This is a genomic window from Candidatus Accumulibacter similis, assembly GCA_013347225.1.
GTDB lineage: Bacteria > Pseudomonadota > Gammaproteobacteria > Burkholderiales > Rhodocyclaceae > Accumulibacter > Accumulibacter similis.
The window spans coordinates 3,853,550-4,084,235 of the sequence record CP054595.1 but is presented as its reverse complement, the minus strand read 5'-3'; the positions used below and the strand labels follow the sequence as shown (position 1 = coordinate 4,084,235).

At 67.3% G+C, this 230,686-nt stretch carries 200 protein-coding genes, 2 pseudogenes and 2 riboswitches (1 of these 204 only partly in view); of the genes and pseudogenes, 104 read left to right on the top strand and 98 right to left on the bottom strand.

Annotation, left to right across the window (positions count from 1 at the left end; translation table 11 throughout):
* Positions 1–341: 341 nt before the first annotated feature.
* Positions 342–3,176, top strand: a complete 2,835-nt coding sequence (locus tag HT579_18000; protein ID QKS30642.1) for a DEAD/DEAH box helicase family protein — start codon at positions 342–344, stop codon at positions 3,174–3,176.
* Between the two features lie 166 nt (positions 3,177–3,342).
* Here the strand turns inward: HT579_18000 and HT579_17995 are convergent.
* The 9 genes and pseudogenes from HT579_17995 to gcvT form a co-directional block, all read right to left on the bottom strand.
* Positions 3,343–3,492 (bottom strand): annotated as a pseudogene (locus HT579_17995) (transcriptional regulator).
* Between the two features lie 52 nt (positions 3,493–3,544).
* Positions 3,545–4,747 carry a multidrug effflux MFS transporter gene (locus HT579_17990; GenBank protein ID QKS31704.1) on the bottom strand — a complete coding sequence of 401 codons (1,203 nt, stop codon included), beginning with the start codon at positions 4,745–4,747 and terminating at the stop codon, positions 3,545–3,547.
* Positions 4,748–4,853: 106 nt separating this feature from the next.
* Positions 4,854–5,126, bottom strand: coding sequence for a hypothetical protein (locus HT579_17985; protein QKS27485.1), 273 nt, complete (start codon positions 5,124–5,126; stop codon positions 4,854–4,856).
* 125 nt (positions 5,127–5,251) lie between these two features.
* Entirely contained in the window at positions 5,252–6,043 is a 792-nt protein-coding gene (locus HT579_17980; protein QKS30641.1) for a ferritin-like domain-containing protein, read from the bottom strand.
* The gene (locus tag HT579_17975) at positions 6,040–6,630 is read right to left on the bottom strand and encodes a DUF2946 family protein (GenBank protein ID QKS30640.1); all 591 of its coding nucleotides are present in this window, start codon (positions 6,628–6,630) and stop codon (positions 6,040–6,042) included. Before HT579_17975 ends, HT579_17980 begins: the two co-directional genes overlap by 4 nt.
* Positions 6,631–6,747: 117 nt before the next feature.
* Positions 6,748–7,230, bottom strand: a complete 483-nt coding sequence (locus HT579_17970) for a glutathione peroxidase (protein QKS30639.1) — start codon at positions 7,228–7,230, stop codon at positions 6,748–6,750.
* A 29-nt stretch (positions 7,231–7,259) separates the two neighbouring features.
* Positions 7,260–10,163, bottom strand: a complete 2,904-nt coding sequence (gcvP, locus tag HT579_17965) for an aminomethyl-transferring glycine dehydrogenase (protein QKS30638.1) — start codon at positions 10,161–10,163, stop codon at positions 7,260–7,262.
* 27 nt (positions 10,164–10,190) lie between these two features.
* Entirely contained in the window at positions 10,191–10,574 is a 384-nt protein-coding gene (gene gcvH / locus HT579_17960; protein QKS30637.1) for a glycine cleavage system protein GcvH, read from the bottom strand.
* Between the two features lie 49 nt (positions 10,575–10,623).
* Positions 10,624–11,712, bottom strand: coding sequence for a glycine cleavage system aminomethyltransferase GcvT (gcvT, locus tag HT579_17955; protein QKS30636.1), 1,089 nt, complete (start codon positions 11,710–11,712; stop codon positions 10,624–10,626).
* Positions 11,713–11,789: 77 nt separating this feature from the next.
* Positions 11,790–11,892, bottom strand: a riboswitch (glycine riboswitch).
* A gap of 3 nt (positions 11,893–11,895) precedes the next feature.
* Positions 11,896–11,982: riboswitch (glycine riboswitch) on the bottom strand.
* 327 nt (positions 11,983–12,309) lie between these two features.
* Between gcvT and urtA the strand changes: the two genes are divergently transcribed.
* From urtA to HT579_17890, 13 genes and pseudogenes are all read left to right on the top strand, one after another.
* Positions 12,310–13,578, top strand: coding sequence for an urea ABC transporter substrate-binding protein (gene urtA / locus HT579_17950; GenBank protein ID QKS30635.1), 1,269 nt, complete (start codon positions 12,310–12,312; stop codon positions 13,576–13,578).
* 92 nt (positions 13,579–13,670) lie between these two features.
* Positions 13,671–15,272 carry an urea ABC transporter permease subunit UrtB gene (urtB, locus tag HT579_17945; GenBank protein QKS30634.1) on the top strand — a complete coding sequence of 534 codons (1,602 nt, stop codon included), beginning with the start codon at positions 13,671–13,673 and terminating at the stop codon, positions 15,270–15,272.
* Positions 15,273–15,291: 19 nt separating this feature from the next.
* A complete protein-coding gene (gene urtC / locus HT579_17940) occupies positions 15,292–16,458 on the top strand; it encodes an urea ABC transporter permease subunit UrtC (protein QKS30633.1) in 1,167 nt (388 codons plus the stop codon).
* Complete coding sequence (gene urtD / locus HT579_17935; protein ID QKS30632.1) at positions 16,455–17,297, top strand: urea ABC transporter ATP-binding protein UrtD; 843 nt, start codon at positions 16,455–16,457, stop codon at positions 17,295–17,297. Before urtC ends, urtD begins: the two co-directional genes overlap by 4 nt.
* 7 nt (positions 17,298–17,304) lie before the next feature.
* Entirely contained in the window at positions 17,305–17,997 is a 693-nt protein-coding gene (gene urtE, locus HT579_17930) for an urea ABC transporter ATP-binding subunit UrtE (GenBank protein ID QKS30631.1), read from the top strand.
* A 435-nt stretch (positions 17,998–18,432) separates the two neighbouring features.
* The gene (locus HT579_17925) at positions 18,433–19,095 is read left to right on the top strand and encodes a HAMP domain-containing protein (GenBank protein QKS30630.1); all 663 of its coding nucleotides are present in this window, start codon (positions 18,433–18,435) and stop codon (positions 19,093–19,095) included.
* A 103-nt stretch (positions 19,096–19,198) separates the two neighbouring features.
* Positions 19,199–19,729 (top strand): annotated as a pseudogene (locus tag HT579_17920) (PAS domain S-box protein).
* Positions 19,622–20,017, top strand: coding sequence for a diguanylate cyclase (locus tag HT579_17915; protein QKS31703.1), 396 nt, complete (start codon positions 19,622–19,624; stop codon positions 20,015–20,017). The pseudogene HT579_17920 and the gene HT579_17915 overlap by 108 nt, the downstream one beginning before the upstream one ends.
* A 42-nt stretch (positions 20,018–20,059) precedes the next feature.
* Complete coding sequence (locus tag HT579_17910; protein QKS30629.1) at positions 20,060–20,725, top strand: EAL domain-containing protein; 666 nt, start codon at positions 20,060–20,062, stop codon at positions 20,723–20,725.
* Between the two features lie 148 nt (positions 20,726–20,873).
* The gene (locus HT579_17905; protein ID QKS30628.1) at positions 20,874–22,298 is read left to right on the top strand and encodes an AAA family ATPase; all 1,425 of its coding nucleotides are present in this window, start codon (positions 20,874–20,876) and stop codon (positions 22,296–22,298) included.
* Positions 22,285–25,263: a tetratricopeptide repeat protein gene (locus tag HT579_17900; GenBank protein QKS30627.1), complete on the top strand. Its 2,979-nt coding sequence runs from the start codon at positions 22,285–22,287 to the stop codon at positions 25,261–25,263. Before HT579_17905 ends, HT579_17900 begins: the two co-directional genes overlap by 14 nt.
* A 196-nt stretch (positions 25,264–25,459) precedes the next feature.
* Positions 25,460–25,921, top strand: a complete 462-nt coding sequence (locus tag HT579_17895) for a hypothetical protein (protein QKS30626.1) — start codon at positions 25,460–25,462, stop codon at positions 25,919–25,921.
* A gap of 475 nt (positions 25,922–26,396) precedes the next feature.
* Positions 26,397–26,669, top strand: coding sequence for a hypothetical protein (locus tag HT579_17890; GenBank protein QKS30625.1), 273 nt, complete (start codon positions 26,397–26,399; stop codon positions 26,667–26,669).
* 173 nt (positions 26,670–26,842) lie between these two features.
* Here HT579_17890 and HT579_17885 read toward each other — a convergent pair whose 3' ends face one another.
* On the bottom strand, positions 26,843–31,078 hold the full coding sequence (locus HT579_17885) for a hypothetical protein (GenBank protein QKS30624.1): 4,236 nt from the start codon (positions 31,076–31,078) through the stop codon (positions 26,843–26,845).
* Between the two features lie 331 nt (positions 31,079–31,409).
* On the opposite strand from HT579_17885, the gene HT579_17880 reads away from it, so the two are divergent.
* Genes HT579_17880 through ureG form a run of 8 tightly spaced genes read left to right on the top strand, consistent with a single transcriptional unit; the run spans position 31,410 to position 37,054 of the window.
* The gene (locus HT579_17880) at positions 31,410–31,970 is read left to right on the top strand and encodes a Uma2 family endonuclease (protein QKS30623.1); all 561 of its coding nucleotides are present in this window, start codon (positions 31,410–31,412) and stop codon (positions 31,968–31,970) included.
* Positions 31,967–32,848: an urease accessory protein UreD gene (locus tag HT579_17875; GenBank protein QKS30622.1), complete on the top strand. Its 882-nt coding sequence runs from the start codon at positions 31,967–31,969 to the stop codon at positions 32,846–32,848. The genes HT579_17880 and HT579_17875 overlap by 4 nt, the downstream gene beginning before the upstream one ends.
* A gap of 18 nt (positions 32,849–32,866) precedes the next feature.
* On the top strand, positions 32,867–33,169 hold the full coding sequence (locus tag HT579_17870) for an urease subunit gamma (GenBank protein ID QKS30621.1): 303 nt from the start codon (positions 32,867–32,869) through the stop codon (positions 33,167–33,169).
* An 11-nt stretch (positions 33,170–33,180) separates the two neighbouring features.
* Positions 33,181–33,489, top strand: a complete 309-nt coding sequence (locus tag HT579_17865; protein ID QKS30620.1) for an urease subunit beta — start codon at positions 33,181–33,183, stop codon at positions 33,487–33,489.
* Positions 33,486–35,198, top strand: coding sequence for an urease subunit alpha (gene ureC, locus HT579_17860; protein ID QKS30619.1), 1,713 nt, complete (start codon positions 33,486–33,488; stop codon positions 35,196–35,198). The genes HT579_17865 and ureC overlap by 4 nt, the downstream gene beginning before the upstream one ends.
* Before the next feature lie 7 nt (positions 35,199–35,205).
* Positions 35,206–35,757 (top strand): urease accessory protein UreE, encoded by a 552-nt coding sequence (gene ureE, locus HT579_17855; protein QKS30618.1) that lies wholly within the window; start codon positions 35,206–35,208, stop codon positions 35,755–35,757.
* Positions 35,754–36,425 (top strand): urease accessory protein UreF, encoded by a 672-nt coding sequence (locus HT579_17850; protein QKS30617.1) that lies wholly within the window; start codon positions 35,754–35,756, stop codon positions 36,423–36,425. Before ureE ends, HT579_17850 begins: the two co-directional genes overlap by 4 nt.
* Positions 36,426–36,442: 17 nt before the next feature.
* A complete protein-coding gene (ureG, locus tag HT579_17845) occupies positions 36,443–37,054 on the top strand; it encodes an urease accessory protein UreG (GenBank protein ID QKS30616.1) in 612 nt (203 codons plus the stop codon).
* A gap of 51 nt (positions 37,055–37,105) precedes the next feature.
* Here the strand turns inward: ureG and HT579_17840 are convergent, their stop codons facing one another.
* The gene (locus tag HT579_17840; protein QKS30615.1) at positions 37,106–37,615 is read right to left on the bottom strand and encodes a hypothetical protein; all 510 of its coding nucleotides are present in this window, start codon (positions 37,613–37,615) and stop codon (positions 37,106–37,108) included.
* A 1,097-nt stretch (positions 37,616–38,712) separates the two neighbouring features.
* Here HT579_17840 and HT579_17835 point away from each other — a divergent pair.
* The 5 genes from HT579_17835 (at position 38,713) to HT579_17815 (ending at position 45,586) form a co-directional block, all read left to right on the top strand.
* Positions 38,713–39,561: a PEP-CTERM sorting domain-containing protein gene (locus HT579_17835; protein ID QKS30614.1), complete on the top strand. Its 849-nt coding sequence runs from the start codon at positions 38,713–38,715 to the stop codon at positions 39,559–39,561.
* 279 nt (positions 39,562–39,840) lie between these two features.
* A complete protein-coding gene (locus HT579_17830) occupies positions 39,841–41,262 on the top strand; it encodes an undecaprenyl/decaprenyl-phosphate alpha-N-acetylglucosaminyl 1-phosphate transferase (GenBank protein ID QKS30613.1) in 1,422 nt (473 codons plus the stop codon).
* A 5-nt stretch (positions 41,263–41,267) separates the two neighbouring features.
* The gene (locus HT579_17825) at positions 41,268–41,708 is read left to right on the top strand and encodes a low molecular weight phosphotyrosine protein phosphatase (protein ID QKS30612.1); all 441 of its coding nucleotides are present in this window, start codon (positions 41,268–41,270) and stop codon (positions 41,706–41,708) included.
* A 295-nt stretch (positions 41,709–42,003) separates the two neighbouring features.
* Positions 42,004–43,209, top strand: coding sequence for a polysaccharide biosynthesis/export family protein (locus tag HT579_17820; protein QKS30611.1), 1,206 nt, complete (start codon positions 42,004–42,006; stop codon positions 43,207–43,209).
* Positions 43,210–43,330: 121 nt separating this feature from the next.
* Positions 43,331–45,586, top strand: coding sequence for a polysaccharide biosynthesis tyrosine autokinase (locus HT579_17815; protein ID QKS30610.1), 2,256 nt, complete (start codon positions 43,331–43,333; stop codon positions 45,584–45,586).
* Positions 45,587–45,607: 21 nt separating this feature from the next.
* On the opposite strand, the gene rlmB is transcribed toward HT579_17815, so the two are convergent.
* The 8 genes from rlmB to HT579_17775 all read right to left on the bottom strand — a co-directional run bounded on the left by rlmB (position 45,608) and on the right by HT579_17775 (position 53,741).
* Positions 45,608–46,378, bottom strand: a complete 771-nt coding sequence (rlmB, locus tag HT579_17810; GenBank protein ID QKS30609.1) for a 23S rRNA (guanosine(2251)-2'-O)-methyltransferase RlmB — start codon at positions 46,376–46,378, stop codon at positions 45,608–45,610.
* Positions 46,379–46,510: 132 nt separating this feature from the next.
* On the bottom strand, positions 46,511–47,587 hold the full coding sequence (locus HT579_17805; protein QKS30608.1) for a hypothetical protein: 1,077 nt from the start codon (positions 47,585–47,587) through the stop codon (positions 46,511–46,513).
* A 148-nt stretch (positions 47,588–47,735) separates the two neighbouring features.
* A complete protein-coding gene (locus HT579_17800) occupies positions 47,736–49,025 on the bottom strand; it encodes a 50S ribosome-binding GTPase (GenBank protein QKS30607.1) in 1,290 nt (429 codons plus the stop codon).
* The gene (cysD, locus tag HT579_17795) at positions 49,025–49,945 is read right to left on the bottom strand and encodes a sulfate adenylyltransferase subunit CysD (GenBank protein QKS30606.1); all 921 of its coding nucleotides are present in this window, start codon (positions 49,943–49,945) and stop codon (positions 49,025–49,027) included. The genes HT579_17800 and cysD overlap by 1 nt, the downstream gene beginning before the upstream one ends.
* Before the next feature lie 22 nt (positions 49,946–49,967).
* Positions 49,968–50,693: a phosphoadenylyl-sulfate reductase gene (locus tag HT579_17790; protein ID QKS30605.1), complete on the bottom strand. Its 726-nt coding sequence runs from the start codon at positions 50,691–50,693 to the stop codon at positions 49,968–49,970.
* Entirely contained in the window at positions 50,690–51,214 is a 525-nt protein-coding gene (locus HT579_17785; protein ID QKS30604.1) for a DUF934 domain-containing protein, read from the bottom strand. Before HT579_17785 ends, HT579_17790 begins: the two co-directional genes overlap by 4 nt.
* Complete coding sequence (locus HT579_17780; protein ID QKS30603.1) at positions 51,207–52,910, bottom strand: nitrite/sulfite reductase; 1,704 nt, start codon at positions 52,908–52,910, stop codon at positions 51,207–51,209. Before HT579_17780 ends, HT579_17785 begins: the two co-directional genes overlap by 8 nt.
* A gap of 54 nt (positions 52,911–52,964) precedes the next feature.
* Positions 52,965–53,741 carry a sulfite exporter TauE/SafE family protein gene (locus tag HT579_17775; GenBank protein ID QKS30602.1) on the bottom strand — a complete coding sequence of 259 codons (777 nt, stop codon included), beginning with the start codon at positions 53,739–53,741 and terminating at the stop codon, positions 52,965–52,967.
* A gap of 105 nt (positions 53,742–53,846) precedes the next feature.
* Between HT579_17775 and cysB the strand changes: the two genes are divergently transcribed.
* The 8 genes from cysB (at position 53,847) to HT579_17735 (ending at position 64,163) form a co-directional block, all read left to right on the top strand.
* Positions 53,847–54,794 (top strand): HTH-type transcriptional regulator CysB, encoded by a 948-nt coding sequence (cysB, locus tag HT579_17770; GenBank protein QKS30601.1) that lies wholly within the window; start codon positions 53,847–53,849, stop codon positions 54,792–54,794.
* Positions 54,795–54,805: 11 nt separating this feature from the next.
* Positions 54,806–55,102 (top strand): hypothetical protein, encoded by a 297-nt coding sequence (locus HT579_17765; GenBank protein ID QKS30600.1) that lies wholly within the window; start codon positions 54,806–54,808, stop codon positions 55,100–55,102.
* A gap of 687 nt (positions 55,103–55,789) precedes the next feature.
* A complete protein-coding gene (locus HT579_17760; GenBank protein QKS30599.1) occupies positions 55,790–57,613 on the top strand; it encodes an HlyD family efflux transporter periplasmic adaptor subunit in 1,824 nt (607 codons plus the stop codon).
* Between the two features lie 7 nt (positions 57,614–57,620).
* Positions 57,621–59,768, top strand: coding sequence for a PqqD family peptide modification chaperone (locus tag HT579_17755; GenBank protein ID QKS30598.1), 2,148 nt, complete (start codon positions 57,621–57,623; stop codon positions 59,766–59,768).
* Positions 59,761–61,770: a hypothetical protein gene (locus tag HT579_17750; protein QKS30597.1), complete on the top strand. Its 2,010-nt coding sequence runs from the start codon at positions 59,761–59,763 to the stop codon at positions 61,768–61,770. Before HT579_17755 ends, HT579_17750 begins: the two co-directional genes overlap by 8 nt.
* Before the next feature lie 3 nt (positions 61,771–61,773).
* Positions 61,774–62,667 (top strand): efflux RND transporter periplasmic adaptor subunit, encoded by an 894-nt coding sequence (locus HT579_17745; protein QKS30596.1) that lies wholly within the window; start codon positions 61,774–61,776, stop codon positions 62,665–62,667.
* A 110-nt stretch (positions 62,668–62,777) separates the two neighbouring features.
* Positions 62,778–63,536, top strand: a complete 759-nt coding sequence (locus HT579_17740; protein ID QKS30595.1) for a helix-turn-helix transcriptional regulator — start codon at positions 62,778–62,780, stop codon at positions 63,534–63,536.
* 180 nt (positions 63,537–63,716) lie between these two features.
* A complete protein-coding gene (locus HT579_17735) occupies positions 63,717–64,163 on the top strand; it encodes a cache domain-containing protein (GenBank protein QKS30594.1) in 447 nt (148 codons plus the stop codon).
* 127 nt (positions 64,164–64,290) lie between these two features.
* Here the strand turns inward: HT579_17735 and ppk2 are convergent, their stop codons facing one another.
* The 10 genes from ppk2 to HT579_17685 all read right to left on the bottom strand — a co-directional run bounded on the left by ppk2 (position 64,291) and on the right by HT579_17685 (position 76,980).
* Complete coding sequence (ppk2, locus tag HT579_17730) at positions 64,291–65,061, bottom strand: polyphosphate kinase 2 (protein ID QKS31702.1); 771 nt, start codon at positions 65,059–65,061, stop codon at positions 64,291–64,293.
* A 580-nt stretch (positions 65,062–65,641) separates the two neighbouring features.
* The gene (locus HT579_17725) at positions 65,642–65,845 is read right to left on the bottom strand and encodes a hypothetical protein (GenBank protein QKS30593.1); all 204 of its coding nucleotides are present in this window, start codon (positions 65,843–65,845) and stop codon (positions 65,642–65,644) included.
* The gene (locus HT579_17720) at positions 65,842–66,489 is read right to left on the bottom strand and encodes a hypothetical protein (protein ID QKS30592.1); all 648 of its coding nucleotides are present in this window, start codon (positions 66,487–66,489) and stop codon (positions 65,842–65,844) included. Before HT579_17720 ends, HT579_17725 begins: the two co-directional genes overlap by 4 nt.
* A gap of 5 nt (positions 66,490–66,494) precedes the next feature.
* A complete protein-coding gene (locus tag HT579_17715) occupies positions 66,495–66,824 on the bottom strand; it encodes a transporter substrate-binding domain-containing protein (protein QKS31701.1) in 330 nt (109 codons plus the stop codon).
* Between the two features lie 155 nt (positions 66,825–66,979).
* Positions 66,980–68,044, bottom strand: a complete 1,065-nt coding sequence (locus tag HT579_17710; protein QKS30591.1) for a response regulator — start codon at positions 68,042–68,044, stop codon at positions 66,980–66,982.
* Positions 68,041–70,425 carry a PAS domain-containing protein gene (locus tag HT579_17705; GenBank protein QKS30590.1) on the bottom strand — a complete coding sequence of 795 codons (2,385 nt, stop codon included), beginning with the start codon at positions 70,423–70,425 and terminating at the stop codon, positions 68,041–68,043. The genes HT579_17710 and HT579_17705 overlap by 4 nt, the downstream gene beginning before the upstream one ends.
* 16 nt (positions 70,426–70,441) lie before the next feature.
* Complete coding sequence (locus HT579_17700; GenBank protein ID QKS30589.1) at positions 70,442–73,810, bottom strand: bacteriohemerythrin; 3,369 nt, start codon at positions 73,808–73,810, stop codon at positions 70,442–70,444.
* Positions 73,811–74,235: 425 nt separating this feature from the next.
* Positions 74,236–74,709, bottom strand: coding sequence for a VOC family protein (locus tag HT579_17695; GenBank protein ID QKS30588.1), 474 nt, complete (start codon positions 74,707–74,709; stop codon positions 74,236–74,238).
* Positions 74,710–74,759: 50 nt separating this feature from the next.
* Positions 74,760–76,145, bottom strand: coding sequence for a malonyl-CoA decarboxylase (locus HT579_17690; GenBank protein ID QKS30587.1), 1,386 nt, complete (start codon positions 76,143–76,145; stop codon positions 74,760–74,762).
* 37 nt (positions 76,146–76,182) lie between these two features.
* Positions 76,183–76,980: a prolipoprotein diacylglyceryl transferase gene (locus tag HT579_17685; protein ID QKS30586.1), complete on the bottom strand. Its 798-nt coding sequence runs from the start codon at positions 76,978–76,980 to the stop codon at positions 76,183–76,185.
* An 83-nt stretch (positions 76,981–77,063) separates the two neighbouring features.
* Between HT579_17685 and ilvD the strand changes: the two genes are divergently transcribed.
* The 7 genes from ilvD (at position 77,064) to HT579_17650 (ending at position 84,542) form a co-directional block, all read left to right on the top strand.
* Positions 77,064–78,920: a dihydroxy-acid dehydratase gene (ilvD, locus tag HT579_17680; GenBank protein QKS30585.1), complete on the top strand. Its 1,857-nt coding sequence runs from the start codon at positions 77,064–77,066 to the stop codon at positions 78,918–78,920.
* A 213-nt stretch (positions 78,921–79,133) separates the two neighbouring features.
* A complete protein-coding gene (locus HT579_17675) occupies positions 79,134–79,439 on the top strand; it encodes a c-type cytochrome (GenBank protein ID QKS30584.1) in 306 nt (101 codons plus the stop codon).
* A gap of 179 nt (positions 79,440–79,618) precedes the next feature.
* Positions 79,619–80,875 (top strand): branched-chain amino acid ABC transporter substrate-binding protein, encoded by a 1,257-nt coding sequence (locus tag HT579_17670; protein QKS30583.1) that lies wholly within the window; start codon positions 79,619–79,621, stop codon positions 80,873–80,875.
* A gap of 171 nt (positions 80,876–81,046) precedes the next feature.
* Positions 81,047–81,970, top strand: coding sequence for a branched-chain amino acid ABC transporter permease (locus tag HT579_17665; GenBank protein QKS30582.1), 924 nt, complete (start codon positions 81,047–81,049; stop codon positions 81,968–81,970).
* Positions 81,967–83,043 carry an ABC transporter ATP-binding protein gene (locus HT579_17660; protein ID QKS30581.1) on the top strand — a complete coding sequence of 359 codons (1,077 nt, stop codon included), beginning with the start codon at positions 81,967–81,969 and terminating at the stop codon, positions 83,041–83,043. Before HT579_17665 ends, HT579_17660 begins: the two co-directional genes overlap by 4 nt.
* A 2-nt stretch (positions 83,044–83,045) precedes the next feature.
* A complete protein-coding gene (locus HT579_17655; protein QKS30580.1) occupies positions 83,046–83,813 on the top strand; it encodes an ABC transporter ATP-binding protein in 768 nt (255 codons plus the stop codon).
* A gap of 24 nt (positions 83,814–83,837) precedes the next feature.
* Positions 83,838–84,542, top strand: a complete 705-nt coding sequence (locus HT579_17650) for an ABC transporter ATP-binding protein (GenBank protein QKS31700.1) — start codon at positions 83,838–83,840, stop codon at positions 84,540–84,542.
* A 137-nt stretch (positions 84,543–84,679) separates the two neighbouring features.
* On the opposite strand, the gene HT579_17645 is transcribed toward HT579_17650, so the two are convergent.
* Both HT579_17645 and HT579_17640 read right to left on the bottom strand, forming a co-directional pair.
* Positions 84,680–85,855: an HDOD domain-containing protein gene (locus tag HT579_17645; GenBank protein QKS30579.1), complete on the bottom strand. Its 1,176-nt coding sequence runs from the start codon at positions 85,853–85,855 to the stop codon at positions 84,680–84,682.
* Entirely contained in the window at positions 85,848–86,921 is a 1,074-nt protein-coding gene (locus HT579_17640) for a CDP-6-deoxy-delta-3,4-glucoseen reductase (GenBank protein QKS30578.1), read from the bottom strand. Before HT579_17640 ends, HT579_17645 begins: the two co-directional genes overlap by 8 nt.
* 39 nt (positions 86,922–86,960) lie before the next feature.
* On the opposite strand from HT579_17640, the gene HT579_17635 reads away from it, so the two are divergent.
* From HT579_17635 to HT579_17625, 3 genes are read left to right on the top strand one after another with little or no spacing between them, the layout of a single operon-like run.
* Positions 86,961–87,866: an NAD(P)H-binding protein gene (locus HT579_17635; protein ID QKS30577.1), complete on the top strand. Its 906-nt coding sequence runs from the start codon at positions 86,961–86,963 to the stop codon at positions 87,864–87,866.
* The gene (locus HT579_17630) at positions 87,860–88,276 is read left to right on the top strand and encodes a CopD family protein (GenBank protein QKS30576.1); all 417 of its coding nucleotides are present in this window, start codon (positions 87,860–87,862) and stop codon (positions 88,274–88,276) included. Before HT579_17635 ends, HT579_17630 begins: the two co-directional genes overlap by 7 nt.
* A 19-nt stretch (positions 88,277–88,295) precedes the next feature.
* Positions 88,296–89,435, top strand: a complete 1,140-nt coding sequence (locus HT579_17625) for a class I SAM-dependent RNA methyltransferase (protein ID QKS30575.1) — start codon at positions 88,296–88,298, stop codon at positions 89,433–89,435.
* Positions 89,436–89,466: 31 nt separating this feature from the next.
* On the opposite strand, the gene HT579_17620 is transcribed toward HT579_17625, so the two are convergent.
* Together HT579_17620 and HT579_17615 are read right to left on the bottom strand one after the other, a co-directional pair.
* Positions 89,467–90,606, bottom strand: a complete 1,140-nt coding sequence (locus tag HT579_17620; GenBank protein ID QKS30574.1) for a PilT/PilU family type 4a pilus ATPase — start codon at positions 90,604–90,606, stop codon at positions 89,467–89,469.
* A gap of 26 nt (positions 90,607–90,632) precedes the next feature.
* The gene (locus HT579_17615; GenBank protein QKS30573.1) at positions 90,633–91,679 is read right to left on the bottom strand and encodes a type IV pilus twitching motility protein PilT; all 1,047 of its coding nucleotides are present in this window, start codon (positions 91,677–91,679) and stop codon (positions 90,633–90,635) included.
* A gap of 69 nt (positions 91,680–91,748) precedes the next feature.
* Between HT579_17615 and HT579_17610 the strand changes: the two genes are divergently transcribed.
* Genes HT579_17610 through HT579_17595 form a run of 4 tightly spaced genes read left to right on the top strand, consistent with a single transcriptional unit; the run spans position 91,749 to position 94,077 of the window.
* On the top strand, positions 91,749–92,432 hold the full coding sequence (locus HT579_17610; GenBank protein QKS30572.1) for a YggS family pyridoxal phosphate-dependent enzyme: 684 nt from the start codon (positions 91,749–91,751) through the stop codon (positions 92,430–92,432).
* A complete protein-coding gene (locus tag HT579_17605; protein ID QKS30571.1) occupies positions 92,429–93,244 on the top strand; it encodes a pyrroline-5-carboxylate reductase in 816 nt (271 codons plus the stop codon). Before HT579_17610 ends, HT579_17605 begins: the two co-directional genes overlap by 4 nt.
* On the top strand, positions 93,244–93,783 hold the full coding sequence (locus HT579_17600; protein QKS30570.1) for a YggT family protein: 540 nt from the start codon (positions 93,244–93,246) through the stop codon (positions 93,781–93,783). The genes HT579_17605 and HT579_17600 overlap by 1 nt, the downstream gene beginning before the upstream one ends.
* 33 nt (positions 93,784–93,816) lie before the next feature.
* Complete coding sequence (locus HT579_17595; protein QKS30569.1) at positions 93,817–94,077, top strand: DUF167 domain-containing protein; 261 nt, start codon at positions 93,817–93,819, stop codon at positions 94,075–94,077.
* A 19-nt stretch (positions 94,078–94,096) separates the two neighbouring features.
* Here HT579_17595 and HT579_17590 read toward each other — a convergent pair whose 3' ends face one another.
* From HT579_17590 to HT579_17570, 5 genes are read right to left on the bottom strand one after another with little or no spacing between them, the layout of a single operon-like run.
* Positions 94,097–95,353, bottom strand: a complete 1,257-nt coding sequence (locus tag HT579_17590; protein ID QKS30568.1) for a dihydroorotase — start codon at positions 95,351–95,353, stop codon at positions 94,097–94,099.
* 3 nt (positions 95,354–95,356) lie between these two features.
* Positions 95,357–96,316 carry an aspartate carbamoyltransferase catalytic subunit gene (locus tag HT579_17585; GenBank protein QKS30567.1) on the bottom strand — a complete coding sequence of 320 codons (960 nt, stop codon included), beginning with the start codon at positions 96,314–96,316 and terminating at the stop codon, positions 95,357–95,359.
* Positions 96,309–96,833 carry a bifunctional pyr operon transcriptional regulator/uracil phosphoribosyltransferase PyrR gene (pyrR, locus tag HT579_17580; GenBank protein ID QKS30566.1) on the bottom strand — a complete coding sequence of 175 codons (525 nt, stop codon included), beginning with the start codon at positions 96,831–96,833 and terminating at the stop codon, positions 96,309–96,311. Before pyrR ends, HT579_17585 begins: the two co-directional genes overlap by 8 nt.
* Entirely contained in the window at positions 96,830–97,312 is a 483-nt protein-coding gene (ruvX, locus tag HT579_17575) for a Holliday junction resolvase RuvX (protein ID QKS30565.1), read from the bottom strand. Before ruvX ends, pyrR begins: the two co-directional genes overlap by 4 nt.
* On the bottom strand, positions 97,305–97,865 hold the full coding sequence (locus tag HT579_17570) for a YqgE/AlgH family protein (GenBank protein QKS30564.1): 561 nt from the start codon (positions 97,863–97,865) through the stop codon (positions 97,305–97,307). The genes ruvX and HT579_17570 overlap by 8 nt, the downstream gene beginning before the upstream one ends.
* A 47-nt stretch (positions 97,866–97,912) precedes the next feature.
* Here HT579_17570 and HT579_17565 point away from each other — a divergent pair, with 47 nt between their 5' ends.
* Positions 97,913–99,373: a deoxyribodipyrimidine photo-lyase gene (locus HT579_17565; GenBank protein QKS30563.1), complete on the top strand. Its 1,461-nt coding sequence runs from the start codon at positions 97,913–97,915 to the stop codon at positions 99,371–99,373.
* Here HT579_17565 and HT579_17560 read toward each other — a convergent pair.
* From HT579_17560 to HT579_17535, 6 genes are all read right to left on the bottom strand, one after another.
* Entirely contained in the window at positions 99,339–104,705 is a 5,367-nt protein-coding gene (locus HT579_17560; GenBank protein ID QKS30562.1) for an Hpt domain-containing protein, read from the bottom strand. The genes HT579_17565 and HT579_17560 overlap by 35 nt on opposite strands.
* Before the next feature lie 26 nt (positions 104,706–104,731).
* Complete coding sequence (locus tag HT579_17555; protein QKS30561.1) at positions 104,732–106,906, bottom strand: type IV pili methyl-accepting chemotaxis transducer N-terminal domain-containing protein; 2,175 nt, start codon at positions 106,904–106,906, stop codon at positions 104,732–104,734.
* A 72-nt stretch (positions 106,907–106,978) separates the two neighbouring features.
* Positions 106,979–107,488, bottom strand: a complete 510-nt coding sequence (locus HT579_17550; protein QKS30560.1) for a chemotaxis protein CheW — start codon at positions 107,486–107,488, stop codon at positions 106,979–106,981.
* Between the two features lie 15 nt (positions 107,489–107,503).
* Positions 107,504–107,866, bottom strand: a complete 363-nt coding sequence (locus tag HT579_17545; GenBank protein ID QKS30559.1) for a response regulator — start codon at positions 107,864–107,866, stop codon at positions 107,504–107,506.
* Between the two features lie 50 nt (positions 107,867–107,916).
* Entirely contained in the window at positions 107,917–108,312 is a 396-nt protein-coding gene (locus HT579_17540; protein ID QKS30558.1) for a response regulator, read from the bottom strand.
* A gap of 95 nt (positions 108,313–108,407) precedes the next feature.
* Positions 108,408–108,596: a rubredoxin gene (locus HT579_17535; GenBank protein ID QKS31699.1), complete on the bottom strand. Its 189-nt coding sequence runs from the start codon at positions 108,594–108,596 to the stop codon at positions 108,408–108,410.
* A 117-nt stretch (positions 108,597–108,713) separates the two neighbouring features.
* Between HT579_17535 and HT579_17530 the strand changes: the two genes are divergently transcribed.
* Genes HT579_17530 through hemL form a run of 3 tightly spaced genes read left to right on the top strand, consistent with a single transcriptional unit; the run spans position 108,714 to position 111,490 of the window.
* Entirely contained in the window at positions 108,714–109,583 is an 870-nt protein-coding gene (locus HT579_17530; protein ID QKS30557.1) for a hydroxymethylpyrimidine/phosphomethylpyrimidine kinase, read from the top strand.
* Complete coding sequence (locus HT579_17525; GenBank protein ID QKS30556.1) at positions 109,576–110,238, top strand: thiamine phosphate synthase; 663 nt, start codon at positions 109,576–109,578, stop codon at positions 110,236–110,238. Before HT579_17530 ends, HT579_17525 begins: the two co-directional genes overlap by 8 nt.
* Complete coding sequence (hemL, locus tag HT579_17520) at positions 110,210–111,490, top strand: glutamate-1-semialdehyde 2,1-aminomutase (protein ID QKS30555.1); 1,281 nt, start codon at positions 110,210–110,212, stop codon at positions 111,488–111,490. Before HT579_17525 ends, hemL begins: the two co-directional genes overlap by 29 nt.
* An 18-nt stretch (positions 111,491–111,508) precedes the next feature.
* Here the strand turns inward: hemL and HT579_17515 are convergent, their stop codons facing one another.
* Positions 111,509–112,888, bottom strand: coding sequence for a magnesium transporter CorA (locus tag HT579_17515; protein ID QKS30554.1), 1,380 nt, complete (start codon positions 112,886–112,888; stop codon positions 111,509–111,511).
* Between the two features lie 148 nt (positions 112,889–113,036).
* Between HT579_17515 and HT579_17510 the strand changes: the two genes are divergently transcribed.
* Positions 113,037–114,968 (top strand): potassium transporter Kup, encoded by a 1,932-nt coding sequence (locus HT579_17510; protein ID QKS30553.1) that lies wholly within the window; start codon positions 113,037–113,039, stop codon positions 114,966–114,968.
* A gap of 88 nt (positions 114,969–115,056) precedes the next feature.
* Positions 115,057–116,388, top strand: a complete 1,332-nt coding sequence (locus HT579_17505; protein ID QKS30552.1) for a hypothetical protein — start codon at positions 115,057–115,059, stop codon at positions 116,386–116,388.
* A gap of 7 nt (positions 116,389–116,395) precedes the next feature.
* Here the strand turns inward: HT579_17505 and dsbD are convergent, their stop codons facing one another.
* The 6 genes from dsbD to HT579_17475 form a co-directional block, all read right to left on the bottom strand.
* Complete coding sequence (gene dsbD / locus HT579_17500) at positions 116,396–118,165, bottom strand: protein-disulfide reductase DsbD (protein ID QKS30551.1); 1,770 nt, start codon at positions 118,163–118,165, stop codon at positions 116,396–116,398.
* Positions 118,166–118,182: 17 nt separating this feature from the next.
* Positions 118,183–118,515 (bottom strand): divalent-cation tolerance protein CutA, encoded by a 333-nt coding sequence (locus HT579_17495; GenBank protein ID QKS30550.1) that lies wholly within the window; start codon positions 118,513–118,515, stop codon positions 118,183–118,185.
* Between the two features lie 129 nt (positions 118,516–118,644).
* Positions 118,645–119,409, bottom strand: a complete 765-nt coding sequence (locus tag HT579_17490) for a class II aldolase/adducin family protein (GenBank protein QKS30549.1) — start codon at positions 119,407–119,409, stop codon at positions 118,645–118,647.
* 146 nt (positions 119,410–119,555) lie between these two features.
* Positions 119,556–120,032, bottom strand: a complete 477-nt coding sequence (locus HT579_17485; GenBank protein QKS30548.1) for a DUF4124 domain-containing protein — start codon at positions 120,030–120,032, stop codon at positions 119,556–119,558.
* A 625-nt stretch (positions 120,033–120,657) separates the two neighbouring features.
* Positions 120,658–121,305: a choice-of-anchor C family protein gene (locus tag HT579_17480; protein QKS30547.1), complete on the bottom strand. Its 648-nt coding sequence runs from the start codon at positions 121,303–121,305 to the stop codon at positions 120,658–120,660.
* Between the two features lie 328 nt (positions 121,306–121,633).
* On the bottom strand, positions 121,634–122,524 hold the full coding sequence (locus tag HT579_17475) for a LysR family transcriptional regulator (protein ID QKS31698.1): 891 nt from the start codon (positions 122,522–122,524) through the stop codon (positions 121,634–121,636).
* Positions 122,525–122,619: 95 nt separating this feature from the next.
* Between HT579_17475 and HT579_17470 the strand changes: the two genes are divergently transcribed.
* From HT579_17470 to HT579_17455, 4 genes are all read left to right on the top strand, one after another.
* Positions 122,620–123,585 carry a dioxygenase gene (locus tag HT579_17470; protein QKS30546.1) on the top strand — a complete coding sequence of 322 codons (966 nt, stop codon included), beginning with the start codon at positions 122,620–122,622 and terminating at the stop codon, positions 123,583–123,585.
* 35 nt (positions 123,586–123,620) lie between these two features.
* On the top strand, positions 123,621–124,322 hold the full coding sequence (locus tag HT579_17465) for a pirin family protein (protein QKS31697.1): 702 nt from the start codon (positions 123,621–123,623) through the stop codon (positions 124,320–124,322).
* Positions 124,323–124,350: 28 nt separating this feature from the next.
* Positions 124,351–124,905, top strand: coding sequence for a flavodoxin family protein (locus HT579_17460; GenBank protein QKS30545.1), 555 nt, complete (start codon positions 124,351–124,353; stop codon positions 124,903–124,905).
* A gap of 426 nt (positions 124,906–125,331) precedes the next feature.
* The gene (locus tag HT579_17455; protein ID QKS30544.1) at positions 125,332–125,934 is read left to right on the top strand and encodes a DUF642 domain-containing protein; all 603 of its coding nucleotides are present in this window, start codon (positions 125,332–125,334) and stop codon (positions 125,932–125,934) included.
* A gap of 99 nt (positions 125,935–126,033) precedes the next feature.
* Here HT579_17455 and HT579_17450 read toward each other — a convergent pair whose 3' ends face one another.
* Together HT579_17450 and HT579_17445 are read right to left on the bottom strand one after the other, a co-directional pair.
* A complete protein-coding gene (locus HT579_17450; GenBank protein ID QKS30543.1) occupies positions 126,034–126,594 on the bottom strand; it encodes a hypothetical protein in 561 nt (186 codons plus the stop codon).
* Between the two features lie 48 nt (positions 126,595–126,642).
* Positions 126,643–126,831 carry a hypothetical protein gene (locus tag HT579_17445; protein QKS30542.1) on the bottom strand — a complete coding sequence of 63 codons (189 nt, stop codon included), beginning with the start codon at positions 126,829–126,831 and terminating at the stop codon, positions 126,643–126,645.
* Positions 126,832–126,876: 45 nt separating this feature from the next.
* On the opposite strand from HT579_17445, the gene HT579_17440 reads away from it, so the two are divergent.
* Entirely contained in the window at positions 126,877–127,251 is a 375-nt protein-coding gene (locus HT579_17440; GenBank protein ID QKS30541.1) for a VOC family protein, read from the top strand.
* A 31-nt stretch (positions 127,252–127,282) separates the two neighbouring features.
* On the opposite strand, the gene HT579_17435 is transcribed toward HT579_17440, so the two are convergent.
* Complete coding sequence (locus HT579_17435) at positions 127,283–127,831, bottom strand: DUF1439 domain-containing protein (protein QKS30540.1); 549 nt, start codon at positions 127,829–127,831, stop codon at positions 127,283–127,285.
* Between the two features lie 332 nt (positions 127,832–128,163).
* On the opposite strand from HT579_17435, the gene HT579_17430 reads away from it, so the two are divergent.
* Together HT579_17430 and HT579_17425 are read left to right on the top strand one after the other, a co-directional pair.
* Complete coding sequence (locus HT579_17430; protein ID QKS30539.1) at positions 128,164–129,066, top strand: DMT family transporter; 903 nt, start codon at positions 128,164–128,166, stop codon at positions 129,064–129,066.
* Entirely contained in the window at positions 129,053–129,943 is an 891-nt protein-coding gene (locus HT579_17425; GenBank protein ID QKS30538.1) for a methylated-DNA--[protein]-cysteine S-methyltransferase, read from the top strand. Before HT579_17430 ends, HT579_17425 begins: the two co-directional genes overlap by 14 nt.
* 47 nt (positions 129,944–129,990) lie before the next feature.
* Here the strand turns inward: HT579_17425 and HT579_17420 are convergent, their stop codons facing one another.
* Entirely contained in the window at positions 129,991–130,887 is an 897-nt protein-coding gene (locus HT579_17420) for an SPFH domain-containing protein (protein ID QKS30537.1), read from the bottom strand.
* Positions 130,888–131,409: 522 nt separating this feature from the next.
* Between HT579_17420 and HT579_17415 the strand changes: the two genes are divergently transcribed.
* Positions 131,410–131,928, top strand: coding sequence for a PEP-CTERM sorting domain-containing protein (locus HT579_17415; protein ID QKS30536.1), 519 nt, complete (start codon positions 131,410–131,412; stop codon positions 131,926–131,928).
* A 188-nt stretch (positions 131,929–132,116) separates the two neighbouring features.
* Positions 132,117–132,698 (top strand): Uma2 family endonuclease, encoded by a 582-nt coding sequence (locus HT579_17410; protein ID QKS30535.1) that lies wholly within the window; start codon positions 132,117–132,119, stop codon positions 132,696–132,698.
* Positions 132,699–132,830: 132 nt separating this feature from the next.
* On the opposite strand, the gene HT579_17405 is transcribed toward HT579_17410, so the two are convergent.
* From HT579_17405 to HT579_17390, 4 genes are all read right to left on the bottom strand, one after another.
* Positions 132,831–133,232: an MAPEG family protein gene (locus HT579_17405; protein QKS30534.1), complete on the bottom strand. Its 402-nt coding sequence runs from the start codon at positions 133,230–133,232 to the stop codon at positions 132,831–132,833.
* 49 nt (positions 133,233–133,281) lie between these two features.
* The gene (gene yfcF / locus HT579_17400; protein ID QKS30533.1) at positions 133,282–133,914 is read right to left on the bottom strand and encodes a glutathione transferase; all 633 of its coding nucleotides are present in this window, start codon (positions 133,912–133,914) and stop codon (positions 133,282–133,284) included.
* A 15-nt stretch (positions 133,915–133,929) separates the two neighbouring features.
* Complete coding sequence (locus tag HT579_17395; GenBank protein ID QKS30532.1) at positions 133,930–134,550, bottom strand: peroxiredoxin; 621 nt, start codon at positions 134,548–134,550, stop codon at positions 133,930–133,932.
* Between the two features lie 215 nt (positions 134,551–134,765).
* Positions 134,766–136,610 carry an IS1634 family transposase gene (locus HT579_17390; protein ID QKS30531.1) on the bottom strand — a complete coding sequence of 615 codons (1,845 nt, stop codon included), beginning with the start codon at positions 136,608–136,610 and terminating at the stop codon, positions 134,766–134,768.
* A 521-nt stretch (positions 136,611–137,131) separates the two neighbouring features.
* Here HT579_17390 and HT579_17385 point away from each other — a divergent pair.
* Positions 137,132–138,301, top strand: a complete 1,170-nt coding sequence (locus HT579_17385; protein QKS30530.1) for an ATP-binding protein — start codon at positions 137,132–137,134, stop codon at positions 138,299–138,301.
* Positions 138,302–138,645: 344 nt separating this feature from the next.
* On the opposite strand, the gene HT579_17380 is transcribed toward HT579_17385, so the two are convergent.
* From HT579_17380 to HT579_17350, 7 genes are all read right to left on the bottom strand, one after another.
* Positions 138,646–143,163, bottom strand: coding sequence for a CHAT domain-containing protein (locus HT579_17380; GenBank protein ID QKS30529.1), 4,518 nt, complete (start codon positions 143,161–143,163; stop codon positions 138,646–138,648).
* A 78-nt stretch (positions 143,164–143,241) separates the two neighbouring features.
* Positions 143,242–145,194, bottom strand: coding sequence for a malonate decarboxylase subunit alpha (locus HT579_17375; GenBank protein QKS30528.1), 1,953 nt, complete (start codon positions 145,192–145,194; stop codon positions 143,242–143,244).
* Positions 145,195–145,423: 229 nt separating this feature from the next.
* Positions 145,424–146,140, bottom strand: a complete 717-nt coding sequence (locus HT579_17370; protein ID QKS30527.1) for an LrgB family protein — start codon at positions 146,138–146,140, stop codon at positions 145,424–145,426.
* Positions 146,137–146,496, bottom strand: a complete 360-nt coding sequence (locus HT579_17365; protein QKS30526.1) for a CidA/LrgA family protein — start codon at positions 146,494–146,496, stop codon at positions 146,137–146,139. Before HT579_17365 ends, HT579_17370 begins: the two co-directional genes overlap by 4 nt.
* 54 nt (positions 146,497–146,550) lie before the next feature.
* Positions 146,551–147,606, bottom strand: a complete 1,056-nt coding sequence (locus HT579_17360) for a 2-oxoacid:ferredoxin oxidoreductase subunit beta (protein ID QKS30525.1) — start codon at positions 147,604–147,606, stop codon at positions 146,551–146,553.
* A 1-nt stretch (position 147,607) separates the two neighbouring features.
* Positions 147,608–149,446 (bottom strand): 2-oxoacid:acceptor oxidoreductase subunit alpha, encoded by a 1,839-nt coding sequence (locus HT579_17355; GenBank protein ID QKS30524.1) that lies wholly within the window; start codon positions 149,444–149,446, stop codon positions 147,608–147,610.
* A 10-nt stretch (positions 149,447–149,456) separates the two neighbouring features.
* The gene (locus HT579_17350; protein ID QKS30523.1) at positions 149,457–151,295 is read right to left on the bottom strand and encodes an FAD-dependent oxidoreductase; all 1,839 of its coding nucleotides are present in this window, start codon (positions 151,293–151,295) and stop codon (positions 149,457–149,459) included.
* Positions 151,296–151,623: 328 nt separating this feature from the next.
* Here HT579_17350 and HT579_17345 point away from each other — a divergent pair, with 328 nt between their 5' ends.
* The gene (locus HT579_17345) at positions 151,624–152,073 is read left to right on the top strand and encodes a rhodanese-like domain-containing protein (protein ID QKS30522.1); all 450 of its coding nucleotides are present in this window, start codon (positions 151,624–151,626) and stop codon (positions 152,071–152,073) included.
* Here the strand turns inward: HT579_17345 and HT579_17340 are convergent.
* On the bottom strand, positions 151,968–152,837 hold the full coding sequence (locus HT579_17340; GenBank protein QKS30521.1) for a phosphatase PAP2 family protein: 870 nt from the start codon (positions 152,835–152,837) through the stop codon (positions 151,968–151,970). The genes HT579_17345 and HT579_17340 overlap by 106 nt on opposite strands.
* Before the next feature lie 364 nt (positions 152,838–153,201).
* Here HT579_17340 and HT579_17335 point away from each other — a divergent pair, with 364 nt between their 5' ends.
* Positions 153,202–153,765 carry an acetate uptake transporter gene (locus tag HT579_17335; GenBank protein ID QKS30520.1) on the top strand — a complete coding sequence of 188 codons (564 nt, stop codon included), beginning with the start codon at positions 153,202–153,204 and terminating at the stop codon, positions 153,763–153,765.
* 91 nt (positions 153,766–153,856) lie between these two features.
* Complete coding sequence (locus HT579_17330; protein QKS30519.1) at positions 153,857–154,411, top strand: cache domain-containing protein; 555 nt, start codon at positions 153,857–153,859, stop codon at positions 154,409–154,411.
* Positions 154,412–154,487: 76 nt separating this feature from the next.
* Here HT579_17330 and HT579_17325 read toward each other — a convergent pair whose 3' ends face one another.
* The 4 genes from HT579_17325 to HT579_17310 all read right to left on the bottom strand — a co-directional run bounded on the left by HT579_17325 (position 154,488) and on the right by HT579_17310 (position 157,369).
* On the bottom strand, positions 154,488–155,369 hold the full coding sequence (locus HT579_17325; GenBank protein QKS30518.1) for an alpha/beta hydrolase: 882 nt from the start codon (positions 155,367–155,369) through the stop codon (positions 154,488–154,490).
* 39 nt (positions 155,370–155,408) lie between these two features.
* The gene (locus HT579_17320) at positions 155,409–156,065 is read right to left on the bottom strand and encodes a class I SAM-dependent methyltransferase (GenBank protein QKS30517.1); all 657 of its coding nucleotides are present in this window, start codon (positions 156,063–156,065) and stop codon (positions 155,409–155,411) included.
* A 408-nt stretch (positions 156,066–156,473) separates the two neighbouring features.
* Complete coding sequence (locus HT579_17315; GenBank protein ID QKS30516.1) at positions 156,474–156,992, bottom strand: O-acetyl-ADP-ribose deacetylase; 519 nt, start codon at positions 156,990–156,992, stop codon at positions 156,474–156,476.
* A 17-nt stretch (positions 156,993–157,009) separates the two neighbouring features.
* Positions 157,010–157,369, bottom strand: coding sequence for a thioredoxin family protein (locus HT579_17310; protein QKS30515.1), 360 nt, complete (start codon positions 157,367–157,369; stop codon positions 157,010–157,012).
* A 254-nt stretch (positions 157,370–157,623) separates the two neighbouring features.
* On the opposite strand from HT579_17310, the gene HT579_17305 reads away from it, so the two are divergent.
* From HT579_17305 to dnaB, 11 genes are all read left to right on the top strand, one after another.
* On the top strand, positions 157,624–158,160 hold the full coding sequence (locus tag HT579_17305; GenBank protein QKS30514.1) for an Hsp20/alpha crystallin family protein: 537 nt from the start codon (positions 157,624–157,626) through the stop codon (positions 158,158–158,160).
* A gap of 51 nt (positions 158,161–158,211) precedes the next feature.
* Positions 158,212–158,511, top strand: coding sequence for a cytochrome c (locus HT579_17300; protein ID QKS30513.1), 300 nt, complete (start codon positions 158,212–158,214; stop codon positions 158,509–158,511).
* Between the two features lie 204 nt (positions 158,512–158,715).
* Positions 158,716–159,183: an OmpA family protein gene (locus HT579_17295; GenBank protein QKS30512.1), complete on the top strand. Its 468-nt coding sequence runs from the start codon at positions 158,716–158,718 to the stop codon at positions 159,181–159,183.
* A 191-nt stretch (positions 159,184–159,374) separates the two neighbouring features.
* Entirely contained in the window at positions 159,375–160,217 is an 843-nt protein-coding gene (locus HT579_17290; protein ID QKS30511.1) for a caspase family protein, read from the top strand.
* Positions 160,218–160,347: 130 nt separating this feature from the next.
* Positions 160,348–166,335 (top strand): CHAT domain-containing protein, encoded by a 5,988-nt coding sequence (locus tag HT579_17285; GenBank protein QKS30510.1) that lies wholly within the window; start codon positions 160,348–160,350, stop codon positions 166,333–166,335.
* Between the two features lie 60 nt (positions 166,336–166,395).
* Positions 166,396–168,366, top strand: a complete 1,971-nt coding sequence (locus tag HT579_17280; GenBank protein QKS30509.1) for a tetratricopeptide repeat protein — start codon at positions 166,396–166,398, stop codon at positions 168,364–168,366.
* Positions 168,367–168,552: 186 nt separating this feature from the next.
* Positions 168,553–168,933, top strand: a complete 381-nt coding sequence (gene rpsF, locus HT579_17275) for a 30S ribosomal protein S6 (protein QKS30508.1) — start codon at positions 168,553–168,555, stop codon at positions 168,931–168,933.
* Between the two features lie 10 nt (positions 168,934–168,943).
* Complete coding sequence (gene priB / locus HT579_17270; GenBank protein QKS31696.1) at positions 168,944–169,276, top strand: primosomal replication protein N; 333 nt, start codon at positions 168,944–168,946, stop codon at positions 169,274–169,276.
* Positions 169,248–169,523: a 30S ribosomal protein S18 gene (locus HT579_17265; protein QKS30507.1), complete on the top strand. Its 276-nt coding sequence runs from the start codon at positions 169,248–169,250 to the stop codon at positions 169,521–169,523. The genes priB and HT579_17265 overlap by 29 nt, the downstream gene beginning before the upstream one ends.
* A 14-nt stretch (positions 169,524–169,537) precedes the next feature.
* A complete protein-coding gene (locus HT579_17260; protein ID QKS30506.1) occupies positions 169,538–169,996 on the top strand; it encodes a 50S ribosomal protein L9 in 459 nt (152 codons plus the stop codon).
* Between the two features lie 235 nt (positions 169,997–170,231).
* A complete protein-coding gene (gene dnaB / locus HT579_17255; GenBank protein QKS31695.1) occupies positions 170,232–171,584 on the top strand; it encodes a replicative DNA helicase in 1,353 nt (450 codons plus the stop codon).
* 23 nt (positions 171,585–171,607) lie between these two features.
* Here dnaB and HT579_17250 read toward each other — a convergent pair whose 3' ends face one another.
* The 3 genes from HT579_17250 to HT579_17240 form a co-directional block, all read right to left on the bottom strand.
* Positions 171,608–172,882, bottom strand: a complete 1,275-nt coding sequence (locus HT579_17250) for a transglutaminase domain-containing protein (protein ID QKS30505.1) — start codon at positions 172,880–172,882, stop codon at positions 171,608–171,610.
* Between the two features lie 108 nt (positions 172,883–172,990).
* A complete protein-coding gene (locus tag HT579_17245) occupies positions 172,991–174,415 on the bottom strand; it encodes a PhoH family protein (GenBank protein QKS30504.1) in 1,425 nt (474 codons plus the stop codon).
* Positions 174,416–174,457: 42 nt separating this feature from the next.
* On the bottom strand, positions 174,458–174,913 hold the full coding sequence (locus HT579_17240; GenBank protein ID QKS30503.1) for a peroxiredoxin: 456 nt from the start codon (positions 174,911–174,913) through the stop codon (positions 174,458–174,460).
* A 154-nt stretch (positions 174,914–175,067) separates the two neighbouring features.
* Here HT579_17240 and lexA point away from each other — a divergent pair, with 154 nt between their 5' ends.
* The 9 genes from lexA (at position 175,068) to HT579_17195 (ending at position 186,179) form a co-directional block, all read left to right on the top strand.
* Positions 175,068–175,670, top strand: coding sequence for a transcriptional repressor LexA (lexA, locus tag HT579_17235; GenBank protein QKS30502.1), 603 nt, complete (start codon positions 175,068–175,070; stop codon positions 175,668–175,670).
* Between the two features lie 25 nt (positions 175,671–175,695).
* Positions 175,696–176,409, top strand: coding sequence for a translesion DNA synthesis-associated protein ImuA (gene imuA / locus HT579_17230; GenBank protein ID QKS30501.1), 714 nt, complete (start codon positions 175,696–175,698; stop codon positions 176,407–176,409).
* Entirely contained in the window at positions 176,342–177,826 is a 1,485-nt protein-coding gene (locus HT579_17225; GenBank protein QKS30500.1) for a DNA polymerase Y family protein, read from the top strand. Before imuA ends, HT579_17225 begins: the two co-directional genes overlap by 68 nt.
* A gap of 89 nt (positions 177,827–177,915) precedes the next feature.
* Positions 177,916–178,353: a hemerythrin family protein gene (locus HT579_17220; protein QKS30499.1), complete on the top strand. Its 438-nt coding sequence runs from the start codon at positions 177,916–177,918 to the stop codon at positions 178,351–178,353.
* Between the two features lie 275 nt (positions 178,354–178,628).
* Positions 178,629–180,263 (top strand): glucose-6-phosphate isomerase, encoded by a 1,635-nt coding sequence (gene pgi, locus HT579_17215; GenBank protein QKS30498.1) that lies wholly within the window; start codon positions 178,629–178,631, stop codon positions 180,261–180,263.
* Positions 180,264–180,331: 68 nt separating this feature from the next.
* Positions 180,332–181,969: an alpha-D-glucose phosphate-specific phosphoglucomutase gene (locus tag HT579_17210; GenBank protein QKS31694.1), complete on the top strand. Its 1,638-nt coding sequence runs from the start codon at positions 180,332–180,334 to the stop codon at positions 181,967–181,969.
* Positions 181,970–182,032: 63 nt separating this feature from the next.
* Complete coding sequence (gene glgC, locus HT579_17205; protein QKS30497.1) at positions 182,033–183,301, top strand: glucose-1-phosphate adenylyltransferase; 1,269 nt, start codon at positions 182,033–182,035, stop codon at positions 183,299–183,301.
* Between the two features lie 28 nt (positions 183,302–183,329).
* Entirely contained in the window at positions 183,330–184,772 is a 1,443-nt protein-coding gene (glgA, locus tag HT579_17200) for a glycogen synthase GlgA (protein ID QKS30496.1), read from the top strand.
* Positions 184,773–184,811: 39 nt separating this feature from the next.
* On the top strand, positions 184,812–186,179 hold the full coding sequence (locus tag HT579_17195; GenBank protein ID QKS30495.1) for a DUF1015 domain-containing protein: 1,368 nt from the start codon (positions 184,812–184,814) through the stop codon (positions 186,177–186,179).
* Between the two features lie 43 nt (positions 186,180–186,222).
* Here the strand turns inward: HT579_17195 and selD are convergent, their stop codons facing one another.
* The 5 genes from selD to hemN all read right to left on the bottom strand — a co-directional run bounded on the left by selD (position 186,223) and on the right by hemN (position 192,439).
* On the bottom strand, positions 186,223–187,326 hold the full coding sequence (selD, locus tag HT579_17190) for a selenide, water dikinase SelD (protein ID QKS30494.1): 1,104 nt from the start codon (positions 187,324–187,326) through the stop codon (positions 186,223–186,225).
* 201 nt (positions 187,327–187,527) lie between these two features.
* A complete protein-coding gene (locus tag HT579_17185) occupies positions 187,528–187,743 on the bottom strand; it encodes a heavy-metal-associated domain-containing protein (GenBank protein QKS30493.1) in 216 nt (71 codons plus the stop codon).
* 20 nt (positions 187,744–187,763) lie between these two features.
* Positions 187,764–190,223: a copper-translocating P-type ATPase gene (locus tag HT579_17180; protein ID QKS30492.1), complete on the bottom strand. Its 2,460-nt coding sequence runs from the start codon at positions 190,221–190,223 to the stop codon at positions 187,764–187,766.
* 58 nt (positions 190,224–190,281) lie between these two features.
* A complete protein-coding gene (locus tag HT579_17175; GenBank protein QKS30491.1) occupies positions 190,282–190,962 on the bottom strand; it encodes a sulfite exporter TauE/SafE family protein in 681 nt (226 codons plus the stop codon).
* Positions 190,963–191,041: 79 nt separating this feature from the next.
* A complete protein-coding gene (gene hemN, locus HT579_17170) occupies positions 191,042–192,439 on the bottom strand; it encodes an oxygen-independent coproporphyrinogen III oxidase (protein QKS30490.1) in 1,398 nt (465 codons plus the stop codon).
* A 99-nt stretch (positions 192,440–192,538) separates the two neighbouring features.
* Between hemN and fnr the strand changes: the two genes are divergently transcribed.
* On the top strand, positions 192,539–193,282 hold the full coding sequence (gene fnr, locus HT579_17165) for a fumarate/nitrate reduction transcriptional regulator Fnr (protein QKS30489.1): 744 nt from the start codon (positions 192,539–192,541) through the stop codon (positions 193,280–193,282).
* A 24-nt stretch (positions 193,283–193,306) separates the two neighbouring features.
* On the opposite strand, the gene HT579_17160 is transcribed toward fnr, so the two are convergent.
* From HT579_17160 to HT579_17145, 4 genes are read right to left on the bottom strand one after another with little or no spacing between them, the layout of a single operon-like run.
* Positions 193,307–193,699 carry a SirB2 family protein gene (locus HT579_17160; GenBank protein QKS30488.1) on the bottom strand — a complete coding sequence of 131 codons (393 nt, stop codon included), beginning with the start codon at positions 193,697–193,699 and terminating at the stop codon, positions 193,307–193,309.
* Entirely contained in the window at positions 193,699–195,015 is a 1,317-nt protein-coding gene (locus tag HT579_17155; GenBank protein ID QKS30487.1) for a hypothetical protein, read from the bottom strand. Before HT579_17155 ends, HT579_17160 begins: the two co-directional genes overlap by 1 nt.
* Positions 195,015–195,251: a DUF2249 domain-containing protein gene (locus HT579_17150; protein ID QKS30486.1), complete on the bottom strand. Its 237-nt coding sequence runs from the start codon at positions 195,249–195,251 to the stop codon at positions 195,015–195,017. Before HT579_17150 ends, HT579_17155 begins: the two co-directional genes overlap by 1 nt.
* Positions 195,248–195,709 carry a hemerythrin domain-containing protein gene (locus HT579_17145; protein QKS30485.1) on the bottom strand — a complete coding sequence of 154 codons (462 nt, stop codon included), beginning with the start codon at positions 195,707–195,709 and terminating at the stop codon, positions 195,248–195,250. The genes HT579_17150 and HT579_17145 overlap by 4 nt, the downstream gene beginning before the upstream one ends.
* A 317-nt stretch (positions 195,710–196,026) precedes the next feature.
* Between HT579_17145 and HT579_17140 the strand changes: the two genes are divergently transcribed.
* The 4 genes from HT579_17140 to HT579_17125 all read left to right on the top strand — a co-directional run bounded on the left by HT579_17140 (position 196,027) and on the right by HT579_17125 (position 198,221).
* The gene (locus tag HT579_17140; GenBank protein QKS30484.1) at positions 196,027–196,470 is read left to right on the top strand and encodes a universal stress protein; all 444 of its coding nucleotides are present in this window, start codon (positions 196,027–196,029) and stop codon (positions 196,468–196,470) included.
* Between the two features lie 250 nt (positions 196,471–196,720).
* On the top strand, positions 196,721–197,323 hold the full coding sequence (locus HT579_17135; GenBank protein QKS31693.1) for a TIGR02281 family clan AA aspartic protease: 603 nt from the start codon (positions 196,721–196,723) through the stop codon (positions 197,321–197,323).
* A gap of 12 nt (positions 197,324–197,335) precedes the next feature.
* Positions 197,336–197,596: a hypothetical protein gene (locus tag HT579_17130; GenBank protein ID QKS30483.1), complete on the top strand. Its 261-nt coding sequence runs from the start codon at positions 197,336–197,338 to the stop codon at positions 197,594–197,596.
* Positions 197,574–198,221, top strand: a complete 648-nt coding sequence (locus HT579_17125; GenBank protein ID QKS31692.1) for a CoA pyrophosphatase — start codon at positions 197,574–197,576, stop codon at positions 198,219–198,221. The genes HT579_17130 and HT579_17125 overlap by 23 nt, the downstream gene beginning before the upstream one ends.
* On the opposite strand, the gene HT579_17120 is transcribed toward HT579_17125, so the two are convergent.
* Both HT579_17120 and HT579_17115 read right to left on the bottom strand, forming a co-directional pair.
* Positions 198,218–198,703, bottom strand: a complete 486-nt coding sequence (locus tag HT579_17120) for a hypothetical protein (protein QKS30482.1) — start codon at positions 198,701–198,703, stop codon at positions 198,218–198,220. The two genes, HT579_17125 and HT579_17120, sit on opposite strands and share 4 nt — an antisense overlap.
* A gap of 176 nt (positions 198,704–198,879) precedes the next feature.
* Positions 198,880–199,335, bottom strand: coding sequence for a hypothetical protein (locus HT579_17115; protein QKS30481.1), 456 nt, complete (start codon positions 199,333–199,335; stop codon positions 198,880–198,882).
* Between HT579_17115 and HT579_17110 the strand changes: the two genes are divergently transcribed.
* Entirely contained in the window at positions 199,334–200,515 is a 1,182-nt protein-coding gene (locus HT579_17110) for an acetyl-CoA C-acyltransferase family protein (protein ID QKS30480.1), read from the top strand. The two genes, HT579_17115 and HT579_17110, sit on opposite strands and share 2 nt — an antisense overlap.
* A 47-nt stretch (positions 200,516–200,562) precedes the next feature.
* Here the strand turns inward: HT579_17110 and bioD are convergent, their stop codons facing one another.
* From bioD to HT579_17075, 7 genes are all read right to left on the bottom strand, one after another.
* Complete coding sequence (gene bioD / locus HT579_17105; GenBank protein QKS30479.1) at positions 200,563–201,237, bottom strand: dethiobiotin synthase; 675 nt, start codon at positions 201,235–201,237, stop codon at positions 200,563–200,565.
* Complete coding sequence (bioC, locus tag HT579_17100) at positions 201,234–202,004, bottom strand: malonyl-ACP O-methyltransferase BioC (GenBank protein ID QKS30478.1); 771 nt, start codon at positions 202,002–202,004, stop codon at positions 201,234–201,236. Before bioC ends, bioD begins: the two co-directional genes overlap by 4 nt.
* Positions 201,985–202,749 carry an alpha/beta fold hydrolase gene (locus HT579_17095; protein QKS30477.1) on the bottom strand — a complete coding sequence of 255 codons (765 nt, stop codon included), beginning with the start codon at positions 202,747–202,749 and terminating at the stop codon, positions 201,985–201,987. Before HT579_17095 ends, bioC begins: the two co-directional genes overlap by 20 nt.
* On the bottom strand, positions 202,740–203,900 hold the full coding sequence (bioF, locus tag HT579_17090) for an 8-amino-7-oxononanoate synthase (GenBank protein QKS30476.1): 1,161 nt from the start codon (positions 203,898–203,900) through the stop codon (positions 202,740–202,742). The genes HT579_17095 and bioF overlap by 10 nt, the downstream gene beginning before the upstream one ends.
* Positions 203,897–205,231, bottom strand: a complete 1,335-nt coding sequence (locus HT579_17085) for an adenosylmethionine--8-amino-7-oxononanoate transaminase (GenBank protein QKS30475.1) — start codon at positions 205,229–205,231, stop codon at positions 203,897–203,899. The genes bioF and HT579_17085 overlap by 4 nt, the downstream gene beginning before the upstream one ends.
* Positions 205,232–205,258: 27 nt before the next feature.
* Positions 205,259–206,434: a DUF2863 family protein gene (locus HT579_17080; protein ID QKS30474.1), complete on the bottom strand. Its 1,176-nt coding sequence runs from the start codon at positions 206,432–206,434 to the stop codon at positions 205,259–205,261.
* A 212-nt stretch (positions 206,435–206,646) separates the two neighbouring features.
* Positions 206,647–207,783, bottom strand: a complete 1,137-nt coding sequence (locus tag HT579_17075; protein QKS31691.1) for an EAL domain-containing protein — start codon at positions 207,781–207,783, stop codon at positions 206,647–206,649.
* Positions 207,784–208,184: 401 nt separating this feature from the next.
* Here HT579_17075 and HT579_17070 point away from each other — a divergent pair, with 401 nt between their 5' ends.
* The 5 genes from HT579_17070 to chrA all read left to right on the top strand — a co-directional run bounded on the left by HT579_17070 (position 208,185) and on the right by chrA (position 214,544).
* Entirely contained in the window at positions 208,185–208,676 is a 492-nt protein-coding gene (locus tag HT579_17070) for a polyketide cyclase (protein QKS30473.1), read from the top strand.
* Between the two features lie 200 nt (positions 208,677–208,876).
* Entirely contained in the window at positions 208,877–210,085 is a 1,209-nt protein-coding gene (locus HT579_17065) for a ChaN family lipoprotein (GenBank protein ID QKS30472.1), read from the top strand.
* Positions 210,082–212,145 (top strand): M1 family peptidase, encoded by a 2,064-nt coding sequence (locus tag HT579_17060; protein QKS30471.1) that lies wholly within the window; start codon positions 210,082–210,084, stop codon positions 212,143–212,145. Before HT579_17065 ends, HT579_17060 begins: the two co-directional genes overlap by 4 nt.
* Before the next feature lie 269 nt (positions 212,146–212,414).
* On the top strand, positions 212,415–212,909 hold the full coding sequence (locus HT579_17055) for a DNA starvation/stationary phase protection protein (GenBank protein ID QKS30470.1): 495 nt from the start codon (positions 212,415–212,417) through the stop codon (positions 212,907–212,909).
* Positions 212,910–213,158: 249 nt separating this feature from the next.
* The gene (gene chrA / locus HT579_17050) at positions 213,159–214,544 is read left to right on the top strand and encodes a chromate efflux transporter (GenBank protein ID QKS31690.1); all 1,386 of its coding nucleotides are present in this window, start codon (positions 213,159–213,161) and stop codon (positions 214,542–214,544) included.
* 36 nt (positions 214,545–214,580) lie between these two features.
* On the opposite strand, the gene HT579_17045 is transcribed toward chrA, so the two are convergent.
* The 3 genes from HT579_17045 to HT579_17035 all read right to left on the bottom strand — a co-directional run bounded on the left by HT579_17045 (position 214,581) and on the right by HT579_17035 (position 217,756).
* Positions 214,581–215,054, bottom strand: coding sequence for a carbohydrate-binding protein (locus HT579_17045; GenBank protein ID QKS30469.1), 474 nt, complete (start codon positions 215,052–215,054; stop codon positions 214,581–214,583).
* Between the two features lie 49 nt (positions 215,055–215,103).
* On the bottom strand, positions 215,104–215,580 hold the full coding sequence (locus tag HT579_17040) for a DUF2934 domain-containing protein (GenBank protein QKS30468.1): 477 nt from the start codon (positions 215,578–215,580) through the stop codon (positions 215,104–215,106).
* A 184-nt stretch (positions 215,581–215,764) separates the two neighbouring features.
* Positions 215,765–217,756: a site-specific recombinase gene (locus HT579_17035; protein ID QKS30467.1), complete on the bottom strand. Its 1,992-nt coding sequence runs from the start codon at positions 217,754–217,756 to the stop codon at positions 215,765–215,767.
* Between the two features lie 152 nt (positions 217,757–217,908).
* On the opposite strand from HT579_17035, the gene yaaA reads away from it, so the two are divergent.
* The 4 genes from yaaA to recD all read left to right on the top strand — a co-directional run bounded on the left by yaaA (position 217,909) and on the right by recD (position 228,171).
* Positions 217,909–218,679 (top strand): peroxide stress protein YaaA, encoded by a 771-nt coding sequence (gene yaaA, locus HT579_17030; GenBank protein QKS31689.1) that lies wholly within the window; start codon positions 217,909–217,911, stop codon positions 218,677–218,679.
* A 125-nt stretch (positions 218,680–218,804) separates the two neighbouring features.
* Complete coding sequence (gene recC / locus HT579_17025; protein QKS31688.1) at positions 218,805–222,356, top strand: exodeoxyribonuclease V subunit gamma; 3,552 nt, start codon at positions 218,805–218,807, stop codon at positions 222,354–222,356.
* Between the two features lie 74 nt (positions 222,357–222,430).
* A complete protein-coding gene (recB, locus tag HT579_17020; protein ID QKS31687.1) occupies positions 222,431–226,117 on the top strand; it encodes an exodeoxyribonuclease V subunit beta in 3,687 nt (1,228 codons plus the stop codon).
* Complete coding sequence (gene recD, locus HT579_17015; GenBank protein ID QKS30466.1) at positions 226,117–228,171, top strand: exodeoxyribonuclease V subunit alpha; 2,055 nt, start codon at positions 226,117–226,119, stop codon at positions 228,169–228,171. Before recB ends, recD begins: the two co-directional genes overlap by 1 nt.
* 53 nt (positions 228,172–228,224) lie before the next feature.
* Here recD and HT579_17010 read toward each other — a convergent pair whose 3' ends face one another.
* The 3 genes from HT579_17010 to HT579_17000 form a co-directional block, all read right to left on the bottom strand.
* Positions 228,225–228,443 (bottom strand): hypothetical protein, encoded by a 219-nt coding sequence (locus HT579_17010; protein QKS30465.1) that lies wholly within the window; start codon positions 228,441–228,443, stop codon positions 228,225–228,227.
* Positions 228,444–228,723: 280 nt separating this feature from the next.
* A complete protein-coding gene (locus HT579_17005) occupies positions 228,724–229,476 on the bottom strand; it encodes a class I SAM-dependent methyltransferase (protein QKS30464.1) in 753 nt (250 codons plus the stop codon).
* A 120-nt stretch (positions 229,477–229,596) separates the two neighbouring features.
* Positions 229,597–230,565: a tripartite tricarboxylate transporter substrate binding protein gene (locus HT579_17000; protein ID QKS30463.1), complete on the bottom strand. Its 969-nt coding sequence runs from the start codon at positions 230,563–230,565 to the stop codon at positions 229,597–229,599.
* Between HT579_17000 and HT579_16995 the strand changes: the two genes are divergently transcribed.
* Positions 230,560–230,686, top strand: partial view of a LysR family transcriptional regulator gene (locus HT579_16995; protein QKS30462.1) — the start only. It continues 920 nt past the right edge of the window; 127 of the gene's 1,047 nt are visible here — the first part of the coding sequence; it begins with the start codon at positions 230,560–230,562; its stop codon lies off the right edge, out of view. The two genes, HT579_17000 and HT579_16995, sit on opposite strands and share 6 nt — an antisense overlap.

The window sequence follows — 230,686 nt, the reverse complement described above, 5'->3', positions numbered from 1 at the left end:
GCGAGCAACCGGCTCCCGCCTTGTGTTGCCGTCGCCACGAAGCGACGTTTCGCGCTGTCATGCGAATCGCAATGGCGGCGACAGTGCAGGAAACTCATCTTTTCAGACCGCTGCCGATAGTGACAAGGCGAATTCCAGGCATTGCCATCGCAAACCGTCCAGGAGTGTTGTCATCCGCGCTCTCGCGGGGATGGCTGCACGCTCGCTGCAAACCACATATGCTGGCTGGCCGGAAATGCAGGGCGCCCGGGCCGGGCGGTGCTGCGCGCAACCCCAATTGACCGCTCGCGAGCGGGCCACCTATACTCGTCAGGGTTGCCCATGGCCGTTCGTTTCACCCAATGAGCGCCGATGCCGCAGTCTCGCAGCACTCCACCGTAGACGCCAAGATCGCCCTGTTCCGGTCGCTCTTCCGGGGGCGGGACGACCTCTATGCGCGCCGTTTCGCAAGTCTGCGTACCGGCAAGACGGGTTACAGTCCCGCCTGTGCCAACGAGTGGGCGCGGGGTCTGTGCGACAAACGGGTGGTCAGGTGCCAGGACTGCCCGAGTCGGCGATTCCTGCCACTGAGCGACGAAACCATTCGCCAGCATCTGACGGGCCACGACGACCGTGGTCGCGAGTTCGTCGTCGGCGTTTACCCGATGCTTCTCGACGAGACCTGCTTCTTTCTCGCCATCGACTTCGACAAGGAGGGCTGGCGTGCGGACATCGGCGCCGTTCGCGAGACCTGCCGACAACTCGGGCTGCCGGCAGCGGTCGAGCGATCGCGCTCGGGCAACGGTGGCCACCTGTGGTTGTTCTTCGCCGAGGCCCTGCCGGCTGTTCTGGCGAGGAAGCTGGGTGCGCACATCCTCACCGAGACGATGGAACGACGACCGGAAATCGGGCTGGATTCGTACGACCGGTTGTTCCCGAACCAGGACACCCTGCCCAAGGGCGGTTTCGGCAACCTGATCGCATTGCCGCTGCAGAAGCGTCCGCGGGAGAGCGACGACAGCGTGTTCCTCGACGAACGGTTGCTTCCCTGGCCGGATCAGTGGGCGTTTCTGTCGACCATGCAAAGGATCACCCATGCGCAAGCAGAGTCCATCGTCCGCGCCGCCGAGCAGCGCGGCCGTGTCGTCGGGGTTCGCTTGCCCGTCCTCGATGAAGACCAGGAAGGCGACGCAGAACCATGGAACGTGCCGCCGTCGCGCCGCCGAGCCGAATCGCCGATCGTCGGGCCTTTGCCCGAACGACTGGAACTGATCCTCGGCAACGAGATATACGTTGCCCGGGAGGGGTTGCCAGCCGCCTTGCGCAATCGCATGCTGCGGCTGGCGGCGTTCCAGAATCCCGAGTTCTACCGCGCGCAGGCGATGCGCCTGCCGACCTTCGGCAAGCCACGGGTGATCTCCTGCGCCGCGGAGCATCCGCTGCATATCGGTCTGCCACGCGGCTGCCTGGACGAAGTCCAGGGTCTGCTGGGCAGCCTCGGCATCGAATGCATCGTGCGCGACGAGCGCCACCCCGGCGTGCCGCTGGGCGTCACGTTCCACGGCAGCTTGCGGCCGCAGCAGTTGGTCGCCGCCCAGGCCCTGGCCGGCCACGACCAGGGAGTTCTCGCGGCGACCACCGCTTTCGGCAAGACCGTCGTCGCGGCGTGGCTGATCGCCAGGCGCGGCGTCAGCACCCTGGTGCTCGTGCACCGCCAGCAACTGTTGGAGCAGTGGGTCGAACGACTGGCAAGCTTCCTGGGCTTGCCGGCCAAGGCCATCGGCCGCATCGGCGGCGGCCGCAACAGGCCGAACGGCACGCTCGACGTGGCGCTGATCCAGAGTCTCGTCCGCGCGGGCGTGGTCGATGACCGCGTCGGGGAATACGGGCACCTGGTTGTGGACGAATGCCATCACCTGCCGGCGTCGAACTTCGAGCAGTTGGTCCGGCGGGCGAAGGGCCGGTATGTCCTTGGCCTGTCGGCGACCGTGACCCGCAAGGACGGGCACCACCCGATGGTCTTCATGCAGTGCGGACCGGTCCGCCATCGAGTCAGTGCGCGCGAACAGGCAGCAGAGCGACCTTTCACCCACAACGTCTGGGTGCGTCCGACGGCTTTCCGTCCGGACTCCGGCGGGGACCCCGACCTGCGTGTCCAGTTTCATGATCTATACGAGGCGCTGATCGCCGACGACAGGCGGAATCGACTGATCGTCGATGACGTCGCGGCGGCAGTTCGCGAGGGACGTTCGCCGGTCGTGCTGACCGAACGAACCGGTCATCTCGAACGACTGGCCGAGCGACTGTCGCCGATCGCGCGCCACCTCGTGGTCCTGCGCGGCGGCATGGGCAGGAGGCAATTGCAGGATGCGCGCGCGCGACTGGCGGCCATCCCGGAGGGCGAGGAACGGGTCGTCCTGGCGACCGGCGGCTACCTCGGCGAGGGATTTGACGACGCCCGTCTCGACACCCTGTTCCTGACGCTGCCGGTTTCGTGGCGCGGAACGATTGCCCAGTATGCCGGCCGTCTGCATCGCCTGCACGACAGCAAGCGGGAGGTCCGCATCTACGATTACGCCGACCTCAATGTGCCGATGCTGGCGCGGATGTTCGACCGGCGCTGCAAGGGCTACGAAGCGGTCGGGTACACCAGTCTGCTGCCGGCGAGCGCGGCGCCGGGCTGGCCGCCGGAGGTGCCGCTGCCGGTCGAAGGGGAATGGAAGCGCGATTACGCCGCGAGCGTCCAGCGCCTGCTGCGCGACGGGGTGGACGCGCCGCTCGGCGAGCTGTTCGTGGACGTCGCTTGCACGTTCAAGCCCGGGGCGACCGGTACCGAGCGGGCGCGCAGTGCCAGCGAAGCCTTCCTCTACCGGCGCCTGCAGACGCTTCCCGACACCGCCGGGAAGTTTCGTCTCAATGTCGAATTGCCGATTCCCTTCGACGGGCGTGGCGGAATGGAGGTCGATCTGCTGGCGGCTGAGGCGCGGGTGGCGGTGGAAATCGATGGTCCGCAACACCTGGCCGACCGCGAAGCCTACCGCCGCGACCGGCGCAAGGATGCGTTGCTGCAGGAGAACGGCTACGTCGTGCTGCGCTTTCTCGCCGAGGATGTCGGCAAACATCTCGACGATGTCCTCGACACGCTGCTGCGCACCCTGGCGCGTCGGCAGCGCGATCCGGGCCCGGGCCGGGGATGAGGTGGAAAGCGCTGCCCAGGTTCCTGACCGCCTGCTGGAAGTCGAGGGCTTCGATTCCTTCAGGCAGTGCCTTGCTGGGCCGTCGCCCAGGCGCACTGGCTGGCGAAACGGCGGTTCTTTCCCCTCGAGGCAAGAGCGGCCGGATCGACGAGTTGGATCCGGTGGTTTACGGCGTTGGGTTGCCGCCCAGATCGGCAAAGGTACTGATCTTCACGGCGCCGTCCGGAAAACGCGCCACCAGATCCCGTTCGCCGCCCATCGCCTCGATATGGCCGCGCAAGGTGGAGAGATAGATGTCCGTACGCTTCTCGACCCGTCTTGTTGTCGCCGATGGGCAGGATGAATGCTCCTCGGGGATCGACGTGGGGTCAACGGCCACGGCGCAGCAGCAGGTACCACGAAACGGGGGCGAGCAGGGTGCAGATCGCCACCGCTGTCGCCAGTGCTGCGCCACCGCCCGACAACCCGTGGCCGACGGCGATTCCCACCAGTGCGGCGACCGTCATCTGGACGAAGCCCATCAGCGCCGACGCCGCGCCCGCCATGTCGGGGTAGGGGGCGAGCGCGCGGGCGATCGCGTTCGGCATCACGAGGCCGGTTGCCATGGTGCAGAAGAACATCGGCACCAGGATGGCGGCCAGCGTGTGCACGCCGGCGAACTCGAGCAGCGCCATGACGAGGCCGGCGACGGCACCGATCCAGGCGCCGAACAGAAGCAGGTGGTCGCTGCCCAGCCGTCGTACCAGCCGTCCGGAAGTCAGCGAACCGAGCAGGTAGCCGGCGATGACGCTGCCGAAGCAGATGCCGTAGATCTGCGGCGTCAGCCCGTGCCGCTCGGCGAGGACGAATGACGACGCCGAAATGAACGCGAAGAGCGCGCTGTAGGAGAAGGAGAAGGTGAGCAGGTAGCCGAGGTAGGCGCGGTTGGCCAGCAGTTTGGCGAAGTTGGCGAACATCTGCCGTGGGCTGGTGGCTGCCGGGTCACGCCGCAGATTGCTTTCGCCGAGCGTGCGCGCGACCATCAGCAGTTGTCCGCCGGCGATCAGCAGAAGGAGCACGAAGTTCGACTGCCAGCCGCAGAGGACGGTCAGGAAGCCGCCCAGGGTTGGCCCGACCAGCGGTGCGATGGCCATCGCGCTGCCCATGTAGGCGATGATGCGGGCCGACTCGCTGCCGCCCCATATGTCGCGCACGATGGCGCGTCCGATCACCGGCCCGGCGCAGGCGCCGAGCGCCTGCACGAAGCGTGCGCCGATCAGCGTCGCGATGTCGGGGGCGAAGATGCAGCCGAGCGAGCCGAGACAGTAGAGCGCCAGTCCGCCGAGCAGCGCTGGGCGGCGCCCGCAACGGTCGGACAGCGGGCCGTAGAAGATCTGCCCGCAGGCGAAGCCGGCGAGAAACACCGACAGCGTCAGCTGCACCCCGGCTGCATCGCTGGCGAAAACCTTGGCGAGCGTCGGCAGAGCCGGCAGGTAGAGATCGGTCGATAGCGGCCCGAGCGCCACCAGCGTCGTCAGCAGCAGCGCCAGGCCGGCGGATGGGCGTGGGGTGCCTAGCACGGCAGCCGCCAGCGCGACGAGAGACCGGTCGTCGCCGGCAGGCCGGAGTCGGTCGGGCGGCGATGCCGGCGCGATCCGACGCCTGCTGCGCGTCGCTCGGCAACCGGTGCAGGCACGCCTAGGGGTGCCGGAAGTCGAGGAACATCTTGAAGCAACGGGCGAAGGCGAGCGGCGTCTCGCAGTGTTCCGCCCAGAGTTCGGCCGTGACCGAGAACGATACCTCGCCGTCGGCTTCGCGATCCTTGACCCAGACCAGGCGGCGATCGCTGTAGACGCCGGTCGGCAGATGCTTGCCGATGAACTCCCAAACGCCCTCCAGACTGTCGAAGCTGGCAAGATCACCGGAGCCGTCGGCCCCTTCCTCTTCTTCCATGAAAACCTGATAGCGCATGACAGGACTCGCTGTAGTAGAGCGCCGCCGGCACGCCACCGGTGGCACGTTGCTCAAGGTTTGGCGCGGCTGATCGCTGCATCCGCGCCGTCGCAATGGCGGACCCGGTACCGGGCCCGCAACACCTATCCGGCCTGCAGGGCCGCCAGCTCCCGCTCGTCGAAGCCGGCGGCGCGCCGGGCGTCCAGGTTGAAGGGGCCGCGCGGGCGCGGTGCCCGAAAACGTCGCGCGAGTTCGGCCTGGCAGGCCAGCGCGTCGCGGCCGTGGCGATCGCAAAGCCAGTGATACCAGCGGTTGCCGATGCGCACATGCGCCACCTCGTCGCGCAGGATGATGTCGAGCAGCGCTGCACCCTGCTCGTCACCTGCACGCCGGAGCTTGTCACGAATCAGCGGCGCGGCGTCGAGGCCGCGCGCTTCGAGGACTCGCGGCACGAGCGCGAGTCGCGCCAGCAGGTCGTCGCGGGTTCTCTCGGCCATTTCCCAGAGCCCGTCGTGCGCCGGGAAGTCGCCGTAGCGAAAGCCCATCGTCTGCAGGTGGCCGTGCAGCAACTGGAAATGCTGCGACTCCTCGCGCGCGACGCCGATCCAGTCGCGGTAGAAGTCGCCGGGCAGGCCGCCGAAGCGCCAGACGGCATCAAGCGCCAGATTGACCGCGTTCAGTTCGATGTGCGCCAGCGAATGAAACAGGGCTGCGCGTCCCTGGCGCGTGCTGACCGGCCGCTGTGCGAGTTGCGCCGGCGCGACCAGCACCGGCCGCGCGCTGCGGCCGGGAAGGGTCTCGGAGAGCAGCCGGCTGCTGTCCGGGTCGGCCGGCGCCTGCTCGCCGGCAGGCGGCGGGATGGCGTCGACGGCGGCGCACTTCGCCGCCGGGTCAGCGAGCAGCAGGGCGTCGAGCGCGAGTTGCCGCGGGTTCAACGCCGCTCCTCGATTGCCGCCGGCTTCGGCGAGGCGACGAAGCCATAATGTCGCGCGACATCGGCACGGCGGAGCGAGCGCACCGGCACCCGTGTTCCTCGCCACGACAGCGTCAGCGGGCTGGCCTCGCCATCGACCGGGCGCATGGCGGCGAGCACGCTGGCGTCATCGGCCGGCATGCCGTTTTCCAGCAGCAGGCAGCCGTGCAGCGCAGGGAGATCGTGGTCGCAGAGCAGCGCGATGCCTTCGGGGATCTCGAGCAGGAGGTTCCCCTGTTCGTCGATGGCGGCGCCGCGAATCCCGTCGACCGGCGTGCCGACGTGCGTCTCGAGTTCGCCCGTGGCACCAAGACGCACCACCCAGGGGGTGTACTCGAGCTCGACATAGACGCGCTGCGGGCCATTCTGGACGAAATGGTTGCCGTCCTGATCGCAGCCGTACTGCCGGTCGAGGAAGGCGATGAGGCCCGCATGCGTGAGCGTCTCGCCGCGCAGACGCCAGCGGCCGCGGCGATCGAGCGCCAGCCAGCCGTAGCAGGCGGGCACGTTCGGCCAGCGCAGCAGGGCGCTGAGGTCGGGAGTGGGCATTGGCGCCGCTCCGCGTGTCGCCTCAGCGATGCATCGGCGCTGCGTCGTCGGCCGCTGCCGCGGCGCGGGCCAGCGGCTGTTGCCGGGCGTTGCCATGAACCGGCCGGCGGCAGCGGCTCACAGCAGTTCCTCGATGTCGCGCGCGATGCTGTCCGGGGCGGTTGCCGGGGCGTAGCGCTGCACGACTTCGCCCGCCCGGTCGACGAGGAACTTGGTGAAGTTCCACTTGATCGCCTCGCTGCCGAGCAGGCCCGGTGCGGCTTGCTTCAGATACTGGTAGAGCGGGTGCGCGTGGTCGCCATTGACCTCGATCCGCGCGAACATCGGGAAGCTGACGCCGTAGTTCTTCTGGCAGAAGCTGGCGATTTCCTCGGCATCGCCCGGCTCCTGGACGCCGAACTGGTTGCAGGGAAAACCGAGAACGACCAGACCGCGCTCCCGGTAATGCTCGTAGAGCGCTTCGAGGCCGGCGTACTGGGGCGTGAAGCCGCATTGGCTGGCGGTGTTGACGATCAACAGGACTTTCCCGGCATAGTCGGCCAGCGACTGCTCACCGCCGCCGAGCCGCTCGGCGCTGAACTGGTGGATGCTTGCGCTCATGTGCTTGCCCTCACTGTGTGGTGGATCGGTTAGAACTCCCCGGGTTCGTCGGACTCGTCGACCGGCACGCAGGAGCAGAACAGGTGGCGGTCGCCGTAGACGTCGTCGACGCGATTGACGCTCGGCCAGAACTTGTTCTCCGCCACCCAGGGCAGCGGAAAGGCCGCCTGCTGACGGCTGTACGGTCGCTGCCACTGTTCGTCGACGATGTCGGCCTGCGTGTGCGGCGCGCGCTTCAGCGGGTTGTCGTCCGCCGGCCAGTGGCCGGCCTCGATCTGGCGGATCTCGTTGCGGATGCTGATCATCGCCGCGATGAAGCGATCGAGTTCGTCCTTCGCTTCGGACTCGGTCGGTTCGACCATCATCGTTCCGGCCACCGGGAAACTGACCGTCGGCGCGTGAAAGCCGTAGTCCATCAGACGCTTGGCGATGTCGATCTCGGAAACGCCGGTGGCCGCCTTGAGCGGGCGGATGTCGAGGATGCACTCGTGCGCGACGCGGCCGTTGCTGCCGGTGTACAGCACCGGGTAATGCTGCTGCAGTCGCGCGCCGATGTAATTGGCGTTGAGGATCGCCACTTCGGTGGCCCGCGTCAGTCCGCTGCCGCCCATCATCGCGATGTACATCCAGGAGATCGGCAGGATCGAGGCAGAGCCCCACGGCGCCGCGGCAACCGCCCCCTGGCCGCGGTGCGGACCGGCGACCGGCTGCACGCAGTGGTTGGCCATGAACGGCGCGAGATGCGCCTTGAGACCGATCGGACCCATGCCCGGGCCGCCGCCGCCATGCGGGATGCAGAAGGTCTTGTGCAGGTTCATGTGGCTGACGTCGGCGCCGATCAGCGCCGGCGAGGTCAGTCCGACCTGCGCGTTGAGGTTGGCGCCATCCATGTAGACCTGGCCACCATGCTGGTGCACGACGGCGCAGATGTCGCTGATCGCTGCCTCGAAGACGCCGTGCGTCGACGGATAGGTGATCATCAGGCAGGCGAGGTTGGCGGCATGTTGCGCCGCCTTCGCCGCCAGGTCGGCGACATCGATGTTGCCGGAGTCGTCGCAGTCCACCACCACCACCCGCATGCCGCACATCTGGGCCGTCGCGGGATTGGTGCCATGCGCCGATTTCGGGATGAGGCAGACGTTGCGCCGGCCTTCGCCGCGGCTGGCGTGATAGCGGGCAATCGCGACCAGACCGGCGTACTCGCCCTGCGCGCCCGAGTTCGGCTGCAGGCAGATGGCGTCGAAACCGGTGATCGCCCGCAGCCAGGCTTCCAGGTCGGCGATCATCTGCAGGTAGCCCTGCGCCTGATCGAGCGGCGCGAAGGGGTGCATGTCGCTGAACTCCGGCCAGGTGATCGGGATCATCTCGCTGCTGGCGTTGAGCTTCATGGTGCACGAGCCGAGCGAGATCATCGAATGGTCGAGCGCCAGGTCGCGGTTCTGCAGCTTCTTCAGATAGCGCAGCATCTGGTGCTCGGTATGGTGGGTGTTGAACACCGGGTGCGTCAGGATGGCGTCCTGGCGCAGCAGCGACGCCGGCAGGAACGGGTCGGCACGGCGCAGTTGCTCGTCGATCACGGCGAGGTCGGCATCGACGCCGGCGATCAGCCGGATCAGCGCGCCGATGTCGGCCCGCGTCGTCTTCTCGTTGATGGCGATCGCCACTGCGTCGGCCGACAGCAATCGCAGGTTGTAGCCGGCGTCGGCGGCGGCCGTGACGACGGCGGCCGCGCGGCCGGCAAGGCGCAGGCGCACGGTGTCGAAGAAGTGCCTGCTGTCGAGCTCGATCCCCGCCTGCCGCAAGCCTTCCGCGAGCAGCGCGGCGAGGCGGTGGATGCGGCCGGCGATGCTGCGCAGTCCCTGTGGGCCGTGGTAGACGGCGTACATGCCGGCGATGTTGGCGAGCAGGACCTGCGAGGTGCAGATGTTCGAATTGGCCTTTTCGCGCCGGATGTGCTGTTCGCGGGTCTGCAGCGCCATGCGCAGCGCCCGCTTGCCGCGCGCATCGACCGAGACGCCGATGATGCGGCCGGGGACGGCGCGCTTGTACTCGTCACGGGTGGCAAAGAACGCCGCATGCGGGCCGCCAAAGCCGAGCGGGACGCCAAAGCGCTGCGCCGAACCGAGCGCGATGTCGGCGCCCATCTCGCCGGGCGAGCGGAGCAGCACCAGCGCCATCAGGTCGGAGGCGACGGCGACGACGCCGCCACGTGCCTTGACGGCGGCGATGTGCGGAGCGAGGTCGGCGACCTCGCCAGCATCGTCCGGATACTGGAACAGGGCGCCGAAGACCTCCATCTGCGCTGCTTCGGAGGCAGTGCCGAAGACCAGTTCGAAGCCGAACCAGGTGGCGCGCGTCCGCAGCACGTCGGCGGTCTGCGGGAAGCACGCTGTGTCCACGAAGAAGCGTTGCGATGCCGACTTGCTGACGCGGCGCGCCATGCTCATCGCTTCGGCGGCCGCGGTCGCCTCGTCGAGCAGCGAAGCATTGGCGAGTTCGAGGCCGGTGAGGTCGATCACCATCTGCTGGTAATTGAGCAGCGCCTCCAGCCGTCCCTGCGCGAGTTCAGCCTGGTAGGGCGTATAGGCGGTGTACCAGCCGGGGTTCTCGAGTACGTTGCGCAGCACGACCGCTGGCGTCACGCTGTCGGCGTAGCCCATGCCGATCAGCGAATGCCGCCGGTGGTTGCGGCCGGCGATTGCCTTCAGCGCGGCGAGCGCCTCGATCTCGCTGCGCGGGCCGGCAAGCGGCAGCGGCGCCGCCAGCCGGATCGCCGCCGGCACCGTCTGGGCGATCAGTTCGCTGAGGCTGGCAAGGCCGATGGTCTCCAGCATGCTGGCGATCTCGCCGGCGTTGGGGCCGATGTGGCGGCCGGCAAAGTCGTCGCGCTGTTCGAGGGCCGCCAGCGGCGGCGAGGGAGGCGTGGCATCCATTTTCTCTTCCGGTGGTTCTGGCGGTGCCTAGGCGGCGGCAACGATCTCTTGGTAGGCGGCAGCGTCGAGCAGCCCGTCGAGGTCGTTGACGGCGGCTGGCCGCATGCGGAACAGCCAAGCCCCATAGGCGTCCTGGTTGACCAGTTCGGGTGCATCGGCGAGTGCCTGATTGCTTTCGATGACGCTGCCCGCCAGCGGCGCGTAGACGTCGGCCGCCGCCTTGACCGATTCGACGACGGCGGCTTCCTGTTCGGCCGCGAGTTCGCGCCCAGGCTCGGGCAGCTCGATGAAGACGAGGTCACCGAGCAGTTCCTGCGCATGATCGGTGATGCCGATGCTGATCGTGCCGTCGGTTTCCAGGCGGACCCATTCGTGGCTGCGGGTGTACTTGAGGTCGGTCGGGATGTTCACTTTCTCTCCTGATGAGTTGACGCGGGGCTGGCCGATGGCCAGGTCGGGATCAAACGAGGATGCTGCCGTTGCGGACGAAGCAGGGCTTGACGACGCGTGCCGCCAGCAACTTGTCGCGGACGCCGACCTGCACGCTGTCGCCGACCGCCGCGGCCAGCGGCAGGCGGGCGAGAGCGATCGCCCGCTGCAGCGTCGGCGAGAAGCTGCCGCTAGTGATTTCTCCCCGGCCGTGCGCGCTGTCGACCGCTTGATGGGCACGCAACACGCCGCGCTCGAGGAGCAGCAGGCCAAGGAAGCGGTACTGCTGCGGCCTCGCCAACAAGGCTGCCTTGCCGACGAAGTCGCGCGGCGAAGCGAGGTCGACGGTCCATGCCAGGCCGGCGTCGAGCGGCGAGACGCTTTCGTCCATATCCTGGCCATAGAGATTCATCCCCGCCTCGAGGCGCAGCGTATCGCGCGCAGCGAGACCGCAGGGCCGTGCTCCGGCGTCGGCCAGACGGTTCCAGAGGCTGGCGGCCTGCGCCGCCGGCAGCGTGATTTCATAGCCGTCCTCGCCCGTATAGCCGGTACTGGCGATCAACTGATCACCGACGGCGGCGGCGAAGAAGGGTTTCAGGCTGGCACTGGCCGGCCGGCACTCGGGCAGCGCCAGCCAGACCTTCTGCCGTGCCTGCGGACCCTGCACGGCGATCATCGCCAGCGCGCCTTCACCTTCCCTGCGGGCGGTGATCGTCACCGCCAGGCCCCACTCGTCGCGGCGGGCAGTCATCCAGCGCAGATCGTTGGCGGCCGTCGCGGCGTTGATGACGACGCGGAAGTCATTCTCGGCGAGGTGGTAGACGATGAGGTCGTCGATGACGCCGCCAGCCTCGTTGAGCATCGTGCTGTAGAGGGCCCGGCCATGCTGTTGCAGGCGGTCGACGTTGTTGGCGAGCAGCCGCCGCAGGAAGGCGCGCGCATCGCTGCCCTGGACATCGACCGCGCACATGTGCGAGACGTCGAACATGCCGGCATCGCGGCGCACGGCATGGTGCTCCTCGATTTGCGAACCATAGTGCAGAGGCATCTCCCAGCCAGCAAAATCGACCATTCGCGCGCCGCGTCGCCGGTGCTCTTCGTTCAGGACGGTTTTCTGCATCGTATCAATCCGTAACAGGATGGTGTTGAGGTGGATTCCAGAAGCGGAAAAGGGGCGAACTCGCGTCGAGTCCACCCCTCTGTCCATGTACCTGAGAGATTGTCTGGGCGACGCGCAGCAGCACGGTCGTCCTGGCCCCATCGGTGGGCGCCTCGCAGAAGCGGACGCCGCTCTCCAGAGTTCATTGCACGAACGGTCCCTTTGCCTGAGCGTTTCCGGGTGGATTGCGCCTTCGGCGACGGCAGTGCCGCGCTCTCCCATTCGCGGCGAGACTATAGCGCGCGGCGAACCCCGCCTGCAAGCGATTGCCGGCCGCGACCACCGACGTCGACCGGCGCGACCGATGCCGAGGCCGTTGCCCGCGACCGCTGACCACTCTGGTGCTGCGGCTCCCCTCCATCATGGTGCTCGCGACCGGCGCGCGCCCCAATCTGGTGCGGCGGCGCATGTGCAGGCTGCTGCGAGCCTCGCCAGACAGGCGCAGGAGGCTGTTCTCACGGTGTTTCCGCTAATTTTGGCAAAAGTGGCACGGACCTTGCTCTGTCCCTCGTCGAGGAAGAATTCTTCCCGATCCCACAACACTCGAGGAGCTGACAGATGGTACGTCGCAATTTCATGAAGACGATTTCGGCGGTCGCGGTGACCGCTGCCTTCGGACTCAACTCGTTCGCCGCAATGGCCGCCGAGACGATCAAGGTCGGGGTCCTGCATTCGCTGTCGGGCACCATGGCGATCTCGGAGACCGCGCTCAAGGAGACCGTCCTGATGGCGATCTCCGAGATCAACAGCAAGGGCGGCGTGCTCGGCAAGAAGCTCGAGCCGGTGGTCGTCGATCCGGCGTCGAACTGGCCGCTGTTCGCCGAGAAGGCACGCCAGTTGCTGAGCAAGGACAAGGTGGCGGTGACCTTCGGCTGCTGGACTTCGGTGTCGCGCAAGTCGGTGCTGCCGGTGTTCAAGGAACTCAACGGCCTGCTCTTCTATCCGGTGCAGTACGAGGGCGAGGAACTCGAGTACAACGTCTTCTACACCGGCGCGGCGCCAAACCAGCAGGCGATCCCGGCGGTCGAGTACCTGATGAGCAAGGACGGAGGTGAGGCCAAGCGCTTCGTTCTGCTCGGCACCGACTACGTGTATCCCCGGACGACCAACAAGATCCTGCGTGCCTTCCTGAAGTCGAAGGGGGTCGCCGACGCCGACATCATGGAGGAATACACGCCGTTCGGGCACAGCGACTACCAGACGATCATCGCCAAGATCAAGAAGTTCTCCAGCGAAGGCAAGAAGACGGCGGTCGTGTCGACCATCAACGGCGATTCGAACGTGCCGTTCTACAAGGAACTCGGCAACGCCGGCATCAAGGCGACCGATGTACCGGTAGTCGCCTTCTCGGTCGGCGAGGAAGAGCTGCGCGGCGTCGACACCAAGCCGCTGGTCGGCCACCTGGCGTCATGGAACTACTTCATGTCGCTGAAGAACCCGGAGAACGAGAAGTTCACCAAGTTGTACCGCGCCTGGGCGGTCAAGCAGAAGCTGCCGAACGCCGACAAGGCGGTCACCAACGATCCGATGGAAGCGACCTACATCGGCGTCTACATGTGGAAGCAGGCGGTCGAGAAGGCGAAATCGACCGACGTCGACAAGGTGATCGCGGCGATGGCGGGGCAGACTTTCAAGGCGCCGTCCGGATTCACGATCAAGATGGACGAGACGAACCACCACCTGCACAAGCCGGTGTTCATCGGCGAGATCAAGGCCGACGGGCAGTTCAACGTCGTCTGGAAGACGCCGGGACCAGTGCGGGCGCAGCCGTGGAGTCCGTTCATTCCGGGTAACGAGCAGCGGAAGGATCGGCCGGAAGGCAAGTAAGCCGGCATCGGCATGGCGCGCGCCGCCGCGGCGGCGCGCGGGCCGCCCCGCGGCGGGCATTTGCGGGCGGGGTGTGGCACGAGGGAAAAGGAATGCACAAGTTGCGATTACTGCTGGCAATCTGCCTGCTCGGCATCTCCTGCGCGCAGGCCGCGATCGATCCGGAGTTGCTCAAGCCGCTCGCCGACGACGACTCGGATCGACGCATTGCCGCCATCCTGGCGCTGGTCGAGGCTGCGCCGGACGAGGCGCAGCCGGTGCTCAAGGCGATGGCCGAGGACTCGCTGGCGCTCGCCGGCGAGCGCGTGGTGGTAGTGGGCGAAGGTGGTCGCGTCTTCGACGCGGCCAGCAAGCGCGAGCTGACACCGCCGCCGGTCGGCGTCGAGACGATCGGCATCAACAACCGGGTGCGGCGCGAACTGGCGTCGGCCCTGGCGGCACTGCGGCTGTTCTCGGCCGAGCGCGCGGTGCGCTGGCAGGCGGCGCTGGAAGTCAACCAGAGCGCTGACGCGAAGATGCTGCCGCTGCTCGAGCGCGCACTGGCGACGGAACAGGATGCCGCGATCCGCGCCCGGCTGCAGCTCGCGCGGGCGCAGGCGAGCCTCGGCTCGAGCGACGCCGACGTCCGCCTGGACGCGGTGCGCACGCTCGGCGAGAGCAGCGATCCGCGCGTCCGCCAGCTCCTGCTGCCGCTGACCGAGAAGCGCGGCGAAACCTGGGTCGAACCCGACAGCGCCGTGCGCGCCGCCGCCGGCACCTCGATCCGCTCGATCGAGGAGCGGCTGGCCTGGGCCGACAACCTCGGGCGCGCCTTCACCGGTCTGTCGCTCGGTTCGATCCTGCTGCTGGCGGCACTCGGGCTGGCGATCACCTACGGCGTCATGGGCGTGATCAACATGGCGCATGGCGAACTGCTGATGGTCGGCGCCTATGCGGCCTGGGCGATGCAGAGCGTCTTTCGCGCCCACCTGCCGGGGGCGCTCGACTGGTATCTGCTGGCGGCCATCCCGGTCGGCTTTCTCAGCGCGGCGCTGGTCGGCGTGCTGATGGAGCGGATCGTCATCCGCCACCTCTATGGCCGGCCGCTGGAGACGCTGCTCGCCACCTGGGGAATCTCTCTCTTCCTGATGCAGGTGGCGCGCACGCTGTTCGGCGCGCAGAACGTCGAGGTCGCCAACCCGAGCTGGATGGCTGGCGGCATCGAGTTGCTGCCGAACCTGATGCTGCCGTGGAACCGGATCATCATCGTCGCCTTCTCGATCGCCGTGCTGGTCGCCATGTGGGCCATTCTCAACCTCTCGCGGCTCGGCATGTTCGTCCGGGCGGTGACGCAGAACCGGCCGATGGCCGGCTGCGTCGGCGTCCCCACCGGCCGCATCGACACCCTGGCCTTCGGCCTTGGCGCCGGTATCGCCGGCCTCGGCGGCGTCGCGCTGTCGCAGATCGCCAACGTCGGCCCGGACATGGGGCAGGGCTACATCGTCGACTCGTTCATGGTCGTCGTCCTCGGTGGCGTCGGTCAGCTTGCCGGTGCCGTCTGGGCCGCGCTCGGTCTCGGCGTGTTCACCAAGTTCCTCGAAGGCTGGACGGGCGCCGTCGTCGCCAAGATCGTCGTCCTCGTCCTCATCATCGTCTTCATCCAGAAGCGTCCGCAGGGCCTGTTCGCCCTCAAGGGCCGTTTCGTCGAATCCTGACCGGGGAACGAAGGATCAAATGAACTCCTTGCCTGCACGCACTCCCTTCATCGTCCGCCTCGGGCACAGCTTCGACGCCCGCAGCTGGCGGCTGGTCGGCCTGTTTGCCGCATTCGCACTGATCGCCGTGCCGATCATGCACTTGATGCTGCCCGCCGACCATCCGCTGCACCTGTCGACCTGGTTCATCACGCTGGTCGGCAAGATCCTCTGCTACGCGATCGTCGCCGTCGCCATGGACCTGATCTGGGGCTATGGCGGGATTCTCTCGCTCGGACACGGCCTCTTCTTCGCCCTCGGCGGTTACGGTTTCGGCATGTACCTGATGCGGCAGATCGGCCGCGACGGCAGTTACCAATCCGACCTGCCCGACTTCATGGTCTTTCTCGACTGGAAGGAACTGCCCTGGTTCTGGATCGGCAGTGACAGCTTCCTCTGGGCGGTGCTGCTGGTGCTCGTCGTGCCGGCGCTGATCGCCTTCGTCTTCGGCTACTTCGCCTTCCGCTCGCGCATCAAGGGGGTCTACTTCTCGATCATCACGCAGGCGCTGACCTACGCCGCGATGCTGCTCTTCTTCCGCAACGAAACCGGCTTCGGCGGCAACAATGGCTTTACCGACTTCAAGCGCATCCTCGGCCATCCGATCACCGCTCCGGAAACACGTGTCGTCCTCTTCGCATTGTCGGCGCTGGCGCTGATAGGCACCCTGTTGCTGGCGCGCTACCTCGTGTGCTCGAAGTTCGGCCGCGTCCTGACGGCGATCCGCGATGCCGAGTCGCGGGTCATGTTCATCGGCTACAACCCGCTGTGGTACAAGCTCTTCGTGTGGACCCTGTCGGCGATGCTCTGTGCCGTCGCCGGGGCGCTCTACGTGCCGCAGGTGGGGATCATCAACCCGTCGGAAATGTCGGTAGGCAATTCGATCGAAATCGCCATCTGGGTTGCCGTCGGTGGTCGCGGCACGCTGATCGGGCCGGTGATCGGCGCCTTCCTGGTCAATCTGGCGAAGAGCTGGTTTACCGTCAGCTTCCCCGAGTACTGGCTGTTCTTTCTCGGTACGCTGTTCATCGTCGCCACGCTCTACCTGCCACAGGGCGTGGTCGGCCTCTGGTTGCGGCTGCGCGCCCGCGGGCGGGGCGCTGGCGGCACGCCGGCGGCAGCGGTGGCGAGGGGAGCGGGGGCATGAACGCCGCCGACCTGCCGCCGACGAACGGCGACAATCCGGACTGGGACAGCGGCACCGCCGAACTCGGCCACATCCTCAAGCCGGGACAACTCGACCTCTCGCACAAGGTCATCCTCTATCTCGAGGACATCACGGTCAGCTTCGATGGCTTTCGTGCGCTCAACAAGCTGTCGCTGACTATCGACGCCGGCGAGCTGCGCTGCATCATCGGCCCCAACGGCGCCGGCAAGACGACGATGATGGACGTCATCACCGGCAAGACGCGACCCGACGAGGGGACGGTGTTCTTCGGCCAGACGATCGACCTGACACGGCTTTCCGAACCCGAAATCGCCCACCTGGGTATCGGCCGCAAGTTCCAGAAGCCGACGATCTTCGAGAACCACACGGTGTTCGAGAATCTTGAACTGGCGATGAAGACAGACAAGCGGGTCTGGCGCAGCCTGTTCGCGACGCTCGACTCGGCGGCCGGCGACCGCATCGCCGAGACACTGGAGTTGATCCGCCTCGCGGCCGACGCCGACCGGCTGGCCGGCCTGCTCTCGCATGGGCAGAAGCAGTGGCTGGAGATCGGCATGCTGCTGATGCAGGAGCCGAAGCTGCTGCTGCTCGACGAGCCGGTCGCCGGCATGACCGACGAGGAGACCGAACGGACCGGCGAGTTGTTCCTGTCGCTGGCTGGCCGGCATTCGCTGGTCGTCGTCGAGCACGACATGGCTTTCGTCAAGCAGCTTGGCGGCAAGGTGACGGTGCTGCACGAAGGCAGTGTGCTGGCCGAAGGCGGCCTGGAGGAAGTCCAGGCCGACCAGCGGGTGATCGAAGTCTACCTGGGACGTTGACGCGACGATGTTGCAGATCAGCAATCTGAACCAGTACTACGGCGGCAGCCATATCCTGCGCAACCTCAGCTTCAGCGCCGAGGCCGGCAAGGTGACGGCGATCCTCGGGCGCAACGGCGTCGGCAAGTCGACCCTGCTGAAGTCGCTGATGGGCCTGCTGCCGACGAAAGGCGGCACGATCGAGTTCGCCGGCCGCGACCTGACGCGTGCGCCGTCGCACCAGCGTGTCCGGGCCGGAATCGGTTACGTGCCGCAGGGGCGGGAGATCTTTCCCCGCCTGACGGTGCAGGAGAACCTGCTCATGGGGCTGGCGACCTGCCCCGGCGGCACGCGCGTTCCCGAGCGCATCTTCGAGATGTTCCCGGTCCTGCGCCAGATGCTGCGCCGGCGTGGCGGCGACCTGTCGGGCGGCCAGCAGCAGCAACTGGCGATCGGCCGGGCGCTGGCGATGGGGCCGAAGCTCCTGATCCTCGACGAACCGACCGAGGGCATCCAGCCGTCGATCATCAAGGACATCGAGCGCGCGATCCGCTCGCTGGCGGCCAGTGGCGAAATGGCCATCCTGCTGGTCGAACAGTATTATGACTTCGCGCGTTCGCTCGCCGACCAGTACCTGGTCATGGAGCGCGGCGAGATCATCATGCGCGGGCGGGGTGAAGACATGGAAAAGGACGGGGTGCTGGCGGCGCTGGCTGTCTGACGGCGCGAGAGGTGGTCGCCGGCGGGCTCGCGGCACGCCGCCGTTGGCCGCCGCACCCGAATCGCAGAAGGCGCCATGCCGGTCGTACCGCCCGCGGAACCATCCCGGCAGCGATGTGCCGTTCGCCCAGCCGGCCAGACTGGCGCGAGCCGAGGCAGGGCGGACGCGTGCAGCGATGGATCCGGAAGGAGGATCGGGACTGTCGAAGAGCGAGCAGATGTCCCCGAGCGAAGCCGGGCGGCGCTGGCTGCCGTGGTTTGGCAGGACGGGGAAGATCGCGATGCCCCGGGCCGTTCCGGCGTCAGGAAGGATCCGCCAGGCCGGCCGGGTATGAGCTGCGCGGTGGCAGGAGTCGTGCTCGGCTTCACCCGTCACCGGGAGTTCGCATGCGCCATCTCTTGCTGAACTTCATTGCTCGCCTCAGCGTTGCGCGCAATGAGATCGTCGGTAACGACTACATCGGCGCGCTGCGCACAGCCACGCTCGGCGCCCTTCGAGAGCGACTACGCCGAAGCCTTGGCGGCCGGAAGCGCGGAACTCGGGGTCGCGCTGCAGCCGACACGGCAGAGACTGCTGGCGGCGGTGGAAGCGTTGCGCGCCAGCGCCCGACGACTGGCCATCGACCAGGATGGCAGCCGACGCGGTGCCGACCACGATCGGCTGGCGCTCGCCAGCTGGCGGCAGCTCGACGCCGCGTGGACGGCGGCCGGTAGTGCCCTCGGCGGCTTGCTGCAGCAGCGGATCGACGACCTGTTCCAGCGCATGTGGCTGCACCTGGGTACCGCTGCTGCCCTGTTGCTGCTCCTGCTCAGCGTCGTGTATTTCGTGGCGCGCCAGATCGCGCTGCCGATTCGGCGTCTCGCCGACGTTGCCGATCATGTGCGCCGTTCGGGCGATTACACGCTGCGTGCGAAGTGGCCTTCCTCCGACGAGATCGGCCGCCTGATCAACGCCTTCAACGACATGCTGGAGCAGCTCGACCGCAGCCGCCGCCTCGAACAGGAACTCGCTGCCCAGGCGCGCGCCGCGCGAAGCGCAGCGGCAGCTGCTGGATGCCGTCCCGATTCCGCTGCTGGTGACGGCGACGCCACAGCATGAGGTGCTGCACACCAACGCGCAGGCGAACGCCTGGCTCGACAACCGCCGCAGTGACCCCTGGGCGGGCGGTCTGCCAGCCGAGGTGCGGGTGCAGTTCTTCCAGATGCTGGCCGACCGCGGCGCGGTGGACGAGTTCGAAGTCCTCTGGCACGGTGCCAACCGGCGCGAGTGGGCCTTGATCTCGGCACGACGCCTGCGCTATCAGGATCGTGATGCCGTGCTCACCGCCTTCACGCCGATCGGCCGGAGCAAGCAGATGCAGTCACGTCTGGAACTGTGGGCCAGGGTGTTCGAAGCGTCCTCGGAAAGCATCCTGATCACCGACGCCAGGCGCATCATTCTGACCGCCAACCGGGCCTTCAGTCGCAGCACGGGGTACGAGTGCCTCGAGGTGGTCGACGACACGCCCGAATTCCTGCGTTCCGATCGCCATCCGGATGGCTTCTACGAGGAAGTCCGGCAGATGGCAGTCGCTCGTGGCCACTGGCAGGGCGAGATGTGGATCCGGCGCAAGAGCGGGGAGGCCCTGCCGGTATGGGCGGCGCTGAATGCCGTACGCGACGGATCCGCACGGATCACCCACTACATCGCCACCTGGTTCGACATCAGCGCGCGCAAGGCGGACGAGCAGCGCATCAGCCACCTCGCACAGCATGACGTCCGCACCGATCTGCCCAACCGGGCGCTTTGCGTCGAACGCTTGCGCCTGGCGCTGCAGCAGGCAGACCGGCACAAGCGGCGGCTGGCAGTGCTGTTCATCGACCTCGACCGCTTCAAGAACATCAACGATTCGCTTGGTCATCATATCGGCGACGCAGTCCTGCGCTCGGTCTCGAGCCAGCTGCAGCGTGGGGTGCGCAGCGGCGACACGGTAAGCCGCATGGGCGGTGACGAATTCGTCGTCATCCTCAACCAGCCATGAGTCGAGTGCCGCAGCGGCAGGCTGCTCGGCGCCGAAGCGCTGGTGCGCTGGCGGCACCCGCAACACGGACTGATCACACCGGCACGATTCATTCCGGTGGCCGAAGACAGCGGTTTGATCGTCCCGATCGGCGCCTGGGTGCTCGCCGAAGCGTGTCGTCAGCTGGCGACCTGGCGCGCGACCAGCCAGGAACTGGCAATCTCGGTCAACCTCTCGGCGGCACAGCTGCACGATCCCGATCTGCTGGTGACGCTACGGCGGGCGATCGCCGAGCATGGCGTCAACCCGGCGATGATCGAGCTGGAACTGACCGAGTCGCTGCTGATGGAAGACGTCACTCTGACCATCGACCTGCTGCAGGCGATCAAGGCGCTGGGCATCTCGCTCTCGGTCGATGACTTCGGCACCGGCTACTCGAGCCTGAACTACCTGCACCGATTCCCGATCGACAAGCTGAAGATCGATCAGTCCTTCGTCAGGAACATGCTCGACGATCCCGACGACCTGGCGATCACCAAGGCGGTGATCGGCCTCGGCCACACGCTGGGACTGCGCGTGGTTGCCGAAGGAGTCGAACAGACCGAGGAAATGCGCGTGCTTGCTGCAGCCGGCTGTGACGAACTGCAGGGTTACCTGTTCGGCAAGCCGATGCCGGCGGATGACTTCGGGCGCTGGCGGCAGTCGTTCGACGACGGCAACGCGGGCTGAGGTCTGGTGTCGCGGTCGATCCGGCCGACCCCATCAGCAGTTGATGAAGCCCCATGGCAGAGTCGTTGAGACGCAAGGCTCCTTCGTTGTATTCTCGGGCGTTGCCCGCTTTCCCTCGCGGGTTCCGCCGAGTCATGGAGGACACGAAATGCTGCAACGCGCCGAGACACTCGAAGACCTCTACAAGGCGCTGTCGCCGCAACCGCTGATTGCTCCCGCCGACTTTGCCGCCTTCTACCGCCAGGAAATCAATGCCGTGCGCGGCGGACAGGTCGTCGAACGGATGCGCCTCGGCTTGCGGCGGGCGCACGGCACCATGCCGTACAAGGCGCTGCTGATGGGGCACGCCGGCGTCGGCAAGTCGACCGAACTGACACGCCTGACGCGCGAGGTGGAGGACAAGTACCGGGTCATCCGGCTGAGCGCGAGCGAGAGCCTCGACCCGACCAGCTTCCAGCCCTTCGACGTCGTTCTCCTGATGATGATCGAAGTCGCCCGGCGCACGGCGGAGGACCAACCCGCCGGTGCCGGTCGGCGACCCGACGATGCTTACCTGAAGGACATCGAGGACTGGTTCGCCAGCGAGAAGGATATGGTGAGCAGCAGGACGGAGACGACCGCGCAGGCATCTGCCGGCGCCGGCGTCACGGGCGACACCGTGTGGGCCCGGCTCACGGGTCTGTTCGCCAGCGTCAAGGGCGAGATCAAGTATGCCAGCGTGCGCGACCGGCAGAAGGTGAATTACCGCTTGAGCCGCCTCGACGAACTGATCGGCGCGGCCAACCGCCTGCTCTTGCACTGCAACCAGCTCTTGCGTGCGGCGACCGGACACGAGTGGCTGTTCATCTTCGAGGATTTCGACAAGGCCGGGATTTCGCCGAAGCAGACCGAGGATCTCTTCGTCACCTACGCCAACGCCATCCGCGAACTCGACGCCCACCTGCTCTTCACCATTCCGATCACGCTCGGTTACTCGCCGCGAGCCGGTTCCTTGCCGGTTGCGCAGAGCGCACTCTTCGTCCTCCCCGACACGATGGTCTTCGATCAGGCGCATCATCCGTATGCGCCCGGGCGGGCGGCCATCGGCGCCGTCCTGGAAGCCCGCATGCGGACGGAGCTCTTTGCCGCCGGCGAGAGGGAACGGCTGATCGAGGCGTCCGGCGGCAATCTCCGCAACCTCTTCGCGATGACCGCCAGCGCCGGCGATACGGCGCTGCTGCGCGGCGGCCAGCGGATCGAGGCGGACGACGTGAGCGGCGCCATCCGGCAACTGCGGACCGACTACGAGCGCCAGCTCGGCGAAAGCCAGTACGACCAGGAAACCGGAAGCGACGGCAAGGCGCGGCCGATTGCCTACGAAGCGAAGGCGGAACGGATGTTGCGCATCTACGAAGGCGATCCGGAAGCCAAGATTCCCGCGCCAGTGCTCTATTCGCTGCTGCGGTCGCGCGCCGTGCAGGAGTTCAACGGCGAGCGCTGGTTCGGCGTGCATCCGCTGGTGGTGGACCTGCTCGTTCGCCAGAACAGGATTGCCCGCCCGGCCAGCGGTCGGGTGCCCGGTGGGACCGAATAGATCGCCCTCTCCGGGCAGCATCGACGACGTCCGCCGGCGGCTCGTCCTCTGGTGCGAGCGCAGCGAGTCGGGTCTGGCGCGCGTCGAATTCAGCAGCGAAGGCGCCCGCCGCCGCGTCGTCGCCGGCTTGCGCGAGGACCTGGCGGCGCGTGGCATTCCGCTGCACGAGATCACCCTGCAGGCGGTCGCCGAGCCCTCGGCGCTGGCCACCGATCTGCTGGCGCGCTTGGCGACGCTCGCCCCGGGCGTCGTCTCGATCGACGGATTCGCCGGCGCTCTGCCGCTCGATAGCGCGCAACTCAGGGAAGCGCTCTACCGCTTCAACCTCAAGCGCGAGCCGCTCGGCGAGCAGCCGCAGCGCCAGATCTGGTGGCTGCCGCCGCACCTCGCCGAGGACTTCATTCGCGTCGTCCCCGACCTCGATTCGTGGTTTCTCGTCAAGCTGCAGCTCAGCGAGATCGCTGAAATCACCGGAGTCGTCGAAGTCGCCGAAGTGGGCGCCGGCGACCGGCTTGGCACGCGCGAACGCGGGGCCATGGACACGCGCCTCGACCCGGCGGAACTGCGCGCGCTGGCCGCGGCAACGATCGAGCGGCTGCAGCGCGGTCGGCAGCAGGGACTGACACAAGCCGAAGCGCAGGACCTGCTGTGGCGCGCGCTCGGCTTCCTGCGCCAGGGCGGCCTCGAGCAGGAGGCGAGTCTGCTCGCGGCGCGTTTCCCCGATCTGCGCAACGAGATCCTCGCCCGCGCCGGCGTCGCGAAGCGGCCGGCCAACTTGCCGTTCGCCAGCCTGGGCACGCTCTTCAAGGGCCGCGACGCGGCGCTCGAGGAACTCGCGGCGAGTCTCGGCGCTGTCCCGACGAGCGCCACTGCCGTCGTCGCGCGCGTCATCAACGGCATCGGCGGCGTCGGCAAGACGCGCCTGGCGCTCGAATACGCGTGGCAGCGCGGCGAGGACTACAGCGCACGGCTCTTCGTCGGCGCCGAGTCGCCCGCCGCGCTGCAGCGCAACCTCGCCGCGCTGTGCCACGCCAGCGTCCTCGATCTCCCCGAGCAGCACGAGACCGACCAGGGCGGTCAGTACGACGCCGTGCGGGCCTGGCTGTGCGGCCACCCCGGCTGGCTGCTGATCGTCGACAACGTCGATTCCGAAGACGCGGCGGCGGCGGCCGAGGCGCTGCTGCCGCAACTTGCCGGCGGCCACGTCGTCCTAGGCAGCCGGCTCGCCAACTGGCGCGGCGGCCTCGCGCTGCCCGCGCTCGACGTGCTCGCGCGCGAAGCCGCCGCCGACTTCCTGCTCGAGCGCAGCCGCGAGCGGCGACGCCCGCTGGCCAACGACACCGCGCTGGCGCGCCAGCTCGCCGACGAACTCGGCGGCCTGGCGCTGGCGCTCGAGCAGGCCGCCGCCTACATCGCCCAGCGCCGGCTGAACTTCGCGGAGTACCTGGACGAATGGCAAAGCCAGCGCGCGAAGGTGCTCGCCTGGTACGACGCGCGCCTGATGTCGTACCCGAAGAGCGTCGCGGTCACCTGGCAGACCAGCTTCGACCGACTCGGCGAGCCGGCGCGGCGGCTGTTGCAGCGTCTCGCCTGGCTGGCGCCGGAACCGATACCCGAATCGCTGCTCGCCGTGGCGCTGCCGGAAGACGCCGGCGAAGCGCGCGCGCCGGCCGACGCGCCGGCCGACAGCCTCGCCGCGCTGCGGGAACTCGAGTCGTACTCGCTGGTCCGGCGCGCCAGCGACGCGCCGAGCTTCACGATCCACCGGCTGCTGCAGGAGGTGAGCCGCCGCCGGCACGACGACGCGGCGCCGGCCACCGCCGCGCTGCGTGCCGCGCTAGCCTGGGTCGATGCGGCTTTCGTTGGCGATCCCGGCGACGTCCGCCACTGGCCGCGGCTCGACCCGCTGGCGCCACACGCGCTGGCCGTCGCCAGGTACGCCGACGCGGCTGGAATCGCCGATCCGACGGCGCGGCTGCTCAATGGCCTTGGCGTGTTGTTGTGGGCAAAGGCACGCTACGCCGAAGCCGAGCCGCTGCTGCGCCGCGCGCTGGCGATCGACGAGGCGAGCTTCGGCGACGCGCACCCCGAGGTCGCGATCCGCCTCAACAACTTGGCCGCACTGCTGCAGGCGACCAACCGCCTGGCCGAAGCCGAGCCGCTGCTGCGCCGCGCGCTGGCGATCGACGAGGCGAGCTTCGGCGACGCGCATCCCAGGGTCGCGATCGGCCTCAACAACCTGGCTCAACTGCTGCAGGACACCAAGCGCTTGGCCGAAGCCGAGCCGCTGATGCGCCGCGCGCTGGCGATCGACGAGGCGAGCTTCGGCGACGCGCACCCCAACGTCGCGATCCGCCTCAACAACCTGGCCCTACTGCTGCAGGCGACCAACCGCCTGGCCGAAGCCGATCCGCTGCTGCGCCGGGCGCTGGCGATCGACGAGGCGAGCTTCGGCGACGCGCACCCCAACGTCGCGATCCGCCTCAACAACCTGGCCCTACTGCTGCAGGCGACCAACCGCCTGGCCGAAGCCGAGCCGCTGCTGCGCCGCGCGCTGGCAATCGACGAGGCGAGCTTCGGCGACGCGCACCCCAGGGTCGCGATCGACCTCAACAACCTTGCCCACCTGCTGCAGGCGACCAACCGCCTAACCGAAGCCGAGCCACTGATGCGCCGCGCGCTGGCGATCGACGAGGCGAGCCTCGGCGACGCGCATCCTAACGTCGCGCGCGACCTCAACAACCTGGCCCGACTGCTGCAGGACACCAACCGCCAGGTCGAAGCCGAGCCGCTGCTGCGCCGGGCGCGGCGCATCGTCGTCGCCAGCCTCGGCGGCGAGCACCCCAACGCACAGATAGTGGAAGCAAACACCTTCGCCCTGCTGCAGGCGATGGGCCGGAGCGACGACGAGATCGCCGATTGTCTGGCGCGCGACCTCGGCGCCAGGGGCGACGGCGACGCGTGACGGTGGCGAGTCGTTCGCCGGCGACCTCGCCGGCGACCACCCACGCCCTGCCGGCCGACGGTAGCCAGACTCCAGCCCCCGGACGCCGGAGCCGCGGCGCGGCCTGACGCCCGGCCGGAACGCTCTTGATGACCCTTTCGCAAGCGTGCGATACTGCCGGCGTCGCGTTCCCGACCCACACGTGGAGAGCCCTGCCATGAGCCAGAACCTGGTATCCGTTTCGCTGAGCAACGAAGATCTCGCCGCCCTCGACGCGGCGCTGAGCACCGTCGAGCAGAAGCTCGCCGGCCTGATCGAGCTGTCGGTCGAGCAGCGGCGCAATCTGAGCAAGATGGGCGACAAGTCCGAAGCCTTCTGCCGCCAGGCGCTGATCGTGCTTGCCGAGAACCGTCAGATGCTGCCGCCGGGACTCGATCTCGCCGAGGCGGAACACGATCTGCGCAGTCTCGATCAGTTGCGTCCGCGCTTCGCCCGCCTGCGGCGCCTGGTCGCCAACGCCGACGACACCGAGATGGCGCTCGGCAGCGATATCCTGAATTTCGCGCTTGACGGCTACGCCGTCGCCAAGGTGATCGGCAAGGGCGCCGCGCTGGCAACGATGAAGGAAGCGATGTCGGCGCGCTACAGCCGCCGCCGCAGCGAGCCGCCGCAACCCTGAGCCGCCGCCGTCGCTGCCCCGCAGCACCGCCGGCAAGCCGCGGAGTCCTGCGGGCAAGCTGCGGAAGGCCGCGGGCAAGGCCCGCAGTCCGGCGCACGGGCCGCGGCAGCTCGCGCGCACGCCGCGGCGGCTTGCCGGCGAGCGAAGGAGCCAGCGCCGTGCAGCTCGCCGGCCGGCGCGCCAGTCCGCGACGCTCGCGCGCCAGCCCCGGCGCCGTTCGCGCAACGAGGAAAGCCTTGCATGACGAGGCGCGCACGGCTGCGCGCAAGCGCCTGCAGCGGCAACGCAGGCGCCGCAGGCTTGCGGGCAAGCCGCGCCGGCTTGCGGTCGGGGCGCCGCAGCTTGCGGGCGCCGGCGGAGACGAGGACAGCCGGCCGAGCGGTTGAATTCGTCGTCGGAAATGACCGGTTCGCGCCTGACAAGGTGGCGACAACGGTATGATCCAGTTTTCGTCCCGTGCTCAGGAAGCGTCACCATGAACAACACGCTCACCCTTGCCGAAATCAGGCGTCGTGGCATGGCGGCGATCGAAGAGGGTTTGCAACATGGTCCGGTACATCTCGTCAAGGGTAACAAGCTGGCGGCGGTGGTGCTGCTGTCGGAGGATCAGTACCGGCGTCTGACCCACGGCCAAGCGGCGACGATCGGGGACATGAGCGCCGTGCAGTGGCTGCTCGCGCAGTCGACGACCGGGCAGCGCAGCAAGGCGCAGATCGATGCCGACCTCAAGGCCGAGCGCGACTGGTGATTGCTTTCTTCGACGCCTGCGCGCTGATCTACCTGGTCGAGGGCAGCGAGCCGTTCGCCGCCAAGGTCCGCCGCGAACTGGCGGCCGCGGCAGCAAGACATCCCGAGCTGGCTGTGGCGGTCGTCGCAGGCTTGCCGACACGGCCGCGATTCATCGGCAGCCGGTCCCCCGCGCTATGCCGCGGGGTGGGTCGCATCGAGCACCAGCGCAACGATCCGGGAGGTCTCGTCCGACACTCGGCGGGCCTGGCTTTCGAGCGCTGACTGGAGAGCCGCCGCGCTTTGGGCGTGGCGCAGGCACGCCCTTTTTTGCTTGCAGTCCACCCAGAAGTCGCAGCCGAACCAGCCGACCAGGTAGATCCCGTGCGCGGTGCCATGCGCTTGCAGGTAGCGTTTCTTCAACTGGCCTTCCAGGTCGCTCATCAGCCCACGGTTCCAGCAACCTTTGGTCTCGATGATCACCACCAGAGGAGATCCGTCGGCCGCCCGTGTCTCGACCTTCAGGTCGGTGCGCTCGCCGATCCCGCTCTCCCGCAGATTCCGCACCTGCACCTCGCGATCGATGACCGAGCCGGGTAGATCGCGTCGCAGATGATGCAGCACGAAATCCGACAGCCGGTCCTCGCCCTTCGGCGTTCCGGAGCGTTCGTCGTGTTCTACATTCCACAGGAACGGCGCCAGGGGCGTGTCTCCCTGCAACAGTCTCTGTAGCCGCGCGAGCGAGGCCAGGACCGCGTCGCCCAGTTCCGCCTCGTTGCGCACCAGGCGGGCGTCGGTACGTTCGAGGAACTGCAGCAGCGTCGATGGGCGGATCGGGCACCAATTGCTGTCGCGCAGCGCCGAGCGGGCAGACAGCAGGCTCGCGACCAACCAGTTCCGCCCGGGCAATCGATCGCACAAATCCTGGAGGGCAGCGACCGACTGGACCGTCGCGGCCGACGACAGGTGTCCGACACAGGCGTCGCGCAGCTCTGCGACCTCGTCGCGGCTGGTGATCGAATAGACCTGCATGGTCGGTCGCACAGGATCGCCAGCGGCCGGGAAATGCTCCTCCAGCCAGAGATGGAGTTCCGCCCATTGCGATGGCTGCAGCGCGGCCAGCCAGTCGCGTCTCGGCGCCAGTTTGGTCCACAGGGCTTCTCCGTACGCCGGGTCCTGCTGGCTCCTCGCCCAAAGCACCGGCCAGGCTTCACTTGGCGCATGTTCCATCAGCATTGCGGCGAGTTCGAGAGAACGACTGGTCGCGTCGCCCGCTGCCGCGAACTCGGTCAAGGCCAGACGGACCGCCGCTGCGCCTTGCCGGCGGAGCAGCACGTGCAGGAAAGCCTTGCGTTGATCGGGGTCGGTCAGCCGCTGCAGGTACGCATGGACCATTGCCGCTGCCTGCGGCGACCAGACTGCCTGCAGGTCACCGAGGCCGGTGAACTGGCGACTTTCCGCGGCGACCTCCTTGTCGAGTTGCTGGCCGATTTCGGCGAGCACGCGATCCGGAAACCTCTCACTGGCCAGGCGAAGCAGCATGCCCCGGGCAGGGTCGCTGCGTTCAAAGGGATACGACAGGATGGCGGGAAGCCACACTGACCATCGCTCTTCAGTGGCTGCGCCAAGCCAGCCGGCCCGCTCACGGCGCAGCAGCGCGAGGGCCAACCAGGTGGCGACGTGTGAACGCGAAAATTGCCCGTTCGGCAAGTCAATCTGCAGCTTGGAAGGCGAAATGGCCGTCACCCACGACTGGGCGCAATCGACGATCAGCATTCGCTGCGCCTCGTTGGCGCGCTGCCAGCCAGGCGTCTTGAGGATCGGCGTAGACGGCCAAACGCGGTATCCCGGAGCGTTGTCTTCGAGGCTCAACTCCTGCCATAGCTTCATCCAGATGCCGGTATTGCCGCTCGCAAAGTCGTCGAGGGCGTTCTGCACCCGCTGTGCAGCTGGAGGATCCAGCCGGCGCCTAGCCTGCGACATTTGCTGCATGAATTCAAGCTGACGCGCGTGCTTTTCCCGGGCTTCTTTTTCGGCTTCCGTACCGAGCCAGATCGGCTCGACCAAGCGGGCCATGGCATCAGCCAGCGGCGAGAAGGGATGGGCAGCGTCCCGACAAGCTGCTTCAACCAGACGGTTCGTCCAGTCGCGATCGGCATCCGGTGAATACAGTGCCTGCATGCAGGAGGCCAGTCGCGTCCGCTGCTGCCCGTCGGCGGCCGCTTCGTACTGCTCCAGAAGCCAGGGCAGGTCGTCGGGGAGCAGCAAGGGATTCTCTGCGTAGACGAGTGGTCCGATATGCTCTGCCGGGTCGTTGACCAGAGGGAGGATCGCGAGCACCAGCGTTCTGCGCTTCCCGGAGTCGGCCGCAAAGGGGTGCGCGCCCTCGGCCGTTTCGTCACCCCGGATGAAGAGTTTGTCGTAACGCTGCAGACACCCCCATGCGACCGGTGCGAAGGCCCGGCAAATGGCGGGGTCGTTCATGCATTGCCAGGCTCTGGCGATGATGGCGCTTGCCAGATCGTCAACATCGTACGCAGAAGGGGAATGCTTGCTTGCCTGCAGCCAATCGAGCGCAACGACGAGGTCGGTTGGGCCGAAGCGATCGACCAGTTCGCCGGGAGAATGGCGGTAGGTGCCCAGACATTGCCAGTCGCCCGCGCTCGTGAAGCCCGCGAACACTTCCTGCGTGTTGACCTGATGCGGCCACAGCCGGGTCAGGAGGAGCGACCGCAACTCGGGGTTCGTCGCTGCCGTGCCGATCGCCAGCGGACGCAGGCGCGCCAGGACCGTGCAATCGCCGCGTTCGACCGCCAGTTGCGCCGCGGCGTGGCGGATGCGCGGCGCTTCGGCCTCATCCAGCGCGAGGTCGGCCGCCAATTGCGCCAGTCCGTCTGCCCTGCAGGCGAAGGCAATCTGCAGTGCGGCAGCGCGCACGTCTTCGGGCAAGCTGCGGTCTGCCAGCCAGCGCCGCAATGGTTCGCTGATTCCGGCATGTGCCAGCTTGCGGAAGTGCGGGCGCGTCTGCGAATCCCACAGATTGACCTGGTTTTCCAGGAAGGCGTGCAGCAATCGATCCAGCAGCCTGTCTTTCCGCTCCGCGTCTAACGCCCGGAGGTCGCCGCGCAGCAGCAGCGCCGGATCGGTCTCCGCCACGATGTCGAACACGGGAGGCGACAGGCTCGCCAACCAGGCCGTCAACTCGGACAGTCGCGGCGGGATGCGCTGGTCTTCGCCCGAGATCAGCGTGAGCAGTCGTGCCGGGTCTGCTGTACGTTCGGCAAGATAGGCGGCGGCCAGGTACTCGGTCCAGCTCTGGTGTCCGAAGCCCAGTCGCTGATCGCCACGGGCGGTGAACAGGGCTGTGTTCAACACTTCCTGCACCGCATGGTCATCGACCCGGAACACCAACTCGCCGGCACCTTCGTTGTCGCCGAAAACTTCCGCCGGCGACAGATCGTCCGCCCCAAGTTCCAGTGCTTGCCCCAGCCACATCGACTGCCTGCTTGCCAACAGCAGCATGGCGGCGATTCGTCCGGCGACTGCGAGGCGCTCTGCGGAGCTCAGGCGGCCTCGGAAACCCGCCTGAATCCGACTCTGGCTCAGTTCGTCCGCCAACAGGATGCAGCCCTGGCGGAAGATCTCCTGCTTCGTCGCGGGCAGGCGCTGGTCGTGCTTCTGGATCTTCAGCAGCATGCGCAGGGTGTTGGGCAAGGCGGCGAAGGCCGCGATCTCCAGGTCACCAACCTGATGCAGGAAGTTTGCCGGATCGATCGCGTAGTCCCGCGCCGCTTGTTCCACGTCGCGCCGCCGCAGCGGTACGAGTTCGTAGGCGCGGGATGCCGCGCGGCTCTCATTTGCCGTGGTCGGGCGATTTTCGTCTGGTTGTCGCTCATCGTCGGCTTCGCCGCAGGGCCAGAGCGCATCGAGTTCGTCTGCAAGACCGGGCGGCCATTCGGCGGTGCGACAGCTCAGACGCAGGGACAACCGCTCCCGCGGCAGTTTCTCGAGTTCGCGCAGCAGCAGGCGGGCGACGTTGGGAATGGTCAGGCGACCCTCGTCCAGACCATCGAGGAGCAGGTAGAGCCGGTCCGTTCCCTGCTGCCACGTAGTCATGCTTGGCGAGCGGAACACTTCGTGAGCCAGATCGGCCGCGGTGTACTCATTGAGCCGCAGCCAGTGGACGGTCTGACCGGCCTCCTCGAGCGCTTTGGCCTCGTCTTGCAGCACGGTGGATTTTCCTGCGCCGGGTTCGCCCAGCAGGATCAAAAATGGAACGGCACGCAAGGCCTCCAGCGGGCGCAACCCGGGGTTGTAGTGGCGGCCGAACCGGCACTCGGGATCGGGCAGGAAGCCATCCGCGTCGAGGTTCAGGGTGGCGCCCATCGGCAGCCAGTAGCGCTGCCAGCGATGGTGAATGTTCGCGCTCATGCGATGACGAGCGGGGCAGGCGAGAGCGGCAGCACCCCGGTGCTGGCCGATGCGCCAGGGTCCGGTCGGCCGCGGCTGATCATTGAGGTGTCCTTGCGGTGAGTGGCACACATCATCGGCGTTTTGACGAGCAGCGACAAGACCACTGGCAGGGGCTGCGGGAAGCCTCCCGGCGCCTGTGATGCCGGATGGCTGCTGGACTCGTCGCTCACCGAGGACAGCGATTCGCCCGCCACACGCTCGCGCGGCGGCGCGGCGATCCGGCTCGCTGCTGTTTGTCGGGGCAGGCGATCCGCGCTAGACTTGGCTCGGTCGATGATCGGAAACCGCCATGGGTCTGCCGCAAGAGAAACCCTCTGTCTACGAAGATCTTTTCGCTCTGCCGGAATACGTCGTCGGCGAGATCATCGACGGCCGTCTGCTCACCCATCCGCGGCCGGCCCCCCGGCATGCCCGGGCGTGTTCTTCGCTTGGCTTCGAGCTGGGCGGTCCGTTCGACCTGGCGCGCAATGGTCCCGGCGGCTGGTGGATTCTCGACGAACCCGAGCTTCATCTCGCGCAGCACATCCTCGTCCCAGATGTGGCCGGCTGGCGGCGCGAACGCCTGCCGCGGTTGCCCGAGACCGACTGGTTCGATCTCGCTCCCGACTGGGTATGCGAGATCCTGTCGCCGGCGACCGCACGCGTCGACCGGGCGGAAAAGTTGCCGATCTACGCCGCGCACGGGGTGAGACACGCGTGGCTCGTCGATCCCGATCTGCGCATCCTGGAGGTTTTCGAGAACCGCGACGGCCAGTGGCTGTTGCTTGCCGTTCTGGAGGACGACGCGGCCGTTGCGCAGCCGCCGTTCGCCGCCATCAGCTTCCCGTTGGGGGGGCTTTGGGCGGATTGAGCGAGCGCACCCGGTTCGCATCGTCCAGCGCCGCGCCGGCGGTCGGCGATGTCCCCCGGCCGGGTTGGCAGGCTCGCCTGACGCTTGGCTTCGAACGGCGTGGCGAGCGGACGCTGCTGGCCGACTGTGCCCACCTTGGGCCGCTGCGTGTGCAGAAGGCGCTCTACCCGGAAGGGCTGGCGGTCTGCCAGGCGATAGTTCTGCATCCGCCGGGCGGTATCGCCGGTGGCGACAGCCTGGAAATCGTTGTCGCCGCGGCGGCGGCTGCGCACGCGCAGTTGACGACACCGGGCGCCGGCAAGTGGTATCGTTCAGGGGGGCGGCGCGCGCGGCAATCGTTGCACGTGCGCGTGGACGGACAGGCCATCGTCGAGTGGTTGCCACAGGAGACGATCGTCTTCGACGGCGCCGAGGCGCAGATGCGGACGCGGGTCGATCTGGCCGCTGGCGCCGTTTACTGTGGCTGGGAAATCCTCTGCCTTGGGCGAACGGCCGCTGGCGAGCGTTTCAGCCAGGGTCGGCTCGAATTGTCGACGCGCATCGAGCAGGCCGGGCGGCCGTTGTGGATCGAACGAGGCTGCCTGCGCGGCGGTTCGCCGTGGCTCGCTGCCGCCGCTGGCCTCGGCGGCCTGCCGGTGAGCGGCACGCTGCTGCTCGCCGGCCGGCCGGTCGAAGCGGAATGGCTGGCTGCCTGCCGCGCGGTGCCGCCGGCGGTCGGCCTGCGGGTCGGTGTGACGGCGCTGCCCGGCGTGCTCGTGGCGCGCTGTCTTGGGCCGGCCAGCGAGCCGGCAAAGGCGTGGCTGACCGAGGTCTGGCGGCGGTTGCGGCCGCTGGCGCTGGCCAGGGAGGCGGTGCCGCCGCGCATCTGGAGTACCTGATCTTGTTGAGAGGAAGCAATGGAACTGACGCCGAGAGAGAAGGACAAGCTGCTGCTGTTCACCGCCGCGCTGCTTGCCGAGCGGCGCCGCGCACGCGGCCTGCGGCTCAATTATCCGGAAGCGGTGGCGCTGATCAGCTCGGCGATCATCGAGGGAGCGCGTGACGGACGGACGGTGGCCGAACTGATGCACCACGGCACGACCCTTCTTTCGCGCGACGAGGTCATGGAGGGCGTTCCCGAAATGATCCACGACATCCAGGTCGAAGCCACCTTTCCCGACGGGACCAAGCTGGTCACCGTCCATCACCCGATCGTCTGAGGAGGTCCGGCATGATTCCCGGAGAGATGCACATCGAGCCCGGCGAGATCGAGCTCAACGCCGGTCGCGAGACGATCCGGCTGGCCGTTGCCAACACCGGTGACCGACCGATCCAGGTCGGTTCGCACTACCACTTCGCCGAGACCAACGCCGCGCTGCACTTCGATCGCGTCGCCGCGCGCGGCTTCCGGCTCGATATCGCCGCCGGTACGGCGGTGCGTTTCGAGCCGGGGCAGACGCGCAGCGTGCAACTCGTCGCGCTCGCCGGCGAGCGGCGGGTCTACGGTTTCACCGCCGGCGTCATGGGAGCCCTCGAATGAGCGTCCGCATCTCGCGCCAGGCCTATGCCGAAATGTTCGGGCCAACGGTCGGTGACCGCGTCCGCCTCGCCGACACCGAACTGTGGATCGAGGTCGAACAGGATCTCACCGTCCATGGCGACGAGGTCAAGTTCGGCGGTGGCAAGGTGATCCGCGACGGCATGGGCCAGGGCCAGAAGCCGGCGGCGGAAGTCGCCGACACGGTGATCACCAACGCGCTGATCGTCGACCACTGGGGAATCGTCAAGGCCGACATCGCCCTCAAGGACGGCCGCATCGCCGCCATCGGCAAGGCCGGCAACCCGGACATCCAGCCCGGCGTGACGATCAACATCGGTGGCGGCACCGAGATCATCGCCGGCGAAGGGATGATCGTCACCGCCGGCGGCATCGACAGCCACATCCACTTCATCTGCCCGCAGCAGATCGAGGAAGCGCTGATGTCGGGCGTGACGACGATGCTCGGCGGCGGCACCGGGCCCGCCACCGGCACCTATGCGACGACCTGCACGCCGGGACCCTGGCACATCCAGCGCATGCTGCAGGCCGCCGAGGCGTTCCCGATGAACCTCGGCTTCTTCGGCAAGGGCAACGTCTCGCTGCCCGAACCGCTGCGCGAGCAGGTGCGCGCCGGGGCGATCGGCCTCAAGCTGCACGAGGACTGGGGAACGACGCCGGCGGCGATCGACAACTGCCTGTCGGTCGCCGACGAGATGGACGTGCAGGTGGCGATCCACACCGACACGCTCAACGAATCGGGTTTCGTCGAAACGACCCTGGCTGCCTTCAGAGGGCGGACGATCCACACCTTCCATACCGAAGGGGCCGGCGGCGGGCACGCACCGGACATCCTGCGCGCCGTCGGCGAAGCCAACGTCCTGCCGTCGTCGACCAACCCGACGCGGCCGTACACAGTGAATACCGTCGACGAGCACCTCGACATGTTGATGGTCTGTCACCACCTGGACCCGGCAATCGCCGAGGATGTCGCCTTTGCCGAGAGCCGCATCCGGCGCGAGACGATCGCTGCCGAGGACATCCTGCACGACCTCGGGGCGCTGTCGATGATGTCGTCCGACTCGCAGGCGATGGGGCGGGTGGGCGAGGTGATCATCCGCACCTGGCAGACGGCGCACAAGATGAAGCTGCAGCGCGGTCCGCTGCCGACTCCCGGCGCTGGCCCGCAGCGGCACGACAACTTCCGCGTCAAGCGCTACCTGGCCAAGTACACGATCAATCCGGCGATCACGCACGGCATCAGTCATCTCGTCGGCTCGATCGAAGTCGGCAAGCTCGCCGACCTGGTGCTCTGGAAGCCGGCTTTCTTCGGCGTCAAGCCGTCGCTGATCCTCAAGGGCGGCATGATCGCCGCCGCCGCCATGGGCGACGCCAATGCCTCGATCCCGACCCCGCAACCGGTGCACTACCGGTCGATGTTCGGCTCCTTCGGCAATGCGCTGCAGACTTCGGTGATCTTCGTCTCGCAGGCGGCGCTGGCCAGCCCGGCGATCGCCGCGCTGCAGCTGCGCAAGCCGCTGGTCGCGGTGTGCCGGACGCGGGCAATAGGCAAGGCGGACATGGTGCACAACGGCGCGACGCCGAAGATCGAGGTCGATCCGGAGACCTACGCTGTCCGCGCCGACGGCGAGCTGCTGGTGTGCGAGCCGGCGAGCGTGCTGCCGCTGGCGCAGCGCTACTTCCTGTTCTGAGCGGCACATGCTTTTCGCCGAATCCTTTGCTGCCGCCGACGCGCCGGTCAGCGATCATCTGGTGCTGCCCTACGATGCCCGTTGCCGGAGCCGGCAGCGCGTCAGGCTGGTCGGCGGCGAGGAGATGGGCTATGTCCTTCCGGCGGGCACCGTGCTGCGGCATGGCGACCGGCTGCTGGCCGGCGATGGACGGGTCGTCGAGGTCGCCGCGGCGCCCGAAGAGCTGCTCGAAGTTCGTGCCCGTGACAGCTTGCAGTTGACCCGTGCCGCCTATCACCTGGGCAACCGACACGTGCCGGTGCAGCTCGGCGACGGGTTCCTGCGCCTGCAGCCTGACCACGTGCTGGGCGACATGCTGCGGCGTCTGGCCTGTTCCGTCAGCGAGGTGGTCGCGCCGTTCGATCCGGAGGGTGGCGCCTACGGCGCGGCGCACGGCCATGGCGAGGCGCCTGCGCATGGGCACGACTACCGGCCGACCAAAGGTCGGCGGGTGGTCGATGCACACGACCCGGGGCAGGGTCCGCATCGCTCGCCGGCGAAGATCCACGAGTTCAAGTGAGCCTTGCGCTGGCGCGGCTGCTGCAACTGGCCAGCCCGGCGTTGCCGGTCGGGGCCTACACCTATTCGCAGGGTCTCGAGTGGGCGGTCGAGTCGCGGCTGGTGCATGACCAGGCGACTGCCGGGGAGTGGATCGGCGGCTTGCTCGAGGAGGGCATCGGCTGCTTCGAAGCACCGCTGACTGCCTGCCTGCAGCGCGCGTGGATCGCCGCGGACCTGGGCGAGGTGAGGCGTCTGAACGACGAGTTCCTGGCCAGTCGCGAGTCGTCCGAGCTGCGTGCCGAGACGCTGCAGATGGGCTACTCGCTGCGCCGCCTGCTGCGCGACCTGGATGATTTCACCGTGCCGACCGCTCTCGATGCGCTGCCGGAGACGGCTTTTCCGACCGGCTGGGCGCTCGCCGCGGCAGCCTGGCAGATCCCGCTGGCCGACTCGCTGGCGGCCTATCTCTGGTCGTGGTGCGAGAACCAGGTGCTGGCGGCAGTGAAGGCCGTACCCCTCGGCCAGACCGCCGGGCAGCGGGCGCTGCTGCAGCTCGGTGGCCGCATTCCGGTCATCGTGCAACGGGCGCTGCTACTCCCCGAGGCGGAATGGAGCAACTTCGCCCCCGGGCTCGCGCTGGCGTCGAGCCTGCACGAAACGCAGTATTCACGACTCTTTCGCTCATGATGGAAGGCAAACCGCGGATGAACAGACGACCCGCCCTGCGCATCGGCATCGGTGGTCCGGTCGGCTCCGGCAAGACCGCACTCACCCTGGCGCTGTGTCTCGCCCTGCGCGAGAAGCACAGCCTCGGCGTCGTCACCAACGACATCTACACTGCCGAGGACGCGAAGTTCCTGGTGCAGCACGCCGCGTTGCCGCGGGAACGGATTCTCGGCGTCGAGACCGGCGGCTGCCCGCACACCGCGATCCGCGAGGACGCCTCGATCAACCTGGAAGCCGTCGCGCGGCTGACGACCGCGTTTCCGGACATCGAGATCGTCCTGGTCGAGTCGGGGGGCGACAACCTCGCCGCGACCTTCAGCCCCGAACTCTCAGACCTGACGCTCTACGTCATCGACGTCGCCGCCGGCGACAAGATACCGCGCAAGGGTGGTCCGGGGATCACCCGTTCCGACCTGCTGGTGATCAACAAGACCGACCTCGCGCCGCTGGTCGGCGCCTCGCTCGAGGTGATGGCGCGCGACAGCCGCATGATGCGCGGCGAGCGGCCCTTCGTCTTCAGCAACATGAAGACCGGGGAGGGGCTGGTGGAGATCATTGCCTTCATCGAGGAGCGCGGTCTGTTCGGCTGAACGAGCGGTGACTGGCGATCCGTGGTGGCCGCGCGGGACTCCCGCCCGGGATCAGCAAGCGCGGCCATTGGGCAGGCGGGTGAAGCCGAAGCCACCGGCGCGGCCCGGCTGGATACAGATCGTCACGCCGAGCGAGCGCGCGGCGCGGTCGATGTCCGGCGGAAAGGCGGCGAACGGGATCGACCGTTCGACCACCGATCGGATGAACGCAATTTCGTCCTGCTGATCGCCGGCGTTGAGGACGGCGAACGATTTCAGGCTGCCGTTGGGGTTGATCCGGAACTGGACCGCCGCCGACCTCACCCCCCGACTGCGCGGGTCGTTGCGGACGAAGGCGGCACTCCGGTTGAGTCGCTTGACGACACCATCGAGGTAGAGGTCGAGGCTGAACGGGTCGGGGGGCGGGCTGTCGGGCCGACGTTCGAGCATCAGCAGTCCCTGTTCGTCCCGCTGCGCCTGCAGCCGGCCGAGCTCTGCCGCCTGCGCCAGTGAGCGTTGCGCCAGCGACGGCTTGGGAGCCGTCCTCGCTTGCGCTTCCAGTTCGTCGAGGAAACGTTGCATCTCCTGCTTTTCCCTCGCGGTCCAGTGGGGAGCGGCATGGCGTGTGACTGGCCGGGCAGGGGCCGGCACGCTGAGCGGTCGCGGCGGCTTGCTTGCCGGCCGCGCGGTGGCACGCGCTGGCGGCTTGGCCGGCGGCGGCGGGCGCGGCAGGGTGGCCGGCACTGCCGCTGGCGGGATGGACGACAGACGGGCCTCGAAGCGTGTCGAGGCGATCGGTCGTTGCACCGCCTCCTCGTCCGGATGGAAGAGGACGATGGCGTGCAGCAGCAGCGATGCTGCGAATGCACCTGCCAGCGAGCGCGAATTCGGGGTCTGTTCTACGGCAACCTCGTCATCTGCCTGAAAGGCCGCAAGCGAGACGTCGCCAGAAGGCCGCGCCGCGTGGCACGCAGGAGCGAGCGACGAAACATGGCAAGAATGGCCCAGTGGGTGGCCTGCGAGCGGGCGATGCGGCAGGGTGGCCGCGCGGCTGCTTCCGGTGGATCACGGCGTTGACGGCGGCGGCCCGGCCTCCCGGCCTGGGGTGCTCTTCGACCAGGTTCGGTGGTGCCGTGTTCGCCGGGCGTCATCGAAGGCCATGCCGGCAGGATAGCGGGCCTGCCGGTGGTCGTCAATCGGCGGGGGCAAGCTGCGTCGGGTGTGAGCGTTCGGCGGTTGGGGCACACCGCTGGCGCAGACGCGACTTCCGGCAGGCGCCGTCAACTGCCGTGCCCTTGGCGCGGAGCCGCTGCCCGGGAGGGCTGACGACCGTCGCTGCTGCTACACTGGCGCCGTCCCTTCGCGCAGCGTCGGCTGGCTGCAAGCGCTGACGCCTTGCATGAGATCTATCTGATAGCTGCGGGCGTTGGCGGGCCGGGAAGAAGTGTCGGAATTTCTTACAGTACCTCGGTCCGAAAGCAGTGTGAAATTTCTAACACTCTGCTTCAGAAAGGAGTTTTTTTTCGGGCATGAATATTGCTTGGTAAGTTCCAGGTTTTGCTGAGGGGCGGGGGTGGACTTTCACAGCCCCTTGAAGCCAAGACTTGTGAAGCCCACATAAACCCTCATCCACCGGTTTTCTGAGCAGGGGGCTGGTGACCGAAGTGAAGGAGTTAACGATGAGTGTATTTCGTAGCAGGACCAAAATAGCCCTGGCCGTCATGGCGCTGGCGGCGTCGACCGGCGCTTCGGCGGCCCAGGTCGGCATGTCGATCGGTAGCATCACCGGCTCGTACGACGTGTATCTCGGAACGTTCACGAGTGTTCCAAACCCGCCGGCGTGGCCGCTCACCAAGGTGAGCTCGACCCTCGCCAATGCGCAGGCTGCGCTCGACGACGCGAGTGGCAATGCCAACTTCACCGGCGCGGCGAACACCGGTCCGGGCGGTAACGTGGAACTCGGCAAGTTCGGTTCGCCAACCACCATGAACGGCACCGTCGCAGGCAAGCCGATCGAACTCAGGAGCCTGCAATACGGTGACTGGGCAGCCGATGGCAAGGCACTCGGCTACGAGTACGTCGGGGGTTTTGCGGCCGCGTACAACCTTGGCCTCACCCAGGCCCAGCTCAAGGCCTTCGTTGACGTCCTGGTGCCGGACGTCGCGACCCAGCCAGCCGGCTGGCAGCGCTTGAGCGATCCGAACATCTCGTACGTCTACATCGACGGGCATCAGGTGAATATCGGGCTCGCCGGCTTCATTGACGTCGAGCAACTCCTGGAGGCAGCACTCGGAACGCAGTTGCCCCCCAGCACGACGCCCTATCAGGCGAGCGAGGTCGTCCATGTTTGTCTGGGCAGCGTGTGCGACTACCTCTACAGCTTCGTTGGCACGGCGAGCGGCGTCGTTGCTCCTGCCCGTTTCCCCTATACGGCGAACTACAACGTGACGATCCCCGAACCCGAGTCGCTGGCGCTGCTGGGCCTTGGCTTGGTCGGCCTGTTCGTCGGTCGCCGTCGCCGCGCCTGACGCGCGCTGCGAGAGAGCTTCACGGCGCGCAAGCGCCGCTTGGGGGTGTGCCCGCAGAGCCCGAAAGGGCTCTGCGCGCGATGAGTCCCGGGGAGTGGGACAGTCGGCCATGGGGCAGGGTCTGAAGCCTTGAACTGCTCACCGCGGAGGTGGCCTTTGGAATACGCTGCACTGTTTGGACTCTGTGCCGTCTTGTCGGGCGTGGTGGTACGTTTCAGCATTGCGCTCGCTGGCCGGTTCGGGGCGATGGATCGTCCCGGCGGCCACAAGCAGCATGCGGTGAGCACGCCGTTCGTAGGCGGCTTCGGCCTCATCGCTGTGCTCGCGCTTGCGTTCACTCTCCGCGACTTTCTTCCCGGCGGCACGACGCCGGTTTCCCTGCAGGCCTTGCTGGCCGGGGCGCTGGGCATGTTCCTGACGGGCCTGGCGGATGATCTCTGGCACCTGGGTTTCAAGATCAGGTTTGCCATGCAGGCCCTCGTCGCGCTGTCGATGGTGTTCATCGGCGGCGTGGAGGTGGCTTCGCTCGGCGAACTGCTGCCGGGAATTGAAGTCGATCTCGGTTGGCTCGTCGTGCCGATCACCGTCTTCGCGACCGTCGGTCTGATCAATGCGGTCAACATGATCGACGGGATCGACGGGCTGTCGGGTTCGGTGAGTCTCGTCAGCCTGGCGTTCATTGCCGTCGTCGCCCAAGGTGGCGGCAATTCTGCCTACCTTCTGGTGGCGGTGGCCTTGATGGGTGGAGTCGTGGGCTTTCTGGTCTACAACCTGCGCTACCCGGGAAATGCGCGCGCGCGCGTCTTTCTCGGCGACAACGGCAGCATGCTCCTCGGTTTTGTCTTTGCCTGGCTGCTGATTGCCCTGTCGCAGGGTGGCGAGGAGGCGGTGATGGCTCCCGTCACTGCCCTTTGGCTGTTCGCCTTGCCCCTGATGGACACCGTCGGCGTCATGCTGCGGCGCATCTGGCTTGGCAAGTCGCCTTTCCGGGCCGACCGCCACCATCTGCATCACCTCCTGGTCCGGGCAGGATTCCGCGTCTGCGATGTCGTTGCCGTGGCAGTGCTGATGCAGTTCGTCTTTGCACTGGTCGGTGTCGTGGGCCTGTGGCTACGGGTTCCCGAGTACCTGATGTTCTGGTTGTTCCTCGGCGTCTTCGCGGTCTACTTCCTGGTCATCGCGCGGCCGTGGCGGCTGGTTCCGTGGCTGCAGTGGCTGAATCGGCGGCTCGGCCTGCCGTCGGCGCAGGTGCGTGGCATCTTCGTCGGCTACGTGCGCCGGGATGCGTGCCCGCAGTTGCTGGGCCTCATCGCGCAGGGGCTCAGCGGCCGCTACGACTACCAGTTGAGCGTCTTCGAAAGCGACAGGGAGGATGCGCAAGGCCGCACGGTGTACTGCATGGTGCACGTGCCGACCATGGGCGACGAGCATCTGATTGGCGCTGTCCGGCGGGATCTGGTGCAGATGCGCCGGCGGCTGGCCAGCAAGCATGGGCTCGACATTCGCCTGCTGCTGTCGCGCGATGACGACAGCGGGTTGCAGTCGGTCTTCGACACGGCCACAACCGCCGGCAGGCGGAGCGGCGGGGACGAACGTCGACACTTGCGGAGCACGCTGATCTACTCGATCGAACGAGGGCGGCACAGCGTTCGCAGCGACCATGGCGGCTTTGAACTCAGCCTGCCCCCTCCGTGCAGGTAGGCATCATGTTCAGTCGCATCCTCACCGTGTGCACCGGCAACATCTGCCGCAGCCCGGCCGCGGAGTACCTCCTGCGGCAGCGGGTGGCAGGCTCCGGACGCCGGATCGAAGCACGCTCGGCCGGGATTGGCGCACTCGTCAATCATCCGGCCGAAGAAGCCACGCGTGAGCTGATGAGTGCGCGTGGCGTCGATCTCAGCAGTCACCGGGCGAGTCAACTGACTCCGGAGCGTTTGCGCTGGGCGGAGTTGGTCCTGGTGATGGAGAAGCACCATCGCGATGCCGTTGTGGCGATGGACCCGACCGCTCGCGGCAAGACCTTTCTCATCGGGCACTGGACACGGACGGAAATTCCCGACCCCTACAGGCGTGGCGACGAGGCACATGCCGAGGCGCTGCAACTGATCGAGGAGGCGCTGGATCCCTGGGTCAGCAAGCTCTCCTGAACAGTCGATCGGCTGGCCGGTCTTTCGTGCGGCGGCGTGAGATTTCGCACCGGGCGGCGCCTTGCGGCGGACTATCCTTTCATCGTGGCTGGCCACCGCTTCGACCTGCCTGTGAACGTCGATGACGGTGCAGCTCGGATGGGTTGCCGACCTGAACTCCCGACGTGTCGACCCACAGGACGCGCAGTCCCTGCTACAGTCTTTGCGCGATGCGCCGGCTGACGGTACACTGCACCGCTTCGCCAGCAGCGGGTCGGCCGAGACGGCGAAGAGGCAATCAAATGAGGATATTGGCATGAACCTGTTGCGACATCGGTGGCCAGCCTGGCGCGGAGTGCTGCTGTGCCTCATTCTGGGCACGCTGACGGGGTGCACGATCATCCCAGGCAACCAGAGTTACGCCAGCCGCGAGGAGTCCGACGTCAGGCTGCCGGTGCAACAGGGCGACCAACTGCAGCCGGCGAACGTCCGGATCCGGCCGATCACTGCCGAGCTGATCATCGATCTCTTCAAGTCGGCGTTGCCGCCAGTCGGTGACGGCACCAGTTCGGCACAGGCGGCGACGGCGAACGATCCTCGCTACCGCGGCAAGGAGCCCGGCGCGGTGCCCAATTACCGCCTGGGACCGGGCGACATCATTTCGATCATCGTCTGGGACCATCCCGAACTGACGATCCCGGCCGGCAGTTTCCGGACGGCCGAGCAGGCCGGTACCGTCATCGCCGAGGATGGCACGATCTTCTACCCCTACATCGGCGTGGTCAAGGCGGCCGGCAGGACGACCAGCGAGTTGCGCGAGGTTCTGTCGACGCGACTGGCGAAGTTCATCGAGCGCGTGCAACTCGACGTGCGCATGGTGGCTTTCCGCAGCCAGCAGGTCTATGTCGTCGGCGAGGTGGCGAAGCCGGGAATCCAGCCCGTCAACGATGTGCCGATGACGGTTCTCGATGCGGTCAACCGTGCCGGCGGCTTCACTCCGGAAGCCGACTTCAGCCGCGTTCTGCTGACCCGCCGCGGGACGACCTACCTGGTCGACGTCCAGTCGATGTACGACTACGGTCGTACCGAGAGCAATCCTCTGCTCGAGCACGGCGACATCGTCAACGTCTCCGACCGCAGCTACAACAAGATCTTCGTCCTTGGCGAGATCGCCAGGCCCGGTTCGCTGGTGATGAACAAGAAGCGCTCGACGCTGGCGGAAGCCCTCAGCGATGCCGGCTACATTAATCAGGCGACTTCCGATCCGCGCTGGATCTACGTCATGCGCGGCAACAGCAAGGATTCGCCGGAGTTGTTTCACCTCGACGCGCGCCTGCCGGACGCGATGCTGCTGGCCGATCGTTTCCCTTTGCGACCGCGTGACATCATCTATGTCGACGCGGCTCCGGTCGTTCGCTGGCAGCGCGTGATTGCCAACATCCTGCCGACGGCGACGATGCTCAACCAAACCAGCCAGACGCAATGGCCGCTCTTCGGGGCGAGGCAGACGCCCTTCAACTGAGTTCGCGCTGGTGAGCGCCGCGACCGACCAGGCTGGTAGGCGTGGATGATCCAGGTGCATTGGTGCGTGCCCCTTATGGCAATCAGGCCTGGCAACGGGCACGAGAACATTCGGACAAGACATGGAACATGATCAGCTGAGACCCCCTTACACTGCTTCCGGGTCACCCGGGATGAGCGCCGGTGGGATCCAGCAGTCGCAAGTGGCGTCGCTTGAGGAAGAGCAGGGTCTGGCACTCGGCGAGATCATTGCCGTTCTGATCGATTATCGCTGGCTGATCGCCGCGACCTGCCTGTTCGCCGTCCTCGTTGGACTCGCCTGGGTTCTCGTCGCCAGTCCGACCTATCGGGCAGATGGCTTGCTGCAGATCGAAGAGAAGAAAGGTGCGGACGGCGTGCTCAAGGCGCTGGAGCCGCTGCTCGGCGACACGACGACAGCGCCGGCAGAAGTGGAGATCCTCAGTTCACGGATGGTCCTCGGTCGGGTGGTGTCGAAACTCAGACTGGACATCCTTGCCCGACCGCAGACTTTTCCCCTGATTGGCAGTGCGATTGCGCGTCGCTACGAGGGCGATCAGCCGAGTTCGGCATGGCTCGGCCTGTCCGGATATGCCTGGGGAGGCGAGCGCATTCAGGTCGACTCGTTTGATGTTCCGCAGCAGGCGCTCGACAAGGAGCACACCCTGGTTGCTGGTGTTGGGGGCAGCTTCGAGATCTTCGACGACGACGATCAACTGGTGCTGTCGGGGAAGGCCGGAACACGAGCGAGCAACAATGGCTACTCGATCTTCATCGCACAGCTGCAGGCACGGCCGGATACGCGGTTCACGCTTGCGAGACTTTCTGCCGAGACCGCCATCGAGAACCTCCGCAAGTTCTATTCGGTCAAGGAGCGAGGCAAGAAGACGGGCGTTCTGGAACTGAGCCTGGTTGGCAAGCGCGCGGACGAGATCGTCCTGGTCCTCGACGACATCATGAACACCTACGTCCGCCAGAACGTCGAGCGCCGCTCGGCGGAAGCCGAGAAGACGCTGAAGTTCCTCGAGACGCAGCTGCCGGCGCTGAAGACCCAGGTCGACAGCGCCGAAGGCGCGTACAACAGCTATCGCCAGAGCCGCGGCTCGCTCGACCTCAGCCTCGAGACGCAGGGCATCCTGAAATCGCTGGTCGAGGTCGAGAACGCCGCCGTTCTTCTGAAGCAGGAGCGCGACGAGTTGCGGCAGCATTTCACTCCCGAACATCCGCGCATCCAGGCGGTGGATAGCAAGCTGGCGCGCCTCAACGAACGCCGCAAGCAGTTTGACGCGGATGTCTCACGCCTTCCGGACACGCAACAGACGGTGCTGCGCCTGGCGCGCGACGTCGAGGTCTCGAACCGGCTGTATACGGAGTTGCTGAACACCGCGCAGCAGTTGCGCGTGTCGAAGGCCGGGACCGTCGGTGACGTGCGCGTCATCGACACGGCGGCAGTGGGTCGCGAGCCGGTCGGCGCCAAACCGGTCGCCATTCTCGGCATCGCCCTGCTGCTCGGCATGCTGGCGAGTCTGGTCGTGATCTGGGTCTTGCGCTCGCTGCGCGTGGTGGTCGAGGATCCGGAGGTCATCGAGTCGCAACTCGGTCTGCCGGTCTATGCCACGGTGCCGCACAGCAAGCTCGAGGTCGACCTGCATCGCAGGGCGCAGGCAGGTGGTGCCGGTGAGCTGCTGGCGGTGGCCCATCCGCAGGAAGACGCGGTCGAGAGCCTGCGCGGGTTGCGGACGACCCTGCATTTCGCTTTGCTCGATGCGCAGGGCAACTCGCTGCTGATCACCGGCCCCAGCCCGGGGCTCGGCAAGAGTTTCATTTCGAAGAACCTCGGTGCCGTCCTGGCACAGGTGGACAGGCGCGTCGTCATCGTCGACGCCGACCTGCGCCGTGGACACCTGCACAAGGAGTTCGGCATCGAGCGTGCGGTCGGGATTTCCGAGTACGTTGCCGGACAGGCTTCGCTCGACGACGTGCTCAAGAGCACCGCCGTCACCGGGCTGACCGTCGTCACCACCGGACAAATCCCGCCCAATCCGTCCGAGTTGCTGATGCACCCGCGCTTCGAGAAGCTGCTCGGCGAGCTGGCGGCGAAATTCGACACCGTCATCGTCGATGCGCCGCCGGTACTCGCAGTCTCGGACGCGGCGATCATCGGCCGCCACGTCGGGGCGACGCTGATGATCGCGCGCGCTGGCAAGCACCCGATTCGCGAGCTTGAGCAGGCGGTGAAACGACTCAGCCAGGCTGGCGTGCAGGTGAAGGGATTCGTGTTCAACGACCTCAACGTCAGCCGCCAGAGCTACCGTTACGGCTACAAGGGCTACGTCTACCGCTACTCTTACCGGACCTGACGCCTTGCCGGCGCGCTGGCTTCAAGCGGCCGGGTCGGTCCCGCTTCCGACCGCCTCGCGGGCACGCCGCCGCGCCTCGTAAAGGCAGATGCCGGTGGCGACCGAGACGTTCAGGCTGGCGACCGACCCGAACATCGGAATGCTGACCAGCTGGTCGCAGGTCTCGCGCGTCAGGCGGCGCAAGCCTTGCCCCTCGGCACCGAGGACCCAGGCGCAGGAGATGGGCCAGCTGGCGCTGTACAGATCCTGCGGCGCTTCGGCATCGGCACCGACGACCCAGATTCCACGTTCCTTGATTTCGCGCAGGCTGCGGGCGAGGTTGGTGACGGTGATGTAGGGTACCGTCTCGGCCGCACCACTGGCCACCTTGACGGCCGTCTGGGTCAGCCCGACGGCGCGGTCCTTGGGCGCGATCACCGCGTGCGCGCCGACGGCATCGGCAACCCGCAGGCAGGCACCGAGATTGTGCGGATCCTGGACGCCGTCGAGGACCAGCAGGAAGGCGGGTTCGTCGAGCGGATCGAGGACATCGTCCAGGGCCAGGTGGCGCTGCGTGGCATCGACGATGGCGATCACCCCCTGATGGCGGGTGCCGGGCGCCATCGCCTCGAGGCGGGCAGCGGCGACCGGCAGCAGGCGAATCCCGGCGAACTCGGCGTGCTTGCGCAGATCGCGGAAGCGGGCATCGTCGCGCGCCGCGTCGACGTGCAGCTCGCGGACCGCGCCGGCATCATGACGCAATTTGGCGAGGACCGCGTGGAAACCGAAGATCAGGCGTGTGGAGGAGGGCATCGGCGTGACTGGCAGGAGTAGCGGGGGGGCGTGCCGCGAACGGCCCGAACGGCGTTCTGGCGAGCGGCGACGCCGCTGCCGGGCGACGACCGGCGGCGGCCACGGTGGCGGGGCGAAGGCACCCGACCGCGTTCAGTCGCCAACGCTGATCGCCTCGAGTGCCCTCGAGCGCCAGTCGAGAACGGCCGTGCGGATGCTCATCTGCTCGCCGAGGCGGGGAAACTCGGCGCGGATGACACTCGCGGCAAAGTTCGACAGGAAGCGCGACTTCAGCTCGGCACGCGCGCGATCGACCCCGAGTTCGTCGTAGGGTACCGAGGCGAGGAGCAGGAAGCCATCGTCCGGAATGCGGCCCGCCTGCATGTTGGCCTCGATGATTCCCGCCGCCTTGCGGATCGGCACGTCGAGGTTCGGACTGTAGGGGCCGATGATCAGCGCCACGTTGGGGGTATGCAGGAAGTCGAAGCCGCGCCCGAGGCAGATCATCCATTCACGATGCTCGATGTCGAGCAGGCGCTCGTTGCGACGAATCTGCGCGCGAACGTTTTCGATGTGTTCGAGATTGCCATGCAGCAGCGGCAGAAGGTCGGCGCGCATGCGCGCCGGCATGTCCGGCAGCAGGGCGGCGAGGCGGAGTTCGAGCGTCGCCCGGTCGGCCGAGGTCATGGTCGCGAGATCGAGCCGGTCGCCCGCCGTGCCGTGGATCACCAGTGCGTCCTCGTCGGTCTCGAACCCGCAGACCAGCGGATAGACGGTGCTGTGATCGGTGCCGAAGATGTGCTCGACCTGGCGGCGGATCTCGTAGGTATGGGCGATCGCCGCGTCGGTATCGTACTGGAATCCGGCACAACCGCGGCGCGGATCGCCCTGCGAATAATGGTAGGTGACGAGGAAGACGACGTTGCGGCCGGCGCTGACGACGCGCTGCACGTGATGCGCCAGGACCTCGCCGAGGTGCGGCCAGCCGAGGTCGAAGATGCCGCCGAGGTTGCGGAAGGGCATCAGCAGACCGACCGGCGTGTTCGTCGCGACGGGGATGTTGATGCGCCCGTCCATGCACTTGAGGACGGCGATCGCCGTCGGGTGCTCGGCGAGGTAGCGTTCACGTGCCAGCCATGCTTCCGGACTGCGAAAGATCGCGCTGTGGCGGTCGGCGAGGCCGAACAGCCAGTCGATTCGTTCCTCGATGGGCTTGCCGTGGATGTCCATGGCCAAAGGAACCTCCCGCCTGAAAACCCGGCCTGCCAGTGGCCGGCTGCTGGCTGCCGCCGGATGCGGTCGCCTCGCCGCCAGTATCCACGTGGCCGCCCTTCAGGTCAAACGCGGCGACGCCGCAACCGTCAGCGCAGCCCGGAACTCACAGGATCATGCCGGCCGCGACGGTGTTGTTCGTCGATTCGTCGATGATGATGAAGGCACCGGTGCCGCGGCTCTCGGCGTACGGGTCGGCGAAGATCGGCTGCGCCAGCCGGAAGCTGACGCGGGCAATGTCGTTCATCAGCAGTCGCTCGGCAGGCTGCTGCTGCATGCTGTTGATGTCGACGCGGAAGGAGATGGCGGCGAGCATCGCCTTGCTGTCGCGCGTCGTGTGCCGCAAGAGGTACTTGCGGCGGGGGTCGAGCGGCGACTCCGACAGCCAGCACAGCATGGCATCGATGTTCCTGCCAACCTGCGGCAGTTCTCCGCTGCGGACGATCATGTCGCCGCGCGAGATGTCGATCTCGTCCTCGAGCAGGATGCTGACCGATTGCTCGGCAACCGCGCGCGGCAGCGATTCGCCGAGCACCTGGATGTCGCGGACGCGGCTCTCGAGACCAGAGGGCAGGACCGTCACCCGATCGCCGACATGCACCTCGCCGGACTCGACGCGGCCCATGAAGCCGCGATAATCGTGCAGTTCCGGGTTCGCCGAGTCCTGCGGGCGGCAGACGTACTGCACCGGAAAGCGGAATTTCTCGTCGTGTTCGCTGTGGATTGCCGGCGCGCCCTCGAGCATCGCGAACAGCGTCGGCCCGTCATACCATGGCAGGCGCTCGCCGCGCTCGACGATCATGTCGCCGTGCAGTGCCGACAGCGGGATGAAGCGCACGTCGGCGATGCCGAGCCCCTTGGCGAAGTCGAGATAGTCGCTGCGGATGCGGTCGAACGTTGCCTGCGCGTAGTCGACCAGATCCATCTTGTTCACCGCGACGACGATGTGCGGGATGCCGAGCAGGTGGGCGACGTACGAATGGCGGCGGGTCTGCGTCAGGACGCCCTTGCGCGCGTCGATGAGGATGATCGCCAGGTCGGCCGTGGATGCCGCGGTCACCATGTTGCGCGTGTACTGCTCGTGGCCCGGCGCGTCGGCGATGATGTACTTGCGTGTGCCGGTGGTGAAGTAGCGGTAGGCGACGTCGATCGTGATTCCCTGTTCGCGTTCGGCCTGCAGGCCATCGGTGAGCAGCGACAGGTCGACGATGTCGAGGCCACGGCGGGCCGAACTGCGCTGGATGGCGTGCAGGGTATCGGCGAGGATCGTCTTGCTGTCGTAGAGCAGGCGGCCGATCAGCGTGCTCTTGCCGTCGTCGACGCTGCCGCAGGTGAGGAAGCGCAGCAGGCCATTGTCGGGAATGTCCCCGGCGGGGAGTTTCTCGATCGCTGACATCAGAAATAACCCTCTTTCTTGCGTTGCTCCATCGATGCTTCCGAGGTCTGGTCGTCGAGGCGCGTCGCGCCGCGCTCGGTGATCGTCGTCACCGCCGTCTCGGCGATGATGCTGGCGACGTCCGCTGCGTCCGACTCGACCGGCGCCGTGCAGGTGATGTCGCCAACGGTGCGGAAGCGGACCTGCAGCGTCTCGACCGCTTCGCCGGGGCGTGCCGGCGTCACTTCGGTCACGGGCAGGAGGCCGCCGCCGCGACGAACGATCGGTCGCTGGTGGGCAAAGTAGATCGACGGCAACGCCAGCCTCTCGCGCTCGATGTACTGCCAGACGTCGATCTCGGTCCAGTTGGAGATCGGGAAGACGCGGATGTTCTCGCCCTTGAAGCTGCGCGCGTTGTACAGGTCCCACAGTTCCGGGCGCTGGTTCTTCGGATCCCACTGGCCGAACTCGTCGCGGAACGAGAAGATGCGCTCCTTCGCCCGCGCCTTTTCCTCGTCGCGGCGGGCGCCGCCGATGCAGGCGTCGAAGCCGAACTCCTCGATGGCTTCGAGGAGGGTCACCGACTGGTGCTTGTTGCGCGGTTCGTCGGCCGACTTGAGAACGACGGTGCCGCGTGCCATCGAATCCTCGACCGAACGAACGATCAGGCGCTCGCCGAGTTCGGCTGCGCGACGGTCGCGGAAATCGGTGACCTCGCGATAGTTGTGGCCGGTATCGATGTGCAGCAGCGGAAAGGGAAAGCGGCCTGGGCGGAAGGCTTTCTCGGCGACGCGCAGCATGCAGATCGAATCCTTGCCGCCGGAGAAGAGGAGGACCGGGTTGCTGCACTGGCCGGCGACCTCGCGCATGATGTGGATGGCCTCCGACTCGAGCCAGTCGAGGTGCGAGAGGGTGACTCTGGCGAGCTTTGCAGTACTCATTGCTGATCTGTTCCTGCCTGTTTCAGACGCGCCTGACGTGCAGGCCACACTCCTTCGATTCCGGATTTTCCCACCACCAGCGACCGGCACGGACGTCCTCGCCCGCGGCCACCGCGCGCGTGCACGGCGCGCAGCCGATGCTCGGGTAGAAGCGGTCGTGCAGCGCGTTGTACGGCACCCCATGCTGCCTGATGTAGGCCCACACCTCGCCTTCGCTCCACTCGGCGAGCGGGTTGAACTTCTCCAGACCGCCGTTGGCGGTGTCGACGCTGCGCAGCGGCAGGCCGTCGCGCGTGCTCGCCTGCTGCGCCCGCATGCCGGTGATCCAGGCACGCTGGCCGGCGAGCGCGCGTTGCAGCGGTTCGACCTTGCGCACGTGGCAGCAGCCCTTGCGCAGTTCGACCGACTCGTAGAAGGCGTTGATGCCGTTCTCGCTCGTCCATGCTTCGACGAGATCGTGGCGCGGGTAGTAGAGGCGCAGCGTCAGACCGTAGTGGCGGCGAACCGTCGCGATCAGGTCATGGGTCTCAGCCGGCAGGCGGCCGGTGTCGAGCGAGAAGATACCGATCGGCAGGCCCTCGCGGACGATCAGGTCGGTGAGCACCATGTCCTCGGCACCGAGGCTGCTGGCGAACACTGCCGGCGAGAAGTCGGTGGCGATCGCCCGCAGCAACTCGCGCGCGGCCGCGCTGCGCCGGGCGACGGCTGCCTGCAGCGATTGCTCGTCGGTGAGTGGCAGGTTGCTCATGCCGCGTGCTCCGCCTGGCGCCGGCGAAACAGCGGCAGCGGCTGGTCGGCCGCCCCCTGATAGTTCTCGCTGAACGCCCGCAGTCCGGCCAGCGCCTGCTCGATGTCCTTGTCGGCGCGCACCGCGTAGGCGTCGATGCCGCAGCGTTGCATGAGGAAGAGCTGATCCTGCAGCACGTCGCCGATCGCCCGGATCTCGCCCGCGTAATGGTAGCGCTCGCGCAGCAGGCGCGCGCTCGAGTAGCCGCGGCCATCGGTGAACTTGGGAAAGTTGATGCCGATGACGGCGAAGCGCCCGCAATCGTCGGCCAGCGCTTCGGGGCCCTCGTCACTGTCGAGCCAGACGCCCGGTTGCTCGTGGCGGCGCAGCACCTCGTCACGCCGCGCCAGCCAGACGGCCAGCGGCAGCAGCACCGGTCCCGCGGGCAGCACGACCGTTTCCACGCTCTCGCCTGCAGCCAGGCGGAGCACCTGCCAGGGGTCGTCGACGATCTCCCGTTTGCGGATGATTCTCTCAGACATTGACGACCTCCACGTCTTCCTGCCTGGCGCCGCGCCGCCGGTCGCGGCCGGCGTAGGCGCGTGCCTTGAACGGCTCGATGCCGACCCGCTGCAGGGTGTCGATGAAGCGCTCGCTCGGCAGGCGCTGTTCGATATAGACGGTGACGAGAGCCTCGATCACCAGCGGCACCTCGTGCGCGTGGAACGAGGGGCCGATGACCCTGCCGATCGCCGCCGCGTTGCCCTGCTGGCCGCCGACGGTGATCTGATACCACTCCTCGTTGTTCTTGTCGACGCCAAGGATGCCGATGTTGGCGACGTGATGGTGGCCGCAGGAGTTCATGCAGCCGGAGATGTTGAGCGAAATGTCGCCGATGTCGTAGAGGTAGTCGAGGTCGTCGAACTTCTCGTTGACGGCGTCGGCGATCGGCACCGAGCGCGCGTTGGCGAGCGCGCAGAGATCACCGCCGGGGCAGCAGATGATGTCGGTGAGCAGGCCGATGTTGGCGGTCGCCAGACGGTGGCGTCGGGCGATCTGCCAGAGCTCGTGCAGATCGCGCTGCCGTACGTCGGCGAGGACGACATTCTGCTCGTGCGTGACGCGCAGCTCGCCGAAGCTGAAGCGATCGGCGAGGTCGGCGACGACGAGCATCTGCGTGTCGCTGATGTCGCCCGGGGCAGTTCCCGGCGCCTTCAGCGACAGGGAGACGGCGGCGTAACCCGGCGCCCGGTGCGGATGGACGCAGCGTCGCACCCAGTTGGCGAAGGCGAGGTCTCCGGCGACGCGCGCCGCGTGCAGCTCGTCGACCGCCGGCAGATCCTCCCAGGCTGGCGGCGCGAAATGCGCCGCGATGCGCGCGAACTCGGCGTCCGGTACCGTCGTCGGACCATCCTTCAGGTGTGCCCACTCGGCCTCGACCTGGCGCCTGAACTCGTCGATGCCGAGGGCCTGCACGAGAATCTTGATGCGCGCCTTGTACATGTTGTCGCGGCGGCCATAGCGGTTGTAGAGGCGCAGGATCGCTTCCAGGTAGGAGAGCAGGTGCCGCCGCGGCAGGAACTCGCGGATCACCTTGCCGAGGATCGGTGTCCGTCCGAGTCCGCCGCCGACGAAGATGCGCACGCCAATCTCGCCGCGCTCGTCGCGCAGCAGTTCCAGGCCGATGTCGTGCGCGCGGATGACCGCCCGGTCAGTCGCCGCCGCGTTGACGGCGATCTTGAACTTGCGCGGCAGGAAGGCGAACTCGGGGTGGAAGGTCGACCACTGCCGCAGCAGTTCGCAGTAGGGGCGCGGATCGGTCAGTTCGTCCGGCGCGACGCCGGCAAACTGGTCCGTGGTGATGTTGCGGATGCAGTTGCCCGAGGTCTGCACGGCATGCATCTCGACACTCGCCAGTTCGCCGAGGATCGCTGGCGTCTGCTCGAGTTGTGGCCAGTTGAGCTGCATGTTCTGGCGCGTCGTGAAGTGGCCGACGCCGCGGTCGTAACGCTGCGAGATCTCGGCCAGCTTGCGCAGTTGCGCCGCCGAGAGCATGCCGTAGGGGATGGCGATGCGCAGCATCGGCCCGTGTCGCTGGATGTAGAGGCCATTCTGCAGGCGCAGCGGGCGCAGTTCGTCGGTCGACAGGTCGCCGGCCAGATGGCGCGCGATCTGGTCTCGATACTGCGCCACGCGCTCATCGATGATCTGCTGGTCAATGCTGTCGTAGCGATACATCGCTCGTTCCTCGCGTGTATGAAGGCTGGTGGGTGCTCATTCGCTGGCAATCGCCTAGTGGGCGATCAGCTTGCCGCCGATCAGTACCAGCATGCCGGCCAGTATCGGCCGCAGGATGCGGTCCGGAACGCGCGCCGAAGCGTTGCTGCCAAGCCAGATCCCGGGCAGCGAGCCGAGCAGCAGGCTGCCGAGCAGCGACCAGTCGACACTGCCGATCAACCAGTGACCGAGGCCGGCGACCAGCGTCAGCGGTACCGCGTGCGCGACGTCGCTGCCGATGATGCGGATCGCCGGCAGACGTGGGTAGAGGTAGAACAGCACGGCGGCGCCAAGGGCACCGGCGCCGACCGACGAAACCGTCACCAGCACGCCGAGCAGCACGCCAAAGGCGACCGTCACCGGCGCCCGGAACTGCGTGTGGGCGGCATCGTCGACGTGCGCCAGCGCCTGCCGCTGCAACTGCTGGCGGAAGATGATCGCCCCTGCCGTCAGCAGCAGGGCGACACCGAGCGATACCGACATCAGTTGCGAGACCGCCGCGCTCTGCCGCGGCAGATGCGACAGCGCCAAGATCGTCAGCCCGGCCGCCGGAATGCTGCCGGCCGCCAGCAGGCGGGTGACCTGCCAGTCGACATGCCCCTTGCGGGCATGCACGACGGTGCCGCCGGCCTTGGTGATGGCGGCGTACAGCAGGTCGGTACCGACCGCGGTTGCCGGGTGCACGCCGAACAGGAGCACCAGCAGCGGCGTCATCAGCGAGCCGCCGCCAACGCCGGTGAGACCGACGATCGCGCCGACGACAAAGCCCGACAAGGTGTACATCCAGTCCATGGCGCGCCGCAGCAAGTTCAGGGAGGGCGAATGTTAGCAGCGTCGGATTTGATCGAAAAAGAATATTCGGTTAGATTGTTATAACCAAACAGCGTTGACCGAGCCATGAAACTGCAGCAACTGCGTTACATCGTCGAAGTCGAGCGCCGCGGCCTCAACGTGTCCGAGGCCGCCGAGGCGCTTTACACCTCGCAGCCGGGAATCTCGAAGCAGATCCGGCTGCTCGAGGACGAACTCGGAGTGAGTATCTTCGAGCGCGGTGGCAAGCGCCTGACGGCGATCACCGAGCCGGGCCGGGCAATCCTCGAGATGGCGCGGCGCATGCTGCGCGAAGCCGAGAATATCCGTCGCGTCGGCGAGGAACATGCCGGCGGCGAGTCGGGCAGCCTGGTCATCGCCACCACCCATACGCAGGCACGCTATGCCTTGCCGGCGGTGGTCAAGAAGTTTGTCGAACGTCATCCGCAGGTGCGGCTGTCGCTGCACCAGGGCCACCCGGCGCAGATCGCCGAGTGGGCGCTGCAGGGCGAGGCCGACATCGCCATCGCCACCGAGGCCCTCGACCAGTATCCGCAGCTGGTGATGCTGCCCTGCTACCAGTGGGTGCACTGCGTCATCGCCCCCGACGGCCACCCGATCCTCGACGAGAAATCGCTCTCGCTCGCGGTGCTGGCGCGCTGGCCGCTGATCACCTATGACCCCGCCTTTGCCGGTCGTTCGCGCATCAACAGGGCCTTCGAGCTGGCACAGGTGGAACCGAACGTGGTGCTCACCGCGATCGACGCCGATGTCATCAAGACCTACGTCAGCCTCGGCCTCGGCCTCGGCATCATTGCCCGCATGGCCTACGACCCGCAGCGCGACAGCGGCCTGCAGGCGCTGTCGGCGGAGCATCTGTTCGGAAGCAACACGACCCGCATCGGTCTGCGGCGCGGCACCCACGTGCGGCGCTGCGCATACGATTTCATCGAGCTCTTCGCCCCGCAGCTGACGCGCAGGGCGGTCGACATGGCTCTCGCCGGCGCCCGGCCGGACGAGGAGTATCAGCTCTGAGGCGGTCCTTGGTGCCGTCGCTGGCGGCTGCGTTGCCGCTGGCCAGCGCTGCCGGCCTGATGTCGGGCATCAGCTTCGCCGTGCTGGTGCTGCTCTTCGGCAACCTGTTGCGGCGCTCCCGGCTGCAGCAGCCCAACTCGGTGCCAGCGGACGGGGGCGACCTGCTGGGTGGCGAGGACACCGACACCAAGGCTGCCGGACGCAAGCGGGAAGGCACCCGGGGGTGGCTGCTGCGCGGCGCCCATCCGTGGCCAACGATCGGCTGGCGGTTCGAAGGCCTTGCTCCAGTAGCGGATCTCGCACCGTAACCGCCGATCTGCTGCGTCCCGGACCGGTTCTCGCCGGAGCGACCCGCCCCGCCGCCGATGTTCCCGCGGCGGTTCTGATGACCTGTTGCCGCCAACCAATGGCTGGAGCCGCGCGGGTTTGCCGCGCTGCGCCTCGTTACCTTCGTCCCGCGCGGGTGAGCCGACTGGCCATGCGGAGGCAAGTGGGTAAAGACCTCCGGCACCGGGCCGACGACATCGTCCGGCAGGTCCGGTTCGGTGGCGACCGGGTTTCTGTTCCTGCTGCTGTATTGGCAACACACGGTGGCTGTTGCCGCAAGCGGTTCCCGGTTGTGGCAGGAGTGTAGCCGGCCTGTCGGCAGGCGCACGACCGACCCAGGGCCGCTGCCGCCAGAACGCTGCGCTCGGCAAGCCGCTACCGCAACTGGCTGTGGCGGCAGCGCTCCCGATCGGCACGGAAAAGCGTCCCAGTTCCCAAGCCCCGACGGGGATCTCATGGCGGCTTGCCGACAGAACACAGGTGACAGCCATTCTTGAACGCAAGCCCTGCTGGGACAAGCGGCGGGACAGGGTTCGGGGGAACCGATTCTTGCTGTCCGCGGCAGATCAAAGCTTCGCTACAATAGTCCGGGTCTGCTGTCGTCGTCGTGGTTGTGATCGGGATACACCCACTTGAGCTCGAGCTCCAGTTCATCCAGCACGCAGAGTTTGGATCAGCCTTCACGCTGCGGCAGCCAGCCCGGTTGGACAGCTTCCGCTGACCACTGGTCCGCCTTCGCCTCTGCCGCCACCGCCGCCGACTTCTGCAGCAGCTGGCTGGCGCTGCAATGCCTGCAGATCGAAGAGGTGCGCGCGGCGCTGCTGCTGCTCGAACAGGGTGGCGGCACCTTCGTCCCGGCCGCCGTCTGGCCTTCGGCGCAGACCGACGTCGGCTACCTCGCACCGGCTGCCGAACGATGCCTCGGCGAACGCCAGGGCAAGGTGCTGTACGGACAGCCCGGCGCGCTCGTCGTCGTCGCCTACCCGGTCGAACTCGAAGGGCGCCTGCACGGTGCCGTCATCCTCGACCTCGCCGAGCGCCCCGACGACGCACTGCAACACGTTCTGCGACAGTTGCACTGGGGCATCGGCTGGATCGAGACGCTCTTCCTGCGCCGGCAGAGCGTCGCCGACGCCGAAGGCGTCGAGCGCGCGCGCAGCGCACTCGACGTCCTCGCCGTCGCCGCCGAACACGAACGCCTGCCGGACCTGGCGCTGGCGGTGGTCAACGACCTCGCCAGCCGCTTCGCCTGCGACCGCGTCGCGCTCGGCATCGACCGTCGCGGCCAGGCGCGCCTGCTTGCCCTCTCGCACTCCGCCTTCTTCGAAAGGAAGAGCCAGTTCGTCACCGCCCTCGAAAACGCCATGGATGAGGCGCTCGACCAGCGCCGCAGCATCGTCCAGCCGCCGCTCGACGAAGCGGACGGCGGCATCGCCATCGCCCACCGCGACCTCGCCGGCGCGCGCGCCGTCTGCTCGGTCGTCCTCGAACACCGGGGTCTCGGCATCGGCGTCCTCAGCTTCGCGCGCGCGAACCCCTTCACCAGCGACGAAGTGCGCAGCTGCGAGGCCGTCGGCACGCTGCTCGCGCCGCTCCTCGCCAGCCGCATCGAACTGCACCGCTGGTTCGCCGGGCGCCTCGCGTACCGCCTGCGCGACACCTGGCGCCACCTCCGGGACCGCCGCCGGCCGGGCCTGCGCGTCGGGCTCGCCGCCGCCGCCCTCGTCCTCCTCGGCATCCTCTTCCTCGACGGCGACTACCGCGTCAACGCCCGCGCCGTCGTCGAAGGCGAAGTGCAGCGCGCCGCCGTCGCCCCCTTCGACGGCTTCCTGCGCGAGGCACCCGTGCGCGCCGGCTTCATCGTCCGCCAGGGGCAGGTGCTGGCGACGCTCGACGAGCGCGACCTCCTCGTCGAACGGCAGCGCTGGCGCTCCGAACGCGGCCAGCACGAAGGCCGCTACCGCGACGCCCTGGCCCGGCACGAGCGCGCCAACGCCAACGTCGCGCTGGCGCAGATGCAGCAGGCCGAGTCGCAACTCGCGCTGGTCGAGGAGAAGCTCGCACGCGCCAGCATCGTCGCCCCGTTCGACGGCGTCGTCGTCTCCGGCGACCTCAGCCAGCTCCTCGGCTCGCCGGTCGAGCAGGGCAAGCTGCTCTTCGAGATCGCCCCGCTCGACGCCTGGCGGGTCATTCTCAAGGTCGAGGATCGCGACATCCGCGACGTCCGTCCCGGCCAGAGCGGCCGCCTCGTCCTCGCCGGCATGGCCGGCGAAGCCCTCGACTTCGAGGTGCAGAACATCGCCACCGCCGAAGCCGAGGACGGCAGGAACGTCTTTCGCGTCGAAGCGCGGCTGGCGCGCAGCGACCTCAAGCTGCGCCCGGGAATGGAAGGCGTCGGCAAGATCGACGCCGGCGCGCAGAGCTACGCCTGGATCTGGACGCACCGCCTGAGCGACTGGCTGCGCCTGCAGGCCTGGACCTGGCTGCCGTAGGCGCGGCATGGCGGGCCCCTTCCTCAGCGCCTCGTGGTACCGCGTCGCCGCCCTGCGGCCGGCGCTGCGCGCGCACGCCCGCATCCAGCGGCAGCGCTTCCGCGGCCAGTTGTGGTACGTCCTGCACGACAGCGCCGCCGGCAAGCTGCACCGCTTCAGCCCCGGCGCCCATCGCGTCGTCCGCCTGCTCGACGGCGAGCGGACGATCGACGCCATCTGGCACCAGGTCGCCGCCGAAGCCGGCGCCGACGCACCGACGCAGGACGAAGTGATCCGCCTGCTCGCGCAACTGCACGCCGGCGACCTGCTGCAGGCCGACCTGCCGCCCGACATCGACGAACTCGGCGAACGCGGCCGCCAGCAGAAACGCCAGAAACTCCTGCAGAGCGTCATCAACCCGATGTCGATCCGCATCCCGCTGTGGGATCCCGACGCCTTCCTGGCGCGCAGCTGGCCGCTGCTGCAGCCGCTCGCCGGCCGTCCCGGCGTCGCCCTCTGGCTCCTCGTCGTCCTGCCGGCGGCCGTCCTCGCCGGCGTCCATTGGTCCGAACTGACCGCCAACCTCAGCGACCAGCTGCTGGCCACCGACAACCTGCTGCTGCTCTGGCTGATCTACCCGCTCCTCAAGGGCCTGCACGAACTCGGGCATGGCTACGCAGTCAAGGCCGGCGGCGGCGAAGTGCACGAGATGGGCATCATGCTGCTGGTGCTGGCGCCGATCCCCTACGTCGAGGCCAGCGCCGCCGGCGCCTTCCGCAGCAAGTGGCGGCGCGCGCTGGTCGGCGCCGCCGGCATCCTCGTCGAACTCTTCATCGCCGGCATCGCGATGCTCCTCTGGGTCGCCGTCGAACCCGGCCTGCTGCGCTCGATCGCCTTCAACGTCGTCGTCGTCGCCGGCGCCTCGACGCTGCTCTTCAACGGCAACCCGCTGCTGCGCTACGACGGCTACTACGTCCTCGCCGACCTGATCGAGATTCCCAACCTCGGCAACCGCTCGAACCAGTACTGGCAGTGGCTCGCCAAGCGATACCTCCTCGGCGTCACGCACCTCGAACCGCCGCTGGCAAGCCCCGGCGAGCGCCGCTGGTTCCTCTTCTACGGTGCCGCCTCGTTCGTCTACCGCACGCTGGTGATGATCGCCATCATCCTCTTCATCGCCGGCGAATTCTTCTTCATCGGCGTCGTCCTGGCGATCTGGGCGGCGATCACGATGTTCCTGCGGCCGCTCGCCAAGGGGCTGTCGTACGTCGTGTCGAGCCCGGAACTGCAGCACACGCGCAGCCGTGCCCGCATCGTCACCTTCGGCGGCCTGGCACTGCTCGTGCTCTTCGTCTTCGCCGTGCCGCTGCCGCTGCGCACCCATGCCGAAGGCGTCGTCTGGGTGCCCGAGAACGCCGAAGTGCGCGCCGCCGCCAACGGCTTCGTCGAGCATCTCTTCGCCAGCCCCGAGGCGATCCTCACCAGCGGCGAGGTGCTGCTGGCGATGCGCGACCCGGCGCTCGCCGCGCAGGCCGACGAGAGCCGCGCGCGCGTCCGCCAGTACGCGGTGCAGTACGCGGCGCTGATGTTCGACGACCGCGCGCAGGCGGCGGCGATCCAGGAAGACCTGCAGCGCGAGCGGGTGACGCTGGCGCGTGCCGAGGAGAAACTCGACGCCCTGCTCGTCGTCGCCGGCCTGCCGGGGCGACTGAAGCTGGCGCGCGCCGCGGATCTGCCGGGGCGCTACGTCCGCCAGGGAGAGCTCCTCGGCTACATCGACAGCGGCCCGCCGCGACTCGTGCGCGTCGTCGTCGGCCAGGACGACATCGCGCTCGTCCGCGAACGGCGCACCCAGGTCGAGGTCAAGCTCGCCGACCGCCTCGACCGGACCTACGCCGCACACCTGCTGCGCGAAGTTCCCGGCGGCCACGAGCGGTTGCCGGGCAAGGCGCTGGCGCTCGCCGGCGGCGGCCCGCACGCCACCGACCCGCGTGACCCGGAGGGTCTCAGGACGCTGCAGCGGCTGTTCCAGTTCGACCTCGAACTGCCGCCGGAGGTCGGCAGCCCGGAGATCGGCACGCGCGTCTTCGTCCGCTTCCACCACCACGCCGAGCCGCTCGCAACGCAGTGGGGACGCCGGCTGCGGCAACTCTTCCTCGCCCGCTTCGATGTCTAGGGCGCTGCTCGCCGGCTGGCAGGTGCATGCCTTTGCGCCCGGACTCTACCCCGAGCGCGGCGACCTGCGCGACAGTCGCTTCGACCGCCTGCTCGGTCGCCTCGGCGGGCGCTGGGCAAAGCGCGGCGCGCCGCTGCGCCGGCAGCGCGGGCGGCGCTTCGTGGCAGAGGTCGAAGCGCTGGCCGATGTGCTCGCCGGGCTCGACGAGAGCGAACTTGGCCGCCGCGCCGCAGCCGTCCGCCTGCAGCTGGCGAGCGATGGGCTCGCCGCGGCGCCGGTCGTCGAGTGTTTCGCGCTCGTCCGCGAGGTGTGCACGCGGCTGCTCGGCCTGCGTCACTACCCGGTACAGCTTCTCGGCGGGCACGCGCTCCTGCACGGCAGGCTGGCCGAGATGCAGACCGGCGAGGGCAAGACGCTGACCGCCGTGCTGCCGGCGGTGACCGTCGCCCTCGCCGGCGCGCCGGTGCATGTGATCACCGTCAACGACTACCTGGCGCGGCGCGATGCCGAACTGCTGGCGCCGGTCTACGCCTTCTTCGGGTTGCGCGTCGGCCTCGTCGTCCCCGGCCAGGAGCGCGACGAGCGCGTCGCCGCCTACGCCTGTGAAGTCGGCTATTGCGTCAACAAGGACCTGGTCTTCGATTACCTGCGCGACCGCATCAGCCAGAAGCGCAGCCGCAGCGCCCACCGCGCCCTCGTCGACGGCTGGCTGGCCGGCACGCCGCAGCGCGCCGCCGCACCGGCGCTGCTGCGCGGACTCTTCTACGCCATCGTCGACGAAGCCGACAGCGTGCTGATCGACGAGGCGCGCACGCCGTTGATCATCTCCAGCGACACCGAAGACCCGCAGGGGCGGGCACTCTATGAGCAGGCGCTGGCGCTGGCCGCCGGCCTGGCGGCGAAGGAGCACTACCGGCTGCGACGCCACGAGCGCAGCATCGAACTGACCGACGCCGGACGCGGCGCCGTCGGCGAGTTCGCCCGCGGCCTGCCCGGCCTGTGGGGAATCGCACGCGCGCGCGAGGAACTCGTCGAGCAGGCGCTGTCGGCGCTGCAACTGTTCCAGCTCGACCGGCACTACCTGGTCGTCGACGGCAAGCTGCAGATCGTCGATGAATACACCGGGCGCGTGCTGCCCGACCGCTCATGGGAGCGTGGCCTGCACCAGATGCTCGAGGTCAAGGAGGGAATCGACCTCTCGAAACGGCGCGACACCATCTCGCGCATCACCTACCAGCGCTTCTTCCGCCGCTACCTCTGTCTCGCCGGGATGACCGGCACCGCCACCGAGGTGGCGCCGGAAATGCGTTCGGTGTATGCGCTCGACGTCGTCGCCATCCCGACCAACGAGCCGATGATCCGCCGCGATCTCGGAGAGCGCGTGTATCGCGACAGCGAGCGGCGCTGGGCCGCGGTCGTCGAACGCGCCGGCGAGATGCGCGCCGGCGGGCGGGCGGTGCTGATCGGCACGCGTTCGGTGGCGGCCTCCGAGGTCGCCAGTCAGCGGCTGCTGGCGGCCGGGCTGCCGCACGAGGTGCTCAATGCGCGCCAGGATGCGCACGAGGCCGAGATCATCAAGCAGGCGGGAACGCCCGGGCGGATCACGGTGGCGACCAACATGGCGGGGCGGGGCACCGACATCGTCCTCAGCGATGCCGTGCGCGCGGCCGGCGGGCTGCACGTCATCCTGTCGGAGTTCCATGACGCCGCGCGCATCGACCGGCAGCTCTTCGGTCGCGCCGGGCGGCAGGGCGACCCGGGCTCCTGCGAGGCGATCGTCGCGCTCGACGACGAGCTCTTCGTCGCCCATGCCGGACCGTGGCTCGGCTGGCTGCGGGCGCGCGAGGCGGCCGATGGCCTGCTGCCGCCGCTGCTCGGGCGGCTGCTGCGGTGGCTGGCGCAGGGTGCTGCCGAGCGGCAGAATGCGCGCATCCGGCGGCAGACGATGGAACAGGAGCAGCGGGTCGAGAAGTCTCTGGCCTTTGCCGGAAGAGGGGAGTAGACGATGAACGGGGCGATGCGGACCGGCGGCGGCGTGCTGCTGGCGTTGCTGGGCGGGCCGGCGCTGACCGGCGAATTCGACTGCATCATCGAGCCGAGCCGGACGGTCGAGGTGCGGGCGGCGAGCGAGGGGCTGATCGAGAAGATCTGGGTCGACCGCGGCGACATGGTGAAGGCCGGGCAGGTGCTGGTGACGCTCGATTCGGGCGCCGAACGGGCGTCGACCGAGGCGGCGCGTTACCGCTCGACGATGCAGGGGCGCGTGCGGACCGGCGAGAGCCGGGTCGAGTTCGCGACCGCCAAGTACAACCGGCGCGAGAAGCTCGCCGGCCAGTCGTTCATTTCGCTGCACGACCGCGACGAGGCGCTGACCGAGAAGCGGCTGGCCGAGTCCGAGCTGGTCGAGGCGCGCGACGATCGCCGGCTGGCCGAGATCGAGTACCGCCGCCTGTCCGAGCTGTTGCGCCTGCGGACAATCAGGAGCCCGGTCGACGGCGTCGTCGTCGATCGTCTGCTGAGCGCCGGCGAACTGGCCGACAACCGCGACCTGCGCAAGCCGATCCTGCGCCTGGCCGACATCGGCACGCTGTTCGTCGAGGTGCTGATGCCGATCGAGGCCTTCGGCAAGCTGGCGCTCGAGCAGAACGTCGAGGTATTGCCCGAGCCGCCGGTCGGCGGCCGCCATGTCGCGAAGGTGAAGGTCATCGACCGCGTCCACGATGCCGCCAGCGGCACCTTCGGCGTCCGCCTCGAAATGGCCAACCCGGGATTGAAACTGCCGGCGGGGATCAAGTGCAAGGCGAGCATCGCCGGCGTCGGTGGCAGCCCGGCGGGTGCTGCGACTGGTGCCGCGGGCGTGGCGCGCCAGCCGGCGGCGGCTCCGCCGAGGGCGTTCTAGCTTGCCGCAGCGCTGTCGCTTGCCCCTGCTGCCTCGCCGCCTGTACTGTAGCGGTTGTCGATGTGCCAGATGCCGGCACTGCTTCCAGCCCCCCTCAGGAGAGGATCACCATGAGTACCCCGCCCTCATCATCAGGAAGGCGCAAGCCAGCAGCCGGCGGCAGCCGGAGCAAAAGCAGGAAGACGGTGCCGGCGGAGGCGGCACCTGCCAACCCGCCCGCGAGCGAACCGGGAATCGTCGACCAGGTGCGGGCGATGGCCGGCAGGTTCCTCGACCTCAGTTCGGCGACGGTGGTCGCCGGGCGGGCGCTGCAGACTGCCGGCAAGGTCGGCCGGGCGCTGCAGGAGGGGCACCCGATCGACGCCGCGAGCGAGGTGGTGCGCGCCGTTCTGCCCGGCGTCGGCGATACGGCGGCGTGGGCGAAGACCGGTGCCGCATTGCGTGCCGTGCGCGAGACGGCCGGGCTGACGATCGCCGAAGTTGGCCAGGCGATCGACCTCAAGGATCCGACCCTGATCGAGGCGATCGAGAACGGGCGCCTGGCCCTGTCCTTCGAACTGATCCTGCGCCTGGCGGCGGTCTTTGGCCGCAACGATCCGGTCGGTTTCGTCATGCGCTTCACGCGGGCGTCGAACCCCGAGCTGTGGCAGACCCTCGAGGCTCTGGGCGTCGGCAGGCTGGTGCTGCAGACCGTGCGCGAACATCAGTTCGTCAATGTCTATCGCAGCAATGATGAGGCGCGCGCGCTGAGCGACGAGGAGTTCGCCGAGATCCTGAGCTTCACGCAAGCCGCTTTCGAGATGGCGATGGCTTGGCGCGCGCGGCATGCGCGGCGCGCCGGCAAGCCGGAAGACCAGGGCGCGGGGTGACGCAGGGGCGTCGACGGAGCCGGTCGGGCCACGGCCGCCCGGCGGCGCGATCGATGCCGGTCGCCCCTGCACAGCATTTTTCGGCTACCATGCCGCGCGGGGGGATTTGCCTCTCGCACGCGGTACTCGCACAGGCTGTTGGCCGGGGCGCCGCGTGACAACCTGACAAGGAGGGTTACGATGCTACGCAAGAAACTGGCCATGCTTTCTGCCGCCGCATTTCTGGGTTTAGCCGGCAATGCCCTGGCGGCAGAGTACGGAACGCCCGCCGAGGCGAAAGCCATGCTCGAGAAGGCCGCCGCTGCCGTCAAGGCCGACAAGGCGAAGGCGCTGGTGATGTTCACCAAGGGTGAGGGTGGCTTCAAGGATCGTGATCTGTACCCCTACTGCGGCGGTCCCGATGGCAACTTCACGGCGCATCCGACGCTCGTCGGCCAGAGCCTGAAGGCGCTCAAGGACAAGGCCGGCAAACCGCTCGGCGAGGAGGTGTACGCTGCCGCCAAGGAGGGGACGATCGGCGAGGTGACCTACATGTGGCCGCGTCCGGGTCAGACCGATCCGGTGGTCAAGGTCGCTTACGTCACCCGCATCGGTGATCAGGTGTGCGCTGTCGGTTATTACAAGTAGCGCAGTCGAGCGGGGCAGCGGCACCTCCGGATGCCGCGTGTTGCGCAGCAAAGGCAAGGAAAACCCCGCTTCGGCGGGGTTTGTTCTTGGACCTGGCGGCGCGATGCACGCCGTTGCACGGCCTCCCTCAGTAGATTTCGGGAATGAAGGTCTGGTCGGAGATCGGCGGGCGCACGTAGCCACCCTCTTCCTGGCGTGGCGGCAGGACGATCGGCTGGGGCGTCAGGTCCTCGTAATCGATCATGTTCAACAGATGCGTGATGACGTTCAGGCGGGCGCGCATCTTGTCGTCACCGTTGACCACGTACCACGGCGCCTGCTTGATGTCGGTGTGCGCAAACATCGCATCCTTCGCCTTCGAGTACTCGACCCAGCGGGCGCGCGACTGCAGGTCCATCGGGCTCAGCTTCCAGTGCTTTTCGGGATGGAAGATGCGCTTCTGGAAGCGGCGCTCCTGCTCCTCGTTGCTGACCGAGAACCAGTACTTGATCAGGATGATGCCGCTGCGCACCAGCATTCTCTCGAATTCCGGGCAGGTGCGGAGGAACTCGCGGTACTCCTCTTCAGTGCAGAAGCCCATCACGCGCTCGACACCGGCCCGGTTGTACCAGCTGCGGTCGAAGAGGACCATTTCGCCGCCGGCCGGAAGGTGCTGCACGTAACGCTGGAAATACCATTGAGTCGACTCGCGGTCGGTCGGCGCCGGCAGAGCAGCTACGCGCGTGACGCGCGGGCTGAGGCTCTCGGTGATGCGCTTGATGCAGCCCCCCTTGCCGGCGGCATCGCGGCCCTCGAAGATGACGACCACCTTGAGCTTCTTGAACTTGATCCACTCCTGGAGCTTGACGAGCTCGATCTGCAGCTTGGAGAGTGCCTTTTCGTAGTTCTTGGTGTCCATCTTCGGCTTGCGCACGGGTGCGACCTCTCCCAGGCCGATGGCGGGCGTCGTCGTGGCGGCTGCAGCGGTGCCTTTCGCCTTGGCGACCTTCTGGGCCTTCGCCTTCGCCGGCTTGGCCTCTGTCTGTTGCTCCGCAGCCTTGGCAGCTCGTGTCGAAGCCTTGCTCGCGGCCTTGGCCGGCACAGCCACTGCTGCCGGCGCCGCCGGCGCTTCGCCGACGCTCACGCTCGCCGCCGGACTCGCTGTGCCCGTCACGGTTTCTTCGTTGGTGGGTTGCAGTTCACTCATTGACACCTCCTCCATGTTGCTGACTGCAATCGTGCAGTGCGGGCACAGTTGCCCGCATCCCTGCGCTCGAAAGCATCAGGCTGGCAATTATCGTACATTCTGCCGCAGAAATGAATGATTTTCTGCACAAAACGTGCAATCGTCCCTTGGCTCGGCCGGGCTCGTGGCGGCGACGACTACGTTCCACGGGCCACGGCGGAGTCGTGCGCAGCGCTGGTGAGCGGGACAACGGCGGGTGCACAGGACGTCGCCGGCACCGTCGATGCCTCGCGCGCGTGCCGCCACACGGAGACTAGACTGGTGGCGCGCCAGGGCCGGTGGGATTGGCTGGCCCGTGCTCGAGTCGTGCCGCGCCGTCTGCCTCGCGGTCGAGAAAGCGATCGACAACGTCGCGGAAGTGGCGCACGTCCAGTGGTTTGGTCAGGCAGGCGGCAAAACCGCGGTTCCGGTAGTCATCGATGTCGCCGCGCATGCCGTTGGCGGTGATGGCGATCACCGGTATCGACGCGGCTGACGGGTGCGCCTGCAACCGGCCCAAGGTGGCGAACCCATCCTGGCCCGCAGGTTGAGGTCGAGCAGGATGAGGTCCGGGGTGGTTGCCCGGGCCAGTGCGACGCCGAGCTCGCCACTGCCGGCGTCGGCCAGTTCGACGTCGGGGCGTTCGCCGAGCAGTCTGCGCACCAGTTTCAGGTTGGCCGCGTTGTCCTCGACGTGCAGGATGCGGCGCCACCGTCGCTGCCTGTCGGCTGCCGGCGGCGCGGTGTCGACAACCGCGGCCACTGGCGTAGCCATGCTCCGGGTTGCGCCCGTCGCCGTTTCGGCGGGTGATGGTGCGAGCGGCAGATCGAAGCGAAAGGTGCTGCCGACGCCGACCTGGCTGTCGACGGCGATGCTCCCGGCCATCATTTCGAGCAGACGCCTGGTCAGGGCGAGCCCGACACCGCTGCCTTCGATCCCGTCATAGGATGATTCGAGGCGCTCGAAGGGCTGGAACAGTCGCGGCAGGTGTTCGCTGGCGATGCCACGTCCAGTGTCGCTGACGGTGCAGCACAGCCGATCGCCGGCGCCGGTGCTGCCGAGGCGGACCGTGCCGTGTGCGCGGTTGTACTTGATGGCGTTCGAGAGCAGGTTGACGATCACCTGCTTCAGTCGTGCAGGGTCCCCCTGGCGACGACGACCGTCCCGGGCCTGTCGATATCCGCGCATGCCTGGGTGCGGCGATTGGTCCTCGTCGTGATGGCGTAGATGTCGCTGCTGAGATGCGGTTGCGCGAGGCGGAGCTTCTCCTGCCGTTGCGGCGTGATGCTGATGGCGACCATGGCGATGTCGCAGCGGTCGCTGCAGACATCGGCGATCAGGCGGGCGAACGAACCATCGAAGAACTGCAGTCCGACGTTGAAATCGCGGGCGAGTTCGCGCGCGTTGTCGATATCGACGCCGCTGAGTTCCTGCGTCTTCGGGTTGCGGAACGTCATCCCGTAGTAGTCCGGCCAGATGCAGACGCGCAGTTGGCCGCTGGCCGCGTGCGCGCCAGGCGATCGGGCGCGCACGCAGCCACGGCGGGCTGCACCAGGCAGAGCACGAGGAGGGTGCGGCAAAGCGTGTCTTTCATCGGTGGCCCCGGTTGCGGTCAATCGAGCGGTTCCTGATGCTGATCGCGAATGGCGAGGATCTCCGGCAGGTGTTGCCGGAAGCAATCCACCACCTCGGGATCGAAATGGCTGCCGGCGTTGTCGATGACGTAGGCCACCGCTTCGTCGACCGTCCAGGCTTTCTTGTATGGCCGGTTCGAGGTCAGTGCGTCGAAGACATCGGCGACGGCGACGATCCGCCCGGCCTGCGGGATCGCGAGGCCGCGCAGGCCAGCGGGGTAGCCGCTGCCATCCCACTTCTCGTGGTGGGTGAGGGCGATGGTCCGGGCAAGGCGGAGAAGCTCGGAGTCGTCGCCGGCGAGGATATTGGCACCGATCTCGGGATGTGTGCGGATGATCGCCGTTTCGTCCGCATCGAGACGGCCGGGCTTGAGCAGGACGGCGTCGGGGATGCCGATCTTGCCGATGTCGTGCATCGGGCTGGCGTTGAGCATCAGATCGCTGGCTCCGTCGCTCCAGCCGAGGTGGCTGGCAAGCAGGGCCGAGTACTCGCTCATGCGCAGGATGTGGTAGCCGGTCTCGTTGTCACGGTACTCCGCCGCGCGACCGAGGCGCCGCACGACCTGCAGGCGGGTCTGGTTCAGTTCGTCGGTGCGCATGCGCACCATTTCTTCGAGAATGCCCTTCTGATCATGCAGCATGCGGTGCGCGAGGTGGGCGTCGAGCAGGTTCTTGACCCGCATCAGGAGTTCGGCCATGTCGAATGGCTTGCCGATGAAATCGCGCGCGCCGGCAGCGAGTGCCTTGAGCAGGGTCTCGCGTCCGTGCTGGGCGGTGAGGATGACGATCGGTGGCAGCAGCGGGTCTTGGAGCGCCTTGAGCTGGGCCATCACCTGATAGCCGTCGAGATGCGGCATGTTGATGTCGAGCAGGATCAGGTCGGGGCGCCTGGCCTGATAGCGATCGAGGACTTGGCGCGGATCCTGGATTGCCACGAGGTCTTGATAGTTCCGGCTGGCGAGCATCTTGCCTAACAGCTTCAGATTCGCTGCTTCGTCGTCGACGATGAAGATGCGGGCCTGGTAGCGCAGTTGGTCGTTCATTCTTCCTCCATTCGGTCGGTGGCGAGCGTCTGAGGCAGCCCCGAAGAAGTGCGCGTGTCCGGACTGGCCCCCACTCCGTGCGCCGTCGCCTCGGCAGCCTCGTGGGCGAGGTTCGCCAGCGGCAGGTCGCACCGGAATGTGCTGCCGACCCCGACCTGACTGTCAATGCGGATCATGCCACCCATCGCTTCGACCAGCCGTTGCGTCAGCGCCAGCCCGACACCGCTGCCCTCGATTCCGTCGTACGACGACGCCAGTCGCTCGAAAGGTTGGAACAGGCGCTGCAACTGTTCGCTGGCGATGCCGCGGCCAGTATCGCTGACGGCGAGTTGCAGCCGCCCGTCGCTGCGTGTGCCGGCAATGTGGATCGCGCCCTGCTCGCGATTGAACTTGATGGCATTGGAGAGCAGGTTGAGGATCACTTGCTTCAGGCGTGTGGCGTCAGCCAGCAGCGCCACGTCGTCGATGTCGGCCGCGATGCGGATGCCGCGCGCCTCGGCGAGCGGGCGGACGAGTGCCACGCACTCGGCGACGACGGGCGCCAAGGGCACGGCTGCGAGGGTCAGCTCGATGCGCCCGCTCTCGACGCGCGCCAGGTCGAGTACTTCGTTGACCTGCTCGAGCAGGTGGCGGCCGGCGCGAAGGATCTCCTGCACGCTGTCGGCCTGCTCGGCCGACAGCGGGGCGTCGCCAGGCATGGCGAGCAACTGGCCGAAGCCGAGGATGGCGTTGAGCGGCGTTCGCAGTTCATGGCTCATGCGCGAGAGAAACTCGGTCTTGGCGACGTTGGCGGCTTCCGCCGCTTCCTTGGCACTGGCGAGCGCCGCCGTTCGCGCCGCGACCAGAGTTTCGAGATGGTGGCGGTGCTGCTCGAGTTCGTCTGTCGCCCGTTTGCGCTCGGAAATGTCCTGGCAGAAGTCGATATAGCCGATGAACTCGCCCGCTCGGTCGAAGCGTGGATTGCCGGCATCCTCGATCCAGCGGTACTCGCCGTCGCTGGCACGTAGGCGATACTCCAGGCGAAACGGTTGGCGGCGCTCGAAGTGGCTGTCGTAGCTGCGCCGACAGCCATCGAGATCCTCCGGATGAACGCCTGCGGCCCAGCCGGCAGCGATCTGTTCTTGCAGTGACCGGCCGGTGAAGCGCAGCCATGGCTCGTTGAAGTAGGTTGCCAGCCGATCCGTCCCGGCGCTCCAGATCAGCGCCGAACCGCCGTCGGCCAGCGTGCGGTAGTGCTGCTCGCTTTCCTGCAGGGCCGCCTCGCGCTGCGCCAGCGACTCGAGGAGCAGGTTGAAGCTGCGAATCAATTGCCCGACCTCGTCCGCAGTTGCCGACGGCAGCGGTTGCAACACCGGGCCGGTGGTCTGCGACAGGTCGGCGAGCAGCGCCGAAGCGGCGAGCATGGGCGCGAACTGCTGCCGCAGCATGCGGCTGAGGAACCACCAGCCGACCGTGCCAACCAGCATGCTGAGAACCAGCGCTGCCAGCAACACCCGCGCCTGCAGCGCGACGATGGGTTCGAAGGCCTCGCTCGTCGGCAGTACGCTGACGAGGAACCAGCCGGCGACCGCGATCCGCTTTGCCGCCGCCAGTTCTTCGACACCACGCGAATTGCGCGCGACTCCATAACCCTCGTAGCCGCCAACAAAACGGTCGTGGTTGCGGTTGGCACCGGCCACGGGCATCGGCGACACCGCGCGCGACCGGTCGGTTGCGGTAACGATCAGGGCATGCTGCGGAGCGATGATCAGGTAGCCGCCGGTCCTGCCGTAGCGCTGGTCGACGATGCGATCGAAAAAGTTCGGCCGGCCGAGATCGATGACCCCGGTTAGCGCCCCGATGACCTTTCCGTTCGGGTCGCGGATGGGCGCCGCCAGAGCGATCGCTGGCGAGTTGAGCGTCCGGCTGATGACCGGTCGGCCGATGCTGGTCCGGCCTTCCTTGAGGGCGGCGACCATGTAGTCGCGGTCGGCATAGCTGCTGCCGATCTGCTGTGGCAGGTAGGGAACGCTGGCGAGCGTCAGGGCATTGCCATCGCGGACTCGTGTGCCGCCGTTGAACAGGCTCTGGAACGTCGTGCGCTGTTCGAGGAAACGCTGCAGTTCCGCCCGTTTGCCGAGCAGGGCAGGAGGAATCTCGCCGGCAACCCGTGTCAGAGCCTGCAGCCGCGTGTCGAGTTCGGCGTTGAGCTGGGCGGCGATGATCGTGGTCGTCGAGAACTGCTGCTCACCGAGCAGGTGCGTCATGTCCTGGCGCAGGCTGCGCGTCGCGTACAGGGTCATCGACCAGATCGCGAGCAGGAACAGCGCCAGCGTCAGGGCGGTGATGCGCGTCTTCAACGACCAGACGACGGGCCGCGTTGCAGTCGTATCGCTGTTCACCGGTGCAGTCCCGGGCTCACTGCGGCCGTGCCGATCGTTGCTTCTCCAGCGCCTGGTCGACGACGTTCAGGAAGGCGGCGACGTCGATCGGTTTCGTGATGTAGTCGAGAAAGCCTGCCGCGCGGCCGCGTTCAACGTCGCGGGCGAGGGCATTGGCCGTGATGGCGATGACCGGCGTGCGGCGGGTCGCCGGATTGCGCTGGAGCACCGCGAGAACCTCGTAGCCGTCCATGCCGGGCATGTTGATGTCGAGCAGGACGAGATGCGGCTGGTGCGCCAGCGCCAGCTCGATTCCCAGTTGCGGAGCATGCGCGGTGAGCAGGCGAAGGTTGCCGTGACGGCCGAGGATCTGCGTCATCAGCTTGAGGTTCGACGGATTGTCGTCGATGCACAGGACGCGCCGTTCATCGCTGGCCGCCGGTATCACCGCCTGCGCGTAGTGGCCCTGATCGGTGGTGCTGCCCTGGCGATCAAGGGTGGCGGCCGGGATGTCGATCCAGAAGCGACTGCCGACTCCGGGCTCGCTCTCGGCGCCAATTTCACCATCCATCAGTTCAACCAGGCGCTTGGTGATCGTCAGTCCGATGCCGGTGCCCTCGATCTCGCTGTTTTCACCCTGCAGGCGGGTGAAGGGCTGAAAGACCTCGCCAAGGCGCCCGACAGCGATGCCGATGCCGCTGTCGGTGACGCGGAAGCGCTGACGCAGCCCGGCAGCCGTGCGCTGCTGTTCGACGCCCAGGTGAACGCTGCCTCCCTCGCGGTTGTACTTGATGGCATTCGACAGCAGGTTGAGGAGCGCCTGCTTGAGACGGATCCGGTCGGCGTACACCGCTGCACCGGTAGGGACATCGATCGTCAGCGTAATCCCGCGGGCCAGCGCCAACGGCTCGACAAGGTGCCGACAGTCGTCGACGACGGCAGCGATCTCGGTCGTCTCGAGCGACAGTTGGATGCGTCCGGATTCGATCCGGGCGAGGTCGAGGACTTCGTTGATCAGCTCGAGCAGGTGGCGGCTCGCCTGGAGGATCTCATGTACGCTGTCCTGCTGGTCGGTGCTGAGCTCGCCTTCGTACTCGAGCATCTGGGCGAAGCCGATGATGGCGTTCATCGGTGTTCGCAGTTCGTGGCTCATGCTCGAAAGGAACTCCGATTTTGCCCGGTTGGCACTTTCCGCGGCATCCTTGGCCAGCGACAGCTCGGCAGTCCGTTGGGCGACCAGGGTTTCGAGATGCGCACGATGTCGATCGAGTTCGGCCTCGACTTCCTTGCGCTCGCCAATGTCGGCACCGGAGCTCAGCGTGCCGACGATGCGCCCGGCATCGTCGGTCAGTGGGCCGGTCTTCCAGCCGATCAGGCGTTGCGAACCGTCGCGGCAAAGGACGCTGTCTTCACTCGACCGGTTGGCATCGAGTTCGCCGGCGATGATCCGCCGGAAGAACGGCAGGCTCTGCTCTCGTCCTTTCGGTTGCGGCAGACAGGTGCTGAACCAGCACCTGCCGAGCAGCTCGCCTTCGCCGTAGCCCAGCAGTTCGCGACCGGCGCGGTTGATCATCGTGATCCGACCCTCGGAGTCGAGCGCCAGCATCAGGCTTTGTACCGTGTCGAGGTAGCTTTGCGCGAGGTCGCGCTGCTGCCGCACGAGTTGTTCGGCGGCCTTCCTCGCGCTGACATCGCGCAGCACCAGCAGCAGGTGTACGCCGCCGGAAGGCGGCGTGACGAAGGTCGTGTGCACCTGCAGCGTCCGCCGCTCGCCGTCACGGCGGCGGATCGTCCACTCCTCGCCGCGCAGGTGGTCGCCGCGGCGCATGCGCCTGGCACGCCGCAAAGCCTCATCCTGCCGTTCGTCGTCGACCTGCAGCACCCGTTGCCAGCCAGCCTGATTGACTTCATTCTGGCTGTAGCCGGTCAGCTGCTGCATCGCAGGGTTCCAGACCGTGAAACGGACCAGCGGTGGCGCCGCGATTTCGTGGCAGACGGCGACCCCATCGCCCATCGCCTCGATGATGGCGTCGGTGAACGCTGCCTGTTGCTGCAGAGCACGTTCCATCCGCATGCGTTCGCTGACGTCGAGCATGATGCCGACCAGTCCGCCCAGGCTGCCGTCGGACCGGTTGAACGTCGCCTTGTTGAAGACGACGTCGTGCAGCGTGCCGTCCGCGTAACGCACCTGCGCCTGGTACGACTGCGTTCCGCGCTGCTCGAACAGCGCCCGGTCGGCGGCCAGATACCGGTCGGCGAGGGCGGCGGGGGCGATGTCGTGCATCGTGCGACCGATCAGGTTGCGGCGCTCGATCCCTACGTACTTCTCGAAGGCGGTGTTGCAGCCCAGGTAGCGACCGTTCTCGTCCTTGAAGAAGACCGGATTGGGAATCGTGTTGAGCAGTCGGGCGGTGAAACGAAGCTGGTCCGCCAGGCGCTGACGCTCCTCCGCCAGTTGTTTCTCAGCCTGTTTGCGCTCGCTGACGTCTCGGGCGGAATAGAACAGCAGTCGTTGCCCCTCGATCGTCACCGGCACGCCGCTGACATCGACGTCGATCAGGCTGCCATCCCGGTGGCGGTAGCGGGTGTGCAGTACTCGCCGTTGTGGACTGTCGAGCTCCTGGCGCAGCCTGCTCAATCCGTCTCCGTCGGCGAAGCGTACGTCACGGGACGCCATGTTGCTGCCGACGAGTTCTTCGCGTGCGCAGCCGAGCATGGCGCAGAAGGAGTTGCTGACCTCAATGATGTTGCCCACCGCGTCGAGGACATGGACGCCATCGCTGGCGGCGCGCAGCAAGGCCCGATTCTTCTCGCTCTCGTGCTGCAGTTCGGCCTGCGTTTGCCGCAGTTCGGCCAGTTCGGACATCAGGTGCAGGGCGTTGGTGGCTGGTGTCGCATTGATCGACAGGACGATGTCGGCCAGCGTCCGCACACCCTGCGCCATTTCCGCGCTGGCGTGCCGTTGCGCCGCTTCGCGTGACAGGCCGGTGCGCAGCGCCGCGACGGTGCAGGCCATGTAACGGTCGCTCTCGAGGATATGAGAGATCAGCCAGCGTGTCAGGAAAGCCAGGGTCTCTTCGGCAGCCCGCGCCGTCTGGCACGCATCCTGCTGGGCGCGCAGTCGTGACACTTCCTGCACGAAGCTGGCGTGGGTCACCCGGTGATCGCGTTCGGACTGATCGCCGGCAAGGTACTCATGCCAAATCGCCTCCTCGGTCTGGAAGTGGTAGACGGCGTAGTTGACGAGCTCATCGAACATCTCGCCGAGTTGCGGGATGTTCGTCCTGAAGGCGACATGGCTGGCGAGGGCGTTGATGAGTGTGACCAGTCGCCGGTGCTGGCCGTCAACCTCCGGCAGGCTGGTGTCGAAACTGTCATCCCAAGGCAGAAAATCGATCCTGTTCATTGGCTCAGTGTGCTGGGGAGTGTCTGCTGGCGAGGACAACCGTGATGCTTAGACCAACGGCCGCAGGCAGGAGGACTTGAGGGAAATCGTCCGCTGCACGCCGGCAGCGCCTACGCAGCCGCTGTCCCGGGCTTGTCGCCAGCGAGCCGCGGCAGTGACGGCAAGGCCGCCCGGCTGACGGCTGAGCCCGTTGGGGGCGTCGTCGCCTGCGGCGTCACCTCCGCCTGTGGCCGCGTCAGTGGCAACTCAGGCCGGCGCGCGCAAGCAGTGGATCGTTGCGGCGTGGCTTGGGTTTGCGGATTCTCCGGCGGCGCAAAAGACCGGACGCTGCCGCCGGTGCGCAGGGGGCGCCGCAATCGCGGCGCCGGCTGATGTCGCGGGCAGCCGGCAGTGCCCGGGGCGGGACTGCCGGTTGCTCATGGTGGTCAGGCGATGCGGGCGAAAGCCTCGACGACCTCGGGTGGTGCCTGCACCAGTTCGATCAGCACGCCCTCGCCGGCGATCGGGAATTCGGCACTGGCTTTCGGGTGCAGGAAGGTGATGTCGAAGCCGGCGGCTCCCTTGCGGATTCCGCCCGGTGCGAAGCGAACGCCGTTGGCCGTCAGCCATTCAACCGCTTGCGGCAGATCGTCGATCCACAGGCCGACGTGATTGAGCGGCGTGGCATGTACGGCGGGCTTCTTCTCCGGGTCGACCGGCTGCATCAGGTCGACCTCGACCTTGAACGGGCCCTTGCCCATGGCGGCGATGTCTTCATCGACGTTCTCGCGCTCGCTGACGAAGTTGCCGGTGATTTCGAGGCCGAGCATGTCGACCCAGAGTTGACGCAGTTTCATCTTGTCCGGACCGCCGATGGCGATCTGCTGGATTCCGAGGACCTTGAATGGACGTTGACTCATGTGCAGTGCTTTCTCTAAAGAGGAACAGGAGACGCTCCGGCCGGACGGACTCAGTCACGGGCAGAGCGACGGATGGCTGCAGCGGCGGCAATCTCGCCGCTGCGCGAAAACGCTTCGACATTGGATTCGATGGTATCAGGGTCGTAGAGATAATTCACCATCAGGCCGTAGGACTGCTTCTGGCCGCGGGCCGAGGTGTCAGCCAGATAGTTGAGGCGCTCGATGCGGGCGCCGTTGCCGAGGTGGAAGCGGGCGACCGGATCGTAGGGGCGGCCGCCCTTGGCCGTCGTCATCAGGTAGCGCGCCGCCAGGCGCAGCAGCCCGTGCTGCAGCGCGCGCGTCAGGCGCGGATCCTGGCTCCAGCGGCTGTCGGCAAGCACGCCCTGCAGGTCGCTGGCGCTTGCCGGTGGCAGCGTGTCGGCCGGCAGGTGGCGTCCGATCCGTTCGAGGTCGGCCGGAGTGAACGCTTTCCGCCAGGCCTCGGGGTTCTTCTCTGCCCAGCGGCAGAAAGTCGGCAGCGGCGACAGGGTGGCGAAGCTGACCAGCCGCGGATAATCGCGTTTGAGGTCGTCGACCACGCGCTTGAGCAGGAAGTTGCCGAAGGAAACGCCGCGCAGTCCGGCCTGGGTATTGGAGATCGAGTAGAAGATCGCCGTCGTGGCGCGTTGGGCGTCGAACACCGGCGCGTGCTCGTCGAGCAGCGCCTGCACGTTGTCGGCGAGGCGGTCGACGAGCGCCACCTCGACGAAGATCAGCGGCTCCATCGGCATGCGCGGATGGAAGAAAGCGTAACAGCGCCGGTCGGAATCGAGCCGGTTCTTGAGATCGTTCCACGAACGGATCTCATGCACCGCCTCGTATTCGATCAGCTTCTCCAGCAGTGTTGCCGGCGAGTTCCAGGTGATTCGCTGCAGTTCCAGGAAGCCGACATCGAACCAGGCGCCCAGCCGCGATTCGAGTTCCCGATCGAGCGAGCGCAGCGCCGGATCCTGCGTCGCGTAGCGCAGCAGGTCCGCGCGCAGGTCGACGAGGAACTTGACGCCCTGCGGCAGGGCGTTGAACTGCGTCAGGATGCGCAGGCGCGTCGAGCGCATGGCATTCCGCAGCGCCGATTCGGCAGCCCACTGCTGGTCGCTGCCGATGGCCTCCTGGTAGCCTGCGTGCGCTTCGGCTACCCGCTGCGGATCGGGCCCGAATTCGGTGGCGACGAGTCGCAGGAAGGTGGCCCGCCCCTCGTCGTCGAGATGCTGGTAGGCGCCGGCGAGACGGGCGGCGCGTTGCCGGGCCGAGATCTCGCCGCCGACACCGCCGGCGCATTCGTGCAGGAGCGCGCGTACCTGCAGCAGTTGTTTGCCCGTGAGGCCACGCGACGCGCTCCCTTCGGCGAGCAGCGTCCGCACACGGCGCAGCCCGCGCACCACCATACCTTCTGCCATCTGGTTCTCCTTGGCCGCGGCCCTGCAACAGGGCAGCTCAGGCGCGCTGGCGGCCCGCGGCGACGATCAACATGATGCCGGCAGCGATCATCGGCAGTGACAGCCACTGCCCCATGCTGACGGTGTGGGAAAGGCCGAAAATCCCTGCGTCGGGCGAGCGAAAATACTCGGCCACCCAGCGCAGGATTCCGTAGCCGACGAGAAAGGCACCCGAGACGGCGCCGCGCGGCCGCTCCCGGCGCGCGTAGAGCCAGAGCACGACGAACAGCAGCAGGCCTTCGAGCCCGGCCTGATAGAGCTGCGACGGGTGGCGCGGCAATTCGTCCACCGCCGGGAAGATCATCGCCCAGGGCAGCGACGGATCCGCCGCACGGCCCCACAGTTCGCCGTTGATGAAGTTGCCGACACGCCCGGCAGCCAGGCCGAGCGGCACCAGCGGCGCGATGAAGTCGGTGATTTCGAGCCACTGGCGAGCCGTCTTGCGGGCGTACAATGCCATCGCCAGCAGGACGCCCAGCAGGCCGCCGTGGAAGGACATGCCACCGCGCCAGACCGCGAGAATCTGCAGCGGCTCGCGCAGGTAGTAGCCGGGCTCGTAGAACAGGACCTGTCCGAGACGGCCGCCGGTGATCACGCCGAGAACCCCGTAAAACAGCAGATCGTCGAGCTGTTGCACGGTCCAGCCCGAGCGGGCGAACTGTGGCTGATGCAGCAGCCGGTACTTGCCGAGCCACCAGAATTGGACGAACGCGACGAGATACATCAGCCCGTACCAGTGTACACTCAGCGGGCCGAGTGAGACGGCGACTGGGTCGAACTGCGGATGGATCAACACGGTGCCAATACCCCGGGGGCTTTCGGATAGAATCGACATTATAGCCCGTCGCTTCGAGGCGGGTTTTCGAATGGAGATCAGCGATGCCGCACTATCGTTCACGCACCTCGACCCATGGCCGCAACATGGCCGGCGCGCGCGCCCTCTGGCGTGCCACCGGCATGGCCGATGGTGATTTCGGAAAGCCGATCATCGCCGTCGTCAATTCCTTCACCCAGTTCGTTCCCGGGCATGTGCATCTCAAGGATCTCGGGCAACTGGTCGCGCGCGAGATCGAGGCCGCCGGCGGCGTGGCCAAGGAGTTCAACACGATAGCGATCGACGACGGCATCGCCATGGGGCACGACGGCATGCTCTACTCGCTGCCCTCGCGCGACCTGATTGCCGACTCGGTCGAGTACATGGTCAATGCCCATTGTGCCGACGCCATGGTGTGCATCTCGAATTGCGACAAGATCACTCCCGGCATGCTGATGGCGGCGATGCGCGTGAACATCCCGACGATCTTCGTCTCCGGTGGCCCGATGGAGGCCGGCAAGGTGCAATGGGGCGGCAAGGTGGTGGCGATCGACCTGGTGGATGCGATGGTCAAGGGCGGCGACAGCAACTGCTCCGACGCCGAGGTCGAGGCCTTCGAGCGCTCGGCATGTCCCACCTGCGGCTCCTGTTCGGGCATGTTCACCGCCAATTCGATGAACTGCCTGACCGAGGCGCTCGGGTTTTCGCTGCCGGGCAACGGCAGCCTGCTGGCCACCCATGCCGATCGCCGCGGGTTGTTTCTCCAGGCCGGCCGCCAGATCGTCGACCTCTGCCGGCGCTACTACGAGCACGACGACGCCGCGGTGCTGCCCCGTTCGATCGGCAGTCTGGCCGCCTTCGAGAACGCCATGGCGCTCGACGTGTCGATGGGCGGTTCGACGAACACGGTGCTGCACATCCTGGCGGCGGCACAGGAGGGCGGCGTCGATTTCACGATGGACGACATCGACCGCATCTCGCGTCGCGTACCCTGCCTGGCGAAGGTCGCTCCGGCAACGCCGGACTACCACATGGAGGACGTGCACCGAGCCGGTGGCATTTTCGCCATCCTCGGCGAGCTCGACCGCGCCGGCCTGATCCATCGCGACGTGCCGACGGTACATGCGGCGACGCTTGGCGAAGCGATCGATCGCTGGGACGTGCTGCGCGCGCCGGAGGCGGCGGTGGGCGAGTTCTACCGGGCGGCGCCGGGTGGCATTCCGACGCAGACGGCGTTCTCGCAGAACCGTCGTTACGCCGACCTCGATCTCGACCGCGCCGGCGGCTGCATCCGCAACATTGCCAACGCGTATTCGCAGGATGGTGGCCTCGCCGTTCTCTACGGCAACATCGCCAGCGATGGCTGCATCGTCAAGACTGCCGGCGTCGATGCCAGCATCTGGGTGTTCAGCGGGCGGGCACGGGTCTTCGAGAGCCAGGACGACGCGGTGCAGGCGATTCTCGGCGATCAGGTGCACGCGGGCGAGGTGGTGGTGATTCGCTACGAAGGACCGAAGGGCGGTCCGGGCATGCAGGAGATGCTCTATCCGACCTCCTACCTCAAATCGAAGGGGCTGGGCAAGGCCTGCGCCCTGCTGACCGATGGGCGCTTCTCGGGTGGCACCTCGGGTCTGTCGATCGGTCACGTCTCGCCGGAGGCAGCCGAAGGCGGGGCGATCGGCCTCGTCGAGGAAGGCGACCTGATCGAGATCGACATACCCGCCCGTCGCATCCATCTCGCCGTCGCTGATGCCGAACTGGCGCGGCGGCGGGCAGCGATGGATGCGCGCGGCGAGTCCGCCTGGCGACCGGCAGCGGCACGCGCGCGCGTCGTTTCGCGGGCCCTGCAGGCCTACGCGCTGATGGCGACCTCGGCGGCAACCGGCGCCGTGCGCGACCTCGGCCGGCTGCGCGGCGCCTGACGACGGGCAGCCGGGGGCCGTGGTCGGGCATCTACGCCGGGTGATCGCTCGCGCCGGCGCGGTCAACGCGAGGCAGCGGCGCGCGTTGCATGGTATGCGCCCGCTGCGCGCTGCCCTGGCATCGGCGGCGGCCGGTTCGCGATGCTTTGCAAGCGGGCCAAACTGAAATAATATCGGGGCGTTTCAATCCCTTTACCTGAACGGAGTGTGAGCATGAAAGCGATCTACGCGTGCCTGCTGGCGGCTGCCGGCGTGATGTCTGCCGGTGCTGTGCAGGCTGACGAGGCCCTTGCCAAGTCGAAGAACTGCCTGTCTTGTCACGCGGTGGACAAGAAGGTTGTCGGTCCGGCGTACAAGGATGTGGCCAAGAAATACACGGCCAAGGATGAAGCCATGCTCGCCGAGAAGGTGATCAAGGGTGGCAAGGGTGTCTGGGGGCCGGTGCCGATGCCGCCGAATCCCTCGGTCACTCCCGACGAAGCCAACAAGCTCGTGAAGTGGATTCTCAGCCAGAAGTGAGGGCTGAGGCTGCAGAGAGACCGGCCAACCGCCGGTTTTTCTTTTTTTGCAGCACCAATGACACGCGCAGCGGCATTTCCGGCAGCGAGGCAACGACATCGTGGTTGACAAGTTCCTGATGGCCTCGGACAATCGCGCGTTTGCTGGCCCCGTAAGACGACAATATTGGAGATGAACCCATGAGAAAAGAACACATTCCTGGTGTACTGATCGTACTCGCCGCCTCGGTGGCGCTGATCGGCTGCGGGAAGAAGGAGGAACCCAAGGCCGCTGCTCCTGCACCCGCCGCTGCACCGGCGCCGGCGCCGAAGCCGGAGATTGTGGTCAAGATCGGTCACGTCGCCCCGCTGACCGGGCCGATCGCCCACTTGGGCAAGGACAACGAGAACGGTGCCCGTCTGGCCGTCGAAGATGCCAACGCCAAGAAGCTGGAGATCGACGGCAAGGTCGTCAAGTTCGAACTGCTCGGCGAGGATGATCAGGCCGATCCGAAGACCGGCACGGTGGTTGCCCAGAAACTGGTCGACGCCAAGGTCGCGGGCGTCGTCGGGCACCTCAACTCGGGAACGACGATTCCGGCGTCGGCAATCTACAATCAGGCGGGTCTGCCGCAGATTTCACCTTCGGCGACCAATCCAAAATATACGCAACAGGGCTTCAACACGACCTTCCGCGTCATGGCCAACGACATCCAGCAGGGTTCGGTGGTCGGTACCTACGCCGTCAAGGACATGGGTGCGAAGAAGGTCGCGATCATCGACGACCGCACCGCCTACGGCCAGGGTCTCGCCGACGAGGTCGAGAAGGCTGCCAAGGCAGCCGGTGCGAACATCGTCGCGCGCGAGTTCACCACCGACAAGGCGACCGATTTCAAGGCCATCCTGACCAAGATCAAGGCCAAGAATCCGGACGTGATCTTCCTTGGCGGAATGGACGCGATCGGCGGCCCGATGCTCAAGCAGATCAAGGAACTCGGTATCAAGGCGAAGTTCACCACCGGTGACGGTGGCTGCTCGCCGGAACTGATCAAGCTTGCCGGTGCCGCTTCGGAAGGAGTCATCTGCTCACAGGCGGGACTGCCGGTCGACAAGCTGCCGAATGGCCAGAAGTTCGTCGAGGACTTCACCAGGAAGTATGGCCAGATCCAGATCTATTCGCCGTACAGCTACGATGCGGTGATGGTCCTGGTTGACGCGATGAAGCGGGCCAATTCCGCCGATCCGGTCAAGTATCTGCCGGAAGTCGGCAAGACCTCGTACGATGGCGTGACCGGCAAGATCGAGTTCGACGAGAAGGGTGACATCAAGAACGGCGCGATCACCGTCTTCGAGATCAAGGACGGCAAGCTGGTCACGCTGAAGACCGAGGGTGGCACGGCGCCTGCCGCAGCCCCCGCCGCCGCAGCGCCCGCTGCAGCTCCCGAAGCCAAGAAGTAAGGGCTTGCCGGGCAGACCGGCACGGAGGGAATGGCGCATGCCATTTCCTCCGTTTGGCTGTGTCCGCGGTTGCTCGGTCGTCTCGGGACGTGTTCCCGGGCTGCCAAGCGCTGCTTCCACGAGTCGAGTACTCTGGTTCGCCCATGGCGCCCCGTTGCGGAAAGCCTGACCATGGACACTCTCCTGCAGCAACTGATCAACGGCCTCACCCTCGGTGCCGTCTATGCGCTCGTCGCGCTCGGTTACACGATGGTGTACGGCATCATCGGGCTGATCAACTTTGCCCATGGTGAGGTCGTCATGATCGGCACGATGGTGGCGTTCACGGTCATCGTCTCGCTCGCCGGCAGCGGCATGCCGCCGCTGCTCATTCTCGGCATCGGCCTGCTGATCGCGGTCGTCGCCTGCATGGTGCTCGGTTGGGGTCTCGAGCGCGTGGCCTACCGGCCGTTGCGGCATGCGCCGCGACTGACGCCGCTGATCACGGCGATCGGCATGTCGATCGTCCTGCAGAACGTTGCGATGATCATCTGGGGTCGCAACTACATCACCTTCCCGCCGATGATCGACAAGCAGATCTACGAGTTCGGTGGCGCCAGCTTCACCAACGTGCAGGTCGCGATCGTCGTCCTCGCGGCGCTGGTGATGGTCGGACTGACCTATCTCGTGCACCGCACACGCATGGGCATGGCGATGCGGGCGACGGCGCAGAACCAGCACGTCGCACTCCTGATGGGTGTCGACATCGATCGCGTGATTGCCATGGCGTTCATCATCGGCTCGGCTCTGGGTGCGCTGGCAGGCTGCATGGTCGGCTCGTACTACGAGATCGCGCATTACCAGATGGGCTTCATGCTCGGCCTGAAGGCGTTCACGGCGGCAGTTCTCGGCGGCATCGGCAACATGGCGGGTGCGATGGCCGGCGGCCTGCTGCTGGGAATCATCGAGGCCCTCGGTGCCGGCTACATCGGCGACCTTACCGGCAACTTCCTCGGTAGCCACTACCAGGACATCTTCGCCTTCATGGTGCTCATCATCGTGCTGATGTTCCGTCCTTCGGGATTGTTCGGCGAGCGGACAGGAGACCGCGCATGAACGGCCCGACAACGAAGCATCCATACTGGCGGCAGCACTGGCTGGGACTGCTGCTGGTCGTCGGTGTCCTGCTCGCCGTTCCCTTTGTCGCCGCCCTCGGCGGGCAGGCCTGGGTGCGCATCGCCAACTTCGCGATCCTCTACGTTTTCCTGGCGTTGGGTCTGAACATCGTCGTCGGCTATGCCGGTCTGCTGGATCTCGGTTATGTTGCCTTCTACGCGGTCGGGGCCTACTGCTACGCGCTCCTGGCCTCACCACACTTCGGCATCCACCTGCCATTCTGGGTCATTCTCCCGTGCGGCGCGGCGCTGGCCTGTCTTTTCGGTGTCCTGCTGGGGGCGCCGACGCTCAAGCTGCGTGGTGACTACCTGGCGATCGTCACGCTGGGTTTCGGCGAGATCATCCGCATCTTCATGAACAACCTCAACGCCCCGATCAACATCACGAACGGTGCGCAGGGCATCACCCTGATCGACCCGGTCCGGATCGGGGATTTTTCCTTCGCCCGGAGCAGTACCTTCTTCGGCGTTTCCATTTCGGGTCCGCAGAAGTATTACTTCCTGCTGGTCGCGCTGGCGGCACTGGTCATTGTCGTCAACATCCGCCTGCAGAACTCGCGTATCGGCAGGGCCTGGCAGGCGATTCGCGAGGATGAAGTGGCCGCCAAGGCCTGCGGCATCAACACCCGCAACATCAAGTTGCTGGCCTTTGCCATGGGTGCTTCATTCGGCGGTATCGCTGGCGGCGTCTTTGCCGCGATGCAGGGTTTCGTCAGCCCGGAGAGCTTCTCGCTGATGGAATCGATCACGATTCTCGCGATGGTGGTCCTCGGTGGCATGGGACACATTCCGGGCGTGATTCTCGGCGCCATTCTGCTGACGGGGTTGCCGGAGGCGCTGCGCTACGGTATCGAGCCGCTGCAGCAGGCAGTCTTCGGACGCATGATCATCGATCCCGAGAGCCTGCGCATGCTGGTTTTCGGGCTGGCTCTGGTACTGGTCATGCGTTTCCGTCCGGCGGGCCTGTGGCCGTCGTCGCTGCGCCGGCGCGAACTCGCCGAGGCGACGGACTGAGCATGGCTGAGCGGCAGACACTTCTCGCGGCACAGGAAGTTGCCAAGCATTTCGGCGGCGTCAAGGCGCTGCACGATGTTTCCCTGACCATCCTGCGCGGCGAGATCTACGGGCTGATCGGACCGAACGGTGCCGGCAAGACGACCTTCTTCAATTGCCTGACCGGTCTCTACCGCAACGAGAGCGGCCATTTTCTCTTCGATGGCGTCAGGCTCGAGGCCGACGCGCCGCACAAGGCTGCCGAGGTCGGCATTGCACGGACGTTCCAGAACATCCGCCTGTTCGGCAACATGACGGCGATGGAGAATGTCATGGTCGGGCGTCACCTGCGGACGCGCGCCGGCGTCTTCGGCGCGATCAGCCGCAACCCGGCGACCCGCGCCGAAGAGGCGGCGATCGCGCGGCGCGCCGACGAACTCCTGCACTACGTGGGCATCCACGAGCGGGCGCATGACTATGCGCGGCACCTGTCCTACGGCGATCAGAGACGGCTCGAGATCGCGCGTGCTCTCGCCACCGAACCCAAACTGCTGGCGCTCGACGAGCCGGCGGCGGGGATGAACGGTACCGAGACGGAAGCATTGCGCGTACTCGTGGAGGGCATTCGCCGCGACGGCGTGACAGTCCTCCTCATCGAGCATGATGTCAAGCTGGTGATGGGATTGTGCGACCGGGTCGCGGTTCTCGACTATGGCGAGAAGATCTGCGAGGACGTGCCGGCCGTGGTGCAGAAGGATCCGCGCGTCATCGAGGCCTACCTCGGTGGCTAGGCGACGCGAAAGAAACGGATGAACATGCTCGACGTCAATGGCTTGCGGGTTTCCTACGGCGGCATTCAGGCGGTTCGCGGCATCAGCTTTCATGTCAGCGAGGGCGAGATGGTGGCCCTCATCGGTGCCAACGGCGCCGGCAAGAGCAGCACCCTGCGTGCGCTGGCGCGCCTGCTCGAGCCGGCGGGTGGCAACGTGCGCTACCGTGGCAAGGAACTTCTGCAGGTGCCGCCGCATGCCCTGGTAACCGAGGGCATTGCGCTGGTGCCGGAGGGCAGGGGGGTCTTCCCGCGCATGACGACGCTCGAGAACCTGTACATGGGCGCCTACGCCCGCAACGACAGGACGGCGGTGGCACGCGATCTGGAACATGTGCTTGGGCTCTTCCCCCGACTCAAGGAGAGGGCACAGCAGGTCGCGGGAACGCTTTCTGGTGGTGAACAGCAGATGCTGGCCATCGGCCGCGCGTTGATGAGCAAGCCGCGCCTGTTGCTCCTTGACGAGCCGTCGATGGGACTCGCACCGATCATGGTGCAGAAGATCTTCGAGGTGATCCGTGCCGTCGCCAGCGAGGGAATGACCATCCTCCTCGTCGAGCAGAACGCCAAGCTGGCGCTGGAAATAAGCCAGCGCGGCTATGTCATGGAAAGCGGCGAGATCACTGTGACGGACGAGTCCCCCCGGTTGTTGGCTGACCCGAAGGTGCGTGCGGCGTATCTGGGCGAATGACGGGCTGTGGGTCGCCGCGGGTTCACTGCCGGCGCTTCCAGTGGCAATCGGCTAGCTGTAGAGTAGCCCAGCGCGCGTCGCCGTAGCACCCGGGTCGCGGTCTGCGGCGCTGGGAGCGGCCAGCAGTCGATAGCTGATCAGAACTCCATCGCGTCGGCAAATGCCAGTGCCTGCAACTGCGCGCTGTTGAACTGCGCTGCCGTCAGCCCGAGCATTGCCGCCTGCTCGGCGATGGCGCGTCCGTCACCGGCCTCGCTGGCCAGCGCCAAGTCAAGAAAAGGCCGGTAACGGCCGCCATTGCCGAGCAGCGCGTCGGAAATCGGCTCGGGCAGCCGCATGGCGTCGAGAATCTTCTCCATGCCGAGACCCAGCAGCGCGTCAAGCAGCGAAAAGGCGCCGGTGATGAACAGGTTGTCGTACTCTGACTTGTCGACCAGGCCGGCGGCCAGAAGCTCCATCAGGCGCGCTCTGACAAGCGCCGTGTGCATCAGCGCGGGTGCCATCGGATCCTTGCTGGCCGTGGTCAGCAGCAGCGACAGCCAGCGATTTAGCTTGTCGTAGCCAAGCATCGTCACCGCGTGGCGAAACGACTGGATCTCGCAGGACAGACCGAAGCCGGCCGAATTGATGTAGCGCAACAGCCGGTAGGAGATCGCCACGTCCTGCTTCAGCGCTGCCTCGATCTCCCGGATCTCGGCGTTGTTGCGCACCAGGTTGAGCACGCGCATGATGTTCGCTTGGCTGGCGCTGAGTGTCTTGGCCGGGATGCCACTGGGCGTGGTGAAGAACCAGCCGGCAGCGGCAGTCACACCGGCGTCCATGCTGGCGCGAAAGTCGGCTGTCGTCGTTACCTGGAAGGCGATGCCCATGCCGTAGCTCTTGGTGCGTGCAGCGAGGAGCTTGAGCTGGGCGTTGCTCAGCGATTGCGCGTCGAAGCCGATGAAGCGGTACTGCAGCCCGATCGACAGTGCCTGCGTCGCCTGCGGGTCGAACTGCAGGCAGATCGTCGGCTGCCAGGTCTGGATCGCGGCGATCAGGTCCGGACCGTGCTCGCCGAGCAGGCAGGCCGCCGGCAACTCGATCGTTGCGTTCTCGGGTGCCAACCAGTCGAGCAGGCGGGCGTCGATCGTGGCGGCCGGGCAACTGACGAACAGTGGTTTGCCGCCGGTAGGCCAGACGCCGGCGAGCGAGTCGAGCGCCATCACCGCTGCCGGCATGCCACCTTCGGCGGCGAGGTGCAGCAGCAGTCGCGTGGCGATGATCCGGCTCTGCCGGTTGACCAGTGGCTGGCGCGACAGGTAGACCTCAGTCATGCGGTGGTACCTTCATCTCCGACAGAGTGCCGGTGGCGATCGCCTGCTGCGTGTCGGGCGCGTAATCGAAGGAGTCGGCGAAGAACTCGTCAGCCGGCAACCGGCAGTGGTCAAGAAAGTCCCGGCGGGCCGCAGCAACCATGGCCGGTGCGCCGCAGACATAGGCCTGGTGGCGCGACAGGTCGGGGTGGTCGTGCATCGCCGCCACGTGCACCAGGCCCGTGCGGCCATGCCAGCCGTCGGCGGGCGGCGAGTCGGACAGGACCGGGACGAAACGAATCCAGCGATGCTGCGCCGCCCATTGCTGCGCCAGTTGCAGGAGGTAGAGGTCGGCCTGCTGGCGCGCACCCCAATAGATGTCCATCGGTCGCGTGCTGCGCTGCGCCAGGGCGTGCTCGACGATCGCCTTGATTGGCGCGAAGCCGGTGCCACCGGCGACCAGCAGCGCCGGCTTCGTCGAGTCGTCGCGCAGAAAGAAGCTGCCCATCGGACCGCGCAGGCGCAGCAGGTCGCGCTCCCGCATGCTGCTGAAGACGTGTTCGGTGAACTGGCCACCCGCTATGCGCCGGACGTGCAACTGCAACAGGCTGTCGTCGTGCGGAGCATTGGCGAGCGAGAACGACCGTCGCTTGCCGTCCTTGAGCAGGATGTCGACGTACTGGCCGGCGAGAAACTGCAGACGCTCGCTGCTCGGCAATCGCAGTTCAACGATCATCACGTCCGCAGCCGCGCGCAGGAGCCGGTGCACGCGCGCCGGCAGGGTACGGATGGGTACGTCGCCTAGCGAGCTGACTTCCCGGGTCTCGATGCAGAGATCGGTTCTCGCGGTGGCGCAGCAGAGGAGGGCGAAGCCGGCAAGCCGGTCGGCTTCGCCCAGAACGGCAGTCGACGCGTTGCCATGCGCCACCTCGCCGCTGAGAATCCGACCGCGACAGGTGCCGCAGACGCCATCGCGGCAGCCGTAGGGAAGGTTCAATCCCTGCCGGAGTGCGGCAGCGAGGATGCTCTCGTCCGCGGCGACGGAGAAGGCATGCCCGCTCGGCTTTACAACCACCTGGTGATCCATTGTCTCTCCGTCAGAGTCCCGATCCGGTAGAATCATGTGGTGCGAAGACTATTGATCGTTGGTTGCGGTGACGTGGCGCGCCGCATGCTGCCCCATCTGCTCGGCCATTACCGCGTTCTGGCGCTGGTACGCGAGCGCGAGCAGTGCGCCTTCTGGCGCGAAAGGGGTGCCAGGCCGCTTCTCGCCGACCTCGATCAGCCACAAAGCCTGCGGCGACTCGCCGGTCTGGCCGATCTCGTGGTGCATCTGGCGCCACCTCCGACGCATGACGGCAAGCGCACGGCAGGCGACAGCCGCGATCCCCGGACACGCTCGCTGCTGGCAGCGCTGGCACGGGGCAGGAGTCTACCACAGCGAATCGTGTATATAAGCACCAGCGGTGTTTACGGCGACTGTGACGGCGAACTGGTCGACGAGACACGCCCTCTGCGGCCGGCTACCGCCCGCGCTGGCCGCCGTGTCGACGCCGAGCGGCGCTTGCGCCTGCTTGGCCGGCGCGGCGTCGTCGTCAGCATCCTGCGGGCGCCCGGCATTTACGCCGCCGACCGCCTGCCGATCGAGCGGCTGCGCAAGGGCAGCCCCGCGTTGTGTGACGCCGATGACGTGTATACCAACCACATCCATGCCGAGGATCTGGCGCTGCTGGCCCGTGCCGCGCTGCGCCACGGACGGAGCAACCGGACGTACAACGCGAGCGACGATTCGCGCATCAAGATGGGCGAGTATTTCGACCTCGTGGCGGATCACTTCGAGTTGCCGCGAGTCCCGCGCGTTTCGCGGCGCGAGGCAGAGGAACTGCTGTCGCCGCTGCAGCTGTCGTTCATGACTGAGTCACGCCGTCTGCTCAACCGGCGTGCCCGCGAGGAACTGCGTTGGCGCCTGCGCTATCCGCAGGTCGCTGATGGCGTTGCCGCTGCCGTGCGAGAAAGGAACGGCCGATGCTGACGGTCAAGGTGCTGCACCTGTGGATGGTGGTGAGCTGGTTCGCGGGCCTGTTCTACCTGCCGCGGATCTTCGTGAACCTGGCGATGGTGCCGCCAGGCAGCGAGGCTGAGCGGCAGCGCCTGCTGTTGATGGCCGGCAAGCTGTATCGCTTCATGACGCCGATCGGTGTACTTGCCGTCGCCCTTGGTCTCTGGCTATGGTTCGGCTTTGGCTTCGGCGGCGGCTGGCTGCACGCGAAGACGGCGCTGGTGCTGTTGCTGGTCGCCTATCATGCCTATTGCGGGCGTTTGCTGCGCGACTTCGCGGCACAGCGCAGTCGGCGCGGCCACGTCTGGTATCGCTGGTTCAACGAGTTGCCGGTGCTGCTGTTGCTGGCAGTGACCTATCTCGCAGTGTTCAAGCCGTTCTAGCCAGGAGCAGCGAACGACAATGGAAGAATTCTTTGCCAGCTGCCCACGCGGCCTGGAACATCTGCTGGCCGAGGACCTGGCGGCGGCCGGTGCCGGCGAGCTCGCGGCGATCGCTGGCGGTGTGCATTTCCGTGGCGAGTGGCCTGTCTGTTACCGGGCCAATCTCGACTCGCGGATTGCCACCCGCATCCTCTGGCGGGTGGCACGGGCGCCCTACGGCAGCGAAGACGACGTCTATCGTCTGGCACTGGAGACGCCCTGGCCACGCTGGTTCCTGACGCGGCAGACGATCCGCGTCGATGTCACGGCGCAGAAGAGTCCGCTGAAAAGCATCGAGTTCGTCACGCTGCGCATCAAGGACGCTGTCTGCGACCGATTCCGACGCGAGTCGGGCAGTCGGCCGAGCGTCGATACGCGCCAGCCGGACGTCAGGATTCAGGCTTTTCTCAGCCCCAACGAATGCACCCTCTATGTCGATACCTCGGGGGCGCCGTTGCATCAGCGCGGCTTCCGGCAGAAGACCGTCGACGCGCCGCTGAAGGAGAACCTTGCCGCCGGCATCCTTCGTCTCAGCGGCTGGCAGCCGGGTGTGCCGTTGCTCGACCCGATGTGTGGCAGTGGCACCTTCCTTCTCGAGGCGGCACAGATGGCGCTCGGCCGGGCGCCGGGCGCGCGGCGCGAATTCGCCTTTCAGCGCCTGCGGCATTTTCAGCCGGAGTTCTGGCAGGGTCTTCTCGAGCGGGCACGGGCCGGGGAGCGCACGGCGACCGAGATGGCCATATTCGGCAGCGACATTTCGCCTGTGGCGGTACGCGCAAGCCTCGCCAATCTCGATCGTGCCGGTCTGCTGCCGGCGGTCCGTCTCGCAACCGGCAACCTGCTCGAAATCGAGGCGCCGGCTGCGAGCGGCATCATGGTCAGCAACCCGCCCTACGGCGAGCGGGTTTCCGACGACGATGAACTGGCACGTTTCTACCCCTTGCTCGGCAGTGCGCTGAAGCGTCGGTTCGCCGGCTGGACGATTTGCCTGATCAGCGCCGATACCCGTCTGCCGAGGATGGTGCGGTTGACACCGAGCCGAAGGACGCCCTTGTTCAACGGCGCGCTGGAGTGCCGGCTTTACGAGTTCCGCATGGTCGCCGGCAGCAATCGCCGCTGAGGGATCTTCCAGGCACCATTGCCCGCGGGCTTCACTCGACGATGCCGAGGTGACCCAGCCCGGCGGTGAGATCGCGGTCCTTCGACTCCTTGCCATGCAGCTTGATCTGCAGCCGCAGGTCGTTGAGCGAGTCGGCGTTGCGCAGGGCGTCCGTATAGGTGATCAGCCCGGCCTCGTAGAGGTCGAAGAGAGCCTGGTCGAAGGTCTGCATGCCGAGCTCGCGCGACCGCTTCATGACGTCCTTGATCTCCTGTACCTGACCCTTGAAGATGAGGTCGGAAATGAGCGGCGAATTGAGCATGATCTCGATCGCTGGCACACGTCCCTTGCCATCCCTCTTCGGCAGCAGGCGCTGTGAGACCAGGGCACGCAGGTTGAGCGACAGGTCCATCAGCAACTGGTGCCGGCGCTCCTCGGGAAAGAAGTTGATCACCCGGTCGATGGCCTGGTTGGCGCTGTTGGCGTGCAGGGTCGCCAGGCAGAGGTGGCCGGTCTCGGCGAAGGCGATCGCATAGTCCATGGTCGCCCGATCGCGAATCTCGCCCATCATGATGACGTTCGGTGCCTGGCGCAGGGTGTTCTTGAGTGCCACTTCCCAACTGTCTGTATCGACGCCGATCTCGCGCTGGGTGACGATCGATTTCTTGTGGTCATGCACGAACTCGATCGGATCCTCGATGGTGATGATGTGCCCCTGGCTGTTCTGGTTGCGGTGGTCGACCAGTGCCGCGAGCGAGGTCGTCTTGCCGGTTCCGGTGCCGCCGACGAAGACGACCAGACCGCGCAGGGTCATCGCGATATCCTTGAGAACCGGCGGCAGCCCCAGTTCGTCCAGCGTCGGTACGGTCAGATTGATCGTCCGGCAGACCACTGCGACGCGTCCCTGCTGCACCAGTGCGTTGACGCGAAAGCGACCGATGCCGGCGGGCGAGATGGCGAAGTTGCATTCCTTGGTGGCCTCGAACTCGGATGCCTGACGGTCGTTCATCAGCGCGCGCGCCAGTTCCGCCGAGTGCTGCGGCAGCAGCGGCTGGCTCGACACCGGGATCACCTTGCCATCGACCTTGATCGCCGGCGGAAAGTTGGCGGTGATGAAAAGGTCGGAGCCATGCTTCTGGACCATCAGGCGCAGCAGTTCGTGCATGAACTTCAAAGCCTGATCGTTTTCCATGCGGATCCTCCTGATTGAACGGCTGGTTATGCGCCAGGGATGGCATCCTTGTTGGCCGCCTTCAGTCGCGCCTCGGGTGCCGATACGATGTTGCGCCTGACGAGTTCGATCAGTGCCTGGTCAAGCGTCTGCATGCCGAACTGCTGCCCCGTCTGCAACGCGGAATACATCTGCGCCACCTTGTTCTCGCGGATCAGGTTGCGGATCGCCGGCGTGCCGATCAGGATTTCGTGTGCCGCGACCCGCCCCTGTCCGTCCTTGGTCTTCATCAGGGTCTGCGAGATGACCGCACGCAGCGACTCGGAGAGCATCGAGCGGACCATTTCCTTCTCGGCTGCCGGAAAGACGTCAATGATGCGGTCGATCGTCTTGGCCGCGCTCGAGGTATGCAGCGTGGCAAAAACCAGGTGACCGGTCTCGGCGCCGGTCAGTGCGAGGCGAATGGTTTCGAGGTCGCGCATCTCGCCGACGAGAATGACGTCCGGGTCCTCGCGCAGCGCCGATCGCAGTGCGTTCTGGAACGACAGCGTATGCGGGCCGACCTCGCGCTGGTTGATCAGGCATCGTTTCGGCTGGTGCACGAACTCGATCGGATCCTCGACGGTGAGGATGTGATGGTAGGCGTTCTCGTTGACGTGGTTGATCATCGCCGCCAGGGTGGTCGATTTGCCGGAGCCGGTCGGACCGGTGACGAGGACGATGCCGCGTGGATACTCCGAGATATCCTTGAAGATGCGTGGGCAGTTGAGATCCTCGAGCGTCAGGACCTTCGACGGAATCGTCCGGAAGACCGCGCCGGCGCCCCGGTTGTGCACGAAGGCGTTGACGCGAAAACGGGCGAGGTTGGGAATTTCGAACGAGAAGTCGCACTCGCGGGTATCCTCGTATTGCTTGCGCTGCGCGTCGCTCATGATGTCGTACACCATGCCGTGCACGAGCTTGTGCTCCATCGCCGGCAGGTTGATTCGCCGGACATCGCCGTTGACACGGATGATCGGCGGCAGACCGGACGAGAGGTGGAGGTCGGAAGCCTTGTTCTTGACGCTGAAAGCCAGCAGTTCGGTGATGTCCATCCGGTTCGGTCCTCGGGCGGTGGGCAGGGCGCGGTGTTATACTGGCAACAACCTGCGCGACGCCCGATTATGACCACACTTCCTGCCAAGCTGCAAGCCGTACGCGCGCGAATCGCCGACGCCGCGCGCCTTTACGGTCGCGACCCGGCTGCCATCCAGCTGCTCGCCGTGAGCAAGGGTTGGCCGGCGGCGGCGCTGCGCGAACTGGCTGCCGCCGGCCAGGGAGCCTTCGGCGAGAGCTATGTGCAGGAAGCGGTTGGCAAGATCGATGAATTGCGCGACTGCGGCATCGAGTGGCATTTCATCGGAGCGCTGCAGGCCAACAAGACCCGCCTGGTGGCAGAGTCCTTCGACTGGGTACACTCCGTCGACGAACTGCGGATTGCCCAGCGGCTCGCCGCCCAACGGCCGGCGACGAAGCCTGATCTGTCGGTCTGCCTGCAGGTCAACATCAGTGCCGAGGCGAGCAAGGGAGGCGTTTCGCCGGCCGCCCTGCTGCCGCTGGCGCGGGCGGTCGCAGCGCTGCCCGGACTCCGCCTGCGTGGCCTGATGGCGATTCCGGCGGCAAGCGACGATTTCGCCGCGCAGCGCGACGCATTCCGTCGCCTGCGGGAACTTTGTCAGCGTTTGCGAGCCGATGGATTGTCGCTCGATTGCCTGTCGATGGGCATGTCGCACGATTTCGAGGCGGCCATTGCAGAGGGCGCGACCCTGCTGCGGGTGGGTACGGCAATTTTTGGTGAGAGACGATGAAGATCACGTTCCTTGGTGGTGGCAACATGGCGAATGCACTGATTGGCGGGCTGGTGAAAACCGGCTTTGCGGCGTCGGACATCGCGGTCATCGAGCTTGGGGCGCAGGGGCGCGCCAAGCTGCGCCTGGCCTACGGCGTGCGCTGCTATGAGGCAGCGAGTGCGGTCGCCCTCGATTGCGACGCCGTTCTGCTGTCGGTCAAGCCGCAACAGATGCGGGAAGCCTGTTCGCCGCTGCTGCCGTTCCTCAAGCAGCAACTGGTCATCAGCATCGCTGCCGGCCTGCGACTGGCCGATGTGTCGCGCTGGCTCGGTGGCTACGGCAAGATCGTCCGCGCAATGCCCAACACGCCAGCCCTGATTGGCGCCGGAGTGACCGGCCTCTGTGCCATGGCCGCCGTCTCGATGGCCGAGAGGCTGGGCGCCGAGCGGATCCTGCAGGCGGTCGGCAGCACGCTCTGGATTGCCGACGAGGAGAAGATGGACGCGGTGACGGCGATCTCCGGGAGTGGTCCGGCCTACGTCTTCCTCTTCATCGAGGCGCTGCAGCAGGCGGCCGGCGACCTCGGCCTGACGCCCGCGCAGGCACGGCAGCTGTCGATCGATACGGTTCTCGGTGCCGCCAGGCTCGCCGCGCAGTCGGACGAAGCGGCCTGTGTGCTGCGCGAGCGAGTGACTTCGAAAGGCGGCACGACGGAAGCGGCGCTGCGGACGATGGAGCAGCGCTGTGTCAAGGAAGGGTTCATCGCTGGGGTGCTGGCTGCCAACTCGCGCGGTCGCGAACTCGGTGAGCTGCTGGGTCAGGATGGCTGATGATCGCCGCGGCCGGTCTCTTCCTGCTTGATGCGCTGCTGTCCTTCCTGACCGTCGCGCTGCTGCTGCGCTTCTTCATGCAGGCTTGCCGGGTGTCCTTCAACAACCAGCTCGGCACCTTTGTCGTCGAGCTGAGCAACTGGCTCGTCAGGCCGCTGCGCAGGGCACTGCCCGGGTTCTATGGACTCGACTTGGCCAGCCTGCTGCCCGCTTACCTGTTGCAGGTTGTGCTCGCATTGGCGGTGCTCCTCGTGCGCCTGGGCATTGACGGCGCAACCCCCGGGGTATGGCTGCCACTCGTCTTCTGGTCTGGTCTCCTCGCCACGCTGCGCCTTGCCATCTACCTGCTGATCGTGGCGCTGCTGCTGCAGGCCGTGCTGTCCTGGATCAGCCCGTATTCCCCGCTCGGACAGCCGCTATCGCAACTCACCCGGCCGGTCCTGCGGCCGATTCAGCGCCTGCTGCCGACCATTGGCGGCATCGACCTGTCACCGCTGATCGCCATCGTCTTCGCGCAACTGTTGCTGATGTTCCTGTAAGCCGTGGGCCATTGGGCGCGGCTGGCGGCGGGGATGCTGAGCCTGACGGTGCATGTCCAGCCGGGGGCGAAACGCAGCGAGGTGGCTGGCGAGCATGGTGATGCCCTGAAGATTCGCCTCGCGGCAGCGGCCGTCGATGGCCGCGCCAATGCGGCCCTGGTCGAGCTGATCGCGCAGCTGCTCGACGTGCCGCGAGCGGCGGTGGCCATCCGCTCTGGTGAGAGGTCGCGGCGCAAGCTGCTGCTGGTCAGCGATCCGCCAGCCGATGCCGTACTGCGCCTGCTCGGAGGATGAGAGCGCTGCTGTGGGCGCGTCAGCCTTCGAAGACGACCCTGCCGCCGACGAGCGTCAGGTGGACGCGGCCGCTGAGCTCGTAGCCGAGGTAGGGCGTGTGCTTGCCCTGGCTGCGCAAGGCCTCGGGCGTGACACGCCAGGATTCGTCGGGATCGAAGATGCACAGGTCGGCAGCCTCGCCGACGCCAAGAGAACCCGCTGCGATGCCGAGGATCGCCGCCGGATCGGCAGTGATGCGGGCGAGGGCCGAGAGCAGGGGCAGCCGGGACTGCGCCGCCCAGAGCAGCGTCAACGGCAGCAGCAACTCAAGCGCGGAGGCGCCGGGCAGGGCCTCGGCAAACGGCAGCTGCTTGCCGTCTGCATCAACCGGAGTGTGGTCGGAACAGATCGCCGCCACGCCGTCGGCGACCGCGCTGCGCAGCGCGTCGCGGTCGCTGGCGGAGCGCAGCGGCGGGTCGAAGCGCGCATTGCTGTCGAAGAAGCCGATGTCCATCTCGGACAGGTGCAGGTGGTGCACCGCGACGTCGCAACTGACCGGCATGCCGCCGTCCCTGGCCGCGCGCACGAGAGCGATCGCCGCCGCCGACGAGAGGCGTGACAGGTGCAGTCGCACGCCGGTGTGCACCGCCAGTTGCAGGGCGGTTGCGGTGGCGATGCCTTCGGCGACCACCGGAATGCCGGTCAGGCCCAGCCGCGACGCGACTTCACCATCGTGCGCGACGCCGTCACGGGCGAGAAAGTCATCCTGCGGCCGCAGGCGGACGGCATAGCCAAAGGTCGCCGCATACTGCATCGCGCGCAGCAGGAGCTGTGTGTCTACGATCGCCCGCTTGGCCTGCGAGAAAGCGATGCAGCCGGCACGTGCCAAGCCGTTCATTTCGGCGAGGCGCTCGCCGGCGAGTTGCTCGGTGAGGGCGCCGATCGGATAGACGCGTGCCAGACCGACGGTATCGCTGCGTCTGACCAGTCGCTCGACCAGACCGGGTTCGTCGAGCGGCGGCTTGCTGTCGGGTGGGCAGGCCAGCGAGGTGACGCCGCCGGCGACGGCTGCCGCCAGTTCGGGCTCGATGGCACCCAGACGTGCCGACAGATCGACCAGGCCCGGGCAGACGATCATGCCGGCCGCGTCGATGACGCGCTGCGCCGTGAAGCCTGGCGGAGGCTGGCCGATCGCGGCGACGCGACCACCGGCAACGAACAGGTCGAGCCGTCCGTCCACCCGGTTGGCCGGATCGACGAGACGGCCGTTGCGGATCTGCAGCGTTTCCTCGCCCATGCCTCAGTTCCCCGCCAGAATGCCCATCACCGCCATGCGCACGGCGATGCCGAAGGTCACCTGTGGCAGGATCACTGCCTGTGGTCCGTCGGCGACGTCGGAGTCGATCTCGACGCCGCGATTCATCGGTCCCGGATGCATCACGATCGCATCCGGCCGTGCGAGCGCCAGGACCGCTGGCGTCAGACCGTAACAGCGGAAGTACTCGCGCGCCGACGGCAGCAGGGCACCGTTCATGCGCTCGTTCTGCAGGCGGAGCATGATCACCACATCGCAATCGCGGACCGCGCTGCACAGGTCGTGACAGACGCGTACCCCCATCTTCTCGATGGCCGTCGGCAGCAGCGTCTGCGGACCGACGGCGCGCACCTCGGCGGCGCCGAGCGTGGTCAGGGCGTGGATGTCCGAGCGGGCGACGCGCGAGTGCAGGATGTCGCCGACGATCGCCACCACGAGGTTGGCGAATTCCTTCTTGTAATGGCGGATGGTGTACATGTCGAGAAGGCCTTGCGTCGGGTGGGCATGACGCCCGTCGCCAGCATTGACGACATGTACATCCTCGCGCCCGAGGCGGCGGAGGTGGTCGGCGATCAGGTGCGGCGCGCCACTGGCGGCATGCCGGACGACGAACATGTCGGCGTGCATGGCCACCAGATTGTCGACCGTGTCGAGCAGGGTCTCGCCCTTGGCGGTCGATGAACGGGTGACGTCGAGATTGATGACGTCTGCCGACAGGCGCTTGGCAGCGATCTCGAAGGTGGTGCGCGTGCGCGTCGAGTTCTCGAAGAAGACGTTGAAGACGCTCTTGCCGCGCAACAAAGGAACCTTCTTGACGTCCCGGTGGGACACCTTGAGGAAGCTTGACGCGGTGTCGAGGATCTGCGTGATCACCTCGCGCGGCAGACCCTCGATCGACAGCAGGTGGGTCAGCTCACCGTTGGCGTTGAGTTGGGGATTACGCATGCTCGTCCAGGCTCCACTGCAGTCGGCCGCTGTCATCCAGCGAGAGGACCAGTTCCGAGGACGGATCGAGATCGACTCGCCACGCGCAGAAGTCTGCGCAGATGGGGAGCTGGCGCCTGCCGCGATCGGCGAGGACGGCGAGCTGAATCCTCGCCGGACGGCCATAATCGAAGAGCTCGTTGATCGCTGCGCGCGTCGTGCGGCCGGTGTACAGCACGTCGTCTACCAGGATCAGCGTGCGGCCCTCGACGTCGAAAGGAATCGAGCTCGGCTTCACCCGCGGATGCAGACCGCGCGCGCGGTAGTCGTCGCGGTGGAAGGAAACGTCGATCAGGCCGATCTCGCTGTCCAGCCCGAGCAGCTTGTGCAGGCGCTGGGCAACCCAGGCGCCGCCGCTGTGGATGCCGACGACGACCGTTTCCGGCTGCAGGTCGGGCCGGATCAGTTCGGCCAGTTGCACGCACAGCGCTTCGGCATCGGGCAATGCGACGCCATGGGTTGTCTTCTGGGCGTTCATCCGAGTTCCCGGGTTGTCTCAGCGGGCGGCATCGGCTGGCTGTCCGCAGCTGCGTCGAAGTGGCCCTGCAGGATCAGTTGGGCGGCGACGGCATCGAGGTGCCGGCGTGTCTGGTGGGCGCCGTGCCCGGCTGCGCGCAGTTGTGCGGCGGCGTCCGCCGATGTCAGCCGCTCGTCGGCGGGTTCGACGATGAGACCGAAGCGGCCGCGCAACTGGTTGGCGAAACGTGTGCAGCGCGCAGTCATTGCATGCGGTGTGCCATCGAGCGCGAGCGGCTGGCCGACGACGAGACTGTCCGGCTGCCATTCGGCAATCAGCGCGGCGATGGCGGCAAAGCGAGCGGCGCTCGCGGCGGCGTCGATCGTCGTCAGCGCATGCGCCTGCCGCAGTTGCCAGTCGCCAACCGCAACCCCGATGCGCTTTTCGCCAAAATCGAAGGCGAGGACGGTTCCCCGCGGTCTCACAGCCGCTTCAGGCATGCCCGGCTTCGTCGACGAGATTGGTCAGGCTGACGCCGAGCAGTTCGAGTGCCGACGGCAGTCGTTCCTCGTAGGGCAGTTCGAACAGGATGCGCAACTGGGCAGGTACCGTCAGCCAGGCATTCTGTGCCAGTTCGTGCTCGATCTGGCCGGCGGACCAGCCGGCGTAGCCAAGCGTGACCATAAGGTCACGCGGCTGGCCGCGCTGGGCCACCGCCTGCAGGATGTCGCGTGAGCTGGTCAGACCGACGTGCTCATTGACCACCAGAGTGGACTGCCATTGGCCAACCGGGCGGTGCAGCACGAAGCCGCGGTCGGTCTGTACCGGGCCGCCGAAAAAAACCGGCAGATTGGCGATTCCGTCTGCCTGCAGCGGCACGTCGATCCGCTCGAGCAGGCTGCCGAGACTCATGTCGATTGGTCGGTTGACGATCAGCCCGAGGGCGCCGCGGGGGTTGTGCTCGGCAACATAAACGAGCGACTTGGCGAAAAACGAGTCCACCATCGCCGGCATGGCAATGAGAAAATGATCCGTCAGATCGATGCTTTGCATGTTGGTATTCTAATCGGCGCTGGCGGCCGACACAAAGGTAATCGGCGGTGGACTCCATTCTTGTCTGGTTTCGGCGTGACCTGCGGGATTACGATCAGGCGGCCCTGTGTGAGGCGCTGCGACGTGCCAGGCGGGTTCATTGTGCCTTCGTCTTCGATCGCCAGATCATCGATCCGCTGCGCCACACTGCCGATCGGCGCCTCGAGTTCATCTGCGAGTCATTGCTCGAACTCGACCACGCGCTGCGGGCGCGCGGCGGCGCGCTGGTTGTCCGGCATGGCTGGGCGCGCGACGAGATTCCTCTGCTGGCGCGCGAACTGGCTGTGACGGCGGTGTTTGCCAACCGGGATTACGAGCCGCAGGCGAAGCAGCGTGACGCGGCGGTAGCGGCGGCGTTGCGTCTGCACGGCATCGGTTTCGAGTTGTTCAAGGATCAGGCGCTGTTCGACGGCGAAGAGGTCCTGACCCAGGCCGGGAGGCCCTTCACCGTCTTCACCCCGTACCGGAATGCCTGGCTGAAACGGCTGACCGAGGACGACTGGCAGCCGCACGGCGGACACGGCGGTCGCCTGGTCGCATCGCCGATGGCGCTTGGTGTGCCTTCGCTGGCCGACCTCGGCTTCGCCGAAGCCGGGCTGCGAGCTCTGGGCATCGTCCCCGGCATGGCCGGCGGCCGGCAGCGGCTGCTGGACTTCGCCGGACGCGTGTCACTCTACCGGCAGCAGCGCGACTTTCCGGCGGTCAAGGGCGTTTCCTATCTCTCGGTGCACCTGCGCTTCGGCACCGTCTCGGTGCGGCAGGTGGTGGCGCTGGCGATCGCCGCCGGCGCCTTGCGGCCAGGGGCCGAAGGCGCGGCGACCTGGTTGTCCGAGCTCATTTGGCGCGACTTCTACTTCATGATTCTCGACCGCTTTCCGCATGTCGTCGAGCGCTCCTTCCGGCCTGAGTACGATGCCATCGCCTGGGAGCAGGGCGCTGCCGCCGAGCAGGCGTTCGCCGACTGGTGCGCCGGGCGGACGGGCTATCCGCTGGTCGACGCCGCCATGCGGCAGATCAACGGCACCGGCTACATGCACAACCGGCTGCGCATGCTGGTGGCTTCGTTCCTGACGAAGGATCTGGGCATCGACTGGCGCCGCGGCGAAGCCTACTTCGCCCGCCAATTGAACGATTTCGACCTTGCGGCCAACAACGGCGGCTGGCAGTGGGCGGCCTCGACTGGCTGCGATGCGCAGCCGTACTTCCGCGTCTTCAATCCGGTCACGCAATCCGAGCGTTTCGATCCCGGCGGCAGGTTCATCCGCCGCTACCTGCCGGAACTGGCGGCCGTTCCTGACCGATTCATCCATGCCCCATGGCGCATGAGCGCTGCCGAGCAGGCCGCATGCGCCGTCCGCGTCGGTCGCGAGACGCCGGCGCCGATGGTTGACCACGATGAGGCGAGGCGCTGCACGCTGCAGCGCTACGCCGTCGTCAAGCGTGGCGCAGTTCCCGGACGTGGCCGCTGACCAGCCGCAGCAGTTCGTCCTCCTGGAAGGGTTTGCCGAGATAATGATTGACACCGAGTTCGAGCGCGTACTGCCGGTGCTTGTCCGCCGTCCGTGAGGTGATCATGATGATCGGCACGGCTCCCAGTCGCTTGTCCGCGCGAACGTTTCGCGTCAGCTCGAAACCATCCATGCGCGGCATCTCGATATCGACCAGCATCACGTCCGGAACGACGGCAACCATCTGCTCGAGCGCTTCGACGCCGTCCTTGGCGGTCAGCACCTGGTAACCCTCGCGTGCCAGCAGCCGGCTGGTGATCTTGCGCACGGTCAGAGAGTCATCGACGATGATGATCGTCGGCACCGTTGCCGTGCTGCGATCGCCAGCCAGGGGCTGTCGTACCGTCGGTACCGGCGACACCGCTGGCGGCAGGCGGTCGCGGCTGGCGAGGGCGATCGGGTTGAGGATCAGCACGACCTGTCCGTTGCCGAGGACGGTGGCGCCGTCGATGCCAATCACCCGCGCCAGCTGGGCGCCGATGTTCTTGACGACGATTTCCTGGTTGCCGAGCAGCTCGTCGACCTGCAGCGCCACTCGCTTGCTGCCGCTGCGCAACAGCAGAACCCAGTACTGCACGTGCTTCTCGGGCAGCGCCTGCGGCTCGCCGAGAAGATGTGGCAGGTAGCTGAATGGGTAGTGGTTGCCGGTCCAGACCGCCTCGCGAGCATCGCGGATTCGCGCCAGACTCTTTTCCTTGAGGTCGAGCGCCTGCTCGATCATGGCGGCCGGGATGGCGTAATGGCGGTTGCCGGAGCGCACCAGCAGGGCCTTGGTTACGGCCAGCGTGAGCGGCAGGTAGAGCCGGAAGGTCGTTCCCTGGCCGGCGCTGGAAAGGACTTCGATGCGACCACCGAGGCTCGTCACCTCGCTCTTCAGGACGTCCATGCCGATGCCGCGGCCGGCCAGCTGGGAAACCTGCGAGGCTGTCGAGATGCCGGGGGCAAAGATCAGGTCGATCACCCGCTCCGCGTTGTCGGCATCCTCGCTGCGCAACAGGCCGGAGCGGAGGCCTCTTTCGCGCAGCCGTTCGAGGTCGAGACCGGTACCGTCATCGGCGATCGACAGGATGACTTCGTTCCCTTCCTGAACCAGCGTCAGTGTGATCTCGCCGATATCCGCCTTGCCCCTCGCCCGACGCACCGGCGCATCCTCGAGGCCGTGCGCAACAGCGTTGCGCAGCACGTGTTCCAGTGGCGCCAGCATCTTGTCGAGGACGCTGCGGTCGAGTTCGAGCTGCGCGCCGCGGATCTCCAGGTTGGCCCGCTTGCCGGTGTCCTTGCTGGCCTGGCGAACGATGCGGTACAGGCGATCGGCAATGCTGGCGAACGGGACCATGCGCACCGACATCAGTTCCTGCTGCACCTCGCGATTCAGACGGGCCTGGGCGATGATCGCCGCGTTCGCGTCGTCGAGGTTCTTCAGCAGGTTCTGCTGCACGGTGGCGACGTCGTTCACCGATTCGGCCATCATCCGGGTCAGTTCCTGGAAGCGCGTGAAGCGGTCGAACTCGAGCGGATCGAAGTCCGCGTGCTGCTCGTCGGTGACAGCGGTGCGCGACTGCATCTGCAACTCGGCCTGAATCTCGATCTCGCGCAACTGCCGGCGCAGGCGAATCACGTTCTCGGTCAGGTCGAGCAGCGAAGCCTTGATCCCTCGCATTTCGCCTTCGATGCGCAAACGGGCGATCGACAGTTCGCCGGCTTCGTTGACCAGCCGGTCGATGAGGTCGGCGCGCACGCGCAGGTTCGTCCGCTGCGCGGCAGTCTCGGCTTCCGCTTCCGGCCCCTCGGCGCGAGGAACGGCGCTGACCGCTTGCTCGGCCGCGTCTGCAGCGGCATCGGTGGCGGCGTCGCCGACCAGTTCGCTGGCTGCCGCGTCGGAAATCTCGAGCGGCGTATCGGCCATTTCGCCGCGCTGCAGACGTTCGACAAGCTGGATGATGACGTCGAAAGCATTGTCGATGTCGTCGATCAGCTCGATCGGTGCGGCGCCGGCGTCCTGCGCTTCCTTCATGCGTGTTTCGATGGCATGCGTCAGGTTGCCGAGATTCATCGCGCCAGCCATGCGCGCGCTGCCCTTGAGACTGTGGAACAGGCGTGCCAGCCGCCGTACCGGCTCGGGATCGGCGGGGTTGCTGCGCCAGGCGCGCAACTGTGCCGCGATGTTCTGGTTGAGGTCAATCGCCTCCTCGATGAACAGTGGCAGCAGCTGTTCGTCGAACTCGTCCTGGACGAGCGGCACTTCCGCCGGGGCGGCGGCGATCGCCGGGGCGATCGGCGGTGCCGGCACGACGATCGGCGCCGCCTGGGCGAGATCGGCGGCCACCTGTTCCTCGTCCGCGGCCGCCGCCGCCTCGAGGCGCTCGTCGACGGCCAGCTCCGGGTACAGCGAATCGAGGGCCGCGAGCAGGCTGGGGATCGCCTCGGGCTCATGTTCCCGGGACACGTCGGCGAGCATCAGTGCCAGTTCGGCGATCGCCTGCCGGACGGTCTCGATGGCCTCGAGACTGTCGCGACCGGCGGCATGGTTCCGTCGCACGAGTGCCAGCTCCAGTGCGTGGCCGAGATGCTTGATGACTGCCAGGCCGACCGTTCCCGCGATGCCGGCGAGGGTGTGCGCGGCGCGGTACATTTCATGGCTCGACGGTGCCGTCAGGTCGCCTTCGAGCAGAGCGAACTCGCGCTGCAGGGTGGCGAGGTGGGTCGCTGCCTCATCGCGGAAGATGCCGACCAATGCCGGTGCGATCGACAGGCGCGTACGCTCCGGCGTGGCCGCAGGCTCCATCGCGACGGCGGCTGTCGTCGGCGCCGCCTCGCCTGCGGGTGCTTCGGCGACACCCGGCGTGGCGACGGTGCCACCGGCAACGCCCAGTACGGCATCGTCGCGTTCGCGCAGGGCTGTCGCCAGTGCACACATGCGGCGGATGTCGGGCACTTCTCCGAGCCCGGTCTTGAGATGCTCGACCCAGGCGGAGAATGCTGCATAGGCCTGCCCGAGGAGGTCGAGGAGTTGCGTTGTCACCTCCAGCTCCTGTCGCAACCAGAGGTTGAGGACCTGCTCAACCGACCACGCCGCCTCTCCCAGCTCCTTGAGGCCGACCATCCGCCCGCTGCCCTTGAGGGTGTGGACCGAGCGCCGGAGAGCGGTCAGAACCTCGACGTCGTGCGGCTTCTGCTCGAGCAGCTGCAGGTTGTCGTGGATGCTGCCGAGGACCTCGTCCGCCTCCTCGAGGAAGATCCCCAGCAACTCGGCGTCTACTTCCTCCGCCGTCGCCTGCGAGAGCTGGATGGTTTCTGCGGAGGGTGGTGGCGCGAGCGGCACTTCGGGCTTGAGGGTCGCCATCGCCGCGTCGATCTGTGGTGCGGCATCGCCACCGGCAGCCAGCGCCGAGAGCACATGCTTCGCCTGTTGTCCCAGTTCCTTGTCGGCAACCAGATCGGCATCCTTCTGCAGTGCCGTCAGGTTCTGCGCCACCTCCTGCCGCAGCGCCGCATCGCTCGGCTGTTCCTTGAGTGCGACGAGCAAGGCGTGTGCTTCACGCTTCTGCTGCTCGACCTCCTGCTCGACCGTTGCCACTTCGGCTTCGGTCTCCTCTGGCTCACCACTCGCCCGCATGCGGCTGACGAAAGCCTCGAAGTCCGCGGCGCCCGTCTGCATGGCGTCGACGAAGAAACCGATCAGCGACAGCTGCTCGGCCAAACGTTCGAAGTCGGCCTGTTGTGGTTCGTAACCGGGATCCGAGAAGCGTGCGACTTCCGTCGTGCAGTGACGCAGGACGGCGACCGCGCCCTCATGGCGCATCATCGTCAGGGCACCGATGACCTGCCGCAACGGTGCATCGAGCTGTACCAGATCACCTCGCCTGTCGGCGTCGCGGAAGAAGCCGTCGAGCACCTGCTCGATCTGCGCGAGGTTGTTCGTGATCTCACGCGCGACCTGGCCGACGAGCATCTTTTCCTGCGCCTGGCGCGACATTTCGTCGAGAGCCGGCAGTTCCGACTCGGGCGGCAGCGGTGTGCCGGCGATGCAGTCGTGGATCCTGGCGGCCATCACGTCGACCTGGTGCGTGAAGCTGCTGTCCAGGTACTGGAGGTTCTCCTGTGCATTCTGGGCAAGGAGGATGGCCGTCGCGCTCTCCATCGCCAGCGCTTCGCTGTGGCGCACAGGCGACTGCCCGAGGAAGCTGGCGACCTCGGCGATCGCCCGGGTCAGGCGCAGGAAGTCGGGTTGTCCGGCCTCCTCGGCGACGGCCACAAGCGTTGCCGCGTTGGCACGGAAGACGGGCAGCGCCTGCGTGGTACCTGCCGCGAAGCGGTTCCACGCCTCTTCGGTGGCGGTGATCGCGTCGCGCAGACGGCGCCGGACCGCATCCTCGGCGACCGGTGCCAGGGCGACCTCAGCTGCGATCAGGGCCGGCAGCCGGTAGGCCTGCTTGACCTTCTGCACCGTTCGATGGTTGCTTCGGGCGATGCCGACCAGATACAGCGCGTCGCGCATCAGGCGTTCGGCGACGTTGCTCGAACCCTCCAGCAGGCGCCGGGTCTGCAGGTCGATGCGAGTGCACAGCTGCTTGGCATCGGCATCCGCGGGTAGGGCGCCTTCGCCGAGGGCGGTCAGGAAAGCCGTCGCGACCCACCAGAACGCGCGCGCCGATGGCATCTCCTGGATGGCCTCGATACGCTTGACGGCACTCAGCATCTCGGCTACGCCGGCACGCTCCCCTGGCGCACGCAACCAAGCCAGCAGGCCGCGCTGGAAATGCGCCCGCTGCTGTCGCAGACGGTGCTCGAACTCGCCGCGTTCGAGCTGCTGTGCTGTGGCGCCGCGCGCCGGGGGGCGCACGCGCAGGTCGGGAAAGAAGAGATCGCTCGCTATCACCCGGCTCTGACCGCGCGCCACCTGCAACTCGCGATAGAGCGGCAGGAGGCGCAGGGGCTGATTGGGCTGGCCGCTGATCAGGTCGTCGAGATAATGTCGGAGAGCCGTCAGGGAGCGATCGACGAGGCTGACCGCTGCGGCATCGACCGGCTGTTCCTGCTTCTCCAGCGCTTCGAGGAGGAACTCCATCGCCTCTGCCACCTGCGTGACGCCGTCGAGGCCGACGATCGTCAGCGCGCCTTGCACCTGGTGCAGGTGGGTTCGGCAGAACCTGATCTGCTGGCGGTCTCCCTGATCGTCAGCGATTTCGGCAGGGAAACCCTGCAGCGCCTGCTCGGCACGTTCGAGTGCGAGGTCAATCTCGCTCTTGACCCAGGTCAGCGGGCCGATGTCGAAATCAGTCGGGGCATTCATCGGCGGCAGTCTCTCCAATCAGGCACTCAGGAGACCTTGAAGCCGGCCACCGAGCCCTTGAGTTCGGTCGCCAGGCCGGCCAGTTCGCCGATTGCCGTCGCCGTCTTCTGCGTTCCGGCAGTCGTCTGCCCGGTGACCAGGAGGATTTCCTGCATCTTGCGCGCGACCCTGGTTGCCGAATCGGCGGCCTGGCGGGTGGCCCCCGAAATGTTCTCGATCAAGTCGGTCAGTGTTCTCGTCACCGCGCCGATCTCTGCCAGCGCCTGACCAGCGGCATCGGACAGGCGGGCGCCTTCGACGACGCCGCGGGTCGACTCTTCCATCGCCGAAACCGTGTCCTGGGTATCGGTCTGGATCGTCCTGACGATCGCCCCGATCTGCTTCGTCGCCTCGGCGGAGCGTTCGGCGAGCCTCTGCACCTCCTCGGCGACGACCGTGAAACCGCGTCCGGCTTCGCCGGCAGAGGCCGCCTGGATGGCTGCGTTCAGCGCCAGGACGTTGGTCTGCTCGGTGATGTCCGAGATCAGCTCGACGATCTCGCCAATCTCCTGCGACGACTCGCCGAGACGCTTGATGCGCTTGGAGGTCTCCTGGATCTGCTCGCGGATGCGGTTCATGCCGGTGATCGAGTCCTCGACCGCCTGCGCCCCCTTGCCCGCGGCCGCCAGCGACTGGCGCGCCACCTTGGCCGACTGCTTGGCGTCGCCGGAGACACCGGTCATCGTCGACGCCACGCCGAGGACCGACTGACCGGCCGACTTGATCTCCGCTGCCTGGCGCTCGGCGGCGGCGAGCAGTTCGCTCGACGTCTGCTGCGCCAGTTCGGTTGCCTGCGTGACGCGGCCGGCGGCATCGTTGATGCGGCCCACCAAGAGACGCAGTTCTTCGATCGTGTAGTTGATCGAGTCGGCGATGGCACCGGTGATGTCTTCGGAGACCGTCGCGGTCACCGTCAGATCACCGTCGGCGAGATCACCCAGTTCATTCATCAGGCGCAGGATCGCGTCCTGGTTCTGGCGGTTGATGGCTTCGGTCTCGCGCCTGCCGCGCTCGGCTTCCTCAGCCTGCCGCTTGCTTTCGGCGAGGTAGGTTCTCGCCAGCAGCACGGCCAGTCCAATCGCCAGTCCGATCAGCACGACCATCAGCAGGCCGTAGAGGGCGCGGTTCAGTCCCCGATCCTGGTATGCCTGTGCCAGCTGGTCGGTCACCTGCAGCAGTTCCTCACTGTCGCGAAAGATCTGCGAGCCAGCCTGCTTGGCGATGATCAGGCGCTGCATGTTGCCCAGGATGCCACCCACCGCCGTCCGGTAATCGGCAAAGCTGGCATCGAGTTCGGCCAGCTTGACCTTGGCTTCGGGGTCGGTCGTAGCGGCAATGCGCAGCGACTCGCTGCCCTTGCCGAGGGCGTGCACGATATCGCGAAAGGTATTGGTGTCCTTGCCGAGGAGGAAGGCGACTTCCGGGTCGATCGCATCGCCGAGCAGGAGCGCGTTCGCATTCTTGGCGATCCGTTGCGTGAGCATCACGAGTTGGTTGGCTGCAGCGATGTCACGCGTGCCGGCGTTGCCCTGCAGCTTGACTGCGGCGAGCTGTTCCGCCAGGTCGAGCAGTTGCGGATTGCGGTCGTTGATCGAGGCGACCTCCTTGCCCAGTGAAACCAGATTCTTCTCCATTTCGAGCAGGCGGGTGGCATTGCGGTCGGTCTTCTCCCACACCGCCGCCAGTTCCTGGAGTTGTGGCTGCACCCGGCCCGGTGATGGCGGCACCCAGCCCGCCGCCAGCTCACCGCCCTTGCTCAGACTTTCGATGTTGCCGGCGAAGCTGTCACGCGACTCGCGCAGCTGCCTGAAAGCCGCCGGATCGCCGAGCAGGGCCAGGCTCGATGCCTTGGCCAGCCGCTGCGAAAGCATGCGCATGTCACCGGCCGTCGCGATATAGGCGGCGCTGTAGCCCGCCTGCCGATTGTCGCGGTAGACGACGACGGCGATCACCAGCATGACGAGAACGAGGGCGCCGCCAAGTAGCTGCAGCCGCTTGGCAACCGGCAGGTGAGACAGGTGCAGCGCCGCCGGCGGCCAGGGAATCGGCCGCTTCTTTTTCGCCGGCACGCCCGTATCGAGAATCGTGCGGGTCGGCAGCGTTTCACCCGCAGCGTCCTGCAGGCGCGACAGGAAGGCCGGCAGCTTGAGTTTGAACGTCATCTTCCTCCTCCGGTTACGTTCCCACGACGAAGAACAGACTCGTCGTCACGTGCCCCGTGATCTGCAGCCGGCTCAAGCGGCTATGTCCATGAAGTTCTCGTCGGCCAGCAGTTCGCGTACCTTGAGCTTCCTCCAGCGCCGGCCCTCGTTGTCAGAATACAACTCCGGCGCCCAGGCCGGGGCGTCGTCGGTTGCGGGTTCCGGAGTCAGCGCGTCGACATTGCGCAGGCCGATCATGCGGTTCACCAGCAGGGCGGCGTTGCTGCCGTGTCGGGTGCCGATCAGGAGCAGCCGCGAGCTGCTGTTGCGCGGCGTGACTTCCTTGCCGACGAAGGCTGCCAGGTCTACCACCGAGTAAAGGTTGCCGCGTATGTTGGCGAGGCCGGCGAACCAGGGTCGGGTCAGCGGCACCGTGGTCAGCGTCGTCAGCGGCACGATCTCGCCCGAGTCCGCCAGGTCGAGCAGCCAGTGGTCCGCACCCGCCTGTACCCCCAGCAGCCCTGCCGCCGTCTGCGTGCTCGTGCCGGCGAGACGTGCCGCCAGGTAGGACTGAAACTCATGCAGTCGAATCTTCTTGGTCATTCGTCGGCCACCATTTCACAAGGCTGCGATCTTCGCCAGCAACTCCTGACCATTCACCGGCTTGACCATGTAGTCGTGGGCGCCCTGTCGCAAACCCCAGATCTTGTCGGTCTCCTGACCTTTGGTCGTGCACACGATGACCGGAATGCTGCGTGTCGTCGGATCGCGTGTCAGCGTCCGTGTCGCCTGGTAGCCATTGAGGCCCGGCATGACGACGTCCATCAATATCAGGTCGGGCAGTTCGCTGCGCGCCTTGGCGATTCCTTCCTCCCCGTTTTCGGCGGTGATGACCTGATAACCATTGCTGGTCAGCAGCTCATTGAGGACATAGCGTTCGGTTGGTGAATCATCAACGACGAGGATCTTCCTGATGGTCATCGCGGCTGGCCTCTGCAGGTTCCCGTATCGATGGACACGCTGCCCTTCGTTCAGAACGCTGCCGGCGCAAAGGCGGCGACGGTCTGCAGCAGGCTGTCCTTGGTGAACGGCTTCGTCAGATAATGGTCCGATCCGACCATGCGTCCACGGGCGCGGTCGAAGAGACCGTCGCGCGACGACAGCATGATCACCGGGGTCGAGCGGAAACGCTGATTCTTCTTGATCAGGGCGCAGGTCTGATAGCCATCGAGTCGTGGCATGACGATATCGCAGAAAATCACGTCCGGCTGGTGATCGGCCACCTTCGCCAGCGCGTCGAAACCATCTTCGGCGAGCAATACCTGGCAGCCTGCCTGCACGAGAAAAATCTCGGCGCTGCGCCGGATCGTGTTGCTGTCGTCGATGACCATCACCTTGACACCGCGCAGCTTGTCCGCTTCAGCCAACTCTCTCCTCCAGTACGTTCCGGGTGATCGTCACCAGCTGTCCAAGCCCCGGAATCCTCGTCATTTCCTGCCGCCGGTACTATACCGCATTGTGCTCAGATTTCGACCATCTCGAAGTCTTCCTTGCGCGCTCCGCATTCCGGACAAGTCCAGTTGATCGGCAAATCGCGCCAGCGGGTGCCGGCCGGAATGCCTTCATCCGGCAGACCGGCCGCTTCATCGTAAATGAAGCCGCAGGTGAGACACATCCACGTCTGATACTGCTGGTCACTGTCGCTGTGCATGGCGTGTATGGAATTTCGAGTAAAATCGTCGGGGAAACGCATCGATTCTAGCCAATCCCCGGCGTTGATGCCAAGAGTTTCTCCTCCGATACCGGCAGCCGAGGCCATCGTCCCGTCATGAATCCACGCCATGCGACGCCGTCGCCACCGATCGTTCTCACCTTTTCCGCCAGCGATCCATCCGGCGGGGCGGGGATGCAGGCCGACCTGATGACGCTGTCGGCGTTGGGCTGCCATCCGTTGTCGGTGATGACGGCACTGACGGTCCAGGATACGCTTGGCGTCAGCAGTGTGGTCGCCGTCGACGCCGATTGCGTCGAGGAGCAGGCGCGCACGCTGCTCGGGGACATGCCGGTGGCGGCGTTCAAGATCGGTCTTCTCGGCAGCATCGAGAACATCGCCGTCGTCGCCGGCATCGTCGCCGACCATCCTGCCTTGCCGCTGGTCGTCGATCCCGTTCTCGCCTCCGGCAGGGGTGACGAGCTTGCCGACGACGAGATGATTGGCGGCCTGTGCAAGCTGTTGCTGCCGGTGACGACGATCCTCACCCCCAACTCGCTCGAGGCTCATCGTCTGGTGCATGGAACAGGCGGCTTCGACGAGGCTGGCGAAGGTGACGACAGGCTGCAGCCGACCCTTGCCGACTGCGCGCAGCAACTGCTCGATCTGGGATGTCTGCACGTGCTGCTCACCGGCACGCACGCCAACACCGAGCGCGTGATCAACACGCTCTATCGGCGGGGCGTCGGATTGGTGCGCAGCGATGCCTGGGACCGCCTGCCCGGCAGCTATCATGGCTCGGGTTGCACGCTGGCCTCGGCGATCGCCGCCCAGTTGGCTTGCGGTCTGCCGGTAGACGATGCGGTCGTGGCTGCGCAGGATTACACGTGGCGGGCGCTGGCGGCCGGCTTTCGGCCCGGCATGGGGCAGTTCATTCCCGATCGCTTCTTTGCCAGCCGTCCGCGGCGTGCGTTGCTCGATGACTGAACGGCAGCCGCTGCGCGGCCTCTACGCGATCACCCCCGATGGGCTCGCAGCCGACGGCGACCTCGCAGCGGTCGCAGCGGCACTGCGCGGTGGTGCGCGCCTCGTGCAGTATCGCGACAAGGATGCCGATGCCGCCAGCCGGCTGGCGACTGCGCGCGCCCTGCGCCGGCTGTGCCGCCAGTCTGGCGCTCGTCTGCTGATCAACGACGATCTGGCGCTGGCGCTGGCGGTCGCGGCCGACGGCGTGCACCTCGGGGCCAGCGACGGCGACCTCGCTGCCGCCCGCCAGGTGCTGCCCGCCGGCTGCCTGCTCGGCGCTTCATGTTACGGCGATTTCGCGCGTGCGCGGGCCGCGGTGGCGGCCGGAGCCGACTACGTGGCCTTCGGCGCGGTGTATCCGTCGCCGACCAAGCCGCTGGCGGCGCAGGCCGAGCTGTCGCTGTTTGCCCGCTGCCGCGCCGAACTCGGCGTGCCGAGCTGTGCCATCGGCGGCATCGCGCTCGGCAACGCGCCACCGCTGCTGGCTGCGGGAGCCGACATGCTGGCGGTGATCAGCGATCTTTTCGCGGCTGCCGACGTGCAGGCGCGTGCCGCCGCCTACCAATCCCTGTTCGAGGACAAGCGACGTGAATTCACGAAACCAGCAACTGTTTGAGCGTGCGCAGGAGCACATCCCGGGTGGGGTCAATTCGCCGGTGCGGGCGTTTCGCTCGGTCGGCGGCACGCCGCGCTTCTTCGTCGCCGGCGCCGGCGCACGCGTCACCGACGCCGACGGTGCCAGCTACATCGACTATGTCGGCTCGTGGGGACCGCTGATCCTCGGTCATGCCCATCCCGAGGTCGTCGCTGCGGTCCGCGATGCGGCGCTCGGCGGTCTGTCGTTCGGCGCGCCGACCGAGAGCGAGGTCGACATGGCGGAACTGCTGTGCCAACTGCTGCCGTCACTCGAAATGGTGCGCCTGGTCAGCTCCGGCACCGAGGCGACGATGAGCGCCATCCGTCTCGCGCGCGGCTTCACCGGCCGCGACCTGCTGCTCAAGTTCGAGGGCTGCTACCACGGCCACTCCGACAGTCTGCTGGTGAAGGCCGGGTCGGGCCTGCTCACCCTCGGCAACCCGAGTTCGGCCGGTGTTCCCGCCGACCTGGCGCAGCACACGATGGTCCTCGACTACAACGACAGCGAGCAGGTCGCCGCGGCCTTCGACGCCCATGGCGGCAGCATCGCGGCGGTGATCGTCGAGCCGGTCGCCGGCAACATGAACCTGATCGCACCGCGTCCGGCGTTCCTGCAGACCTTGCGCGAACGGTGCAGTCGGCACGGAGCCGTGTTGATCTTCGACGAGGTGATGACCGGCTTTCGCGTCGGCCCGCAGGGCGCGCAGGGCCTCTACGGCATCACTCCCGACCTGACGACGCTTGGCAAGGTGATCGGCGGCGGCATGCCGGTCGGCGCCTTCGGCGGCCGGCGCGACATCATGGCCAGCATCGCGCCGCTCGGCCCCGTGTATCAGGCGGGCACCCTGTCGGGCAACCCGGTGGCGGTGGCTGCCGGCCTGGCGACGTTGCGGCTGTTGCAGACGGAGGGCTTCCACGAGCAACTGGCGGCACGCACGCGCAGCCTCTGCGACGGCCTGGCTGCCGCGGCCGCCCGGCACGGCGTGCCCTTTTCAGCGCAGTCGATCGGCGGCATGTTCGGCATCTACTTCCGTTCCACCTGCCCACACACCTACGCCGAAGTGATGCAGTCGGCGCAGCAGGACTTCAGGCGCTTCTTCCACGCCATGCTGGCTGCCGGCCACTACTTCGCTCCGTCGGCTTTCGAAGCCGGGTTCGTCTCGGCGGCGCACTCGGCCGACGACGTCGCGGCAACAGTGGCTGCCGCCGCGGAGGTCTTCCGCGCTTGGTGAGGCCTGCCGCGCGGCCGCTCAGTCGGCGTGGTGCTGTATCAGTTGCTGGGCGGCAGTGCTGCGGCGCCGTTCGAAGTGGCGCAGGCCGTAGTAGGTGAGGGCGCCGATCGCCACCATCGAGCAGGCGAAGGCGGTGTAGGCGATCGGCCAGGGGATGCCCTCGGTCATCATCGAGAACTCCGACATGCCGCCCATGCCGGCGATGACGTTGATCGGCATGAAGATGACGCTGAGCACGGTCAGCCGCTTGATGTCCTTGTTCTGGTTGATGTTGATCGCGCTGTCGGTGGCGTCCATCAGGAAGTTGATCTTGTTGAAGAGGAATGCCGTGTGGCCGTCGAGCGATTCGATGTCGCGCAGGATTTCGCGCACATCGGCATGCTGCGCTTCGGCCAGGAACTTGCCGCGCAGCAGGAACGACAGGCCGCGGCGGGCGTCGAGGACGCTGCGGCGGGTGCGGGCATTGAGGTCCTCGGCTTCCGAGATCGCGACCAGGATTCTCGACGCCTCCTGGTCGCTGGTATGCGAGCGCAGCACCTGCCGGCCGATGCGATCGAGTTCGCCGTACATGTCCTCGAGCGCACTCGCCGAGTATTCGACGTCGGCCGCGTAGAGGTCGATCAGCACGTCGGTGCCGTTGCTGACGTAGCCGGGGCGGGTGCGGGCGCGTGCCCGCTGCAAACGGAACACCGGCAGTTCCTCGCTGCGCACGGTGAACAGCACCTGCTCGTGGAGGATCATCGCCACTGGAACGTTGCGTGACTCTTCCCGGGTATCGAGCAGGAAGTCCGAGTGCAGGTGGGTATGCCCTTCATCGTCGACGTAGAAACGGGCGCTCGCCTCGAGGTCGGTCAGGTTGCCGGGATCGGGCACATCGATGTCGAACATCTGGCCCACCCAGCCACGGACCTTCTTGGTCGGGGCAATCAGGTCGACCCAGATGGGTTTGACGTTCGCCAGATCGTCCGGGCCGTTGACGGCAATCTGGCGCAGGCGGCCGTCGCGCAGCTCGAAGGCGGTGATCGCCATCTTCTCGTTGCGATAGTGGCTGTCGTCGATCAACTCCTCGAGGACGTCGTCGGGCAGCAGGGCGAGGATCGCGTCGGCGCCTTCCTTGACTTCTTCCCAGACGACGAGGCGCTCGGCGGCATCGAGCGACTCGATGATGTAGGCGACTTCGCGCGCCGGCATCAGCTTCAGCTTGTGTCGCAGCTCCCGTCGATACTGCTGCTCGAGCTCGCTGTCGACGCCTTCTTCATCGCCCGCGCCCTGTTCGTGCACCAGGTCCTCGACCAGCTTCTGCAGCGAGAGCAACGAGCGCACCTCGGTGAGGTGCACCTCCGCGAGTCGCTGCTGCAGGGTATCCGGTTCGGCCGGCCTCGTATGTTCCTGGTTCATGGCGGTGCTCCCGAAGCGACTGGGCAAGGCGAGAAAAAGCCGCTATTGTACGCCTCGGCAAAGAGCCCCGGAGCGTTGCGCCTGCGCTCGCGGCGATCGACGAGGTGGCGGCCCGTGGGCGACAGCGAACCGCGGTTGGATGTGCGTCATGAGGACCAGCGTGAGAACCGAATCGGCGGCAGAAGCAGCATCCGGCAGCGGCCAGCGATCGGCTCTGGCAACCACTGCCGTGGCCGCGATGGGAGTCGTCTTTGGCGACATCGGCACCAGCCCGCTGTACACGATGAAGGAGGTATTCGGCGGCCATCATCCGCTGCCGCTGAACGAGGGCACCGTCCTCGGAATCCTGTCGCTGGTCTTCTGGGCGCTGACGATCACCGTCTCGCTGAAGTACGTCCTCTTCATCATGCGCGCCGACAACCGGGGCGAGGGCGGCATCATGGCGCTGACGGCGCTGGCGCTGCGTACGGCGAACGCGACGCCGCGGGTTCTCTGGCTGATGTCGGCGCTCGGCATCTTCGGTGCCGCCCTGTTCTACGGCGATGCCGTCATCACACCCGCGATGTCGGTGCTGTCGGCGGTCGAGGGGCTGGAAGTGGTGACGCCATTGCTCAGCCCGTGGGTGCTGCCGATCACCGTCGCCATTCTCGTCCTGCTCTTCGTCTTCCAGCGCCATGGCACCGCCGCCGTCGGCGCCCTCTTCGGCCCGGTGATGATGTTCTGGTTCGCGACGCTCGGTCTGCTCGGACTGTGGAACGTGCTGCGCAACCCGTCGGTTCTGGCGGCGATCAATCCGTGGTACGCGCTTTCCTTTTGCCTCGGGCAGCCGGGGATGGCTTTCCTCGCACTGGGCTCGGTGGTCCTGGCAATCACCGGTGGCGAAGCGCTCTACGCCGACATGGGGCACTTCGGCCGGCGGGCGATCAAGTGGGCGTGGTTTGCCTTCGTCTTTCCGCTGCTCTACCTGAATTACCTCGGCCAGGGCGCGCTGATCCTCGCCGATCCGCAGGCGATCAGCAGTCCCTTCTTTCGCCTCGTCCCCGACGAAAGGCTGGTCCTGCCACTGGTCGTCCTCGCCACGACGGCGACGGTGATCGCCTCGCAGGCGGTGATCTCGGGAGCCTTCTCGCTCACCAGCCAGGCCATGCAGCTGGGCTACTGTCCGCGGATCCAGGTGCGCTTCACCTCGGAGCGCGAGAGGGGCCAGATCTACGTGCCGAACATCAACTGGCTGCTCCTGCTGACGGTCATCGTCGTCGTCCTGGGCTTCCGCTCGTCGTCCAACCTGGCCTCGGCGTATGGCATTGCAGTCACCCTGACGATGATGATCGACACCCTGCTCGCCTTCGTCGTCGTGCGGGCGCTATGGCAGTGGAGCTGGCCACGCGCGGCCCTCTTCCTCGTCTTTTTCGTCGTCGTCGATTTCGCCTTCTTCTCCGCCAACGTGATCAAGATCGTCGATGGCGGCTGGTTCCCGCTGGCCGTCGGTGCGGGCGTCTTCGTCCTCCTGTCGACCTGGCGGCTGGGTCGCCGGCTGCTCGGCGAAAGGCAGCGGCAGCAGTCGATACCGCTCGCCGACTTCATCGCCGGCATCGCCGTCGGGGGGCCGCAGCGGGTGAGGGGTTGCGGCGTCTTTCTCACCGCCCATCCCGAGGGAGTGCCGCGAGCCCTGCTGCACAACCTCAACCACAACCAGGTGCTGCACGAGCGGGTGGTGGTACTCAACGTGGCGGCTGCCGATGTGCCACACGTCCCGGAGGCGGAGCGTGTGCGGGTCGAAGCGCTCGGGCAGGGCTTCCATCGCCTGCATGTCGCCTACGGCTTCAAGGACGAGCCCGACCTGCCGCGTGCGCTCGCACTCTGCGCCGCGCACGGACTGAGCTTCGACCTGATGTCCACCTCCTTCTTCCTCGGTCGCGACACGGTCGTCCGGCTGCCGCCCGGACACCCAGCGCGTATGGCAAACTGGCGGCAGACGCTGTTCAACTGGATGTTCCGCAATGCCGATACCGCAACCGAATTCTTCAAGCTGCCGCCCAACCGCGTCGTCGAACTGGGGGCGCAGGTCGAGCTGTGCTGACGACCAGCCGGCAGGCAACGTGGCAGCGAGCGGCGCCGCATCGGCCGGGCGCGCCGTCGCCCTCCGTCGCGTCGGCACGGCGCCGCGAATGAGTCGGCGACTGCTCGTCGCTGCCGCGCTTGCACTGGCGACGCTCGCCGGCCCGCTGGCGGCCGACAACCTGCCGCCGGCACCGACCGAGCTCGGCACCATTCGCCGCAACGAGCAGGGAAAGCTGGAGGTCGTGCGGCCGCCACCCGCCAGTCCGGCGACCGCCCCGATCCCTGCCGATGCTGCCGCCGGCGGGCGGGCGGTCAATCAGCGTCCGGTCGCCGACAGCAAACCGGCAGGTGGCGGCCGGACGATCGTCGTCGGCGAGCGGGAACAGGTGCGCAGCATCAGCGAAGCGGCACGGCTGGCACGCGATGGGGACACGATCGAGATTCGTCCCGGGGAGTACCGGCGGCAGGCAGTCGTGTGGACCCAGGAGCGGTTGACGATTCGCGGGGTCGGCAAGCGGCCGGTCCTCATCGCCGACGGTGACAATGCCGAGGGCAAGGCGCTGTGGGTGGTGCGCAGCGCGCAGATGACGATCGACAACCTCGAGTTTCGCGGCGCGCGCGTCGCCGCCGGCAACGGCGCCGGCATCCGTTTCGAGACCGGGCACCTGAAGGTCGTCCGCTGCGCCTTCTTCGACAACGAAATGGGCATCCTGACGAGCAACGCCGCCGATGCCGTGCTCGAAGTCGAAGACAGCGAGTTCGGCGCCGCTCCCCGCCATGCCGGCGCGCTGCACCACCTGCTCTATGCTGGAACGATTGCCCGCCTGAAGGTCAGCGGCAGCCGTTTTCAGCAGGGCCATCTCGGACACCTGATCAAGTCGCGGGCGCGCACGAGTTCGATCCTCTACAACCTGCTCGTCGACGGCGCCACCGGCAGCGCCTCGTACGAACTCGAGTTTCCCAACGGTGGTGTCGCCTGGGTGATCGGCAACATCATCGGGCAGAGCGCCACAACCGACAATCCGGTCGTGGTTTCCTACGGTGCCGAAGGCGAACGCTGGCCGGACAACGCGCTCTATCTGGTGCACAACACCCTGGTCGACGACACGCCCGGCGGGCGTTTCCTGCAGGTCTGGAGCGATCGCCTGCCGGCAGGGACCGAAGTCTGGACGATCAACAACCTGCTCGTCGGGCGCGGCATCCTTGCACCGCAGGGAGCGGGGCGCCATGACGGCAACCAGTCCGTCGAGGTCGCGACCCTGGTCGACGTCGACGGTCTGCCTTTCGTGTTGCCGCAGGCGTCGCCGCTGCGCGGCAGGGCGAAGGCGCCGGGCTTCGTCCGCGGCCAGAGCCTGACGCCGACGGCGGAATTCCGGCTGCCAGCGACGACGCTGGCGTTGCCGCCGGGCAAGCCACTGTCGCCCGGCGCACTGCAGTAGGAGGGCGCTAGTCGACGCGCGCCAGCAGGCCGAGGAAGTCCTCGGCACTCTGGAAGCCAACGACACGGATGCCGCTGATCTCGCGCCCCTGCCGGTCGAAGAAGATGATTCCCGGCGGGCCGTAAAGCTGGAAGCGTTGCAGCAGGGCCTGATCGGCCGCCGAGTTGGCGGTGACGTCGGCCTGCAGCAGGGTCCAGCCCGCCAGCCTCGCCTGCACGCGCGGATCGGCGAAGGTGAAGCGCTCCATTTCCTTGCACGAGACGCACCAGTCGGCATAGAAATCGAGCAGCACGGGCCGTCCGGCAGCGGCCAGCCGGCTGTCGAGTTCCGCCACCGTGTGCACGCGGACGAAGGGCAGGGGCCTCGCCTCGTTGCTCGCGGCACTGCTGCGCAATACCGAGAGCGGCTGCAGTGGGTCGCGTGAACCGGCGAGCGTGCCGAGGAGCATCGCCGCCCCGAAGAGCAGCATGACGATGCCGACTCCCTTCCAGAAGTGCTGCCAGCCTCTCGCGTGTGGCGGCAGCGGGTCGAGCGCGTGCAGGTAGATTGCCGGCACGATCAGCAGCAGTGCCCAGGCGAGCATCTGCACGACCACCGGGATCACCGGCGACACCAGCCAGACGGCAGTCGCCAGCAGGATGACGCCGAAGGCCCTCTTGACCGCTTCCATCCACGGTCCGGACTTCGGCAGCAGCGTGGCGGCGCTGGCGCCGACGACGAGCAGCGGCGTACCCATGCCGAGCGCCATAGTGAACAGCGCCGCGCCGCCGAGGAGCGCATCGCCACTCTGGCCGATGTAGAGCAGGGCGCCGGCGAGTGGTGCGGCGACGCAGGGACCGACGATCAACGCCGACAACGCCCCCATCGCCGCGACGCCGGGCAGCGAGCCACCACGGATGTGGCTCGCTTCCTCCGACACCCTGGTCTGCAGGAAGGTCGGCAACTGCAGTTCGTAGAAGCCGAACATCGACAGCGACAGGAGAACGAAGACGCCGGCGAAGGTGCCGAGAACCCAGGGATTCTGCAGCGTCGTCGCCAGCAGCGTGCCGGTGAGGCCGGCGGCGACCCCGGCAGCGGCGTAGGTTGCCGCCATCCCCAGCACGTAGGCCAGCGACAGCAGGAAGCCGCGCGCATGCGAGACGCCTTGCCCGGCGCGGCCGGCGCCGACGATGATGCCCGACAGGATCGGAATCATCGGAAAGACGCAGGGCGTCAGCGACAGCAGCAGACCGAAGCCGAAGAAGCTGCCGAGCAGCAGCCAGAAGCCGGCATGGCGGAAGAGCTGCGCAATGCGGCCGGACTCGTCGCCGCTGGCGACTGCCGATGCCGGTGCGGCGATCGCCGCCACCGCCGCCGGGTCGGGCAGTTCGACGGCGAGCGACTGCTGCTGCGGTGGGTAACAGATGCCGGCATCGGCACAGCCCTGTGAGCTGACGCGCAGGGTCAGCGGCAGCGGCCCGGAGCTGTTGCGTTCGACCGGCAGCCGGATGAGCACCTGATCGTAGTACACCTCGACGCGGCCGAAGGTCTCGTCGTGCTTCTCCTTGCCCGGCGGCAGCAGCGGCGTGCCGAGGCGGATCGTCGCCGCATCGGCGGCAAAACGGAACTTGTCGCGGTACAGGTAATATCCCTTGGCGATGCTGAAGCGGACCTCGAGCGTCTGCCCGTCGAGCGCGCGCACGCTCGGCTTGAAGGCCACCGCCGGGTCGAGGAACTCCTCCGCCTGGGTCAGCGTCGCCAGCAGTAGCAGCAGCAGCGGGAGCAGGCAGCGGAGCATCGGCGCCTCCGGCCTGCTCAGGCCGATGGCGCGGTTTCGGCCGTCACCCAGGCGAGATACTCGGGGAGGCCGGCGGCAATGTCGAGCGCGACCACCTCCGGCAGCGCGTACGGATGGCTGGCGCGGATCGCCTCCGCCAGCTCGGCGAAACGCTCGGAACTCGTCTTGATCAGCAGCGGCACCTCGTCGGCCGTCTCGACCTTCCCCTGCCAGCGGTACACAGAGCGGCAGGGCGCCAGGATATTGACGCAGGCAGCGAGGCGCGCCGCGACGAGCTGTTCGGCCAGCGACCGTGCCGCCGCCTGGTCGGGCAGATTGGTGAGGACGAGGAGGGTGTTCACGCCGCGCATTCTACCGCATCGGCGGCTGCGGCTGCCGGCCAGCCGGCAGCGTGGGTCGGCGCCCCCCGTCAGTCGGGCCGGCAACTGTCCGGGCCAGCCGCTGGCCGCGCCGGTCGGCGTCGCCGCCGACGCCTCGCTTCAGGCATCATGGCCCGGATTGCTGCGCTCCAGCCGGCGCAGCAGCGCCGGCCACGCCAGACCACCGCCGGCACCGCGCGTCACCTGCTCCCACTGCGTCTGGGCGCCGTCGATGATCGGCTGCGCGATGTGACGCAGCGGCAGGCCACCGCTCATTGCCTTGACCTGCATGCGGCAGCTCGTCTCGAAGAAGTACATCGCGACGAAGGCTTCAGCCACCGATCGGCCGACCGTCAGCAGGCCGTGATTGCGCAGCATCAGGAAACGCCGGTCGCCGAGGTCGTGCACCAGGCGGGGCTTCTCGTCGTCGACGAGAGCCACTCCTTCGTAGTCATGGTAGGCGAGCGACGACAGAACGAAGATCGAGTGCTGCGACAGCGGCAGCACACCGGCCTCCTGCGCCGAGACGGCGACACCGTTGACGCTGTGCAGGTGGAGGACGCAGATCGCGTCTGCACGCGCTGTGTGCACCGCGCTGTGGATGGTGAAGCCGGCGGGGTTGATGTCGTATGGCGTGTCGTCGAGCTTGTTGCCCTGCACATCTACCTTGACCAGGCTCGATGCGGTGATCTCGTCGAACATGAAGCCGTAGGGATTGATCAGGAAATGGTGCTCTGGGCCGGGAACACGGGCCGAGATATGGGTGAAGATGAGGTCGTCCCAGCCAAACATCGCCACCAGGCGGTAGCAGGCGGCGAGATCGACCCGCTGCCTCCATTCGGCATCGCTGATGCCGGAGCGGAGGCTGCTCGCAGAAAGGCTCATGGTTTTCTCCTCAAGTGGTTGCCGCACTGCAGTAGCCGGAGCTGCCCGGGCGGACCGCGGTCCTGCAGCGGCGACCGCTGCCCGCCGACTGGCAGCCTTGACCGGGGCCGCCACCGCGCCGGCGGCACGCACACTGCTGCCTGCCGTCATTTGCCGGAACATCTTGCCTCGATTTCCTGCTTGCGCTGCTGGATCAGGGCCGTCCGTTCCTTGTCGCCGAGATAGACACGCTCGCCCCTGTCGTCGTATCGCGCAACGGCGTTTGCGTTCTGCAGGTTCTCGAGCGACTTCCTGGCCAGCATGCAGTCGCGCTGCAGGCGCTTCGCTGCCGCTTCCTGTTCCTCCTGCTTGCGTGCGGCGGCGTCACGATCGATCTGTCGCTGGCGAAACTCGGTTTCCTTCTGCTGCCAGCTCTTGCCAGCCGGCTGGCCGCCATCACTGGCGGCCGGCACCGCCTGGTCCTGGGGGGCCGGCGCGTTCGCCGGCTTCCGTGCAGGTTGCCCCGGCGGTGGTAGTTCCGAAAAGTGGGTGACCCCCTTCTCGTCGACCCATTTGTAAACCCCGGCGCCCGACGCCGCCGTGGTGACGACGAGCAGCGCGAAGAACAGGGCTCGTGAACGCATGCTTTCCCTCCGTCGTGGCCATTGGAATCAGCATAGAACCGCTGTCGGGTGGCGTCAATCGCCCGCCGTTCCCGGGGCACGGCGGCGCTCACGCCTGCGTCTGCGCGACCACCCGACGAAAGCGCAGCAGCGCCACGGTGAAGCAGCTGGCGCCGACGCCGGTCATCGCCGGCAGGTCATGCCAGATGAGGTCGAAGCCCGCGCCGCGTTGGAGGATCGCTTGCGCAAGGCGGACGAAATGTTGGAGCCGGGGAAGCCGACGATCTCGCGGCGCTCGATCCTCGAACTGAAGCGGTCGACCGCCCGGAAGTCGCCAGGATGTCGCGACAGTCCGTCGGCCTCGACCGCGAAGCCGTCATCACCGCCGCCGCGGGGGGATGGCAGTGGCTGACCGCGGCCAGCCTGGCGACCGGCACGCCGTCCACGGCGAACCACTTGCCGTCGGTCCGCAGACTGTCGCGCGCCGGCGCACGGCGGTCGAGGCGCACGCAAGCTGTTCCCGGCATGTCGCTCCTGGCGGCATCGGCATGCGCCGCCAGCCAGATGGCGGCGGGCTTGCGCCTGACGCGGAACAGCAGCTTCTCGCGTCGACCCAAGCCGCAGCAGGACTCCGACGCTGCCTTGCCTACAGCGTGCCGTGCCGCCGATTCCGTCGCGACCAGCCGAGCCCGGCAAGCGACAGGCCGACGAGCAGTGCCGAAGCGGGCTCCGGCGCGTCGTTCTGCTCCGCGGTGACGCGCACGTTGTCGAGCGCTGCGCCGTAGCAGCAGGTGCCGTTGAGCGCCGAGAAGCTCAGTGTCGTGTGTGCGGTGTCGGCCGTGAACTGGAAGCTGTGGTCTACCCAGCCCATGTTCGTTCGCGACCTGCCGCTCTGGTCGAAGGAGAACTGGGCCTGCTCGTTGCCGGCGACGACCTGCAGCAGCTTCGTTGCCGGGCCGCCGTCGGTGTTGCCGGCCATCGCGAACTCGACCGTATACAGCCAGCCAATCTGGGTGTCGAAGGTCTGGCTGATCGTACCCAGCGTGTTGCCGGCGAGGTCGATGCTGCGGCTGCCCTGGGCTGCCTGCCAGTAACTCCCGATGTAGTCGACGTTGCCGCCGCTGATCGTCCAGCCGGCGATCTGGCTGTTGTTGAGGCCAAGCGTGGTGAAGGTGCCCGGGTTGACGGCGGCGGTCTCGAAACTGCCGTTCTGGAAGGGCGTGGCATTCGCCAGAGCGGTTGCCGAAAGGGCGCCGACGAACGTCAGCAGGCGGGCGGTTGTACCTATGGTCATCGTGAATTTTCCTGGGTGGTGAAATGGAGAACTGGTGGCCTGTGCCGCTCCCGGCATGCCGGGGAGTTGGCAGCAGCAACGCTCGCTGCCCTGTTCGCCTGCCGCTTCGCTCCGGGCGCCATGCGGGGTCGGTAGCGAGCACGCAGCGCGCGGCGGAAGTGTCGCCGGGCCGCCTGCCACTCAGGACCGGAGCAGCGCGACGTTGCGGTGGGGCAATCAGGGCTCGCGGGAATTGCCGCGCGAGGCCATGGCTGAAGCATCCCGCATCGCGTGCTCGATCGCCGTGCGAAAGCGCACAGGCCGAGCGCATTCGCGGCGATGGCCGCGGTCAGTCGATCGCGCCGACGCCGGCTGCCAGGAAGTCCATCAGCACGCGGACGCGGTGCGGCACATGGCGGTTGCTCGGCAGGATCGCGTAGATGCCGAGTCCGGGAGCGGGAAAGGCGGTCAGGATGGGCTCGAGGCGGCCGGCGGCGAGCAAGTCTTCGACGATGAAGTCGGGCTGCAGGCTGATTCCGAGGCCCTGCGCCGCTGCTTCGCCCAGCACCTCGCCATTGTTTGCCTGGATGCGGCTGCGCACGGCAAAGCTCGCGAGTTTCCCGTCGACGAGGAACTGCCAGCCAGGCACGGCGCCGCCCGTGGTATAGCCCAGGCACTCGTGATGGATCAGTTCCGATGGATGTTGCGGCTGCCCGTGGCGGGCGAGGTAGGCGGGGGCCGCGACCACCAGCATGCGACCCGAGCCGATCCGTCGTGCCACGTCACCGCCAGCGAGCCGGCGCGTGATGCGGATCGACAGGTCGAAGCCTTCCTCGATCAGGTGCACCCGGCGGTCGCTGTAGTCCATGTCGAGCCCGACTTCCGGATAGAGGCGCGAGAACTCGAGCAACAGCGGAGCCAGCCGTTTGAGTCCGAAGCTCAGCGGCAGGCTCAGCCGGATGGTGCCGCGCGGCGTGGCGCGCTCCGCCGCGACATCCGTCTCGGCGGCATCGACGAGATGCAGGATCAGCCGGCACTTTTCCAGGTAGGCGGCGCCGGCCGAGGTCAGCGAGAGGTGGCGCGTGCTGCGCTCCATCAGCCTGACGCCGAGATGAGTCTCGAGCGCCGCCACCTGCCGCGTGACGACCGAGCGTGCGACGCCGAGCTGCTGCGCCACGGCAGCAAAGCTGCCGAGCTCGGCGACGCGCAGGAAGAGTCTCATGGCCTCGAGTCGATCCATTGTTGCTCCATGAGCAATGATGATTTGCAGATTGTCGTCTATTTCGATCGTGAAGGAAGGTCTACAGTTCGCCCATCGCATCCGGACCCTGCCAAATGAAAACAAGCCAGACGCAACCCGCACTGTTCGTACCGCACGGCGCACCGACCTTCGCGCTGCGACCAGGCGCTGCCGGCGCAGCCATCGCCGACCTCGCCCGCACGTTGCCGCCAGCGCGCGCGATCGTCATCGTCAGCGCGCACTGGGATACCGCCGTGCCGACGGTCGGCTTCGCCGACCGGCCGCGGACCATCCACGATTTTCACGGCTTTCCGCCGGCGCTGTACGCGATCAGCTATCCGGCAACCGGTTGCCGCGAGGTGGCAGAAGAGGTGTTCACGGCAATCCGCGCTGCCGGGCTGGGGGCCGAACGGGCGCCAGCGCGCGGCCTCGACCATGGTGCCTGGGTACCGTTGCGGTTCATGTTTCCGCAGGCGGACGTACCGGTCATTCCGCTTTCGCTGCAGAGCCTTGGCGGCCCGCCACAGGCGTGGCTGCTCGGCAGGGCGCTGGCACCGCTGTTGCGCCGTGGCGTTCTCGTCATCGCTTCCGGCAACGTCACGCACAACCTGCGTGACTACCAGCGGGCGGCAAGCTGCGGCGGCGCGATCCCCGCCTATGTCCGCCAGTTCCCGGCCTGGCTGGCGGAGCGCCTGCAGGCGGGCGACACGGCGGCCGTGCTCGACTACCGCCGCCAGGCGCCGGGCGCAGTCGCCGCGCATCCGAGCGAGGAGCACCTGCTGCCGCTCTTCGTCGCCCTCGGGGCGGCCGGCGATTTGCCCCGGGTCGAGCGCATCCATGCCGGTGTTGACGATTTCGCCATCGCCATGGATGCCTATTCCTTTGCCCCCGTCAGCGCCTTGCGGCGCGTGCAACGGGCGGCAGGCGCGACGGATGCGATCGGCACACACGCCATCACGAGGGGCGTGCGCACTGGCTGCGGCGGCAGCGACGCGTCAACCCCGGTTGGGGTGCCGGGCGCCGACGCCGCCATGGCACTCGGCACGACCATCGATCGATGAGCAGCGCCTTGCCGCTGCCACCACAGGAGAAGTACATGTTGCAGATCAGGAAAGCGGAAGACCGCGGCCATGCCGACCACGGCTGGTTGAAAAGCCATCACTCCTTCTCGTTTGCCGACTATCACGACCCGGCGCACATGCGCTGGGGCAACCTGCGGGTCATCAACGACGACCTGATCGCGGTCGGTGGCGGCTTTGCCACGCACGGCCATCGCGACATGGAGATCGTCACCTATGTCACCGCCGGATTGCTCGGGCACCGGGACAGCCTCGGCAACGGCACCGACATCCCGCCCGGTGACGTGCAGCGGATGAGCGCCGGACGCGGGGTCCGCCACAGCGAGTTCAACCACGCGCCCGACCAGCCTACCCATCTGCTGCAGATCTGGATCGAGCCACGCTGCAAGGGAATCGAACCGGGCTACGAACAGCGGCACTTCGCCGCCCTCGAAAAGCGCGGCCGGCTGCGACTGATCGCTTCGCCCGACGGCGCCGCCGGGTCGCTGACCATCCATGCCGATGCCGCGATCCACGCCGGGCTGTTCGACGGCGCGGAATCGGCGAGCCTGCCGCTCGACCCGGCGCGCAAGGCCTACGTGCATCTCGTCCGCGGCCGCCTGGTCGTCAATGGCCACCTCCTGCGTGCCGGCGATGGCGCATTGGTGGCCGATGAAGAGCACCTCGAACTCGGCGACGGGGTCGACGCCGAAGTCCTCGTTTTCGATCTCGCCCCCTGATCTGCCAACCCCCACAAGGAGATTCACCATGAGCAAGATTGCCGTTGTCTTCCATTCCGGTTACGGCCACACCCAGCGCATGGCGCAGGCCGTGGCCGAAGGTGCCGGCGCCGAACTGGTTGCCATCGACGCCGAGGGCAACCTGCCCGCCGGCGGCTGGGAATGCCTCGCCGCTGCCGACGCCATCATCATGGGCAGCCCGACGTACATGGGCAGCGTCAGCTGGCAGTTCAAGAAGTTTGCCGATGCCTCGAGCAAGCCCTGGTTCGCCCAGGAGTGGAAGGACAAGCTCTTTGCCGGCTTCACCAACAGCGCGACGATGAACGGCGACAAGCTGTCCACCCTGCACTACCTGTTCACGCTCGCCATGCAGCACGGCGGCGTCTGGGTCGGCACCGGCATGATGCCCGCCAACACCAAGGCCGCGCAGCGCAACGACCTCAACTACGTCGGCTCGTTCTGCGGTGCCATGGCCACCTCGCCCGCCGACGGTGGCGCGGACGAGATGCTGCCGGGAGATCTCGAGACCGCGCGCCTGTTCGGGCAGCGCGTGGCGGATCTGACCGTCCGCTACCGGCGCTGAGCTGTCGTGACGGCTGCCGGAGCCGTCGGGGCCGACCACGGTTCCCTTGCGGACTCCACCTGTTGCGCCGGGTGCGCAACGCCACGCAGCCGACGACCGACCGAGATTGCCCTGGGGAGCACCTGGGTGCGCGCGTCGACGGTCCGCAGCGCGGCAAAGCGCCGGGCAAAGTCGTGGTCGTCGCCGTGGCGACGTGACCCGGTGACGAGAAAAATGTCACGGTCTGTCCCGTGGCATCTGTCGGAACGCTTTACACCGCGACCCAAGCCGCGCCGGGGCCCGCAGCCAATGCCCTGATTCATTGTGCCTAATTCACCAGGTCAATGGCTGGCCCGGATTTTGCTTCAGAGAATGCCGTTACCTCTTCGGCGGTGTTCATCCTGACTCGGCCGGACAGAGGTCTTGTTTCTTGAGGAGTCGGAATCCGTGAAATCCAAGCTTCTTTTCGCCGCTGTCGTTGCCGCGGCAGTTTCCGGCGGCGCGCATGCGGCGCCGTTCTTCAGCGATGACTTCCAGTCGAGCACCGAGGGTGGCAATACCGTCCCGAGTGGTTGGACGGTATCGGCTGGCACCGTCGAGGTTCTCGGTCAGAGTTTCTTTGGTGGGCTGTGCAACGGCAGCGTCAGTGAGAAGTGCGTCGACCTCGACGGCAGCAGCGGCAACGCGGGAATCCTGTCACGGGTGTTCTCGCTGACTGCCGGCAACACCTACACCCTGAGCTTCGATCTCGCCGGGAACCGTCGTGGCGCTGGCACCGAGACAGGTACGGTCAGCTTCGGTACGTCGGTACTGAACTTCAGCGTGCCGCAGACGCAGACGGCGTACCTCTCCCTGTCGCTGCTGTTCTCGCCAGGATCCGACGGTGCCTACACCTTGTCGTTCGCGAACGACGGTGGTGACAACATGGGCGCAATCCTCGACAACGTGGTGATCACGGTTGACTCGAATGGCGTGCCGGTGCCCGGAACGCTTGGCTTGCTGGCCGCCGGGATGCTTGCTGGACTGGCAGCGAAGCGTCGGCGCAGCTGACCGCATGCCGTAACCGTCCGACGGCACGGCCGCTCAGTGCTGTCGGTTTGCGACCGCCCATGCACCGTTGCCTGGCTGCGAGCCTGGTCGCGGGTGGCGCTATCGCGCAGCTCCGAGCCAGAACAGCAGCGCCCAAGCCAGGACGACGGCTTCCGCGGCCGTGCAGGCAAGCAGGACATGGCGGCAGCGGCGCAGTGGCGACAGGAGGGCAGCCAGCAGGGTCGCGAGGGCAAACAGCGGCGCCAGCACAAGGCGCAGCGGCGCCAGGAGCGACCACGCACCTGGCGGGGCAGCGGCCGAGTGCGAGGTCAGCAGCGCGTACAGCGCCGCCATCCCGGTCACGCTGCCGGCGAGCGCCAGCAACGAAGCGATCTGCCAGAAAAGCGGCCGGCCACGCAGGAAGACCAGCGCGGCGACAGTCGCCGGGACGGCGGCGGTGCCGAACACTCCCAGGAAGCAAAGCGCGTCGCCAAAGGCCGTCATGCCGCCGGAGGCGCTGCCGTCCTCGTCCGGCTGCAGCAGTACGCGTGCGGTAACGGCTGCGACCGCGACGACGAGGGCAGCCGCGTAGCCCCCGCCGACGAGCAGAAGCTTGGTCCACCACCTGCCCGGTGTCGCGCACGGACCGCCCGACCCGGCGCGCGCGGACCGCCTGCTCATGGCCATGCTCGAGCGCCGGGCCGCATCCGCAGCGCTTGCCCGGATCGTTCATCGGCCGCTCTCGCGCCCGGCATCCTGCCGCAGTGGCATCGACCAGCAGCATGCAGCTGCCGATGGTACGTCGGCACCTCGCCGCACTGCGACGCTCCTGCCGACGATCTCCGGGTTGACGAAACGCCGCGCCAGTCCGAGGATCTGGTGCAGGCCGCCGTGCGTGTCGACCTCGCGGCGCTGCAACGCGCCTGCGACAACGCCTGAACAGGCAACTGAAAGGAGATCGCCATGAACAATGAAAACCCCGTCCGCTGGTTCGAGATATACGTGCAGGACATGCCGCGCGCCAAGTCATTCTACGCCACCGTCCTCGGCGTCGAGTTCACGCAGCTCGAGGGTCCGGGGGGCGAGATGTGGGCCTTTCCGATGCAGATGGATGCCGGCGGCGCGTCGGGATCGCTGGTGAAGATGGAGGGCATGCCGTCGGGTGGCAGCGGCACGCTCGTCTACTTCGGCTGCGAGGACTGCGCGGTCGAGGTCGGACGTGTCGTCAAGGCTGGTGGCCAGGTCTGCAAGGACAAGTTCTCGATCGGCCAGTACGGTTTCTGTGCGCTGGCCAGGGATACCGAAGGCAACATGTTCGGCCTGCACTCGATGGTCTAGGCGCTCGGCCCGGGCAGTCGTCGCCGGTGGCTCAGAACGGCGACAGCACGGCGACCACGCGGCCGGGTTCGATGCGCACCGACTTCAGCAGCCAGCGCGCGGTCGCTTCCGGCAGGCTGCCGTTCTCGCGCAGGACGTAAACGGGTTTCGCCCGGAAGGACGAGAGCAACTGCGAGGCCGCCTGGCGAACGACCGGGTTGGCCTCCTTCCGCCGCGCGGGAATGGTCACCGAATCGACGACCGGGTGCTCGAGAAAGAAGGCCTTCTGCTGGTCGTCGTAGCGGACGCCCGCCCGGCCGGCGACATCGACACGGAGCGGCCGCCCGCCCGGCATCTCGACGTCCAGCGCGCTGGCGATGCCGGCGCGCCCGTCGTCGCCGTCGAGCCGGATTGTCGGCGGCTCGTTCAGGGCGACCGAAATCAGCCTGCCGTAGGACAGTTGCAGCGGCTTCGCCCTGGCCAGCGCCGCCTCGATGTCCGCCTGCGAAAAGATGACTTCCCTCTCGAACAGGCCGGCACCAAGACTCAGGCCGCTGGCCAGCAGGATGGCGAAAAGAAACAGTGCGCGTGCAGGTTGCATGAGGTTCCCGGTTCGCTTCAGGCAATGCGCCATCGTCCGCCGATCAGCCGATCAGCGCAAGCGACGTCGTGCCGTTGGCGGCGACCGCCCGTCCGCTCGCCGCTGTCGACAGGCATGCCCCGGATCCTGCCCGGGACGGCGGGCGCTCGGGGACCCGGGATCGGACAGGTGCACGGCCAAGAGGTGTTCGACCACCGATCCGGCCACGCCGCAGGAGTTCCATCGCCTGCCGATGCGATGGTGCACGGAAATTCAGCAAGAATCGGATTGCGCGCCCGGCTGCAGCTGCCGCACACTCAGGCATCATTTCTCTTCCTGGTGGTGATGGAGCCATGAACAACGCCAGCCTGCTTCGCCTTCTCGTGCTCTCCGCCATCTGGGGCGCCTCGTTTCTGTTCATGCGCGTCGGGGCGCCGGCGATCGGCCCGGCGGCGCTCATCTTCCTGCGCGTTGCGCTGGCGGCGGCCTTTCTCTGGTGCGTCGCCCTTGGCCTCCGGAAGGCGCTGGCTGCCGGCGTCCGCTGGCGGCACTATCTCGTTCTCGGGATGTTCAACTCGGCGCTCCCGTTCCTGTTGTTCGCCCATGCGGCAGAGACCGTTTCGGCGTCGCTGCTGTCGATCCTGAATGCGACGGCGCCGATCTGGGCCGCCGTGATCGGCGCCGTCTGGTGGCGCAAGCCGCTGTCGTCACGGCAGTCGATCGGGCTGTCGTGTGGCGTTGCCGGGGTCGCCGTGCTCGGCGGCATCGAGGTCGCGCAACTGCCGCCGGGCGGCGGCCCGGCCATCGCTGCCGCCCTGCTCGCGGCCTTCTCTTACGGCGTGGCCACGACCTACACCAGAGCCGCCAGCGCCGTCGACCCCTTCGCCAACGCGCACGGCAGCATGTGGGCAGCCACCCTGCTGCTGGTGCCGACGCTGTTCGTGCTGCCGTTGCCGGCCGCCACGCCGACGACCGGCGTCATCGCCGCGGTGATTGCACTCGGCGTGCTCTGCAGCGGTGTCGCGTACCTGCTCTACTTCCGCCTGATCGCGGACATCGGCGCCACAGCGGCGCTGACGGTCACCTTCCTGATTCCGGCCTTCGGCGTGCTGTGGGGCCACCTCTTCCTCGGCGAGGCGGTCGGCTGGCATACGCTGCTTGGCGCCACGCTGGTGCTGGCGGGCACCGGGCTGACGACGGGATTCTCTCCGGCATCGGTGCTGGCTTTGTGGAGGGCGAGGCATGCGCACTTCTGAACTCGACGAGCAGTCGCGCAACTTCGCCGTCGTCGCGCGCGCCATCGAATACATCCGCTCGAACGCACGCGGGCAGCCGACGCTGGAGGAGATTGCCGCGGCTGTCTACCTGAGCCCATTCCACCTGCAGCGGCTGTTCTCCGCCTGGGCCGGCATCTCGCCGAAGCGTTTCCTGCAGTACCTGACCAAGGAACACGCCCGGCGCGAGCTGGCCCGGGCACGCGACGTCCTGGCGGTGGCGGCCGACAGCGGCCTGAGCAGCGGCAGCCGCCTGCACGAGCTGATGGTCAGTTGCGAGGCGCTGTCGCCCGGCGAGATCCGCTCCGGCGGCCGCGGCATCACGATCTCCTGCGGCTTCGCGCCGTCGCCCTTCGGCGACGCCCTGATTGCCTGGAGCGGGCGCGGCGTCTGCCATCTCGCCTTCTGCTCGACGGTTGCGCCGGCGATGATCGCCGAACTCGTCGCGCGCTGGCCGGCGGCGACGATCTGCCGCGACGATGCGCAGGCGCGGGCCTTGCTGGCCACCATCTTCCCGGCGACACCGACGCGCGGCAGGCTGCACCTGCTGTTGCGCGGAACGAATTTCCAGATCAAGGTCTGGGAAGCGTTGCTGCGCGTCGAACCCGGCACCCTGATCTCCTATGGCGAACTGGCGCGGCGGATGGCGGCGCCGAATGCCCAGCGGGCGGTGGGCAGCGCACTGGCCGCCAACAGCATCGCCTACCTCATTCCCTGCCACCGCGTCATTCGCGAGTCGGGGGAGATCGGCAACTACCGCTGGGGCAGCAGCCGCAAGCTGGCGATGATCGGCCGCGAGGCTGCCCTCGGCTCCTGCATGGGCAACGGCGTGGACGGCGGCGGCCGGCGAACTGGCTGATCGCCGTCGCCGGCAGCGGTGCGGTCTGCCCGCGCGGCCGCGTCCCGCTACTCCCGGCCCACCGACAACACCGGATGGGTTTCGCTTTCCGAGACCAGCACGGTCATCAGGTTGGTGACCAGCTTGACGCGGTCTTCCGAAGACAGCTTGACGACCCCTTCGGCTTCCAGCTGTTCGATGCCCAGCTTGACCATGCCGACCGCACCATCGACGATGCGGGCGCGGGCGGCGACGACCGCTTCCGCCTGCTGCCGGCGCAGCATGGCGCTGGCGATCTCCGGTGCGTAGGCGAGGTGCGAGATGCGCGCCTCGACGACCTCGAGTCCGGCGAGGGCGACGTGCTCCTGGATCCGCGTCGCCAGCAGTTCGGCGACGGCATCCATGTCGCCGCGCAGCGAGTTCCGGCCGTCCGCGTCGCCGTCGTACCAGCGCGCGCTGACCACCGAGCGCACCGCCGACTCGCTCTGGATGACGATATAGGTGCCGTAGTCCTCGACATCGAAGGCGGCGCGGGCCGTATCGGCGACGCGCCAGACGACGACCGCCGCCACCTCCACGGGATTGCCGGCCCGGTCATTGACCTTCAGCGTCGGCGTGTTCAGGTTGTTCGCGCGCAGCGACATCTTCTGCCGCTGGAACAAGGGATTCACCCAGTAGAAGCCGTCCCGGCGCAGGGTGCCGGCGTAGCGGCCAAAGAAGGTGAAGATGCCGGCGATGTTCGGCTGCAGGATGCCGAAACCCTTGCCGAGAAAGGCCAGCAGCGGAATGGCGAGGATACGGATCAGCGAGATCTGGGTCGGGAAGGGCAGGGCGATGCCGAGCGCGCTCCATGCCGCGAGACCGATGAACGGCCAGACGGTCCAGATCAGCAGGGCGAACCACAGGGGCAGGGCGAGCCAGCCGGAAAGGCTGACAACCGCCCTTTCTTCAGCGATTTGACGCATCGCGCACTCCTCGTCAGCGTTGCATGTGCTGCCATTGTAGACCTTCAGCGCCAGGCCGGGCGGCATCGGCCCGCCGCAGGACGACGCGGTCGGCAGCCCGTTGCCGTCTGCGCGCCAACCGATGTCGGCGCTGATCACCGGCGGCCGTCTGGCGCGGACACGCGCCGCCAGGTTGAGCCATCTCGCTGCGGGCGCGCGCAGTCGGTGAACCGCCATCGCCAGCCCGTGCCCGCGGCACCGGGTCGCCTCGGCGCGAGCCTTCTGTCGACACGCCACCGGGCTTCCCGGCCAGAGCGGTCTGCCTCGAGCAGCGCCAGCTCGGCTGATGGAAGTGTCGGCATTTTTTACAGGGTGCCACGCCAGGACGCCGATCAGAAGCAGGAAAAGTCAATGATAACAGATACATCTGAAACATGGCCCGAATATTCCTTTTATCGGTTGGAGTGCGGGCAAGGGTGGTCCTGCCGAACGAAAGCACTTGGCTCGAAAGAGGCTATCCCTTAACAAGAAGGAGACCCAATCATGAAACTCTTGCAAAAACTCGTTGGAGTGGCGCTGCTCGCGGCCTCGACCGCATCGATGGCCGACCCGATCGGTGTCGATGCCGGCTGGTATGGCTTCTGCTTCGGTGGCGCGGGTTCTCCCGCGACGAACGGCTGCCCGAACCTGGGCGTGGGTTCCGCCGGCAACCCCTTCACCTTCTCGCTCAGCGGACCCGGTCTTCTCAAGGTGACCGACGCGTTCGTTGTCGGTGATACCTTCGACGTGTGGGTGAACTCGGTGCTGGCCTTCACGACCTCGGTCCCGGGCTCCGGCGCCTCGACCAGCGATCCGGACGTCGCGTTCGCCAGCGGTTACTACAGCTCGGGCAGCCTGCTGCTGGCGGCTGGCAACTACAGCATCGACATCTTCGCCAACCAGTCGCCCTTGGGGGGCGGCGGCGCCTATGTCGAGGTCGAGTCGGCGATTCCGTTGCCGGGTACGCTGGCGCTCGTCGGTCTCGGCCTGGCCGGACTCGGCTTGCGTCGCCGGGCAGCCTGAGCTTGACGTTCTGGCGGCGGTTCGTTGCGGGCCGTCGCCCAGAGATCCATGCCGGCTTTGCCGGCATTTCTTTTCAGTGACTTGCGGAGGACACTTCGATTCTCCTATCCTTGGCGTGCCGAGCGAGTCTTGCGCCGGCGAACGGACCGGGGTGATACCAAGGGCAGGTGCGGCAAGGAGTTCGCGAGATGGCACTGGCGCTGCGTGATGACCAAGTGCATACCTATGCGGAATACCTTGCCTGGCCGGAGGAAGCGCGTTACGAGCTGATCGATGGCCTTGCCTATGCCATGGACCCTGCGCCCTTGCGGCAGCATCAGCGAATCGTTCTGGAAATGGCCAGGCAGATCGCCGCCGCGGTCGACGGCGGGCCTTGCGAGGTCAACATCGCGCCCTTCGATGTCCGGCTACCGCGTGCCCATGAGGGCGACGAGCTGATCGACACGGTCGTGCAGCCCGATATCGTCGTGGTTTGCGATCGCTCGAAGCTGGACGACCGAGGCTGCCGCGGCGCCCCCGACTGGCTGGTCGAGGTGCTGTCGCCGGGCAGCGCGGCACACGACCAGGTGCGCAAGTTGTTTCTCTACGAGCGTCATGGGGTGCGCGAGTACTGGTTGGTGCACCCCGCAGACGAAATCGTCACCGTTTACCGGCTTGAGAACGGCGTTTACGGGCGACCACTGGTGCAGGAACTTCTTGGTACGCTCTCGTCGAGCGCCTGTCCGCGTGTGGAAATCGACTGGGAGGTCATCGTCCGCGGCCTGCGCTGACTCGCGGAGTCGCTGTCGCATTCTGGCATCGGATGGCCATCCGCCCGCAACCTGCCCCGGGAACCAGGCCAGGCGCTCCTCGTTCCGGTCGCGGCAGCGAGCCGAGAGCAATCGTCGGCGCACAACCCGATCTCAGCCCAGATGCTGGCGAAAGAAGGCCAGCAGCAGCCAGGCCGACGAGAAGAAGATCGTCGTGAAGGTCAGCGCCATGCCGGTGACGCGGAAGCTGAAATTCTCCGCCGTGTGGCTGACGCCGTAGGCATGGGCGATCCGGCCCAGCAGCAGGCACAGGCACAGGCCGTGCAGCAGCAGCGGCTGCGCCCCCTGCGCCTCGACGAAATGGAGCAGGATCAGCCCGAGTGGCACATATTCGGCGAAATTCGCATGCACGCGCATGGCCCGCAGCATTGCCGGATTGCCGCCGTCGCCGACGGCGATGCGGAGCTGGCGCCGCAGGCGCAGGGTGCGGATGCTGAGGGCGACGTAGAAGAGCGCCAGCAGCGCGGCGTAGGCCGGAACGATGTTCGTGTTCAATGAGTCCTCCGGAAACGACTGACAGTCCGATCGCGCAGTCCGCCGCCGCTCACGTCGTCACCGCGCGCGCCGGCCGCTCCCTGGCCACCCACGACTGCACGCTAGGCCGCTGCCACTGGCGCGTGGCGTAGCGTGCCAGCGCATCGGGTACGGCGTCGCCGTTCAGCAGCAGCCGGTTGAGCATCAGCGCCAGGTCGACGTCGGCGATGCACCAGGCGTCGCCGCACAGGTGGTCGTCGCCGTGCGCCAGCAACTCCCCGGCAGCGGCGAACAGCCTCGCCGCCGAGTGCGCGGCAGCGGCCGAGAGCGGCTGCGGCGTCGGGCCATAGAAGATCACCTCGGTCGAGCGTTCCTGCCGGAGCGGCAGGAAATCGCTGCGCAACCACGCCTGCACCTGCCGCGCGCGGGCGCGCGCCCGTGGCGCAGCAGGATACAGCACCGGTCCCGGATGGGCCTCGTCCAGGTACTCGGCGATCGCCGACGACTCCGACAGGGCGAAGTCGCCGTCGACGAGCGTCGGCACGCGGGCGCTGATCGACAGCCGGGCGAAATCCGGTCGCTGCTGGTCGCCGGCGGCGAGGTCGAGGGTCTCGATGGTAAACGGCAGTCCCTTCTCCTGCAGGGCGACGAACGCCGACAGGGCATAGGGCGAGGCAAACTGGACATCGACGTAGAGGAGCATGGTCTGGGATTCCGGTCAGGAGGTGGGGGTTCGAGCGCTGCCGCCGGCAGCGGCCGCCGACGCCGGCGGGGCGCCGCGCGGGTTCGCCCGCAGCCAGGCGAGCACGTCGTCCGCATTGCGGTCCGGCGGAAAGACCGGATAGAACACCGTGCTGACGCGTCCGTCGTCGATCACCAGCGTCAGCCGCCGGTAGAGTTCCATGCCGGCAACGCGGAAGGTGGGCAGCCGCAGCGCCGATTTCAAGCGCAGCCCGCTGTCGCTCAGCAGCTCGAAAGGCAGGTGCAGCCGGTCGCGCGCCTCGCGCTGGTACTCGCTGTCCTGCGCGCTGAGGCCGTAGACGCCGGTGTGCAGCGCCTGCAACTCGGCGAAGTGGTCGCGGAAGCCGCAGGACTGCGGCGTGCAGCCGCGCGCACCGGGGATCGCGTCCCAGCCATCGGGCAGCGCGACGCCCGGTCGACCGGTCATCGGGTAGACGTAGAGCACCCAGCGCCCCGCCCGTTGCGCCAGGTTGAGCAGCGCGCCGTCGGTGGCGGTCAGACTGAGCTCGGGCAGCGGCGAACCCGCGAGATGAACCGCCGCACCGTCGTCAGTGGGCACCGGCAGGTTGTCGGGCAGGGGAAACGGATTCGTGTTCATCGGGCATCTCCTTGGTGCCGGTTCCTCATCGTTCGCTGGACGCCGCGCGCGCGTCGGCCGGCGCTGCGACGAGCGGGGAAAACCGCGAGCGCGTCCGCGTGGCCGTCGGTCGGACCCCAGCCCAAGTTTAACACGCCAAGAAAAACATCTATCTGAATCAACTGGTTGCGTGCCATAAAAATATCAAGTGGCACTACAGGCCCGTAACCTCTGATTCAGCTGATCAGTTTCCTGGTTCCTCCGGGTGCGGCGCTGATGCCCAACGCGCGATAGATCGCCAGCAGGTCGGGTTCGGCGACGGTTGCTTTGCGCACATGCAGGGAGCGGCCGTCACGCTGATTGAAAGTCGCGGTCACCCGGCGTTGTACGGAGAGGGTGTCCCGCAGGGTCGCCCAGCTGTCGGTGATTCCCGCGGCCTTGAGTTTCACGCGCAGGAACTGGACACACTGGTAGGCGATTACCGTGATGAACAGGTGTCCGTCCGAGCGAATCTCCTTGTGGTGATGGATGGGTCGCAAGCCGAGTTCGCTTTTCAGACTGCGAAACACACTCTCCAAGTCGGTCAGCATCGTGTAGGTACGCCAGAGTTTCTCTTCGTCCCAGGCGAGTTCGTTGGTCCGCAGGCAATAGACGCCGGGATGCGTGGCCATCGTGCCGGGAACCGGCACCTTCTGCCAGGTGATCGCCGTCACCGTTTTGCCACTCTCCTCGGTGACGAGATGGACCTGGTAGTGCTGGCTGGCGCCGCGGCTCTTCTGCTTGAGTCGGCCGAGACGTTCCAGCAGCTTGTCGTGGTTCTTTTCACTCCTGGGCTTTTGCAGGCCGGCACTCATTTGCTGCAGGCCCGCTTCGAAACGCCCACAGGATTGCGCGAGCATCGCCTCTTCCTTGAGTTGCCGACTCGGTGAGTGGCAATACAGGCAAAGCTCCTGGCCATCCGGGCTCAGTTCCTTCTGCAGATGCAGCCACTCCTCGCCAGCGGTCTCGATGGTCACGGCGCGGGTCTCATCAAACTGGCGCACCCCCCCGCGACGCACGACCAGATAGCGATAGCCGTGCTCGACCAGCCAGGCGACGTTGGTCTCGGTGGCAACGCCGGCATCCATCACCACCAGCGCGCCCGCCGGGGTCCCCAGTCCGGCGAGCATGGACGCCAGCGTGCCGGGCTCGGACACGTTGCCGGCGAAGGTCTGTGAGCGCCGCACGAAGCCGCTGCCGTCCAGCACCAATCCGAGCGTCACCAACGGGCAGTCGCTGCGCCTCTCCTTCGAACGCCCCCGCCTGGCCTTGTCATTCCCCTTGGCTTCGCCTTCGAAATAGGTGTTGCTCAAGTCGTACAGCGTGACCGTCTCCTGCAGGTCAAAGAGCGTCCGGGCGGTACTGAACAAACGCGTCTCGATCACCTCCCGATGTTTCATCAAGACGTCCGAGGCGCGATACAGGCTCATGTGCGACATCGACAAGAAGTCGACGTCAATCAACTCGCCCAGCGCGCTCTGCCGCTGCAGCCAGCTCCAGGTCGCCAGTTCCGACCCCGGCTCCCCCATTCTCCCGATCAGACTGCCCAGGATCGATGCCCGCATCACCCCATTGACGCCCAGTTCATTCAGCGTCTCGATCAAACCCAGTTCGTTTGCCGCATGCAGACCGACGTGTTCGACGCCCACCGACCGCGGTTGCGTCATCTGCAGCGAGTCCACGTCGACTTCCTGGAAGTCCGCAGGCGAGCAAGGTTCGCCGGCCAATCCGGCCGTACCCCCCTCCGTCGCCGACGCGACAACCGGTGCGCGCGCAACCAGCTGCGCATGGTAACGCTGCGCTGCACGTTCGACATGCTCCGAGCACTGCAGCGGCAGGAGCCACGCCTGCGGATTCAGCAACTGCTCGATGCGGCTGCACAGGATCGGCCAGTCTTCCTGCTTGAGCGGAAAGTGGCGGCCGAGGTTCAACACCGTGATCTGACGGACCTTGCCCCCAATGCGCTCGGTGCGCACCAGCCGGTAGGTGATGTAGCTTTCGCCAGTCGCCTTGTTGCCGGTTCGCGTTTGTCGGATGAACATGCACCTGATCGTACCGCAAAAGCAAGAGGTTGAACCACCCAGCGATAACTATTATGGCACTACACAACGCAAGAAAAATTCACCCTACGCAAAATCAACGGATTACGATTGAGCCCTGCCCAGAAAGCTCACAATATGCGTATGGGATGTTAAAGACGGGCCAGGAGGGTGGCCGACCCACCGCGGCAGGATACCGCATTGTCGCCGGCGCGGGGCGGAGTACCGGATCGCTGCCGACAGCGGGCGTCGTGACGGCCCTTGCGCCGAGCCGACCACGGCGCCGCGCGAGGGGCGCAGCCGCGACCGCTGGAACAGGGAGATGCTGTATTCGAGACACGCGGGCGAAATCGAGGGCATGGTGGAAGCCGACGAAGGGATCGAGTCCCGATCCGTGGAGGGCGAGAAAGGCTCCGAGGCATGATTGTGCGAGCGAGCGTCGCCGCTTGGGCTGGGGGAAACGTGCCATTTTGCAGATTGTCAATTGATTTGACAATCTGCAAGTCCGCATCTAAGCTAACCGCATGATTCGCCGTCTTGCCGCGCCGCGCCTCATCGACCTGGCAGGCTACTATCCCATCGTCGCCATTACCGGGCCGCGTCAGTCCGGCAAGACCACGCTTGCTCGTGCGACATTTCCGGACAAGCCTTACGCCAGCCTGGAAGACCCCGACGTGCGCGCACTCGCCGCCACCGACCCGCGCGGCTTTCTCGCCCAGTATCCCGACGGCGCCGTGATCGACGAAGCCCAGCGCGCCCCCGACCTGTTCTCCTACCTGCAGACCCGCGTCGACGGGGACCGGCGGACCGGGCTGTTCGTCCTCACCGGCTCGCAGCAGTTCGGCATGATGGAGCGGATTACTCAATCGCTCGCCGGGCGAGTCGGCCTGTTGCACCTGCTGCCCTTCGCTTTCGACGAGGTCGCCGGCGTGCGGCCGACCGATGGTCTCGAGGATTGGCTCTGGCGCGGCTTTTATCCACCGCTGCACGACCGCGTCATCCCACCGCACGTCTGGTTTTCCGACTACCTCGCCACCTATGTCGAACGCGACGTGCGCAGTCTGTTGCACGTGCGCGACCTTGACCACTTTCACCGCTTCGTGCTCATGTGCGCCGCGCGCAGCGGCCAGCTGCTCAACCTCTCCGCGCTTGCCGCCGACTGCGGCATCACGCATAACACCGCACATGCCTGGATCGGCGTGCTGGAAGCGAGCTACATCGTGACCCGGCTCACACCCTTTCATCGCAATCTCGGCAAGCGTCTGACCAAGACGCCAAAACTCTATCTCCTCGACCCGGGTCTGGCCGCCTGGCTGGCGGGTGTGCGCGGCGCCCCGGAACTGGCGGTCGGCAGCCTGCGCGGGCCGCTCTTCGAAACCTGGGTAGTGAGCGAATTCCTCAAGCGTCGCCGCAACGGGCTGCACCCGGAGGAGCTTCACTTCTGGCGGGATTCAGCCGGCAACGAGGTCGATCTGCTGGTCACGCGCGGCGAGGAAGTCGTCGCTGCCATCGAATGCAAGTCCGGGCGCACCGTCGCGGGAGACTGGTTCGCCCCGCTGGAACGTTTCGTCGCCCTGTCTGGCGCGTTGCGTCGCCTGCTGATTTACGGCGGTGACACCGATCAGCCGCGCACCGACGTTCCGGTGTTCGGCTGGCGCGCCATCGGCCGCGCCATCGATCTCGCGTTCGCCTGACCATGCCATTCTCATGGCATGGGGGAAGAGGGCAGAAAGCAAGAAAGGGGTCTGGCCCCTGACCACCCGACCTCCTTCACTCCCGGCGCCAATTGCAGCTCCAGCGGAATGCGCACCGCTTGCGAATTCCCGCTTCTGACCACCCGTGCCCGCATTCGTCGCTCCTGTATATACCGTGCGCACATGGCACTTCTTTGCCGGGATGGGTACTCCTGCGATTGAAAAGTTGAGTCATCCCGTACCCAGGGCATAAGACAAAGCGGCGACAGCGGCAACTGCGCCAATGAACCACATCATGCGCTTGACGGCGCGCGGGCCAGCACACACTGCCGCTTGACGCGGTCTCAGCGGCCGGCGGCGGTCAGTTGCTCGAGCAGCAGGACGATTTCGGCGGCGAGGCTGTAGTGAAGTCCAGGCGTCTCGGCGAGCGTCGCGCTGCGCTCGCCGGCGACGACGCGTTGCAGCGCGGCGAGGAAAGCCGGCAGCGAGGCGGGTGCGTCGGGCATGGCGGCGGTTTGTTGCACGAGTTGCTCGAGCAGCGCGCCGGCACTGCTCGTGTCGCCGGCGAGCAGCAGGCGAGCGATCTCGGCGGCGAGGCGCCCGCTGTCGCTGTGGTTCTCGCCGCCGTCGCGGCGGTACGCGAGGAAAGCTTCGCGTGCCTGCGCGCTCGCTTGGCGCGCCTCGCTGGCGCGACCGTCGTCGTGCTCGATGTCGGCGAGGATGCCCCAGGTCGTCCACGGCAGGGCGGCGTGGCCGAGGCCGCGCTTGCACACAAGCGCACGCTCGATCTCGCGGCGCGCTTCGTCGCGGCGACCGAGGCGGCGCAGCGTGTCGGCGAGGATGCTGCGCGCGCCGCCTTCGCCAGCCGCGTCGCCCAGCGCGGTGTAACACTCTGCCGCCTGTCGGGTATGCGTGACCGCGACTGCGGGACGGGCGAGAACGTTGGCGTAGAGGTCGCCCAGCTGGTTCAAGTTGCTCGCCTGCCCGGCGACGTTGTTGCACTGTACCGAGATCGCCAACGACTGGCGGTACGCGTCTTCGGCGGCTTCGCCGTTGCCGGCGTCCTTGTAGACCATGCCGATCTGGCCCCAGGCGACGGCCTCCATCATCGCCTCGCCGAGCGACGCGAAAAGCTTCCGCGTTTCACGGAACGCCGCGAGCGCTTCCGGGAAGTTGCGTTGCCGCCGGCGAACGGTTCCGAGTTGGCCCTTGCCGACGGCGACCTGCCGTTCGTCGTGGGCTTGTTGGGCGAGCGAAATCGCCTCTTCGTACGCCTGCGCGGCTTCGTCGAGGCGTTCGAGGTCGGCAAGGCAGTCGCCCCGCTCGGTAATGCACATCGCCGCCATGCGCGCAGCGCCGCAGCCTGGCGCGTGCCCTTCGACGGCTTCGAAGCGCCGTTGCGCTTCTGCGAGCAGCGGCAACGCGGCGTCCGCCTGCCGGGCAAAGCGCAGCGCGCGCCCGAGGAGCTGGCACGCCTCCCCGAGGTCGTAGTCGGCGCCGGTGTACGCCGCTTCACCGGACGCCTGAGCGCGCGCGTGCAGACGCTGCGCCGCTGCCAGCGCTTCGCCGACGGCCCCGGCGGCGCGCAGTTCCTCGATGCGCGTGCATTCGGCCTCGAACTGCGCGTGGCCCCACGCCGCTTCGCCGAGCGCGCCGCTCGCCGCGTCGCGCGCCTGCGCGACGCGCGCCAGCAAGCGCGGCCGGTTGAGGTTTTGCAGCAGGGCGTGCAGCGTCGTCGTCAGCCGGATCGTCGCTTCGCCGTCATTGATCTTGGCGCTGTAAAACCGTTCGAGCAGCGCCATCAGGTTCGGCAGCTCCATTCGCGTCAGCGCGGCGGCCATTTCGCTGCGCTGCAAGGACTCGCGGCGCAGAAACTCAGCGTAGTGCCACATCGCGTCTGTCCAAGTGTCCGTGAGCACGGCGCGCTCGGACGGACTCAATTGCGCCGCGAGGTACGGACACAGTGCCGGGTTCAGGCGCAGATGGTTGTACGGCTCGGCGCTTGCCAGCCCGCTGGCGACCAGCGCCTCGCCGAGCGCCTGCACTTCCGGCGGCGGCCAGCCCATCATCGCTCGCAGCAGATTGAGATCGACCGCGCCGTGGAAAACGCCGAGGACCTGCGCGCGTTCGCGCAGTTCCGGCGGCAGGCGGCGCAGCGACAGTTCGACGCTGGCGAGCAGCGAGTGCTCGCGTTGCCCGGGGAAGCGCCGCTCGAGCGCGGCGATCAGTTCGACGAGATCGGCCTGCGTCGCCGCCGGCCCGCGTTCGCGCAGCGCCGGCGCGAGCAGCGTCAGCGTGCGTGCGTGGCCATGCACCGCGTCGACCAGCGACTCGATCTCGGCGCGCTGCGCTTCGGCGGCGTCCCCCATGCCGGCGGCGTCGAGGCCGAGCGCACGTTCGACGAGCTGCACCGCGTCGGCGCGGCTGAGCCGGTCGAGCTCGAGGCGCTGCTTCTCGCCGGCGAACGGCGCCGGCAGCGCTTCGCGGCTGGTGAACACGATTCGCGTCTCGCCACACGCCAGCAGCGCGGCGGCGCCACGCAGGATCTCTTCGGCGTGCTCGCGTTCGTCGGCGGCGAGCGCATCGCCGGCGTCGCTTGCCGGGTCAAACGCGAACGGTGGCGCGAGCACGCTTTCGAGGTTGTCGAAGACGAGCAGCGTCCCGCGCTCGTCTTCGCGCAGTTCGCGTTGCACCGCGGCCAGCGCAGCGTCGAGCGACGCATGCGCGGCGACGCTGTAGTCTTGGCCGACGAGCTGGCGGCCGAGCGCGTCGAGCGCCGCCGGCCAATGGCTGTGCGTTTCGAGCGAAACGAACGCCGCGCGCTGCACCTGCCGCGCGCGCACGCGCCAGCGCGCGAATTCAGAGGCCAGCGCGGTCTTGCCTTCGCCGCCCTGGCCGCGCAGGACCGCGTAGCGTTCGCCGGTGAGCAGGCGTTCGAGTTCGAGCAACTCGCGGCTGCGCCCGACGAAGCCGTGCGCCGGGGGATCCGGCAGTTCGCCGAGGCGCTGCTCGAGCCGCGTGCGCCAGTCTTCGAGCGTCTGCCGGCTCGGCGTGGCGCGGAAGAGCTGCGGGTCGTCGCGGTCCTGGTAGAGCACCGGGACGAACCAGTCGTGCAGGCAGAATTCGCCGACGCCGAAGACGCAGCCGCGTACCGGGTTGTCTTTCAGCTCGCGCTGGCCGGCGAGCATCGCCGAACCGACGCGCTCGCCACGGCTGAGCGCGCGGTAGAACGCTTCGACGAAGCGCCGCGACGTTTCGACGAGCACGCTGTGGCTCATCGCGACGACCGAGCCGACGCCGGTCTTTAGCAAGGCGCTGGCGACCGACTCGTTGGCGCTTTCGGCCTGCGCGCTCTGGCACGCTTCGAGGAAGACGAGCGGGATGCCGTACGCGCGCAGCAAGGCACCGAGTTCGGGCGAGGGGACGTTCCAGTGCCGGCGACGTCCGCGCGCGCGCTGCGCGTCTTCGGGGTGTTCGAAGCACAGCGCGCCGAGGCCGGCGTGGCGATCATAGACGCCGTGGCCGTCGAAGTGCAGCACGTGGTACGGCTGCCCGGCGCGCTGGGCGCGCTCGAGTTCGTCGCGCAACGCGGGCAGCGTCGGCGGTACCAGCAGCCGCAGTTCGACCTGCCCGGCGAGCGCTTCGATCGCCTCGACCATCGGCCCGGCGCTGGCGCGGTGGTCGAGGTAGGAACACGCGTCGTCTTCCGGCCGCGGGCTGGCGAGCAGGACGCGGATCGGCGTCGCGAGGACGGCGACCGGCACGGGCTGCTCGCCCGGCAGCCGCCGGCGAACGCGCACCGGATCTGCTCCCTGGAAGAGGAAGCTGCGGCCGTCGTGCAGCAGTTCCCACGGCAGCCCGAGCAGCAGCGTCGCGGCTTCGCGCGCCGACCGCACTTCGCTCTCGGGCGTTCCCACGTCACACGCGCTATCGACTTCGACCGAGAAGCGGCGCACGACGCGCCCGGCGCCGATCGCCGCCCACGACTTGTGCACTTCGCCGACCGCCTGCGCCGGCAGCGCGGCGTCGTGCAGCAGGCGGCCCCACTCGGCGAGCTGCGCTTCGATGCGCTGCGCGCGTTCGGCGAGCAGCGGGCTCGGCCAGACGGCGTAGTCTTCGAGGTACCAGCGCAGATCGTCGGCTTCGACCACGCCGAGCGGCGCCTCGAGCGCAAAGCGCGCGCTGTACACCGCGCGCTGCGCCGGCGTCGCTGGCTGATGCACCAGCCGCGCCCGCGCACAAGCGCGCCGGCGCCCGTCGGCGTGCGTGACGAGGCGCGGGTCGCTGAGTTCGAGCAGCAGCTCTTCGACCGGCTCGGCCAATGGCTGCGCCTGCGGCTCGATGTCGTCCGGCAGCCGCAGGCGCAGCGCGACGAGGATCGCGTGCGGCGCCGCGTCGAGCGCCGAACAGGTGATCGCCGCGTACAATGGTTGCTCGTCGAACAGAGCTTCCAAAGCACCGAGCGGCGTGCCGTCGAGCAGCAGCGGCACCACCGGAAACTGAGCCGCGCCGCCGCGCTGCTGCTGTACGGCAAGCGCGTACTTCAGCTCCTTGCCGACCCACGCCGAAGCCTGCGCGCGCGGCGAGACGAGGACGAGTACGCCGGATGAGCGGTCGATCGCCGCGTGGATCGTCGTTTCGAGTGGATCGCCGCCGTAAAACTCGCGCGAGTCGATCGCCAGGTGCGTATCGAGCTCGGCGAGCGCGCGGCGCAACTGGCGGACGACGCCGTCGTCGCCGCTGCTGTGCGAGACGAAGTAGGTCGCGGAACGGGACAGAGATTCGCTGGTGCCGGCGCTCGTGCGCGTGCTTCCGCTCGTGCCTGCGCTTGCGCTCGTGCGCGCGGGATCGTCCGTGGTCATCGTTGCCCCCCAGTGGCGCGGCAACTCTTGCCTTGGGCAACGCTGGCCGTCGGCTGGCGCGGCCGATGGCCAGCGGCCTCAGCCGCCGCGCCCGTTCTCGCCGCCGCGGCCAGCGAGGTAGGCCTGCGCTTCCTCGCGGCGCTCGAAGACGTGCGGGGCGATGCTGCGCGCCGAGAAGGCCTCGCCGAGCTTGGCGCGCAGGAAGGCGCTGGTGGCGTAGCGGGTGATCTGGCTGAAGTAGTTGGCGAGGAAGTAGCGGTCCATTTCGGCGTAGGCGTCGTACATGTCCTGGTTGATGCGGAAGCGGTCGTAGTTGATGATGACGCCGACGCGCTTGCCGGCGGCCCGGCAGCGCAGTTCGCAGATGTCCCAGATCGCCTGCACGTCCTCGAGGACGCGCACGTACATGCCCTCGAAGTTGAGGAAGAGGATGTTGCGCTCGGCGTCGTAGATGACGCGTTCGGGCATCGACAGGTTGAGCAGTTCGGCTTCGAGGCCCATCGGGTTGTTGTTGAAGATGCGCGCGTCCATCTCGGCGTATTCGCCGATGATCGGTTCGAAGTCCATGTGCGGCAGGATGTCGCGCGCGACGTCGATGCCGGGAGCGACCTCGATCAGCGCCAGTCCGCGCCGCACGCGCCGGAAGACGCAGCGCTCGGTGACGTAGTAGACCGGCTTGCCGCGATCGTAGGCGTACTGGCCGTTGAAGGTGATCTGCTCGACCTGCCTGACGAACTTGCGCTGTTGGCCCTCGTGCAGGATGCGCAGCTTGCCGTCGACGACGTCGACCTTGAGGCCCTTGCCGGTGAAGGTGCCGACGAAGACGACGAGGCGGGCATTCTGGCTGATGTTGATGAAGCCGCCGGCACCGGTCAGGCGGCCACCGTAGCGGCTGACGTCGACGTTGCCGGCGGCGTCGCACTCGGCCATGCCGAGGCAGGCCATGTCGAGGCCGCCGCCGTCGTAGAAGTCGAACTGCTGGTTCTCGTCGATCACCGCGTCCATGTTCACGCCGGTGCCGAAGTTGCCACCGCTCGACGGGATGCCGCCGATGAGTCCGGATTCGACGGTCAGCGTCAGCAGGTGCGAGATGCGCTCCTCGTTGGCGACCGCCGCGACGCCTTCCGGCATGCCGACGCCGAGGTTGATGATGCCGTTCGGCGGCAGTTCGAAGGCGGCGCGGCGGGCGATGATCTTGCGCTCGCTCAGCGGCGTCGACACCAGGCTCGCCGCCGGTACGCGGAACTCGCCGGCGTAGGCGGCGCTGTACTGCGTCGCCAGGGTCTGCATGTGCTGCGCCGGCTCGGCGATGACGACGCAGTCGACGAGGATACCGGGGATCTTGACCTGGCGTGGCGGCAGGCCGTTGCGCTCGGCGATCCGCTCGACCTGCGCGATGACGATGCCGTTGCTGTTCTTGGCGGCCATCGCCATCGCCAGGTTGTTGAGAGTGAGCGCTTCCCGTTCCATGGTGATGTTGCCGAAGGTGTCGGCGGTGGTGCCACGCACGAAGGCGACATTGACCCTGCCGACCTTGTAGAACAGCCACTCCTCGTCGTCGACCTCGACCAGCTTGACGATGTCGCGCGTCGTGGTGTCGTTGATCCGGCCACCGCCGTAACGCGGATCGACGAAGGTGTGCAGGCCGACCTTGGAGAAGGAGCCGGGTTTGCCGGCGGCGAGGTCGCGGAAGAGCTGGCAGATGATTCCCTGCGGCAGGTTGTAGGCCTGGATGCGGTTGTCGAGGGCGAGCTGAGCGACTTTCGGCATGCGGCCCCAGTGGCCGGCGACGACGCGGCGCAGCAGTCCCTGGTGGCCGAGGTGGTTGAGGCCGAGCGAGATGCCGTCACCCTGGCCGGCGGCGGCGAACAGCGTCAGGTTCTTCGGGCTGCCGCTGGCGAGGAAGCGGCGTTCGAGCGCCGACAGCAGCGCCTCGGCGAAGCCGGTCTGGACGAAGCCGGTACTGGCCAGGGTGTCGCCGTCGCGGATCAGGGCGATCGCTTCGTCGGCGGTGACGATCTTGCTGCGCATGCTGCTCTCCTCGCCATCGGGTGGGTTGGCTGTGGTCGGCCGCCGCAGCACCGGACACGCGCGGCATGGTGGCGTGCCGGCCGGTCCCTGGCGCTGCCTGCGGCAGGTGGCGCGTCCTGACGCAGCGTCGTGCAGTGTACATCGATTGCCTGTCGTCCGCTGGCTGCGCGCTGTGCCGTCGAGCGCGGCTCGCCGCGAAGAGTCGTCAGCGTTGGCGGTACCGCTGCGCTCAGGCGAGCAGCAACGGCAACAGCAACGGCAGCAGCACCGCGGTCAGCAGGCCATTGAGGCCCATCGCCAGGGCGGCAAAGGCGCCCATCTGTTCGCTCTCCTGGAAGGCGCGCGCCGTGCCGATGCCGTGCGCGGCGACGCCGAGCGCGAAGCCGCGCTGCGCATCGTCGTCGATGTGCAGGGCGCGATGGATGTAGCGGGCGAGAATCGCTCCGAGCACGCCGGTGAGGATCACCAGCACGGCGGTCAGCGAGGGCAGGCCGCCGATCCGCTCGGCGATGCCCATGGCGATTGGCGTCGTCACCGACTTCGGCGCCAGCGACAGCAGCGTCGCCCGGCTAGCTCCCAGCAGGGCGCCGATGGCGACGGCCGAGAGCGCGGCGGTGAGCGAACCGACCAGCAGTGCCAGGAGCAGTGGCAGTGCCATCCGCCGCAGGCGGGGAAGCTGGGCGTGCAGCGGGATCGCCAGCGCCACGGTGGCCGGTCCGAGCAGGAAGTGGACGAACTGGGCGCCGTCAAAATAGGTGTGCCAAGGGGTGTCGGTGAGCCAGAGGAGGCCGACCAGCGCGGCCACTGCCAACAGCACCGGGTTGGCCAGCGGGTGGCCGCCGCAGCGCTGGTGCACGGCGCTGGCACCGAGATAGGCGAGCAGGGTGAGCGTCAGGCCGAGCAGTGGCGAGGCGGCCAGGTAGACCCAGATGGCGCTCGCGCTCATGGCGTCCCTGCCTGCCTGTCGCTGCGGCGGGCGAGGAAGCGCAGGACGAGTGCCGTCACGGCGATCGTGACGACGGTGCTGACGAGCAGCGAGGCGAGCAGCGGCAGCAGCTCGTCGGACATGCGCTGCAAGTGCAGCATGATGCCGGTGCCAGCCGGGATGAAGAGCAGCGAGAGATGCTGCAGCATGCCCTGGGCGGTGCCGCGCAGCTCGGCCGAAGGCCCGCCGCGCGCGCAGAGCGCGACGAAGAGCAGGGCCATGCCGATGACCGGGCCGGGAACCGGCAATGCCAGTCCGCGGGCGATCACCTCGCCGACGAGCTGGAAGACAAGCAGCAGGGTGATGGCGCCGATCATCGTCCTGCCCGTCGGTGCCGGCCGCAACGCGCGAGCGGCGGCCGCAGGTGGCTGTCAGCGCAGCGAGGCGTTGATCTTCTCCAGTGCCTTCGCGCCCGGGCAGAGTTCGGCGGCGCCGAGCGTGTTCAGCGGCTGCTCGACGGTGCCGAGCTGTCGGTGCAGGTCGGCGGCCTCGGGATCGACGTAGAGGAGGCCGGTGACGACCTCGCCGCGGGCGGCGTGCTCCTGGATGTACGACATGGCGCGGATGCGGTCGGTCGGGTCGTAGTCGGCGTGCAGCTTGCGCAGGTGGACGACCGAGCCGTCGTGCTGGCGGACGGCCACGAGTTCGCCGGCAGCGTAGTCGGCGGTGATTTCCTCGCGCAGCGGGATGAAGTCGAGACGGTTCACCGCCTCGTTGTGCTCGCGCACGTAATCGTAGCTCTTGGTGCTGCCGGCGTGGTTGTTGAAGGTGATGCACGGCGACAGGATGTCGATCACCGCCGCGCCCTGGTGGGCGAGGGCGGCGCGGAGCAGCGGCACGAGCTGTGTCTTGTCACCGGAGAAGCCGCGGGCGACGAAGGTGGCGCCCATGACCAGCGCCAGGGTCACGAGGTCGATCGGCGCGTCGTTGTTGCTCTGGCCCTTCTTCGAGCGCGAGCCCTTGTCGGCGGTGGCCGAGAACTGGCCCTTGGTCAGTCCGTAGACGCCGTTGTTCTCGACCAGGTAGGTCATGTTGACGCCGCGGCGCATGACGTGCGCGAACTGGCCGAGGCCGATCGACGCCGAGTCGCCGTCACCGGAGACGCCGAGGTAGATCAGATCGCGGTTGGCGAGGTAGGCGCCGGTGAGCACCGAGGGCATGCGGCCGTGCACCGTGTTGAAGCCGTGCGAGTTGCCGAGGAAGTAGTCGGGGGTCTTCGACGAGCAGCCGATTCCCGACAGCTTGGCGACGCGGTGCGGTTCGATGTCGAGTTCCCAGCATGCCTGGATGATCGATGCCGAGATCGAGTCGTGGCCGCAACCGGCGCAGAGGGTCGAGATCTTGCCCTCGTAGTCGCGCCGCGTGAAGCCGACACGGTTCTTCGCCAGGCTCGGGTGGTGCAGGCGGGGTTTGGCAATGTAGGTCATCTCAGGCCACCATGTTCTCGCGGAGCGGCCGCACGTTGAGCCGGGCGACCCGTTCGGCGATCTCCTGGGTGATGAAGCGGGCAGTGATCGGCGTGCCGTCGTAGTGCAGCACCGGGATCAGGCTGGCCGGGTTGACGTTTGCCTCGTTGATCAGCAGCGTCGTCAGTTGTCCGTCGAAGTTCTGCTCGAAGACGAAGACCTTCGAGTGCGCGGCGATGAAGTCGGCGATCTCGTTCTGGAACGGGAAGGCGCGCACGCGCAGGGCGTTGATGTAGATCCCCTGTTCGGCGAGTGCGTCGAGCGCTTCCTGCATCGCCGGGCCGGTCGAACCGTAGAAGATGGCGGCGAAGCGCGCCGGGTAGCGGGCCGCGGTCAGCACCGGCAGCGGCAGCAGCGACTTGGCGGTCTCGAACTTCTGCCGCAGCCGCTGCATGTTGTAGATGTAGTCGGCGCCGGCCTCGGAGTAGACGGCGTAGGCGTTCTTCGTCGTGCCGCGGGTGAAGTAGCCGCCCTTGGTCGGGTGCGTTCCGGGATAGGTGCGGTAGGGGATGCCGTCGCCATCGACGTCGAGGTAGCGACCGAAATCCGCACCGGCATCGAGGGCTTCGCGCGTCATCACCTTGCCGCGGTCGTACTCGCGGCTGTCGTCCCAGGCGAAGGGGCGGCACAGGCGCTGGTTCATGCCGATGTCGAGGTCGCTCATGACGAAGACCGGCGTCTGCAGGCGTTCGGCGAGGTCGAGCGCCTGCGCCGACATCTCGAAGCACTCGTAGGGGTCTTCGGGAAACAACAGGACATGCTTGGTGTCGCCGTGCGAGGCGTAGGCGCAGGCGAGCACGTCGGCCTGCTGCGTGCGCGTCGGCATGCCGGTCGACGGGCCGCCGCGCTGGACGTTGATCAACACCGCCGGGATCTCGGCGAAGTAGGCGAGGCCGATGAATTCGGCCATCAGCGAGATGCCGGGGCCGGAGGTGGCGGTGAACGCGCGCGCGCCGTTCCAGCCGGCGCCGATGACCATGCCGATCGACGCCAGCTCGTCTTCGGCCTGGACGATGCTGTAACGCTTCTCGCCGCTGACCGGGTCGGTGCGCAGTTTCATTGCGTAGCGCTCGAAGGCTTCGGGAACCGACGATGAGGGGGTGATCGGGTACCACGCGCAGACCGTCGCGCCACCGTAGATGCAGCCGAGCGCCGCGGCGCTGTTGCCGTCGGTGAAGATCATGTCGCCGACGCGGTCGCGGCGCTCGACCTTGAGCGCGATCGGCTTCAGGTGCTGGCGGGCGTACTCGCGGCCGAGATTGAGTGCCTGCAGGTTGGAGTCGAAGAGCTTTTCCTTGCCCTTGTACTGCTCGCCGAAGAGCTTCTCGATTTCCTGTGGGTCGATGTCGAGCAGCGTCGTCAGGGCGCCGACGTAGATGATGTTCTTGAACAGCTGGCGCTCGCGCGAGTCGCTGTAGGTATCGTTGCAGATCTCGGTCAGCGGCATGCCGAGGACGTGGATGTCGCTGCGCAGGCGCGCGCGCGGCACGGGTTTCGAGCTGTCGTAGAAGAGGTAGCCGCCGGGATCGATCTCGCGCACGTCCTGTTCCCAGCTCTGCGGATTCATCGCCACCATCAGGTCGACGCCACCGCGGCGACCGAGGTAGCCGTGCTCGGTGACGCGCACCTCGAACCAGGTCGGCAGTCCCTGGATGTTCGACGGAAAGATGTTGCGCGGTGACACCGGCACCCCCATGCGCAGGATCGCGCGGGCAAACAGTTCGTTTGCCGACGCCGAGCCGGAGCCGTTGATGTTGGCGAACTTGACGACGAAATCGTTGACTGCTTCGATCTTCTGCATTCCTCGCTCCTCAGGTGATCGCTGCCTGCGCTTCGCTGGCGCCCGTCCGCGCGCAACCGGCGTGCGTCATGACCAGCAGGTACTTCTGCATGTCCCAGGCGCCGGTCGGGCAGCGCTCGGCGCACAGACCGCAGTGCAGGCAGACGTCCTCATCCTTGACCATCACCCGCCCGGTCTTCAGCGTCCCCGAGACGTAGAGGTCCTGGCTGCGGTTGAGCGCCGGCGCCTGCAGGCGTGTCCGCAGGTCGTCCTCGTCGCCGTTGTGCGTGAAACTGATGCAGTCCATCGGGCAGATGTCCATGCAGGCGTCGCACTCGATGCACAGGCGCGTGCTGAACACCGTCTGCACGTCGCAGTTCAGGCAGCGCTGCGCCTCCTTTAAGGCGAGCTGCGGATCGAAGCCGAGTTCCACCTCGATCCGGATGTTCTTCAGCGCCGCCGAGACGTCGCGCAGCGGCACCCGCAGCCGCCGGTCGTTCGAGATGGCGTTGTCGTAGCGCCAGGCATGGATTCCCATCTTCTGCGACACCAGGCTGGTCGTCGGTGCCGGTCGTGCGGCGATGTCCTCGCCGTTCAGCAGGCGGTCGATCGAGACCGCCGCCTCGTGCCCGTGCGCCACCGCCCAGATGATGTTCTTCGGCCCGAAGGCGGCGTCGCCTCCGAAGAAGACGTTGGGCAGCGTCGACTGCATCGTCTTCTCGTCGAGCTTCGGCAGTCCCCACTTGTCGAATTCGATGCCGATGTCGCGTTCGATCCACGGGAAGGCGTTCTCCTGTCCGACGGCAACGAGCACCGTGTCGCACTCGAAGTGCGGGTCGGGCTCGCCGGTCGGGACGAGCGTGCGACGCCCGTTCTCGTCATAGACCGAGCGCACCTTCTGGAAGGTGACGCCGGTCAGGCGGCCGCCGTTGTGGGTGAAGGCCTTCGGTACGAGGTTGTTGAGGATCGGGATGCCTTCGTGCATCGCGTCCTCCTTCTCCCACGGGCTGGCCTTCATCTGCTCGAAGCCGGAACGGACGATGACCTTGACGTCCTCGCCGCCAAGGCGTCGCGCCGAGCGGCAGCAGTCCATGGCGGTGTTGCCGCCGCCGAGCACGACCACCCGCTTGCTGATCGAGGTGACATGGCCAAAGGCGACATTCGCCAGCCAGTCGATGCCGAGGTGGATGTGTCTGGCTGCCGCCTTGCGCCCGGGTATGTCGAGATCCTGCCCGCGTGGCGCGCCGCAGCCGACGAAGACGGCGTCGTAGCCCTCGTCGAGCACCGCCTTGAGCGAATGGATGTATTGGCCGCCGCGGAAGTCGACACCGAGGTCGAGGATATAGCCGGTTTCCTCGTCGATGACTCCCTCGGGCAGGCGGAACTTGGGAATCTGCGTGCGCATCATGCCGCCGGCGAGCTTGTCGCCGTCGTAGACCACCACCTCGTAGCCGAGCGGCGCGAGATCGCGGGCGACGGTCAGCGACGCCGGGCCGGCACCGATGCAGGCGACGCGGCGGCCGTTCTTCTGTGCCGCCGGTTGCGGCAGCAGGCCGCGAATGTCTTCCTTGTAGTCGGCGGCGACGCGCTTCAGGCGGCAGATGGCGACCGGCTCCCGGCGCTCGCGGCCGTCGGCGGTTTCGTCCTCGACGCGGCTGCGGCGGCAGGCGGGTTCGCAGGGGCGGTCACAGGTACGACCGAGAATGCCGGGGAAGACGTTCGACACCCAGTTGACCATGTAGGCCTCGCTGTAACGCCCGGCGGCGATCAGGCGGATGTACTCGGGAACGGGCGTGTGGGCCGGGCAGGCCCACTGGCAGTCGACGACCTTGTGGAAGTAGTCGGGAGCGCTGATGTCGGTAGGCTTCAAGACTGGAGTATCCTTTCGTCGCTGGGCAATTGGGACAAGGACCGCTGACCGCAGAGGCGTTCATGGTAGCGCGCCGCTGCGATGCTGAAAAGGTCTATCTTGCGGCCCTGCGACGGGCCGCGCGAGGTTGCCGCACGGCCTGTTTACCGGCGCTCCTGGGCGATGTGAAGCCCTGACGCCGGATTGGCGATGTTTGATGGCGATGTCCTGGCCGGCCGGCAGTTGCCCGCCCGCCGGGCGAGCCGACGCGGCAGGTCGGGGCAGCAGCCGGGCAACCGGCGGCGCCGGCGTGCACGATGATGTGGTGTGCCTTGCTGGAGGATCGATCATGCGCGGCAAACTTCCCTTGACTTTTCTGGTGCTGGCCTTTCCGTCGCTGTTGCGCGCCGAGGTGGTGGACATCGGCAACGCCGAACTCGCGCGCCTGCTGGCTGCCGGGGTGCCGGTGATCGACATCCGCACTGCGGGCGAGTGGCAGGAGACCGGGGTCGTGCCGAACAGCCGGCTACTGACCCTCTTCGACGAGCGCGGCCGCGCCGACCCGCCGGCCTGGCTGCAGCAGGTGCAGGGGGTGGCGAAGGCCAACGAACCGGTGATCGTCATCTGTCGCAGCGGCAACCGGACACGGACGGCGAGCCAGTTGCTGTCGCAGCAGGCCGGTTACCGGACGGTCTACAACGTTCGCGACGGGATTCGGGCCTGGGCGGCGGAGGGCCGGCCGCTGGCGCCGGTGAGCGCTGAAGTGGCCGCCGCCTGTTCCGCCGGTGCCAGGTGCTGACCCTGGGCACGCTCGTCGGGTGTCCGCGCTGCCGGTGTCGATGGCAGCAAGTGGCGCGCGAAGACGGCGAGTAGCACGACGAGGACCGCGGTCGTCAGCCACGCCGTCCACAGCGTGTGCGTCAGGAAATGCTGGCCGCGCATCTGCTGTACCCAGCCGAGCAGCATGCCGACCCCGGTGCCGCCCGCGTAGGCCAGCAGCGCCTTGCGCGGCGAGTGGGGCAACCAGAGTACGGCCGCCGCCGCCAGCCACATGCCGGCGCTGGCGTGGCCAGCCGGGAAGCAGTGGCCGGCCTGCCAGTCGGCCGGTACGGCATCGAGCAGGCGGAGGAAGGGATGGCTGCCGTCGTAGCGGTCGATTCCCCACGGGCAATGCATCGCCGACCGCGCCTTCAGGCTGCGCACCAACGCCGGCGCCAGGGTTGCGGCCAGCGCCAGCAATCGCAAGCGGGCGCGCCCGACCTCGCTCAGTCGCTGCAGCGGGCGGACGAAGTCGAGCACGGTCGCGGCGACGAGCAGGAAACCGCTCCAGATGAGGACGTTCTTCACCCAGATGTGCATGAAGATGCGGCCGAACCAGGTCTGGTCCCAAGGGAACAGACCCTTCTGCGGGTCGAAGTGCATGTCGGCCAGCCACAGGTCGATGTCCGTGTACTGGCCGATGACGAGCAGCACGGCGGCGCTGACGGCGAGGAAAAGCAGGGGCTGACGGAGGCTTTCGCGGTTCTGGTGGAGGCCGCTGGCGGCATGCGGGGTGGCGAACATCGAGGGCGTCCTGGAACGGTGAGGACGGCATCGTTGCCCGTCGTGCTTAAGAAGGCATTAAGCGGACACGTCGGCAAGCCACCGCGCGAGCGCTTGTCCTGCCGGTCCGGATGCCTACGCGCCCGTACTTGTTGGCGGACAAACACAATTCACAAGTCATTGAACACACGCGTTTACCGACTGCCGGAGAGGTGCTTTTGCCCTCTTGCCGGCTGTTTTGCGGGTTGCTTGCGATGCCAATGTAATAGTACAATCAGTCTCCTGCCGGGGGTGCAGGCGCAGAACGGGGCGAGCAAACCGGCATTCGTCGCGGTTTCGTGCTGTTGCCGCAACCGTTCGTTTTTCTTGTTCACAGGGGGTAGTGATGGCGGAGCAGAAGCTGGGGAATCCCGCGGTGGTTGGCCTGGCCGGTTTTGGGTTGACGACGATGGTATTGCAGTTCCACAACGTCGGCTGGATGGGGCTGGGCCCCGTCGTCTGGCTGGGGCTGATCTTTGGCGGGTTGGCACAGATGATTGCCGGTTTGCAGGAGATGAAGACCGGCAACAACTTCGGCTATTGCGCGTTCACCGCGTATGGTTGTTTCTGGATCGCTCTGGCGCTCCTGCTGATCGGCAACCACTACGACCTCTATACTTCGAGCAAGACCGATGTCGGCTGGTTCCTGATCGCCTGGACGCTGTTCACTTTCGTCCTCTGGATCGGCTCGCTGCGCATTCACGGCGCTCTGGCGCTGACGTTCACGCTGTTGCTGATCGGTTTCATCCTGCTCGATCTGGCGCACTTCGGCTTTCCTGAACTGACCGTCGTCGCCGGCTACGAGTTGATGGTGACGGCGGCAATGGCCTGGTACATCATGGCCCACATAATCTATGCCGACGTCTTCGGTCGGGACATCCTGCCGGTTGGCCGGCCATGGATCGCCTAGGGTGCGTGCGTCGGCAGCCGGAACGCGACGATCGTCGGCGAGAGCCGGTCCTGCCAGCACCAGTGAGAAAGTTCTGAAGGAGCAAGATGCTATGAAAAAAGGGAAAGTGATGGCTTTGATCGCGGCGTTCGCCGCATGTGGTCTCCTGCCTTCGGCGATGGCTGCGGACGCGGATGCCGCAACGGCCGAAGAGGCCGTCAACAACGTTCGGGCGGCCGCCAGATTCCTGCACGACAAGGGCTCTGCGGGCTATGCGGAGTTCAACAACAAGGATGGCAAGTGGGTGTGGAAGGACAGCTACGTGTTTGTCTATGACTGCCGCCGGAACAGGATGATGGCCCATCCCCTGCGGCCCGATCTGGTCGGTCAGCCGATCATGCAGATCACCGACAATTCCGGCAAGTTCATCTTCCGCGAGCTCTGCAAGGTGGGCAGCGAACCGCGTGGCGGCTGGGTCGAATACGCATGGCAGAAGCCGGGGGCCGGCAAGCTGTCACGCAAGCTCTCCTATGCCCTGGCGGCGGACATGTCCTTCACCACCGGCATCCAGGTGAGCGCCGGCATCTACGACGAGAAGCTGAGCGTACCGGAACTCGGCAAGGCGCTCGAGAAGCTGTTCGATCCGGCCAAGTACCCGGCTCTCTGACGGGCCGTGCGGGTTACGGGGCGAAGCGTCGTTGCTCGCTCGCCCCGCCCGTCGACCTCGCCGGCAGCACTGGGCTTCATGCAGGCCGCAAGGGGCCGAAGAACGACTCGACCAGCTCGGCGAGCCTCTCCGGCCGGTCGTGCTGGACATTGTGGCCGCAGTCGTCGATGTGCGCCTGCTCGCCGTTGACGAAGCAGTCCATTCGTCGCCGGAGCTCGGCGGGCTGCCTGCCGAAGCGCTGCAGCACGTAGCCTTCGTCGGCAGTCACCAGCAGTACCGGGGCAGTCATCGCGCGCCAGCAGGCCATCACGTCCTCGGCGTGGTAGAGGTAGGGCGAAGGAACCTTGTGCCACGGGTCGCAGGCGACCACCAGCCGGCCATCGGGCCGTGCGCTCGTGCAGTGCGTGGCGAGGAACAGCGCCCGTTCGGGCAGCAGCCGGCGGTTGAACTGCAACAGGCGCGCCGCCAGTTGCTCGGGGCTGACGTAGGTGCGCATCGCCGGTGGTGCGCGCCGGTGGTCGAGCCATTGGCGGATGCGGCCCGGTGCCTCGTCCGCTTCGTTGGTCGGCAGGCCGAGAAAATCGACCATCAGCAGGCCGGCGATTCGTTCCGGACGGACGCCACCGTAGATGCTCGCCACCGCGCCACCCATGCTGTGGCCAACGATGCGCACGGGCGCGTCGGGGCTGTAGTGGTCGAGCAACGCTTCGAGGTCGGCGTAGTAGTCGGCGAACCAGTAGCGCCGCTGCAGCCACTCGCTTTGCCCGTAGCCGCGCCAGTCCGGCGCCAGCACGTGCCACGACTGCCGGAGCGCATCGACGGTGAACTGGAAGCTGGGCGACGAATCCATCCAGCCGTGCAACATCAGCAGCAGCGGTGCGTCGGCTGGTCCCCAGTGGCGGATGTTGTAGGCGAGGCCGTTGATCGGCAGCCGCTCGCAGCGGCAGGGAGTGCGCATCGCGCTGCGGCGCTCAGTCTCGCCAGTCCATGCCAGTGGTCACTTGCGGGCCACCATGAGGAAGATCGGGAAGTCGGTCTGGCCTGGACTGTCGGGCTTCACGACGTGGAAGACGGTGCTGAAGCCGATGTCGTGAAAGCCGGCCTCCTGCGCTTCGCGGGCCAGGGCGGCGCGTGCGAAACCGCGGTGACCGGTGAAGCCCGGTCCGTGGAACGAACCATCCTCGGCGTCGAGGTCGGCGATGCAGAGATGACCGGGCGAGTCGAGCAGGGTATACAGGTCGCGCAACAGCCTGGCGGTGTCGGCGATGTGGTGGAAGGTCATCAGCGAACAGATGAGGTCGAAGCGTTCGGCCGGCAACGGATCGCTGACGAGGTCCAGTCGCAGCGCCTGCAGGTTGCTCGCGCCGGACGCCGCGATCTTGCCCTGCAGCGTGGCGAGCATGCCGGGCGAACTGTCGGCCAGCGTGATGCAGTCGCAGTGCGGCTGCAGGGCGAAGCCCAGCAGGCCCGTGCCACAGCCATACTCGAGAACGCGCACGGCTCGCTCGATCGGCACCTGGCTGCGGATCGCCGCTGCGACGGCGAGCGCGCGGGCGACTTTCGCCGGGTCCGCATCCCAAGTGGCTGCGCGCTCGTCGAAGGGTGTCGCGGCAGTGGCTGGCGACGCGGCCGCCGTCTCGCCCGGGCGGCTCATCGATCGGTCCATGCTGCGTCAGCGCAGCACGCCGGCTGCCTGCCGCGGCAGCGGATGCCGGCAGCGAACGCCAGGAGCGCTCGCCGATCCGGGCTGGTGGCGGTGGCCGCGCTGCCCGTGCCGCTTTCAAATTGGCTGTCTGGTCTCATCCTGCTGTGCTCCCCACTCATTTGCTGCTGACTCCGGCGGCAACCGTGCTCGAGCCTTGCCCGAAGAACGGTCGATCGTGATGACCGCGGCCCTGTCGGCCGTCCTGACGGGTTTGCCGCATGCCCGTCACTGCTTGGGGTGATCGATCAGGCAGCGGTCACGTTGCCATTGTGGTGCGCGGTCGCTCACCTTGGCAAGCTGCGCGTGCGGAGCCGGGATGCCGGGGGGACAACTGGGCGGCTGGCGGGTGGCCTGCTTTCAGGCGCTGGTGTCGGCGAGCAGGGCCTGGTAGACGGCGAGGTCGCCCGCCGAGAAGCAGCAGAAGATCACCTCGCGCAGCGGGGTGTCAGCGCGGAGGGCTGCCTGCACCGTGCTCACCGCAATGCGGGCCGCTTCGGCGATCGGGTAACCGTAGATGCCGGTGCTGATGCTCGGAATCGCCAGGCTTCCTACCTCGTGTGCCGCCGCGAGTTCGAGCAGGCGCCAGTAGCATGAAGCGAGCAGCTCGGCCTCGCCACTGCCGCCGCCGCGCCAGATCGGCCCGACGGCATGGATGACGTAGCGGGCCGGCAGGCGATAGGCGCTGGTGAGGCGCGCGTCGCCGGTCGGACAGCCGCCGAGCAGACTGCATGCCTGCAGCAGCTCTGGTCCGGCGGCACGGTGGATGGCGCCGTCGACCCCGCCGCCGCCGCGCAGCGACGTGTTGGCGGCGTTGACGACGGCGTCGACCTGCAGGGTGGTGATGTCGGCGCGGATCGCGCGCAGCAGGGCGGGCATGGCGGCAGCGCGGTCGGCTAGGCCAGATCCTGGCAGTGCGGGTTGACAGACTGGAGGTGGAGTGCCGCCAGAGCCTGCTCGATCGTCTCTGCGGCCGCTGGCCGCACCAGGCGCATGATTTCCTTCCCATGGTGGAGGAAGACCAGGGTCGGCCACAGGCGGACCGCGAACGAACGGCCGAGCGGGCGGCCCGGACCGTCCTCGATCTGCAGATGGTGGATCGCCGGGTACGCTGCCAGCGCTGCGGCGAGCGGCGCCTGCACGGCCTGGCAGTGTCCGCACCAGCGGGCACCGAATTCGATCAGCAACGGTTCCGGGCAGGCGTCGATTTCGCTGCGCGACGGTTCGCGCGTGGCTTCGGGGCGGCTGCTTGCCATGATGTCTCCCTTCCGATGGTGCGTCGGGTCGCCGACGTGCGGGCGCGAAAGTGCTTGATTTCTGCCCGACAGCAACCATGTTGGGTATGGTAAGGGCGGTCGGGTTGCGGCGCAATTCGTGTCGCCCCACCGCGCGCCACGAGGGTGATGATGTTCTGGTTGGATGCTTCGCGGCTTTGTCGGCGGCGTCGGCGCACTGGCTGTCAGCCGCTGGCGACGGCCACGCTGAAGCACATTCTGTCAAGGAGAGAGTCATGAACGACAAGGCAGCCGGATCAGAGGTCCGGGAAGAGCAGGACGGCAAGTCGGTGGCCGTCCAACGCGGTGGTATGACGCCGTTCAGGGGTCTGGAAGAGCGTTTCGAGCAGATGGAGCGGATGATGGACCGCATGTTCTCCGGCTTTTCGCCTGGCCGCTGGATGCGGCCGTTCGAGCGCGAATGGCCGAGCTGGCTGGAGGGTCCGAGCTTTCGTGCGCCGGCAGTTGACCTGATCGAGCGTGAGAACGAGGTTCTGCTGCGGGCCGAACTGCCCGGGGTGAGCAAGGACGGGATTTCGATTTCGCTGACTGCCGACGCGATAACGATCCAGGCGCAGAGCAGGCAGGAGGATGTCGATGAGAAGGGCGACTATCGTCGTCGCGAGATCCGCTCGAACTCGTTCTCGCGTTCGCTGTCTCTGCCCGCCGAGGTCGATACCGAGGCGGCCAAGGCAGCCTTCAAGGACGGCGTGCTCGAGATCACCCTGCCGAAGGCGGCTGCGGGCAAGGGCCGGCAGGTGCCGATCGAGTAGGATCGTAGCGCCGCCAGGGCGCTCGGGTTGTGGTCACCGACGGAGAAGTCCATGTTGCCTAGGCTGACGGTTGCCGTCCTGCTGGCCGTTCTCGCCGCGTCGCCTGCGGCTGCGGGCGATGGGGAGAGGGCGCCGGCACGCGGCGAACTGCTGTATGCGACGCATTGCATCGCCTGCCACGATCGCGAGGTGCACTGGCGCGACCGGCGGCTGGTCACCGACTGGCGCAGCCTGCGCGCCGAGGTTCGCCGCTGGCAGGCGATGGCGGCGCTGCGCTGGACCGACGAGGAGATCGACGAGGTCGCCCAGTTCCTGCATTTGCGTCACTACCGCGACCTGGCTCCGGAGTGATCGCTGGCGCCGCAGCGCGCCTGGCTGGCGGGTCGTCGTCTCCTGCCGGGCGTCGCGGATGCGGGTCCGTGTCGTCGCTGCTGGCGGGAGGCGGTGCCGCCATGATGTCCGGGGCATCATCGAGCGTATTCTCCCGGCGGCATCGGGAGTAGAATCCAGCCTGCTCTGGGTGACCGGCCCAGCAATCTGCCTGGGGAGACGAGGATGTCGGCGCAAGATGATGAGGACGAAGTGGCGGGTGTGGTGGCGGGGGTGGTTGGCGGCATCGCGCTCTGTGTCGCGGCCGTTTACTTCAGCGCCGGTCCATCGCCGGCCTTGCCGCAGGCGACTGCCGCAGTGAGCGAGATCGCGCCGGTCGGTGAGGCACTGGTGAAGGTCTACTTCGCCGTCGATCGGGCGGTGTTCGTCGATGAGGACAACATTGTCGTCATACGGACGAAGCAGGTTCTCGCGGAGAAGCCGGCGGCGATCGTCCTCCTCTCGGGTTTCCACGATGCTTCGGGTGACCCGAAACACAACGCCGAGCTGGCGCGGGCGCGGGCCGCTTCGGTGCGCGACGTGCTGGTGGCGGGTGGTATTCCGGCGCTGCGGGTGAAATTCCGTCGCCCCGAGTCGACCATTGGCAGTGGCGGCCCCGAGGAAGGTCGGCGGGTCGAGATCCGCGTTCAGTAGCCGCCGCAGTGCGGCAGTGACGAGCCCCATCGGGGCTCTCTTTCCATTGCCTGTCGACTCTCCGCCGCGTGCGCAGCGCCCTGGCCGCCGTGCACGCATCGCCTGGCCCCTGCGGGGGTTGTCATTCGCCGGGCGCTTGCTACACTGAAGGCCGTAATCCCCGATAAATCATAAATTCGCAGGAGGCAGTCATGACCAAACGCGCGCTTTGCGTCGGCGTCAACAACTATCCCGGTACGCACATGGATCTGAGCGGCTGCGTCAACGACGCCAACGACTGGGCGGGCGAACTGGCGACACGCGGTTTCGCCGTCAGCAAACTGCTCGACAGCCAGGCCACCAAGGCAGCGCTGTTCAGCGGCATCCAGTCGTTGATCGGTGCGGCCGTCAGTGGCGACGTCGTCGTGATCACCTTCTCGGGGCACGGGACCTATGTCCCCGATCTCAATGGCGACGAGGTTGACGGGCTCGACGAAGCGCTGTGTCCGTACGACCTGCAGACCGGTGGTGGCGCCCTGATCGACGACGAGATCAACACCCTGTTCGCGGCGCGCAAGGCGGGCGTGCGGTTGGTGCTGATTTCCGACAGCTGCCATTCGGGGACGGTGACGCGGGCCGCGCTGGGCGATCCCGACGCCGAGGACGCGCCGCGGCCGCGTTTCATGCCGATGGGCAACTGGCTGCCGGCCGACCAGTTGCCGCGTGGTTTCAGTGGCCAGCCGCTGACGACGGTGCAGGTGACCTCGGGCCTGTCGCCTTTTGCCGGTGCGTTGTCGCGGATGGCCGGCGACCTCCTGCTCGCCGGCTGCAAGGAAGGACCGAACAACTTCAGTTACGACGCACGAATCGCTGGCCGTCCCTGTGGCGCCTTCAGCTATTACGCGTTGAAGACGCTGCGTACGCTGCCTGCCGGTGCCACCTACGCCGACTGGCATGCCCGCATCACGCCGGCCTGCCTGCCTTCGGCTTCGTACCCGCAGACGCCGCAGATCTTCGGCAGCGCCGACGCGCGCCGGCGCAAGATCTTCACCTGATCTGCCGCCCAGACGGTGCGGGCGTCAAGCGCTCGCACCGTTCCCGCACGCCGGCGTTGCGGCGCCCCGGGCGGCGGCCGCGTGCCGCCGGGTTGATCCGTCTCGCGCGGCCAGCCTGAAGGAGAGCAAGATGTCGCCGACCACCACGATTCTCGATCTGACTGCCACACCGCAGGATCAGGCACCCTTGCCGGGGCTGCTGCGCAACGTCCGGCGTGCCGTCGATGCCGGTGACGATCCCTTCATGCCGGCTGGCTACCTGCAGCCGCGGGCCTGCTTCGAGCTCGGCGCGACGGCCCGCGGTGGCACCGCCGTCAGCCAGCAGTACGTGGCGCAGGCGGATGAAGTGCTGGTCATCGAGCTGGCCGACGGCGGGGTGCTGATCACCAGTGCCACCGAGTTGCAGACGTCGCTGACGCGAAGTCGTCCCGATCTCCTCGGCAGCCACGGCGAGATCCTGTTCGATCGCCTGCGCAGCGACGGCGCGGCGACGCGTGGCCTCGCCGGCGATCTCGTCGGCGGCCTGATCAGCCGGGTTTTCGCGCTGGCGGTCGGCGCCAGCGAAGACGCGATCATCACCGACGCCAGGCAGAGGCTCGGCGAGCTGACCAAGGGCAGGGGGTCCGAGGCCGTCGAGCTGGGCGTTTCCTGGCTCGGCACCAAGGCGCTGATGTGGGCAATCGAGAAGCGACTGGAGCGGCAGCCGGGACTCTACTGCTGGCCGCCTCTGCGTGGCGCTGCGCCGGCCGCGGAGTCGGACGAGCAGGCGCGGGCGCGGGCGCAGCAGGAGCTTCTGGCGGCCGCTGCCGCGGCCGAGCCGGTCCTCGTCTTCATCCACGGCACGGGATCGAGCACGCGCGGCAGCTTCGGCGACCTGCAGCTCGACGAGCGCGAGCTGTGGAGCGTTCTCGAGCGGCAGTTCAACGGCCGTATCTACGCCTTCGAACACCGGACGCTGTCCGAGAGCCCGATCGAGAACGCGCGGCAGTTGCTGGCGGCGCTGCCGGATGGCCTGCAGCTCAGCCTGGTTTCGCACTCGCGTGGCGGCCTGGTCGGTGATCTCATCTGCCTCGGGAATTTCGACCACCTGATCGAGCACTACCGCAGTGACCTGCCGGCCACCGGCGAGACCGACACCGCTGCCGCGCAGGTCGTGCAGCGCGAGATCGGCGACGCGCATGGCGAACAACGGCGACTCTTGCGCGCCCTGGCCAGCGAGCTGGCAGCGAAGAAGCTCGTCGTCCAGCGCTACGTGCGGGTTGCCAGCCCGGCGCAGGGAACACGGCTGGCCAGCGGCAACCTCGATGTCTTCCTCTCCGGGTTGTTGACGCTGCTCGGACAGATCCCGTTCTTCTTCGGCAACCCGCTCTATTCGGCCTTCAAGCGTGTGGTGCTCGAGATCGCCCGGCGACGGACGAGCGCCCATCTGGTGCCGGGCCTCGAGGCGATGCTGCCCGAATCACCGATGGCGCGCCTGCTGCGCGAGGCGCCGGTGCGCGCGGGAATCGAGATGGCGGTGATCGCCGGCGACATCGAGGGCGGCGGCCTGCTGCAGCGCCTGGGGGTGCTGCTGACCGACTTCCTGCTCTTCGACAACCTCGACAACGACCTGGTCGTCGATACCGATTCGATGTACGCCGGCATCGCGCCGCAGGCGCGCGCGCGGGCGTTGTTCGACCGTGGCACCGCGGTATCGCACTTCGCCTACTTCAGCAACATCGACACGCGGGCAGCCCTGCGTGACTGGCTGGTGAGCAGCGACGTCGGCTCGCTGGCGGCTTTCCAGCCCTTGCCGGGGCCTTTCGCCGATGCCGTCATGCCCGGCGCCCGGCTGCGGCGCGCTGGCGAAACGGCGGTCGCCGATCTGCCGGTGGTCGTCGTCCTGCCCGGTGTGATGGGCTCACACCTGCAGGTAGGGCGCCGCGACCGTGTCTGGTTCGATCCGCTCGACATTGCCAGTGGTGGTCTCGACAAGATCGCCTGGGGGCAGCCGGAAGTCGAGGCGGAGGAACTGTTCGGCATGTTCTATGGTGATCTCTGCAGTTTTCTCGCCGCCAGCCACCGTGTCGAGTGCTTTGCCTACGACTGGCGGCAGCCGCTCGACGTGCTTGGCGAACGCCTGGCGGCGTTGCTCGATCGCTTGTTGCAGGAGACGCAACAGCCGATCAGGTTGCTGGCTCACAGCATGGGCGGGCTCGTCGTGCGCGCCTGCATCCATCGGCGGCGACCAGTGATGGATGCGCTGATGGCGCGGCCGGGCGCCCGTCTGGTGATGCTCGGCACGCCGAACCAGGGCGCCTACTCGATGGTCGAGAACCTGCTCGGCAAGGGCGATACGCTGCGCTCACTGGTGCGACTCGATGTCCGGCACGACATGCGCGAAGTGCTGCAGATCGTCTCCGGCTTCCGTGGCGCCCTGCAGTTGTTGCCCAAGCCGGGCTTCGTCGACTGCTTTCAGGGGCAGCCGGAAGGTGGCCTGGGCGGCCAGATCTTCCAGCGGGCAGCGATTTGGCAGGACTACCGGCAGAAGGTTAAGGATTTCTGGTTTGGCGACGGCCAGTCGGCGACGCCGAGCCAGGCGGAGCTCGACGAGGGCAGCTGGCTCTGGCGGCAGGATGGCGAGCGGACGCCCGCCCTGCCGAAGGAATACGAGCAGCAGTCGGTCTACGTCTTCGGCGTTGCACGCAATACGCCCTGCGGCATCCGCGAGGAGAAGGGGCGGCTGAAGATGGTCGGCACGACGCAGGGGGACGGCACGGTGACCTGGGCCTCCGGACGGATCGACAACGTCGGCAGCTACTATTACATGCCGGCGCAGCACGGTGATCTGCCATCGACCAGCGAGTATCATCCGGCGCTCGCCGAACTGCTGCACAGCGGCGCCACCGGTGCGTTGCTGCGCAGCCCGCCGGCGGTGCGCGGCGATGCCGAGGTACGGCCGGTCGTCTATGACGCCGGACCACCGCTGCTGGCGAGCGGCGAGGCGGTGGCCGTCGGCCTGCTCGGCGGCGCGCCGCGCAACCGCGTCGCGCCGCGCTCGAAGCGCCGGCTGGAAGTGGCGGTGCGGGCGATGGACCTGCGTTTCCTCGAGCAGCCGATCCTGCTCGGTCACTACGAGCAGGATCCGATTTCCGGCGCCGAGGCGCTGATCGACCGCGAACTGCTCGACGGCGATCTCGGCGAACGCTACAACCTCGGCCTCTATGCCGGACCGCGGGGCAGTGCGACGGTCGTGCTGCGACTGCCGAACGCCCAGGAGCGGCGGCGCGGGTCGCTGCGCGGCGCCGTCGTCTGTGGTTTGGGGAGCTACGACGGCAGCCTGAACGTCGAGGATCTGACCGCCGCGGTGCGCGCCGGTGTGCTGCGCTATCTGCTGCAGGCGATCGACGTGTTCGGCGACGAGGATCGTGACCTGCCTCTGGCGACCCTGCTCCTCGGCTACAATTCGTCGGCCAGCGTGTCGGTCGCGGCTTCGGTCGAAGCGCTGGTGCGTGGGGTCATCGAGGCCAACGCGCGCTTCCACGAGGCAACCCGGCGTCACATCCGGGTCAGTCGGGTCGACATCGTCGAACTGTACCAGGACACCGCGATCACCGCCGCCTATGCCTTGCGCCGGGTGCCGGAGCGACTTGCCGGACTGCTCGGCCGCCACGGCGTCGCGCTGGTCTGCCGGCCACACCTGCAGCAGGGCGAAGGCTGGAGGCGGCGCCTGTTCGACCGCAGCGGGTCTGCCTACTGGCCGCGTCTGATGATCACCGCCGCCGACCGGCGGGAGCCGGTCGAGGTGGCTGCGACGCCGCCGGCCGGTGTCGGCGCGGCACCCGCCGACGCTGCCGGGCGGCCGCCGCGGGCGGCGCGTACGGCGGTCACCGATCGCTTGCGTTTCCTCTACGTCGGCCAGCGGGCGCGCGCCGAGTCGATCGTTCATCAGCGCCAGCCGGGCCTGGTCGAGATGCTGGTGCGGCAGCAGATCCACAGCACGGTCTGGCAGGAGAGCTTCGGCCGCGCACTCTTCCAACTGATGGTGCCGAACGACTTCAAGGACGCCGCCCGGCAGCTCGAGCGCATCGTCCTGGTGGTCGACGACCAGACGGCGAACCTGCCGTGGGAGCTCATGTTCGCCGAGTCGCAGGGAGGCGGTGGCGAGAAGCTGCCGCTGGCGTTGCGGACGCCGGTGGTACGGCAGTTCGCCACCAGCGAGTTTCGGCGGCAGGTACGGCAGGGATTCGAGCGCCGGGCTTTCGTCGTCGGCAACCCCTCGGTCGAAGGCTTCAGCCGCGCCTTTCCCGACCCACGGCGGCCGGATGCCGCCAATCCACCGCCCTTGCCCGGCGCCGAGAGCGAGGCGAACGAGGTGGCTGCCGTACTGCAGGCGATGGGCTACCAGGTGCTGTCGGCGATCGGTGCCGACTGGCGTGCCGGCGACGTGCTGACGCGACTGTATCAGGAGGACCATCGGCTGCTGCACATTTCGGCGCATGGCGTCTTCGACCAGTTGCACGTCGATGGCCGGCGGCGCAGCGGGGTCGTCCTCTCCGATGGACTGCTGCTCACAGCGGCCGAGATCAGGGCGATGGAAACGGTTCCCGAACTGGTCTTCCTCAGTTGTTGTCATCTCGGCAAGATCGATACCGGCGTCGCTGCCGACACCGCCGACGGGGCGACGGTGCGTGACGGCAACCTGCTTGCCGCGAGCGTTGCGCGCGAGTTGATCGACTGCGGTGTGCGCTGCATCGTCGTTGCCGGCTGGGCGGTCGACGACCAGGGGGCGCTGGTTTTCGGCAATGCCTTCTACCGCCACCTGCTGGTCGAGCGGCTGCCCTTCGGCGAGGCGGTACACGAAGCGCGCAAGGCGGTCTGGAGCAGCAATGCGCAGGACATCACCTGGGGTGCCTTCCAGGCCTACGGCGATCCCGGCTGGCGCGCCGAGCCGCGTCTCGAGGGCAGCGGCCACGATGATTCGGGCTACGCGTCGGTCGACGAACTGCTTGATGAGCTGGTGTGCTGGCGGGCGGGGCTGGCTCGAGCGAGCCGTCAGCAGACGCGCCGCGAGATCGAGGCCAGCATCAGGAACCTCCGTCGCCTGCTCAGGGAGCGCTGCCCCGCCGGTTGGCGGCGGCTGCCGTCGGTACAGTTCGCCGTCGGCGCGCTGTGGGCCGATCTCGGTCAGTTTGCCGAGGCGCGCAACTGCTATCTCGATGCATTGCAGGACGACGATGACCCCGGCCAGGTGCCGGTCGGAGCCATCGAGCAACTGGCGAACATCGAGGCTCGCCTCGGTGAGGCCAGCGCCGATCCGGGCCTGATCGAGCGGGCTCTCGAACGCCTTGCAGATCTCGAACAGGTGGTCGCCGCGGCAGGCCGGCAGCCGGACGGGGTGGCACCGGCGACCGCGGGTGGCGAGCGCTGTGCCTTGCGCGGCGGGGCCGCCAAGCGCCTGGCGAGTCTCCATGCCACGCGACTGATCGCCGCCTGGAACGACGGCGCGGCGCAGCAGCGGGCGGTGGTCGCGGATGCGGCGGCGGCCATGGATCGCGCGCTGCTTGACAGCGCACGCTTCTACGCCGCCGGTGAAGGCAGGCCGGGTGAGGGCTCGTTCCGCGCCTACAACGCACTCAATCGGCTCGCACTGCAGGCACTGCTGCCCGATGATGGGGGGCGCGCCGCGGCGATTGCGCTCGCCGGCCACTGCCGGCAGGGCGTCGGCGGTGGCAGTGTGAGCGGCGCCGGTGTCTGGGATGCGCTCATCGTCGCCGACGCGCTGCTGGTCGAGCGGCTGCTCGACCAGCAACTGCTGCAGGCCGGCGAGGACGGCGAGCGGGCGTACGAGGAAGTCGCCCGTGCCTACGCCGAGACGCTGGCCAGCCTCGCTTTGCGGCCGCGCGATCTCGACTCGATCGTCAGCCAGATCGGCATGCTGTCACGCTTCTGCGATGCTCGCCGGGTGACCAGTGGCGAGACGGGGTGGCAGCTCGCCGCCGATCGTCTGGTCGCGCTGGTCGAGCAGGTCTGGCCGGGCGCCGGTCAGCGGGCCGACCGCCCGCTGGAGCCGCTGGCGGCTGGCGATGCATCGCCCCGTTCCGGCCGGCCGCGCCGTGCCCGGGGCACCACGCCATGAGCGGCGGCGCCGTGCTGGCTGCCGCCACCGCCAGCCCAGCGTGGCGCTGAGGAGATGCCGATGCAGGCACACGCCTTCGTAGCCATGCCCTTCGGCAGCAAGCCCGGGCCCGATGGCCAGCTGATCGATTTCAATCGCGTCTACGCCGAATACATCCGGCCGGCGCTCGAGGCGGCGGGGATGGAGGTGTTTCGCGCTGACGAGGAGCAGCGTGCCGGCGACATCCGCACCGACATGTTCCAGGAGTTGCTGATCGCCGACCTCGTCGTCGCCGATCTCACCCTCGACAACCCGAACGTCTGGTACGAACTCGGCGTGCGGCATGCCCTGCGCGCACGCGGCGTGGTGCTGGTGCAGGGGCCACGACCGAACCAGCCCTTCGACATCTACACCGACCGCAAGCTGCGCTACTCGCTGCGCGACGGCGCGCCGGACCCGGCGACCGTCGAGCAGGATCGCGCGGCACTGACGGCGATGGTCTGCGCCAGCATGGCGAGTTCGACGCGCCGCAAGGTGAGCCCAGTCTTCCAGCTGATGCCGCAACTCGAGCAACCGCAGTGGCGCCGGCTCCTGCTCGCCGAGCGCAACGAGTTCTCCGATGCCTACGAAAGCTGGGCGAGCCGGATGGAGGTATCGCGGCAGAAGAACCGGCCGGGCGACATACTCGTCCTCGCCGAGGAGACCCCGGTGCGCGCGCTGCAGCTCGAGGCCAGGCGGACCGCAGGGCAGGCGCTGCTGAAGCTCAAGCAGTACGAACTGGCGCTCGAGCAGTTCGAGCAGGCGCTGACGATCGAAGCTGACGACAAGCCGAGCCGGGAGCGGAAGTCGGTCTGCCTGGGCCGACTCGGCCGCTTCGAGGAGGCGCGCGAGCTGGTGCACCGGCTGACCGCCGATCATCCCCGCGACGCCGAATGCTGGGCGCTTGCCGGGCGCATCGAGAAGGAGCGCTGGGTGGCGCTCTGGCGCCAGCCCGACCTCACGCCGGTGCAGATGCGTGAAGCCGCCGCCTTCGAGAATGCTGTGCTGGGCGAGGCAATCGCTCCCTATCATCAGGCCTTTGTCGCCGATCCCGCGCACCATTACGCCGGCGTCAACGCCCTGACGCTGTTGCTGCTGCGGCAGCATCTGGGTGGCGACAGCGATCCGCAGCTGCTCGAGAACCTCAGTGGCGGCGTGCGCTGGGCCAGCCTGACGGCGCAGGAGCGCGATCGCAAGGACTACTGGGCGCGTGCCAGCTACGCCGAGGTGTGCCTGCTGCTGGCGCCGGTCGAATCGGTGCGCCGGGAGTTCAGCCACATGGCCGCGGCGGCCAACCAGGACTGGTTCGCGCTCGAATCGAGTCGGCAGACCTTGAGCCTGTTGCGTGACATCGATTTTCGCCCGGCGGAAACAGCCGCCGCCATGAGCATCGTCGATCGCGCGATCGCGCGCAGTGCGCCACCCCTTGCGCCACGGCAGGTGCTGCTGTTCAGTGGCCACATGATCGATGCCGCCGGTCGTCTGCCGCCGCGCTTTCCCGCCGACCGGGAAGGGCTGGTGGCGGAACGGATTGCCCGGGTGCTCGACCAGCTCGGCGTCGCTGCCGGCGATCTGGCGCTGTCGCAGGCGGCGAGCGGTGGTGACCTGCTGTTCCTCGAGGCCTGCCAAGCGCGCGGCGCCCGCCTGCAGGTGATGCTGCCGTTCGCCGAACCGGAGTTCATCGAGCGCTCGATCCTGCCGGCGAGCAATGGCGAGCAGTGGCGCGAGCGCTACTTCGCCGTCACCGCGACTCTGGCCGAGCAGCCGCGGATCATGCCCGACGAGCTCGGACCGCTGCCCGCGGGAGGCCGGGGAAGGACGGTCAATGCTTTCGAACGCTGCAACCTCTGGCTGCTCCATACCGCGCTCGCCTGGGGTGTCGACAAGGTCCGCTTCATCTGTCTGTGGAACGGCGGCGGCGGCGATGGGCCCGGCGGCACCAGTCACATCTACAACGAAGTCAAGCGGCGCACCGGGCGGGTGAACTGGATCGATACGCGCAAGTTGTGGTGACGCCCGCCGGCTGCGGCTGGCGAAGCTACGCGATGCCGGCCCGCCGGTTGCCCGATCGCCGTCTCGCAATATCTTGCGAATGTCGCGAAGTGATTGCCCGTGAAGCCGCAGCAGCGCTATAATCGCGGGCTTTTCACCTTGCTCCACCGCTCGCATGGCGGGGGGCTTCAGCCACAAGGAGTGTTCATGCGCCATTACGAAATCGTCCTGATCGTCCATCCCGACCAGAGTGAGCAGGTGCCCGCGATGGTCGAGCGCTACAAGGGGCTCATCGCCTCGCGTGGCGGACAGATCCACCGCCTCGAGGACTGGGGTCGCCGGCAACTCGCCTATCCGATCCAGAAACTGCACAAGGCCCACTACCTGCTGTTGAACATCGAGTGTGACAGCGCGACGCTGAACGAACTGGAGCACGGCTTCAAGTTCAACGATGCCATTCTTCGCCATCTGACGATCAAGGCGAAGCGCGCCGTCACTGCGCCGTCGCCGATGATGAAGGACGAGAAATCCAAGTCGCTGCTGGAAGTCCGTGAACCGGCTGCCGCCGGCGAGCAGCCAGCAGCCTGAGTCGGCGGCGCTGCTCAACCGTGTCGAGCTCGCTGGAGTCCTGATCGAGCGCAAGGCGCTGCGTTTCACGCCGGCCGGAGTGCCGGTCACGGAGTGCCTGATCGGTCACCAGTCGGAGCAGATCGAGGCCGGCAGCCAGCGCCGCGTCGAATGTGAGGTGCAGGCGATCGCTCTCGGCGAGACAGCGCGCTGGCTGCAGGCGGCGAGTCCCGGAACACGGCTGCAGTTGAGCGGATTTCTCGCCGCGCGCAGCCGCCACAGCAGGCAGCCGCGACTGCATGTAACCAAGATCGAATTTGTCGAAGGAAATCAAGATGCCAAGGTTCTTCAAGAAGAAGGATGACAAGAACGTCAAGAAACGGGGTAGTGGTCTCTTCAAGCGGCGCAAGTTCTGCCGCTTCACTGCCGAGAAGATGGAAGAGATCGACTACAAGGATGTCGATCTCTTCAAGGAGTACATCGCGGAGAACGCCAAGATCATGCCCGCTCGCCTGACGGGCACCAAGGCGGGCTATCAGCGGATGCTGTCGGTGGCGATCAAGCGCGCACGTTTCCTCGCGCTGTTGCCCTACACCGACAATCACCAGTAAGCGGGGAGACGACGATGCAAATCATTCTGATGGAGAAAGTCGCCAACCTCGGCAATCTCGGCGATCTGCTCAAGGTGAAGGACGGCTACGCGCGCAACTTCCTGATACCGACCGGCAAGGCCAGGCGCGCGACGCCGGCGGCGCTGCAGGAGTTCGAAGCGAAGCGGGCCGAACTCGAGCAGGCGGCGGCGGCGAAGCTCGCTGATGCGCAGGCCTATGCCGAGAAACTCGCCGGTGTCGTCGTGCGGATCGAGCGCAAGGCTGGTGTCGATGGTCGCCTGTTTGGTTCGGTGACCAACTTCGACATTGCCGACGGCCTGCGCGCACAGGGCTTCGAGATCGAGAAGTCGGCCGTGCGCATGCCTGGCGGACCACTGAAGACGCTTGGCGAGGCACAACTGGAAGTCGCGCTGCATGGCGACGTGCTGGCGACGATCACGGTCGCCGTGGTCATCGAACAGGCGAAGATCTAGGGCAGCCCGGCAGGCGGGGTTGCCTGTGGTCGACAAGGAGCCTTGCCTGACGGCAAGGCTTTTCTGCTTCTGGGCACTGGATCGGGCGCCAGCGCGCTAGACTCGCGGTCGTGCTCCTTTCTTTCGTTGCGGATTCCCGATGGCCAGTTCGTTCGACCCAATCAGCCCCGACGACCGGCAACGCCGCCCGGCCGGGCGCGACCCGCGGCGCGCCAGCGGCCCACAGCCCGACTCGGTGCTGTCGGAGCTGCGTGTGCCGCCCCATTCGCTGGAAGCCGAGCAATCGGTCCTCGGCGGCCTGTTGCTCGACAACGCGGCTTTCGACCGCATCGCTGACCTGGTTGGCGAAGGCGATTTCTATCGCGACGAGCACCGGCGCATCTATCGCCAGATGCGCAAGCTGCTCGAAAGTGGCAAGCCGGCCGACGCGGTCACGGTCGCCGAGAGCCTCGACCTGGCCGGTGAGGGCAAGGCGACCGGTGGCCTGGCCTACCTCGGGGAACTGGCGGCGAACACACCATCGGCGGCAAACATCCGCCGCTATGCCGAGATCGTCCGCGAGCGCGCGATCCTGCGCCAGCTGGTCACGGCTGGTGACGAGATTGCCGGCAGCGCGCTCAACCCGCTCGGCCGCGACGCGAAAACCCTGCTCGACGAAGCCGAGGCGAAGGTGTTTGCCATTGCCGAGGGCGGCTTTCGCCATCAGACCGGCTTCGTCCATATCAATCCGCTGCTGACGCAGGTTGTCGAACGGATCCAGGAACTGCACGATCGCGACAACCCGTCCGACATCACCGGCGTGCCCACCGGTTACCACGACCTCGACGGCAAGACCTCCGGCCTGCAGAGCGGCGATCTGCTGATCGTCGCCGGCCGGCCGTCGATGGGCAAGACCTCGTTCGCGATGAACATTGCCGAGCATGTGGCGCTCGAGGTCGGGTTGCCGGTGGCGATCTTCTCGATGGAGATGGGCGGCACGCAGCTGGCGATGCGCATGCTCTGCTCGGTCGGTCGTCTCGACGCGCACCGCGTCCGTACCGGGCGCCTGAACGACGACGAATGGTCGCGCCTGTCCTTTGCCCTTGGCCGCATGCACGAAGCGCCGATCTACATCGACGAGACACCGGCCCTCAATCCGATCGACCTGCGGGCGCGTGCCCGTCGTCTTTACCGTCAGTGCGGCCAACTCGGGCTGATCGTCATCGATTACCTGCAGTTGATGTCGGCGACCTCGCATGGCGAGAACCGGGCGACGGAGATCTCCGAGATCTCGCGTTCTCTCAAAGGCTTGGCGAAGGAACTTGGCGTGCCGCTGATGGCGCTGTCGCAGCTCAACCGCTCGCTCGAACAGCGGCCGAACAAGCGCCCGGTGATGTCCGACCTGCGCGAATCCGGAGCGATCGAGCAGGATGCCGACGTGATCATGTTCATCTATCGCGATGAAGTCTACAACCCGGACACGCCGGAAAAGGGCGTCGCCGAGATCATCATCGGCAAGCAGCGCAACGGTCCGATCGGCACCGTGCGCCTGACCTTCCTCGGCGAGTACACGCGCTTCGAGAGCTTTGCCAGCCCGGGATCGTACTGAGCGCCGGCAGCGGTAGCGTCGCGTCAGCCGTCTACGCGGCTGGAGGTGACGGTGTAGCTGCAGCGCTGGCTGTCGCTGCTGTCGAAACGCTGGCCGCCCGCCTCGATCTGCGGCAGCACCAGGAAGGGTAGCGGACCGCCGCTGGCGCCCTGCAGCTGGACATCCTGCGCGGTATTGAGCGCCAGCCAGTTCCTCTCCCAGAAACCGAACAGCAGCTTGCGCAGGACGAGCAGCTTCGGGTCGCCGTAGCCCAGGTTCTCGTCGCGGATGGCCTTGCGCACATCGCCGGGATCGACCGGGATCCAGCCATAACCCGGAGTGTAGAACTCGGCGCGGCAGTGCTGCCCGGTGCCGAGGTTGCCGGTCGCGCCCAGTCCGGAAAAGAGTCGCGAACCATCGATGCGCAGCCCGAAGACCGGCCGCGCCGGGATGCCGATCGAACGGCACAGGGCAACGAAGAGCAGGGCGATGTCGGCACTGCCACCGCTCAGCCGCCCGCTGTCGAGCATTGCTTCGACGTTGCCGCGGCCGATGCCCGCCGGCACCGGGTCGTAGGTGGTGTTCTCGATCACCCAGTCGTAGATCGCCTTGCCCTGGGCCACCGGATCCTTGATTCGACCCACCGCCGTCTCGGCGGTACGCCGCACGAGTCCGTCGGTCGGTACCAGGTTGCTCGATTGCAGGCAGCGGCGCAACACCTCGCCACGCTCGGCGACACTGCCGCGGCGGGTGATGTCGAAGTTCCGGTCGCGTTTGGCCACCTGGCTGACCAGTTGCAGCCTGGGTGTCGCGGCAACATGGTTCCAGTCGGCGTAGAAGACTTCCAGGTCGGCCACCGGGTCGCGGTAGACGCCGGCGCTGTCGAAGTTGCCTCGCCAGTCATGCCCCAGCGCCCGCTGCCAGGGGTTGTCGCGGTATTGTGCCAGCGGCAGCCAGAGGCGCAGCTTGCCCTTGACGTTGTTGAGCGTGATCAGCGAGGTGACGTCGTAGGTTCGCCACTGTGGCTGCGGCTCGTCCGGCAGCGCGATGGCGTTGTAGGTCTGTTCGTTGGTCGTTGCCGGCGAACTGGCAACGGCCGCCGGGGCGGCAGTCGGCGGCTCCGCGACCGGGCGGTAGGTCTGTCTGCCGCGCGAGCGACTCCGGTTGTCCGTCCTCGTCTCGCGCCTGCTGCGGCTGGCCGATTCGCCCGCTGGTTTGCTGCCCGGCTTGCTGCTCTTTTCCTTCCTGGCGGCCAGAGCCGGCGCTGGCGCCAGCAGCGAAATCAGCGCAGAAGCAGCAAGGAAATCGCGTCGTTTCAATCGACTCTCCGGCAGGCGCCGGACCGCTGCCGGCAGCACTCGGGGGCAGCGATCGGTGGCCACAAACGGCTGGGCCGTGTCATGAGACACGGCCCAATTTGCCGGCGATTATAGCACTTCACCGGCGTAATCGGCGAGGCGGGAGCGCTCGCCACGCTGCAGGGTGACGTGGCCGGCATGTTCCCAGCCCTTGAAGCGGTCGACGACATAGCTCAGGCCGGAACTGCCTTCGCTGAGGTAAGGCGTGTCGATCTGCGCGATGTTGCCGAGACAGATCACCTTGGTTCCGGGGCCTGCACGGGTGATCAGCGTCTTCATCTGCTTCGGCGTCAGGTTCTGCGCCTCGTCGATGATCAGGTAGCGGTTGAGGAAGGTGCGGCCGCGCATGAAGTTGAGCGACTTGATCCGGATGCGGTGGCGGATCAGGTCGTGGGTGGCTGCCCGGCCCCAGTCGCCGGCCTGCTCGTCGCCCCGGTTGAGGACCTCGAGATTGTCCTCGAGGGCGCCCATCCACGGTCCCATCTTCTCTTCCTCGGTGCCCGGCAGGAAACCGATGTCCTCGCCGACCGGCACCGTCACGCGGGTGACGATGATTTCGCCGTAGCGCCTGTCGTCGAGCACCTGCGCCAGGCCGGCAGCCAGTGTCAGCAGGGTCTTGCCGGTGCCGGCCTGGCCTAGCAGTGTGACGAAATCCACCTCCGGGTTCATCAACGCATTGAGGGCGAAGTTCTGCTCGCGATTGCGCGCCGTGATTCCCCAGACGCTGTTCTTGGAATGGCTGTAGTCGATCAGCGTCTCGAGTTCGGCGGTCGTCCCGGCGAGCGAGCGGACGATCGCCTGCAGCGGGCGTTCGCCTTCCTGGAACAGGAACTGGTTGACCAGAAACTGCGGGCACAGCGGACCGCTGATGCGGTACCGTGTCCGCCCGTCCCGGCTGCGCGACACCATGTCCTGGCCGTGCTCGTCCCAGAAGTCGGCGGGCAGTTCGCGCATGCCGGTGTACAGCAGGTCGGTGTCTTCGAGCACCTTGTCGTTGAAGTAGTCCTGTGCCTGCAATCCCAGGGCACGCGCCTTGATGCGCATGTTGATGTCCTTGGAGACGAGGATCACCGGGCGTTCGGGATGGCTCTTCTGGAGGTGGATGACGACCGCCAGGATCTGGTTGTCGGCCTTCGCTGTCGGCAGTCCGGCTGGCAGTTCGCCGGTGATCGCTTCAGTCTGCAGGAAGAGGCGGCCACTGGCGAGCTGGCGCGAGGCGCCGTCGAGAGCGATGCCCAGTTCGATCGCGGTGGCCGTGCCGTTGACGATTTCGTCGAGCGTGCGCGTCACCTGGCGTGCATTGCGGGCGATCTCCGACATTCCTTTCTTGTGGCCGTCGAGTTCCTCGAGGGTCATGATCGGCAGAAACAAGTCGTGCTCCTGGAAGCGGTACAGACAGGTCGGGTCGTGCATCAGCACATTGGTGTCGAGGACGAAGAGCTTCCTCGCTGTCGCAGTCACGGGACTGCTGTCGACGGCGTTCCTGCGGGACATGTCGGGGATCTTCCGGAGTGATCGCAGCGTTGCTCGGGCGTTTCAGAGGTGGCTGACGAAGTCGAGCACTTCCTGCGCGTGTCCGGCCACCCGGACGCCGCGCCATTCGCGCCGCAGGACTCCGTTGCCATCGATGACGAAGGTGCTGCGTTCTATGCCGCGCACCTGCCTGCCGTACATCGACTTCATCCGGATCACCGCGAAGCGGTTGCACAGCATTTCGTCGCTGTCGCTGATGAGGACGAAAGGCAGTTCCTGTTTCGCCGTGAAATTGTCGTGCGACCTGAGGCTGTCGCGTGACACACCGGCGATGATCGCGCCGGCAGCGACGAACTGCGGATGCAGGTCACGAAAGTCCCGCGCCTCGCTGGTGCAGCCGGGGGTGCTGTCCTTGGGGTAGAAATAGAGGACCACGGCACTGCCGCGGCAGGCGGAGAGGCTGAAGATGCGGCCGCCGCTGGCGGGCAGGCTGAAGTCTTCGACAGGCTGGTCGATCATGGCTGGTCTCGGAGGAGGGCGTGGAGGAGGCGATTGTGGTAAGAAAGGGGAGCCCGGGTCAAGCGCCAGGCTTCGTTCCTTCGTCCTGTCGGCACGCTTGCTTTTTTCTCGTTGCTGTACAAAAATACAGTCATGCCAACAGAGGGTGCCGATCATGCTCAGGATTACAACGCGGCAACAGGAAATACTCGAATTCATTCGCAACACGCTGGAAAGCCTCGGCGCGCCGCCGACGCGGGCGGAGATCGCCACCGCCTTTGGTTTCGCCTCGCACAACGCGGCCGAGGAACATCTGCGGGCACTTGCCAGAAAGGGTCTGATCACCCTCGAGCCGGGCTCGGCGCGCGGCATCCGCCTGGTCGAACAACTCGGCCTGCCGTTGATCGGCAGCGTCGCCGCCGGCAGCCCGATACTCGCGGTGGAGAACGTGCAGCGCCGTTACACGCTCGATGCCGGCCTGTTCTCGCCGCGTGCCGATTTCCTCCTGCGGGTGCGCGGCCTGTCGATGATCGATGCCGGCATTTTCGATGGTGACCTGCTTGCCGTGCACCGCAGCGGCGAGGCGCGCAACGGCCAGATCGTCGTCGCCCGGCTCGATGACGAGGTAACGGTCAAGCGCTTCCGGCAGCGTGACGGCATCGTCGAGCTGACTGCCGAAAATCCCGATTTCGCGCCGATCGTCGTCGATCCCGAGCGGCGGTCACTGGTCATCGAAGGCATCGCTGTCGGCTTGATCCGCAGTGGCGAGACGATCTGAGAAGCACAGTGCTGGCCAACCGGATTTGACCATGTCGTCATCGACCATGCTGATGCAGATCCTCGAACGTCCCGATGTCTGGCGGGGCGATGCGCTGGCCAGGGCAGCGCTGCCCGGCGTGCCGACGGGCTTCGCCGATCTCGACCGCGAGTTGCCCGGTGGCGGCTGGCCGCGTGGTGGTTTGACCGAGCTCCTGCCGTTGCGTCGCGGCGTCGGCGAGCTGAGCCTGCTGTTGCCGGCGCTGGCCCGGCTCTCGCGTGACGAACTGGCCTGGCTGGTTTGCATTGCCCCGCCATATCTGCTTTATGCCCCGGCGCTGCAGGCGGGAGGGGTCGATCTCTCGCGCCTGCTGGTTGCCAGCGCTCCCGGTCGCGATGCCGCCTGGGCCTGCGAACGATCGCTTGCTGCCGATGGAGTCGGTGCCATCGTCGTCTGGCTGCCGGAGGTCCAGGCCACCTCGCTGCGTCGCCTGCAACTGGCCGCCGAGACGAGCCAGGCCCTGCTCTTCGTCTTTCGTCCGGCAGCCTGTGCCAGCGAGCCTTCGCCGGCACCGCTGCGACTGGCTCTCGATGGTGAGGGTGAGCAACTCATCGTTCACCTGCTCAAGCGCCGTGGCAGCGCACAGCCGCTGCCTCTGTCCATCGCCGTGCAACGCCCGCTGCGCTTGCGTCATGCTCTGGCTCGCCCTGCATCTGCCCTGCCTGCCGCTCGAAGTCTTTCCCGACCTGCCATCGCCTAGCGCCATCATCGACCGCGAGCGGGTCATCGTTGCTGATCGTGCGGCGGTGTCGGCGGGCGTGGTGGCCGGCAAGCGGCTGGCTGAAGCACGGGCATTGCTGCCAGATCTGGCGGTTCGGCAGCGCGCTGTCGAGCGTGAGCAGGCGGCCTTGAAGCGGCTCGCCTGCTGGGCCGGCAGTTTCACCTCGGAGGTCTGCTGCCTTGCACAGTCGATGCTGTTGCTCGAAGTGGCCGCTTCACTGCGCCTGTTCGGTGGCGCCGCGAAGTTGTTCGAGGGCGTCGTCGCCGGCTGCGCCGCGCAGGGTCACCTGCCGCAGGCAGCTCTGGCGCCGACACCATTGGCTGCACAGTGGCTGGCGATCGGCGGTGACGACCGGACCTGCTGTGCGCTCGACGAACTGCCGCAACGCCTCGGCGGTCTGCCGCTGTCGGTGCTCGCCCTTGCACCAGGGGATGAGGCCCGTCTCGCCAGCTTCGGCGCGCGTTCGCTTGCCGACCTGCTGCGCTTGCCGCGCGCCGGTCTGGCGCGGCGGCTGGGTACCGGGCTGGTGGCCGATCTGGCGCGGGCGCTGGGTGATTTGCCGGATCCCCGGCAACGTTTCGTCTTTCCGGAGCTTTTTGCCGAACGACTGGAATTGCCACTGCAGGCCGAGCAAGCATCGGCGCTCGGCTGGGCTGCACGTCGCCTGATCGATGCCTTGTGCGGTTGGCTTGCTGCACGAGGTGGTGGAGTCAGTGAATGCGTTTTCGAGTTTCGGCACGAAAGCGGCGCGAGGCAGCGACCGGCGACCGTTCTTGCCCTTGGTTTTGCCGGTGCCACGCGTGACGCCGAGCGGATGAGTCATGTGCTCGGCGAGCGGCTGCAGCGGCTGCATCTGCCGGCAGCGGTCGAGTGCATCGGCTTGCGGGCCGGGGCACCAGCAGCTCTTGTCGGTCATTCGCGCAGCCTGTTCGTCGAACGTGGCGAGGGTGCTGGCGACGAATCGATGGCAGGATTGCTCGAACGGCTGCAGGCACGCCTGGGCGACGATGGCGTGCACGCGCTGTCAGCAGTGGCCGAGCATCGGCCGGAAAACGCCTGGCGGCGGGTTGCGGCGGCGCCGCTGACAGGAGAGAAATCGCCGCCCAGCCCGTTTCTTGCCCCAGCCACGCGCAATTCGTCTGGCGGCCCGCGCCCGCTGTGCATGCTGGCGCAACCACAGGCCTTGCGCGAGCTGGCTGGCCGGCCGCAGTGCGGCGGCCCGCTGCGCCTGCTTGCCGGCCCCGAGCGAATCGAGAGTGGCTGGTGGGACGCGGCGGAGCCGGATGCGCTCGGCGATGTCTGCCGCGACTACTTCGTCGCCATTTCCCGGCGTGACGAATGGCTGTGGATTTTCCGCAGTCAGGCGGGCTGGTTCCTGCACGGCGTCTTTGCCTGAACTCGGGCTGATTTTACTGGAATTTTGCGAGCGCCCTTTTTATACTGTGTGGACTTGCGAAATCGATCGTTTTCCAGGAGAGACTCGCTGTGGAGATCAACCGTTCCGGACTGCTGCCGGAAGCATTGCTGATCGATCTGCCAGAAATTGATGCACAACACGAAGAAATCTTTCGCCGTATCGAGTCGTTGAAGGCAGCCTGTTTCGGCAGCGGGCCCGTTTCCTTTGCCGAGTTTGAAAATCTCCTCGATTATCTCGAATACCATTTCGCCAGCGAAGAGCGCATCGCACAATCGGTCGGCGTTGACTTCGCCGGGCACGCAACCGTCCACCGCGACAACCTGCATGCACTGCAGAAGGCCTTCTCCGAGGTGCGCAACGGCGCGCGCGACGTTCATTCCTTCCTGCGCTATGCCGAGTACTGGTTCGAGCGCCATATCGCCATCGAAGACCGGCCTTTCGCAGTCAGCGTGAAGAATTCCCGGGCGAAATCCGGCGACGGTCTGCGGCCGGCCAACGGCAGTTGAGTCTGCCTGCCAGGCGACTCCGGTGGCACACGACCGTCGGGCCATCGGCGCAGCGGCAGAGGTTTCCAGGCATGATCGGCAGCAGGAAAGATAACCAAGAAAAATACTCGGAAATGGCCTGTCGTGGAGGGCCGGTTGGCATTATTTTTTGCGTTCTGCGACGCATTCTGGCAAGCTGACAGCCGATACGGATATCCCTTCGGATTGCACCGAAAATCTCTTCCCATGGGTCGTCTGCGGACGACCTGATCATTCATCAATGACCTTCACCAATCATGAACATCACCACCTCAGCCGCCTGGAAGGCTATTGAAGCGCACCGGCAATCCCTTGCGCCGGTGCATCTCAGGGAACTCTTTGCTCGCGATCCAGGCCGCGTGGCATCCCTATCACTGAGCTTCGACGGCATCCTCTACGACTTCTCGAAGCAGCGCATCGATCCGGTGAGCCTGCCGCTGCTCGTCGCGCTGGCCCGCGAGGCGCAGCTCGAGCAATGGACCGAGCGCATGTTCAGCGGTGAGCAGATCAACGCCAGCGAGGGCCGCTCGGTGTTGCACGTGGCTCTGCGCCGCTCACGGAGCCCGTTCCCCACTGCCAGTCTCGACGTCATGCCCGATGTCCTTGCGACGCGACTGCGGATGGCCGCGTTTGCCGAGGGCATCCGTTCCGGGAAGGCGCTCGGTTTCAGCGGCCTGCCGATCCGCAGCGTGGTCAATATCGGCATCGGCGGTTCCGATCTCGGCCCGAAGATGCTCGCTTACGCCCTGCGTTCGGTGTCGCACCCGACAGTCGAGGTGCATTACGTCTCGAACCTCGACAGCGCGCAGCTGGCGCCGCTGCTGCAGACGCTGGACCCGCACACGACGCTGTTCCTGGTGGCGAGCAAGACCTTCACCACCCAGGAAACGATGCTCAATGCGCAGACGGCGCGCGACTGGCTGCTGGCCAGGCTCGGCGATGCCGCTGCGGTATCCTGCCACTTCGCGGCCCTGACCGCCAAGCCGGAGCGAGCGCTCCAGTTCGGCATCAGGGAGGATGCCGTGTTTCCCCTCTGGGATTGGGTCGGTGGGCGTTTCTCTCTGTGGTCGGCGGTCGGCCTGGCACTGATGATCGCCATTGGACCGCAGGCCTTTGCCGAACTGCTCGCGGGTGCCGAGCGGATGGACGAGCATTTCCGCAGCACGCCCTACGAGCGCAATCTGCCGGTGGTGATGGCGCTGATCGGCATCTGGAACACCAACTTCCTCGGTGCGACGAGCAATGCCGTGCTGCCTTACAACGAATCGCTGAAGTATCTTCCGTCGTTCCTGCAGCAGCTTGAAATGGAGAGCAACGGCAAGGCGGTCGGCAGTGATGGGCAGCCGCTGGGCTGTGCCTCGAATCCGATCGTCTGGGGCGAGCTGGGCAACAATGGCCAGCACGCATTCTTCCAGCTGCTGCATCAGGGCGGACGGCTCGTTCCCTGCGATTTCATAGCAGCCGTGCGCGCCGACTATCCGCTGCCCGGGCACCAGCAAGCGCTGCTCGCCAACTGCTTCGCGCAGAGCGCCGCGCTGGCCTTCGGCAAGACGGCTGCCGAGGCGCGCAGCGAACTCGAGGGAACGATGTCTCCGGCAGCGCTCGAGGCGCTGCTGCCGCACAAGGTGTTCCCGGGCAATCAGCCGTCATCGACGCTGCTGCTGACGCGGCTCGAGCCGCAGACGCTGGGGGCGCTGATCGCCCTGTACGAGCACAAGGTTTTCGTCCAGGGTGTCATCTGGGGACTCAACTCATTCGACCAATGGGGTGTCGAGCTCGGCAAGGCAGTGGCCAACAGCATTCTGCCGGCGATCGGTAACCCGGCGCTGGCCGCACCACTCGATGCCTCGACGCAGGCCCTGCTGGCGTTCACCAGGCAGCACATCGGCTGAGCGGGTGAGCCGGCGACCTTGACGGTATTGATTCAGGCGTTCAATTTGTGACGAGGCATGAAATGACTATGCAGGTGATCAGTGTTCCGAGCACGCCATTCGCCGGCCAGAAACCGGGAACGTCGGGGCTGCGGAAAAAGGTGAAGGTCTTCAGTCAGGCGCGCTATCTCGAGAACTTCGTCCAGGCGATCTTCGACACGCTGTCGGGACAGGAGGGACAGACCCTGGTACTCGGTGGCGACGGTCGCTTCTACAATGACGTGGCGATCCAGACGATCCTGCGGATGGCTGCGGCGGCGGGTTTCGGCCGCGTGCTGGTGGGTCGTGACGGCATTCTTTCCACGCCCGCAGCCAGCGCCGTGATCCGCAAGTGGCAGGCTTTCGGTGGCATCATCCTATCGGCCAGCCACAACGAGGGTGGCCCCGAGGGCGATTTCGGCATCAAGTACAACCTCGGCAATGGCGGGCCGGCCAACGAAGCATTCACCGACGCCGTCCATCGGCGGACGCAGGAGATCGGTGCCTATCGCACGGTCGAGTCGCCACCCGTTGATCTGAGCCGCATCGGTGAATCGCACATCGGCGACATGCGGGTCAGCATCATCGATCCGGTGGCCGACTATGCCGGACTGCTCGAGTCGCTGTTCGATTTCGATCGCATTGCGGTGCTGCTCGCCCGTCCCGATTTCCGCATGCGTTTCGATGCCATGCACGCGGTGACCGGTCCCTATGCACGGGCGATCCTTGAGGATCGTCTGCGGGCGCCGGCAGGAACCGTCGTCAACGGCATTCCGCTGCCGGACTTCGCCGGCGGCCACCCCGATCCCAACCCGGTGTGGGCCGCCGACCTCGTGGCGGCGCTGGCAGACCCCGCTTCTGGCCTGTCGTTCGGCGCCGCATCGGATGGCGACGGCGACCGCAACATGATCGTCGGACCGAACTTCGTCGTCAGTCCGAGCGACAGCCTCGCCGTGCTCGCCGCCAACCACGCTCTGGTGCCGGCCTACGCCGGCGGCCTGGCCGGTGTCGCACGGTCGATGCCGACCAGTTGCGCGGTCGACCGCGTCGCCAGGGCGCTCGGAATCCCATGTTACGAAACGCCAACCGGCTGGAAGTATTTCGGTTCCCTGCTCGATGCCGGCATGGCGACGCTGTGCGGCGAGGAGAGCGCCGGCACCGGTTCCAACCACGTGCGCGAGAAGGACGGCCTGTGGGCGGTGCTCTACTGGCTCAACATCCTGGCGGTGCGCGCGACCTCGGCCGACGTGATCGTCCGCGAACACTGGCGGCGTTTCGGGCGCAACGTCTATTCGCGGCATGACTACGAAGCGATCGAGACCGACCGTGCAGATCGTCTGATGGATGAACTGCGCGCGCGCCTGCCGCAACTGGCCGGCTCCGAGTCGTGCGGCCTGCGCATCGCTGCCGCCGATGATTTTTCCTATACCGATCCGGTCGATGGTTCACGTTCCGAGCGCCAGGGCGTGCGGGTCCTGCTCGACGACGGTTCACGGGTCGTCTTCCGGTTGTCGGGCACCGGCACCGAGGGTGCGACGCTGCGCGTCTATCTCGAGCGTTTCGTCGCTGACCCCAGCCAGCACGAGGTGCCGACGCAGGAGGCGCTGGCGCCGCTGATCCGGCTTGCCGATGCGGTGGCACGGATCAACGCCATTGCCGGCAGAGAGAAAGCGGACGTGATCAGTTAGGGCAGGGTGGCATCCGGCCTTCCCGCCGGATGCGATGAATCGAGTCAAACTGGGGATACGAAGATGGTTGACAAGAAGACATTCCAATTGCCGCGCAGGGCGATCGCCCTGGTACTGGCCGGCGGACGCGGCAGCCGGCTGCATGAGCTGACCGATCGTCGGGCAAAGCCGGCGGTGCATTTCGGCGGCAAGTTCCGGATCATCGATTTCGCGCTGTCGAACTGCGTCAATGCGCAGTTCCGGCGCATCGGCGTGGTGACGCAGTACAAGTCGCACAGTCTGCTGCGCCATCTGCAGCGGGGCTGGAACTTCCTGCATGGCGAGGTCAACGAGTTCGTCGACCTGCTGCCCGCGCAGCAGCGCGTGGACGAGGAGTCGTGGTACCGGGGGACGGCCGATGCCGTATTCCAGAACATCGACATCCTCGAGACCTACCGGCCCTCACCCGAGTACGTGGTCATCCTCGCCGGCGACCATGTGTACAAGATGAACTATGCGATGATGCTCGTCGACCATGTCGAGAGCGGTGCCGAGTGCACGATTGCCTGCATCGAGGTGCCGCGGCGCGATGCCAGCGGCTTCGGCGTCATGGACGTCGACGGCAGGGGGATCATCACCGACTTCATCGAGAAGCCGGCCGATCCGCCGGCGATGCCGGGCAATCCCGAGATGTCGCTGTGCAGCATGGGCGTCTATGTCTTCAACGCCAAGTATCTCTATGACGAACTCGAACGCGACCTCAGTGACTCCGGCTCGAGCCATGACTTTGGCAAGGACATCATTCCACGCGCGGTGATGAATCGCGTTGCCTCGGCGCATCCGTTCTCGCGCAGCTGTGTCATCGCCGCCGACGACGTGCGACGCGAGCACTACTGGCGCGATGTGGGTACCATCGATGCCTACTGGGACGCCAACATCGACCTCACAGCCACCGTTCCGGCTCTCAATCTGTACGACCGCAACTGGCCGGTGTGGACCTACCAGCAGCAACTGCCGCCGGCGAAGTTCGTGCATAACCACATGGATCGCCGCGGCACGGCGATCGAGTCCACGGTGTCCAGTGGCTCGATCGTCTCCGGCGAAGTCAATCGTTCGCTGCTCTTTTCGGGCTGCCGCGTCCATTCCTACGCCCGCGTCAACCTGTCGGTGCTGCTGCCGGACACGACCGTCGGCAACCGGGCGCGGCTGAGCCACTGCGTCGTCGACGCCGGCTGCAACATCCCCGCGGGAATGGTGATCGGCGAGGATCCGGAGGAGGATGCCCGCCGCTTCCGTCGCACCGAGGGCGGTGTCAGCCTGGTGACGCGCAAGATGCTCGAGCGGCTGGGCTGACGCCGGCAGGGGCAGGGGGAGGGGAAGCTTGCGCGTCCTGCACGTAGCCGCGGAGATCTATCCACTGGTCAAGACCGGCGGTCTGGCGGACGTCGTGGCGGCTCTACCGCCGGCGCTCGCCGCCCGCGGGCTCGATGTCCGCGTCCTGCTGCCGGGGATGCCGGCAATCCTCAGCGGAGTGCTCGAAGGCAGGCGGGTCATCCGCCTGGGCCCGGTTTTCGGTGCAGCGGTGGTGACGCTGCGCCTGGGCCGCCTGCCCGACAGCGGGCTGCTGGCTTACGTCATCGATGCACCCTTCCTCTACAGGAGGGACGGCAACCCGTATCTCGGTCCCGACGGCCGCGACTGGCGGGACAACCATCGGCGCTACGCCCTGCTCGGCTGGATTGCTGCCCATCTGGCCGGCGGCGAACTCGACCGCAACTGGCGACCGGATGTCGTGCACGCGCACGACTGGCATGCCGGTCTGGCGCCGGCCTACATCGCGCAGAATCCGGCGCTGACTACGGCCACCGTGTTCACCATCCACAACCTTGCCTTCCGTGGTCTGTTCCCGCTCGATCATCACAATGATCTGGGGTTGATGATCTCGGGCGCGGATCAGAGCGCGCTCGAGTTCCATGGCCATCTGTCGTTCATGAAGGCGGCGCTGTTTCATGCCGCGCGAGTCAATGCCGTCAGTCCGACCTATGCGCGCGAGATCTGTACGCCGGAGTTTGGCTGGGGCCTCGACGGACTGCTGCGCGACCGTGGTGGCAATCTGTCGGGAATCCTCAACGGCGTCGACTATTCAGTGTGGGATCCGGGCAGTGACCGCGCACTGGCGCACAACTACACCGCGCACAAGCTGCGCGGGAAGCGGATCTGCAAGCTCAAGCTGCAGGCGGAGCTCGGCTTTGCACTCAGGAGCAAGGCACCCCTGCTCGCGGTGGTCAGCCGCTTGACCTCGCAGAAGGGGATGGATCTCGTCCTTGGCGCCCTGCCGGACCTATTGGCAGCGGGTGGGCAACTGGTGGTCATCGGCAGTGGCGAAGCCGAGATCGAAAACGCGTTCCGCTCCGCGGTGAGGGCGCACCCGGCCTCCGTCTCGGTCTACCTCGGTTTTGACGATGCCCTGTCGCATCGCATCATGGCCGGCGCCGACATTCTGCTCGTTCCGTCGCGCTTTGAACCTTGTGGTCTGACGCAGCTCTATGCCCTGCGCTACGGTACGATTCCGCTGGTGCGGCGGGTTGGCGGTCTCGCCGACACGGTGATCGACGCCACGCCCGACAATGTCAGGGCCGGGACAGCGAATGGCTTCGTCTTTGACTACGCCAGCAGCCGCGTCCTTGCCGGGCGGATCGGCGACGCGCTGGTGCTGATGCGAAATGCGGCCGTGTGGCACCAATTGCAGAAACGCGGGATGGCGCAGGACTTCTCGTGGGCTGATTCCGCGTTGCGCTATGAGGCGCTCTACAGAAGCATTTGAGGCGCCCCGTCCGGCCGCTGCCGTGACCGCTCCGTCGGGATGGCCGTTCGCCACCGGCGGTCGGCCGCCTGTGGTGGCTGCTGCTGGTGCCTGCGCAGCAAGCGACACCGCCGGCAGCCGTTGCGCTGCGGCGCCCTTTCCAGAACTTCGCTCGAGCGGGAGAAGCATTTGACATTCGATTCTTGCCTGATCCGGCCATTCTCCGGTCTGCGGCCGCGCAGCGCCGATGCCGCAGCAGTCGCTGCACCACCCTACGACGTACTCTCGAGTGACGAGGCGCGGCAGGCTGCCGCCGGCAACCCGCTCTCGTTCCTGCACGTGTCGAAGGCCGAGATCGACCTGCCACCCGAGGTCGATCACTACGCACCCGAGGTGTATGCCCGGTCGGCGATGAACTTCCGCCGACTGATCGACGACGGCGTCCTGTGCCGCGATCCGCGGCCGTACTATTACGCCTACCGTCTGGTGATGGGCGAGCACGTGCAGACGGGGCTCGTGGCGGCCGCCTCGATCGCCGCCTACGACGGCAACCGCATCCGCAGGCACGAGTTCACCCGCCCCGACAAGGAGGATGACCGGGTCCGTCAGATCGAGGCGCTGAATGCCCAGACCGGGCCGGTCCTGCTGGCCCATCCCGACGATCCGCAGGCCGAACACCTGCTCGCCATGGCGACCGGGCAGCCGCCGCTGGCCGACCTGACGGCGGTCGATGGCATCCGACACACGCTGTGGCTGATCGCGGACGATGCCGACATGGCGCGCATCAGCGCCGTCTTCGGTGCCATGCCGGCGCTCTACATCGCTGATGGTCATCACCGTTCGGCAGCGGCCTCGCGCGTCGCGGCCGCGCGGCGCCTGGGAGGCAAGGGTGGCGCCGACTCGTTCCTGGCGGTGATCTTCCCGGCGCGGCAGATGCGCATCCTGGACTACAACCGGGTGGTCAGGGATCTGAACGGCCTGAACGTCGACGATTTTCTGCTGGCGGTCGGCGAGCGCTACCACGTCAGTCTGGCGGACGGCCCGCTGCGCCCCGGGTGCAGTGGGGTTTGCGGGATGTATCTGGCCGGTCGCTGGTACCGGCTGCAGGTACGACCGGAACTGGTGCCGCTCGCCGATCCGGTGCGCCGGCTCGATGTCTCTGTCCTGGCCGAGCAGATCCTCGACCCGCTGCTCGGGATCAGCGACCTGCGTCGCGATACGCGCATCGACTTCGTCGGTGGCATGCGCGGCCTGGGTGAACTCGAGCGCCGGGTCGACAGCGGCGAGATGACGGTTGCGTTCGCCATGTATCCGACGCAGATGGCGGAGCTGATGGCGGTTGCCGACATGGGGCAGGTGATGCCGCCGAAATCGACCTGGTTCGAACCGAAGCTCGCCGACGGGCTGGTATCTTTGATGCTCGACTGAGCGCCGGCGCGCAGGATGCTGCGCAGCGGCGCGCGGTGCGGCCTCAGCGACTCCTGACGACCGTGACCTGCGGCTTGCCTTCGCCCAACTCGCCGATAACCGTTGCCTGGTCGAAGCCCTCCTGCAGGAAGACTGCCAGGACCTCGGTGACCACCTCCGGCGCGCAGGCAACGAGCAGGCCGCCGCTGGTCTGCGGGTCGGTCAACAGGTCACGTTCGAGATCGCCGAGCTTCCTGTCAAGCTCGACGTGCTCGCTGTAGCTCGCCCAGTTGCGGCCGGAAGCGCCGGTGATGCAGCCCTTGGCGGCATAGTCGGCGGCGTTCGGCAGGGCCGGCACCGCCGTGTAGTCGATGACGGCGGAGACGCCGGATGCCTTGCAGATCTCGACCAGGTGCCCGAGCAGACCAAAGCCGGTGACATCGGTCATCGCATGCACGCCAGCGAGGCAGGCGAGGGCGCGGCCGGGCGTGTTGAGCTGTGTCGTCGAGGCGATCATCGCCGCATAGCCGGCCGGTGACAGGAGGCCTTTCTTCAGCGCCGCACTGAGGAAACCGACGCCCAGCCCCTTGCCGAGAATCAGCTTGTCACCGGGGCGTGCGCCGGAGTTCCGCTGCACGTGTCGCGGATGGACGAGCCCGATGGCGACGAGGCCATAAATCGGTTCCACCGAGTCGATCGTGTGTCCCCCTGCAATCGGGATGCCGGCCTTCGCACAGACCGCTTGGCCGCCTTCGAGAATGCGCTGGATGGTCTCCAGCGGCAAGCGATTGACCGGCATGCCGACGACGGCCAGCGCCAGCAGCGGGGTGCCGCCCATGGCATAGACGTCGGACAGCGCATTGGTTGCCGCGATGCAGCCGAAGTCGAAGGGGTCGTCGACGATCGGCATGAAGAAATCGGTCGTGGCGATCACCGCCTGCTCATCGTTGAGCTGGTAGACAGCAGCGTCGTCGCTGGTCTCAGTGCCGACGAGGAGTTGCCACGGCACCACTGCCGGTGCGGTCCGGGCGAGGATCTGCTCGAGTACGCCGGGGGCGATCTTGCAGCCACAGCCCCCGCCGTGCGAGAACTGCGTCAGGCGCATGGGCTCGCCGGGAGGAGTTGCGGGGATCTGCGGTTCGACGCTTCTTTCCTTTTTTCTTGACATCTTCTTCCTTGGGTCAATGGAGGGAGGCTACCCGGATGGCAGCGACCAGGACAGACCGAGAGGTCAGGGATGGCACCGCCGCGCGGCAACTCCGCGGCGGTGTGCAGCATGCGGTGCCCAGTTCGGCCAGCGCGCACGCCGATTCGGGCCAGCGGTCTCGCCTCTTGCCTGGCATGGCGGCGACGATTCCCGCACGACCTCTCAGATCACCGGGTGGGCTGAGAAACCCGCCGCCTCGATCGCTTCCATCAGCCGCGCAACGCTGACAAGCGATGGATCACAGCCGATCGCCGCTTGTCCTGACTGCAACGAAACATCGACCTGCTCGACACCCGCAACGGCTGCCAAGGCGGCGGTGACGCTCTTCACGCACCCCTGGCAACTCATTCCGGAGACATTGATCAGCAATCTTTCCATCAGCCCTTCCCACAGTCAGGTCACGTGCTGCCCGAGTCGTTGGCGGGTCCGCTGCCGCCCGGGCGCCAGCGCCGCAGGAGCAGCGAGTTGGCAACCACCGACAGCGAACTCAGCGCCATCGCTGCGCCGGCAATCACCGGGTTGAGCATCCCCAGCGCTGCCAGGGGAATCCCGAGGACGTTGTAGACGAAGGCGCAGAAGAGATTCTGCCTGATTTTGCGGAGTGTCGCACGCGAAAGGAGGACCGCGTCGGCGATGCCATTGAGATCGCCATGCATCAGGGTCACATCGGCTGCCGCGATCGCAGCATCCGAACCGGCGCCGATGGCGAAGCTGACGTCGGCAGCGGCAAGCGCCGGTGCGTCGTTGATGCCATCACCGACCATCGCCACGACACTGCCCTTCTGTCGCAGCGCATTGACCGCGGCCGCCTTGTCGCCAGGCAGGATGCCGGCGCGGAAGTCCTCGATGCCGCTCGCCCTGGCGATCGCCGCCGCGGTCGCAGCGTGGTCGCCGGTGAGCATCACCAGCCGCATGCCGAGGGCAGCAAGGCGCGCCACCGCTTGCCGCGAGCTCGCGCGCAAGGGGTCGGCAATCGCCAGCACGGCGAGCGCCACCTGCGGCGGCTGGTTGCCGGTGGTGCCGCGGTCTTCGCCAGGCCGTTCGCTGAGGACGACGACGGTCTTGCCGGCGTCCTGCAGCGCCTCGATCACGGCCTTCGGCAAGGCCAGGTCGACGCAGGCAGCCGGCGCTCCGAGCCGCAGCCAGCGGCTGCCAACAAGGCCTTCGACGCCGTGTCCGGGAATGGCGCGGAACTCTGCCAGCGCCGGCAGGCCCACGCCTGCCTCCTGTCCGCGCTGCAGGATCGCCCGTGCCAGCGGGTGTTCGGACCCCTGTTCGAGGCCGGCAGCCAGTTGCAGTGCCTCCTCTGCCGAGGCTGCCAGGGGAACGATGTCGGTCAGCTCGGGCTCGCCGCGGGTCAGCGTGCCGGTCTTGTCCACCGCGAGCACATTGATCCCGCTGGCCCGCTCGAGCGCCTCGGCATTCTTGATCAGAATGCCGGCTGCAGCACCGCGTCCGCTGCCAACCATGATGGCCGTCGGTGTTGCCAGTCCGAGGGCGCAGGGACAGGCGATGACGAGCACCGCCACGGCATTGATCAAGGCCGTGCTGAAGATGCCGCCAAAAAGCCACCACCCGATCAGGGTGCCCAGGGAGACCAGGCAGACGACGGGGACGAAAACCGCCGATATCCGGTCGGCGAGGCGTTGCACGGGGGCCTTCGAGCCTTGCGCCGCAGCTACCAGGCGGATGATTCCGGCCAGCAACGTGTGCTCGCCGACGCCGGTCGCGCGGCAGCGCAGCATGCCTTCACCGTTGGCTGTGGCGGCGTAGACGCGGTCGCCGCGGTGCTTGGCGACCGGCATGCTCTCGCCGGTCAGCATCGCCTGGCTGACGCTTGACGACCCGTCGATCACCTCGCCATCGACCGGGATGCTCTCGCCGGGGCGGACAATGAAGACGTCACCCGGGATCAGCAGGGAGGCGTCGAGCTCGATCAGCCGGCCGTCACGTTCGACCCGCGCCGTTCGCGGCTGCAGGCGGACCAGCGCCGCGATCGCTTCGCCCGTCTTCGCCCTGGCGCGCGCCTCGAGCAGTTTGCCGAGCAGGACGAGGGTGATGACCGCGGCCGATGCCTCGAAGTAGACGTGCAGGCCCGGTGCACCCGATACGGTGACGAAGAGGCTGAAGAAGTAGGCCATTGATGTGCCGAGGGCGACCAGCACGTCCATGTTGCCGCCGCCGCCGCGCAGGGACTTCCAGGCGCCCTCGTAGAAACGCCAGCCGATCCAGAACTGCACCGGTGTCGCCAGGAGGAGTTGCAGCCAGCGGGGCAGCAGGTCCGCATGCGGCTGCTCGCCGCCAGCGAACATGGTGAGCATCTGCGCCACCAGCGGCAGGGTCAGGGCAGCGGCGATGAAGAAACGACGCAGCTCGCGCCGTTGCGCGGCAATCCTGCTCGCCACTTCGTCGGCGCGTGCATGCGCATCGGTGAGCTGGCCATGGAAGCCAGCTGCTTCGATGGTGGCGATCAGCCCGGCGACCGCGGCGAGGCCTGGGCGGTAACGGATGGTCGCCCGCTCGCTCGCCAGATTGACTGCCGCCTCGACTCCCGGCAGGCGGTTGAGCACCTTCTCCAGCCTCGTCGAACAGGCGGCACAGCTCATGCCGCTGATCGCCAGCTCGACCGTCTGCAGCGGCACGGCGAAACCGGCCTGCTCGATCGCGGCAACCACCTGGCCGGCACTCGTTTCCTCGCCCGTGATCGCCACCTGTGCGCGCTCGGTTGCCAGGTTGACGCTGGCGTTGACGCCGGGCATGCGGTTCAGTACGCGCTCGATGCGGCTGGCGCAGGCGGCGCAGCTCATGCCGTTGATCGGCAGGTCGAGTGTCTGCGGGCTGACGTTGGGGTCGCTCATGGCGCCGTCAGCGCACGGCCTGCTGTCATGGAGTCCGGAGGTGGTGGCGCTCGCACGGCTAAGCGGAAGCGAACTGGTGCAACAGCTGCTGCAGCCCCAGCAGCCCCCAGACACCAAAACCCAGGACAACGAGTCCGGCAACCATGCGCAGCGCCGGCCGGTTCGTGTACGCGCGCAGGCGCGCGGCGAACAGGCCGGCCAGGAGCAGATTGGGCAGGGTGCCGACGCCAAAGGCGAGCATCAGTCCGGCTCCCTGCGCGGCGGAGCCGCTGCTCAGCGCCGTTGCCAGCGCACTGTACACCAGACCACAGGGCAGCCAGCCCCACAGCAGCCCGAGCGGAAAGGCCTGCAGCGGGCCGCGCGCAGGCAGGCAACGCCGGCTCAGCGGTTGCAGATGTCGCCAGAGCTTCTGGCCGAGCCGCTCGGTGAACGCCAAGGCGCTGCTGAAGCCGAGCAGGTAGAGACCGAGGGCGATCAGCATCAGGTTGGCGAGCAGGTAGAGGAGGCTGCGCAGCGGCAGCTGCCCGGCCAGGGCGATGCTCGCCTCGCCGAGCGCACCGGCGATCGCGCCGGCCGCGGCGTAGCTCAGGATGCGCCCCGCGTTGTAGGCGAGCAGCAGGCTGCAGCGGGCCGGCGCAGCCATCGTCAGCGCGCCGACGATGCCGCCGCACATGCCGACGCAGTGCGTTCCACCAAGCAGTCCGACGAGCAACAGGGCGAGGAAACTCGATTCGGGCATGGCGGGCGGGTGGCTGGCTCGGGAGGAGCGGAACTGCGATTCTACTCCTTCGTTCCTGCGGCGACCGTCGCCCTCTGCCTCAGATGACCTTCGAGTAGCGGGTGCGTTGCCGGTCGGCGCGCAGGTAGCGGTCGAAGACCATCGCGATGGCTCGGACCAGCAAGCGACCGCGTGGCAGGACCGTGATCCAGCGATCGTCGACGCGGACGAGGCCGGCATCGACCATCTCCCGGAGTTCATCGAGTTCGGTGGCGAAGTACTTCCGGAAGTCGATCAGGTGCGCAATCTCTATCGACTCGATCGACAGTTCGAAGTGGCACATCAGCGACTGGATGATCGAACGGCGCAGCAGATCGTCGGCATTCAGCTCGATGCCGCGGCAGACCGGCAGGGTGCCGTTGTCCAGCAGGTCGTAGTACTCGTCGAGCGTCTTGACGTTCTGGCAGTAGGTCGGGCCGACCTTGCTGATCGCCGAGATGCCGAAGGCCAGGAGGTCGCAGTCGGAGTGTGTCGAATAGCCCTGGAAGTTGCGGTGCAGTCGCCCCTGCCGCTGGGCGATCGCGAGTTCGTCGTCGGGCTTCGCGAAGTGATCCATGCCGATGAAGACATAGCCCGCCGCGGTCATCTGCTGGATGGCGAGAGCGAGGATCTGCAGACGCGTGTCGGCGGACGGCATGTCCGCCTCGAGGATGCGTCGCTGCGGCTTGAACAGGCTCGGCAGATGGGCGTAGTTGTAGATCGAGACGCGGTCCGGGCTGGCGTCGATGACCCGCTCGAGGGTGCGGCCAAAGCCGGCGACGGTCTGCCTGGGCAGACCATAGATGAGATCGACGCTGACCGACTTGAAGCCGCTGCCGCGCGCCGCGTCGATCACGGCGCGGGTCTCCTCCTCGCTCTGCAGCCGATTGACCGCCGTCTGCACCTCGGCATCGAAATCCTGCACGCCGACGCTCATGCGATTGAAACCCAGTTCGCCGAGCAGGGCAACGGTTGCCTGGTCGACCTTGCGTGGATCGACCTCGATCGAGGACTCGCCGCCTTCCACCAGGGTGAAGTGTTTGCGGGTCGCGGCCATCAACTGGCGCATCTCGTCGTGCGACAGGAAGGTCGGCGTGCCACCGCCCCAGTGCAGCTGCGCCACCTCCTGGTCGCCGCCCTCGAGGTAGCTGCTCTGCAATGCCAGCTCGCGGGCAAGGTATTTCAGGTACTTGGCGGAGCGGCCGTGGTCCTTGGTGATGATCTTGTTGCAGGCACAGTAGTAGCAAATGGTGTTGCAGAACGGGATGTGGAAGTACAATGACAGCTGCCGGCTGATGGCGCCGATGTTGCGCTTGCCGAGCCAGAGTCTGGAGGCGTCTGCGCCGAAGGCCTCAACGAAGCGATCCGCCGTCGGGTACGACGTGTAGCGTGGCCCGTTGACGTCGAAGCGGCGGATGATCTGTGGATCGAAAACGAGGTTGCCAGTGACGGATCTCATCGTCCCGGTACGAGGTTGGTTGCCGGCATTATCTGCCGGTGTGCGGAGCCCGGGGTTGACGTGGATCAAACGCGGCAATCAGTGAAACGAAGGGCTGACATGTCGACCGATGCGGCAACGGCGAGGCTGACGTTCGAAGTCGTGAAGACCGCCTGTTCCAACTGCAACCTGCGCGAGTTGTGCCTGCCGATCGGCCTGCCGCCGGACGAGTTGCGTCGCCTTGACGAACTGGTTTCGACGCGCCGACGCCTGAAGCGGGGCGATCATCTCTATCGTGCCGGACAGGAATTCGAGTCGATCTATGCCGTGCGCAGCGGTTTCTTCAAGACCGACGTCCTGATCGAGGATGGCCGTGACCAGGTCACGGGCTTCCAGATGACCGGCGAACTGCTCGGCCTCGATGGCATCAGCAGCGAGATCCACACCTGCAATGCGATCGCCCTCGAAGACAGCGAGGTCTGCGCCATCCCGTTCTCGCATCTGGAAAGCCTTTCGCGACAGATCCACACGCTGCAGCACCATTTTCACAAGGTGATGAGCCGCGAGATCGTGCGTGACCACGGCGTGATGATGCTGCTCGGGACGATGCGTGCCGAGGAACGCCTGGCGGCCTTTCTGCTCAATCTCTCGCAGCGCTTCAAGGCACGCGGCTATTCGCCGGCCGAGTTCAACCTGCGCATGTCGCGCGACGAAATCGGCAGCTACCTCGGCCTCAAGCTGGAAACCGTCAGCCGTGCCTTTTCGCGTTTCCAGGAAGACGGACTGCTGGCTGTACACCAGCGCAAGGTGCGCATCCTCAATACCGCCGGTCTGCGCAAGCTGATGGCGCACCAGCGCGGCTGAGGGAGGCGCCGCGCTTGGTGGCGTTCAGGCGAGAGCGGCGAAGAAACCCAGCGGGCTGCGCGTCAGCGCGACCGATACGATCCAGGCAAAGCTCAGCATGGCGGCAAGCAGGAAGGCGGCGCGCTGCGGCTTGCCGCGCGCGCGTTTGAGCGCCATCGTGCCGCAGCCAATGTAGAGCAGCAGGCCAGCCAGCTTGGCGGTCAACCAGTCGGCGACGAAAGGGTACTGGTGGCTGAGCACCGTCATGGCGATCGCACTGCCGAGCAGGATGGTATCGACGATATGCGGCAGGACGCGCACGCTGCGCCGCTGCAGCAACGGTGAGTCGGCCAGCATCCACAGGCCGCGCAGCAGGAAGCCGGCGCCGCTGAGGACGACGCAGCCGACATGCAGGTGCTTCAGGATCAGATAGCCCATCAGCCCGGTGGCGGCGCCGGCGTCGCACGCGCCAGGCTGACGATGCGCTGTCGATGCTGGCGGTAGAAGGCCGTCGCCGCCAGCAGGTTGCGCAGCAGCCAGCCACTGGCGACGAGCAGCGCGACGGCCGCCGGAAGGGTGAACCACTCGGGCTGCAGCGCCGCCGCCAGCAACAGCGCGAGCGCAGCGAGGTGTGCGTGCAGTTGGTGGTCGATCTGCCGCTTCGCGATCACCTGCTGCATGTTCGGTGCCAGGATGCGACCGCCCCCGGCATTCTGCAGGTGCAGCCAGACGAGAAAGGGAACGATCTTGTAGAGCATGCCAGTGCTCACCGACATCAGGCTGCCATACAGAACGAGAACGCCCCACAGCAGCGGCAGTTGCCGGTTGGCAGCGGCTTCCGGCAGGAGCAGGGAGATGAGCGAGAGGAGGCTGGCGCCGAGAGCGCAGAGCATCGCCAGGCGCCAGTACTGCTGTGTGGCATCGAAGCGGACACGTTTGCTGTGGCGCTGCAGATGCAGGGTAAGGGCCGCGAAGACGGTCGGCAGCAACAGCATGCCACTCGCCAGGACTGCCTTCGGCTGCTGCCATTCGAGGAGATCGGCGGTGCTCCAGGCAGCGAGAACGACGAGCGCCGACCAGCCGAAGGAGCGGGCAAACCAGTTTGGGTACGGTGGTGTCATCTGGAACATCGGTACGACGACCAGCGCGACGGCGGCCAGCAGGATGGTGCTCCAGCCGACGAGACCCCAGGCGAAATGGATGGTCGTCAGTTGCAGCAGGGGCAAGGCGAATGATCCGTCGAGCGCCAGCGCGAGGACGATGCCGAGACCGCTGGTGATCGCCAGACCGAGGAGCGCCAGCTTCAGCCCGAGTATCGTCGCGTTGCCCGCCGGCATGCCCCACAGCGCACGGCCGGCGGCGACCAGGAAGACGGTGACGCCGAGTCCGATGGTGATCGCCGCCAGCCGCAGGGCGAGTGCATCGGAAAGCAGCAGACCGACCACCAGCAACAGCGCGCCGGGCACCAGCAGCGCATGTACCAGCGTCGCGATGCGGAGGGGCTGGGCGATGTTCGCACCGGCGACGACCGGCAGAATCTGGATCAGGGAGCCGAGCATCACCTGCAGCATGAACCCGACGGTGATCAGGTGCGTCAGCGCCAGCGCTGCGGGCGTCCAGCGCGAGGCGAGGAGTTGCGGACCGCTGGCCAGCAGGAGCAGGCCGGCGAGCAGGGCGAAGACCGGCGCCGTCAGGAAGAAGCGGAAAGGTGCCGAGATCGGCGGCGCCTGGTCGAAGCTCAGCAGCGCCTGCATTACTGCCGGCGGTGCTCGATCAGGACGGTCACCGTGCCGTCGGGCTGGTGCTCCGTCTGCCAGGAGAAGCCGTTGATCTCGAGAGCCCGGTAAAGAGGGAAAGGCTCGCGTGGCAGCAGCACCAGCAGCTTGCCGGCGGGCTCGAGGTGATCGAGTGCTTCCATGGTGCGCACCATCGGCTCTGGAGGCTCGAGGCCGCGGGCATCGATGACGATGTCGGCACGCGGACGGGTCATGGCGCCACCCCGCGCTGCGCCGCGAGTTCCTGCCGCAGTTCCTGCAGCAGGGTCGGCAGCTGCGCCGTCAGGTGCTGATCGCACATCGGATAGAGCACGTTCTCTTCCTTGACATTGTGCTGCTGCATCATGATCAGCAGGGTCTCGGCGTTGCCGGAGTAGTCATCCGCATTGCGCGCGGCCAGTGCCGCTGCCGCCGCGCCCAGCAACTGCCGCATCTGCGCGTGCTCGGCGCGCATGACCTGCGTTGGCCCACGGTAGATGCCGGTGCACTGTTCGAAGAGCGGGAAGAGAACCGACTCCTCGGCGTTGAAGTGGTGCAGCATGCCATCGTGAAAGCGCTCAAAGGCTGCCTGTGTGAGTTCCCACTTGCCGTCGGCCAGCGCGTGCTCGACGGCGGCGAGCAGTTCATCGCAGGAGCGATGATCGACTGACATGAAATCGGTGATCGTCTGCATGGGAAACCTCGGTGGAATCGGTGTACCGATTGTCCTGCCGTCATCGGGCGGCATGGTTGATCAGGGTCAACAAATCGCAGGACGGCGTTGGCGGCGGCAGGTGGCGCGTGGCTGGCTGCCCGCGCCGGTACGTGCGGCCAGCGGGTGATGATGCCGTTGCCCGGCGCTGCCGTCGAGAGGACAAAATGCCGCAGCCCGTCGCACTGCGACCGAGCCGACAGGAGACGGCAAGGCTTGATCTGGTGTTTGATCTCGATCAAGACTGGTGCCCGCCTTCAAGCCTATATTTCTGATCACTCAACAGTGGAGGTGGCGCCATGTTCAAACACATCCTCGTTCCAACGGACGGCTCCGAACTCTCCAGGGATACTGCACGGCGGGCGGTCTCCTTCGCCAGGGAAGCCGGCGCGCGCATCACGGCCTTCTACGCCAAGCCCGAGTACCCGGTCAGCTACTACGGCGAAGGCGCACTGATCGATCCGACGACGCCGGAGAAGTTTGCCGAGCTGGCCGAGCGGCAGGCAACGGAGACGCTGGATTTCGTCGTCCAGCTCTGCGAGAGCGCCGGCGTTCCGGTCGACAAGCTGTCGATGACCAGTGACATTCCCTATCAGGCGATCATCGACGCGGCAACGGCGGCCGGTTGCGACCTGATCTTCATGGCATCGCATGGCCGCCGTGGCTTCAGTGCGCTGCTGCTCGGCAGCGAGACCAACAAGGTTCTGACGCATTCGAAGATCCCGGTGCTCGTCTATCGCTGATCGCGACGCGTGCGCGCGGCAGCGGCGGGCTGCCCCGGCAGGGTCCGGCGCTGGCGCCCGTTCGCTGGCTGTCTGGTCGCGCGACCTGGCGGTGGCGACGGAATGTGGCAAAATGCCTTGTCACGGCGGGTTGGCGATGGCCAAATGCGGGGGCCGGCCGGACAGAGGAGGATGCGTGCACGACGTTGAGGGATTTTCCGCGAGGATCGCTGGGGAGCTCCGGCGCCGTGTGCTGCCGTTGGCGCTGTGCATGGTCGCCGTCTCGGCGCAGGCCGTCGACGTCGGGCTGGCCGGCGTGTTCCCCGGCAAGGCGCTGCTGACGATCAACGGCGGTCCGCCGAGGATCGTCGCTGTCGGCAGCACGACCGCCGAGGGCGTGTCGGTGCTGGCGGTCGATGGCGAGACGGCGACGATCGAGGCCGACGGCAGGAAGCGCCGGCTGCGCGTCGGCGACAACGTCGCCTCGCCGGCGGCGACAGCGAGTGGCGCCCAGGCGACCCTGACGGCCGATGCGCGGGGCCATTTTCTCACCACCGGCAGCATCAACGGGACGACGGTCCGCTTCATGGTCGACACAGGCGCGACGATGATCGCGTTGGGGGCGGGGGATGCACGGCGGATCGGCATCGACACCAGCAAGGGCGTGCCGGGTTTTGCCATGACGGCCAACGGACAGGCGCGGGTCGTGCGCGTCAAGCTCGACAGCGTGCGGGTGGGCGAGATCACCATCAACAATGTCGATGCCCTCGTTCATGAACAGGACATGCCGTCAGTTCTGCTCGGCATGAGTTTCCTCAACCGTATGGAGATGCACCGCGACGGTCAGTCGATGACCCTCAGGAAGCGCTTCTAGGAAAGGCTTGACATGCGTCGTCGCGATGGAGCGGCCAGCCTGCTGGGGCAGGAGATCGAGATTCTGATGCGCGAGCGACAGAGGCTGTTGCAGGTCGTCGGTGCGACGGCGGCGCTGATTGCCTCTCTCGATACCCGGGATCTGCCATCGGCCTCGGTCCGGGCTGCCGATCTCGTTGCCAGCGCGATCAACGAGCTATCGGACGAAAGCCTGCGCGATGCGCTGGCGGCAGCGCATGCGCGGATCGACGATGTGTGCGCCGTCACCGGCTGAGCCGGCGGTCGCTCCGCCTGCGCCGGAGCGCGACACCGTCGACCTCGGTCGCGTTCGGCAGGTCCTGCAGTCGTCTCCCTGCAAGACCCGCATCGTGCTCGAGGACGGCGTCGGTGACGAGGAACTGATGCCGGCTGCGGTACTCTTTCCGATCGTCCGGCGCGATGACGGACCGACCGTTCTGTTGACGCAGCGAACCGCCCATCTCAAGGATCACCCGGGCCAGATCAGCTTCCCGGGCGGCCGCTGCGAGTCGGCGGACGCGTCGCCGGTGCATACTGCCCTGCGTGAGGCAGCCGAGGAGATCGGCCTGGCGGCTGCGCATGTCGACATCGCCGGTTATCTGCCGGAATACCTGACCAGTACAGGCTTTCGCGTCACCCCGGTGGTGGCCATGGTGACTCCCCCGTTCGAACTCCAGGTAGACGCCTTCGAGGTGGCCGAAGTCTTCGAGGTGCCGCTCTCCTTTCTCCTTGACCCTGCCAACCACCAGCGGCATTCGCTGCATTACCGCGGCCGCCTGCGGCACTACTACGCAATGCCCTATCGCGGCTACTTCATCTGGGGCGCCACGGCCGGAATCATCATGTCGCTGTACCGGGCGCTGGCCGCCGGCGGACCCTAGTCGAGGACCATCTCGATCTGGTCGAGGAACTGCTGTGCCCGCGTCTGGTCCGGTGCTGTCCGCAGTGCCGCCCGCAAGCGGCCGAGCGTCTGCTGCAGTTCATCGATCGTCCGCAACTGTTCGATTTCGGCAACCAGGCTGCCAGCTTCGTCGCCCAGCAATTCGCGCAGGCTGCGGACGGCGTAGCTGCGCGCCAGGCTGATGTCGTCGTTCGCGGCTGCCGTCGCGGTGCCGTGACCCGGTCCGTTCGGCGCGCTCCGGCGATCCGGCGCATGCGTCTGGACGAAGCCACCGGCGAGCAGGCTCGCCAGTTGCGTCCGGCCTTCACTGATCGAACTGCTGAGGGCGACGAGTTCGCCGCCGGTGCGGTGGCCGTCGACCAGGATCAACATCGCCCGCATGCGCGACGGCAGGTGGTGCGCGCGGGTGGAGATCTCATCGAGGCCCTTTGGCGTTTTGTGGAAGACTGACGACAGTTTCATTGCGGAGCGACTCTCTGACCGGGCAACGAGATGTTGCGTGAAGTGGCGGCGTTCCGCAAGTCCCGGGCAAGTGTGTCATGCTGTTTCTGGCGATTGAAGACCTGCGGCGCGCCGCCCGCCGGCACCTCGGGGCCGGCGTCCGCTGCTTCCTGAGGCTGTGCGGCCCGGCGGGACCACTACTGTACCGTGTTGCGCTCTTGCTCATCAATTTCCGGGGTTGATGCACGGAAGCAGAAAATGGCGATTTCGCCAGCGTCGCGCGGTGAAGCTTTGCTATCATAGATCGGCTCCGCTGGCGGTGTACCCGTCGCCGCTTTTGCCATTCTCGGCAATTTCGCGAATGCCGTCTGCCGCTGGCGCGCACAAGCCGCGAAATCGTCGGCCGAAGGCATGGCGATCTTTCTCGCCAGCGGTGCCGGTGCGCCCGGACCCAGACTCGGGCGGCGGCCTGCCGGGCCGGCTGATTGGTCGGAGCGGCTGGCGATCGGCAGCGCTGCAGAGGTCGACGTCGAGTTCGTTGCAGGTGCTGGTGGCTTGGCATGGCGTGGGTTGCTGCTATGCTTGCTGTTGTTGCTGGTGGGCCTTGCCGCTTTGGTAGGGGGTTGATCGATCATTAACAGGAGTTTCTTCATGACTAGAGAAGTCGTCGTATTGAGCGCGGTCCGTTCAGCCATTGGCACCTTCGGTGGTTCACTCGCCAACATGGAGCCGCATGAGCTGGCCGGTACCGTGATGAAGGAGTCGATCGCCCGTTCCGGTGTCGATGCGCAGCAGATCACCTATGTCACGGTCGGCAACTGCATTCCGACCGATTCGCGCTTTGCCTATGTGGCCCGCGTCGCCTCGATCCAGGCTGGTCTGACGATGGATTCGGTGGCGATGGCGGTCAACCGACTCTGCGCCTCGGGCTTGCAGGGCGTGGTGACGACGGCCCAGAACATCATGCTGGGAGATGCCGACTACGGCATCGGCGGCGGCGTCGAAGTGATGTCCCGTGGCTCCTACATGCTGCCGGCGATGCGCACGGGTGCCCGCATGGGTGACAGCAAGGCGATCGACATGATGGTGGCAACGCTGACCGATCCCTTTGGCGTTGGCCACATGGGCGTCACCGCCGAGAACCTGGCGACGAAGTGGAACATCAGCCGCGAGGAGCAGGACGCCTTCGCCGTCGAGTCGCAGCGCCGCGCTGCCGCCGCCATCGCTGAAGGGCGCTTCAAGTCGCAGATCGTGCCGATTGTCCTCAAGACGCGCAAGGGCGATGTGGTGTTCGATACCGACGAGCATGTCAAGGCCGGCACGACCGTCGAGACCCTGGCGAAGATGAAGCCCGCTTTCGCCAAGGATGGCACGGTCACTGCCGGCAACGCCTCCGGAATCAATGACGGAGCCGCCTTCCTCGTCCTCGCTGCGGCGGATGTTGCCGCCAGTGCCGGCCAGAAGCCGATTGCCCGGCTGGTTTCCTATGCTGTCGCCGGCGTGCCGAACGACATCATGGGTGAGGGGCCGATCCCGGCGACCAGGCTGGCCCTCAAGAAGGCGGGCCTGTCGCTGGACCAGATGGACGTCATCGAGGCCAACGAGGCCTTCGCGGCGCAAGCCATCGCGGTCAACAAGGGGCTCGGCCTCGACCCGGTGAAGACCAACCCGAACGGCGGCGCGATCGCGCTTGGCCATCCGGTCGGTTGTTCGGGCGCCTTCATCGCCACCAAGGCGATCCACGAGCTGCAGCGCAGCGGCGGCCGCTACGCGCTGGTCACCATGTGCATCGGTGGCGGGCAGGGTATCGCAGTGATCTTCGAACGCGCCTGATCGTCGGCAGTGTACCGGACCCGACCGCGGCGCGGTCGGGTCTCTTTTCATACGCCAGACGCGTTCGGCAGTCGTAGCGAGCGGCCGGCCTCTGCTGGCGTCGTGCCATGCTCGACGACGCCGAGCAGCGGGGCCGGCAGTCGGGCCTGCAGTGCCGAGAGGTTCTCGGCGAAGCGCGACATCGCCGGATCGATCCGGTTGGCGACCCAGCCGGCCAGGGGCAGGCCGCGAGCGGCAATCGCCTGCGCCGTCAGCAGCGCATGGTTGATGCAGCCGAGGCGCATGCCGACGACGAGGATCGGCGGCAGATCGAGCAGCGCCGCGAGGTCAGCGGTGTCGGTAGCGTCGTCGAGCGGAACGCAGAAACCACCAACTCCCTCGACCAGCACCATGTCGGCCAGCCGCCGCAGCCCGGCGAAGGCTGCCGCGATGACCGGCAGCTCGATGCGTCGGCCTTCCTCGACGGCAGCGATATGCGGCGCGATCGCGGCGCGGAAGCAGTACGGGTTCACCAGTTGCCGCGGTGGCGCGAACGAGGACGCCGCCAGGAGCCGCTCGACATCGTCGTTGATCCCGTGCTCGTCGCAACCGGCGGCGATCGGTTTCATCGCCACCGCACGCCAGCCGTTGCGGCGGAAGGCATGCAGCAGCGCGCAGGCAACGAAGGTCTTGCCGATCTCGGTATCGGTGCCGGTGATGAACCAGGCCGGGTGTCCGCTCATTTACTGGCGTAGGCGAGAATGACGTCGTAGCGCGCCGGCAGGCCGTCGCTCGCACGGTGCCGTTCGTAGGCCGCCTGCACACGTTGCCAGGCGCGGCGGCCGAGCATGCCGCTGCGCGCGCCGTTACCGACGGCGTTGGCGCCGATATCCTTGACCGCGCGCAGCAGCGACCCGAGGTCAGGGTAGTGCTGGCTGACCGTTTGCCGGTGCAGCCGGATGCCGGCGAAGCCAGCGCGGCGCAGCGCCTCGGCGATCGTCTCCGGCTCGCTGAAGCCGATCGTGTGACGATGCTGGTCGATGCTGGCGAAAGCCTCGCGCAGTTCGGCGAAGGTCGCGGGGCCGAGAGTGCTCAGCGCCAGTTCGCCATGTGGACGCAGGACGCGATGCGCCTCGCGGCAGACTGCCTCGGGATCACACCACTGCACGGTCAGATTCGACCACCAGGTGCTGCAACACGCGTCCCGGCAGGGCAGGGCCTCGATGTCGGCGGCGACGCACAGGGCCACGCTCCGGCGGGCGGCGGCAAGCATTGCCGGCGCAAAGTCGACGGCGACGATCTGCGCCGCCGGCCACCGGTGCTGCAGCAGACGGATGCCGTAGCCGGTGCCGCAGCCGGCATCGAGTATCGAGTCCGGAATGGCGGCGGGCCTGAAGTCGTCGAGCAGCAACTGGCAGACCTGTCGCTGCACGATCGCCGCCTCGTCGTACGAAGCGGCGGCCCGGTCGAAGGACTCGCGGACGCGCTGTCTAGTGAGCACGGGTGGCATGGCAGAACTGGCTCAAGAGCTGGCTGCAGCGCGCCGGATCGGCGAGAAAGGGCGCATGCCCGGTGGCGGGGACGACCTCGAGGTGGCTGTCGGGCAGGGCCCGTGCCAGCCAGCCCGCTGCGGCGAGCGGATTGAGGGCATCGCTGTCGCCATGCAGGAGCAGGCTGCGACAGCGGATGCCCGGCAGCAGCGGACGCAGGTCGCTGTCGCGCAACCATTCAAGACCGCGCTGCAGCGCGGGCAGCGCCGGCAGAGGGTCGTTCCGGACCTGCGCGAGGAGTGTGCGGGTCAGCGTCCGTGCCTGGCTGTCCCCTTGGCAGAGCAGTGCGACGAAGCGCTGCAGGGTTTCGGCCGGCCGCTTGCCGACGCTGTCGGCAAAGCCGGCCAGCAGGGTTGCCGGCTGCGCTGCCGGCCAGTCAGGGCGCTGCACGAAGCACGGGGTGGTGCCGATCAGGATCAGTCCGCTGACCTGTTGCGGTGCCAGCAGGGCGGCGCGCAGCGCCAGCAGCCCACCGAGCGACCAGCCGCACAGCGTCACCGGTGTCGGCAGCGTCGCGAGCAGCGACTCGGCGCAGGCCGCCAGGTCAGCGCTGTCGTCGGCTGCGCGCCCATAACCCGGCAACTCGACCGGATGTGGCCGACAAGATCGCGAGAGGGGCTCGAGCAGCGGCTGCCAGACGGCACTGCCCAGTCCCCAGCCGTGGATCAGTGCGAGATCGGGCCAGTCATCGGGCATCAGGCGCATCCCAGCTCCCGGAGTGCGCTCACCAGCTCGGCCACCTGCGCCTCGCTGTGGGCAGCGCTCAGCGAGACGCGCAGGCGTGCCGTTCCGTTCGGCACCGTCGGGGGCCTGATCGCCGGCACCCAGAGGCCGCGCTCGTAGAGCGCGCCGGCGAGCCGGACGGTTGCGTGGTTGTCGCCGACGATCACCGGCTGGATCGCGGTCGGCGACGCCAGCAAGCGCCAGCGTGTGTCGGCCAGACCGTCGCGCAGCTGTGCGACGAGTCGCCAGAGATGGGCGCGGCGGGCATCACCGGCGGCGATCAGCTCGAGGCTGGTAGCCAGTGCGCAGGCGATCAGCGGGCTGCCGGCAGTGGTGAAGACATAACTGCGGGCACGCTGCGCGAGCCATTCGATGACCGTGGCGTTCGCCGCGACGAAGGCGCCGGCAGCGCCGGCCGCCTTGCCGAGGGTTCCCATGCAGACCACGCGGCGGTTTGCCGGCAGCCCGAAGTGGCTGATGCTGCCGCGACCCTGCGCGCCGAGGACACCAAAACCATGTGCGTCATCGACCACCAGCCAGGCATCGTAGCGCTCGGCCAGCGTCAGCAGGCCAGGTAGTGGCGCCAGGTCGCCGTCCATGCTGAAGACGGCATCGGTCAGGATCAGGCGTCGCCGGGCGGTGCTGGCAGCGAGCAGACGTTCGAGCGCCTGCAGATCGGCGTGCGGATAGCGCTGGCTGTCGGCGCGCGAGAGCTGCACCGCGTCGATCAGCGAGGCGTGGTTGAGGCGGTCGGCGAACACCATGTCACCACGCCCGACCAGCGCCGGGACGATCCCGAGATTGGCCATGTAGCCGGTCGAGAAGAGCAGGGCGCGGTCGAAGCCGGTAAACGCGGCGAGCTTCTCCTCGAGCACTGCGTGCGGTCCGAGGTGACCGCTGACGAGATGCGAGGCGCCGCTGCCTACTCCCCACGTGCGGGCGCCGGCACACGCCGCCGCGACCAGTGCCGGATCGTTGGCCAGGCCGAGGTAGTCATTGCTGCAGAAGCTGATCAGCGAGCGTCCATCGACCCGCGCCAGTGGGCCGCAGGGCAGCTCGAGGGTTCGTCGAATGCGCTTCAGGCCATCGCGTTGCAGTGCGTCGAGTTCGCCTTGCAGTTCGTCGCAGATCATCGCCGCAGGGCTGCCTCCAGCGCCACCGTCGCACGCTCGACCAGGAACTCGACCTCGGCCGGGCTGATGACGTACGGCGGCATGAAGTAGACGGTGTTGCCGATCGGTCGCAGCAGAATCCCGTTCGCCAGGGCGTCGATGTAGAAGTGGCGCGAGAAGAGGGGATCGTCGCTGACGACGTCGAAAGCGGCGATCATGCCGCATTGCCGCAGATGGCTCACCTGCGGATGACTGGCGAGCGGCTGCAGGCAGGCGCCGAGGTGTGCGGCAAGAGCCTGGTTGCGCTCGATCACCTGCTCGTCGGCGAAGATGTCGAGCGTTGCCAGCGCGGCGCGACAGGCCAGCGCGTTGCCGGTGTAGGAGTGTGAGTGCAGAAAGCCGCGGCTGGTCGCATCATCGTAAAAGTCGGCATAGACCGCATCGGTGGTCATGACGATCGACAGCGGGAGGTAGCCGCCCGAGATGCCCTTCGACAGGCACAGGAAGTCCGGGCGGATCGCCGCCTGTTCGTGCGCGAAGAAGCTGCCGCTGCGACCACAGCCGACGGCAATCTCGTCGCAGATCAGGTGCACCCGGTAATGGTCGCAGAGGCCGCGGGCGAGGCGCAGGTACTCCGGATGGTGCATCGCCATGCCGCTGGCGCACTGCACCAGTGGCTCGACGATCAGCGCGGCGATGCGCCGATGTTCCTTCTCGAGACGTTGTTCGAGCGCTCTGGCGGCTCGCCTGGCGACATCGATCGAGGCTTCGCCGGCAGCCGCGAGTCGCGCGTCCGGTGAAGCGACGACCCCGGCCGGGCGAATCAGCGGCGCGTAAGCATCCCGGAACAGCGCGACATCGGTCACCGCCAGGGCGCCGACGGTCTCGCCGTGGTAAGCGCCGGCGAGGCAGAGGAATTCCTGTTTCTCGACATGGCCCCGGTTCTGCCAGGAATGGAAGGACATCTTGAGGGCGATCTCGGTCGCCGATGCCCCGTCGGAAGCAAAGAAGCAGTGGCCGAGGCTGCCGCCGGTCAGCGCCGCCAGCCTCTCCGACAGCTCGACGACCGGTCGCTGCGTGAAACCGGCGAGGATGACATGTTCCAGTTCATCGAGCTGTGCACGCAGGGCGGCGTTGATTCGCGGATGGCAGTGGCCGAACAGGTTGACCCACCACGAGCTGATGCCGTCGAGATAGCGATGGCCGTCGAAGTCTTGCAGCCAGACGCCCTCGCCGCTGGCGATCGGCACCAGCGGCAGCGCCGCTTGCGCACCGGCGTGCTGCTTCATCTGCGTGCACGGGTGCCAGACCGCCCTCAGGCTGCGGTCGAGCAGTTCGCGGTTGCTGGTCATCGGCGTCGGTGCTCCGTTGGCACGCGCTCAGTGCAGGGTCTGCGACGGGGTGTCGTTCTGTTCCGGCATCTCGGCGTGTACGGTTTCGCCGTCTGCGTTCGGGTAGAGCGGTGCCCCGCAGTCGTCGCAGAACTCGTAGGGAAACTGCTGGTCAAGGACCAGCACCTCCTTGACGCCCGACTTGCGCAGGGTGGCCTCGATCTCGCCGGCGATGTCGCTGTTCTCGTCCTCAACTCCCAGCAGCGGCCAGACGACGCCGTGAAAGATCAGGTCGCTGTCGCGCGGACCAAAGCCGATGCGGAATTCCTCGAGCCGCTGGTCGTGGAAAGCACCGACCACTACCCGCAGGTTCTCGGGTGACAGCCCGAGGGCGCCCTGCAGGAAGGCGACCGAGGCATTGAGCGAGTAGGGGCGGGAAGCGCTGTCGGCGGCGCGGCAGGCCGCGTGGTACGCGTCGGCCAGCAGCGGCTGGTAGGCACAGCCGGTGAGCAGGTTTTCGAAAGACGGCCCGCCCTGCCGCAGCCACTCCTTCAGCGCCGTCTCGCGGCTGCTCTTGCTGCTTTCGTTCCAGTGGAAGATCGGCAGCGGGTGCGGCACCGCCACCGCGCCGAGCAGGTAACGGGTGTCGGAGAGGAAGCGATTGGTTTCCGGCAGCGCTGTCGCATCGACGTTGAGATCGCCACCTTCCAGCGCCGCGTTGCCGAGCTGGCGCATCATTTGCCAGGTGTCGACGAAGGTGTGCGGCAACTGGTCGGGGCTGTAGAGGTAATCTGCCAGCGCCAGTCGCGCATCGGCTGCCAGCACGTGCGCGCCCAGATGGACCTTCAGCGTCTGCAACGTGCTGCGGGGAATCGCCGCAGTGGGGATCGAGAAGCGCGACCAGGCGAGAACCGGCGCGGCAAGCAGGAGGATGTCGAAGTCCCGGCCGCCATGCCGGACGACACACGATTCGGCATTCGCTTCGATGATGTCGGCGAGGTCGTCGTGCGCCATCGGATGCGCGTCGAACAGCCGGTCGAGCGCACTGGTGAAATCATCCTCCGTGCCATCGTTGAACAGCCTGGTCACCAGTTCGGCCAGGCGACCCTGCCAGAACTGGTCTTCCATCTTGCTGCCGGACTCGGCGAGGCCGATCGCCAGGCGGCTCAATTCGGTGGCGTCGGTCGAGATGCGTTTCCGGGAAGAGAAGCGGGAGCGTTTCATGTGCGGGCGCCTGCAGGACGATCAATTCGCCATTGTACCAAGCTGAAGGAGTCGGCGCTGCTCGCTCGTGCCCGCAGCCCGTTGCGCGTATTCCTGCCCGGGCCGACGCCGCGGCTGGCTCGCGTCCGTCGTTCGCGCAGGCCGCTTCCTGGCCTGCTTGTGCTTGCGAAGACTTCCTCACCCTCTTGCCGCGAAGCCGCGGCGGCACGACCTCAGGGCGTGTCGGGCCCGCGCACGGTGGGCAGACCGTCGGCCGCGACCGGCTGGCCGAAATGGAAGCCCTGCAGGAGCCGGAAACCCATCTCGCTGCAGGTCGCGGCGGCTTCTGCACACTCTATTCCCTCGGCGAGTGGAACGGATCCGAGGTCGAGGACGAGTTTGACGAGGTCACCCACCACCCGTCGCTTGCGTTCGCTGGCGACGTGTAGGTTGCGCACGAGGTTGATGTCGAACTTGACGAAATGCGCCGGTGCCTCGCCGAGCTCGTTCAGGCGCGCCTGTCCGGCGCCAAAGTCATCATAGGCGAAGCGTACACCGATGTCGCGCAGGCGGGCGGCCAACTCGACCAGTTCCCGCGTTTCCGTGACGGCGCTTTCGTGTACCTCGATCACCAGGTCAAGCCGGGGCAGGCGCTGGCGCGTCTGCTGCAGAGTGGCGAAGAAGGCGGCGCTGAAGGTTTCCTTGGGATGGACGTTGGCGAAGAGCGTGTAACCGTCCAGGCGTGGCGCCATCACCGTCAGCGCGAAATCGCGGAACGCCTGGCTGAGTTCCGCCTCGCGATTCAGCTTGCGCGCGATCTTGAACAGGGGCAGTGGCGCCACCGGCAACTGTGGATGACAGGCACGGCCGAGAAGTTCGTAAGCAACGATCGTCCCATTGCGGGCATCGGCAATGGCTTGCGCCGTACCGGTCATCCCCTGACCGGCCAGCAACTGGTGAAACTCGTTCTCGTTGGTAACGAAGAGTTCCGACAAGGCCGAATCGGGTGGCGCCAGCATCGTCAGCGACTGGTCGAAGCGCGGCAGTTCGACCGTACGCAGGCCGACACGGAACTCGGCGCCGCCGAAGTGCACGATGTCGTTCTCCTCGAGCAGGCAGGAGCCCTCGAGTCGTTGCCGATTGACCGAAGTGCCGTTCGTGCTGTCGAGGTCGGTCAGCCTGAGACGGCCGCTGAGGTCTTCCGTGATTACCGCGTGATACCGGCTGAGATCGCGGGCCGCGGCAACCACCAGGTCGTTGCCGGGGCCGCGACCGATGCGGAAAGGCAGGTTGCCGATGTTGTACGTGATGCGCGAGCCGTAGGCGCTTACCGACTCGAGAAACCAGAACCCGTTCACCTGCTTTTCCAGGGGCGGACAACCGCCACAGCGGCAGGCCGCATGGGCCTTGGCAAGCTAGGTCGGCCGGCCGCACTGACGGCGCACGCGGACGTTGCCGACAGGCAGTTGCCGAACTGGCCGCAGCGTTGCGCGAGAGCCGGCTGCGTCATCGAAGTAACCTCGTCGGCAGACATCAGGTAGGAACTCCCAAGTTGGTCTCGAGGTGAAGAGTAGCAGACTGGTGTCGCCGCTGACTAGCCCCGGAACTGCAGGGGGCACGACGCTTGAGCGCTTTACTTTGCGCATGGAGGGTAGCAGACTGCCATTGTTCCGGGGTTGCCCGGCCGGCGACGGCGCATTCCCGGCTGGCACCGGATCGGCCCGCTCTGGCGGGGTCCGGGGCAGTCTGCATCGAGGGCAAGGGTTGAGCAATGATCGGCGCTACTGCTGACATTCTGGTGTTCGAGGAGATCGGCCGCGTTTTCCAGTTCGTCGCGCTCGATTTCGTCGTCAACTATCCGCGCTGGTCGCCGGAAGTCCTGCGTCTGGAGGCACTTTCGCCCGGACCCGTGCGGCCGGGTTTCCAGGCGCGGCAGGTGCGTGTCGATCAGGGCCACAAGTCCGAATCGGTGTTCGAGGTGAGCGAACTCGAAGCACCGAAGCGTGTCCGCTTCCAGGGGATTTCGGCCCCCTATTCATCGCTCTACGAGTTTGACGACTGCAGTTCCTCGACGATGATCCGCTTCAGCGTCGAAATCGCCGCTCTCGAGCCGCGCCTGCGGCCGTTCGAGAAGCTGGTACGGATGGCGCTGCACGACGGTGCCCGGCGGACGGTGAAAAGCCTGAAACACCTGGGGGTGCAGTACGACCTCAGCGTCGCGATGCCTGCCGGCGGCAGCGGTGAGCAACCGAGCTTCGGCTGAATGGCCGTGAGGACATCGCGCGCAGACGCGCAGGCAAGCAGCGGGAGCACCCGGGACGAAAGCTGGCCAGTGGTCAGACGAGGGTGCAGACGGGTTTGCACGCAGCTTGCCGTGCGAGCGGGCGAGCAACGCCGCAGAGCGGTCGCACCGGGGCTTGATTTCCAGCCGCTGCGCTCGGCCCAGCTGGCGACGATCCGCCGATGAAACGCGACCTTACTCGCTGGCTCCTTTGCTGTTCGCTGCTGGCGGTGGTCGGTGTTCTGAGTGTTGCGCTGCTGTCGTCCGGCTCGGCAGCACGGAACGCGGCCTGCACCGCGCCCGTGGGCTGGGTGCGGATCGCCGGCGCGAATGGCGAGAGTGTCCCCGTCGACGAGGTACTGGCGAGTGCCGTCGCGGCCGACGTCGTCCTGCTTGGTGAGCAGCATGACGACGAGGATCATCATCGCTGGCAGGCGCAGGTGCTTGCCGGGCTGCACGCGCTGCGCCCGCAACTGGTCGTCGGCTTCGAGATGTTTCCGCGTCGCGTGCAGCCGGCGCTCGATCGCTGGGTCGCGGGCGAGCTGAGCGTCCCGGCGCTGCTGGCGCAGACGGCATGGGAGGAGAACTGGAGCTTTCCGGCTGCGTTCTACCTGCCGCTGTTCGAGTTTGCGCGCATCAATCGTCTGCCGATGCTGGCGCTCAACGTCGACTCCCGGCTGACGCGGGCGATCGGCGACCAGGGCTGGGATGCCGTGCCGGAAAACGAACGCGAAGGCGTCGGCCGCGCGGCGCCGGCCAGCGAGGCCTATCGCGACTTCCTTTTCAGTGTCTACCGCGAGCACGCGCATGGCCAGGGCGGTCGCGACAGCCGCGGCTTCCGCCATTTCGTCGAAGCGCAGCTGAACTGGGATCGCGCGATGGCCGAAGCGCTGGCAACACGGCTGGCGTCCGGACAAAGGAACGGGCGGGCAGAACTCGTCGTCGGCATCATGGGCAGCGGACACCTGCGCCACGGCCACGGCGTGCCGCACCAGTTGCGTTCCCTCGGTGTCGGGCGGGTGGTCACCCTGTTGCCGGTTGCGTCCAGCGAGGCTTGTCGCGAGATGCAGCCAGGCGTCGCCGACGCGCTGTTCGTGTTGCCGCCGAAGCCGGCACTGCCGGTGGCGCCACCACGCCTCGGCGTGCAACTGGAAGACGCTGCCGGCGCGGCCGGCGGTGTGCGCGTGCAGGCGGTCACCGCCGGCAGTCTGGCCGAGAGGAGCGGGCTCCTGGTGGGCGACCAACTGCTCGAGGTCGCTGGCCGACCGGCGCTCAAGGCTGCGGCCGTGATCTCGCTGGTGCGGGCGGCGGCGCCGGGAACGTGGCTGCCGCTGCGGATCAGGCGCGGTGAAACGACGCTCGAGATCGTCGTCCGCCTGCCGCCGGAATGATGCCGCGCAGGTGGTTCGCCGGCGCGCTGCTGCTGTTGACGCTGGGCGCCCGGGCGGCAGCGGACCTTGACCTCGAAGTGACGCTTGAGCCGGCGACGCGGCAGCTCGAGGTGATCGCCGAACTGCCGGTTGGCGGGCGGAGCTTCGCGTTCACCCTGCACGAGTCGCTGAGCGTGCGCGAGGCGCGGGCAGCGGCTGGTCTCCTCGTCGCGGCGAGCGTTGCCGGCGGCCGCGATGCGGGCGACGGCAGGCGTTCGTGGCGAATCGCCTTGCCGGCCGGCGCCGAGCGGGTGCGCATCGCTTACGGCGGGACGCTGCCGGTGACCGAAACGGGTCGTGACCATCGCCAGGTTCTGCAACGCCTGCCGCCAATGGCGGCAGCAGCGGGATCGTTCCTCGCCGCGGGCAGCGGCTGGTACCCGCAGCCGCCGCTGGCGCTGTTCAGCTACCGGGTGCGCCTGTCGCTGCCGGGCGAGCAACGCGCAGTGGTTCCCGGCAGCCTGCGGGCGGAACGGCTGCCCCGTGCCGGCGCCGACCGCTATGCAGCCGAGTTCGAGTTTGCGCGGCCGACCGATGGCATCGACCTGATGGCCGGCCCCTGGCGGGTGCGCGAGCGCCTGTTGGCACGTGCCGGCGCCTCGCCGCTGCGGCTGCGAACCTATTTCCCGCCGGCTCTCGACGCCGAATCGGGACTCGCCCAGGGCTATCTTGCCGACAGCGCTCGCTACATCGAGCGCTACAGCGCACTCATCGGCGCCTACCCCTACGACGCCTTCTCGATCGTCGCCAGTCCGCTGCCGACCGGACTCGGCATGCCGACGCTGACCTACCTCGGCGTCGACGTCCTGCGCCTGCCGTTCATCCGCGCCACCTCGCTCGGCCACGAGGTGCTGCACAACTGGTGGGGCAACGGGGTCCGTGTCGATGCGCGCTCGGGGAACTGGAGCGAAGGGCTGACCACCTTCCTCGCCGACTACGCCTACAGAGAGGAGAGTTCAGCGGCGGCGGCGCACGCCCTGCGGCTCGCCTGGCTGCGCGACGCGGCCGCACTGCCGGCCAGCGAGCAGCCGGCGCTGCGCGACTTCCGCAGCCGCCGGCATGGAGCTGAAGCGGCGGTCGGTTATGGCAAGGGGGCGATGTTCTTCCTGATGTTGCGGGACCGCATCGGCGACGCGGCGTTCGCGCAGGCGCTGCGTGATTTCTGGCAGGCACAGCGCTTTCGCCATGCGAGCTGGGACGATCTGCGGCGAGCCTTCGAGCGGGCTTCGGGCAGCGACCTGCGCGGCGTCTTCGCGCAGTGGCTGAGTTCGCGGCAGTTGCCGATGTTCACGGTCGACGATGCAGTCGCCAGTCGCTCGCCGTCGGGTCATCGCCTGCGCCTGACGCTGCGCCAGGGGAGCCCGGCGCTGGCGCTCAGGCTGCCGGTCGAGATCGCCGGCGGCACGCACGCCATCACGCGCTGGATCGACGTCACCGGCGAGCGAAGTCTGGCCGGGTTCGACCTCGATTTCCTTCCCGAACGGATCCGCATCGACCCCGAAGCGCGCACCTGGCGGCGGCTGCATGAGGCCGAACTGCCGCTCATCCTGCGCCGCTGGGTCGGGGCGCTGCAGCCGCGCTGGGTCGTCGTCGGCGGCGATGCAGCGTTCCGCGAGGCTGCCGAGACGGTGGTCGGGCGGTTCTTCGAACGGCCGGCGGCGCTGCTCCGCCTGACCGACCTGCAGGCAGCGCTGGTGGCTGGCGAGTCGGTGATGGTCGTCGGTACGCCGGCCGCGGTCGATGCGGCGCTGCTCGCCAACGGTCTGCCGCAGCAGGCGCAGACGCTGGGTGGCAACGCGACGCGCGGCTCGGCGCGGGTATGGACCGTCGAGCGCGGCCCGCTGCTGGTGGTCGCCGCCAACGATGCGGCAGCGCTGCGCTCGCTGGCGCGACCCTTGCCGCACTACGGTGGTCAGAGCTGGCTCGTCTTCGACGGCGGGCAGGCCAGCGACCGTGGTCTCTGGCCGGCACCGGTGCCCGCCTTCACGGTCCGTGGCGAGACGCCGCCGACGCGCCAGTAGAGCGCCCGCCGGCGGCGCCTGGGAGCCGCCGGTCGCGCCGCGTGCCATAGCTGAAGACAATTGATGCAATGAAAGCAATTCATTGGATCTATTTTTCGGCTGTCCCTAGAATCCAATCACGCGTCGCAGCAGCGACTCCCCGCGACGGTGGCGCCCAAGCCATGGAGCGGGTGCTTCCGGATTCGGAACGAGCCCGCTGCGGGAAACTGCATTCGCGATCAGCGTTTCGCTGGCCGGATTCTTGATTCTTCACTGAAGGAGGTCGTACCATGAAAACCAGAACTGCCACTGCACCCGCGATCAACATCGGCATCAGCGCCGAGGATCGGGAGAAGATCGCGCACGGCCTGTCGGCACTGCTCGCCGACAGCTATACCCTCTACCTGATGACGCACAATTTCCACTGGAACGTCACCGGCCCGATGTTCAACACGCTGCACCTGATGTTCATGGCGCAGTACACCGAACAGTGGACCGCGCTCGACGTCATCGCCGAGCGGATTCGCGCGCTGGGTCACCCGGCTCCAGGCACCTATCGTGAGTTCAGTCGCATCGCCTCGATCGCCGAAGTGGAAGGCGTTCCGCGGGCAACCGACATGATTCGTCATCTCGTCGCCGCGCAGGAGGCAACGGCACGGACGGCGCGCGAACTGCTGCCGGTGGTGACCGCGGCAAACGATCAGCCGACCACCGATCTCCTGACGCAGCGGCTGGAGGTGCATGAGAAGACGGCGTGGATGCTGCGCAGCCTGCTCGAGGAGTGATCGCGCGGCAGCGGTGGCACGGCTGCGGCGTGCCAGCGCACGCTGCGCCGCCGGCGGACAGCGGCGGTGGCGACTGCAGGGCAGCGCCACGGCCGTGATCAGCGATGTTTGGGCGGCGCGGCAGTCCGGCCGGCTTTCGTGTATCGTGCGCGCAGTGGCGGCGTCCGCCCCGCTGCCCTTGGGGGCGGCGGCCGGCGGGAGCGTGCGTTGCCGTTCGCTGTCGTCTGCCGGGTTCGTGCCCGGCGGCTCATGGGAGGACCACCCAGACCGATGACGCAACTTGATTCCGGCGCGCTCACAGGCAGTGCCGCTGCACCTGCCAGCGTGAGTTTCCGGCAGGCTTTCGCGTTCTGGTTCAAGCTCGGCTGGATCGGCTTCGGCGGTCCCGCCGGGCAGATTGCGATCATGCATCAGGAACTGGTCGAGAACCGGCACTGGATTTCCGAGCGGCGCTTTCTGCACGCGCTCAACTACTGCATGCTTCTTCCCGGTCCGGAGGCGCAGCAGCTCGCGACCTACATCGGCTGGTTGCTGCACCGCGTCGCCGGCGGCGTCGTCGCCGGCGTGCTGTTCGTCCTCCCCTCGCTGTTGATCCTGATCGTCCTCTCCTGGGTCTACATCGCCTACGGTGACTTGCCGCTCGTTGTCGGTGTGTTCTACGGCATCAAGCCGGCGGTCACCGCCATCGTGCTGCAGGCGGCCCATCGCATCGGCCTGCGCGCGCTGCGCAACAAGCTGTTGCTGGCCATTGCCGCCGCCTCGTTCGTCGCCATCTTCGCTCTCGATGTGCCGTTCCCGCTGATCGTCGCCGCGGCGGCACTGATCGGCCATCTCGGTGGGCGTCTCGCGCCGCAGCGTTTCGGCGCTGCCGGTGGGCATGTCGAGGTCGGCAAGTCATTCGGCCCGGCGCTCATCGACGACGGGACACCAACGCCGCCGCACGCGGCTTTCCGCTGGTCGCGGCTGGTCACGGTCGTTGTGGTCGGGGCGCTGCTCTGGCTGGTGCCGATGGCGCTGCTGACGCTCGTGTACGGCTGGGCGCACACGCTGACGCAGATGGGCTGGTTCTTCACCAAGGCCGCCCTGCTGACCTTCGGCGGTGCCTATGCGGTCCTGCCCTACGTCTACCAGGGTGCGGTGCTGCACCATGGCTGGCTGACGCCGACGCAGATGATCGACGGCCTGGCGCTTGGTGAGACGACACCGGGACCGTTGATCATGGTGGTCGCCTTTGTCGCCTTCATCGGCGGCTATGTGCAGGCGCTGTTCGGACCCGATGCCGCCTTTGCGGCGGGGGCGGCGGCGGCCGTTCTGGTCACCTGGTTCACCTTCCTGCCTTCATTCGTCTTCATCCTCGCCGGCGGCCCGCTGGTGGAATCGACGCATGGCGACCTCAAGTTCACCGCCCCGCTGACGGCGATCACCGCTGCGGTGGTAGGGGTGATCCTGAACCTGGCCCTGTTCTTCGGCTACCACGTGCTCTGGCCGCGCGGCTTCGCCGGACCGTTCGACGCGACATCGGCGCTGATCGCGCTCGGCGCGCTGGTCGCCCTGTTCCGCTTCCGGGTCAAGGTCATCCACCTGATTGCGGCGACGGCGCTGATCGGCCTCGTCCTGAAGGTCCTGCTTCCCTGAAGTCCGCCCTGCCGGCGACGATCGCGCGGCCGCCTCTCAGGCCAGGCGCATTTCGGCAAGCGAGGCGATCGCCTGGGTATCGGCGATGTCTGGTGTGACGATCAGTTCGAGGATGGCGACTGCGGCGAGGTCGACCTGGTGCTGCTCGGTCTGCGTGCTTGCCCCGCGCGGGTCGAAGTTCCACTGCTGGCGGACGATGTCGTGGAACGACTGGCCGCCGTCGCCGGACCAGCGCAGCAGGTACTCCTGCGTTCGCTGGCGTGCCGGTTCGACGAAACGCAGATGGATCCGTTGCAGTCGCTGCGGCCGGGCGAAGATCAGCCGGATCGTCTGCCGGCCCGGAAGCGAGGCCCGCCAGCCACCGCCGGTACCGGGCAGCAGCGCCGACTCGATCGGCCAGGCGGCATCCTCGGAGCTGATTTCGACCTCCGCCAGTTCGTCCAGCCTCAGCCAGGCAGGCGGCGCCTGCTGCGCGTCCGGTTGCGGATCACCGATCAGGCGCTTGCGCACGAAGTGCTCCGGATCATGGGCAATGGTTGCGCGTCGGCGCGCTTCGCGATCAAGCCTCGGCTTCGCCGAGGGTGACGGCGATCTCGCGCTCGGCCAGGGTCCAGTAATGCGTGGCGCAGCCCTGGAAGCCATCCTTCTCGGCGATGAAATAGGCGGCGGATTCGACCATGCGATAGCGTTCCTCGGCACTTGGCTTGGCAACCGCGGGCGCAGCGGGTGCTGTCGTGGCAGCCGTTTCGATGGGCGCGGTGGCTGCAGCTTGCGGTGTCGCGGCAGGGGCCGCCGGGTCAGTGGCTGCCGCGCTTGGCTTCGCCGGACTCTTCTTCTCGGCCGCCGGGGCTGCTGCCTTCCTGCTCGCTGGTGCCTTGGCCACCGTCTCGGCGGCGACCCCTGCCGTCGCGGCCGGTGCTGCTGGCGCTGCCGGGGTGGCGGCCGGTGCCTTCGCCGGCGCTTCGGCGGCAGCCGGTGTGGCGGTCTTGCGGGTTGTCGTCGCTTTCTTGGCGGGTGTCTTGGCTTCGGTCATCATGATTCCTTTGGCATGGCGTGCGATGGAGAGGAGTGGGTAGTGCGGTTGGCCGGGCGATCCGTCGGATCATGGCCATGGCAGCAGGATAGGAAAATCCCGTGTCCCGGTCAAGGCGAATGCGTGGCGCGCCGGCGGATGCGCCGCGGTTTGCCGGCCAGAAACGCCTTCCTGCCGGCGAGGCGGGTCAGTCCGGCCGTCGCGGCGGCAGGAAGAAGTCCCTCGGCTGGCGAACGAGATGTGCCGGCACTGCTCGCGCCAGACTCTTCCACGCCGACTCGTCGACCTGGCGCGCGCGCAGGGCGACGTTGAGTGCCAGCGCGAAGCTCACCGTCAGATTGATGATGCCGATGGCGGCGACGCCGACGATCGCCCAGAGGAAGAGCGAGGTATCCGGCGAGTAGCCCAGATCGACGAAGGCGATGCCGACGAAGGCGGACGAGAAGGCGACGTGGCGGATGTCGAGCGGCAGGCCCAGCAGCAGCCCGAGCAGCGTCGTGCCGCCGAGCAGGAAGCCGAAGAGCAGGTTGCCGGCGAGTGCGCCGAGGTTGTCGCCGATGTAGGCCGCAACGCGCTGCATGCGCGCGTCGCCGAACAGGCGTCGTGGCCAGCGAAGCTGCAGAATGCGTTCGGCGATCCTGTTGTAGGCGGCGTAGTTGTCGTAATAGCCGCTGAGCAGCCCCGAAATGAACAGGCAGACACCGGCGATGGCGGCGTAGAAGATCGCGCCGCTGTGGACCAGGCTCTGTTCCGCGAGCAGGTGCAGCGATTTCTCCTCGCTCGTGAAGTGTTCGCCGCTGAGGTTGAAGATCGCCAGGGTGAGCAGCGCCGCCAGCGGAATGGCGACGCCGACGTTGCCCAGGATGGCGACGATCTGGCTGCGGCAGGTGCGGGCGATCAGGGTGGTCAGTGCCTCGACGTCGCGCAGCTTGCCGCCGGCCTCGCTGATGCTGGCGGCGATGGCGTTGGCGGTCATCGCCGGCTGCTTGGTGGCGACCGTGCCGTGCACGATGTGGATCAGGCAGAAGCCGAGACCGTAGTTCAGGCAGTAGGCGATGGCGCCGGTCAGTGGCGGCATCTGCGCCTTGCTCAGGAGGATCTTGAAACAGGCCATGAAGGCGATGACGAAGCCGCCGATCATCGCCGACCGGCACATCTGCCAGTACTCCGAGCGGGTCTCGGTGATGTAGTGTTCGCCATGGTGGCTGGCATTGTCGGTCACCCGCAGGGCGAGGAGTTCGGTGTTCTGGCGCCAGTGCCGCGGCAGGTTGTTGCGCAGGCACTCCTCGCGCACCAGCTGGACGAACAGGGTGACGATGGCCGGGTAGGCAGCGCTGCTGCCATGCGGGTCGGCCGACAATGCGGCGAGGATGTCGAGCAGTTGCTCGCAGCGCCGCAGCAGTTGCCGCAACCGCTGCAGGTGGTAGGTGAGACGGATGCTGGTGCCGTTGCGGGCGGCGGTGCGGCGGACCTTTTCGATCACCTCCTGGCACTGGCTGAAGAGGAGCCGCAGGTGGCGATCATCGGCATCGGCGGCCGGCAGACTGCCCCAGTTCTCCGCGTAGGCCGTGATGTAATCGCTCATCTCGCGGCTTTGCTCGGCGAACGGCGATTCGTGCGCCTCGAGTGAGCGCTCGAGCCGCAGGAGTTCCGGCTCCATGCCGCAGGCGGCGATCCAGTGCGACAGCACGCGCAGCGAGCGCAGAAGCTGCAGGACCGATGGCGGCACGCTCGCCGCCGGCTGGCCCTCGTCAAAGCGGAGCGCCGTCAGCAGTTCCAGCCACGCCTGCTCTCCGACGCCAATGACCCAGCGGCGATCGCTCGGGTGGTCGAAGGCGCGCCGCAGGACGCTGCGCAGCAGGTCGGGATCGAGCACCTCGGGCAGCAGGGTGTGGCCGATGCGGTGCAGTGTCTCGGCGACGAAGCCGGTATTCGGCAGGATGCCGGTCTCGGTGTACAGCTCGCTGTGGCGATAAGTCTGCGCCAGTGTCGTCAGGCCGTTGCGCAACGCGCTGCGCAGCTCCGGGCGGGTGCTCAGGATGTGGCAGAGCGCCTGCAGATTGCGTCGCGCCGACTCCGAATCGCCGGCGTGGTCGGGGCGCAGCCGGGCAACGAGTTCGGCGAGCAGCGACGGCAGATCGCTGTCCGGCAGGGCAAGACGATTGAGGATTTCTTCCATTGACGGCGGCGTTCTTCGGTTTCGTGCGATGCCGAGCCGGGCCGGTCGGCGGCGGGCAGGCATCGCCGGTGTCCGTGGTGCGACGTCGATTACAATCGGCGATATTAGCAGATTGTGCAGATTGCAGACCCGCCACTTCCCGGAGCCAGACGATGATCGTCGTTCTCTCGCCCGCCAAGGCACTCGACTATCGGACCCCGCCGACGCTTGCCGAACATTCGCAGCCGGTCTTTCTCGAGCAGTCGCGGCTTCTGGTCGACCGGTTGCGCCGCCTGTCGCCGGCAGAGATCGCCAGCCTGATGAAGATCAGCGACCAGCTGGCGGTGCTCAACGCCACCCGCTATGCCGAATGGGCCGAGCCGTTCACGCCGTCGAACGCCAAGCAGGCCATCCTGGCATTCAACGGCGACGTCTATGAGGGGCTGGATGCCGTTTCGCTGTCGGCCGACGATCTGCATTTCGCGCAGGCGAGGCTGCGCATCCTGTCGGGTCTGTACGGTGTGCTGCGGCCGCTCGACCTGATGCAACCGTACCGGCTGGAGATGGGCAGCCGGCTGGTCAATGAGCGTGGCCGGGATCTCTACGCCTTCTGGGGCGACCGCATCACGGTCGCGGTGGATGCGGCGGTACGCGCAGCGGGGGCGAGCGTACTGCTCAGCCTGGCCTCGCAGGAGTATTTCCGGGCGCTGCTGCCGCCGCAACTGTCGGTCCCGGTCGTGCAGCCGGTGTTCGAGGACTGGAGCGGCGGCCGCTTCCGTGTGGTCAGTTTCTTTGCCAAGCGCGCGCGTGGTCTGATGGCGCGTTTCGTGCTCGTCAATCGGCTGACCGAGGTCGCTGCGCTCAGGGATTTCGACAGCGACGGCTACTGCTACGCCGGACAGCCGGCAGGCGACGGTGTCCTGCTGTTTCGCCGCCGCCGCTGAGTCGGCTGCAGGACGCGAGGTGGGCGGCATGACCGGCTTCCGCGTTGTCTTCGCCCCTTCGTCCGTCGCCGCACTGTTGCCCGGAGGAGCCGACCCTGTCATCGCCTGCCCCTGAACCCGGTCTGATCGTCGTGCACGGCAACCGGCCCGAGATCCTGCGCGATCTGGTCGTCGCCTGGATCAAGCGATATCCGCTGGCGCCACTCGACAACGAGTCCATTCTCGTGCAGAGCAACGGCATTGCGCAGTGGCTGAAGATGGCGCTGGCCGCCGACGCCGTGGGCAGTGACGGCGAAGCCGGTGGTTGTGGCATCGCGGCTGGGCTGGAAGTGTCGCTGCCGGCACGTTTCCTCTGGCAGGCCTATCGCTCGCTGCTCGGGCGCGATGCGGTGCCCGAATCCTCACCCTTCGACGAAGAGCGGTTGCTCTGGCGGCTGTTGCGCCTGCTGCCGGAACTCGGCGGCAGGCCCGAGTACGAGCCGCTGCACGCCTTCCTCGCGCACGACAGCGATCAGCGCAAGCGCTTCCAGCTGGCCGAGCGGCTGGCCGACCTCTTCGATCAGTATCAGGTGTATCGCGCGGACTGGCTGGCCGCCTGGGCAGCGGGCAGCGACGTCCTGCCCGACGGCCGCGGCAACGGCCGGCCGCTGCCCGGCGGGCAGCGTTGGCAGGCAGCGTTGTGGCGCGCACTGCTGGCCGATGTCGCCGCCGGCGCGGCAGCCTCCGGCGTGACGGGAACCGCCGGGCGTGCCGCGGTTCATGCCGCCTTCATGGAACGGGCGCGGCAGTGGACCGCGGCCGGGCGGCCGGACGGATTGCCGCGGCGCCTGCTGGTCTTTGGCATCTCCAGCCTGCCACAGCAGGCGCTCGAGGTTCTCGCCGTGCTGGCGCGGTGGACGCAGGTCCTGATCTGCGTGCACAACCCGTGCCGGCATCACTGGGCCGACATCGTCGCCGACCGCGACCTCCTGCGCCGCGGCAGCGGCGGCCAGCGACGGCGGCAGGGAATGCCGGCCGAGCTGACGCCGGAACTGCTGCACGTGCATGCGCAGCCGCTGCTGGCGGCCTGGGGCAAGCAGGGGCGCGATTTCATCGGCCTCCTCGACGACTGCGACGGGCAGCAACTGCCGGGCGAGCGGCAGTTGCCGGCAGCCCGGCAGCGGATCGAGCTCTTCGAATCCGGCGGCGTGGCCAGCCTGCTGCAGCAGCTGCAGGACGACATCCTCGACCTGCGGCCGCTGCACGAAACGCGCGCCTGCTGGCCGGCGGTCGATCCGCGGCAGGATCATTCGCTGCGTTTCCACGTCGCGCACAGCGCGCAGCGCGAGGTCGAGATCGTGCACGACCAGCTCCTCGCCGCCTGCAACGCAGACCCGAGCCTGCGTCCGCACGACATCATCGTCATGGTGCCCGACATCGGCGTCTACGCACCGCATGTGCAGGCGGTGTTCGGCCTGCTGCCCGCCGATGATCCGCGTTACCTGCCGTTCACCGTCGTCGACCAGTCGCGGCGGGAGTGCGACCCGCTGCTGCAGGCGCTCGAGAAGCTGCTGTCGCTGCCGCAGTCGCGGCTGGCGGCGAGTGACGTGCTCGACCTGCTCGAGGTGCCGGCGCTGCGACGCCGCTTCGCGATCGCCGACGAGGACCTGCCGCTGCTGCATCGCTGGATCCGTGGTGCCGGCATCCGCTGGGGCCTGCACGCCGAGCACCGCGCGAGCTTCGGCTTGCCGCGGCCGGCGGAGGCCGCGGCGGCGAATACCTGGCTGTTCGGCAGCCGCCGGATGCTGCTCGGCTACGCCGTCGGCGCCGACGCCGGCGCCTGGCAGGGGATCGAGCCCTACGACGAGATCGGCGGTATCGACGCCGCGTTGCTCGGGCCGCTGCTGCAACTGATCGAGCGTCTGCAGGAGTACTGGCAGACGCTGCGCAGCGCGGCGCCGGTCGCCACCTGGTGTGCTCGCCTGCGCCAGTTGCTGGCCGACTTCTTCGCTGCCGACGACGATGCCGACGCCTTTACCCTGCTGCAGCTCGAGGGCGCGCTGCAGCGCTGGCAGGAAGCGTGCGACGCCGCCGCGCTGAGCGCCGATCTGCCGCTGTCGGTGGTCGGCGCGCACTGGCTCGCCAGCCTCGATGCCGGCGGCCTGACGCAGCGCTTCTTCGCCGGCGCGATCACCTTCGCCACGCTGATGCCGATGCGCGCCATCCCGTTTCGTCGCGTCTGCCTGCTCGGCATGAACGACGGCGATTATCCGCGCAGCCGGCCGGCGACCGATTTCGACCTCATGGCTGGCGATCACCGCCCCGGCGACCGGTCGCGGCGCGAAGACGATCGCTATCTCTTTCTCGAAGCCCTGTTGTCGGCGCGCGAACACCTGCACATCTCGTGGGTCGGCCGCAGCATCAACGACAACCGTCCGCGACCGCCGTCGGTACTGGTCGGCCAGTTGCGCGATCATCTCGCTGCCGGCTGGACGCTGGCCGTCGACGCCGCCGCCGACATGGCGCATGCCGTTGCCGCCGCGCCGGGCGCTGCCTTGCTCGCGGCGCTGACCGTCGAGCATCGCCTGCAGCCGTTCAGTGCCGAGTACTTCCCGGCGCCGGCGGCGGCCGGCCTGTTCACCTATGCGCGCGAATGGCAGGCGGACGGGGTCCCGTCGGGTGCTCGGCGCTGGCCCGCGAACGGCGTCCCATTGCCGCCGCTGGCGCGCGACGAGGCGCTGTCGCTGCGTGAACTCGAGGATTTTCTCGCGCATCCGGTGCGGTCGTTCTTCCGCCAGCGTCTGGGCGTCGTCTTCGCCACCGACGATCCCGTCGGCGAAGACCAGGAGCCCTTCGTCATCGATGCGCTCGGTCGCTGGCAACTGCAGGACGAGCTGATCGCCGTCCAGCTCGCGGCACTGCAGCGTGGCGAGGACATCGGCACGGCCGGCCAGGCCCGGCTCAGCGCCATCAACCGCCGCGGTGCGCTGCCCGCCGGCGCCTTCGGCGAGGTGCTGGCCGACGAGTTGCTGGCAGCGCTCGACGACCTTTTCGCGCGCCATCGGCAGGCCCTCGCGCGCTGGCCGCTGCCGCTGGCTGGTGAACGCGAGCTCTGCCTGGAGATGCCGATCGCCGGCCAGCCGCTGCAGATTGCCGACTGGCTCGGCGGCGTGCGCAGCGACGGCGCCGACAACCTCGGCCAGGTCGTCGTCGACAGCCGCGAGCTGATCGATGGCCAGCGGGTTCGCGGCGACAGAGTGATCCGGCATTGGCTGCGGCACCTGGGAATGCAGATCGCGGTCGGGCCGTTGACGACGCTGCTGGTCGGCAAGCAGGGCGACATCGAGCTCGCCCCGTTGCCGGCAGAGGCGGCAGCGGCCCTGCTGCGGCAACTGCTGCAGGCCTGGCACGAAGGCATGCGCCGCCCGCTGCCGCTGGCAGTGCGGGCGGGCCTTGCCTGGCTGCACTCGGGCAGCGACGCGGATGCCAGGAAGGTGTACGACGGCGGCGACCGGCAGCCGGGCGAGGTCGACCGGGACCCCTGTCTGCGCCGCGTCTATCCGGATTTCCTGGCGCTCGCCGCTGGCGGCGAGTTCTTCGTCCTGGCCGACCGCCTGTTGCGGCCGCTGCACGCGGCGCTGCCGTCGGCCGGGCCGCGGCGCGGCAATCGCTCCGCCGCCGCGGGAGCAGAGGCGTGAGCAGCGCGACGACCGGCGACGCTGGCGTCCTGGCGCGCCACGTGCTCGACCCGCTGCGCCTGCCGTTCAGCGGCATGCGGCTGATCGAGGCGAGCGCCGGCACCGGCAAGACATTCACCATCGCTGCCCTGTACCTGCGCCTGGTTCTCGGCCATGGCAGTGGCGATGGCATGCGGCCGCTGGCGCCGGCAGAGATCCTGGTCGTCAGCTTCACCGAAGCGGCGACGGAAGAACTGCGCGACCGCATCCGCCGCCGCCTCGCCGCTGCCGCCGCCTGTTTCCGGAGCGACGCGGCGGCCGCTGCCGACGCCGGCGGCGACGCCACGTTGCAGGCGCTGCGCGCGGAGTACCCGCCGGAGCAGTGGCCGGGCTGTGCCCACAAGCTGCAACTCGCCGCCGAGGCGATGGACGATGCGGCGGTATCGACGATTCACGGCTGGTGCAACCGCATGCTGCGCGAGCACGCGTTTGCCAGCAACAGCCTGTTCGTGCAGACGCTGGAAAGCGACCAGCAGGATCTGTTGGCGGAAGTCGTGCGCGACTACTGGCGCACTTTCATCGTGCCGCTCGAAGCCGCTGCGGCGGGCGAGCTGCGGCAGTGGTGGTCGGGTCCGGAGGCGCTGCAGCAGGTGGTCGCCAGGCTGCTCGATGACGTCGCCCTGCTGCCGCCGGCAGTACCGCCGCATGACGCCCTCGGGCGCGCGCGCGCCCTGCGGCAGCAACGGCTGGCCGAACTCAAGGCACCGTGGCGAAGCTGGGTGGGCGAACTGCAGGATCTGCTCGACGCGGCGGTCGCGCAGCGGCGGGTCGACGGACGCAAGCTGCAGGGCCGTTACTACCGGCCGTGGCTGGAAGCCCTGCGCGCCTGGCATGAGGATCCCGGGATGGGCAGCCCGGACCTGAAGACAGGCTGGGAGCGACTGACCCCCGCCGGACTGCTCGATGCCTGGAAGTCCGGCGCGCCGCCGGAGCATCCGGCGCTGCTGGCGATCGCCGGGCTCGCCAGCGAACTGGCGGCGCTGCCGCAGGCACAGGGCGAGGTGCTCTGCCACGCCGCCCGCTGGGTCGCTGAGCGCTTCGCCGGCGAACAGGAAGCACGCGCGCAGATGGGCTTCAATGAATTGCTGACGCGGCTCGCGGCGGCACTGCAGGGCGACGGTGGTGAGCGGCTGGCGGCAGCGATCCGGCAGCAGTTCCCGGTGGCGCTGATCGACGAGTTCCAGGACACCGACCCGGTGCAGTACCGGATCTTCGACGCCGTCTATCGGCCGGCGCCCGCCTCCGAGCCAACGGCGCTGATCCTCATCGGCGATCCGAAGCAGGCGATCTATGCCTTCCGTGGCGCCGACATTCACACCTACCTGGCCGCCAGGAGCGCCTGCAGCGGCGGCATCTACACGCTGCTGACGAACTATCGCGCCAGCCGGGAGATGGTGGCGGCGACCAACCACTGCTTCGCCTTCGCCGAGCAGCGCCGCGAGGGGAGCGGCGCCTTCGGCTTCCGCAGCGCGGCCGGCAATCCTCTGCCTTTCGAGGCGGCGCAGGCGCAGGGGCGTGCAGACGCGTTGCAGGTTGACGGCGCCAGCCCGCCGGCGCTCGTCGCCTGCTTCCTGGCGGCAGCAGGCGACAAGGGCCTGAGCAAGACCGACTATCTCGAGCTGATGGCTGTCGCCTGCGCCGCCGAGATCGTCCGGCTGCTCAATCTCGGCGAGGCCGGTCGCGCCGGCTTCGCCGCCGGCGGCGGACTGCGGCCGCTGCGCCCGGCGGACATGGCGGTGCTGGTCAACAACCGCAGCGAGGCCGCCGCCATCCGCGGCGCGCTGCAGCAGCGCGGCGTGCGCAGCGTCTACCTCTCGGATCGCGATTCCGTCTTCGACAGCGACGAGGCGCTCGAGCTGCAGCACTGGCTGGCCGCCGTCGCCGAGCCGGATGATCCGCGCCTGCTGCGCAGCGCCCTGGCGACGGCGACGCTCGCGCTCGGCTGGCACGAACTCGACGCCCTGCAGCACGACGAAGCGGCGTGGGAGCTGCGCGTCGTCCAGTTTCGCGGTTATCGCGAGTGCTGGCTGCGGCAGGGCGTATTGCCGATGCTGCGCCGCCTGCTGCACGATTTTTCGGTGCCCGCCCGGCTGCTCGGCCGCGTTGCTGGCGCAACGCCGGGCGAACCGCCGCCGCCGGGCGGTGAACGCACCCTGACCAACCTCCTGCATCTGGCCGAACTGCTGCAGCAGGCGAGTGCCCTGCTCGATGGCCCACAGGCGCTGCTTCGCCATCTCGCCGGGCAAAGGCGGCAGCCGGCGGCGGCCGCCGCCGGTGATGCGCGGCAGTTGCGCCTCGAAAGCGATGCCGAACTGCTGCAGGTGGTGACGGTACACAAGGCCAAGGGCCTCGAGTATCCACTCGTCTTCCTGCCCTTCGCCTGCAATTACCGGGCAATCACGTCGCACAGCCGGCCGCCGCTGAAGTGGCATGATGCCGCGGGCCGGCCGCAACTATCGCTGACCAGCGACCCGGCGATCGTCGCCCTTGCCGACCGCGAACGCCTCGCCGAGGACCTGCGCAAGCTCTACGTCGCGCTGACGCGGGCGCAGCATGCCACCTGGCTGGGCGTGGCGCCGCTCGCCGGCCTGCAGCAAGGTGCCTTCGGTTACCTGCTCGGCGCCGGCGAGGAACCGGCAGCGGAAGAGTTGCCGCAGCGACTGCAGGCGCTGGCTGCCGGCTGTCCGCACATCGCGCTCGTGCCGGCGGCGGCAGCGGGCGACGAGCGCTTCCGCACGCAAGCGCTGCGCCACAGCGTCGGCAGCGCCCGCCAGTCGGCACGGGTCTTGCGCGAGCACTGGTGGATCGCCAGCTATTCGGCCCTGCGCATCGCCGCCGCGGGCGATGCCGTCGCGTCGTCGCTGGCGGCCGGGACGGCGACCGAGGAACTCTTCCACGAGGCGCGAACGACCGCGGCGGAGCCCGCCACACCGGCACCCAGCGAGGCGGCGCCAGCCGCCGCCGCTTCGCTGCACGATTTTCCGCGTGGCGCCGAAGCCGGGACCTTCCTGCATGAGTTGCTCGAGGCGAGTGCCGCCGCGGGTTTCGCGAACGTTGCCGGCGACGGGTCGCTGCGGCAAGAACTGGTCGCACGCTGCTGCCGGACGCGTGGCCGGGAACGATGGAGCGGATCGCTCGCGGACTGGTTGCAGGGCTTCCTCACGCGACCGTGGGAACTGCCGGCCGGGCAGGCGGCAGCGGCGACGACGCTGCGGCTGTGCGCGCTGTCGGCGGCACGGGCGGAGATGGAGTTCTGGCTGCCGGTGCACGCCGTCGACCTGCGGCGCGTCGACGCACTGGTCTGCCGCCACACGCTCGCCGGAGCGGCGCGCCCGGCGCTGCAGGAGGGCCAGCTGAACGGCATGCTGAAGGGCTTCATCGACCTCGTTCTCGAACATCAGGGGCGCTACTACGTGGTCGATTACAAGTCGAACTGGCTGGGCCCGGCGGATGCCGCGTACACGCCGGCGGCGTTGCGCGAGGCCATCCTGCACGCACGCTACGACCTGCAGTACGTTCTCTACCTGTTGGCGCTGCACCGGCTGCTGCGCGCGCGGCTGCCGGACTACGACTACGATCGCCACGTCGGGGCGGCGGTCTACGTCTTCCTTCGCGGCGGCGATTCGGCCAGCCGTGGCCTGCACGCCGAACGGCCGCCACGGCAACTGATCGACGAACTCGATGCGCTGTTTGCCGGCCGGCAAGTGGCGCCGCAGCGCTGATGGCCGCCGCCATCGTGCAGCGACCGGAGATGCGCCTGCTGCTGCGGCAGTGGCGCGAGCGGCAGTGGCTGCGGCCGCTCGATGTCGCCTTCGCCGACTTCCTCTGGCGTGAGGTGCCCGATGCGTCGCCCTGGCTGATCCTCGCTGCCGCTCTGGCCAGCCATCAGCTCGGTCGCGGCCATGCCTGCCTCGACTTGCCGGCCACGCTGGCAGCCCCGGGGCAGGCGCTGTCGCTGCCGCCGGCCGGCGACGAGGGGCTGGCCGGGGCGGCGCCGGCGCTGCGGCCGGAGGAAGTGCTTGCCGGCCTCAGCCTCGCCGACTGGCAGGCTGCCCTGGCCCACCCGCTGCTGGTCGCCGGTGGCAGCGGCACGACACCGCTGGTGCTCGCCGCCGGGCGGCTGTACCTGCGTCGCTACTGGCAGTGCGAGCAGGACGTGCGTGCTGCCATCGAGCGGCGGCTCTGCGTGTCGCCGCAACTGCAGGCCGCGCTGCCGGTGACGGCGATGCGGACGACGCTTGCCGCGCTGTTTCCCGCCGTCGCAGGCGAACGCGTCGACTGGCAGAAGATCGCCTGTGCGCTGGCCGCCGGCAGCGGTTTCAGCATCATCACCGGCGGCCCCGGCAGCGGCAAGACGACGACCGTGCTGCGGCTGGTCGCGCTGCTGCAGGCGCTGGCGCTTGCCGACGCAGCCGATGGGCAGCCGGCGCGGCCGCTGCGCATCCGGCTGGCGGCGCCGACCGGCAAGGCGGCGGCGCGGCTGAGCGACGCCATCGCCGGCGCGCTGGCGTCGCTGTCACTCGCCGGCGTGGCCCATGCCGAGGCCGTGCGCGCGGCGATTCCCGACCGCGTCGGGACGCTCCACCGGCTGCTCGGCGGTCGTCCCGAGAGCCGGCGCTTCCGCCACCATGCGGGCAACCTGCTGGCAGTCGATCTGCTGGTGATCGACGAAGCTTCGATGGTCGACCTCGAGATGATGGCGGCGGTCTTCGCCGCCCTGCCGGAGACGGCCCGGCTCGTCCTCATTGGCGACCGCGATCAGCTCGCCTCGGTCGAGGCGGGGGCGGTATTCGGCGAACTGTGTCGACGCGCCGCTGACGGCCACTACCGTCCGGCCACTTGCGACTGGCTGACGGCAGTCAGCGGCGAGCGCATCGAGCCGGCTCTGGTCGACCCGGATGGCAGCGCGCTCGATCAGGCGGTGGTCATGCTGCGCCACAGCCATCGCTTCGCGGCAGCGAGCGGCATCGGCCGCCTGGCGGCGGTGGTGAATGCCGGCGACACGCGGTTGCTGGCCGAGCTGTGGCGGCAGCCGCAGGCGGATCTGGCGTTCTGCGAATTGCCTGGCGAAGACGAGCGCCGCTTCAGGGAGCTCGTCGTCGACGGCGGGCCGCTGCCGGCCGGCGGTCACGCCGCCGCTGGCAGCGGCTATCGGCACTACCTGCAAACGATGCGCGCGCAACAGCCGGCAGGCACGGCGACGGCGGCGGCTTTCGCCAACTGGGCGCAGGCGGTGCTGGCGGCGCACGGCGAGTTCCAGGTGCTGTGTGCGCCGCGGCTCGGCCCCTGGGGTGTCGCCGGTCTCAACCAGCGGATCGCCGACGCGCTGCACGCAGCCGGGCTGATTCGCGCCACGCACGGCTGGTACCCTGGCCGTCCGGTGCTGGTGACGCGCAACGAATACAGCCTGGGACTGATGAACGGCGACATCGGTATCGCGCTCGAGCTGCCTGGCAGCACCGCCGGCGAATCGATCCTGCGAGTCGCCTTTGCCGCAAGCGGCGCGGCCGACGGCATCCGCTGGATTCTGCCGACTCGCCTGCGGGCGGTGGAGACGGCGTATGCGCTCACCGTTCACAAGGCGCAGGGTTCCGAGTTCGCGCATGTGGCGCTGCTCCTGCCGGCCGTACCGAGTCCGATCCTGACGCGCGAACTGCTGTACACCGGCATCACGCGGGCCCGCTCGCGCTTGACGCTGGCGACGCCGGCCGGCGTCGGCCTGTTGCAGGAAGCGGTGCGGCGGCGCGTGCTGCGTGCCAGTGGCCTGCTGCAGTGAAGGCGCAGCCGGCGGCCGCAGGCCGCCGGTCGATGCGGATCAGTCGATGCGGATCAGTCGAGGGGGACGATCAGCTTGTCCCAGCCCGATCCATCGCCGGCGTCCGGGCCCTTGGGCTTGCGTGCGTACATGGCGACACGCGCCTCGATCTCGGCGATCGACTCGGGGGTCACATGCAGGGTTCGCCGTTCGACGCCGCAGCGGCGCTCCGCCATGCCGGGCGGCGGCCCGGACTGCTGCTGACGCCGGTCTCTTCCTCGTTGCGCGTGCATTGCTCCCTCCTCGAAAATCGCCACACACTTCGGGGCGGACGGCGGCCAGGACCAAACTCCTGGCCCGACAGCGGGAATGATAACGCGCCGCCGGCGATCTGTCGCAGGCTCGAGCAGCGATGTCTCGGCCCAATCCAGCCATTCGGAGCGATCGCGGAATGCTTGCTGTCTTGAGGGGGCTTCTCCGATGTCGGCGGCAGGTCGGCCCTGCGAACACTACGATTGGGATCTGACGCGGAACAAGGTTGGGTGCCGGCCCAGACCACAGGGGCTCCAGCGACTATGGCACTTTGCCCTTCACGACCCAGGCCGTTGCGGCGTAGGACCGTGGACCATCGACCTCTCCATCCAGATACGCCAGCTTGACCATCTCGCGAAGCTTTTCCCGCGCTTGCATGCCAAGGGTACCGACGTAGTCCGCGATCGGTCCATCCTTGCCTTCTGCGGGTGCCCAGAAGTCGGCAAAGGATGCGAAATCCATGCGGATGGTCAGCATGCCGTCCACGACAGCAACCAGACCGGCCGCACGCCACGCGCGCACCAGGTCTCCGGGGCGACTCATGGGCTTGGTGCACGCTCTCGCTCTCTCCACATTTCCGCGCCCATCGAGCATGGCTGCCGTATCGAAGATCAGACGAACGCAGACGAGCCCGCCGCGTGTGTCCCACGTCGCGGCGGCGACAGTTCCGCCCGGACGCGTGACACGCCGCATCTCGCGCACAGCGAGATCGGCCTGGGGAATGAATTGCAGGACCAGCAGCGAGAGGGTGTGGTCAAATGAAGCGTCCGGAAATGGCAGAGCGCAAGCGTCTCCCACTTCGAAGTCGACGCGCGCATCACGATTCCGTCGCCTGGCGCAATCGACGTAAGCGGCCGAAAAATCAATGCCACGCACGCTGCCGATGGCCGGGTTCCGGGCAATTCTGAAACTCAGATTGCCCGTGCCGCAGCCGACATCCAGGACGCGCTCCGCTGCCGCAATCCCCGCGAAGTCAATGAACAGGGGCGCGAGACGACGGCTCCATCGGCCCATCTGGACCTCGTAACCGTCCCCGTCCGAAGCAACGAATGTTGATGAAATCACTATGTGTTCTGAGACAGAGGCATCGTTTTGGCCGCCAACCGGGCGGGAGGCCTCATGCTTGCTCGTGTGTCACTGCGGCTTCAAGCCAGCCGCATTGACCAGCGCTGCGTTGACGGCAATCTCCTTGTCGACATGCGCGTCAAACTCGGTCGGGTTCATGACCATCGGATCGATCCCCAGTGTCGCCAGCTTGTGCTTCACCTTGGGCTCTTGCAGCGCCTTGAGCGTCTCGCGGTGAAGCTTCTCGACGATAGCGCGCGGCGTCTTCGCCGGCAGAAACACGCCCAACCAGAGCGGATACTCGGCATTGGCGAAGCCAGCCTCCAGTGCAGTGGGCACGTCCGGCAGCAAGGAAGAGCGTTGGGCGCCATTCACCACGAGCGCAGTGAGCTTGCCCTCCCGGACCCGCGGCGCTACGACGCCGACGGGCCCGAAGAAGAAATCGACCCGTCCGGTCATCACCTCAGTGAGGACTTCCGACCCGCCCTTGAGTGGAACATGCACGGCCTCGATTCCCGCGCTCGACCGGAAGCGTTCCGCGCTGAGATGGGTCGCAGTCCCGACACCGGCTGAGGCGTAATTCATCGCGCCAGGCTTCGCCCTGGCTGCGGCGACGAGTTCGCCCACGGTCTTCCATCCTCTGGCTGGCGGGACGACCAGGACATTGGGCACGATGCCGAGCGGGATGACTGCCGCGAAGTCCCGCGCCGGGTGGTAGTTCAGGTGCAGATGAAGCGATGGCGCTATGGCGTGTGCGGACGAGTTGAGCAGCAGGGTGTAGCCATCGGGTTCCGACCTGGCGACGACGCCGGCACCGATCGTTTGCCCTGCGCCGGGACGGTTTTCGACGATGACGGGCTGCCCGAGTTGTGTCGACAACTGTTCGAACACGACACGTCCGGCAATGTCGGCCATGCTGCCGGGCGCGATCGGCACGATCGCCCGCAGCGGTTTCGACGGCCAGGTCTGTGCTTCGGCGGTGAATGCCGCGACGGTCAGGCCGAGCGTAAGTACGCGCATCAAGAGCATTGATTGCATGGTTTTCTCCTTACAGAGGAACGCAATTCACAAATAAACTATGGCGCAATGCCGCTTGGCCGTCCAATATGGAATTCCTCTTGTCGCTTATGCCGATCAGGCATGACCACTGGTATGGATC

What these genes read in the sequence shown, in the direction of transcription:
- HT579_18000 (QKS30642.1), top strand. Translation starts at nt 342, where the DNA reads ATGAGCGCCGATGCCGCAGTCTCGCAGCACTCCACCGTAGACGCCAAG.
- HT579_17985 (QKS27485.1), bottom strand. Translation starts at nt 5,126, where the DNA reads ATGCGCTATCAGGTTTTCATGGAAGAAGAGGAAGGGGCCGACGGCTCC.
- HT579_17975 (QKS30640.1), bottom strand. Translation starts at nt 6,630, where the DNA reads ATGCCCACTCCCGACCTCAGCGCCCTGCTGCGCTGGCCGAACGTGCCC.
- HT579_17970 (QKS30639.1), bottom strand. Translation starts at nt 7,230, where the DNA reads ATGAGCGCAAGCATCCACCAGTTCAGCGCCGAGCGGCTCGGCGGCGGT.
- gcvP (QKS30638.1), bottom strand. Translation starts at nt 10,163, where the DNA reads ATGGATGCCACGCCTCCCTCGCCGCCGCTGGCGGCCCTCGAACAGCGC.
- gcvT (QKS30636.1), bottom strand. Translation starts at nt 11,712, where the DNA reads ATGCAGAAAACCGTCCTGAACGAAGAGCACCGGCGACGCGGCGCGCGA.
- urtA (QKS30635.1), top strand. Translation starts at nt 12,310, where the DNA reads ATGGTACGTCGCAATTTCATGAAGACGATTTCGGCGGTCGCGGTGACC.
- urtB (QKS30634.1), top strand. Translation starts at nt 13,671, where the DNA reads ATGCACAAGTTGCGATTACTGCTGGCAATCTGCCTGCTCGGCATCTCC.
- urtC (QKS30633.1), top strand. Translation starts at nt 15,292, where the DNA reads ATGAACTCCTTGCCTGCACGCACTCCCTTCATCGTCCGCCTCGGGCAC.
- urtD (QKS30632.1), top strand. Translation starts at nt 16,455, where the DNA reads ATGAACGCCGCCGACCTGCCGCCGACGAACGGCGACAATCCGGACTGG.
- urtE (QKS30631.1), top strand. Translation starts at nt 17,305, where the DNA reads ATGTTGCAGATCAGCAATCTGAACCAGTACTACGGCGGCAGCCATATC.
- HT579_17925 (QKS30630.1), top strand. Translation starts at nt 18,433, where the DNA reads ATGAGATCGTCGGTAACGACTACATCGGCGCGCTGCGCACAGCCACGC.
- HT579_17905 (QKS30628.1), top strand. Translation starts at nt 20,874, where the DNA reads ATGCTGCAACGCGCCGAGACACTCGAAGACCTCTACAAGGCGCTGTCG.
- HT579_17895 (QKS30626.1), top strand. Translation starts at nt 25,460, where the DNA reads ATGAGCCAGAACCTGGTATCCGTTTCGCTGAGCAACGAAGATCTCGCC.
- HT579_17890 (QKS30625.1), top strand. Translation starts at nt 26,397, where the DNA reads ATGAACAACACGCTCACCCTTGCCGAAATCAGGCGTCGTGGCATGGCG.
- HT579_17885 (QKS30624.1), bottom strand. Translation starts at nt 31,078, where the DNA reads ATGAGCGCGAACATTCACCATCGCTGGCAGCGCTACTGGCTGCCGATG.
- HT579_17880 (QKS30623.1), top strand. Translation starts at nt 31,410, where the DNA reads ATGGGTCTGCCGCAAGAGAAACCCTCTGTCTACGAAGATCTTTTCGCT.
- HT579_17870 (QKS30621.1), top strand. Translation starts at nt 32,867, where the DNA reads ATGGAACTGACGCCGAGAGAGAAGGACAAGCTGCTGCTGTTCACCGCC.
- HT579_17865 (QKS30620.1), top strand. Translation starts at nt 33,181, where the DNA reads ATGATTCCCGGAGAGATGCACATCGAGCCCGGCGAGATCGAGCTCAAC.
- ureC (QKS30619.1), top strand. Translation starts at nt 33,486, where the DNA reads ATGAGCGTCCGCATCTCGCGCCAGGCCTATGCCGAAATGTTCGGGCCA.
- ureE (QKS30618.1), top strand. Translation starts at nt 35,206, where the DNA reads ATGCTTTTCGCCGAATCCTTTGCTGCCGCCGACGCGCCGGTCAGCGAT.
- ureG (QKS30616.1), top strand. Translation starts at nt 36,443, where the DNA reads ATGAACAGACGACCCGCCCTGCGCATCGGCATCGGTGGTCCGGTCGGC.
- HT579_17840 (QKS30615.1), bottom strand. Translation starts at nt 37,615, where the DNA reads ATGCAACGTTTCCTCGACGAACTGGAAGCGCAAGCGAGGACGGCTCCC.
- HT579_17835 (QKS30614.1), top strand. Translation starts at nt 38,713, where the DNA reads ATGAGTGTATTTCGTAGCAGGACCAAAATAGCCCTGGCCGTCATGGCG.
- HT579_17825 (QKS30612.1), top strand. Translation starts at nt 41,268, where the DNA reads ATGTTCAGTCGCATCCTCACCGTGTGCACCGGCAACATCTGCCGCAGC.
- HT579_17820 (QKS30611.1), top strand. Translation starts at nt 42,004, where the DNA reads ATGAACCTGTTGCGACATCGGTGGCCAGCCTGGCGCGGAGTGCTGCTG.
- HT579_17815 (QKS30610.1), top strand. Translation starts at nt 43,331, where the DNA reads ATGGAACATGATCAGCTGAGACCCCCTTACACTGCTTCCGGGTCACCC.
- rlmB (QKS30609.1), bottom strand. Translation starts at nt 46,378, where the DNA reads ATGCCCTCCTCCACACGCCTGATCTTCGGTTTCCACGCGGTCCTCGCC.
- HT579_17805 (QKS30608.1), bottom strand. Translation starts at nt 47,587, where the DNA reads ATGGACATCCACGGCAAGCCCATCGAGGAACGAATCGACTGGCTGTTC.
- HT579_17800 (QKS30607.1), bottom strand. Translation starts at nt 49,025, where the DNA reads ATGTCAGCGATCGAGAAACTCCCCGCCGGGGACATTCCCGACAATGGC.
- cysD (QKS30606.1), bottom strand. Translation starts at nt 49,945, where the DNA reads ATGAGTACTGCAAAGCTCGCCAGAGTCACCCTCTCGCACCTCGACTGG.
- HT579_17790 (QKS30605.1), bottom strand. Translation starts at nt 50,693, where the DNA reads ATGAGCAACCTGCCACTCACCGACGAGCAATCGCTGCAGGCAGCCGTC.
- HT579_17785 (QKS30604.1), bottom strand. Translation starts at nt 51,214, where the DNA reads ATGTCTGAGAGAATCATCCGCAAACGGGAGATCGTCGACGACCCCTGG.
- HT579_17780 (QKS30603.1), bottom strand. Translation starts at nt 52,910, where the DNA reads ATGTATCGCTACGACAGCATTGACCAGCAGATCATCGATGAGCGCGTG.
- HT579_17775 (QKS30602.1), bottom strand. Translation starts at nt 53,741, where the DNA reads ATGGACTGGATGTACACCTTGTCGGGCTTTGTCGTCGGCGCGATCGTC.
- cysB (QKS30601.1), top strand. Translation starts at nt 53,847, where the DNA reads ATGAAACTGCAGCAACTGCGTTACATCGTCGAAGTCGAGCGCCGCGGC.
- HT579_17755 (QKS30598.1), top strand. Translation starts at nt 57,621, where the DNA reads ATGGCGGGCCCCTTCCTCAGCGCCTCGTGGTACCGCGTCGCCGCCCTG.
- HT579_17750 (QKS30597.1), top strand. Translation starts at nt 59,761, where the DNA reads ATGTCTAGGGCGCTGCTCGCCGGCTGGCAGGTGCATGCCTTTGCGCCC.
- HT579_17745 (QKS30596.1), top strand. Translation starts at nt 61,774, where the DNA reads ATGAACGGGGCGATGCGGACCGGCGGCGGCGTGCTGCTGGCGTTGCTG.
- HT579_17740 (QKS30595.1), top strand. Translation starts at nt 62,778, where the DNA reads ATGAGTACCCCGCCCTCATCATCAGGAAGGCGCAAGCCAGCAGCCGGC.
- HT579_17735 (QKS30594.1), top strand. Translation starts at nt 63,717, where the DNA reads ATGCTACGCAAGAAACTGGCCATGCTTTCTGCCGCCGCATTTCTGGGT.
- ppk2 (QKS31702.1), bottom strand. Translation starts at nt 65,061, where the DNA reads ATGGACACCAAGAACTACGAAAAGGCACTCTCCAAGCTGCAGATCGAG.
- HT579_17715 (QKS31701.1), bottom strand. Translation starts at nt 66,824, where the DNA reads ATGACGTTCCGCAACCCGAAGACGCAGGAACTCAGCGGCGTCGATATC.
- HT579_17710 (QKS30591.1), bottom strand. Translation starts at nt 68,044, where the DNA reads ATGAACGACCAACTGCGCTACCAGGCCCGCATCTTCATCGTCGACGAC.
- HT579_17700 (QKS30589.1), bottom strand. Translation starts at nt 73,810, where the DNA reads ATGAACAGGATCGATTTTCTGCCTTGGGATGACAGTTTCGACACCAGC.
- HT579_17695 (QKS30588.1), bottom strand. Translation starts at nt 74,709, where the DNA reads ATGAGTCAACGTCCATTCAAGGTCCTCGGAATCCAGCAGATCGCCATC.
- HT579_17690 (QKS30587.1), bottom strand. Translation starts at nt 76,145, where the DNA reads ATGGCAGAAGGTATGGTGGTGCGCGGGCTGCGCCGTGTGCGGACGCTG.
- ilvD (QKS30585.1), top strand. Translation starts at nt 77,064, where the DNA reads ATGCCGCACTATCGTTCACGCACCTCGACCCATGGCCGCAACATGGCC.
- HT579_17675 (QKS30584.1), top strand. Translation starts at nt 79,134, where the DNA reads ATGAAAGCGATCTACGCGTGCCTGCTGGCGGCTGCCGGCGTGATGTCT.
- HT579_17670 (QKS30583.1), top strand. Translation starts at nt 79,619, where the DNA reads ATGAGAAAAGAACACATTCCTGGTGTACTGATCGTACTCGCCGCCTCG.
- HT579_17665 (QKS30582.1), top strand. Translation starts at nt 81,047, where the DNA reads ATGGACACTCTCCTGCAGCAACTGATCAACGGCCTCACCCTCGGTGCC.
- HT579_17660 (QKS30581.1), top strand. Translation starts at nt 81,967, where the DNA reads ATGAACGGCCCGACAACGAAGCATCCATACTGGCGGCAGCACTGGCTG.
- HT579_17655 (QKS30580.1), top strand. Translation starts at nt 83,046, where the DNA reads ATGGCTGAGCGGCAGACACTTCTCGCGGCACAGGAAGTTGCCAAGCAT.
- HT579_17650 (QKS31700.1), top strand. Translation starts at nt 83,838, where the DNA reads ATGCTCGACGTCAATGGCTTGCGGGTTTCCTACGGCGGCATTCAGGCG.
- HT579_17645 (QKS30579.1), bottom strand. Translation starts at nt 85,855, where the DNA reads ATGACTGAGGTCTACCTGTCGCGCCAGCCACTGGTCAACCGGCAGAGC.
- HT579_17640 (QKS30578.1), bottom strand. Translation starts at nt 86,921, where the DNA reads ATGGATCACCAGGTGGTTGTAAAGCCGAGCGGGCATGCCTTCTCCGTC.
- HT579_17630 (QKS30576.1), top strand. Translation starts at nt 87,860, where the DNA reads ATGCTGACGGTCAAGGTGCTGCACCTGTGGATGGTGGTGAGCTGGTTC.
- HT579_17625 (QKS30575.1), top strand. Translation starts at nt 88,296, where the DNA reads ATGGAAGAATTCTTTGCCAGCTGCCCACGCGGCCTGGAACATCTGCTG.
- HT579_17620 (QKS30574.1), bottom strand. Translation starts at nt 90,606, where the DNA reads ATGGAAAACGATCAGGCTTTGAAGTTCATGCACGAACTGCTGCGCCTG.
- HT579_17615 (QKS30573.1), bottom strand. Translation starts at nt 91,679, where the DNA reads ATGGACATCACCGAACTGCTGGCTTTCAGCGTCAAGAACAAGGCTTCC.
- HT579_17610 (QKS30572.1), top strand. Translation starts at nt 91,749, where the DNA reads ATGACCACACTTCCTGCCAAGCTGCAAGCCGTACGCGCGCGAATCGCC.
- HT579_17605 (QKS30571.1), top strand. Translation starts at nt 92,429, where the DNA reads ATGAAGATCACGTTCCTTGGTGGTGGCAACATGGCGAATGCACTGATT.
- HT579_17600 (QKS30570.1), top strand. Translation starts at nt 93,244, where the DNA reads ATGATCGCCGCGGCCGGTCTCTTCCTGCTTGATGCGCTGCTGTCCTTC.
- HT579_17595 (QKS30569.1), top strand. Translation starts at nt 93,817, where the DNA reads ATGCTGAGCCTGACGGTGCATGTCCAGCCGGGGGCGAAACGCAGCGAG.
- HT579_17590 (QKS30568.1), bottom strand. Translation starts at nt 95,353, where the DNA reads ATGGGCGAGGAAACGCTGCAGATCCGCAACGGCCGTCTCGTCGATCCG.
- HT579_17585 (QKS30567.1), bottom strand. Translation starts at nt 96,316, where the DNA reads ATGCGTAATCCCCAACTCAACGCCAACGGTGAGCTGACCCACCTGCTG.
- pyrR (QKS30566.1), bottom strand. Translation starts at nt 96,833, where the DNA reads ATGAACGCCCAGAAGACAACCCATGGCGTCGCATTGCCCGATGCCGAA.
- ruvX (QKS30565.1), bottom strand. Translation starts at nt 97,312, where the DNA reads ATGCCTGAAGCGGCTGTGAGACCGCGGGGAACCGTCCTCGCCTTCGAT.
- HT579_17570 (QKS30564.1), bottom strand. Translation starts at nt 97,865, where the DNA reads ATGCAAAGCATCGATCTGACGGATCATTTTCTCATTGCCATGCCGGCG.
- HT579_17560 (QKS30562.1), bottom strand. Translation starts at nt 104,705, where the DNA reads ATGAATGCCCCGACTGATTTCGACATCGGCCCGCTGACCTGGGTCAAG.
- HT579_17555 (QKS30561.1), bottom strand. Translation starts at nt 106,906, where the DNA reads ATGACGTTCAAACTCAAGCTGCCGGCCTTCCTGTCGCGCCTGCAGGAC.
- HT579_17550 (QKS30560.1), bottom strand. Translation starts at nt 107,488, where the DNA reads ATGACCAAGAAGATTCGACTGCATGAGTTTCAGTCCTACCTGGCGGCA.
- HT579_17545 (QKS30559.1), bottom strand. Translation starts at nt 107,866, where the DNA reads ATGACCATCAGGAAGATCCTCGTCGTTGATGATTCACCAACCGAACGC.
- HT579_17535 (QKS31699.1), bottom strand. Translation starts at nt 108,596, where the DNA reads ATGCACAGCGACAGTGACCAGCAGTATCAGACGTGGATGTGTCTCACC.
- HT579_17530 (QKS30557.1), top strand. Translation starts at nt 108,714, where the DNA reads ATGAATCCACGCCATGCGACGCCGTCGCCACCGATCGTTCTCACCTTT.
- HT579_17525 (QKS30556.1), top strand. Translation starts at nt 109,576, where the DNA reads ATGACTGAACGGCAGCCGCTGCGCGGCCTCTACGCGATCACCCCCGAT.
- HT579_17515 (QKS30554.1), bottom strand. Translation starts at nt 112,888, where the DNA reads ATGAACCAGGAACATACGAGGCCGGCCGAACCGGATACCCTGCAGCAG.
- HT579_17510 (QKS30553.1), top strand. Translation starts at nt 113,037, where the DNA reads ATGAGGACCAGCGTGAGAACCGAATCGGCGGCAGAAGCAGCATCCGGC.
- HT579_17505 (QKS30552.1), top strand. Translation starts at nt 115,057, where the DNA reads ATGAGTCGGCGACTGCTCGTCGCTGCCGCGCTTGCACTGGCGACGCTC.
- dsbD (QKS30551.1), bottom strand. Translation starts at nt 118,165, where the DNA reads ATGCTCCGCTGCCTGCTCCCGCTGCTGCTGCTACTGCTGGCGACGCTG.
- HT579_17495 (QKS30550.1), bottom strand. Translation starts at nt 118,515, where the DNA reads ATGCGCGGCGTGAACACCCTCCTCGTCCTCACCAATCTGCCCGACCAG.
- HT579_17490 (QKS30549.1), bottom strand. Translation starts at nt 119,409, where the DNA reads ATGAGCCTTTCTGCGAGCAGCCTCCGCTCCGGCATCAGCGATGCCGAA.
- HT579_17485 (QKS30548.1), bottom strand. Translation starts at nt 120,032, where the DNA reads ATGCGTTCACGAGCCCTGTTCTTCGCGCTGCTCGTCGTCACCACGGCG.
- HT579_17480 (QKS30547.1), bottom strand. Translation starts at nt 121,305, where the DNA reads ATGACCATAGGTACAACCGCCCGCCTGCTGACGTTCGTCGGCGCCCTT.
- HT579_17475 (QKS31698.1), bottom strand. Translation starts at nt 122,524, where the DNA reads ATGGATCGACTCGAGGCCATGAGACTCTTCCTGCGCGTCGCCGAGCTC.
- HT579_17470 (QKS30546.1), top strand. Translation starts at nt 122,620, where the DNA reads ATGAAAACAAGCCAGACGCAACCCGCACTGTTCGTACCGCACGGCGCA.
- HT579_17465 (QKS31697.1), top strand. Translation starts at nt 123,621, where the DNA reads ATGTTGCAGATCAGGAAAGCGGAAGACCGCGGCCATGCCGACCACGGC.
- HT579_17460 (QKS30545.1), top strand. Translation starts at nt 124,351, where the DNA reads ATGAGCAAGATTGCCGTTGTCTTCCATTCCGGTTACGGCCACACCCAG.
- HT579_17450 (QKS30543.1), bottom strand. Translation starts at nt 126,594, where the DNA reads ATGAGCAGGCGGTCCGCGCGCGCCGGGTCGGGCGGTCCGTGCGCGACA.
- HT579_17440 (QKS30541.1), top strand. Translation starts at nt 126,877, where the DNA reads ATGAACAATGAAAACCCCGTCCGCTGGTTCGAGATATACGTGCAGGAC.
- HT579_17435 (QKS30540.1), bottom strand. Translation starts at nt 127,831, where the DNA reads ATGCAACCTGCACGCGCACTGTTTCTTTTCGCCATCCTGCTGGCCAGC.
- HT579_17430 (QKS30539.1), top strand. Translation starts at nt 128,164, where the DNA reads ATGAACAACGCCAGCCTGCTTCGCCTTCTCGTGCTCTCCGCCATCTGG.
- HT579_17425 (QKS30538.1), top strand. Translation starts at nt 129,053, where the DNA reads ATGCGCACTTCTGAACTCGACGAGCAGTCGCGCAACTTCGCCGTCGTC.
- HT579_17420 (QKS30537.1), bottom strand. Translation starts at nt 130,887, where the DNA reads ATGCGTCAAATCGCTGAAGAAAGGGCGGTTGTCAGCCTTTCCGGCTGG.
- HT579_17415 (QKS30536.1), top strand. Translation starts at nt 131,410, where the DNA reads ATGAAACTCTTGCAAAAACTCGTTGGAGTGGCGCTGCTCGCGGCCTCG.
- HT579_17410 (QKS30535.1), top strand. Translation starts at nt 132,117, where the DNA reads ATGGCACTGGCGCTGCGTGATGACCAAGTGCATACCTATGCGGAATAC.
- yfcF (QKS30533.1), bottom strand. Translation starts at nt 133,914, where the DNA reads ATGCTCCTCTACGTCGATGTCCAGTTTGCCTCGCCCTATGCCCTGTCG.
- HT579_17395 (QKS30532.1), bottom strand. Translation starts at nt 134,550, where the DNA reads ATGAACACGAATCCGTTTCCCCTGCCCGACAACCTGCCGGTGCCCACT.
- HT579_17390 (QKS30531.1), bottom strand. Translation starts at nt 136,610, where the DNA reads ATGTTCATCCGACAAACGCGAACCGGCAACAAGGCGACTGGCGAAAGC.
- HT579_17385 (QKS30530.1), top strand. Translation starts at nt 137,132, where the DNA reads ATGATTCGCCGTCTTGCCGCGCCGCGCCTCATCGACCTGGCAGGCTAC.
- HT579_17380 (QKS30529.1), bottom strand. Translation starts at nt 143,163, where the DNA reads ATGACCACGGACGATCCCGCGCGCACGAGCGCAAGCGCAGGCACGAGC.
- HT579_17375 (QKS30528.1), bottom strand. Translation starts at nt 145,194, where the DNA reads ATGCGCAGCAAGATCGTCACCGCCGACGAAGCGATCGCCCTGATCCGC.
- HT579_17370 (QKS30527.1), bottom strand. Translation starts at nt 146,140, where the DNA reads ATGAGCGCGAGCGCCATCTGGGTCTACCTGGCCGCCTCGCCACTGCTC.
- HT579_17365 (QKS30526.1), bottom strand. Translation starts at nt 146,496, where the DNA reads ATGATCGGCGCCATCACCCTGCTGCTTGTCTTCCAGCTCGTCGGCGAG.
- HT579_17360 (QKS30525.1), bottom strand. Translation starts at nt 147,606, where the DNA reads ATGACCTACATTGCCAAACCCCGCCTGCACCACCCGAGCCTGGCGAAG.
- HT579_17355 (QKS30524.1), bottom strand. Translation starts at nt 149,446, where the DNA reads ATGCAGAAGATCGAAGCAGTCAACGATTTCGTCGTCAAGTTCGCCAAC.
- HT579_17345 (QKS30522.1), top strand. Translation starts at nt 151,624, where the DNA reads ATGCGCGGCAAACTTCCCTTGACTTTTCTGGTGCTGGCCTTTCCGTCG.
- HT579_17340 (QKS30521.1), bottom strand. Translation starts at nt 152,837, where the DNA reads ATGTTCGCCACCCCGCATGCCGCCAGCGGCCTCCACCAGAACCGCGAA.
- HT579_17335 (QKS30520.1), top strand. Translation starts at nt 153,202, where the DNA reads ATGGCGGAGCAGAAGCTGGGGAATCCCGCGGTGGTTGGCCTGGCCGGT.
- HT579_17330 (QKS30519.1), top strand. Translation starts at nt 153,857, where the DNA reads ATGAAAAAAGGGAAAGTGATGGCTTTGATCGCGGCGTTCGCCGCATGT.
- HT579_17325 (QKS30518.1), bottom strand. Translation starts at nt 155,369, where the DNA reads ATGCGCACTCCCTGCCGCTGCGAGCGGCTGCCGATCAACGGCCTCGCC.
- HT579_17320 (QKS30517.1), bottom strand. Translation starts at nt 156,065, where the DNA reads ATGAGCCGCCCGGGCGAGACGGCGGCCGCGTCGCCAGCCACTGCCGCG.
- HT579_17315 (QKS30516.1), bottom strand. Translation starts at nt 156,992, where the DNA reads ATGCCCGCCCTGCTGCGCGCGATCCGCGCCGACATCACCACCCTGCAG.
- HT579_17310 (QKS30515.1), bottom strand. Translation starts at nt 157,369, where the DNA reads ATGGCAAGCAGCCGCCCCGAAGCCACGCGCGAACCGTCGCGCAGCGAA.
- HT579_17305 (QKS30514.1), top strand. Translation starts at nt 157,624, where the DNA reads ATGAACGACAAGGCAGCCGGATCAGAGGTCCGGGAAGAGCAGGACGGC.
- HT579_17300 (QKS30513.1), top strand. Translation starts at nt 158,212, where the DNA reads ATGTTGCCTAGGCTGACGGTTGCCGTCCTGCTGGCCGTTCTCGCCGCG.
- HT579_17295 (QKS30512.1), top strand. Translation starts at nt 158,716, where the DNA reads ATGTCGGCGCAAGATGATGAGGACGAAGTGGCGGGTGTGGTGGCGGGG.
- HT579_17290 (QKS30511.1), top strand. Translation starts at nt 159,375, where the DNA reads ATGACCAAACGCGCGCTTTGCGTCGGCGTCAACAACTATCCCGGTACG.
- HT579_17285 (QKS30510.1), top strand. Translation starts at nt 160,348, where the DNA reads ATGTCGCCGACCACCACGATTCTCGATCTGACTGCCACACCGCAGGAT.
- HT579_17280 (QKS30509.1), top strand. Translation starts at nt 166,396, where the DNA reads ATGCAGGCACACGCCTTCGTAGCCATGCCCTTCGGCAGCAAGCCCGGG.
- rpsF (QKS30508.1), top strand. Translation starts at nt 168,553, where the DNA reads ATGCGCCATTACGAAATCGTCCTGATCGTCCATCCCGACCAGAGTGAG.
- HT579_17265 (QKS30507.1), top strand. Translation starts at nt 169,248, where the DNA reads ATGCCAAGGTTCTTCAAGAAGAAGGATGACAAGAACGTCAAGAAACGG.
- HT579_17260 (QKS30506.1), top strand. Translation starts at nt 169,538, where the DNA reads ATGCAAATCATTCTGATGGAGAAAGTCGCCAACCTCGGCAATCTCGGC.
- HT579_17245 (QKS30504.1), bottom strand. Translation starts at nt 174,415, where the DNA reads ATGTCCCGCAGGAACGCCGTCGACAGCAGTCCCGTGACTGCGACAGCG.
- HT579_17240 (QKS30503.1), bottom strand. Translation starts at nt 174,913, where the DNA reads ATGATCGACCAGCCTGTCGAAGACTTCAGCCTGCCCGCCAGCGGCGGC.
- lexA (QKS30502.1), top strand. Translation starts at nt 175,068, where the DNA reads ATGCTCAGGATTACAACGCGGCAACAGGAAATACTCGAATTCATTCGC.
- HT579_17225 (QKS30500.1), top strand. Translation starts at nt 176,342, where the DNA reads ATGCTCTGGCTCGCCCTGCATCTGCCCTGCCTGCCGCTCGAAGTCTTT.
- pgi (QKS30498.1), top strand. Translation starts at nt 178,629, where the DNA reads ATGAACATCACCACCTCAGCCGCCTGGAAGGCTATTGAAGCGCACCGG.
- HT579_17210 (QKS31694.1), top strand. Translation starts at nt 180,332, where the DNA reads ATGCAGGTGATCAGTGTTCCGAGCACGCCATTCGCCGGCCAGAAACCG.
- glgC (QKS30497.1), top strand. Translation starts at nt 182,033, where the DNA reads ATGGTTGACAAGAAGACATTCCAATTGCCGCGCAGGGCGATCGCCCTG.
- HT579_17195 (QKS30495.1), top strand. Translation starts at nt 184,812, where the DNA reads ATGGCCGTTCGCCACCGGCGGTCGGCCGCCTGTGGTGGCTGCTGCTGG.
- selD (QKS30494.1), bottom strand. Translation starts at nt 187,326, where the DNA reads ATGTCAAGAAAAAAGGAAAGAAGCGTCGAACCGCAGATCCCCGCAACT.
- HT579_17185 (QKS30493.1), bottom strand. Translation starts at nt 187,743, where the DNA reads ATGGAAAGATTGCTGATCAATGTCTCCGGAATGAGTTGCCAGGGGTGC.
- HT579_17180 (QKS30492.1), bottom strand. Translation starts at nt 190,223, where the DNA reads ATGAGCGACCCCAACGTCAGCCCGCAGACACTCGACCTGCCGATCAAC.
- HT579_17175 (QKS30491.1), bottom strand. Translation starts at nt 190,962, where the DNA reads ATGCCCGAATCGAGTTTCCTCGCCCTGTTGCTCGTCGGACTGCTTGGT.
- hemN (QKS30490.1), bottom strand. Translation starts at nt 192,439, where the DNA reads ATGAGATCCGTCACTGGCAACCTCGTTTTCGATCCACAGATCATCCGC.
- fnr (QKS30489.1), top strand. Translation starts at nt 192,539, where the DNA reads ATGTCGACCGATGCGGCAACGGCGAGGCTGACGTTCGAAGTCGTGAAG.
- HT579_17160 (QKS30488.1), bottom strand. Translation starts at nt 193,699, where the DNA reads ATGGGCTATCTGATCCTGAAGCACCTGCATGTCGGCTGCGTCGTCCTC.
- HT579_17155 (QKS30487.1), bottom strand. Translation starts at nt 195,015, where the DNA reads ATGCAGGCGCTGCTGAGCTTCGACCAGGCGCCGCCGATCTCGGCACCT.
- HT579_17150 (QKS30486.1), bottom strand. Translation starts at nt 195,251, where the DNA reads ATGACCCGTCCGCGTGCCGACATCGTCATCGATGCCCGCGGCCTCGAG.
- HT579_17145 (QKS30485.1), bottom strand. Translation starts at nt 195,709, where the DNA reads ATGCAGACGATCACCGATTTCATGTCAGTCGATCATCGCTCCTGCGAT.
- HT579_17140 (QKS30484.1), top strand. Translation starts at nt 196,027, where the DNA reads ATGTTCAAACACATCCTCGTTCCAACGGACGGCTCCGAACTCTCCAGG.
- HT579_17135 (QKS31693.1), top strand. Translation starts at nt 196,721, where the DNA reads ATGGTCGCCGTCTCGGCGCAGGCCGTCGACGTCGGGCTGGCCGGCGTG.
- HT579_17130 (QKS30483.1), top strand. Translation starts at nt 197,336, where the DNA reads ATGCGTCGTCGCGATGGAGCGGCCAGCCTGCTGGGGCAGGAGATCGAG.
- HT579_17125 (QKS31692.1), top strand. Translation starts at nt 197,574, where the DNA reads ATGTGTGCGCCGTCACCGGCTGAGCCGGCGGTCGCTCCGCCTGCGCCG.
- HT579_17120 (QKS30482.1), bottom strand. Translation starts at nt 198,703, where the DNA reads ATGAAACTGTCGTCAGTCTTCCACAAAACGCCAAAGGGCCTCGATGAG.
- HT579_17110 (QKS30480.1), top strand. Translation starts at nt 199,334, where the DNA reads ATGACTAGAGAAGTCGTCGTATTGAGCGCGGTCCGTTCAGCCATTGGC.
- HT579_17115 (QKS30481.1), bottom strand. Translation starts at nt 199,335, where the DNA reads ATGAAGAAACTCCTGTTAATGATCGATCAACCCCCTACCAAAGCGGCA.
- bioD (QKS30479.1), bottom strand. Translation starts at nt 201,237, where the DNA reads ATGAGCGGACACCCGGCCTGGTTCATCACCGGCACCGATACCGAGATC.
- bioC (QKS30478.1), bottom strand. Translation starts at nt 202,004, where the DNA reads ATGCCACCCGTGCTCACTAGACAGCGCGTCCGCGAGTCCTTCGACCGG.
- HT579_17095 (QKS30477.1), bottom strand. Translation starts at nt 202,749, where the DNA reads ATGCGCCTGATGCCCGATGACTGGCCCGATCTCGCACTGATCCACGGC.
- bioF (QKS30476.1), bottom strand. Translation starts at nt 203,900, where the DNA reads ATGATCTGCGACGAACTGCAAGGCGAACTCGACGCACTGCAACGCGAT.
- HT579_17085 (QKS30475.1), bottom strand. Translation starts at nt 205,231, where the DNA reads ATGACCAGCAACCGCGAACTGCTCGACCGCAGCCTGAGGGCGGTCTGG.
- HT579_17080 (QKS30474.1), bottom strand. Translation starts at nt 206,434, where the DNA reads ATGAAACGCTCCCGCTTCTCTTCCCGGAAACGCATCTCGACCGACGCC.
- HT579_17070 (QKS30473.1), top strand. Translation starts at nt 208,185, where the DNA reads ATGATCGGCGCTACTGCTGACATTCTGGTGTTCGAGGAGATCGGCCGC.
- HT579_17065 (QKS30472.1), top strand. Translation starts at nt 208,877, where the DNA reads ATGAAACGCGACCTTACTCGCTGGCTCCTTTGCTGTTCGCTGCTGGCG.
- HT579_17060 (QKS30471.1), top strand. Translation starts at nt 210,082, where the DNA reads ATGATGCCGCGCAGGTGGTTCGCCGGCGCGCTGCTGCTGTTGACGCTG.
- HT579_17055 (QKS30470.1), top strand. Translation starts at nt 212,415, where the DNA reads ATGAAAACCAGAACTGCCACTGCACCCGCGATCAACATCGGCATCAGC.
- chrA (QKS31690.1), top strand. Translation starts at nt 213,159, where the DNA reads ATGGGAGGACCACCCAGACCGATGACGCAACTTGATTCCGGCGCGCTC.
- HT579_17040 (QKS30468.1), bottom strand. Translation starts at nt 215,580, where the DNA reads ATGATGACCGAAGCCAAGACACCCGCCAAGAAAGCGACGACAACCCGC.
- HT579_17035 (QKS30467.1), bottom strand. Translation starts at nt 217,756, where the DNA reads ATGGAAGAAATCCTCAATCGTCTTGCCCTGCCGGACAGCGATCTGCCG.
- yaaA (QKS31689.1), top strand. Translation starts at nt 217,909, where the DNA reads ATGATCGTCGTTCTCTCGCCCGCCAAGGCACTCGACTATCGGACCCCG.
- recB (QKS31687.1), top strand. Translation starts at nt 222,431, where the DNA reads ATGCGGCTGATCGAGGCGAGCGCCGGCACCGGCAAGACATTCACCATC.
- recD (QKS30466.1), top strand. Translation starts at nt 226,117, where the DNA reads ATGGCCGCCGCCATCGTGCAGCGACCGGAGATGCGCCTGCTGCTGCGG.
- HT579_17010 (QKS30465.1), bottom strand. Translation starts at nt 228,443, where the DNA reads ATGCACGCGCAACGAGGAAGAGACCGGCGTCAGCAGCAGTCCGGGCCG.
- HT579_17005 (QKS30464.1), bottom strand. Translation starts at nt 229,476, where the DNA reads ATGGGCCGATGGAGCCGTCGTCTCGCGCCCCTGTTCATTGACTTCGCG.
- HT579_17000 (QKS30463.1), bottom strand. Translation starts at nt 230,565, where the DNA reads ATGCAATCAATGCTCTTGATGCGCGTACTTACGCTCGGCCTGACCGTC.